Here is a 226,526-nt window from a genome sequence, read left to right on the forward strand (position 1 = left end):
ATCGGCCGTCTCTTGCTGGAATAGCTCGCCTGCGTCTGGAAACGGTGGGCGCTTGCTGCTATTGCCGGAGACGCAAAACCGAAGGAGAGCCCGATGATCCAGACCGCATTTCCCGACCGCGCCCTGATGGCCGAACTGGTGGCCAAGATGCTCTGGGAGATCAAGGCGGTGCATTTCAATGCGGCCCAGCCTTACAAGCTCTCTTCCGGCATGGCGAGCCCGGTCTATATCGATTGCCGCAAGCTCTTGTCCTACCCGCGCATCCGTTCGACGGTGATGGATTTTGCCGCCAGCACGCTCTTGCGCGATGCCGGTTTTGAGCAGTTCGATTGCATCGCCGGCGGCGAGACCGCCGGCATTCCCTTCGCCGCCCTGCTCGCCGATCGCCTCGGCCTGCCGATGATCTATGTCCGCAAGCAGCCGAAGGGCCATGGCCGCAATGCCCAGATCGAAGGCAATATGCCGGACGGTTCGCGCGTGCTCGTCATCGAGGACCTGACGACGGCTGGCGGCAGCATGTTCAAGTTCATCGACGCCATTCGCGCCGCCGGCGGCATTGTCGATCACGGCATCGCGCTGTTCTTCTACGGCATTTTCGGCGACCAGCGTTTTGCCGACGGCAAGGTCAGGCTGCATCACATCGCCACCTGGCGCAGCGTCCTTGCGGTTGCCAGGGCAGAGAAGCTTTTCGACGACAAGACACTTGCAGAGGTCGAGGCCTTCCTCGACGCGCCGCTGGCATGGTCGGCGAGGAATGGTGGAGTCAGTGAGCTTTCGCTCTAATCGGTTGACAAAAGCTCACTTAAGCGCTTGATGAAGATAGAAATGCTGTTGGGAGGAATCCGATGATTTTGTGCTGCGGCGAAGCCCTGATTGACATGCTGCCGAGGGACACGACGCTTGGCGAAAAGGGCTTTGCGCCCTATGCCGGCGGCGCGATCTTCAACACCGCCATCGCGCTCGGCCGCCTCGGCATTCCCACCGCCTTCTTCACCGGCATTGCCGACGACATGATGGGCGAAATCCTGCTGGCGACGCTGAAGGCGAGCAACGTCGATTACAGCCCATGCGCCATCACTCCGCGGCCCTCGACGATCGCCTTCGTCAAGCTCGTCAACGGCCAGGCGACCTATGCCTTCTATGACGAAGGCACGGCCGGCCGGATGATCACCGAGGCCGACCTGCCGACGCTTGACGATGATTGCGAAGCACTGCATTTCGGCGCGATCAGCCTGATCCCGAGCCCCTGCGGCGAAACGTACGAAGCCTTGCTCGACCGCGAAGCCGCCCGCCGCGTGATTTCGCTCGACCCCAACATTCGCCCGGGCTTCATCAAGGACAAGCCGGCGCATATGGCCCGCATCCGGCGCATGGCGGCAAAGGCCGACATCGTCAAATTTTCCGACGAGGATCTCGACTGGTTCGGGCTCCAAGGTGACCACGACGCGCTCGCCGCCCATTGGCTCGCCCACGGCGCCAAGCTCGTCGTCATCACCAAGGGCGCCGAAGGCGCGTCCGGCTATACCAGGGATCGCAAGGTGACGGTGCCGAGTGAACGCGTTGCCGTCGTCGACACGGTCGGCGCCGGCGATACCTTCGACGCCGGCGTGCTGGCCTCGCTGAAGATGGACAATCTGCTGAGCAAAGAACAGGTCGCCTCGCTCGACGAACAGGCGGTGCGCAACGCCCTGACGCTCGGCGCCAAGGCGGCCGCCGTCACCGTCTCCCGCGCCGGCGCCAATCCGCCATGGGCGCATGAGATCGGGCTTTAAGGCTTAAGCGAGCATCGGCCCCTCATCCGCCGGCACCTTCCTCCCGCTTCCGGGGCGAAGGAAATGTCCCGCGACGTTCCGATTTCCTCTTCTCCCCGTGGGGAGAAGAGATATGCGGCAACGTTTCGATCCCCTCTTCTCCCGTCGGGGATCCGAAGGACCGGTCGGCACCGATCGATCAAGAAACGATCCGGGAGTCACCCCCCGGTTGAAGCTCTGGAGCGGTCACCAGATCCCGCAGGAAGGTTTCGCACCACAGTGAGACATCGTGCGAGAGCAGGTGTTCCATCATCATGCTCCAGCGGTCGCGGCGCTCCTCGAGCGACATGGCAAGGCCGCGGGCAAGCGCATTGGCGGTGCCCTCGACATCATAGGGATTGACCAGCAGCGCGCCCCTCAACTCCCGTGCCGCACCGGCGAAGCGCGACAGCACCAGAACGCCCGGGCGATCCGGATCCTGGGCGGCGACATATTCCTTGGCGACGAGGTTCATGCCGTCGCGCAACGGCGTCACCAGCCCGATCCTCGCCAGGCGGTAGAGGCCGGCGAGCACGTTGCGGCTGATCGATCGGTTGACATAGCGGATCGGTACCCAGTCGACCGTTCCGATGCCGCCGTTCACGCGGCCGGCCTGTTCGGCGACCATCTTCTGCATATGCTCGTATTCGGGGACCTCCGATCGCGATTTCGGCGTGACCTGCAGATAGGTGACCTTGTTCTGGTAGGCGGGATTGGTGGTCAGGAAGCGTTCGAACGCTTCCAGCCGCTGAATGATGCCCTTCGAATAATCGAGGCGGTCGACGCCGATGATCATATCCCGGCCTTCGATGCTGCGCCGGGTCTTTTGCACCATGACATTGTTTGCGGCTTTCTCGGCGAATTCGGCGAATCCAGCAGTCTCGATCCCGATCGGATAGGCGCCGGCCTTGAAAATCCGCCCGTGGGAATCGAACAGCCCGTTTCCGAGGTCGTCGCCGATGCCCTCCCGTCTCAAGTAACCAGCGAAGTTCTGGAGGTCGTAATCGGTCTGGAAGCCGACGAGATCGTAATGGGAGAGGCCGCGCATGATCTCTTCATGAACGGGCATGGTGACGAGAATATCGGCCGGCGGCCAGGGAATGTGCAGGAAGAAGCCGATCCTGTTCTTCAGCCCCATTTGCCGCAGTTCGGCGGCCAGCGGAATCAGGTGGTAATCATGAACCCAGATGATGTCGTCCTTCTCGATCATCGGCGCCAGCCGGTGCGCGAAGAAACGGTTGACGCGGAAATAGCCGGCCATTTCCTTCCGGCCATATTCGGCGAGGTCGAGGCGGTAGTGACAGATCGGCCAGAGAACGCGGTTTGCAAAGCCGCGATAATATTCCTCGACATCGGTGTCGGTGAGATCGGTCAGCGCATAGGTGATGTTGCCCTTCTGCAGCAGCGAGAGCGGGCCAGGCTCTTTTTCTCCGCTCGACTCTCCCGACCATCCCATCCAGATGCCGCCGCGCGCCTGCAGGGCTGCCTGCAGCGCAACCGCGAGGCCGCCGGCCGCGGCACTGCCATCCTTGGCTGGCATGGGGACACGATTGGAAACGACGATAAGACGGCTCATGAGCTTCCTTTAGTGATGATGAAACGTGAAAACGCTCTGTGCCGGGCGCCTTGGAGAGCCTTATGGACGGGGCAGGGACGATCCGATGCTGGCGCCGCCATCGAAAGGACACGTCCGGACGCGAGTGGCCCATGTATAGGCTTCGGAAAACGGTGAAACGGGGTGTCGTCCCCGGTTTGATAGGCCATGTCGTCGGAAGTACCCTGCGCACAGATTTTGCTTGAATCTAGGGCGACGACGGTGGATTGAAAGAATTCTTTCTACAATTTTCTATTAGCGGAACGTTCAATCCGGTTTCGCACCAACAGCCCATCGACACCGATGCGCTGGCCTGGCCGATATCAGGTCATCATTTGCGGCCGCATGACGCTGTCGTCCGATCCGCCCTGGGCGCGCGAATTTCCTGGTAATGCTGAAGCCGGCCTCCGCTCCTTGCCAGCCGCCGGCACCGCCCTTCAGACCCGCTTGCGGGGCGAAGGGATATATACCGCAGCCTCGCGCCTCCCTCTTCTCACCGGCGAGGAGGATACGCCGCGACCTCTCCGTTCCCCTACTCCCTCGCCCGGTTACGAGGCTCCGCAGGACGGGTCGAGACCAGTGGCTCGACCCCCGAGGGTTAGGGTGAGGGGCGAGCCCGGCTTTCGAAACTTACTTCGCAAGCTTCGCCAGCGCCGCAACCAGCCCCTGGGTGGAGGAATCGTGGCTCGCCGCACTCTCTTTGCCCTCGACGACGGGCAGCAGGCCCGTTGCCAGTTCCTTGCCGAGTTCGACGCCCCACTGGTCGAAGGAGTTGATGCGGAAGAGCACGCCTTCGACGAAGACGCGATGTTCGTAGAGCGCGATCAGACGGCCGAGCGCATAGGGGGTCAGCTTGTCGTAGACGAAGGTGATCGACGGGCGGTTGCCCTGGAAGACGCGGTGCGGCGCGATGAAATCGGCCTTCTTGTCGTCCATGCCCTTGTCGGTCAGCTGCTTCTTGGCTTCCGCGAAGGTGCGGCCCTTCATCAGTGCTTCAGACTGGGCAAGCACGTTGGAGATCAAGAGCTGGTGTTGGTGGCGCAACTCCGACTCGAAGGCATTGGCGGCGATCATGAATTCGGCCGGGATGATGCTCGTGCCCTGATGGATGAGCTGGTAGAAGGCGTGCTGGCCATTGGTGCCGGGTTCGCCCCAGACGACCGGGCCGGAATTGCCCTCGACCGGCGTGCCGTCGATGGTGACGCCCTTGCCGTTCGATTCCATGTCGAGCTGCTGCAGATAGGCCGGGAAACGCGACAGGCGCTGGTCGTAGGGCAGGATGGCGCGGGTGGGATAGTTCAGCACATTGCGGTGGTAGAAGCCGATCAGGCCGAGCAGCATCGGCAGGTTTTCGGTAATCGGCGCCTTACGGAAGTGGTTGTCGACCGCATGCGCGCCGTCGAGGAACTTGCCGAAATTCTCAGGCCCGATCGCGATCATCAGCGGCAGGCCGATCGCCGACCAGATCGAGTAGCGGCCGCCGACCCAATCCCAGAAGCCGAAGACGCGGGCGCTGTCGATGCCGAAGGCGGCGACCTTGTCGAGCGCCGTCGAGACGGCGGCGAAGTGGTGCTGCACGGCCGATTCGCCGAGCGCCTTCGCGATGAAATTGCGCGCCGTCTGCGCATTGGTCATCGTCTCGACGGTCGTGAAGGTCTTCGAGGCGACGATGAACAGCGTCGTTTCCGGCTGCACCAGCTTCAGGATGTCGGCAATATGGGCACCGTCGATATTGGAGACGAAATGGGCGCGCGGGCCGTCATGGAAGGGGGCAAGCGCCAGCGTCGCCATGACGGGGCCAAGATCGGAGCCGCCGATGCCGATATTGATGACGTCGGTGATCGTCTTGCCGGTGACGCCCTTCAGCGTGCCGGAGCGGATGTCGTCGGCAAACTTGCCCATGGCGGCAAGCACGGCGTTGACGTCAGGCATGACATCCTTGCCGTCCACCAGAACAGGCGTATTCGACCGGTTGCGTAGCGCCGTGTGCAGGACGGCGCGGTCCTCGGTGAAGTTGATCGCCTTGCCGGAGAACATCTCCTCGCGCTTCTTCTCGACGCCGCCTTCTTCGGCAAGCCTGACCAAAAGCTTGAGGATCTCGTCGTTCACCGCCGTCTTGGAAAAGTCCATCAGCAGATCGTCAAGCGAGACGGAAAAGCGCGAAAAGCGCTGCGGATCGGCGGCGAAGGCGGCGCGGAGATCGGTCGCCTTGGTGGCATCAGCGGTGCTTTTCAGCTGTTCGACGATGGCGTTCATGGGAGGCTCCTTTTGAGGCGGAAAGGTTGCGGAAACTATTCGCTTTCTCAGGCGCAAATCAAGTTCAGCCGCCGCTCCAAATATGAAAAATCATCCGCGGCGAGCGGAGGGCTTTAATTTCATCAGATCGTCAAATTTAGCCGCGCAGGTCCTTGCGCAGGATCTTGCCGACAGGCGACTTCGGCAGTTCGGCGCGGAATTCGATGAAACGCGGGCGCTTGTAGTTGGTAAGATTGGCGATGCAATGGGCCCTCACCTCCGCCTCCGTCAGGGTCGGATCCTTTCTGACGACGAAGAGCTTGACCGCCTCGCCGGAATGCCCGTCCGGCACGCCGATCGCCGCCGCCTCCAGGATGCCGGCATGCATGGCGGCGACTTCCTCGATCTCGTTCGGATAGACGTTGAAGCCGGAAACGAGGATCATGTCCTTCTTGCGGTCGACGATCTTGGTGTAACCGCGCTCGTCCATGAAGCCCATGTCGCCCGAGCGGAAATAGCCGTCTGATGTCATCACCCGCGCCGTTTCCTCCGGCTTCTGCCAATAGCCGGCCATCACCTGCGGCCCGCGGATGCAGATCTCGCCGATTTCGCCTGTTGGCAGCGAACGGCCCTCCTCGTCGCGGATATCGAGTTCGGTCGAGGGAAGCGGCAGGCCGATCGAGCCGGTGAACTCGGGCGAATCGAAGCGGTTGGCGGTGGCGACAGGCGACGTCTCGGAAAGGCCGTAGCCCTCTGTCACCGCCGTGCCCGTTATCTTCAACCAGCGTTCGGCAACCGGGCGCTGGACGGCCATGCCCCCGCCAAGCGACATGATGAGAGAGGAGAAATCGAGCTTGGCGAATTCGGCGTTGTTCATCAGCGCGTTGAACAGCGTGTTAAGGCCGGGGAAGATATGAATGTTCGACCTTCCGAATTCCTTGACGAGGCCGGGAATATCGCGCGGGTTGGCGATCAGGATATTGTGGGCGCCGAGCGACATGCCCATCAGCGAATTCACCGTCAGCGCGAAGATGTGGTAGAGGGGCAGCGCGCAGAGGAAGTTCAGCACCTCCGGTTGTTTCTTGCGCTGGAAAGCCGATCGCAGCCAGAGCGACAGCTGCAGCTTGTTGGCGAGCAGGTTCTGATGCGTGAGCACCGCGCCCTTGGCAATGCCCGTTGTGCCGCCGGTATATTGCAGGAAGGCGATGTCGCCGCCCGCAAGCGTGACCGGGCGGAGACTTTTCCTTGCGCCTTCGCTGAGCACCTGACCGAAGCTCTTATGCTGAGGGATCGACCAGGAGGGAACGAGCTTCTTTACCTTGCGCACGACGAAATTGACCATCAGCCCCTTCGGCCCCAGCATTTCGCCGAGCGAGGTGACGACGACATGGCGCAGGTCGGTCTTGTTGAGGACCTGCTCGACGGTACGGGCGAAATTCTCCAGCACGAAGATCGCTTTGGCGCCGGAATCACGCAGCTGGTGTTCGAGTTCGCGCGGCGTATAGAGCGGATTGACGTTGACGACCACCAGGCCGGCCCGAAGGATCGCATAGGTGGCGACGGGGTTCTGCAGGACATTCGGCATCATCACCGCGACGCGGTCGCCTTTCTCGAGGCCGATGCTCTGCAGCCAGGCGGCGACCTTGCGCGTCTGGCTTTCGAGCTCGCGGTAGCTCATCGCCCTGCCCATGCTCGAAAAAACCGTCCGGTCGGCGTAACGGGCGCAGGATTTTTCCAAAAGCTCGGCAAGCGAGGCATATTCCAGCGGCGGCAGTTCGGCCGGAACCATATCGGGATAGGTGGCAAGCCAGGGCTTGTCCGCTTTTGCTCCGTTCGGATGGACGGAAATGCTGCTCATCGTGTCTCTCTCTCCCTTGCGGCCGCCGCGCCGGTCGAGCCCTGGTCGACCGGCTCTCATTGACCGGAAGCATCCTCCATCTTCCAGTCCGGCAGCTTATGCCATTGCCTGAACGGTTCAAGCCGAATGAAGCTATACTAACCTTGACGTAAACGTCAACAATCAGGCCCGGTGCGGTCATGGAAAGGCAGGGAACTTTGAGTCCGCGTTGGCGTTGACCTTTCATACCAACCATGAGGAAACACCAAAGGAGGTTCAAATGTTGAATCAGGACACCGACGCCAGCCGCCGTGACCCGAACGCCAAGGAAACGCATTCGCTGATCGCCAGCGACCGCGTCGAAGGCACCCGCGTCTATGGCGCCGATGGCCGGCATATCGGCTCGATCGAACGCCTGATCATCGGCAAGCGCGACGGCCGCGTCGCCTATGCCGTGCTAAGCTTCGGCGGCTTCCTGGGCATCGGTCATGACCACTATCCGTTGCCTTGGGAAAAGCTGAATTACGACACCCAGCTGGACGGCTACCGCATCGACCTGACCAAGGAGCAGATCGAAGGCGCACCCAGCTATTCGGACGATGACGACACCTGGTACAACGACAATGGCCGCCGGGTGTATGATTATTACGGCGTGCCGCCCTACTGGATGTAACCTCGTTCGATGGACCGAGCTGGAAGGGCCCCGTTGGCAGCGGGGCCTTTTGGTGTTTGGTGACCACGCCCCCCTGTGCCAGGGTCGGCGCTCACCCTAACCCTCTCCCCGAAAAAACGGGGCGAGGGGACGGATGAGGGGCTTTCATCGACCCGCGAGTAGATCATTGGCCGATCGCAGCACCGTGCCGATAGCAATGTCATCAGCCTCAATCACCTTCGCCGTCCTCACGTCAAACACATGGCTCTCCCCCGGCAGCAGCGTCACCAGCATCGAATCGACGACCGCATCCGGATCCAGCCGATCCGCCATCAGGCAGAGATCCTTGAGAAAATTCTCGGCCTTCACCTTGACCGCGTAACCATCCTCTATCGCAGTCACATCGACGCTCAGCCGCGGCGCCGGCAGGGCAAGGTCGATATCCTCGACGAAATAGTGAAACGCTCGCCGGTCGAGCATGTCGACGACAACGACCTCGTCCTTCGGTAAATCCGGCCTGACGACCTCCTCGGGCAGCGGAAACTCCCTGGCCTCGAAGCGGTCGCAGAGCAGCCGCCAGAATTCGAATTCCGCAAGCACGCTGCCATCGAGCCTCAGGCGTTTGCCGCTGATCTTGGCTCGCCAGAACAGCGTCCTCTCGTTGATCGCCACCGCTGCCAGTCCGCCGTCGCGCGGCTGGATCGTTAGCAGGCGCGGGTCATAGGCCGCCTTCAGCGCATACCAGAGCGGCTTGCGGCGTCCGGCCGAATCGAGGGCGGCCCAGGAGGTTACCGGCCAGCAGTCGTTGAACTGCCAGACCACCGCGCCCTTGCAGATTGCCCGGTGCGAGCGCATGTGCTCGATGCCGAAGCGGATGGCGCGCGCCTGGTTGAGCTGGGTGGCGAAGTGCCAGTCGTCCATCGTCCTTGGCGCCGGCAGATGGCCGGCCAACCCGCGGATCAGCTTGTCATTGCCCTGCGTCGCCTTCTGGTGGTGGAAGACGCCGTTCGATTGCGGCGTCAGCGGCTGATCGTGGACGCTCTCTTCGATCGTCGCCCAATTGGCCGGCGCCTGCCAGCCGAATTCGGAGCAAAAACGCGGGATGTAGTTGCGGTAGACCTCGTAGCCGACATCGTTCCAGACGTCCCAGATATGTTTGCAGCCATGTCCGTCGGCATTCGGCTCGATCTCCATCGAGCCGGAATAGGGGCTGCCGGGATAATAGGGCCGGCGGGGATCGAGTTCGTCGCAGAGCTTCGGCAGCAGGTCGAGATAATAGCCGAGCCCCCAGCTCTCGCCCGCCTTGACGATCGGCCGCCAGCCCCATTCGTCGAAACCCCAGATATTCTCGTTATTGCCGTTCCAGAGGACCAGCGAAGCATGCGGCATCAGCCGCACGACATTGTCGCGCACCTCCGCCTCGACCTCGCTTCGAAGCGGCTCCTCCTCCGGATAGGCGGCGCAGGCAAAGAGGAAATCCTGCCAGACCAGCATGCCCATGCGGTCGCAGGCTTCGTAGAATTCGTCGCGCTCGAAGATGCCGCCGCCCCAGACGCGCAGCATATGAATATTGGCGCTCCTCGCCTCTTCGATCCGGGCAGCATAACGCTCGCGCGTCACCCGCGAGGGAAAACAATCGTCGGGGATCCAGTTGGCGCCGGCGATGAACAACGGCACGTCATTGATGACGAAGGTGAAGGCCGAACCGTACGCATCTGCAGCGGTATCGAGCCTGAGCGAACGGAAACCGAGCTCGCGCTCAAAGCTGTCGAGCCGATCGCCGCTGGCCTCATCGATCAGCGTAAGCGTCAGCGGATAGAGCGGCTGGGCGCCGAGATGATGTGGCCACCAGAGCTGCGGCGAGGGCAGCGTGATCTCGAACGAAACCTCGTCTTCGCTGGCGGCGATCGTAACCGACGTCGTCACATCGCCGATCTCGGCGACCAGCCGGAACGGCCTGGAATTGCTGTGGCGCGCCAGTCTTGCATGCACCGTCACCAGCCCGTCGCCGCCGGCAAGCGTGGCCGACGCCCGTGTCTCGGCGAGCCGCGCCCCATCCCAGCTCTCCAGCCTCACCGGCTTCCAGATGCCCGCCGTCACCAGCGTCGGCCCCCAGTCCCAGCCGAAATTGCAGGCCATCTTGCGCATCAGATTGCCCGGCCCCGGATAGTTGTTGGGCCGGTAGCCGTAATGTTTTTCCATCTCAGCGCCATAGGCGTAGGCGGAGCGGAAGGTGACGGAGAGTTCGTTGGCGCCGGTCTTCAGCAGACCTGAAACATCGAAACGGTAGGTGCGGTGCATGTTGAATGTCCGGCCGATCTCTTCGCCGTTGAGGCTGATGACCGCGATCGTATCCAGCCCGTCGAAGACGAGTTCCTGCACTCTGCCATCGTCGGGCGTTGCCTCGAAGCGGCAGCGATAGGTCCAGTCCGCCCTGCCGATCCAGTCATTGGTGATCTCGTTGACATCGATATAGGGATCGGGGATCAGCCGGCTGGCGAGAAGGTCGGTATGGACGCATCCCGGCACCGTCGCCGGCATCGCATCCGGCAGGTCGGGTCTTCCTCTATCGTTGCAGGTGAGCGTCCAGCCGGAATTGAGCGCGGTTTTCTCGATCATGGCGGGCTCCTGGTTATGCCGCTCGAAGCTGTGGTATTATGGTTGGATCGGAAGATCGCGCGCCGTCAGAGAAACCGGCCGTGGCGCTGCAGCACTTCGATCTTGTAGCCGTCGGGATCGCTGACGAAGAAGAACAGGCCGAACAACTTGCCGTCGCGGTTGAGCTCCACCAGCTCGCCCGGCTTGAGCCCCAGTTTCACCATGCGCTCGCGCTCGACGGCGACTTCTTCGACCGAGACGGCGAGATGGCCATAGCCTTTGCCGAGATCATAGGGTTCGGTGCGGCCCTTGTTGACGGTCAGCTCCAGCTCGAAGCCGGTCTCGGCATTGCTCAGATAGATCAGCGTGAAGGTGTCGAAATCGACACGGTCGGCAACCGAGAGACCGAAGGCCTTGCCGTAGAACTCGACCGAGCGCGCCTCGTCGAGAACGCGGATCATGGAGTGGATCATCTTCGCCAAGGCGGCCTCCCGTTCAATCGATCACCGCAGCCTTGGTAGCGGTCCTCTTACGCCGGGCGCAAGCCGATTCTTCGCGTGATCGCCGCTTCGACGAGGCCCATGGCGTCATAGATCAGTACCGCCATCAGCCCGACGATCAGCCCGCCCTGCAGGATGAAGGCGGTATTGTCCGATATCAGCCCGGCGATGATCACCTCGCCGAGACCCTTGGCGGCAACCGTCGAGCCGATCGTCGCCGTGCCGATATTGATCACGGTCGCGACCTTCAGCCCTTCGAGGATCAGCGGCAGCGCAAGCGGCAGCTCGACGCGCGTGAGCCGCTGCGTGCCGTTCATGCCCATGCCGTCGGCCGCGTCGAGCACCTGCGGCGACACCTGCTTCAGGCCGGCGACGGTGTTTTCGAAGATCGGCAGCAGGCCGTAGAGGAAGAGCGCGATCAGCGTTGGCATGGCGCCGAAGCCGGTGGCGGGCACGGCGAGCGCCAGAACGGCGACCGGCGGGAAGGTCTGGCCGGCATTGGCGATGGCGCGCGACAGCGGCAGGAAATCCGCGCCGCTTTCCCGCGTCACGAAGATGCCGCCGGCAACGGCGAGCACGGCGCTGCAGACGATCGATCCGATCACCAGTTGCAGATGTCCGAGCGCCAGCGAGACAAGGCTGTTCTGCGTATAGACAGCGGGCGCATTGTTGCTGGTCAGCGGCGTCAACAGGAAGGAAAGCCACTGGGTCCTGAAAAGCAGGATCAGCAGCAAGCCGAGTGCGGTCAGCCGGAAGAGATTGGCGACGACGAGTTTCATGCCTTGCGGCCCAGTTCGAGCAGCCTTGTCATCGAGATCGATCCCACCGGCGCCTTTTCGCCATCCTGCACCGCCGCCTCGTCGACCCCCTGCCAGATCATTTCGGCGAGCGCATCGCGAAGGCTGAGCGACTGCGGCAGGGCATAGGCGAGGCCGCTCTTGGCCGGCTCCATGCTCTCCTTCAGCGGCAGCAGCGACATCAGCTTCAGCGCCCGGTCGGAGGTGCCGGTCAGTTGCTGCACGAAGGGATCGGCCGGTTCGGTGAGGATCTTTTCCGGAGTCGAGCATTGCAACAGTCGCCCCTGGCTCATCACGGCGATCTGGTTGCCGAGATGGAAGGCCTCGTCCATGTCGTGGGTGACGAGGATGACGGTCGTGCCGAACTGCTTCTGGATCGCCAGGAGATCATCCTGCGCCTTTCCGCGGATGACGGGATCGAGCGCACCGAAGGGCTCGTCCATCAACAGCAGTTCCGGTTCGGCGGCGAGGGCGCGGGCGACGCCGACGCGCTGCTGCTGGCCGCCGGAAAGCTGATGCGGATATTTCTCGGCGAACTCGGCCGGATCGAGGTTGAAAAGCCCGAGCAGTTCCTCGACGCGGGCGGCTATGCGCCTGGAATCCCATTCGAGCAGCTGCGGCACTGTGGCGATATTCTGCGCCACGGTCCGGTGCGGAAACAGTCCGTGCCCCTGGATCGCATAACCGATCCGGCGGCGGAGCTCGGTCACCTCGACATCCATCACATTCTGGCCGTTGACGAAGATCTGGCCCTCGCTGATCGGCACCAGCCGGTTGATCATCCGCATCAGCGTCGATTTGCCCGAGCCCGACGTGCCGACGATGACGGTGATCTCGCCCTTTTCGACGTTCATCGAGACCTTGTCGACGACGGTGGCAGCACCATAGCGTTTGGTGACGTTCCTGATCTCGATCATGCTCATGCGGCAGGTCCCCGGATGCTGTCGATGACCGCATCGAGGATGACGGCCGATGAGAATGCGAAGAAGACGGTCGGCACGGCGCCGAGCAGGACGAGGTCCATCGCCGTCTGGCCGAGCCCCTGGAAGATGAAGATGCCGAAACCGCCGCCGCCGATCAGCGCGGCAATCGTCACCATGCCGATTGCCTGCACCAGTACGATGCGGATTCCGGTGAGGATGACCGGAAAGGCAAGCGGCATGTCGATGCCAAAGAGGATCTGCCGGCGCGTCAGCCCCATGCCGGCGGCGGCATCGCGCACCGAGGGGTCGACGCCTTGCAGGCCGACGACGGTATTGGCGACGATCGGCAGCAGCGAATAGAGCACGAGTGCAATCAAGGCAGGCGCCGTGCCGATGCCGCGAATGCCGATGGCAGCAGCAAGCGGCACATGGGTGGCGAGATAGCCGAGCGGCAGCATCAACAGGCCGAAGAGCGCCAGGCTCGGGATCGTCTGGATCAGGCTTAGGCCCTGCAGCACGACGGCCCTGAGCTTCGGCACCCAGAAGCACAGAATGCCGAGCGGCAGCCCGAGAGTGATGGCGATAACGAGCGAGCCGAGCGCCAGCAGCAGATGTGAGAATGCCTCGGTCTCGAACTGTGCCGACCGCGTCGAGAATTCCTTCATGATCGAGAGGCTGTCCAGCAGGCCGGAGGCGAGAAAGGCGAAGAGCAGCGCCGCGTAGACGCCAAGCGCTGCCACCCGCATCCAGGGCGCCAGCCGGATCTTGACCAGCGCGTCCGATATGATGAGCCCGATCACCGCGAACAGCACCCAGAAGCCGCCGCCGGGCGTCATGCGCGCCACCGTGCTGCCGGGCGGCGTCGCCGCGGTCGAGACCAGGCCGATCGCAGCGATCAGTGCGGCAAGGCAAAGGGTGGCAATGACGAGCCGCGCCATGGCATTTCGGAGAAACAAGGTGGCGAGGGCGGTCAGGACGAGAAGGGCGGTCAGGATGATGACGGAGGGCTGGGGAAGAAGCTGCGTCAGCAGCATCGGCTTGCCGGCGGCGATGCGGTTCGCCTTGACGTAGATGAAGGGCATCAGTGCCGTCGCCGCAATGCCGCCCGCCACCAGAACCACGCCGAGCCGATCCAGCCTGCGGACCGTTGAGCTTTCTTCCATCAATCCAACCCTGTCTGGCCGACCCTGTCGTCAGGGAGGCTCCGCCCGCGACGGGGCGGAGCGGCAATGATTACTTCAGGAAGCCTTTTTCCTTGAGATAGGCTTCGGCAACAGACTTTGCCGGCTCGCCGTCCACCTGGATCTTGGCATTGAGCTTGCGCAACTCGTCGGCGCTCAGGCTCTTGAAGATCGGCGAGAGGATTTCCTCGATCTTCGGATTGGCCTTCAGCACCTCTTCGCGGATGATCGGGGTCGGCGCATAGACCTGCTGCACGTTCTTGTCGTCTTCGAGAACGGTGAGCTCGGCCGCTTCGATCGCGCCGTCGGTGCCGTAGACCATCGCGGTGTTGACGCCGTTCGTCTGGTCGGCGGCCGCCTTGATCGTCGCCGCGGTATCGCCGCCGGAAAGAACGACCATCTGGTCGGGCTTCAGCTGGAAGCCATAGGTGGTCTGAAAGGCGGGCAGCGCGCCGGCCGAATTGACGAATTCGGCGGAAGCCGCAAGCTTGGCAGCGCCGCCGCCGGCGACCCATTTGCCGAAGTCAGTCAGGCTCTTCAGCTTGTTCGGCTGGGCGACGTCATTGCGCACGGCGAGCGCCCAGGTGTTATTAGCCGGCGACGGCGTCAGCCAGACGATCTTGTTGGCCTCGTAGTCGAGCTTCTTCGCCAGCTCGTAACCCTGGTCGATGTTCTTCCAGGCGGCGTCATCGGCCTTGTTGAAGAAGAAGCCGGCATTGCCGGTATATTCTGGGTAGATGTCGATTTCGCCTGCGGTGATCGCCTTGCGCACCACCGGTGTGGCGCCGAGTGCGATACGGTCCTGCGTCTTGATGCCGTTGGCTTCGAGCGCCAGTGCGATGACGTTGCCGAGCAGCGTGCCTTCCGTGTCGATCTTCGACGAGACGACGACGTCGGCGGCCTGAACCGCGCCCGCTGCGAAGGCGGAGAGCGAAACGGCAAGTGCGAGTTTCTTCAGCATTGAATATCCCCTTTTAAACACCGTGATGAGGCCCAAGCCGGCAAGGCTTGCGCGCAGGAAATCCGCCGGCGAAGGCGGTAAGGCCGCCATCATCCGAATTGCGTGCGTCATGGAAATAGCGTGCCCGCCCGAAAAATCGATGCAAGCCCCCTCCAGTATTTGCGGTCGCGCCGACGATTATGACGGCGAACCTCTTTCCGCGCGCGGAAATGCATTCCCTTTTCCAAGGCCGGCGCGATTTGTTTTTGTCCCCTTGCGTGTTCCCACGATGGTCCGGTGCTCGTTTGCGGGAATTCCGCCGCCCGGCTTGTTATGAAGGTGACGATAGCCCCGCTCTCCCGGGGCAGGGATATCTTTTTTCGCGAACACGTCATATCGTCCGGTTCTTCCAGCGCTTTCCGGAGCCCGCCTTTTGCATCTCGGCGCCCTGTTCATAACGCACCACGTCCTGACCTCAGGTTCAGTCCGCGAGACCGCGCGCCGCTTCCAGCTGTCGCCGTCCACCGTGTCTGCGGCAATCCGTAATGCCGAGACCGAACTGGCGATGAAACTGACGGAACGCGCTTCCGGCGAACTGGTGATGCTGATCGCCGCCGGCGGGTTGCTCGAAGGCCTGCAGCCGATTACCGTCGCGATCGGCGAACTCGGCAAATTTGCAGGCCACGACGCCAGCGGGACGGCCGAGGCCTGGGCGTCGCGCATCCCCGTCAAGGTGGTTGCGATCGAGCGCTTTCTCGAGGTGGCCGACCAGGGCAGCATCAACCGCGCTGCCCGCCGCCTTCACTTGGGGCAACCGCAGCTTTCGCTGCAGCTCGCCAATTTGGAGCGCTTTCTCGGCCGCCGCCTGTTCGAGCGGCAGGCGCAGGGCTCGGTGCTGACGGAGGAGGGCAGGCGCGCCTACCAGATCTTCATGGCGATCAGCCAGGCATGGAACGATCTGAAATCGGCCGCCGACGAGCGCTACCGCCGCACCGCGCGGTCGCTGCGCATCGGCTCGATCATCCCGACGGGATCGGAAAGCTGGGTGGCGCGCTGCCTGGGCCTGCTGGTCTCCGAATGGAATGCGCGCCGCAGCAACAACGCGATTTCGCTGGTCTCGATGACCGCCGACGACCTGCGCGAGGCGCTGAAGAGCGGCCGCATCGACGTCGCCGTCCTGGATTCGGTCTTCGGCCTGGAACATTTCCGGCATCGCGAATTGCTGCAGACCGACATGGTGGCGATCGCGCCGCCGCAAAGCACCCAAACCACAGTCGCCGAACTCGTCGCCGCGCATGCGATCTGCACGCCGAGCCCGCGCACCGGTCTCGGCCACGCCGCCATGGCCTTCAGCGAAGCGAGCGCACCCGACCGGCGCTTGCGCAGCCGGGATATCACCGCGGCGGATTCGCTGCCTGTCATCGTCGATCTCGTCGCCAATCACGGCTACGTCTCCTTCCTCGGCCGTGTCAGCGCCATGCCGATCGCCGACAAGGTGCGCATCGTCGATCTCGACGAGCATCTGCCGATGTCCTATCACGTCGCCTTCAACCATCGAAAAGCCGCTGCCGATGCCTGCGAGATGATCATCGCGGCGGCCGCCAAAATCACCTCGGAATCTGCCGCGCCCATCACAAAGCAGGTCGACGGGGCCAGGGAGACGGCAGCGTGACGATTTTACTGGAAGTCTGCGTCGACAGCGCCGCGGGCCTTGCCGCCGCAATCGAAGGCGGCGCCGGCCGCATCGAGCTGTGCTCGGCGCTGGAGCTCGGCGGTCTGACGCCGCTGCCGAGCCTGATGCGGATCGCCGCCCGGGCGCCGATTCCGGTCTATGCCATGATCCGCCCGCACGCCGGCCCCTTCATTTTCGATAGCGTCGACGAGGAGGCGATGATGCTCGATATCGACGCGGTGCGCGCAGCCGGCCTCGCCGGCGTCGTCATCGGCGCCAACCGCCCGGACGGCACGCTCGACCTGCCGCTGCTCCACCGTCTGAAGGCGCATGCCGCCGGCCTAGGCTCGACGCTGCACCGCGCTTTCGACCTGGTGCCGGATGCCGATCAGGCGCTGGAACAGGCGATCGAACTCGGCGTTGAGCGCATCCTGACCTCCGGCTGCGCGCCGAAGGCGGCCGACGGCCTCGATACGCTGAAGCGTCTTTCAGAGAAAGCGGCCGGCCGCATCTCGATCATGCCTGGCAGCGGCGTCCGCCCTGCCAATGTCGGCGAAATTCTCCGTGCGACCGGAGCCCGAGAGGTCCACGGCTCCTGCAGCTCGCCGGTCGAAAGCCGCGATCCGCGTGCGGTGGCTTTTGGTTTCGAGGCGAAAAGTGCGAACCGGACGGATGCCGCGGCGGTTAGGGAGATGAGCAGGGCGATTGCGGCGGTGTGTTAGCGGTTTCTGCACTGTTGACGACAAACGGTTGCAGTTTGGAACGCGAATGGAGCGCCTGCGGCCATGGGTCCTCGGGTCAAGCCCGAGCACGATGGAGAGTGGGGGAGCCTGTGCGGCAGGTACCGCAAACCCAGTGGCTTTTGCAGTTACCGTTTTTGCCTAGGCGAGTTCCACCCAAAACCGCTCGCATTTTGCTGGAATTCCTCCGGACGTCCCGCCTCTCGCTGCAGCCGCCTCCTCATACTCCGTCCTACTCGGGCTTGACCCGAGTATGCACGCGCAGCACTCCGCGCGCATGATACACGTCCTACCTACCCACCAACCCTGATCACCGCCTTGATCAGCCCGCTCTTCTCATGCGCCCAGCGGGCCACATCGCGCGGCGCGTCGGCGAGTGTCGTGCGGTGGGTGATCAGCTTGTCGACCGGCACCAGCCCTTTGGCGATCGAATCCGCCACGTGCTCGAAATCGGCGCGAGTGGCATTGCGGCTACCGATCAGCATCATCTCGCGCTTGTGGAACTCCGGATCGGAGAAGCGGATGTCGTCCTTGACGACGCTGACCAGCACCAGCGCGCCGCCGTGGGCGACGAAGGAGAAGGCTTTCTCCATCGACGGGCCGTAACCTGTGGCGTCGAAGACCACGTCGAAGCCGTCGCCATTGGTCTTTTCCTTGACGGCCTCGGCCGTCGCCTCGTTGGCGACGATGCCGGAGGTGAAGCCGAAGCGTTCGGCGGCCATCTGCAGCCGTTCGGCGCTGGTATCGAGCAGCGTCACGTCATGGCCGGCGATGCGCGAGAAGATCGCAGCGCCGAGCCCGATCGGCCCGGCGCCGATGACGAGCGAGCGCGCGCCGGCGCCGGCGAGCGAGCGGCGCACCGCATGGGCGCCGATCGCCAGAAATTCCGTCGTCGCCGCCGCTTCGAGGCTGAGGCCCTTGGCGGGATAGAGATTGCCTGCCGGAACGGAGATCTCCTCGCAGAAGGCGCCATCGGTATGGACGCCGAGGACCTTGATGTTGGTGCAGCAGTTCGGCTTGCCCTTGATGCAGGCGACACATTGACCGCAGGAGAGATAGGGGTTGACGATGACAGGCGTGCCGGCCGTAAGCGCCACGCCGTCGCCGGCCTCGATCACCGTCGCCGAGATCTCATGCCCCATCACCCGGGGATATTCGAGGAAAGGGTGCTTGCCCTCGTAGATGTGATAATCCGTGCCGCAGATGCCGACATGGCTGACGGCCAGCCGCACCCATCCGGGCGCCGGTGCGGAAGGTGATGGGCGTTCGACGATGTCGAGCACGCCGGGTTCGCGGCAAACAACTGCTTTCATGACGGGTCTCGCATTCTTCGTTCTTTACTCTGTGTCGTGCCAACTGCTGTTCGGTTCGGGCGGATAGCTGCCCCTCACCCTAGCCTTACCAGGGTCGAGCCACTCGTCTCGACCCGTCCTGCGGACCCCCGCTTGCGGGGCGAGGGGACGTGCCCAGCGAGACATTGGCGAGGGACCGAGAGGTTGCGGCCTGGTCCCTTCTCCCCGCGAGCGGGGAGAAGGTGGCGGCAGCCGGATGAGGGGCAGGCCGCTCTCTCTCGCTGCTCAGCTGCTCTTGCGGCGGCGCAACTGGTCGAAGAACACGATCACGATGATCAGCAGTCCGGTGATGATGCGCTGCCAGAAGGAGTTGACGTTCAGAAGGTTGGCGCCGTTGTTGATGGTGGCGAGAATGAAGGCGCCGATCAGCGGGCCGTGCACGGAGCCGACCGCGCCGAACAGGCTGGTGCCGCCGATGACCGAGGATGCGATCGCCTGCAGTTCCCAGCCGTCGGCTTGCGTCGCATTGCCGATCGCGATGCGCGAGGCGAGCAGCACGCCGACGAAGGCGGCAAAGCCGGCCGAGAGGATATAGGCGAGATAGATCATGCCCTTGACGTTGACGCCGGAAAGGCGCGCGGCTTCCGCATTCGAGCCGACCGCGAAGAGATAGCGGCCCCAGCGGCTGAGATGCAGGAAGACGAAGGAAGGCACCGCCACCAGGATGACCATCCAGAACAGACTGGGAATGCCGAGGAAATCGGCACGGGCGAAATTGCTGAAGCTCTCGTCGGTGATGCTGATCGTCGAACCGTTGGTGATCAGCAGGCCGATGCCGCGCAGCGATGTCAGCGTTGCCAGCGTGATGATGAACGGCGGCAGGCCCATATGGACGATGCCGAAGCCGTGGAAGGCGCCGATCGCCACACCGATGGCGAGCGTCAGCACGATCGCCGCCCAGAGCGGCACGCCGGCCTGCAGCAGCCAGGCGATGATGACCGTGCAGAAGCCGACGATGGCGCCGACCGACAGGTCGATGCCGGCGGTGATAATGACGAAGGTCTGGCCGAGCGCCAGAATCGCCGTCATCGCCCCCTGACGCAGCAGGTTCGAGATGTTGAGCGGCGTCCAGAAGCTGGCGGTGACGAAGCCGAGCACGACCCAGAGGAAGATCAAGAGCCCGATCAGCGTCAGGCCGAACAGGATATTCATTTTCCGGCGCGGCGGCGGCGCGACGATTTCGGTGGGGGTGGCAGTCATGAATTTTCTCCCTCTTAGAGCCTTTCCGTTTTTCTCCGAACCGCGGAAATGCTCTATCTCTTTGTTGTCTCGTGCTCAGACGCCGATCGCTTCGCTGAGCACTTCTTCATGCGTCGCCGCGTGGAAATCATGGCTGGCGACGATCCTGCCGCCGCGGAAGACGTGCAGCCGGTCGGCCAGTTCGTAGACCTCTGGCAGATAGGAGGAGATCAGGATGATGCCCGCCCCCTCCTTCAGAAGCTTGGCGAACAGCCGGTAGATTTCCGCCTTGGTGCCGACGTCGACGCCGACGGTTGGTTCGTCGAAGATGAACAGCCTGGCGCCGTGGCTCAGCCACTTGCCGATGACGATCTTCTGCTGGTTACCGCCCGACATGCTGGAGGCCGGAACGCGCCGGCTCGGCGTCTTGATGCTGAGATTGCGGATCTGATTGTCGGCATTCGCCGATTCCCGCGCATGGTTGATGACCGGCCCGTGGCTGAGGCGCCCGAAGACCGGCAGGTTGATATTGAGGCCGATCGACTGATTGAGGCAGAGCCCCTGGTCGCGCCGGCTTTCCGGCGCCAGCGCAATGCCGAGCTCCATGGCCGTGCGTTCGTTCCGGATGTCGACGCGCTTGCCCATCCAGTGGATTTCGCCGGCGCTTTTCGGCTGGCGCCCATAAAGGCCCAGCGCGAATTCGCTGCGTCCGGCGCCGATCAGGCCATAGAGGCCGACGATCTGTCCTGATTTGACGCTGAGCGACACGTCCTCGAAGCCCGGACCCGAAAGCCCTTTGACCTCGACGATCGTCTCGCCGAAGGCGATCTCTTCCTTGTGGTAGATCTGCTCGATCGAGCGGTTGATCATCAAAGCGATCAGCTCGGCATCATTGGTCTCGCCGATCAGCCGCGTGCCGACATGCGTGCCGTCGCGCAGCACCGAGACCCGGTCGGCCAGTTCGAAGACCTCCTCCATGCGGTGGCTGATATAGACGATGGTCACGCCTTCGCCCTGCAGGCGGCGGATCAGCTTGAACAGCTGCGCCGATTCCTGGCGTGTCAGATAGGCGGTGGGTTCGTCGAAGATCAGGAATTGCGTGCCGCGCATCGCCGCGCGCGCCGTTGCCACCAGCTGCTGCTGGCCGATCGTCAGCGAACTTAGAAGCGCGCCGGCCGGCAGGCCGAAGCCAAGATCGTCGAGTACCGCCTGCGCCATCTTTTCCATCTGCTTCTTGCGCATCAGGCCATAGCGGTTGACCTCGTCGCCGAGGAAGAGGTTGGCGGCGACCGTCAGGTGCGGGCAGAGCACCACTTCCTGGTGGACGGCATTGATGCCGCGGGCGATCGCCTCGTTCGGCGTCGACAGCCCGACGGGATGGCCGCACCACAGCACCTCGCCGGCCGTGCGGGTGATGACGCCGGTGAGCAATTTGATCAGGGTGGATTTGCCGGCGCCGTTTTCGCCGACGATGGCGTGGATCTCTCCGGCCAGGAAGGTCAGCGTCGCCGGTTTCAGCGCCTGCACATGACCGTAATTCTTCTGCAGGCCCTTGAGTTCGAGGATAGGCGATCCGGCGGGAATGCGATTGGCTTCTTTCAGCGTGGCGCTGTCATCGTGGCGATGACTGACCTCTTCCAGTCCGATCATGGACCTCTCCTCCTCTTGTCGCGTCTGCTCCATCCCTGCTGAACCATACCATGGATGGAAAAGGCCGCGCCGGTTTTTGAGCCGGCGCGGCCCGTCTGTCGTCTTACTTGATCTTCGGGTTCAGGAGCGCGTCGATCTTCGGATCGGCCATGTTCGCCTTGGTGACGAGGTTTGCGCCGGTGTCGACATTCTCAGGAACCTTTTCGCCCTTGGAGACGGCAAGCGCGGTCTTGATGCCGTCATAGCCCATGCGATAGGGGTCCTGAACGACGAGGCCGGCAATCGCACCGTCCTTGAGGAAACCGACCGTCTTGTCGTCACTGTCGAAGCCGATGACCTTGATCTTGTCGCCGAGCTTGTTTTCGGCGATCGCCTGGCCGACGCCCTGCGCCAGGATTAGGTTCGAGGCGAAGACGCCGACGAGCTTCGGGTTGGCCGTGATCAGGTCGGTCATCATGTTGAGGCCGGTGGTTGCTTGGCCGTCACCATACTTGTCGGCGATGACCTTCAGACCCGGATGCTTGGTCTTGATCTGATCGAGGAAGCCTTCGCGGCGCTGTTCCAGTGAGCCGACGCCGGGAAGATTGGTCAGGATGACGATGTCGCCTTCTTCCTTGCCGGTCATCTCCTTGATGGCGGCGGCAAGACCGTCGGCGGCGATGCGGCCGCCCTGGACGTTGTCGGTCGTCAGGAACGAGCTGAATGCCTTGGAGTCGGCACCGGAGTCGATGCCGATGATCGGAACCGACTTGGCGGCTTCGTCGATCGGCTTGCCGAGCGCCTTGAATTCGGTCGGCGAGATGACGATGGCGGCCGGCTTGCCGGCAACGGCATTCTCCAGAATGCTGATCTGGCCGTTGATGTCGGATTCTGCCTGGGCGCCGAGTTCCGGCACGTTGACGCCGAGATCCTTGCCGGCCTTGCGGGCGCCGGCCAGAACGATCTGCCAGTAGAAGGACGTCGTGTCCTTGACGATGATCGGGATCGTCACGTCGGCGGCAAAGGACGTGACCGGCATCGCTGTGGCGATGACGGCGGCACCCGCGAGCGCGGTAAAGGCGCGGCGGGACAGCAGGGATTTCACGATGCTCATAAAAGTTCTCCTCTCAGGATGCGTTCTCCTCCAATAAACCGGACCGCTGAACGCTGGCGGAGGGTTTTTATCGATAAAAAACATTTGCAGACAGAAGCTAGCCGAGGCGCAATCAAATTGCAAGGGCGTCAATCCAGCTTTTTTGCTACGGAAAACTCCTTCCAAGCATCTGATTTTACTCCAATACTACGATAACCTAAAATAGCTATCAGGTGAAATCGACCTCGTGCGGATGCACGACGCCCTTTTTCAAAATCAGGTTGCCATACAGCCGGAATTCGGTTGTCGCCACGATATAGGCGGCCTTGCGCGCCATCGCATAAAAGGCGAAACGCTCCACCGGCACGATCGAAAACTCGCCGGCGCGCTGGGCGACGATTTCCTGAAATTCGGCGCAGACCTCGGGCACGGCCTGCGGGTCGCCGACTACCTCCATCCGCCAGGCAGTCTCGGGTACGAAAGTGTCGAGCGGCATATGTGTCAGGATCGCCTCGGCCATCGCGGTGGCGCTGACGCCGTCGGCGCGGATGACCGGTGGGCCCATCGAGCCCGCGGGGAAATTGGCGTCTGCGATGACGATGTCGTCGCCATGCCCCATCGTCTTCAGCGCATGAAGCAGATCGGGCCCGAGCAGCGGATGAATACCTCTCAGCATGTTGTCTCCCTCAGACCCGGACCGCTTCGGCGCCGAGCGGCGGCGCAGTGAGCGTATAGGGTTCGAATTCGTCGTAGATCTCGTCGGCTAGCGGCGGCTCGACTGTCTCCATGTTGCGCGTCAGGCTCGACGGTTTTGCCGTGCCGATCAGCACCGAGGCGACGATCGGGTCGCGCAGTGGAAATTGCATGGCGGCGGCCGCGAGCGGCACGCCGTGACGCTTGGCGATTGCCTCCATGGCGCCGACCTTGGCAAGAACGTCCGCATCGGCCGGCATATAGTCGAAATGCGAGCCCGGCACCGGGCCTGTAGCGAGGATGCCGGAGTTGAAGACGCCGCCGACGACGAGCGATGTGCCCTTCTGCCGGCAGAGCGGCAGAAGTTCGGCGACCGCCGAACGGTCGAGCAGCGTATAACGGCCGGCAAGCAGGATGCAGTCGAGATCGGCATGGCGCATGACGTCGAGGCAGACCGGCACCTCGTTGACGCCGAGGCCGAAGGCAGAGATGGCGCCCGATGACTTGAGCGCGTCCAGCGCCTTGATGCCGGAATCGAGAAGCTGCTTCTGGTAGACCGCGTTCTTCGCCGCGCCATGCGTATAGACGCCGATATCATGCACGTAGAGAATGTCGATGCGGTTGAGGCCGAGGCGCGCATAGCTGAACTCGACCGAGCGCATGATGCCGTCATAGGAATAGTCGTAATCGGCGTCGAAGGAGAGCGGATTGACATAGCTATAGTCGGGAACGGTACCCGTCGGCACCGGCCTCAGCAGCCGGCCGACCTTGGTGGAAAGCACATAGGCGCCATCCGGCTGATCGCGCAGGAAATCGCCAACGCGCCGTTCCGCAAGGCCGAGGCCGTACCAGGGAGCGACATCGAAATAGCGGATGCCGCTGTCCCAGGCTGCCTGCAGCGTCTCCATCGCCTGATCGCGCGGGCAGTCGCGGTAGAGACCACCCAGGGGAGCTGCACCGTAGCTGATCTCGGTCACCTCAAGCCCGGTCTTGCCGATCCGTCTCGTCTTCATCATGCCCCCCGGGAATTGCCTAAAAACAACAGCTTAGCATCGCAATCTAGAGCGTAGCGCCGAGATGCCAAGGCACGAATTCGTTATCGCCGTAACCGAAGATCTCGCTCTTGGTCTTCTTGCCGGAGGCCGTGTCGACGATCAGATCGAAGATCTCGCGGCCCTTGCCGCTGATCGTCGCGTCGCCGGTGGCGATCGTGCCGCAATCGATGTCCATGTCCTCTTCCATCGAGGCATAGAGCGCCGAATTGCTGGACAGCTTCAGCGACGGCGCCGGCCGGCAGCCGAAGCAGCTGCCGCGGCCGGTGGTAAAGGCGATCATATTTGCCCCGCCCGCCACCTGTCCGGTCGCTGAAACCGGATCGTAGCCGGGCGTGTCCATGAAGACGAGGCCGGGCGCGGTCACCCGCTCGGCATAGCCATAGACCGCCGTCAGCGGCGAGCGGCCGCCCTTGGCCACGGCGCCGAGCGACTTTTCCAGGATGGTGGTGAGCCCGCCGCGCTTGTTGCCGGGCGACGGATTGTTGTCGAGCGAGGCGCCGTGCAGCGCGACGTAATCTTCCCACCAGGCGATTTTCTCGTCGAGTTTTCGCGCCACCTCGTCGCTGACGGCGCGGCTGCGCAGCAGATGTTCGGCGCCATAGATTTCCGAGGTCTCCGACAGGATCGCCGTGCCGCCGGCCGCCGCCAGCAGATCGGCGGCGACACCGAGCGCCGGATTGGCGGTGATGCCGGAAAAGCCATCCGAGCCGCCGCATTGCAGGCCGATGATGATCTCGCCGATCGAAATCGGCATGCGCTTCTCCCTGCCGACATCGGCGGCGATCTCGCGCAGCACGCCCATGGCGCGCTCGACCGCGCGGCGCGAACCGCCGGCATCCTGAATGTTGAAGTGGCGCTTCGAGGCGCCCGCACCGCTCTGGCCGTAAAGCGTCAGCTGGTTGACCTCACAGCCGAGGCCGATCATCAACACGCCGCCGAAATTGACATGCCTGGTATAGCCGGCAAGTGTGCGGTGCAGCACGTTCATGCCGTCGCCGGTCGAGCTCATGCCGCAGCCCTGGTCGTGCACGATCGGCACGAAACCGTCGATGCCGTCGTAATGCGGCAGGATCGTCCGGTTCGCCTCGTCGGCGATTGCCCGGCAGACGGTGGTGGAACAGTTCACGCTGGCGATGATGCCGATATAGTTGCGCGTCGCCGCCCGCCCATCGGCGCGGCGATAGCCCATGAAGGTGCGCGCCTTGTCCTCTGCGGTTGCTTCTGCCGGCGCCGAATTGGCGGTGGCGGCCAGACGGTCGTTTTCAAAATGAAGATTATGGCTGTGCACATGGTCACCGGCCTTGACCTCGGCGGTGGTGCGGCCGATCGCCTGCCCGTACTTCACCACGGCCGATCCCAGCGGAATATCCGCGATCGCCACCTTGTGGCCCGGCTCGATCTTCTGGCGGGCTGCAATGCCGGCAACCGTCGAGCCCTCGGCGATGGCGGCCGTTGCGACCGCGACATTGTCGCCGGCCGACAGGATGATCCAAGGCTGTTTGTCCAATCTCTTCTCCCTGAAGGAAACGCTCGCTGCATCGGCGAATGCGATTGATTTTGTTTTTTATCTACAATAAACATTTTCAAGTCAACGGGAATATTGATCCTGTGGACGAGGGAGGCAATGCGCCGCAGACGATCGGAAATACGCTAATGGTTTTTTCAACAAGCTCCGGTCGGGCGCCGTTTCGCTGTTGAAGCGGAACGGCAATCCCGGCACGCGGGCGGAAAGCGGGGGATCTGATGGCAAGGCAGAATACGGTCTTCAAGGAAGCCTACAACAGGTATGCCGCGGCCCTGCGCACGGATACGGCGCTGCCGTCGGAACCGGAGATCGCAGCCCAGCTCGGCGTCAGCCGTTCAACCGCGCGCGCCATCCTCACCCGCCTCAGCGATGAAGGCATCATCCGCTGGAACAAACGTCAGAAGATCGTGCTGCGCGAGCCCACCGACCGCGACCTCTTTCCTTCCGAAGAGACGGATTCGCTGCACGACATCATCGAGCGCAGTTTCATGCGGCGCATCCTGGCCGACGATGCCGCACCCGGCATGCAGATCAACGAGCTGGAGCTTGCCCGCGAGATCGGCACCGGCACAACGAGCGTGCGTGAATTCCTGATCCGCTTCTCCCGCTTCGGACTGATCGAAAAGCGGCCGAACAGCCATTGGACGCTGAAGGGCTTCACCCGCGAATTCGCGCTCGAGCTTGCCGATGTCCGCGAAATGTTCGAGCTGCACTCCGCCGCCGAATTCGGCAGGCTTTCGCGCGAAAATCAGGCCTGGATCGATCTGGCCGCCATGCGCGAGGAGCATCTTTCCATGCTTGCCGACATCAACCAGCGCTTCAAGGACTTCTCGGTGCTCGACGAGCGCTTCCACCTGTTGATCCACCGCGCCTCGAAGAACCGCTTCATTGCCGATTTCTACGATGCGATCGCCATCATCTTCCACTATCACTACCAGTGGAACAAGACGGCCGCCCGCGAGCGCAACGAACGCGCCATCCACGAACATCTGGATTATATCGCCGCACTGGAATCCGGCGACCAGGCAGCGATCGGAAAAGCCTGCCGCGTCCACCTGCGCTCCGCCCGTCAGACCCTGCTGCAATCTCTGCCGCAGAATGTGAGCGAAAACGCCTGAGCCGAGGAGGGCTGCTCCGGTGCCGTGCCGCAGCCATGTCGGCAAACGTCTGGGTTGATGCGAATGCTCCGTTACAGCTATTGAAATAGCTCTTTGATGCGCATGGTCGATCTCCGCCGTCGGCGATGAGCGATGATCATGAATGGAGAGCAAGTTTCACCAATGGAAAACACCTCTGCACCCTCCACCGCTGCCGAATGGAAGCTGGCCAATTTCCTGAGCACCTATCGCTATTGGGCGGTCTTTTTGTCGTCGCTTCTTGTGGCAATGGCCGGACAAGGGTTGAGCACGGTCTTCCCCGTGATCTCGCAGATGGCGGGAAGCAGCGCGCAGACAATCGGCATTTTCATTTCGGCTCCACCCTTGGCTGGGTGGTCGGCGCCTTCCTGGCCTTTGTCGTTGCGAGCCGCCATGGTCGGTCGGCTTTGATTTCGCCGGTTCTCGTCTGCGCGGTCGTAGCCGTCTGTTTGCTGCCGACGCCTGCGCTCTGGGCATCGCCGGTATTTCTGTTTTTGTTCGGCCTGGTGGTCGGTGCGATGCGGGCTGTCTATCCTCTCGCGGCCGCGATATTCCTGGTGGGTGGGCGGCCGGGCAAGATCGACTTCGGCTGCGCCCTGACGCTGATGTCGACGACGATCCTGATTTCAGCCTTTGCACCGGCCGTCGCCTCGTGGTTGTACGGGTTCGATCTCGGCGCCGTGCCCGTTGTTTCAGCTTTTCTGGCCTGCCCGCTCCTCGCCGTCATAGTGCTGGTGCCGGCTGGAAACCTCGCCTTCGATGAACCGCCGCGTCCTCGGCACAAACCGCTTGCACCGCGGCGGCGATCACCCCTCTTGGTCGCCATCATTCTGGTCGCACCGCTGATCCTTATTTTCCTGACGGTGCTCGGGCTCAATCTGCTGCAGGCGGGTGATTTCGAGGTCGCCCGTTCTCCGGTCGCGCTGCTTTTGGCGCTTTTGGTCCTCGGCATCGCGCTGGCCGCCTTCGTCTACCTTGCCTATTGGGTCTATCGCATCCACGGGGAGCTTGCGGGCGCCGCACGGTCGCAGCGCCTGCTCACGCCGCTTGCGGCCATGCTGATCGCCATCCCTCGTGCCGCTCGGATTGCCGGTTCTTGTCATGACCCTTGGCGACCTGCTGAGTGAGCAGGCCCGCGACAGAGGCCAGGGAAATCCGATCCGATCGCCTGGCTCGGCATCTGGAGTTTCATCCTTCCGCCGATCGCCATCGCAATGGTCCAGAAGGCGGCGAACGACAGGTATGTCCTGGGTGCAAGCAGGACCTAACGGCGACAGTAAGGCCGTGGCCCTTCGGCGCCGCCGACGCCGTGTCCCGCACCGGCGCCATGAAACCTTCTGATTTGTAAGCCGTTATGGTGCTTATGACCGACGTTACACTCAAACCGAAATCGGTCGATGGCACCGAGCAGGACGGTGCCGAAAAGACGCGCCAGGAGAAGGCATCGACTGTCGAGGTCGAGCCGCCGCAAGATGTCATCGAACCAAGTCAGAAGCTCACGCCCGAGGAGGCCGAGCAGGCGCGCAAGCGATATTTGCTGAGGCGTTTCTGGATCAGCGCCCGCCGCTACTGGGGCAGCAGTGGCGACAAGCTCGCCTGGCCGTGCTCGATCGGTCTGTTGACGATGATCTGCATGAATGTCGGCTTCCAATATGGGATCAATCGCTGGAACCGCGGGATCTTCGACGCCATAGAGCGACACGACGCCGGCACCGTCTATTATCTCAGCGCCGTCTTCGTGCCGCTTGTGCTCGGAAGCGTCGCCCTCGTCACCGCACAAGTCTATGTTCGCATGATGATCCAGCGTCGCTGGCGCTCCTGGCTGACGAAGGCGGTGATCACGCGCTGGCTGGCCAACGGTCGTTATTATCAGCTGAACCTTATCGACGGCGACCACAAGAATCCCGAGGCGCGCCTCTCGGAGGATTTGCGGATCGCGACCGAAGCACCGGTCGATTTCGTCGCCGGCGTCATTGCCGCCTTTCTGTCGGCCTCGACCTTCATCGTCGTGCTGTGGACGATCGGCGGGGCGCTCACGCTGCCGGTCGCCGGGTCGACCATCACCATCCCCGGTTTTCTCGTCGTCACCGCGGTCCTCTATGCCGTGATTACCTCGACTGTGATCGCGGTCATCGGCCGCCATTTCGTCCAGGTCTCGGAGGTGAAGAACCAGGTCGAGGCCGAACTCCGCTACACGCTGACCCGTGTGCGCGAAAACGGCGAGAGCATCGCATTGCTCGGCGGCGAGGAAGAGGAGCGTAGCGACCTCGACAAGACATTTTCCAATGTGCTCAAGCAATGGGCGCTGCTTGCGCGCCAGCACATGCGAACGACCTTCGTCTCGCACGGGTCGATGCTGATTGCTCCTGTTGTGCCGCTCCTGCTGTGTGCGCCAAAATTTCTCGCAGGCGGCATGACGCTTGGCGAGGTCATGCAGGCGGCCTCCGCCTTCGCCATCGTTCAGACGGCCTTCGGTTGGCTGGTCGATAACTACCCGCGCCTTGCCGACTGGAATGCCTGCGCCCGACGCGTCGCCTCGCTGATGATGTCGCTCGACGGCCTCGAGCGCGCCGAACAGAGCGACGTTCTGGGACGCATCAGGCACGGTGAAACCAAGGGCAATGCGATCCTGAACTTGAACGATCTCGCGGTGTCTCTCGACGACGGCACCGCGGTGGTCAAGGAAGCCCAGGTCGAGATCGCACCGGGCGAGCGGGTGCTCGTGGCAGGCGAATCCGGCTCGGGCAAGAGTACGCTGGTGCGCGCCATTGCCGGTCTTTGGCCTTGGGGTCACGGCAGCGTCGATTTCCACGGCGACCGGCGCTTGTTCATGTTGCCGCAGCGGCCTTATATCCCGTCCGGGACGCTTCGCCGCGCGGTGGCCTACCCCCGCGCCGCCGACAGCTGGACGCCGGAGGAAATCAAGGCGGCCCTTGCCAAGGTGGGGCTGGATTATCTGAGCGAGAAGATCGAGGAAGACGCGCCCTGGGACCAGATCCTGTCCGGCGGCGAAAAGCAGCGGCTCGCCTTCGCACGGCTGCTGCTGCATACCCCCGATATCATCGTGCTCGACGAAGCGACCTCGGCACTCGACGAGAAGAGCCAGGACAGGATGATGGAGATGGTGATCGATGAATTGCCGGCGGCAACCATCATCAGCGTTGCGCATCGCGCCGAGCTGGAAGCCTTCCACAGCCGCAAGATCACCTTGGAACGGCGCGAGGGCGGCGCAAAGCTCGTCAGCGATATTGATCTCGTCCCACGCAAGGGAAGACGAAACCTGATCCTGCGGGTTTTGGACAACCGCCGCTAAAGCTATTTCAGGAGAAGGACGAAGCGGTTTCCGTAATTACGTGGATACCGGCGACGTCATCCTCGGCCTTGTGCCGAGGATCTGAGCACGTCGAACAAGTACCTGACAATAAATGGTTCTCGTGAAATCGCGGTGCTCAGATGCTCGGCACAAGGCAGCACAAGGCCGAGCATGACGGAGGAAACGTTGTCAACAAACTGCCAGGCGCTCCCCGTGAGGAGCAACCGTGTCAATGCGAGGCCGCCTCGCTTGCCGCCGCCGGCTCTTCGCGTGCCTGGCGGTGGCCGACTGGGATCAGCCAGGTGGTGAAGAAGGTCAGCACCGCGACGACGACCACGCCCCAGAAGCTCCAGTGCAGGGCCGCGTCGAAGATGCCGCGGATCGCCGGATCGGCGGCGAGCGCCGAGAGGCCGGTCGGCTGGTTCAGCGCCTTGTGAAGGGCGGCCGCCGTTTCACCGCTCGCATAATGGCTGATGCCGGCATTGAGGATGGCGCCGAGCACGGTGGCGCCGAGCGTATTGCCGAGGCTGCGGGCGAAGATGATCGAGGCCGTGGCGCTGCCGCGCATCGACCATTCGACGCTGTCCTGCACCAGCACGATGCTCGTCAGGCTGATCAGGCCCATGCCGAAGCCCATGAAGAAGGAGCCGGCGCCGGCCAGAAGCGGCGAGCCTTCGGGCGTCAGGAACAACAGGAAGCAGGCACCGAACGGAAACATCAGGCTGCCGACGCGCAGTGTGCGGCGAATGCCGAAGGCCCGGTAAAAGCGGCTGGAGAGCATCACTGCCAAGGGCCAGCCGACGATGAGCATGGTGAGCGTGAAGCCGGCGACAACAGGAGAGCGGCCGAGCACGCCCTGCACGTAAATCGGCAGGATGGTGGAAAGCCCGATCAGCGCCATGCCGGCAAGCAGCGTCGCCGCATTGCTGGTCGCGATCAGCCGGCGGCTCCAGAGCGCGATCGAAATGATCGGTTCCGGCGCCCGCCTCTCCTGGGCGAGGAAGAAGAGCCCCGCGACGACGAAGACGGCGAAGAGCGACAGCAGGATCCAGGCGCCTGCATCGGTTTCCGTCAGCATGACGAGCAGGGCGACGATCGAAATCGAAAACAGCACGGATCCGAGATAATCGATCCTCGCCTGCTTGTGCGCGACGTCCTCCTTCAGGAAAATCATGAAGGCGATGATCGAGACGATGCCGATCGGCAGGTTGATCCAGAAGATCCAGGCCCAGGAGAAGGTGTCGACGATGATGCCGCCGGCAAGCGGCCCGACGACGGCCGATGTCGCCCAGACGGTCGCCATCGCCCCCTGCACGCGGCCGCGTTCCTCGAGTTTGAACATATCGCCGATGATGGTCATCGTCACCGGCTGGATCGCGCCGGCGCCGAGCCCCTGCAGCAGCCGGAACAGCACCAGCGACATCATCGACCAGGCAAAGCCGCAGAGCAAAGAGCCGGCGAGGAAGATCAGGATGCCGCCGATCAGCACCGGCTTGCGTCCGAAAATATCCGAGAGCTTGCCGTAGATGACCGTCGTCGTCGACTGCGCCAGCAGGAAGGCCGAAAATACCCAGCTATAATAGGAAAAGCCGCCGAGCTGCCCGACGATGCGCGGCATTGCCGTCGCCACGATCGTCGCTTCGATGGCGACCATGAATGTCGCCACCATGATGGTCGCGACGACAAGCACGCGGTTCGAGCGGTGCGCTGCATTCGACATGACGGTCCTCTTCGGGTGCTCCGCGGACGCCGGAAATATCGGCAGGCTGGCTGGGTGCGGCGATCGCCATGTGCGGAGGGATGCTGTTCTTGTACGACCGGAATGCCGGCCGGTAAAGCAATTCTCTTAGGCAGTCGTCATTTTGCGCGACGTCAGCGGCGGCAGTTAAATGACGGCCCGGCGCCATCATGACCGGGCTCATTCTTTCGGCAGACTGGCGCCCGCTATTCTCACTGCTGGCATGCCTCGCTGAGCGAGCCGCTGCCGTCGGTGCAGCCGGGCGTCTGCTGGAGGTCCGGATTGACTCCACCCGGATTGATCGTGCCGCGGCCGCTGTTGAGATCGACGCCGCCATTGCCGGTGGTGCTGCCTGTCGTGCCGGGATCGGTGCCGACGGACCCCGTGCCCGCCGAGCCCGTGCCGGCGGAGCCGGTACCAGCCGAACCCGCGCCTGTATTGCCCGAGCCGCCGATAATGGGCGCCACCGAAAGCCGCCCGCTGGAATTCGCCCCACCGGCTATCTGGGCCAGAGCCGAGCCGGCAAGACCGATCGAAAGGAGGGATATTGCGATGAGTTTACAGGACATGGTCTTCTCCATCCTTGTTGTCTCAAGGGGAAACCGGTTCGGCAGCGGCATGTTCCTTCCAATATTTCGCAGTCGAATGGACGCAAATGGGCAGCCTGACGCCGCCAGCCCTTCATCGACTGTCAACCCGCGCAAGTTGTGCCGAAGCCCATAAAAATTTACTCAACACTATCCGGTTGCCGTCGAAGATGCTAACCCTGCCCGCGGATACGAATGGATAGAGGTATCTCATGGACGCGATGAAAGGCGGCAGACGCATTGAATGTCTGGATGGTTTGCGTGGTTTGGCAGCGCTATGGGTGCTGATCGGCCATGCCCACATCCTGACGGGGTTCAAGGTGCCTGTTATCGGAGATCCGGAGCTCGGGGTCGACCTGTTCATCATGCTCTCCGGCTTCCTGATGGTGTTTCACTATCAGCGGCGGAAGGGCAGGGAGCCATGGGAGAGCCCGCAGACGTGGGCGGTGTTCTGGGCGCGTCGCTTCTTCCGCATCGCACCGCTCTACTACGTCATGCTGGTGATTGCTCTCATCGCCGGGTCCGAGATCTATCAGGCAAGGATGGTCATCGATGCGTTCAACGGCAATCCGCCGCAAGCCGCATCCCGCTATCTGGACGATGGCCTGACCAACTACCTGATGCATCTCTCCTTCCTGTTCGGCTTGTCGCCGGCCCATGCCTTCCGCACGGCGCTGCCCGATTGGAGCATCGGCCTGGAAATGCAGTTTTATGCGGCTTTGCCCTTCATCATGATCGTCCTCGGGCGGCTCGGCTGGCTGAAGGGCATGCTCGTCACCGTCGGCTTGGCGGTCATTGCCGCCTGGGTGATCCATCACCTGGGCTTTCGCTTCCCGATGCCGTCGTTTCTGCCGATGAAAATGCACATCTTCGCCGCCGGCATGCTTCTCGCGGGTGCATTATGGATGTCGCAGGGCAGAGCTTACCTGGCCTTTGCGATTTCGGCTCTGCTGGTCCTCATCCCTGTCGGCGGTGACGTGACTGTGCTGCACGAAACTGTGCGCGTCGGGATCGTGGCGCTGTTCTTTGTCCTGGTGCACGCCGATCGGTTTCCGGGTTCCGCCGGCCATTATTCGCGCGCGGTCAATGCGGTGCTCGGCAACAGCTTCTTTCGAAATCTCGGGGAACTTTCCTTCGGCGCCTATCTCATTCACCTGCTGATCATGCAGCCGGTGATCGCCTGGCTGATCGGCAATACCGACCTCAGCAATCCCGCTCGCTGGCTGGCGACGTTGATTGTCACCATCCCCGCCGTCTATGCCCTATCCTTCGTAGGCTACAAGTTTATCGAGTTGCCCGGTCAGACCGTCGGCAGGCGTCTGACACAACCGAGGCAGGTGGCGACCTAGACCCGCGACACCTTGCCTGCAATGCGACGGCGGGTGTGACCGGAACCCGCCGTTCCAGCCGTGACCTCATGGAATAGCATTGGCACTAGCGCTCGCTTAACTGATCAGTCGCTTGACCACGTCATCGATCGTCTCTCTGACGGGATAATAACTGGGGCCTCCATGGTTTTGGAGCGCTGAAACATAGATGTGTGTGGTGTTCGGGAACGGTCGAACGGCAACAACGTGCTCAGGATTGATGAAGATGAGGGTCTCGTTCGGCCCTGCATAGTGGAACGACACCAGCTTCATCCAGCATTCTCCCGACAGCCATTCCGCCATTGAACGATAAAACGCGCCGTTGGTTTCACAGCGCTCTATGGATTTGTCACGGCTGCGGGGCTCCACCCAAAAGCGCGAAGGTGGGACCGCACGACGACTGCCAATAGGGGTGTAGCAGGGCAGAAGACTGCCGCGTGCGGCCCGCCAGGAAAACAACAGCGTCCTGCGAAAGTTCCCGACAAAGTTTGACTTGAACAGCTGTACAAGAAAAGCGTGTCTTTTGGCGCTAAAGGGAAGATCATCTACAGAGTTTTGACTGAAGCTGAGAGAAAAAGTTGGATCGCGCAGGCTACAAAGGGGTGCGCGCGGAGACAGGAGACTCCCTCTGCGCGATCCAGGCGGAACAACGTCCCTCCGGTCACAGCAGTTCCGGTACTGTAGCGTACACAGATAATATTATTCCGCCAGTAAAAAGCCGCGATAAACCCATGGGGCAATTGGCATCGGAGGAAAGCGTGAATGAAACGCTACATTCAGATTATTTTACACTCGGCCAGGTTGGCGCCAATCTTTAAGACGTATGCCGACAGGCGACGCCCTAAGCTTGCAACTTCTATCTTCGGTATAATGCCCAGCAGTTCGCCTATGAATTCTCGCGCTGTTACTCACGGTCTGACGCAGATCCTCGTGTTTTTCAAGGCCGACGGAAGTTTATCGGCAGTACCGAGACAGCCATCGTTTCATTCGCCATCGATCATTTTGAACTTTCGCGCCGCCCGAGGGCAGAGCATCGTGAACTGCTCGATCAGCGGCGGCATGCCTGAGGCGCACGACACATCTGCATCCTCTGGCAATGGGAAAGTGACGCGTAGCGGTTCTCCGCCAGCAGGAAAGAAGGACAGGGTGCCCTTGCGGCAATTGGCGGTGGAACGGTAAGTGTCCTTCCCATTTTGTTTCATGTACATCGCCACGCACTGCTCTACAGTCAATTTCCCTCCATGTGCGGTCGTCTCGCCTCCCGGGTCTCGCTCGCAATATTCCTGGAGGTTGGCCTGATTGACGTTCCCTTCCATAACCGCAGTGCTCGAATCGGTCCCGGTCCTGCTGACCAGCGTTCCGTTCCATCCGCTACATGAGGCCAGAGGGAAATCCTTGGCTTGGGCGGGCGACATGGTAAGGGTGAAAAGTACGGTACTCAGAAGCGATATCCTCATAGATCCTCCTAATTGCTGGGCTGCTCGCGCTCGATCGACATCGGTCGCTCATGCGAGCGCAAGTGGCAGTCCGACCGTCTTGGGAGAAGAAGCCCACCACCTGCTGAAGCTTGCCTGGAGAGCGTCCAGGCGAAGCTGAAGGTGAACGCAGGTTATTAAAAGAGGCTTATAATGGAGACTGTTAGCATGCGGTGGAAGAAAAATGGTGCCGCTTACGTGACTCGAACACGTGACCCCATCATTACGAATGATGTGCTCTACCGACTGAGCTAAAGCGGCATTTGGCGGCCGAAGCGTGCGGCCTGCGATTTGCATGGCGCTGATACAGGCATTGTCTGAAGATTTCAAGCACCCTGTCATGCCTTTGGCAAAAAAGAGGGCGGGGTGTGGAAGATCCTCAGAGCGCCAGCCGGGCGCGGGCGGCCTTGTATTCAGCTTCCAGCCGGTCGACGAGATTTGCCACCGGCTCCACCGCCTTGACGGCGCCGATGCCCTGGCCGCTGCCCCATATGTCCTTCCAGGCCTTGGCGCCGCCGGTCGCCTGCTCGAAATCCATCTTCGAGGGGTCGGCGACGGGCAGGTTGTCGGGGTCCATGCCGGCGGCGATGATCGACGGTTTGAGATAGTTGCCGTGCACGCCGGTGAAATAGTTGGAGTAGACGATGTCGGCTGCCGCGCCGTCGACGATCGCCTGCTTGTAAGCCTCGCTAGCGCGCGCCTCTTGCGTTGCGATGAAGGGCGAGCCGATATAGGCCATGTCGGCGCCCATCGCTTCGGCGGCCAGGATCGCGCCGCCGGTCGCGATCGCGCCGGCAAGCAGCAGCGGCCCGTCGAACCACTCGCGGATTTCCTGGACAAGGGCGAAGGGCGACAGCGTGCCGGCATGGCCGCCGGCGCCTGATGCCACGGCGATCAGCCCGTCCGCACCCTTGCGGATCGCCGAATGGGCGTGGCGGTTGTTGATAATGTCGTGCAGCACGATGCCGCCATAGGAATGCACGGCGGCATTGACCTCGGGCACGGCGCCGAGCGAGGAGATCACGATCGGCACCTTGTATTTGACGCAGAGCGACAGGTCGTGCTCCAGCCGCTTGTTCGACATGTGGACGATCTGGTTGACGGCAAAGGGCGCGGCCGGCCGCTCCGGATGGGCGGCGTCGTGGCGGGCGAGTTCCTCGGTGATCTCGGCCAGCCATTCGTCGAGCTGGCTCTCCGGCCGGGCGTTCAGCGCCGGAAAGGCGCCGACGACGCCCGCCTTGCATTGCGCCAGGGTCAGCGCCGGATGCGAGATGATGAAGAGCGGCGAGCCGATCACCGGCAGTCTGAGTTTGTCCTTGAGGATGGGGGGCAGGGCCATGATTCACCGCGCATTGACGTTTACGAAAACGTCAATCTCATAACAGAGAAGAAAGGCTGATAAAAGAGCGGCCGCCACGCCTTCGTCGATTTCAGGCGGATATATCAGGCGCGCATAAAGAAGAGGGCAAGGCCCGGGAGCCGCGAAAGCTGGCGATATCGCCGCCGATCAGCGGCCGGCGGGGCTGCAAGGCTTGCGGTTTGCCGCGCTTGCCGCTACCGAATTTTGATAGAGAACGGCAGGGACGGCAGTCCGATGCCGGGTTCGAAGTGAAGGACTTGACGTGAGCGGATTAGAAACGGCCATCAGAACAGCGCTCGAAAATGCCGATCGCGACAATCCGGAGGTTCGAGCGAGGATCTACCAGTCGGCCCGCCAGGCGTTGGAAGCCGGCCTGCGCAAGCAGGATATCACCGATGCCGATGCCGTCGCCCATCATCGCCATCGCCTGGAAACCACCATCCACGCCATCGAAAGCGAGGAGCGCGACCGTCTTCACCCGCGTCAACGGCCGCCTGAAGTGCCGGTGCCACCGGTCGTCGACATGCCGGCGCCGCCGGCTCATCGAGGGGATGTGGCCGATATCGACAGCCTGATCGACAGCCCGGTGGCGGCGGGCGAGACCCGTGGCCCGGACGTGATCATGCACCGCGGCGACGAGTCGCGCCTTGACGACGTGCATGCGAGCACCGCCGATCATCTCTCCGCCGCCCCGCTCGGCGAGGAGCGGCTGCAGCGCGGCCAGCGCGCCGCCAACATGGATTTCCGTCCGGAGCGGGCGGCCGGCCGCCGCAAACCGCGCAAGTTCTTTTCGAGGCTTCTCGTCTGGTGTGTGCTGCTCGCCTTCATCGGCATCGGCGCCTGGTGGGCCTATACGTCGGGCCTGCTCCTGACGGCGGCCGAGCGCGACACCAGCGTCGCCAATCCGCCGGCCAGCACCCAGCCGGAGGATTTCACCGGCAATGACGACAGCGCCGGCAATGCCGCCAGCCACACCGATCAGCCGGTGACCATCGATCCGCAGAACAGTTTTTCGGCCGATTGGATCCCGGTGTTCAAGCCCGACGAGGCCGACAAGATCACAAGCGGCCCGCGGGCGCGCACCGAAAACATCACCGAGAATGACGGCCCGGCAGTGCGGCTGATTTCCGAAAGCGGTGCGGCTGACGGCAATATCTCGGTCAGTGTTCCCGCCTCGGCGCTGCAGCAGCTTGCCGGCAAATCCTCGACCATCGCGCTGACGCTGCAATCGACCACCGACGAGCCGACGCAGGTTACGGTCGAATGCAATTTCCAATCGCTCGGCAACTGCGCCCGCCATCGCTTCAGCGTCACCCGCGAAAAGTCGGATGCGCTGCTGCAGGTGAGATTCGACCGCTCGCTGGCGCCGAATTCGCCCGGCACGCTTGTCATCAACAGCGATCTCGACGGCAAGGCGCGCGGCATCAACCTGTTCGCAATCCGCATCCTGCCGGGGCAGTGAGGCGGCAACTGACCTATTTCAGGAAGCCGGGCCCCGAGCCGATGATCTGCTCGTCGCGCTCGCCGAGCGCCGCTTTGTCCTTGCCGTCATAGTCCATCCTGTGGAGCATGTGCCGGATAAGCTGCAGATGCGCACGCCGCTTATCATTGGCGCGGATGACGGTCCATGGCGCGAATTCCGTATGGGTTTCCTTCAGCATGCGGTCGCGCTTTTCGCTGTAATCGCCCCATTTGGTCAGGGCCGCGATATCCATCGATGAAAGCTTCCAGACTTTCAGCGGATCGTGCCTGCGATCGTGGAAACGCTTGAGCTGCATCTCGCGGCCGATATCGAGATAGAATTTGAAGAAGAAGATGCCCTCATGGGCAATGATCTTTTCGAGCTGCGGCGCCTGGTTGAGGAAAGCTTCATATTGCTGCGGCGTGCAGAAGCCCATGACCGGTTCGACGCCGGCGCGGTTGTACCAGGAGCGGTCGAACAGCACGAATTCGCCTGCGGTCGGGAACTGCGCGACATAACGCTGGAAATACCATTGCCCCTGCTCGCGCTCGGTTGGCTTGGCGAGCGCGACGGCGCGCGCAAGGCGCGGGTTCATATGCGCCGAGGAGGCCGAAATGGCGCCGCCCTTACCGGCCGCGTCGCGCCCCTCGAACAGCGCCATCACCCGTTTGCCGGTCGCCTGCAGCCAGAACTGCACCTTGACGAGTTCCACCTGCAGCTTTGTAAGCTGCTCCAGATAGTCCTCCTCGTTGAGCTTCTTCTTATAGGGAAACCCGCCGGACTCCAGCGCGTGTTCCTCCACCCAGTCCGGCAGGACCGGATCGTCGACGTCGAAGACGCACTTCCTGCCGTGGATATCAAGCTCCACCGCCCTGCTTCCGACAGTCTCGCTCATACGCCCCTCCTGGGCTGGTGTCCTCTTGCCGTAGGCGAACATATTTGCCGTTGAAAATCAAATCTTTCGCTTTTGGCCGGTGATTTTTCCCGCGTTTGCCCGGCAGTCATTCGCTTGAGCGGCGCCAGCCGAAAACTTCTGTCATGAATTGCCGCTATCAGGCAGAGTTCAATATAAAGAAACGAATCGACGCCGCGAGGCCCAGTTGCAAGACGAAACCCCCTGGAGAAAAAGCCTGCTGGCGCGCATCCGGCGCGAACGGCCGGTGCTGCTCGCAGCCATCCTCAGCGCGCTCGCCGCCCTTGCCGCCGGGATGAACAAATGGGTCGTGCTCGTTCTCCTGCTCGTCATGATCTTGACCGCGCTGTTCAACGAGGCGCCAGTCCTCAAGGCGGAACCCGTCGAGCCGATGGAGGCGGAGCCGCAAGCGCCGCCAAGCCGCCTGCCTGATGTTGCTGCCACGCTTGCCGGGCTCGATATTCCCGCCATGGTGCTGTCGCACGACGCCTCGGTGCTGTTCCAGAACCGCGCCGCCGAAAAGGCCTTCGGCGAGGTGGCGCTCGGCGCCCATATATCGGCCCGGCTGCGCTCGCCCGGCGTGCTCGACATGGTGCGCGAAACCATCGCCACCAATGCGCCGAACCAGATCGAGCATGCCGAGCGGCTGCCGTCCGAGCGCGTCTATATCGTCCGCAGCGCGCCCGTCGAGTTCCAGGCCGACGGAGAGCGGGAGCGGTTTTTCATCCTGTCCTTCCGCGATATATCGGAGGTCCGCCGCATCGACCGCATGCGATCGGATTTCGTCGCCAATGCCAGCCACGAGCTGCGCACGCCGCTTGCCTCGCTGCGCGGCTTCATCGAGACGATCCAGGGCCCGGCGAAGAACGACCAGAAGGCGCAGGCGCAGTTTCTGGGCATCATGCTCGATCAGACCACCCGCATGAGCCGGCTGGTCGATGACCTGCTGTCGCTCTCCCGCCTGGAGCTGAAATCGCACCTCGCGCCGGATGAGAAGGTCGACCTGGTGCCGCTGCTCGGCCATGTCCGCGACTCGCTGGTGCCGCTCGCCAGGGATGTCGGCGTCGAGATCGACCTGCATCTGCCCGACGGCAAGGTGGAGGTGCTGGGAGACCGTGACGAGCTTGTCCAGGTCTTCGAGAACCTGATGGAGAATGCCTGCAAATATGGCCAGGAAGGCAAGATCGTCGATGTCTGGCTGAAGAACGGCGCCGGTGGCCCCGTGGAGGTCAGCATCGTCGACAAGGGGCCGGGCATCCCGGCCGAGCACGTGCCGCGTCTGACGGAACGCTTCTATCGCGTCAGCATCGAGGACAGCCGCTCGAAGAAAGGCACCGGCCTTGGCCTTGCCATCGTCAAACATATCCTCACCCGCCACCGCGCCCGGCTGATCGTCAAGTCCGAGGTTGGCAAAGGCACCGATTTTACGGTGCGCTTCTAAGGCGCAATCTCTCGTGGTCCCCTCTCCCCGCAATGACGGGAGAGGGGACGTGCCCTGTCGAGGGTGGGACGGAGACAGGATGCCTTTCCGCAACCGCCGGATCACGTGTTGTAAACTTACAATGCATGGTCGAACCGCGATCCAAACTTTGCCATCCGTCGACACGTTCAGGTGGGATCCATAAATTTTATCGTTGTAAAACAGCGATTTAACCTGTCACAAATGTTTCACGGGTTTGACATAAAAGGACGGTGCTTACAGCGTTAAGAGAGTCCCGCCGATGAAAAAAGGCACTGCGAGGGCCTCTCAGGCCGCACTCACACAAGCCCAATGCGGGAGATTTCTAATGAACACCTTCAAGCTCACCGTTGCCGCGCTCGCTGCAACTGCCGCCTTCGCTGGCGCAGCCGTCGCTCGCGACCAGATCCAGATCGCTGGTTCGTCCACCGTCCTGCCTTACGCCAAGATCGTTGCCGAATCCTTCGGCGAGACCTTCACCAACTTCAAGACGCCGGTCGTCGAATCCGGCGGCACGGGCGCTGGCCTGAAGGAATTCTGCAAGGGCGTCGGCGAAGACACCATCGACATCGCCAACGCTTCGCGTCCGATCAACAAGAACGAGGCCGAAGCCTGCAAGGCCGCCGGCGTAACCGACGTCCAGGAAGTCAAGATCGGTTATGACGGCATCGTCTTCGCAACCGACTCGTCCAACCCTGATGTCGCTTACGTTCCGGCCGACATCTACAAGGCACTCGCTGCCCAGGTCGTCGTCGACGGCAAGCTCGTCGCCAACCCCTACAAGAAGTGGTCGGAAGTCAATCCGAAGCTCCCGGCCGTTGACATCGCCGCCTATATCCCGGGCGAAAAGCACGGCACGCGCGAAGTCTTCGAACAGAACGTTCTTGCCGCCGGCTGCAAGGCTTCGGGCGCTCTCGACGTCATCGCCAAGGAAATCTCCGACAAGGCCGCCCAGACCAAGGCTTGCGTCGCGGTCCGCAAGGACGGCGCTGCGGTCGACATCGACGGCGACTATCCGGAAACCCTCGCACGCATCGCGGCCAACAAGACCGGCGTCGGCGTATTCGGCCTTTCCTTCTATGAAAACAACGCCGACAAGCTGAAGGTCGCCAGCGTGAACGGTATCGTTCCGTCCACCGAAACGATCGCCAACGGCACCTACCCGGTTTCCCGCCCGCTGTTCTTCTATGTCAAGAAGGCACATCTCGGCGCCGTTCCGGGCCTGAAGGAATACGTCAGCTTCTTCGTATCCGACCAGATGATCGGCCCTGACGGCCCGCTGGCCGAATACGGCCTCGTTGCCGCTCCGGATGCCGAGCGCGACGCGATCCGCAAGGACGTCGAAGCTGGTAAGTCCATGTAATGACTTTGCCGGCGCGGTGCTTCAAAGCCCGCGCCGGCATCGTTTATGGCCCTGTGTCCCGGTCTTTCCGCGGCAGGGTTGAATTCCTTCTCCATGATTGGAAGCCGAAGGCAGGCTGATGAAGCCGCCCGCGCTTTTTGGGGGCCACGGGCCTGGGGACGTAACGAATGAGCACATCCGTCATACTTCTGTGCCTTGTGGCGATCGGCGCCGTCGCCTATCTGGTCGCGCGCGGCCGTGCCGCAGCCCTTGCCGGAGGCAGGTCCTCCGCACTGCATTCCCGGCCGGCCTATTACGGCGCCTATGCCGCGATCTGGACGGTTCTTCCCGCCCTCGTCGTCCTCTGCGTCTGGCTCTCCGTCAGCCCCGGCGTCATCCAGTCCTCGGTGCGCGGCACTTTCCCTGCCGAGGTCAAGGCGCAGGCCGCGGTCGAACAGGATCTGAGCTATTCGATGGTGGCGACGGTCGCGCGCGGCCTGACGATGCTGACATCGGACGAAGCCGCCGCGGTGGCAAACGATCCGGCCGCCCTGCAGGCCAAGCTCAGCGAAAAGGGCGTGCCGCTCGCCGGCCAGCCGCAGCCATACATGGTCGAGGCCGCCAAGACGCTCAATTCCATGAGCATGACGAGCCGCCTCGCCATGACCGCGATCGTCTTCATTCTGGCCGTTGCCGGCGCCTTTTATGCGCTGCGCGCCATCGCGCCGCGCTTCCGCGCCCGCAACCGCGTCGAGCGCGTCATGCTTTGGGGCCTGCTGCTCGCCTCCTCGATCGCCATCCTGACGACGGTCGGCATCGTGCTGTCGATGCTGTCGGAAGCGGTTCGCTTCTTTGCCGTCGTTCCCGCCGGCGATTTCTTTTTCGGCACTGTCTGGGATCCGCGCTTTGCCGGCGCCGGCAGCTCGTCCTTCGGCCAGTTCGGCCTGATCCCGCTCCTGCTCGGCACGCTTTATATCGGCCTGGTCGCCATGCTGGTAGCCGTGCCGGTCGGTCTCTTCGCCGCCATCTACATGGCCGAATACGCCTCGCCGAAGGTGCGCGGCGTCTCCAAGCCGCTGCTCGAAGTGCTCGCCGGCATCCCGACGATTGTCTACGGCTTCTTCGCCCTCGTCACCGTCGGCCCCTTCCTGCGCGATTTCTCCGCGCAGATCAGCGGCCTGCTCTCCGGCAACTATTCGAACTTCATCCAGGCACAGAGCGTTCTGACCGCCGGTATCGTCATGGGCATCATGCTGATCCCCTACGTTTCCTCGCTGTCGGACGACATCATCACCGCCGTACCGCGGGCGCTGCGCGACGGTTCGCTCGGTCTCGGCGCCACACGCTCCGAAACCATCAAGAAGGTGGTCCTGCCGGCGGCACTTCCCGGCATCGTCGGCGCGCTGCTGATGACCGCCTCGCGCGCCATCGGCGAAACCATGATCGTCGTGCTGGCCGCAGGTGTTGCCGCCCGCATTCAGATCAACCCCTTCGAGCCGATGACCACGGTGACCGTCAAGATCGTCAATCAGCTGACAGGCGACCTCGAGTTCACCTCGCCGCAGACGCTGGTCGCCTTTGCGCTTGGCATCACGCTGTTCTGCATCACGCTTAGCCTCAACATCTATGCGCTCTACATCGTGCGCAAATATCGGGAGCAGTACGAATGACGAACATTGTTTCTCCCGCCGTCGGTGTCACCGTTTCCAAGGCGCCTGCCCGCCGTGACATCGGCATCAAGCGCCGCTATGCCGCCGAGCGCCGGTTCCAGGCCTACGGCATCGCCGCCATTGCCTTCGGCCTCATCTTTCTCTTCGTCCTGCTGTGGACGGTGATCGGCAAAGGCTACACCGCCTTCCAGCAGACGACGATCACCCTGCCGATCGAATTCGCCGAAAAGACGATCGATCCGAACGGCAAGCGGGCGACCGATCCTTCGGTGCTGATCGCCGCCAACTATCCGGTTCTGCTGCGCGACGCGATCGTCAAGCAGCTGAACATCAATGCATCGAGCCGTCCGGATGTGCGCGATGCAACCGCCATGCTCTCCAAGAGCGCGCCGATCCAGCTGCGCGATCTGGTCGTCGCCGATCCCTCGATCATCGGCAAGACGGTCAATGTCACCCTGCTCGCTGATGCCAATATTGACAGTGCCAACAAGGGCCAGATCGATCTTTCCGTCGATGAGAAGAACCGCAAGGTCAACGACAAGCAGGTCAACTGGATGAACCAGATGAAGGCGGGCGGCGTTCTCCAGAAGCAATTCAACAGCGGCCTCTTCGTCAACGGCAATTCCAGCCGCCCGGAGGCCGCCGGCCTCGGCGTTGCCCTCATCGGCTCGCTTTACTTGATGCTGATCGTGCTCGTTCTGTCGCTGCCGATCGGCGTCGCCGCCTCGATCTATCTCGAGGAGTTTGCGCCGAAGAACAGGCTGACGGACCTGATCGAGGTCAACATCAACAATCTCGCCGCCGTCCCGTCGATCGTCTACGGTCTGCTCGGCCTTTCCGTCTTCATCAACTTCATCGGCCTGCCGCGCTCGGCTTCGCTGGTCGGTGGCCTGGTGCTGACGCTGATGACCCTGCCGACGATCATCATCGCCACCCGCGCGGCTCTGCGCGCCGTGCCGCCTTCGATCCGCGCCGCAGCGCTCGGCCTCGGCGCCTCGAAGATGCAGATGGTGTTCCACCATGTCCTGCCGCTTGCCATGCCCGGCATCCTCACCGGCACGATCATCGGCCTGGCGCACGCGCTTGGCGAAACCGCGCCGCTGCTCTTGATCGGCATGGTCGCCTTCGTCGCCAATGCGCCCACGACACCGCTCGAGCCCTCGACGGCCTTGCCCGTGCAGGTCTATATGTGGGCGAACGAGGCCGAACGTGCCTTCGTGGAGCGTACTTCGGGTGCCATCATCGTCCTGCTCCTGTTCCTGATCGTCATGAACATGGGCGCCATCCTCTTGCGTCGTCGCTTCGAGCGCCGCTGGTAAACGGAGTTAAACATCATGAACATGCTGACGGAAGCTGCAGTTGAAAAGGCGCTGGATCAGAAGATGAGCAACGTCCCGTATAAAATGATTGGACAGGATGTCTCCGTATATTACGGCGAGAAGCGCGCGCTTTTCGACGTGAACCTGAACATCCGCGAAAACACCGTAACCGCCCTGATCGGCCCCTCGGGCTGCGGCAAGTCGACCTTCCTGCGAAGCCTCAACCGCATGAACGACACGATCGAAGGCTGCCGCGTCACCGGCAAGATCACGCTCGACAGCGACGACATCTATGATCCGGATATCGACGTGGTCGAACTTCGCGCCCGCGTCGGCATGGTTTTCCAGAAGCCGAACCCGTTCCCGAAGTCGATCTACGAAAACGTCTCCTACGGCCCGCGCATCCACGGTCTCGCCAAGTCGAAGGCCGATCTCGACCAGATCGTCGAGAGCAGCCTGCAGCGCGCCGGCCTGTGGAACGAGGTCAAGGACCGCGTGCACGAATCCGGCACCGGCCTCTCCGGCGGTCAGCAGCAGCGCCTGTGCATTGCCCGCGCCGTCGCCGTCAGCCCGGAGGTCATCCTGATGGACGAACCCTGCTCGGCCCTTGATCCGATTGCCACCGCCAAGGTCGAGGAGCTGATCCACGAGTTGCGCGAGAACTACACGATCGTCATCGTCACCCACTCCATGCAGCAGGCCGCGCGTGTTTCGCAGCGCACCGCCATGTTCCACCTCGGCAACCTCGTCGAGGAGAACGACACCGACAAGATGTTCACCAACCCCGACGATCCACGCACCCAGGATTACATCATGGGTCGCTTCGGCTGATCCCGGCGACACGAAGCTTTCCGTTATTCGAGGACAAAGCCCCATGGCATCGACACATATTTATTCCGCCTATGATGATGATCTGAAGTTCCTCTCCAGGCGGATTTCCGAAATGGGCGGCCTGGCCGAACAGATGGTCGCGGAATCCGTCCGGGCGCTGGTCAACGGCGATACGGCGCTGGCGCAAAAGGTCATTTCCGACGATGTGATCCTCGATCACACCGAACGCGAGATTGGCGACAAGGCGATCGTCACCATCGCCCGCCGTCAGCCGATGGCCTCGGACCTGCGCGAGATCATGGGTTCGATCCGCATCGCCGCCGATCTCGAACGCGTCGGCGACCTCGGCAAGAACACCGCCAAGCGCGTCATCGCCGTGCAGAGCACAGGCGTGCCGCGCAAGCTCGCCCGCGGCCTCGAGCACCTCTCCGAGCTGGCGCTCGTCCAGCTCAAGGAAGTGCTCGACGTCTATACGACACGCGCCGCCGACAAGGCGACCGCCATCCGCGAACGCGACAACGAGATCGACGCGATGTACACCTCGCTGTTCCGCGAGCTCTTGACCTACATGATGGAAGATCCGCGCAACATCACGAGCTGCACGCATCTGCTCTTTTGCGCCAAGAACATCGAGCGCATCGGCGACCATGCCACCAACATCGCCGAGACGATTTACTACATGGCGACGGGCGCCCAGCCGGAAGGCGATCGTCCGAAGGATGACAGTGCCAACACCGTCGGCGCCGCGACGGAATAATTGTTCCGAACGAGCCGCCCGGGCCAGCCGCCCGGACCAGTCACTTGCGTGCGCGCCCGTTCGGGGCGCGCAAAGAGGTCGCAGCCAATTTCTGTATTTGCGCAGGACGCCTGCTTAAATCGTCCCGGTTTAACGCTTGTGCGCGAGGAGACGGACACGCATGATCCCGAGAGTCGCAGTTGTTGAAGACGAGGAAGCGCTGAGCGTGCTTCTTCGCTATAATCTTGAGGCGGAAGGCTTTGAGGTCGATACCATCCTGCGCGGCGACGAGGCCGAGATCAGGCTTCAGGAGCGCACGCCCGACCTTCTCATCCTCGACTGGATGCTGCCCGGCGTCTCCGGCATCGAACTCTGCCGGCGCCTGCGCATGCGGCCGGAAACCGAGCGGCTGCCGATCATCATGCTGACGGCGCGCGGCGAGGAGAGCGAGCGTGTGCGCGGACTGTCCACCGGCGCCGACGATTACGTCGTCAAGCCCTTCTCGACCCCCGAGCTCGTCGCCCGCGTCAAGGCGATGCTGCGTCGGGCCCGTCCCGAGGTGCTGTCCTCGGTGCTGAAATGCGGCGATATCGAGCTCGACCGCGAAACCCATCGTGTCCACCGCAAGAGCCGCGAAGTCCGCCTCGGCCCGACCGAATTCCGGCTGCTGGAATTCCTGATGTCGTCGCCGGGCCGGGTCTTTTCCCGTTCGCAGCTGCTGGACGGCGTCTGGGGCCACGACATCTATGTCGACGAACGCACCGTCGACGTCCATGTCGGCCGCCTGCGCAAGGCGCTGAATTTCTCCAACATGCAGGACGTCATCCGCACCGTCCGCGGCGCCGGTTATTCGATGGAGGCCTGAAGGCTGAGGGAGTGTGGGGTTGGCGTTCCCGCCAAACGCACGGCAGTACGGCTTGTGAGGCCCGCCTTGTCGTCCATCGTCGCCGCTGCGGAGCCAGCGTCGTTGCGCCGGCGAGGCTTATGCGTCTCGGCACCACCTTTCCATCGCGCCTGCAAAGCCGACTTGTCCCGGCGCCACCTCTCCTCCGTCAAGCCCTGGCATGACGGAGTGTGGGGGTTGCTAAACGCAAAGGTCACTTCCCACTCGAATAAGAAACGGCGGCCCGTTTTTTATGTCTGGCTATACCGGTCCGCTCAGCTGACCCGCGCCGCCGCCCGGCGGCGTTCGTTGATCGGCTGATAGGCAAGCTTCTGATGATAGCTGCAATAGGGCGAATTGTCCGGGGATTCGCAGCCGCAGAAATGGAAATCTTCCTTGAGCGGATCGCCGACCGGCCACTTGCAGGTGCGTTCGGTGAGCTCCGTCAGGCCGAGGCGGCGGGAAATCGGCACCACCACGTTGCCCTTCGGCACATATTCCATTTCCTCGACTGTATCGATCTCGATCTCTTCCTTCAGCAGGGTTGCGCCCTGCTGGCGGGTCACGGTGCGGGTGGCGATCCGGGAGGCGTAGTTCGGCGCGCGCGGCGCGGATGTCTGGCGCTTCGGCGTGCGCGCCGCGGTGGCCGTGCCGCCGGCCTTGGCGCGGCCGGGAAGGCTGAGCCTGTGCACCTTGCCGATAACGGCGTTTCGGCTGACCCCGCCAAGCTGCGCAGCAATCTGGCTGGCGCTCAGTCCTTCGGCCCAAAGCTTCTTGAGTTTCTCGACCCGCTCGTCTGTCCAGTTCATGCCCTGTCTCCACCTTTTGCGTTGGTGATGGCAGAATCCCTCACCGTTGTCCCGGAAGCCTCCGAAACAAGAAACGCTTGATCAATTTTGGTGACTAGTTCCGCCGCATGCAGTCTAGTAATTGAACTTTAACCTAGTGTGAGGCTGACTCCGTGACAAGAGTCGCGGGAATCCGGATGAATCGAATTTCAAGTTTTTCCCCAACTTGCTGCCTCTGCGTGTCATTTCTGCAATAATGCCTGTTGAAGGCCGAAAGTGCCCCTGTACAAGCTTGCGGCATACGCTAAGGCCGCAGTTTTGTTGACATTGCAGCGCGAAAAGGAAATAGTACCGCTCGCCGCCGAAAGGCGGCATTTTTGATTTTTCGGACCTGGTTTTGTTAGCCGGAATCCGCGCATGACAACATTGAACGGGAGACCCGCGATGGCTGAAGCCGCGCCGCTTTACGACACCTATTCTCGTGCCCCGCTGCGGTTCGAGCGAGGCGAGGGCGTATGGCTGATCGCCGAGAGCGGCGAGCGTTATCTCGATTTCGGCGCCGGGGTCGCCGTCACCTCCGTCGGCCACGGCAACCCGCATGTGGTCGCGGCGCTGAAGGAGCAGGCCGACAAGGTCTGGCACCTCTCCAATATCTATGAAATTCCCGGCCAGGAGCGCCTGGCCAAACGCCTGACCGACGCCACCTTCGCCGACAAGGTGTTCTTCACCAATTCGGGCGCCGAGGCGCTCGAATGCGCCATCAAGACGGCGCGCCGCTATCAGTTTTCCAAGGGCCATCCCGAGAGGTTCCATATCATCACCTTCGAAGGCGCTTTCCACGGCCGCACGCTGGCGACGATCGCCGCCGGCGGCCAGGAGAAATATCTCGAAGGTTTCGGCCCCAAGGCGCCGGGTTTCGATCAGGTGCCGTTCGGCGACATCGATGCCGTGCGTGCCGCCATTACCGATGCGACGGCCGCAATCCTGATCGAGCCGGTGCAGGGCGAGGGCGGCGTGCGTGCCGCCACCAGCGAATTCATGAAGGCGCTGCGCCGGATCTGCGACGAAAATGGCCTGCTGCTGATCCTCGACGAGGTGCAGACGGGCGTCGGCCGTACCGGCAAGCTGTTTGCCCATGAATGGTCCGGCATCACGCCTGATATCATGGCCGTCGCCAAGGGCATCGGCGGCGGTTTCCCGCTCGGCGCCTGCCTTGCAACCGCCGAGGCCGCTTCCGGCATGAAGGCCGGCACGCATGGTTCGACCTATGGCGGCAATCCGCTGGCCATGGCGGTCGGCAGCGCCGTGCTCGACGTCATCCTCGCCGATGGCTTCCTTGAGCATGTGCGCGACGTCGCGCTCGTCTTCCGCCAGGGACTGGCCTCGCTCAAGGATCGTTATCCCGATGTGATCGAGGATATCCGAGGCGAAGGGCTTCTTCTCGGCGTCAAGGCTGCGGTTCCCTCGGCCGAATTGCTGCAGGCGATCCGGGCCGCGCATCTGCTCGGCGTGCCGGCCGGCGACAACGTCATCCGCCTTCTTCCGCCGCTGGTGGTCACTGCCGAGGAAGCCCGCGAAGGGCTTGTGCGCCTCGAGCGCGCCGCCGAGAGCATCCGCGCCGCCAAGATCAAGAAGACGGCTTGAAGGGATCGCCGCCTTCGGGCGCACGACAGGTAAGAACATGGCTCCTAAACATTTCCTCGATCTTTCGGCCGTCACATCGGCCGACCTCAGAACCATCATGAACGACGCGCTCGCCCGCAAGCAGGCCTTCAAGGCCGGCAAGGGCGACAAGCCGCTCGCCGGCAAGATGCTGGCGATGATCTTCGAGAAGCCGTCGACGCGCACCCGCGTCTCTTTCGACGTGGGCATGCGCCAGCTCGGCGGCGAAACGCTGTTCCTCTCCGGCACCGAAATGCAGCTCGGCCGCGCCGAGACGATCGGCGACACCGCCAAGGTGCTGTCGCGTTATGTCGATGCGATCATGATCCGCACCACCGAACACTCGCGCCTGCTGGAGCTTGCCGAACATGCGACCGTGCCTGTCATCAACGCGCTGACGGACGATACCCATCCCTGCCAGATCATGGCCGATATCATGACCTTCGAGGAGCATCGCGGCCCGATCAAGGGCAAGACCATCGCCTGGACCGGCGACGGCAACAATGTGCTGCATTCGCTGGTCGAAGGGGCGGCGCGCTTCGGCTACCGCATGAACATGGCCGTCCCCCTTGGTTCGGAGCCCAAGGATCACTATCTGAACTGGGCCCGCAATGAGGGCGCCGAAATCATGCTCTGCCATGATGCCGACCGTGCGGTCGAAGGCGTCGATTGCGTGGTGACCGATACCTGGGTCTCCATGAATCAGGAACATCGGGCCCGGGGTCACAACGTCTTCCAGCCTTATCAGGTCAATGCGGCCTTGATGGCCAAGGCCGGCAGCGATGCATTGTTCATGCATTGCCTGCCCGCGCATCGCGGTGAGGAAGTGACGGACGAGGTGATCGACGGCCCGCAATCCGTGGTCTTCGATGAAGCGGAAAACCGTCTTCATGCGCAGAAATCGATTCTTGCTTGGTGCCTGGGCGCGATCTGAACCATAATCGGATGTTGCGAGTCATAAGCTTGCGGCCCGACTGCGCGAGCGCCGGACACTTTGGCCGCCGCTCCCGAAACTAGGAGTAAAGCCATGGCAGAAGCTGCAGCCGCCCTCGGCCAGTTCGATTTCGCCGGCGATGATCATGTCGTCCCCTTTCAGGTGGAGGGTCTGGATGTGCGCGGCCGCGCCGTCCAGCTCGGCCCCATGCTCGATGCCATCCTCGAGCGCCATCATTATCCCGCGCCCGTTGCCCGGCTGCTTGCCGAAGTCGTCGTGCTGACGGTGCTGCTCGGCACCTCGCTGAAGTTCGACGGCAAGTTCACCGTGCAGACCAAGGGCGACGGCCCGGTCGATCTGCTCGTCGCCGATTTCTCGACGCCGGAGAACGTGCGCGCCTACGCCCGTTTCGATCGGGCGCTGCTCGACCAGGCGATTGCCTCAGGCGAGACCGAGCCGGAGCAACTGCTCGGCAAGGGCGTGCTCGCCTTCACCATCGATCAGGGCAAGTTCGCCCAGCCCTATCAGGGTATTGTCGCGCTCGACGGCACCTCGCTCGAGGAGATCGCCGGCGTCTATTTCCGCCAGTCGGAGCAGATCCCGACGCGGGTGCGCCTGGCTGCGGCCGAACTCTTCGACCGTGACGATGCCGGCAAGCCGCGCCACCGCTGGCGGGCAGGCGGCCTCGTTGCCCAGTTCCTGCCGGAGGCGCCGGAGCGCATGCGCCAGCCCGATCTCCACGGCGGCGACGGCGATAACGGCGACCGTCCGCATGGCGAGGATGACGCCTGGACCGAAGCCCGCTCGCTGGTCGAGACCATCGATGCCGACGAGTTGACCGATCCGCAGGTCGGCACCGAACGCCTCTTGTTCCGCCTGTTCCACGAGCGCGGCGTGCGCGTCTTCGAGCCCCGCGCCGTCTTCGACCGCTGCAGCTGTTCGCGGGAAAAGATCGGCAACGTGCTGAAGGGTTTCACCGCCGAGGAGATCGAGGCCAGCCAGGAAAACGGCGAGATATCCGTCACCTGCGAATTCTGCTCGACCACCTACCGCTTCCAAGCAGCCGAGCTTCAGCCGGCGGAATAGGCTCAGTTAGCATTGAGAGCTGCCCCTCTCCCCGTAAATGGGGCGAGGGGACGTGCCCTGCGAGAGGTCGGCGGGGACAGATCGATCGCGGCATGGTCCCTTCGCCCCGTTTACGGGGAGAAGGTGCCGGCAGGCGAATGAGGGGCGGGTCTCGGCAATCTCTTGAGCGGGAGGAACTTGCCCTCAATTCAGCACACGCAGCAGCCCCGGCGAGTCAAGCGAGAAGGCGGGGATGTCGACGTCGAACAGCTCGCCTTCATCCGTTTCCATTTGATAGTGGCCGAACATCAGGCCTGAGGGCGTGTCGAGCGGGCAGCCGGAGGAATATTCGTAGGTGTCGCCCGGGCTGAGCCGCGGCTGCTCGCCGACGACGCCGGGGCCGGTCACTTCGTCCACCTGTCCGTTCTGATCGGTGATGTTCCAGTAGCGGTTGATGAGGCGAACGGCGACGCCGGAATTGTTGCTGATGACAATCCGGTAACCCCAGACATAGCGGTCGTCCTCCGGATCGGATTGCTCCTCCAGATAGAACGGTTCGACCACGACTTCGATATCTCTTGTGAGGGCGCGATACATGCCTTGCACCATAGTCAAGATATGTTACCCGTATCTTATAAGAGGCCCGGTCCGTCAAGAAACGGAACGTTGATCAGCGGTCAAATAGTGATGATCATATGGTTTTCGATCATTAAGCCTAATCGTCAGCCTTAATTTTACTTCGCAACGCCGGCGCGGCTGACCTTGTTCCCGCGGATCGGCGGCCGGCTCCACATTGAAGTCCGGCCGCTATTCCAGTCGATCAAGCCGATACCTTGGAAAGCGCCTGCGCGAAATCCTCGATCAGGTCGTCCGTGTCCTCGATGCCGGCCGAAAGCCGCACCGTACCCGGAGAAATGCCGAGTTCGGCGCGCGCCTCTTCCGTCAGGTTCTTGTGCGTGGTCGTTGCCGGATGTGTGATCAGGCTTTTGCTGTCGCCGAGATTGTTGGAGATCTTGATGATCTCAAGCGCATTCTGCAATGCGAAGGCCGCCTCCTTGCCGCCCTTCAGCTCGAAGCAGACGAGCGTCGAGCCGCCGGTCATCTGCTTGGCGATGATGTCGGCCTGCGGATGATCCTTGCGGCCGGGATAGATCACCTTGGCGACCTTGCCTTGCTCGGCCAGGAAATCGGCGATCTTCGCCGCATTCTCGGTCTGCTGGCGCACGCGCAGCGGCAGCGTCTCGATCCCCTTCAGCAGCGTCCAGGCATTGAACGGCGACATGGCCGGGCCGGTATGGCGGAAATAGTCGTGCAGGTTCTCGTCGATCCATGCCTTGTCGGCGAGCACCACGCCGCCGAGACAGCGGCCCTGGCCGTCAATATGCTTGGTGGCGGAATAGACGACGATATGGGCGCCGAGCTCCAAGGGCTTCTGGAAGAGCGGGGTCGCAAAGACGTTGTCGACGATCAGCTTGGCGCCGACCTGGTTGGCGAGCCTGGCGACGCCTGCAATATCGACCACTTCGAGCGTCGGATTGGTCGGGCTTTCCAGGAAGAACACCTTGGTGTTCGGGCGGATCGCCTTTTCCCAGTTGGCGAGATCTCGGCCGTCGACCAGCGTGCACTCGACGCCGTATTTCGGCGCCAGCGTTTCTACGACCCAGCGGCAGGAGCCGAACAGGGCGCGGGCGGCGACGATATGGTCGCCTGCCTTGACCTGGCAGAGGACGGCGGCAGTGACGGCCGCCATGCCGGAGGCGGTGGCGCGGGCATCTTCGGCGCCTTCCAATGCGCACATGCGCTTTTCGAACATGTCGTTCGTCGGGCTGCCGTAGCGGGCGTAGATGAAGCCGTCCGTTTCGCCCTTGAAGCGGGCTTCGGCCGCTTCCGACGTGTCATAGACGAAACCCTGGGTGAGATAGATTGCTTCCGACGTTTCGCCATATTGCGAACGCAGCGTGCCGCCATGGACGAGTTGGGTTGCCGGGCGCCAGGTCTTGCTCATGCCATCACCTTCACATAACAAAAAAACCGGCCGCAAAAGCAGACCGGTTTCATAACCCGGTCTTTTTAGCCACTTGTTTAACGTGGCTGCAAGCCGACCGGCCAAATCACCACGGGATAATTCTGCAATACTGCTGTTGGCGGCTTGCGTCAATTCCCCGAGTTTGGTTTTGTCGGCGGCAAAATGATGGATGGGGCACGATGGCTCGCGAAACTGGAATTCTGGCGGATCGCGCGATTGCGGCGCTGTTCGAAACGGGGCGTCTGAACTCCGAGCGGGAGCTCGACCGCGATCAGATCCAGCCGGCAAGTCTCGACCTGCGCTTGGGAAGCAAGGCGTTTCGTGTGCGTGCCTCCTTCATGCCCGGTCCCTCGCATCTGGTCTCGGACAAGCTCGATCGGCTGAGCCTGCACGTGATCGACCTGTCCCAGGGCGCGGTGCTCGAAACCGGCTGCGTCTATATCGTGCCGCTGATGGAAAGCCTGGCGCTGCCGGCCGACATGTCGGCCTCGGCCAATCCGAAGAGCTCGACCGGCAGGCTCGATATATTCACCCGCGTCATCACCGACTACGCCCAGGAATTCGACAAGATCCCGGCAGGTTATTCCGGCCCGCTCTATCTCGAAATCAGCCCGCGCACCTTCCCGATCGTCGTGCGCCGCGGCTCGCGTCTGTCGCAGATCCGCTTCCGCGTCGGCCAGTCCGTGCTCGGGGAGCCGGAACTTTTGAAGCTGCATGAAAGCGAGACGCTGGTTGCCAGCAAGCAGCCGAACGTGTCGGGCGGCGGCATCGCGCTGTCGATCGATCTCACCGGCGACAAGGACGGCCTGATCGGCTATCGCGGCAAACACCACACCGCCGTCGTCGATGTCGACGAGAAGGATCAGCACGACATCTTCGATTTCTGGGAGCCGCTCTATAGCCGCGGCCGCAACGAGCTGATCCTTGATCCCGACGAATTCTATATCCTTGTCTCGCGTGAGGCCGTGCATGTGCCGCCGGATTATGCCGCCGAAATGACTCCCTTCGATCCGCTGGTCGGCGAATTCCGTGTCCACTATGCCGGCTTCTTCGATCCGGGCTTCGGCCATGCGCCGGCAGGCGGGCGCGGCAGCCGCGCCGTACTCGAAGTGCGCAGCCACGAAGTGCCCTTCATCCTCGAAGACGGCCAGATCGTTGGCCGCCTGGTCTACGAGCACATGCAGGAAAAACCGGCCAGCCTCTACGGCTCCGGCCTCGGCTCCAACTACCAGGCCCAGGGCCTCAAGCTTTCCAAACATTTCCGCATCTGACGCCGGCCTGACGGGCGGCGACTTGACAGCGGCCCCCATCTGTTGGAAATCTCAGCGCATCGCGGGTGTAGCTCAATGGTAGAGCAGCAGCTTCCCAAGCTGAATACGAGGGTTCGATTCCCTTCACCCGCTCCACTTCCCTCAGTGGCGCTGTGAAACTTAGTCCCGGAAAAACCGGATCGGCTTGTATCGCCGGTGCGCGATGATCAGGCTTCGGTCAGGCTGGATGATGTAGGTCTCCTCCACCTGCTGGCCATACTGGTCGATGAAATCATGCGGGAAGCTCGATCCGGGCGGGGATTTGGTGAGCTTGGTGCGCGGCTGGCCGGTATAGGTGATGCTGCCCGGGATGGGCTCCAGCCCCGGGCCGGTGTATGTCGTGGTGTTGCACCCCCCAAGAGCGAGAGTGCCGATGAGGCCGATGATCGCGGATTTCATGTCTATCCCCTCCGAAGCTCCGAACGTTCCAATCTTACTCTGGATTGGCTCCAACTCATTGCGCAAACGCGCGGCGGCTGGTCGTTTTATTGCACGGCGCCTGGAAGCATTCTTGTCGAGGCCGGCTGGCGGCCGGACTAGACGGCCCCGCAAAAAGTAAGGATGGCCGCTGCTTGCCTCTACCCGCCTGCCGGTCATCTCCGCGTTCTGAGCGGAGAAGGGGAGGTGCCGCACCCTCTCCGTCCCTCATCGCAGGACACGTTCCCCGCGAGCGGGAGAGGGATAGGATGAGTGGCAGGCGTCAGTTCCACAGGCGTCAGTCTTGCTAGAGGTCGCGGAGCTTCTGCTTAGAATTCCGTCCAATCGCCATCCTGGCTCTTCGGCGTGCTGCCTGCGCCGAAGGCGTTGGCGAGTGTCTGGCCGAGCGCGCGCGCCGGTGAGGCGGCCGGCCGGGCGGTGCCTTCGCCAGCGATGCGGATCGATGTCTTGGCTGCCGTGCGTACCGTGGCTCGCGGTGCAGCGGAGTGCGGTGCTGCAGTCGGTGGTCGGGACGATGTCATCGGTGCTGCTGCGGCAAAGGCGCCGGTGCCGGTCAGACGGAACTGGCCGAGCAGCATGTTGAGCGCCGATGCTTCGCTGGCGAGGCTGTGGCTGGCGGCCGTCGATTGCTCGACCATTGCCGCATTCTGCTGCGTGCCCTGATCCATGGTATTGACGGCGGTATTGATCTCCTGCAGCCCGATCGACTGCTCGCGCGAGGCTTCGGCGATCGCGTGGACGTGCTGGTTGATTTCCTGCACTTCGGTGACGATCACGTCGAGCGCCTTGCCGGTCTCGCCGACCAGCGTGACGCCGGTCTGCACATGCATGCCGGAATTGGTGATCAGCGACTTGATCTCCTTGGCGGCATTGGCCGAGCGCTGGGCGAGCTCGCGCACTTCCTGAGCGACGACGGCAAAACCCTTGCCCGCCTCACCGGCGCGTGCCGCCTCGACGCCTGCATTCAGCGCCAAGAGGTTGGTCTGGAAGGCGATGTCGTCGATGACGCCGATGATGTTGGAAATTTCGCCAGAGGACTTTTCGATCTCATGCATGGCGGAGACGGCCTTGCGGACGATCTCGCCGGATCTTTCGGCGCCGAGGCGCGTGCGGGTGACGAGCTGGCTCGCCTCCTCGGCGCGCTTGGCGGCGTCGCGCACCGTCGTGGTGATCTCTTCCAGCGCCGCGGCGGTTTCTTCGACCGAGGCCGATTGCTGTTCCGTTCGCCGGGAAAGCTCGTCGGCGGAGGAACGAATCTCGTTGGCGCCGGCGCCGATCGCCCGGGCATTGGCCCCGACCGCCTGCATGGTCTCGTTGAGCTTCTCGATCGAGTGGTTGAAATCCTGGCGCAGCGCATCGAGATGGGCGACGAAGGGCTCGCCGATATCAGAGGCGAGATCGCCGGCGGCAAGGCGGCGCAGGCCATCGCCAAGAGCTGCGACGGCGCGTTCGAGTTCGGCTGCCTCGCGGGCTTTCTGGGCCTCGCGTTCGCGGCGCTCGCCGTCGCTGACGCTGCGGTCTGCCTCGGCGCGCGCCTGGATTTGACGACGCTCGATCGCGTTGTCGCGGAAGATCGAAACCGCCTTTGCCATGTGGCCGACTTCGTCGCGGCGATCGAGACCGCTGATATCGCTGTTGGTGTCGCCCTCGGCAAGCCGCGTCATGCGCAGGCTGAGATTCGTCATCGGGCCGGCAATGCCTTTTTGCGCCACGGCGACGGCGAAGCCGATCGCGGTGAGAACAGCGATGCCGATCAGGACGAAACAGAAGGTGATCCGGCCGTTGACGGACGCCGAAAGCGCGCCGCCGCCGTCGTTGAGCAATGCCATCATCGCATCGTTGTTGGCAATCATCTTCGGCGTCAGCGCATCGAGCTTGGCATTGATCAGCGCGACATTCGCGAGCGCACCGGTGCTGTCCCCGGCCCTGCTCTGTTCGATGATCTTGTTCGCCAGAGCTTCGATTTCATCGATGCCGGCCTCGATCTCGTCGATCGCTGCCTTACGGCTCGGGACCAGTGCGAGGGCCTGTTTCATCCGGTCGCGGGCCTGTGGCAGCTTGCTCGGTGTGGCAAGCGCCGTCTGGAAAGCCGGCGTATCGGGTTTCATGTCAGCCAGCAGGGTGACCTGCAGCACCGAGGCCACCACCGATGCGCTGGCGCGCGCGCTCAGCATCGATGCCTGCGCCTCATGATCGATAAAGGCGCTATAGGCGGCGTCGGCCTGGCGGAATTCGGAGATGACATAGGCCAGCCCCGCCATCGTGATAAGCCCGAGCAGCGCCACGACCGATATAATTTTGGTGCGGATTTTCAGATGCTTCAACATGGAAATGTCACCCGATCTGGCCGGGCGCGCCGCGCGTCCGGTGTTTGAAAATTGAATTTGTAAAGAGCGCTGCCTGAGTGTCGCGGCGCCGGAAAGGAAACTGACGCATGCATCATGCAATCGGCTGGCGGGGTCCGTATCGTCGCGACAAATAGAGGCGATATTCTTTAATTCCGCGCTAACGCGCAGGCGCAGGCGCACTCCTAATTTTGAGGGCAGGAGGTGCGCGCTATCGCTCAAGAGAGCCTCATCCGCTCCCCTCACTCCCATGGATATTCCCCGCCGGCCATGACTCTGTTACATCTCGGCGACCCCAACCCCGAAACTGGATCACCATGATTGAATTCCAGCAGGCATCCCCGACTCTCAGGGCTTTTCTGGCGATCGGCCTGTTTCTGGCAGCGCTGTTTTCGAGCTTTGAGGCATTCGCCCAGCAAGCTGCGCCCTCGCTGCCGTTGCTCTTCGATGCCCGCGAGCGTCTCGCCAGGCCGGATCTCTCCTCGCTGGTCCGCCTGCGCTTTCTGACGTCGGTCGATTTCCCGCCGTTTAATTTCACCGATCAGAACGGCAAGCTTTCCGGTTTCAACGTCGATCTCGCCCGCGAAATCTGCAGCGAGTTGGAGATTTCCGACAAGTGCCAGATCCAGGCAATGCCTTTTGCCGATCTCAAGGATGCGCTCGCCGCCTCGCAGGGCGATGCCGTCATTGCCGGCCTTGCGGTCACCCCGGAGCTGCGCCGGCAATTTCTCTTCTCCCGGCCATATCTGATGCTGCCGGCGCGCTTCGTGCGCAATCTTGGCGCCCCGCTCGATGGAAAGACCGCCGCCGCGCTCTCGAACCATCCGGTCGGCGTCGTCAAAGACACGGTGCACGAGGCGATGCTGGCAGCCTTTTTCCCGGCGCTGAAAGCGCAGGCTTTCGACACGAAGGACGCCCTGCTTGCGGCGCTGAAGGAGCGAAAGGTCGATGCCGCCTTCGCCGATGCGCTGCAGCTTTCCTTCTGGGTCTCTTCGGCGGCCTCCGACAAATGCTGCGCGCTGTTCGACGGCCCCTACCTCTCCGAACAATTCCTCGGCGAGGGCATGACGATCATGCTGCGGCAGAAGGACAGTGTGCTGACTTCGGCCATCGACCATGCGCTTGCGACGCTGTCGCGCAACGGCCGTCTTCAGGAAATCTATCTGCGCTATTTTCCATACGGGCTCTATTGAAACTTGGGCTCAGCCCTTGCGGAAGCGGGCGATCGCGCTGCGCTCGATCGCCGCGCAGGTGAGCTTGTCGAGGCCGAGCCGGTCCCGCAGCAGGCTGAGCAGCCGCAGTTCCTCCGCCTTGACCGAGAGATCGGCGGAGGCCACTTCGACGGCAAGCGCATAGGCCGTGTCGTAGAGTTTTGCCGGCAGGGTGTCTCGTACGGTTTCGAGAACGACATCGAGGCCCTCGGGCCCGGCCAGCAGCGCGGCGCAGTCGCGTGCTATCGGAATGAGCTTGTCGTCATCGAAATCCTTGAAAACCGGCAGGAAGCCGATCAACTGGCCGATCCTTTCCATCTCCCTGTCGTTCATGGTGCTGTCGACGGCCGACGCCATCACCATCACGTAGATCAGCGCATCATGGGCGGAAAGCGGCTTGTTCATCTCTGATTCCTTGTTGATCAGCCCAGATTAGGAACTGGCGGCGGGCATTACAAGAGATCGGCAGCATCTCGCCCCGGCGGTCGGCTTGTCACTTGCGGCGCGGATCGCCGCCGTAAATACCTTTCTGCGCCTGCTTCGCCTTCTCGGCGACGGCTGCAAGCGACGAACCCGCCTCTGCCTCCGCCCAGCCGGTTTCGGCAAGCCATGCACCGAGATCCTGCGTGCCGAGCCGGCAGGCGGCGATCGCTGTTCCCTTCCATTCGGCCGTGTCGAGATCGCAGGTGATGCTGCGGTTGCGCAACAGCTGGCGCAGCGCCGTCTTTGCCAGCATGCCGCAGGGCCATTGCCGGCCTGCCGGCCCGCATATCCTGTCGGCCGGCGTGGGGACGATGCCGGCAAGCTGGAGCCGTCGCTCCCCGAAGGAAAGACTGCCCGCGTTCTCGACCAGCGGCCGCGGCAGCTCCAGCGCCTTTTTGCCGGCGGGACCTGCCGTTTCGCCGCCGACTGGCGCCGCTTGCTGCGCGATGATGGCTGGTTTGGGCGCCGCGCCATCAGCCGCAGGCGGCGGAGCCGCCGGCTCCGCCGAGCGGGCGATCATTTCGGCGCGTTCGTCGGATATCGTCGCCGGTCCGGCGGTCTCGGGGGCAACATCGGGCGCTGCGACCGCCGTTTCCTCTGCGGCTGCGGTTTCTTCCCCTGCCGTGCCGCCGCGAAGCCTCGCTTCGCCTGCCATCAGCAGGCCGACCACCACCGCCATCCCCGTGATACCTGTAACGACGGCGGCAGGGCGCATGGAATATCTTCCTACTGACTGGCCCAGATGATGCGGGCGATCCAATCGACATCGGCGAGATCGAGCGTGCGGTTGGGATGTTCGGGATTGAGCGACATCAGCTCGATCGACCGCGGGCTTCGGCGCAGCAGCACCTTGGCCATCACCTCGCCCGCGCATGTGCGCACGACGACGCGGTCATTGCGGCGCACCTGCGCCCCGGGCTCGACGATCAGCACATCGCCGTCGCGATAAAGCGGCATCATGCTTTCACCCTGCACCTCAAGCGCATAGACGCCGGATCGCTGCGACGGGTTCGTCGGAAACTCCACCACGTCCCAGCCATGACCGGCCGGAAAGCCGCTATCGTCGAAGAAGCCGCCGGCGCCGGCCTGGGCGAAGCCGAGCAGAGGAATGGCGCTGCCCGGCGGGGGGGCGGCACGCTCGCCGATCCGCTCTCCGGCGGAACTGGCGGCCGGTTGCATGAAGGCGAAAAACTGCTCCATGCTCGCCCCTGTCGCGTCGAGCACCTTGGCGATCGATTCCGTCGACGGCCAGCGCAGCCGCCCATCGGCCGAAAGCCGTTTCGACTTGTTGAACGAGGTGGGGTCGAGCCCGGCGCGGCGCGCAAGACCGGATGGCGTCAGCTCGTGCCGTTCGGCAAGCCTGTCGATCGCCTCCCAGATCTGCTTGTGTGACAGCATATGCGCCCGATTCCGTGCGGCCTGTTAGAGGCCGCGCTTTAGAGCAATTCCAGGAAAAGTGCGAAGCGTTTTCCGTCCGGAATTGCGTAAATCCAAAAAGCTAGAGCGGCTCTGCCTTTCCGTGAAAAGCTGAACCGCTCCAGCGCGCGCCGGGCGTCCGTTCGGACGCACAAAGGACGCTCTGACCCTTCAAATCTACGCTTCGGCCCGAAAATCGATTCCGATTTTCGGGCCGAAGCGTAGCCGGACGGAATAGTAACCGACCGTCCGGCGCCCGTAAAGGTAAAGGAGGAATAAAATCCTGCTGTCGACGGTTTCGGTCGACCCTCAGGCTACCATCGCCATATTGATCTTGCCGAGCTGGATGACCGCCTGTGTGCGGCTGTCGACATCGAGTTTCAGCAGGATTGCCGATACATGCGCCTTGATCGTCGCTTCGGAGACGCCGAGTTCATAGGCGATCTGCTTGTTCAACAGGCCTTCGGCCAGCATGGTCAGCACCCGGCTCTGCTGCGGCGTCAGCGTGTGCAGGCGGCGGATCAGGTCGGCGACGTCAGGATCCTGCTCCTGGCCGTCGCGATAGCTTTCCGGTGTGGCGATATCGCCGGCAAGCACCGTCTGGATGCCGCGGCGAATGTCTTCGATGCCCGAGGATTTGGAAATGAAGCCGGAAGCGCCGAGTTCCAGCGCCCGGCGGATCGTCGTGGCGTCGTCGCTCGCCGAAACGATGATGATCGGCAGGCTGGCGAATTCGGCGCGCAGCGCCATTAGGCCGGAAAAGCCGCTGACGCCGGGCATGGCGAGATCGAGCAGCATCAGGTCGGCGTCTGGATGGGTGCCGGCGGCGGTGCGTGCGGCTGCGAAATCGCCGGCTTCGACGATCGACTGGCGTCCCTCCATGCCGATCACCGCCTGGCGCAGCGCATCGCGAAACAGCGGATGATCGTCCGCAATGATGATGGTCTGTTCCTGCATCGAAAACTCCCTCCCAAGGGTCCGATCATGCCGCATGCGCGCCGTCCCCTCGGCGTTGCATGCAGGCATTCTGAAATGACTATATCAGATCATGTCTTCTGCGGAAGGGGATTGGCTTTTTCGTCAGCCTGGAACTCCTTCACCATCCCCATGAAACTCTTCATCATCCGCTCCATGATGCTGATCGAGCGGTCGATTTCCGCATCGCTCGGCAAAGCCCGCTGGATGAGGCCGCTTTGTTCCAGCTTGGCCACCCGTTCTGAAAGCCGGTCGAGCTCATCCTCATAGGCCGCCCGCTCATCGGCCGCCATACGGCAGACCAGGGCGCCGTCCTTGTCCTGGCAGATCGACATGGCGCCGGTCTGGCGATCGAGCCGGACGAAATGGTCGCCGCTCTTCTCCAACTGGAACCGGCCCGCATCTGCCTCGGCCGCCGCGGCCGCGAGCGGCAGCAGAACAGCGCCAAGTGCGAGAACCAAAATCTTCATCGTCTCATCCTCCGGATTTTGCCTGGGCTGGCCCCGCTTTTTGAGTGCCGGGGCGTGGACATCGCCGCCTCTTTCCGGCAAAGCGCTCATGACCCAAGGATCAGCAATCGCGAGGCCATGATGACCGTGCCACCGACCCTTTACAAGATCGTGACGGAAACGCTTTGGCAGCAAGCCAGACAAAGCGGTGTTTTTCATGGCGCCGGCGTCGATCTCAAGGACGGCTTCATCCATTTCTCCACGGCGGACCAGGTGAAACAGACCGCGTCCCTGCATTTTGCCGGCCAGCCCGGCCTGGTGCTGGTCGCCGTCGATGGCCGCGCTTTCGGTGACAAGCTCCTCTTCGAACCCTCCCGCGGCGGCGATCTCTTCCCGCATCTCTACGCCGATCTGCCGCTGGCGGCCGTGCTCTGGGAGGCGCCGCTGCCGCTCGATGAGAACGGCGTTCATATCTTCCCGGAGCTGCAGCCATGATCGATCCCTTCAAGCGCCTCGCCCGCAAGGGTCTCTTCCTGTTCGACCCGGAAACGGCGCACGGCATGTCGATCGCCGCGCTGAAGTCCGGTCTCGTGCCCGCCTGCCGGATCGTTCCCGATCCGCGCCTGCGCCAGACCGTCGCCGGCCTCACCTTCGAAAACCCGCTCGGCATGGCGGCCGGTTACGACAAGAATGCCGAGGTGCCCGAAGCGCTCTTGAAGCTTGGCTTCGGCTTTACCGAGATCGGCACGGTGACGCCGAAGCCGCAGGGCGGCAATCCGCGTCCGCGCATCTTCCGCCTTGTCGAGGATGAAGCCGTCATCAACCGCCTCGGCTTCAACAATGAAGGCCATGATGCCGCTTTCGAACGCCTCTCGGCACTGACGGGTGGCGGCATGATCGGCGTCAATATCGGCGCCAACAAGGACAGCGATGATCGCATCGCCGATTATGTCGCCGGCATCCGCCGCTTCTATTCCGTCGCGCGTTATTTCACCGCCAATATCTCCTCGCCGAATACGCCCGGGCTGCGCGACCTGCAGGCACGCGAAAGCCTGGCGGCGCTGCTGTCGGCCGTGCTGGCGGCGCGCGACGAAATGGCGCAGAAATCCGGCCGGAAGATCCCGGTCTTCCTGAAGATCGCCCCTGACCTGACCGAGGAAGGCATGGACGATATCGCGGCGGAAGCGCTCGCGCATCCGCTGGACGGACTGATCGTCTCCAACACCACGCTGTCTCGCGACGGTCTCAAGGATCAGCGCCAGGCGAAGGAGGCGGGCGGTCTTTCCGGCGCGCCGCTGTTCGAAAAATCGACGGCGGTGCTTGCCCGAATGCGCAAGCGCGTCGGCCCTGATCTGCCGATCATCGGCGTCGGCGGCGTCTCCTCGGCCGAAACCGCGCTGGAGAAAATCAGGGCGGGCGCCGATCTTGTCCAGCTCTATTCCTGCATGGTCTATGAGGGCCCTGGTCTTCCCGGCGATATCGTCCGCGGTCTTTCGGCGCTGCTCGACCGCGAAAAGGTGGGCTCGATCCGCACATTGCGTGACAGCAGGCTGGATTACTGGGCGGCGCGGAAGGTCTGATCGGCCCGCGGCCTGACCAGCATGGCGAGGAAGAAGCCACGGAACAGCAGGAAGGCGTTCATACCAAGCCACAGGCCGTGATTGCCGAAGAGCGGCACGAAGACGGCGAGCATGACGAGGTAGCCGGCAAAGGACATCAGCATCCGGTTGCGCATGTCGACCGACCAAGTCGCACCGATGAAGACGCCGTCCATCAGGAAGGCGAGCGCCCCCGTCAGTCCGGTAATGGCAGCCCAGGGCAGATAGGTTTCGGCCGCCTGCCGCACCTCCGGCGAGGTGGTCAGTACCGAGATCAGCCAGGGGCCGGCGAGAAAGAAGAAGCCGGAAACGAGGGCCGCCAATCCGAACGACCAGAAGGTGGTGAGCTTCAGCCCGCGCTCGAAGGCCGGCCGATAGCGCGCGCCGACGGCCCGGCCGGTGATCTGCTCGGCGGCGTTGGCAAGCCCGTCGAGATAATAGCCGGACAGCAGGAAGAAATTCATCAGCACGGCATTGGCGGCCAGCGTCACCGCCCCGAAGCCGGTGCCGATCCGCGTCATGATCGTGAAGGCGCCGATCAGCACGAAGGTGCGGATCAAGATGTCGCGGTTGAGGGCGAAAAGCTCCGCCAGCCGATGCCGGGAAAAGATCTCTGCCCAGGCCGGCCGCTCCGCCTTGGCAAAGCCGCGGAGCACGATAAAAAGCCCGGCGAGCGCGCCGGCCGTCTCACCGGCCATGGTTGCCCAGGCGACCCCGGCCACGCCCCAGCCGAGCGACAGGCCGAGATAGATGGAAAGCAGGATATTGATGCCGTTGATCAGTGCCTGCAGCACCAGCCCGACGCTGCCCTGTCCGCGCCCGAGGACGAAGCCGAGGATGGCGTAATTCGCGAGTGCGGCCGGCGCCGCCAGCATGCGGATCGAAAAATAGGTGCCGGTCGTCTCGGCGATCGCTCCTTCCGCGCCCATCAACCGCAATCCCGCCGTCTCGAGCAGCGGCGAAAGAAGGAGCAGCGCCAGCCCGCAGCCGAGGGCTGAAATAAGCGCTCGCCAGAAGACAGCCTGCTGCTCATGCCGGTCGCGCCGGCCATAGGCCTGTGCCGTCAGCCCCGTCGTCGAGGCACGCAGAAAGTTGAAACTGCCGAGGATCAGGTCGAAGAGCATCGCGCCGATCGCCAGCCCCGCCAGCGCTTCCGCGTTACCCATATGGCCAACGACGGCAGTGCTCGTCAGCCCGAGCAGCGGTGTCGTCATGAAGCCGAGTGTCATCGGAACGGCGATCGACAGCACCAGCCGATGCGTCACGTCGAAAGCGAGGGCGTTGTTGCTGCACGTATCCATGACCTGCCTCATATCGAGGCAGAATCGCCTCGGCTGGAAAGCACCATGGCCCAATAGGGGAGGTTCCTGGAAGCCGTATTATGAGCGACGGCGACGCCGAGGCCGTCATAACGACCGAGCATGTTTTCCAGGTGATGCGGCGAATTGATCCAGGCCGTCACCACGGCATCGACGCTCTGCTGGCCGAACGCGATATTCTCGGCCGCCGGCAGCCGCACGCCGCTCGCCTTGACGCGGGCGCCGAAACTGTCGGTCATGCCCATGAGATGCGCCATCTTGCCGGCGCTCGCCATGCGCTTGGCCTGAAAAAGGGCGGCCGTCTGCGCCGCCGGATCGACCTCAAGCGGTGGCAGGCCGTTCTTGGCTCTCAGCTGGTTGACCAGCGGCAATACGCTCGCCGTCTCATCCTCGCCGTTCGAGGGCGTGTCGGCAATTTTCGGCGTCGTGGTGCAGCCGGCGACCGCGGCGAGTGCAAGTCCGGAAAGGCAGAGCAGGCTGCGCCTGGAAAGATCGATCGATGTCATGTTTACCGGCGATAGCTGAAAAGGCGAAGGATGACGAAGAGCGGGATGACGATCGTTGCCCCGAGGAGGAGATAGTCGCCGACGCGTCCGAGCGCTGCAAAGCCCCGGTGCCAGAGTTCCAGGATGAAGTCGCGGAATCCATAGATGATGTTCCACGGCGTCAGCCCGAACACAGTCATAACGAATCCGACGATCAGCGACACGACGACGAGTTTAATCAATGTGCGGCCGAGCGAATCGCCGAGGAACCTGTTCACCTGATCGGACATGCGCCATCTCCTGTTTGCCCCATGGAATAAGGTCGCGGCGCAACGCCCGCAAGCCCTTTCCGGAATTGGCCGCTTCGCCTCTGAATTAGGACTTGAGTTTTTTTGTGGCCGCCGCCAAATGCCAGCGAAACGATAGGTCCGTCATGCAGTCCCACCAGCTTTCCTCAGGCGATGTCATCGCCGACCGCCGCGCCGATTATGCCAGGATGCTCGAAGAAGGCGGCGAGGCGGAGGCAGCGGCCGAACTGATGGAACAGGCGCTCGAACTCGCGCCTGCCTGGGCCGCCGGCTGGTATCGGCTCGCCACCTATCTGGAAAAGGCGGGCAGGGGGGCAGCCGCGATCGAGGCCTATCGCCGGACGCTCGCCCTCGATCCCGAGGATATATTCGGCGCCACCCTCAAGCTTGCCCTTCTCGGCGACGCTGTGATCCCTGACCGGCCGCCGAGCCGCTATGTCGAGCGCCTGTTCGACGATTATGCCGACCGATTCGACACCGCCCTGGTCGACAAACTCGATTACAGCGTCCCGCAGAAGCTGGCGGCCCTCGTTTCTTCCACCGACAGGCGTTACGAATGCGCCGTCGATCTCGGTTGCGGCACCGGTCTGCTCGGCCAGGAGATCCGCGCTCTCGCCGGCCGCCTCGAAGGCTTCGACCTGTCGCAGAACATGCTGGCCAAGGCTTCCGACAAACGGGTCTATGATCACCTCGCCCAGGCCGATCTGTCGCTTGCGCCCGATCGCTCCTGCCTGTTCGACGATGCCGGGCGCCGGCGGGCCGACCTCGTGACCGCAGCCGACGTGCTGATGTATCTCGGCAACCTCGAGAGCGTCTTTGCGATCGTCGGCGAACTCGCCGCCGCCGGTGCGGACTTCGCCTTTTCCGTCGAGGATGCGGGCGACCGCGACGGCTTCCATCTTGCCCCGTCGCTGCGTTATGCCCATTCGGAAGCCTATGTGAGGCAGCTGCTTGCCCGCCACGGCTTCGAAATCCTCAAGATCGTCAGGACGGTCGTTCGCAAAGATGGCGGAAAACCGGTTTCCGGCATTCTGTTCCTTACGCGCAGGGCAGTGTGAGCGAACATTTCTTGCTATTTTTTGATAGGTCAGCATTGCTTACCTATTTCGCTTGATGGCAATGGCAGAAGGCTGATATTGCAATGATATCCGCCAGAAGCGCGGCGATACAGGCAGGGCCTACCGGCTCATTTCACATTGGAAAAGACTCACCGCCTTCAGGAGTTCCTCCGAGGCGTTCGCGAACTCGTCTGCCATGGAGACTGGGATATGACACAGCGCATCAATGCCCTTGGCGTCTGGAACACCAGCGCGACGCGCCATACACCGATCGAAGACGTGCAGGGTATCTTCTCCGGCAGCCTGGTTGCCGCCCTCGGCCTTTATGTGCTCGCCAGCGCCGGCCTTCTCACCGGCAGCACCGCCGGTGTCGCCTTCCTCCTGCACTATGCCTTCGGCGTCAATTTTGGCCTCGCCTTCTTCCTGCTCAACCTGCCGTTCTTCTATCTCTCCTGGAAGCGCCTCGGCCTGGTCTTCACCCTCAAGACCTTTATCGCCATCGGTCTGACCTCGGTGCTGGCTGAGGTGCAGTCGCGCTTCCTCTCGATTTCGAGCATCCACCCTGCCTGGGCTGCCCTTCTCGGCGGCCTGCTGCTCGGCTTCGGCCTGCTGGCGCTTTATCGCCACCGCGCCAGCCTCGGCGGCGTCGGCATTCTCGGCATCTACCTGCAGGAACGCTTCGGCATCCGCGCCGGTCTCGTCCAGCTCGCCATCGACATGTGCGTGCTCGCCGCCGCCTTCTTCGTCACCACGCCGCCCGTCGTCTTCTATTCGGTCCTCGGCGCCATCGTCCTCAACCTCTTCGTCGCCATCAACCACCGCGCTGATCGTTATATTGCGCTGTAAGGGTGGCTGCCTCATCCTAAGAGAAGTCCCCTCCCCAACCCCTCCCCACAAGGGGAGGGGCTTATATGTCGCTCTCGTTGCTTTCTATTTCACTCTTGCAGCCGCAGAAGCCTGACGTTTGTCCCAGTTGGTGCAACGCCTTGGCCCCTCCCCCTTGTGGTAGGGGTTGGGGAGGGGTCTCTTTCCTGGCGCCCACGGCCAAACTCAAACCTTACAAATCGGTAACCCACTCTAAACAAATCGTAACTTGCCTCAGATCAGCCCCGGCGCGACACTCCTGTCGCGCCGGATTGATGAGGTGAACCATGTCAGATCTGGAAAAACTCGTAAGACGCCGCATGCAGGAAGAATACGCCAAGGGCGCTTCCGCAGAGGAAATTACCAAGGTTGTCCGCGACATATTCAACAGCATCGACCTCTCCGGCAACGGCGCTGACGCCGTTGTCGCGCGGGCCGCTGCCGATCACCAATGATGAGATAATCGACCGACCCGAGATATTCGGGTCGGTTCCCGTGAATGTCGCTTACGCGGCTTTCGTCACCTGGTCGATGGGATGCTGCGAGCGGAAGCCGACGGCAAGGCGGTTCCAGATATTGATCGCACCGATCGCCACCGTGATCTCGGTCATCTCCTTCTCGGAGAAATGCGCCTTCAATGCCTCGTAATCTGCGTCCGGCGCGCCTGTCTTGGCGACATTGGTCACCGCGTCGACCCAGCCGAGCAGCGCCCTTTCGCGCGCGTCATAGATCGGCGATTCCCGCCAGACGCACATCAGGTTGGTCCATTGTTCGCTGAGCCCATCATGGCGGGCTTCCTTCACATGCATGTCGACGCAGTAGGCGCAGCCATTGATCTGCGAGGCGCGTAGCTTGATCAGGTGGATGAAGCGGCGCTCCAGCCCGGAAGACTGGACATATTGTTCGAGTGCGACCACTGCTTTGTAGGCATCGGGAGCGGCTTTGGCGAAGTTGAAACGCGGTTGCATGTCTTTCTCCTATGTTGTGGCTCAACGAGCCGTCTTGCGTTCATGGATTTCAAGGAAGGCGCAGCCCCGGGCTGCGATCGATCCGTCGTCGAGGGCGGCAAGTTCGATGCCGAGATCGGCAATGCTGGTCTTGGCGAGTTCGGCCCGGTAGACCCGCTCGGCCCGGAGCATCGCGGCGCTTATGTTGCAGGGCTTGGCGAAGAAGCGCTCGGAAACCGGGTTCGGTCCGCGCTGGCGGATTTCGGCACAGCGGAAGGCTGGCGCCGGCCCTTCGACCGCAAGCAATATGTCGAGCAGCGAAATGTCCGCTGGCGCCTTCGCCAGCCGATAGCCGCCCTTCGGCCCCGGCACGGTATCGAGGATGCCCGCGCCCGACAGTGCTTGCAGGTGTTTGAGCAGGTAGCTCGTCGAAACACCGTGGAATTCCGCCAGGGCAGCCGCCGAAAGCACACCGCCTTCGGAGAGGCCGGAGAGCATGGCGACGCTGTGAATGGCCTGCTCGACTCCATCGCTCATTTTCATCGATGCCATCTCCACTAATCATGGATAAAATATATCTATGATTATGTGCGCTGTCAACGGCGTCGCTGGGCACTTGTCTTTATCCCTGCGCCGGATAGAAAACGGCAAAGCCGATAGGGGAACATCATGGCCTCCAATGCCTTCACGGGCCTTCTGAATTCCAGCCCCGATCGCCATTCGCTGTTCGACGACGCGCAGGGTATCGTCGCCGGCAGCATGCTCGCCGTGCTCGGCGTCTCGCTGCTTTCCGGCGCCGGTCTGCTGGCCGGCGGCACCGCGGGGCTTGCCTTCCTGGCCCATTACGCCACCGGGATCAGTTTCGGTCTCTGCTTCTTTGCCGTAAACCTGCCCTTCTATTATCTCGCTTTCCGCCGTCTGGGCCCGGCCTTCACCATCAAGACCTTCATCGCAATCGGACTGACCTCGGTCCTGTCCGAGTTCGCGCCTGGATTCATCGGCGTGACGCATGTCCATCCGGTTGCCGGAGCGCTGTTCGGCGGCCTCGTCATTGCCGCCGGCATGCTGGCGCTCTTCCGCCACCGCGCCAGCCTCGGCGGCATCGGCATTCTCGCCCTCTATATCCAGGATCGCTTCGGCTGGCGCGCTGGCCTCGTCCAGCTCGGCTTCGACGGCATCGTGCTGGCGCTCTCCTTCTTCGTCGCCAGCCCCTTCATCATCGCCTGCTCCGTGCTTGGCGCCGTCGTGCTCAACCTGACGCTCGCCATCAATCACCGCAAGGACCGCTATATCGCGATGTAGGCGGCGGCCCTGCTCTTCTTTTTCGCCCGCTTTTCACTACCTTCAGGACGTGGACCAGATCGATTCCGACACCTTGCTGCCTGCCGCCTTTACCCGCTGGTTTGCGGAAAAGGGCTGGCGCCCGCGCGCCCATCAGCTGGAGCTGCTCGCCCGCGCCGAGGCCGGCCAGAGCACGCTGCTGATCGCGCCGACCGGCGCCGGCAAGACGCTGGCCGGTTTCCTGCCCTCGCTCACCGATCTCACCCGCCGCGGCAAAATTCCGCCCGGCTCCGCCTTCACCGGTATCCATACGCTCTACGTCTCGCCGCTGAAGGCGCTGGCGATCGATATCGAGCGCAACCTGATGAAGCCGGTCGAAGAGATGGGTCTGCCCGTCACGATAGAAAATCGCACCGGCGATACGCCGATTGCCAAGCGCCAGCGCCAGAAGCTCAATCCACCGGATATTCTGCTGACGACGCCGGAGCAGGTCGCCCTGCTTCTGGCCAACGGTGAGGCTGAGCGTTTCTTCAAGGACCTGAAATATGTCGTGCTCGACGAGCTGCACTCGCTCGTCACCTCCAAGCGCGGCCATATGCTGTCGCTCGGCCTTGCCCGCCTGCGCCGGCTTGCCCCCGACCTGAAGACGATCGGGCTTTCGGCGACGGTTGCCGAGCCGATGGACCTGCAGAAATGGCTGGTCGCCCAAAGGGAGGGCGGGGGGCAGGAGGGCAGGGAGCATCATGCCGGGCTCGTCGTCGTCGAAGGCGGTGCCAAACCCGATATCTCGATCCTGTCGACCGAAGAGCGGATCCCTTGGGCCGGTCATGCCGCCCGCTATGCCATTCCCGATGTCTACAAGCAGCTGCTTGAACACAAGACGACGCTGCTGTTCGTCAACACCCGCAGCCAGGCGGAGATGCTGTTCCAGGAACTCTGGGCGATCAATGACGACAACCTGCCGATCGCCCTCCACCACGGCTCGCTCGATGTCGCGCAGCGCCGCAAGGTCGAGGCGGCGATGGCCGAAAACCGGCTGCGCGCCGTCGTCGCCACCTCAACCCTCGATCTCGGCATCGACTGGGGCGATGTCGATCTCGTCATCCATGTCGGTGCGCCGAAGGGTGCCTCGCGGCTTGCCCAGCGCATCGGCCGCGCCAATCACCGCATGGACGAACCCTCGAAAGCGATCCTCGTGCCGGCCAACCGTTTCGAGGTGATGGAGTGCCAGGCCGCCCTCGACGCCAATTATATCGGCGCCCAGGACACGCCGCCCGTCGGCCGCGGCGCGCTCGACGTGCTCGCCCAGCACGTGCTCGGCATGGCCTGCGCCGAACCTTTCGACATGCTGGAACTCTACGATGAAATCATCAGCGCCTCGCCCTATGCCGATCTCAGCTGGGAGACCTTCGAGCGCGTCGTCGATTTCGTCGCGACCGGCGGTTATGCGCTTCGGACCTACGAGCGTTACGCCCGCATCCGCAAAACCAAGGAGGGGCGCTGGCGCGTCTCCAATCCGGCCGTCGCCCAGCAGTACCGCCTCAACCTCGGCACCATCGTCGAAAGCCCGATGCTGAACATCCGCATGGTCAAGCGCGGCGAGGGCGGCCGGATCGGCCGCGGCGGCGCCACGCTGGGCAAGGTCGAGGAATATTTCCTCGAGCAATTGTCGCCGGGCGACACCTTCGTCTTCTCCGGCAAGGTGCTGCGTTTCGAAGGCATCCGGGAAAACGAATGCCTGGCCTCGCAGGCCTTTTCGCTCGATCCGAAGATCCCCGCCTATAATGGCGGCAAGTTTCCGCTGTCGACCTATCTCGCCGAGCAGGTGCGGGCGATGATCGCCGATCCCGATCGCTGGCGCCACCTGCCGGATCAGGTGCGCGACTGGCTGGCGCTGCAAACCGACAAGTCGATGCTGCCGAAACGCGACGAGTTCCTGATCGAAACCTTTCCGCGCGGCAGCCGCGGCTATATGGTCGCCTATCCCTTCGAGGGCCGTCTCGCCCATCAGACGCTCGGCATGCTGCTCACCCGCCGGCTGGAGCGGGCGGGCGCCAAGCCGCTCGGTTTCGTCGCCACCGATTATTCGCTGGCCGTCTGGGGCCTGGAGGATATGGGGCTGATGATCGGCAATGGCCGGCTCAGCCTCTCCGACCTCTTCGATGCGGATATGCTCGGCGACGATCTCGAAGCCTGGCTCGCCGAATCCTTCCTGCTGAAGCGCACCTTCCGCAATTGCGCCGTGATTGCAGGCTTGATCGAGCGCCGCCATCCGGGCAAGGAGAAGAGCGGCCGCCAGATCACCGTCTCGGCCGATCTGATCTACGACGTGCTGCGCAGCCATGAGCCGGATCACATCCTGCTGCAGGCGACGCGCCAGGATGCGGCGACGGGACTTTTGGACATAAGTCGTCTTGGCGATATGCTGATGCGAATCAGGGGCCACATCACCCACCGGCCGCTCGACCATATTTCCCCGCTCGCCGTGCCGGTGATGCTGGAGATCGGACGGGAGGCGGTGCCGGGCGAGGCCCATGATGCGCTGCTCGCCGAAGCGGCCGACGATCTGATCGCCGAAGCTCTGGCTTGACGAATTTGGAAACGACGACAGTGATGAACCGCTTGGCGCTCGCGCGCGACATATCGGGACTGGCCGCAATACCGGGCATCGAGACATCGGTGAACGGTATTGCCGCCGTTTGCGATCCGCTCGGCGCCCTCTATCTGCCGGATGCCGGCCTGCTTGTCGTCTCCGACCTGCATCTGGAAAAGGGTGCCGCCTTCGCCCGCCGCGGCATGATGCTGCCGCCCTATGACACGCTGGCGACGCTGACCGTGCTTTCCGCCGTCATCTCGCGTTACGACCCGAAGCTCGTCGTCTCGCTCGGCGACAATTTTCACGACCGCATCGGCTCGAAGCATCTGCCGGACAATTTCCGCGCTTTGATCGTCGGCATGGCGCGTGGCCGCGAATGGATCTGGGTCAACGGCAATCACGATCCCGATGGCGTCGTCGATCTCCCGGGCGCGTGCGTCGACGAGGTGCACTATGCCGGCCTGACCTTCCGCCACGAGCCGAGAAACGGCTTCCAGAGCGGCGAGATCGCCGGCCATCTGCATCCTTCGGCGACCGTGCGCCGACGCGAAAGATCGATCCGCCGCCCCTGTTTTGCCGCCGATGGCGCCCGCCTCCTGATGCCAGCCTTCGGGGTGATGAGCGGTGGTCTCGACGTCGGCCATCAGGCGATGAAGGGCCTGTTCGACAAAGCTTCGCTGATCGCGCACCTGTTGGGACGCGACAGGATCTATTCGGTCCGCTACGGGAATTTGCGGGGGTAGCGCCTGTCGATAGGGTGCCACACGGCACGCCTTTGAACTCAATCACACCCCTGCAACTGTTGCTGATACATCCCGGCCATGCGTGCGAACTTCTGCGCTGTCTGCTGCAATTGCCCGTTCGAGCGCCAGTCACCGCGCTTATATCCGGTCGGACCGGAATAATAGGCGAGATAGAGGTTATAGGCATCGTTCAGTGGAATGCCGGTGTCCACGCTGTTCTGGTAATGATACCAGCCGATGAAATCGATCGCGTCGGTAAAATTCGTCCGCCGCGCCGCCCAGTTCCCCGTCTGCGACTGATAGTGATCCCATGTCCCGTCGAGCGCTTGCGAATAGCCGTAGGCCGTCGACGGCCGGGTCCAGGGAATGAAGCCGAAGAGCTTGGTGCGCGGCGGCCGCGCATAGGGCTGGAAGCCGGATTCGGTGTACATCGTCGCCATCAGGATCGGTACGGGCACGCCGTATTTCTTCTCCGTCCGCTCGGCCGCCCTCTGCCAGCTGGAGAAAAGTCCTTCACGCTCGTCGAAGACGGCGCAGATGTTCCTCGTCTGCTTCGGCGCCGTCGCGCAGCCGGCAAGCAGCGCGAGACCCACGGCGGTCAGAACGATACGAGTACGCATAACAGAACCTCTCGTTTCCGAGAGATTACTAACTCGTAAATGTTAAAAACCGGTTTTTAGTCGAATACGAGCTTTTCCGAAGGGATGCCATTATGAAGACTCCTCCCCAATCCCTCCGCACAAGGGGAGGGGCTAAGGCGCTGCGCCAATTGGGCAGACGTCAGCCTTTCCGCAGATGCAAGGGTGATATGGAGAGCAGCGGGAGCGGCATATAAGCCCCTCCCCCTTGTGGGGAGGGTTGGGGAAGGGTCTTTTTCAGGAACTAGACAGCCAAGACCCACGGGCCGCTACGCCTCGACCGGCTCGTAGCGCAGGATCACCGCGCCACTTTGCGTGGTCGAGGATTCGATGAGCTTCAACGGCACTTGGGCCTCGTTCGCTTTGAAAAGGGGATTGCCGCCGCCGAGAATGACCGGCACCACGCAGACCCTGATCTCATCGATGAGGCCGGCCTTCAGCAGGCTGTCGGCAAGCACGGCGCTGCCGAAGATGAAGATGGTCTTGCCGTCTTCCTGCTTCAGCCTCCTCAACTCGGGGATAGGATCGCTGACGACACGCGCATTGTTCCAGCCGGGATCGGTCATCGTTCGAGAGACGGCGATCTTGGGAGTGCCGTTCATATAGGCCTTGATCTTGTCTTCGTCCTCCGCGGTCGGCCAGTAGGCGGCCATGCCTTCATAGGTCTTGCGGCCGAAGACCAGAAGATCACCTTCCTCGCCGAACTGCTCGGCATAGCGCTTGAGCTCCGGTCCCCAGGCGAGATTGTGGAAGTCGATGTCCCACGGTTTCGTTCCCTCGAAATAGCCATCGAGCGTCATCAGGTTCCACACGACAAGCTTCCGCATTTTTATCCTCCTCGAAAAACCAGTTTCAATAAGCAACTGGTTCACGATAGTACAACTGATTGCGAAAGGCAAGTGGTTCGAAAGGCTCCATCGACAAGGGTCTCGGCGCTTGACTCTTCTAGGTCGGTTGTCCAAATTCCGTCTAGGTCAAATGACCTACGAGTCGTAGCCTTCGCGGACAGAGGGAGAATATAATGGTCGCTGCGGCCACCCGACAGCAGATAGTGGAAGCCGCCGACGGGCTTTTCTATGAAAGAGGCTTCGAAGCAACGTCCTTTGCCGACATTGCGGGAGTAGTCGGACTCTCGCGAGGCAATTTTTATTATCACTTCAAGACGAAGGACGAGCTTCTCGATGCAGTGATCACCCATCGCCTCCGCAAGACCAGGTCAATGCTCGATGGGTGGGAAGCGAAAACCGAGGCGGCTGAGGAGCGCATTCTCAGCTTCGTCAATCTCCTCATCGTCAATCAGGCGAAGATCATGGCCTATGGTTGCCCGGTCGGCACGCTTTGCGGCGAACTCGCCAAGCTCGATCACATTGCCAAGGGCCGCGCTGCCGAACTTTTCGATCTGTTTCGCCATTGGCTCTCACGTCAATTCAGCGCATTCGGCCGCGAGGCTGAAGCCGAAGCGCTTGCCATGCACATTCTAATGCGAAGCCAAGGTGTTGCGACGCTCGCGGCCGCCTATCACGACGAAATCTTTGTTCGAAACGAGGTGGAAAACATGCGCGCCTGGCTGTCTGCGCAGCGGCCCGGAACACCCGTCTTTCCCGAAACCTATTCCCGACAGCATTGCTAAAGGAGCCCTTGGATGTTTTTCATTACGCTGAAGTTTTCTGATGGCAAGGCCAAAGCGCCCGTTCTGATGGAGGCGCACAATGCCTGGCTCAAACGCGGCTTCGACGATGGGATTTTTCTTCTCGCCGGCGGCCTTCAGCCGAACGCAGGTGGAGCGGTCGTCGCCCACAACACCTCGCGCGCTGAACTCGAAACCCGGATCCGGCAGGATCCTTTTGTAGCGGAAGGCGTCGTCAGCGCCGATATTCTGGAAATTGCCCCCGCCCGCGTCGATGAGCGGCTCGCCTTCCTGAAGACATAAGACAAGGGCGCGATGATTTTGCCGTCGGCGCCGGATCATTCCTTGCGGAAGATCAGGCTGGCGCCCCAGCCGGTGACGACGGCGAGCGCCACGGCCGCAAAGCCGTAGAGGATCGGCTGATCATGGGCCGCATCGGTGATCGTCTGCTCGATCCCCGTCTTGATGACGCGCAGCGGCAGCGATTTATCGGTGATGAGATTGCCGCTCTTGAAGAGATAGGCACGCACCGTATGCACCCCGTTCGGAATATTTGCCGGCAGGCGCAGGCTCGCCTTGAAGAGGTTCGATGAAACGAACCGCACGCCGCTCGGGTTGCGGTCATAAAGCGCGCCGCCCTGCTGCAGTCGGAGGAAAGCCTGACGGAATTCGCCGAGATTGCTGCCGTCGCCGACGAAGCCGACCGGCGTCAGCGGAATGTGGTCGATGCCGATCCCCTGATCGGTGAGTTCGAGCGGCGTCGTCAGATCGTCGATCATGCGCGAGCTCGACATCGAATAGGAATGCGGCACCGCCTCGAAAGTCATCGAGCGCCTGTTCACCCAGATGCCGAAGACGCGTTCCTTCTTGCGCACCGTTGCGTCCTCGCGCGGGCCTTCCAGCACCACCACCACGTCATACTGGCCAATGGCGAGCAGCAGCTGGTCGGTGTTCGAGAGCGCCCCGAAGATCGTCAGATCCGCGCCATGGAAATCCGAAGTGATGGCGATTTCGCTGGTCGATGTGCCGATCTCGAGCCCCTCGCGCACCGCTTCCGTTGCCTGCCCCGGCAGCCACTGCGCTCCGGCAACCGCCGGCTGCAGACACAGGAGCAGGAGGATCGAGGCAAGCAGGCGCATCAGTTGCCGGTCCCCATCACCACCGAATAGACGTCCGCCGGCGTGACCACCAGCGCGATCGCCAGACGCAGGCCGACGGCCAGCACCAGCAGGCCGAGCAGGGCGCGCAGCTGTTCGCCGCGCAGCTTCTGGCCGACGCGCACGCCGTATTGCGCCCCGACGACACCCGCCACCATCAGGATGAAGGCAAGCACGATGTCGACGGAGAAGTTCGTCGCCGCCTGCACGATCGTCGTATAGGCGGTCACGAAGATGATCTGATAGAGCGAGGTGCCGACCACGACATTGGTTGGGATGCGCAGGAGGTAGATCATTGCCGGCACCATGATGAAGCCGCCGCCGACACCCATGATCGAGGTGAGGATACCGATCGCAAAGCCGAGCGCAATGATCGGAATGACGCTGAGGAAGATCTTCGATTTCTTGAAGCGCACCTTGAGCGGCAGCTTGTGCACCCAGTGCTGGTGGCCCGGCTTGCGCGGTACAGGCGGCTCATTGCGTGCCGCCCGCCGCATGGCATTGATGCTTTCGAGCAGCATCAACCCGCCGACCGTGCCGAGGAAGACGACATACATCAGCGAGATGATCAGATCGAGCTGGCCGATGGCACGCAGCAGCGAGAAGATCCAGATGCCGACGGTCGCCCCTGAAAGACCGCCGACCAGAAGCACCGTGCCGAGCTTGACGTCGAGCGTGCCGCGTCGGAAATGGGTGATCGCGCCCGAAATCGACGACGCCACGACCTGGTTGGCACCGGTGGCGACGGCGACGACGGGCGGGATGTTGTAGAAGATCAATAGCGGGGTGATGAGAAAACCGCCGCCGACGCCGAACATTCCAGACAGGAATCCGACGGCCGCCCCCATGCCGAGAATGATGAAGATGTTCACCGACAATTCTGCGATTGGCAGATAGATTGTCACAACCGACCCCGAATGATGACCGCTCCTGCCGGGCGGTTCCTGTCATGTCCCCGTTCGAATGCACACCATACTGTGAAATCGTTGCCAGAGGCTTTCGATCGGCCTGATGGATGGAGATCGATGGCAGGGATTCGGCGATGCGCGGATCGATATGTCCGCCATAATCGGGCTTTTTTCAGGTTTTGTGACGACCGTTGGAAAAATTCGGAAAAGCTTGCGGCAAAGCGCCGCGGGGCCGGCGAAGACCCTCCCTAACCCCCTTGTGGGGAGGGGCTGGCGAGGGGTCTTAGGCTCGGCCTTCGTCGACGCGCCTCAGATCGCCTTGGCGACCTGCTTGTTGCGTTCGAGCAGCGCCTTGACGGTCGCGTCGCTCACCTTGCCGTCCGGCTCCTGGCCGATCGACTTCTGGAAGCTCTTGATCGCGGCGACGGTTTTCGCCCCCATTTCGCCGTCCGGCACGCCGGCGTCGAAGCCGTTATTGTTGAGGATCGCCTGGATGTTGCGGATCGCCTTCTTCATGTCGACGGTTGCCGTCTTCATGCCCGTGCCCGCCCATTCGTCGGGAATGTCGATGCCGTTGGCGCGATGGTCGAGCGGTTCCGGCTTCCAGAGATCGGCCTTGGCGCGCGCCCGTTCGAGCTGGTCGGCCTTCATGGCGTTGGCCACTTCGTCGCGCTTCTGCGCTGCATCCTTGTCGCCGGCCTTGGCGGCGATCGCGAACCACTTGTAGGATTCTTCCAGATCCGCCGGAACGCCGTTGCCCCTCGCGCAGAGGATTGCCAGGTTGAACTGGCTATCGGTGATGCCGAGATTGGCGGCCTTGGTGAACCACGACGCCGCCGTCGCATAATCCTGCTGGCCGAGTGCGCCGGAGGCGTAGAGAACGGCGAGATTGTGCATGGCGCTGGCATTGCCCTGGGTCGCCGCCTGCTCGTAGAAGCCCTTCGCCTTGGCGATGTCGCGTTCGACGCCGTTGCCCTTCTCATACATGCTGCCGAGCCGGTATTGCGCCGGTGCAAAACCCTTGTCGGCCGAAAGCTGGTACCAGCCTGCGGCCTGTTTCTGATCGACGCCCATGCCGTTGCGGCCGTCCGAATAGCGCGCACCGATCTCGAACAGCGCCAAGGCGTCGCCGCCCTGCGCCGCATCGGCAAGTGATTTCGGCTGCACGCTGTCGGGGATGGCGATCGCTGCCTGCGGCGCGGCCGCCGCTGCGGTCGGGCTGTTCGGAGTGAAGCTCGAGGTTTCCTGCGTAGCCGCGGACGAGCCGGCGGGGGCCAAGGTTGCAGCCCCTTCGCCGTCGAGCGGGGTTGCATCGGTCAGATGATCGCCGGCGGCAGCCGGGGCTTTTTCCGGCTGCGCCTGATCGATGGCCGGCGCGCGCTCCGTTGCAGGGGCGTTCATATCGGCAGAGCCGGTGTCCGGCTTGGCGGGTGTTGCCTCAGGCAGGACCGGCTGCGGGTTGTCCGTCACCCCCGTCAGTGCCGAGACCTCCGCCGGCGGCTGCGGTGCGGGTTCGCCGCTCGTCAGCGTCCGGGCCAGCGGAAAGGCCATGATGGCGAGCAGCACGGCGCCGACGGCGAGAAGAATTGGCCGGCGGTAGCGCGAAAAGGCGCTGGTTTTGCCCGCCTTGCCGGCCTTGTCGGCATTCGCGGCCTTCTTCTCAGCCTTGACTGCCGCCTGCTTCGGATTGGCGTCCACTTCCATTGCGGCTGCCTGCGCCGCCCGGCGCGCAGCGGCGATGTAATCGGCGCGATCGGTCTCGACGGCAGGTTTGCCGCGTTGGGCATTCTGGCTGGCGCGCACCCGCTCGAGAATCTTCTTGACGTCGGGCGCGCCCGAACCCGGCTCGAGCAGTTCGTTCGCGGCATCCGTTGGAACCACGTCGGCGGGATCGATCGACGGCGCCGGGTCGATCACCGGTCGCTCGTTCGCCTGCGTCTCGGCTTTCTTGGCGGGCCGCAGCCGCTTGCCAAGGCTGGCGAGCAGGCTGGTTCTTACCGGTGCCGGCGTCGGGGCCTCCGGCGGCCGCGTTGCGGCTTCGATGGCGATTGCGCTCGTCGCGCTCATCGCCGTAGCCTGGGCGACCGGTTCGGCTGCGACCTCTGCCGTGCGGATGACCGGAGAGGCCTTCGCCGCCAGGACCGCCTCCGGTGTCTGGGCGGCTTCGGTCACCAACAGCGCGTAGGGGTCGACATCGAAATCGACGTCGGCCACCGGCATCTGAGCGATCGGCCGTCCGCGCTCTTCCATGCTGTCGAGGCGCTCGGCGATATGGACCAGCGTCTCGTGCAGCGCCTTGAAGGTCTTGTGCGTGCGCTCCTCGCTGTCGCGGCTGATATCCTCGAGATGGCGCAGATCCTCGGCCAGCGCCGTCAGCGCCGACAGGTCGGCGGCGGGCACGCCGCCCTGCAGGCCGCCATTGCGCGAATAGGCCTCGACGACGGCTTCCGCCGCCTGGCGCGCCGCCTCGATGATATATTCGTCGCTTGTCGCCATATAGTCTTCGATCGCGCCCATGCGCCGGTCGAGATCGGCCGGAATTGCGGCGCCTTCGCGCGGCTCGCTCATCAGCGCCGAAAGATTGGCGATCTGGTCTTCGAGGTTCTTCAGCGCCCGCGGATCGGTTGGCGGCGCCGCTGTGGTCTCTTCCAGCCGGGCGGCGATGTCGCTCAGCCGGCCTTCGAGACGCTGGAAGGCTCTGTCATCGATCGCCGCGGCAGGTGCGGGTTGCTGATGGGCCATCTCGTCGATCCGCCGGGCGAGATAATCGAGCCGCTGAGCCAGCACGTCGTTGACGGCGCCGTTCTCGAGCGCGTCGATCTTGCGGGAGATGTCGGAAAGCGGTCCGGTGAGGTCGGGTTGCGCGGCCGCCATCTGGGTGCGCTCCAGCAGGTAGGAAAGATGTTCCAGGCGCTCGTCGAGCCGCGACGTCGCTTCCGCCTTGGTCAGCTCCTCGACACGCTCCGTCAGCGCCTCAAGCCGCATCGCCAGCTCGTCGGCCGGGTTTGCGCGGCTGGCCGCGTCATGGCTCATCAGGTCGATCTGGTCGGCGAGCGACGAGAGGCGGCTTTCCAGCCGCTGCATCAGCGTCGGATCGTTGCCGGCGGCCGCGCGTCCGCTGGCGGCGATCGCCCGGCTGATCTCATCGAGCCGCGTGTCCATGGCCGCGAACTGCTCGGACATGACCCGGTCATGCGGCTGGATCATGTTGCCGAACTGCTCCATCGCCGTGGCGATGGCGATCAGCTTGTCTTCCAGTGCCCGCACCGCCGGGCTTTCGCCCATGCCGCCGATATGGCGCTTGATATCGTCGAGCCGGTAGGCCAGCGAAACGAGCTCTTCCTGCAGCCCCTCGGTATCGAGTGCGGCAAGCCGGCTCTCGACGCCGTCCCAGCGGTTTTCCATGTGGCGCAGCGAATCCTCGCGCGCCAGTCCGTCCATCAGCGAGCGCAGCTCCTCGAACTCCTCCCGCAGGCCGGCGGCCTCGGGGCCGCTCGAGCGGCCGGTCAACTGGCTGATGCTCTGGGCAAGACGGCCCATGTCGGCGCGGATGTCGTCGGCGAAGCGGCTGTCTCCGGCAGTAGCCTTGATCTCGCGGAGTTCGGCGCGCAGCGCGCTCATCTCGCGGGACACGCCCTCGGAAATGTCGCGCTTCAGGTCTTGGCGCAGGTTGACGAGCGCCTGGGCGATCTCGGTCATCGTGTCGTCGCCGGCGCGCAAGGCAGGGGCGGCGAGTGGCGCCGCGGCGCGGGGTGCGGGGTCGCGCAGCTGAGCGGCCTGCTCGCGCCCATAGGAGCGTTCGCGGCCCGCTTCCAATGCGCGCTGGCGCTGGCGAATTTCCGCCAGCGGATCCGGCCGCGGCTCGAGCGGCGCCCTTGCCGGCCGCGGCGCATGGGGGGCCGCATAAGGATCGCGCTCGGCCGTTGGCGTGCGCGGCCGCTGATCGCGTCCGCTGCCCATCAGCCCTTCGATGCGCGCCTCCAGCCCTTCGATCGTGCGGTTCAGCGCATCGAGCGAGGTCCTGTCGGACTGTCGGGAAGGATTTGATCGCGATCCGTTCATCTTCTTGCTCGCTTCGACTGTTCGACCTCTCGTCAGAGCTCGATCCGTGGCTTTTCCGTCTATGGCCCGCGCCTGTCACGGACCGGAGCGCCTTCATCCATGAGAAGATAGTCAATTAGACTTTCCTCGCGCTGAACGATGTAGCGGCATCCTTGGGAAACGCGAGACGGGGAAAAGGAATGCGGATCACTACGGCTCAATCCGCACCTTTCACGAAACGTGGTAAACAAGCCGTTAAGATCGATGAGAATTTTTTAACGTTTGCATCCGAAAGGCCATTTTAGACGGCAATTGCCGTGAAATTCGCCGGATCGAATGGACATCATCCGATCGGAATTTCAGCGCGCCGCGTCGATCGAATAGGCGCTGATGCGCGAGAGATGGATGAAGGAAAGCCCGGTCTCCTCGGCCCAGTCGTTGAAGGCCTGCTGGATCAGTTGCTGGTCCTTCTTCGCAGTGCCGGAGGAGGAGAGCGGCACGCCGGCCGATCTCAGGCAGGCGAGCACGTCGAGCGTGGCGACGAAGCCGTCGCGGCCGATGCCGCGCAGGAAATACTGGCCGGTCATGCCGCCGAGCCGGCTGCCGCGTTTGCTCAACAGCTCGAGAAGGCCGATCTGGTCCTCCCGCGGCCAGTCGGCGAAGAAGGCGCCGGCGCTGCCATGTTCCCTCGCCAGCTCTCTGACGAAGGCGGCATTGGCGCGAACCGACATGATCTTCGCGCCATTGCGGATGATCCGCGCGTCCGATGTCAGCTCATGCCAGTAATCGTCGGGCGCGATATTCAGCGCCGCCGGATCGAAGCCGGAAAACGCCGCCTCAAAGCCTGGCCATTTCGCATCGATCACCTTCTGCACGAAGCCGCTGTAGAAGATTCGGCGGGTCATGTCGGCCAGGATGCGGTCGTCCGGCATCGCGCGCAGCCGGTCGTGATCCGGCCGGTAATTCTGCAGCAGGGCCTGGAGGCCTGCCGCTCCGCCTTTTCGTTCTTCCGCGCGCTGCCTTATCGCCTCGAAACTGATCATGCCGACCCACCTGATGCATAGTGAAAGACGCTTGCGCTTATAAGCCATTCCCCAATGGACAAGGAAGATGAGATGACGTCTCCTGCCTCCGCATCAACGGCTTGCGGATTCGCGCTCTCCAATTTTTTCATGAAAAGGCGATCGAGAGGCAGGATTTGACGTTTACGCAAACGTCAATATTTTGTAAGACGATGACCAAGGCCGGCGCGATCCGGTTATTTGAATGGGAGGAATTTGAGAGATGCCAGTCTACAAGGCCCCGGTGAACGATACGCTTTTCGTTCTGAACGACGTGCTGGGCCTCGAACGCTACAACAATCTTCCCGGTTTTGCCGATGCGACGCCCGATATGATCGAGGCGATCCTCGGCGAGGCGGCCAAGGTGGCCGAGGAAGTTCTTTTTCCGGTCAATTATTCCGGCGACCAGGAAGGCTGCAGACGCCAGGACGACGCCAGTGTCTCGACGCCGAAAGGCTTCAAGGAAGCCTATAAGGCCTATCGTGAAGGCGGCTGGATCGGCCTTGCGGTGCCGGAGGAATTCGGCGGGCAGGGGCTTCCCTATACGCTGCATGCCGCCGTCGGCGAATATACCTCCGCCGCCAACATGTCGCTGATGATGTATCCCGGCCTGACCCAGGGGGCGATCGCCGCGATCCTCGTCCATGGCACGCAGGAACAGAAGGAAACATATCTGCCGAAGATGGTCGACGGTTCCTGGTCCGGCACGATGAACCTCACCGAGCCGCATTGCGGCACCGATCTCGGCATGCTGCGCACCCGTGCGGTGGCGCAGGCGGACGGTAGTTACAAGATATCTGGCCAGAAGATCTTCATCTCCGCCGGCGAGCACGACCTGACCGACAACATCGTCCACCTGGTTCTGGCCCGCATCGAGGGCGCACCGGAGGGCACCAAGGGCATCTCGCTGTTCATCGTCCCGAAATACCTGGTCGGCAAGGACGGCACCCTCGGCGACCGCAACCCCGTCACCTGCGGCGCGATCGAACACAAGATGGGCATTCACGGCAATGCCACCTGCGTCATGAACTACGACGAGGCGACCGGCTTCCTGATCGGCGCCGAAAACCGCGGCCTCAACGCCATGTTCGTGATGATGAACGAGGCCCGGCTGATGGTCGGCCTGCAGGGCATCGCCATTTCTGAGATCGCCTATCAGAATGCGGCGAACTACGCCCGTGACCGCATCCAGGGCCGCTCGCTGTCCGGCGTCAAGGCGCCTGATAAGAAGGCCGACCCGATCATCGTCCATCCCGACATCCGCCGGACGTTGATGACCATTCGCGCTTTCAACGAGGCTGGCCGCGCCTTCCTGCTCTGGACCGCGCTAAAATCCGATATCGCCCACCGCGCCACCGACGAGAGGGAGCGACAGACGGCGGACGACATTCTCGGCCTCGTCACCCCGATCCTCAAGGGCGTGATGACCGACAGGGGCTTCGACCACGCCGTCATGGCCCAGCAGGTGTTCGGCGGCCACGGCTATATCGAAGAACACGGCATGAGCCAATATGTGCGCGATGCCCGCATCGCGATGATCTACGAAGGCGCCAACGGCATCCAGGCGCTCGATCTCGTCGGCCGCAAGCTCGCTCTGAACGGCGGCCGCGCCGCCATGGCGCTGTTCAAGGAGATCGGCGATTTCTGCGAGGAGAACCGCAGCGACGAGAAGCTCTCGTTCTTCACCAAGCACCTGAAGAAAGGCTTGAACGACGTCCAGGGCGCGACCATGTGGTTCATGCAGAACGCCATGGCCAAGCCCGACAATGCCGGCGCCGGCTCGACCGATTACATGCATCTCTTCGGCCTCGTCGTTCTCGGCTATATGTGGGCGAAGATGGCGAAAGCCGCTGAGGAGGGCCTTGTGTCAGGCGATGCGAGCCGCGAGGATTTCCTGAAGAACAAGCTGGTGACCGCCCGCTTCTTCATGGAACGCATCATGCCGGAAACCGCCCTGCGCAAGGCCCGCATCGAAGCCGGCGCCGATACGATGATGGAGTTGGCCGCGGAAGCGTTTTGAGCCGGTTCTCCCTCCCCCTTGTGGGGAGGGTTGGGGTGAGAAGCGGTCGGCGCAGCCGACGAAACGATCCGGTGAATCGTTTCGAGCGCCGAACGCCCTGAGTTTATACGAAGGGCTATTTGGTCTTCGCAGATTTTGAAGGCGCGTCGGCGCCGCCAGGGAGACGAGACAATGACCGAGGTTTTCATTTACGATCACGTCCGCACGCCGCGCGGCCGCGGCAAGAAGGACGGCGCCCTGCATGAGGTGCCTTCCGTCCGCCTCGCGGCCAAGACGCTGGAAGCGATCCGCGACCGCAACGGGCTCGATACGACAACCGTCGACGACATCATCATGGGCTGCGTCGATCCGGTAATGGATGCCGGCGCCGTCATCCCCAAGGCTGCCGCCTTCGAAGCCGGCTATTCCACCCGCGCGCCCGGCATGCAGATCTCCCGCTTCTGCGCCTCCGGCCTCGATGCCGTCAATTTCGCCGCCGGCAAGATCGCCCAGGGCGCCGACGACATCGTCATCGCGGGCGGTGTCGAAAGCATGTCGCGCGTCGGCCTGGGCATGTCCGGCGGCGCTTGGTTCATGGACCCTTCGGTGAACTTCCCGGCCTATTTCATGCCGCAGGGCGTTTCGGCCGATCTCATCGCCACCAAATATGGCTTCAGCCGGATCGATGTCGACGCCTACGCCGTCGAGAGCCAGAAGCGCGCCGCCCATGCCTGGGAGCAGGGCTGGTTCGACAGGTCGGTCGTGCCCGTCAAGGATCAGAACGGCCTGACGATCCTGGATAAGGACGAGCATATGCGCCCCGGCACCGACATGCAGGCGCTCGCCTCCCTCAACCCGTCCTTCCAGATGCCCGGCGAGATGGGCGGCTTCGAGGCCGTCGGCATCCAGGCCCACCCCGAGATCGAAAGGATCAATTATGTCCACCATGCCGGCAATTCCTCCGGCATCGTCGACGGCGCCGCCGCCGTGCTGCTCGGCTCGAAAACCGGCGGTGAAAGCATGGGGCTGAAGCCGCGCGCCCGCATCAAGGCTTTCGCCAATATCGGCTCCGACCCGGCTTTGATGCTGACCGGGCCGGTCGACGTCACCGAGAAGCTTTTGAAACGGACCGGCATGAGCCTGTCCGACATCGACCTCTTCGAACTGAACGAGGCCTTTGCCGCCGTCGTGCTGCGCTACATGCAGGCCTTCGACATCAGTCACGACAGGATCAACGTCAATGGCGGCGCCATCGCCATGGGCCATCCGCTCGGCGCCACCGGCGCCATGATTCTCGGCACCGTGCTCGACGAGCTGGAACGCCGCGACCTCAACACCGCGCTGGTAACGCTCTGCATCGGCGCCGGCATGGGCACGGCAACCGTTATCGAACGCGTTTGATGGGATCGGAACCCTTCCTTTGAGGGGACGGGCTTTACCGCAAGAGAATTCAGGGAGAGGAATTCCCAATGAGCACCTACACCAATTTCACGCTCGAAACCGACGCCGACGGCATCGCTCTCGCCACCTGGGACATGCCCGGCAAATCGATGAACGTCTTCACCGCCGAGGTAATGGAAGAGCTCAACGCCATCATCGATGCGACCACGGCTGACGCTGCCGTCAAGGGTGTCGTCTTCACATCAGGCAAATCCTCCTTCTCCGGCGGCGCCGATCTGTCGATGATCAAGTCGATGTTCAGCTCCTATCAGGACGAGAAGGCAAAGAGCCCGGAAAAGGCGGTGCAGACGCTCTTCGGTCTCGTCGGCCGTATGTCCGGCCTGTTTCGCAAGCTCGAAACCTCGGGCAAGCCATGGGTGTCGGCGATCAACGGCACCTGCATGGGCGGCGCCTTTGAACTGTCGCTCGCCTGCCACGGCCGCATCGCCTCCAATGCCAAGAGCGTCAAGATTGCGCTGCCCGAGGTCAAGGTCGGCATCTTCCCCGGCGCCGGCGGCACCCAGCGCGTGCCGCGGCTCGCCAACGCCCAGGACGCGCTGCAGATGATGACGACGGGCCAGTCGCTGAGCGGCTCGCGCGCCAAGGCGATGAACCTCGTGCATCAGGTGGTCGACCCGGATCAGCTGATCCCCGCCGCCAAGCAAATGATCAAGGATGGCCTGAAGCCGGTCGCGCCCTGGGATGAGAAAGGCTTCAAGCTGCCGGGCGGCGGCATTTGGACGCCGGCATCAGCCCAGCTCTGGCCGGCCGCGCCGGCGATCCTGCGCCGCGAGACCTCGGGCAATTATCCGGCGGCCCTCGCCATCCTGAAATGCGTCTATGAAGGCCTGCAGGTGCCCTTCGATACCGGCCTGAAGATCGAGCAGCGTTATTTCACCGAGGTGCTGCAGACCCGTGAAGCCTTCTCGATGATCCGCTCGCTGTTCATCTCGATGCAGGAACTCGGCAAAGGCGCCCGCCGCCCGGCCGGCATCCCCAAGTCCGAACTCAAGCATGTCGGCGTCGTCGGCGCCGGCTTCATGGGCGCTTCGATCGCCTATGTCACCGCCGCTGCCGGTCTCCCGGTGACGCTGATCGACCGCGACATGGAAGCTGCCGCCAGGGGCAAGGCCGTGTGCGAGGGCCTCGTCAAGGATTCTGTCGGTAAGGGACGATTTGCGCAGGACGAGGCTGCAGCCCTTCTCTCCCGCATCACTCCTTCGGCCGACTATGCCGGGCTCGCTACTGCCGATCTCGTCATCGAGGCGGTGTTCGAGGATCGCGAGGTGAAGAAATCGGTCATCGAGGCGGTTGAAGCCGTGCTGCCGGAAGGCGCGATCTTCGCCTCCAATACCTCGACGCTGCCGATCACGGGACTGGCGAAGAATTCCAAGCGCCCGTCCAATTTCATCGGCATCCACTTCTTCTCGCCGGTCGAGAAGATGATGCTGACCGAGGTCATCCTCGGCAAGGAGACCGACGACAGGGCTCTGGCCGTCGCGCTCGATTATGTCGCGGCGATCAAGAAGACGCCGATTGTCGTCAACGATACCCGCGGCTTCTTCGTCAATCGCTGCGTGCTGCGCTACATGTCGGAAAGCTACGATATGCTGATCGAGGGCGTGCCGCCGGTCATGATCGAGAATGCCGCCAAGATGGCCGGCATGCCGGTCGGTCCGCTGGCGCTCAACGACGAGGTGGCGATCGACCTGTCGCTGAAGATCCTCAAGGCCACCGTTGCCGATCTCGGCGAAAAGGCGATTGACCCCAGGCATATGGAGTTGATCTCCCGCATGGTCGAAAAGGAGGGCCGCTTCGGCCGCAAGAATTCCAAGGGCTTCTACGACTATCCGCCGAAGCCGGCGAAGAAATCGCTCTGGCCGGAGCTGAAGAGCTTTTACCGCCAGAAGAACGCCGACGAGGTCGACGTCGCCGTTCTCAAGCAGCGCTTCCTCGTCACCATCGCGCTCGAAGCCGCCCGCACGGTGGAAGAAGGCATCGTCGCCGATCCGCGCGAAGCCGATGTTGGCTCGATCCTCGGCTTCGGCTTCGCGCCCTATACCGGCGGGGCGCTCAGCTATATCGACGGCATGGGTGTGGAGGCTTTCGTGGAACTGACTGAAAAGTTGGCGGTAGCTTACGGAGAGCATTTCAGACCGACGCCGCTGCTGAAGGATATGGCCGCCAAGGGCGAGACATTTTATGGGCGGTTCGATCCCTATGCTGCAGCGAAGTAAGCCGCTTCTGCGATCTTGATCCGAAGGCGGCCTGTTTTAAAAAGGGCTGTCTTTGTCGTCGAGCAGTGTGGCACCCCCTCTGGCCTGCCGGCCGTCTCCCCCACAAGGGTGGAGATCGGCTGGGCGCGAGGGCTTCCCCAAACAACTAAGGGGATGGTGAGTGTTGCTGCCGTTCGAGAGGGAGCGATAGCCAAGCCTCCGCCGATCTCCCTCCTTGTGGGGAGATGCCCAGCAGGCCAGAGGGGGTACCACACGGCACACGGTTAAGAGACAACTCTCCACCGCGAGCACAACCCGGAAGCATCGCCAGCAATTCAGCCGCGAGCCTCCTCCTTGGCCTCCAATATCTCCATCACCCGCGCCATCACCGCCCGCGCTGATTCAAGCTCCGCTGCCGTAAACGCCGCGCTCACCCCGTTCGCCCATTCCGCCTGCGCCACCTCGATCGCACCAAGCCGCTCCGCTCCATCCGCCGTCAGCAGCACCAGCTTGGCGCGCTGATGCTGCGGGTTATCGGCATAGGCGATCAGCCCTTCACCCTCCAGCACATCGGCAAGCCGCTGCACGCCCTGGCGGGCGAGGCCGAGCGTGCGGGCGATCTGCGCCACCGAAAGCTCGCCGCGCCTTGCCGCTGCCAGCACCTGCCAGCGCGCGCTAGTCTGTCCCGCCGGTTTTGACAACCGGTCGCCGGCGGCCGTCAGGTGACCGGCCAGACGCAGCGCTGTGATCGCGAAAGCGGAGAAGGCATCCCCTTCCATCGTTCGCTCCGGTCGATTATGTTTGACAATATGTTGTCTATTTCGTATCTCGTTCATGGTGACAACATATTGTCATATCCAAGTGTCTGATGCAACGTCGAAGGAGGAGCGCGCCATGAAGAAGACCTACCGGGGAAGCTGCCATTGCGGCAAAGTGCGTTACGAAGTGGATATGGACCTCGAGGCCGGGACCGGCCGCTGCAATTGCTCGATCTGCGCCAAGCGGCGTTATTGGGGCGCCAACGTCAAGCCGGAGGATTTCCGGCTGATGTGCGATGAGGCGGAGACATCAGACTACCAGTTCAACACGATGAGCGGCCATCACCGCTTCTGCCGCACCTGTGGCGTGCCGGCCTATGGCGACGGTTATGTCGAGGCGATCGGCGGCGCCTATGTCTCGATCAATATTGCCTGCCTGGATAATATTACGCCCGAGGAACTGGCGGCGCTGCCGGTTCGTTACGCCGATGGCAGGCACGATGCCTGGTGGAACGAGCCTGAAGTGACGAGTTATCTCTGAAGCAATTCCAGCAAAACGCGGAATGCCAAGATTGAAATGCATCATTGTCGGATCGTCCTCCTGCCGCGCGTCCTCCATAACGGAGAAGGAGAACGGCCGTGAAAGACGAAGCAAATGTCAGGCACGAGGAAGAGGCGGTCATCGCCATGCTGATGATGCGGGCCAAGGCGCTGGGGGAAAAGAACGCCGAGGAGGCGCTTTCCTACGAGGCCGAAGATTCCGTGGAATTTTCCCTTGCGCCGCCGCTGGTCATGAACGGCAAGGACAAGGCAGGCCTGCAGGCCTGGTTCGACACCTGGGAAGGTCCGATCGGCGGCGAGGTGCGCGACGCCAAACTGACGGTCGGCGAGGGTGTCGCTTTCTGGAGTGGCACTCACGCGGATGACCGGGAAGAAGACCGATGGCACCGAAGTCGATCTCTGGTTCCGTCAGACCCTCGGCCTCGTCAAGCAGGATGGCCGCTGGCTGGTCGCCCACCAGCACGCCTCGGTGCCTTTCGCCATGGATGGCAGCGGCCGGGCACTGCTGGATCTCCAGCCGTGAACACTCCCTCCGGAATCAGGCGGCATTCTCCGCCGTCTTTCCGGCGCGAAGGGCCACGATCCCGACGCCCAGCAACAGCAGGATCGCCGTCGCATAAATGTCCGTCGTCACCTGATAGCCGGCGGATTTCGCCAGGAAGCCTGCCAGAATCGCCGGCAGGCTGAAGGCGAGGTAGCTCTGCACGTAGAAGGCCGACAGCAGTCCGGCCCGCTCGTCCGCTTTGGCGAGCGGCATGATGGTGCCGAGCGAGCCGAGGAAATTGGTGCCGAAACCGGCGCCGGTCAAAATCGTGCCGATCAGCAGCAGCGGCACGTTTGCGAGATGCACGCCGGCAACGACCGTCAGGATACCGAGGGTCTTCGCCGATACGCCGAAGCCGAGATTGGCCTGGGCCGTCTTGCCGCGCCTGAGATAGACGGCGATCGCTCCGCTCGCCGTCAGTGCGGCGACGACCGCCCCGCCCGTCAGCGGCGCGGTGCTGCCGGTCGTGCTGGCGACCAAGGATGGGACCAGCGAAAGGTAGAAGCCGCCGAGCGTCCAGTTGGCGATATTGATCGGCGTCACCAGCGAGAGCGGCCGCTTCGCCTGCGGCGGAATGGAAACCCGCGGTATCAGAGAACCGAGCGCACCCGGCCGCGCGCCGCCGGTCTCGGGGATCAGCCAGATCGCGGCGGCCTGCAGCGCAAAGGCGACGAAGAGCAGCGCATAGACGAGATGCATTGGGAAGGGGCCATACTGGATCAGGGCGCTCGTGCCGACCGCACCCACCGCCATGCCGCAAAGCGGCGCAATCGAATTGACGATCTGGCCCTTCGCCCGGTCGACATCGACGAGGGCTGCTCCGAGCGAGGCGCCGGCGATGCCGGTGGCAATGCCCTGGACGATCCGCGCCGCGATCAGCCAGCCGGGACTGCTGGCGGCGACGAAGAGAACCATGGCGACGAGTTCGAGCAGCAGGGCAGAAAAGATCACCGGCCGGCGGCCGAGATGATCGGAAATCGAGCCGGCGGTCAGCAGCGCCGCCAGGAGCGCAAAGGCGTAGACTGCGAAGATCACCGTGATCAGCACCGGCGAGATGGAAAAGTTCTCCTGATAGATCCGGTAGAGCGGCGTCGGCACCGATGAGGCGCCGAAGAAGGTGGCGAGCGTCAGCGCGTGAAAACCGATCGAGGGACGCGGCGCATTCTCTGTGGATTTGGCGGCAGCGAACATATATAAGTCCCTTAAAGCTAACCCGTTGCGTTAGCTCCATGTAGGGTGAATAAGGCGCAAAGGCAAATTATTTGCGTTTATGCTCCTGTCAAAGATTTTGAACCATCAATGTCAGGACGAGGTCGGATTGCAGGCATGGCAGTGAAAGAGAATCTCCGTCCGGGCGGACGAAGCGCTCGGGTTCAGGCGTCGGTGCACAAGGCGGCGCGCGATCTGTTGGTCGAGATCAATCGCGCGGAGGTGACGATCCCGCTGATCGCCGCCAGGGCGGGCGTGACGCCGTCGACCATCTATCGCCGCTGGGGCGATCTGCAGGAGCTTCTCGCCGACGTCGCCGTCGAGCGGCTGCGGCCGGATATGCAGCCGGTCGACGCTGGCAGCGGCAGCGCCGATCTTCAGGCCTGGGCCGAGCAATATGCCGAGGAAATGTCCTCCGGGCCGGGCCGCGAGATGATCCGCGACGTGTTGGCCGCGCAGGCCGGCGCCAATGCCTGCAAGTGCTGCGAATATACGCGTCAGCAGATCGTCGTTATCGCCGACAGGGCAAAGGCGCGGGGCGAAACCTTCCCGGACGTCGATCTCGTGATGGATCAGGTTGTGGCGCCGATCATGTACCGCATCCTGTTTGGCGAGGTGCCGGATACTGCGCGTGTACGCGATCTCGTCGCTCGCGTCATCAGCCCGGGCGGCTGAGCTTGCCGGCTATTCCGCAGCCGCGCGTTTGAGGCCGGCTATCTGGGTGATATAGGCGCGCAGCGCCGCCGGCCGCACCGGCTTGTGTTGAACGGCGATGCCGTAGCGCTCGGCTTCGCTGCGCACTTCAGGCGTGCGGTCGGCGGTAACAAGCAAGGCGGGGAGGTCGATGCCGAACTGCCGGCGCAGATGCAGGATTGCGGCAAGCCCGGTGCCGTCGTCGAGATGATAATCGGCGATGGCAAGATCCGGCGGCCCCTCCCGGCCGTCCATGGCGATCACCTCGGCAAGGCAATCCACCGCCGTCACCTCGCAACCCCAGCCGCTGAGCAGCAACCGCATGCCTTCCAGGATCTTCGGCTCGTTGTCGATGCAGAGGATTTTCAGTCCCTTGAGCGGCTGCCCCGGGCGGTCGGCGGGGCTGACGGCTGCCGCAGCCTCGGCCGGACGTGAGACGTCGAGCGGCATGGAGATGCGGAATTCAGTGCCTCTGCCATGCGTCGAGAGCAGCTCGACCGGATGGTTGAGCACGCGGGCGATACGGTCGACGATCGAAAGGCCGAGCCCGAGGCCGGAAGCAGTCTTGGCGCCTTCGTCCAGCCGCGCGAATTCCTTGAACACGGTACGGAATTTCGATGGCGGAATGCCGATGCCGGAATCGATCACCTGAATGATCACCTGGTTGCCGCGCCGCCGCGCCCCGACCAGCACCTTCCCGGTGATCGTGTATTTTATGGCGTTGGAAACGAGGTTCTGCACCAGGCGGCGCAGAAGATTCGGGTCTGAGCGGACGCGCAGCGATGTCGGCATGACCACCAGCTTCAGCTGTTTCTCCCGGGCGATCGGCGCAAAATCGGTCTCGATCCGCTCCAGGAGATCGGAAAGCGCAACCGAGGCAAGCCGCGGCCGCATGGCGCCGGTATCGAGCCTGGAGATGTCGAGCACCGCGCCCAGAATGGTTTCGACCGATTCCAGTGCTGAATCGATGTTGCGCACAATCGGGCTGTTGTCGGATTGCGCCATACGCTCGACCAGCGCCGAGGAATAGAGCCTGGCGGCGTTGAGCGGCTGCAGGATGTCGTGGCCGGCGGCGGCGAAAAAGCGGGTCTTGCCGATATTCGCCTCGTCGGCAGCCGCCCGCGCTTCGGCCAGTTCGTGGTTGACGCGGGTGAGTTCCGCCGTGCGTTCGGCAACGCGTTGCTCCAGCGTCTCATTCGCCTGTTTCAGCGCCTGGTCGGCGCTGACGCGTTGGGTGATATCGGTGAAGGTGGCGACAATGCCTTTGTCCGGCATGGCGTTGGAGCGCACCTCGATGATCCGCTCACCGCCGCCGAGCACCAGCGCGAAGGGTTTGTCGAGCGTGAGGAAATGCCGCACCGTCTGCTGCAGATCGCCCGGCGCGATGTCGCCGCGCTGGCTGAGGATATTGACGATCTCGGAGAGGGGAAAGCCGACCTGGCCGGCATTCTCCGGCAGGTCGAGCAATTGCCGGAAGCGGCGGTTCCAGATTGTCAGCCGGTTGGAACTGTCGAAAACGGCAATGCCCTGATCCATCTGCGATAGCGCCGTCTGCAGCATGTCCTGGTTATATTGCAGCGCTTCGCTTGCCTGATCGAGCAGCCAGGCGGTGTCGGACGAAGCATCCTCGATCTTCTGCAGGATCAACGACAGCACCAGCCTTGCCGAGGACGAGCCGATGGCGCTGCCGAGCAGCTGTTCGCTGAAATGGATCAGCGCCATGTCGGCCGGCTGCTCGTCCTCCAGCTTGCGGCCGGAGCTTTGCTCATAGGTCGTCAACGAGCGCTGCATGCGCTCCTCGCCAAGATAGCGCGAGATCGCCGCCTTGAGGTCGCCGACGCTGATGCGGGTTTTCCAGCCCCGCGTGGCAAATTGCGAGCGTGAATGCCGTTTGACGAAAATGCCGGCCTGGATGCGTTCCAGCGGCCTGGCATTGCGGGTGAGCGATCCGACGATGACGAAAGCGGTGTTGACGAGCAGGCTCATCACGGTCGCATTGACCAGCGGGTCGGCGTCGGGCGCGGTAAACAGCGTGGCGCCGGGGAAGATGAAGCCGAGCACTACGCTTGCCACATGCGAATAATCGGGGCCGCCGAGCGACGGCAGGAACAGCAGGTAGACCCAGATGACGAAGCCGGACGTCAGCCCGAGGATGGCGCCGCGCGCATTTGCCCGCCGCCAGATTAGTCCGACGAACAGGGCAGGGGCGATCTGCGCGATCGCGGCGAACGAGAGAAGGCCGATCGAGGCCAGCCCCGCCGTGCTGTCGGTCGAGCGGTAGTAGGCGTAACCGAACAGCAGCACAGCGAAGATCGCGCTGCGGCGGATGTTCAGCAGCGTCTTGGCGAAATCGTCGCGCTGGCCGGTGCGGCCGGCGAGTTTGCGCCTCAGGAAGATCGGCATGATGATGTCGTTCGACACCATGATCGACAGCGCCACGGAATCGACGATGACCATCGCCGTTGCGGCGGAGAAGCCGCCGATGAAGGTGATCAGCGAAACCACCGGCATCTCGCCGGCAAGCGGCAGCGACAGCATGTAGAAGTCGGCATTGCCGGCGCCGCCGAAGGTCAGCAGCCCGCCGATCGCCACCGGCAGCACGAAGAGATTGATCGCGACCAGATAGAAGGGAAACAGAAAGCCGGCGAGTTTCAGCTGTTTCGCCGTCCGGTTTTCCACGACCGTCACGTGAAATTGCCGCGGCAGCATGATGATCGCGAAGGCCGATAGTGCGATCAGGGTGATCCAGCGGCTGATCGGCGTATGATAATTCAGCGCCGACATCACCAGGCTGTTTTCGACGGTCTTCTGCCAGAGGTCGGTCGGACCGTCGAAAAGAAACCAGATGACGCAGATGCCGGCCGTCAGGAAGGCAACCAGCTTGACCACCGATTCCATCGAAACGGCGAGGATCAGGCCGTCCTGGTGCTCCGTCGCATCGGTATGCCGCGTCCCGAACATGATGGCGAAGCAGGCAAGCACCAGCGTCGCGACGAGCGGCAGATCGAGAAAATAGAGATTGCCGCTGCCGATACCGTAATCGGACGGGTTGACCATGGCGCTGACGGTGCTGGAGATCGCCTTCAGCTGCAGCGCGATATAGGGAATGGTGCCGATCAGCGAGATCAGCGCGACGATGGTGGCGACCGTCGGGTTCTTGCCGTAGCGCGCGGCGACGAAATCGGCGACCGAGGTGAGCTTCTCCGCCTTGGCGAGCTCGATGATGCGGCGAAGCAGCGGCATGCCGAACGTGAAGACCAGGATCGGGCCGATATAGATGCCGGCAAATTCCAGGCCGCGCTGCGCGGCAAGCCCGACGCTGCCGAAATAGGTCCAGGAGGTGCAGTAGATCGCCAGGCTCAGCGCATAGACGACCGGCCATCCGCCTTCCAGCGAGCCCGGGCCGCGGTTCTTGCGGTCGCCATAGCTTGCCACGGCGAATAGCAGCAGCAGATAGCCGAAGGCAGACGCGAATATGACCCAGCCTGGAAGCATTGACCCTCCGCCGGTGACAGGTGCCGGCACCTCCCGCAATGCAGGTGAGCTTAAGTCATTTCAGGAGCCTTGAAAATTCCTGCCCGTCTAAGCCTTAAGTCAAAGACTGCACGCAGTCCTTTGCGGGATTATTGCGATTTGCAATTGATTAATTGCAGTGAAGATGTAGCTAGTGAAAACAACTGCATATCTCTGAAATGGGATCGAAGGGAGACGGATCCGATGCTCAATGAGTTCAAGGCCTTTATCGCCCGCGGCAATGTCATGGATCTTGCAGTCGGCGTCATCATCGGCGGTGCCTTCGGCGGCATCGTCAAATCCCTGGTCGACGACCTTATCATGCCGATCGTCGGCGCCATTTTCGGCGGCTTCGATTTTTCCAATTATTTCCTGCCGCTCTCGTCGGCCGTCAACGCGCCGACACTGGCCGCCGCCCGCGCCCAAGGGGCGGTCTTCGCCTATGGCAGCTTCCTCACCGTCCTCATCAACTTCCTGATCCTTGCCTGGATCATCTTTCTGATGGTCAAGGGCGTGAACTATCTGCGCATGCAGGTCGAGCGCCAGGAGAAGGCGGCACCGGAAGAACTGCCCCCGCCGCCGGCGGACGTCCAGCTGCTGACGGAGATCCGCGATCTCCTCGCCAAGCGCCCGGCGGTCTGATCGGAGCTGGGGCCGGCGGCTCAGGCTGGCGTGTTGAGGCAAGTCGTGGTGGCTCCACAATGGCTCCGCCCGCCCTCAGCACGTCGGCCGCGCCGGCCATCCATCACGAAAATCGATATGCCATCACTGGATATCATGGGATTTGCGGTCGCAAATCCTCTATGAAGGCGAAAACCGGAGATCTGCATGTCGATCATGAACAGCCTCAGCCCGCGCGCCGTGGCGGCGCCCGAAAGCGGGATCGTCGAAGTCGTCAATTATGCCCGCGGCCGCGAAGGCCTGCTGCCGCTCTGGGTCGGTGAAGGCGATCTGCCGACGCCCGATTTCATCAGCCGGGCGGCGATGGAAGCGCTGGCCGCCGGCGAGACCTTCTACACCTGGCAGCGCGGCATTCCCGAGCTTCGCCGGGCGCTGTCGGATTATTATGTCAGGCATTTTTCCGTCCGGCTGCCGGTCGAGCATTTCTACGCCACCGGCTCCGGCATGCAGGCGATCCAGCTCTGCGTGCAGGCGCTGACTTCGCCTGGCGACGAATTCGTTTATCTCACCCCCGCCTGGCCGAATATTGCCGCAGCCCTCGAAATAGCAGGTGCGCGCTCCGTCGGCGTCACGCTGCAGTTCGAAGGCGGCAAATGGACGGTCGATCTCGAGCGCGTCGAAGCCGCCATCACATCCAAAACCAGAGGCATCTTCATCAACACCCCTTCGAACCCGACGGGTTGGACCGCGACGAAGAAAGATCTCGGCAATATCCTGGCGCTCGCCCGCAAACATGATCTCTGGATCATGGCGGATGAAATATACGCGCGCTATTACTTCGCCGGCGGCCGCGCGGCCTCGTTCCTCGACGTGATGGAGCCGGACGACAAGATCGTCTTCGTCAATTCCTTCTCGAAAAACTGGTCGATGACCGGCTGGCGCGTCGGCTGGATCGTCGCCCCCCCAGAGATGGGCCAGGTGCTTGAAAACCTCGTCCAATATTCGACATCCGGCGTGGCGCAGTTCATGCAGAAGGGCGCCGTCGCAGCCCTTGATCAAGGCGATGATTTCGTTGCGGCCAACATCGCCAAGGCGGCGCGGTCGCGCGATATCCTCTGCGATGCGCTGATTGCCACCAATCGCGTCGAGACGCTGAAGCCGGACGGCGCGATCTATGCGTTCCTGAAGATCGACGGCGTTGCCGACAGCCGCAGCGCCGCCATCGACATCGTCGACAAGACGGGCGTCGGCCTTGCTCCCGGGGCTGCCTTCGGCGCCGGCGGCGAGCTCTTCCTGCGCGCCTGTTTCCTGCGCGATCCCGCCCAGGTGGCGATCGCGGCCGAGCGCCTCTGCGACTATATCCTCAAGCGCTGAGAGGGCGCGGGGCACGCCCGTGCGGGACGATTTCGTGCCGGAATCGCCTGATCGATAAAACTGTAGCGAAGAGCGAAATCAGCCTCTAACCACGACTCCAAACATACCCGTTCAAACGCCTTACAACGGCGCCGTGATAAGAAAATTGGAAAGAAAACCGGCGCCTGATGCCCCTGCTTATAAATTGAGGCGGGGTGTGGGGAATGGCGGTTTTGGTGACGGGCGGCGCCGGATACATCGGCAGTCACATGGTTTGGGCGCTCATCGATGCCGGCGAGGATGTGGTCGTGCTGGACCGTCTCTCCACCGGCTTCCGCTGGGCGGTGGCGCCGGCGGCGCGTTTTTATCTCGGCGACATCGCCGATGCCGATATTCTGAAGAAGATCTTCATCGAAAACGACATCGAGGCGATCATCCATTTCGCCGGCTCCGCCGTCGTGCCGGTGTCGGTTGCCGATCCCCTCGCCTATTACGACAACAATTCCGGCAAGACCCGGACGCTTCTTTCCGCCTCGATCAGGGCCGGCATCCGCAATTTCGTCTTCTCCTCGACGGCCGCCGTTTACGGCCAGCAGCAGACGGACCTGCCGGTGAAGGAGACGGCTCACCTCAATCCGGAAAATCCTTACGGTCAGTCGAAGCTGATGACCGAGCTTATGCTGCGTGACGCCGCCGCCGCCTATGATTTCAACTATGTCGCGCTTCGCTACTTCAACGTCGCCGGCGCCGACCCGCACCACCGCACCGGCCAGTCGACTTCGGGCGCCACGCACCTCATCAAGGTTGCCTGCGAGGCAGCGCTCGGCAAGCGTGACAGCGTCCATGTTTACGGCATCGACTATCCCACCCATGACGGCACCGGCGTGCGCGACTACATCCATGTCACCGACCTCGCCGATGCGCATCTGAAAGCGCTGCAGCACCTGCGCAGGGACAAGGGCCCGCTCGTCGCCAATTGCGGTTATGGCAGCGGCTATTCCGTGCTCGACGTCTTGAATATGGTCACCCGCCTGCACGGGCATTCCTTCAAGATTCACATGGCGCCGCGGCGCGCCGGCGATTCGGCCAGCGTCGTCGCCGATCCTTCGCTCGCCCGGCAGGTGCTCGACTGGAAGCCCCGCTACGATTCGCTTGAGACCATCGTCCAGAGTTCGCTCGATTGGGAACTCTTCCTGTCGAACAGAAACGTCGACGACCTGCACAGCATCCACCGGGCACTTGCCGCCGCATCCTTCTGAGCGGTGTCCGGCGGCGGCTGCCGTTTACACCAGCGCCCGCGGGCTTCGAATGACGTGACGTGAATAAGGAAACATCAAGCTTTCGCTGCCTGGCTCTGGCCGACGGATAAGAGAAGATGAAGAACTTTCTGGCTTCATTGCAGCTGCAAAGAGACAATCCGACGCTTCTGATGGCGCAGTTCCAGGCCCTGTCGTCGCAGATCCCCATTCTCTATATCCTGCTGATCATCAATGCGCTGGCGGTGGCGATTACCCATCTGAAATCCGCGCCGCTGTGGCTGTCGCTCTATATTCCGGTGGCGCTCAGCGTCGTCTGTATGTTCCGTCTCTGCTGGTGGGAGATCAGGGGCAAGGAAAGCATCACTGCCGAGCGGGCCTACCGGCTGATGAAGGTGACGATATCGGGCGCCGGAATCCTGACCGTCGCTTTCGGGAGCTGGTCGGTCGCGCTTTACCAATATGGCGATGCGTCGCAGCAGGGCCAGATCGCCTATTTCCTCGTCGTGACCGGCATTTCCTGCATCTTCTGCCTGATGCATCTGCCGATGGCGGCGGCGATGACCACGGTCATTACCTTCTCCGCCATGATCACCACCTTCATGTTCTCGGGCAATCCCGTTTTCGTGGCGACCGCCGTCAGCGGGCTCTTCCTCATCCTGCCCTTCCTCCGGGTGATCAACAGCTATTTCCAGAATTTCGTCGGCCTGGTGCAACTGACCGAGGAGTTGAAGAAGAAGCAGGCGGAGGCCGAGGAGTTGAACCTCGTCAACAGCCGCAACGCGCTGCATGATCAACTGACCGGCCTTGCCAACCGCCGCAGCTTCTTTCTCTCCCTGGAAGAACGGTTGCAGAAGAATCCGTTCTCGACGCCCGTTCTCGGCATTATCGATCTCGACGGCTTCAAGCCCGTCAACGACGTTTTCGGCCATGCCGCCGGTGATCTCGTGCTCAAGGAAACGGCGCGACGCTTCACCGCTTTGGTCGGCGAGGAGGGTATCGTCTCCCGTCTCGGCGGCGATGAATTCGGCATCATTTTCCCCTCATCGATGACGCGCCAGGCGGTCGCCGATCTCGGTCAGGCGCTTTGCGCCGCCGTCCGTGATCCCATCGAAATCCCCGATGGCTCGGTCCGCGTCTTCGGCTCCTGCGGCATCGTCTATCCCGATCTCGGCGAATACACCGCCGAAGACCTCTACGAGAAGGCCGATTTCGCCCTCTACCAGGTCAAGAGCAAGCGCAGCAGCGGCGTCGAATTCTTCTCCGCCGAACACGAAAAGATCCTGACGCAGCGCTACCTGATCGAACTCGAGTTGCAGGCAAACGATTTCGCCGGGGAATTGAAACTCGACTACCAGCCGATCGTCGAATTGAAGAGCGGCCGCGTCGTCGCTTATGAGGCGCTCGCCCGCTGGGACAGCGCCCGTTTCGGACGCATCAGCCCCACAGCCTTCATTCCCGCCGCCGAGCGCACGGCGGTGATCGGCCGCATGACGCGCATCCTCTTTGCCCAGGCGCTCGAAGCGCTGGCGATCATTCCGCGCCATCTGAGGCTCTCCTTCAACCTCTCGGCACGGGATATCTGCGATCATGAGACCTCGATGGCGCTGCTTGCCATGATCACCCGCTCCGGCATCGACCCGAAGCGCATCGAATTTGAAATTACCGAAACCGCATTGCTCTCCGATTTCGACACGGCCGACCGGGTGATCACGATGCTGCGCGCCGCCGGCATCTCGATCGCCCTCGATGATTTCGGCACCGGCTTTTCCAGCCTCAGCCATATTCATCGTCTGGCCTTCGACAAGCTGAAGATCGACAAGGGTTTCGTGATGAATTTCGATCGCGACGCCCGTTGCATGAACATCACTCGATCGGTCGCCAACCTCTGTCAGAATCTCGGCATCGCCTCGGTCGCCGAAGGTGTGGAAAGCGAAGCGATCGCCGAGGGATTGAAGGCGATGGGTGTCCGTCTGGCGCAGGGCTATTATTTCTCGCGGCCGCTGCCGCTGGAACTCGCCATCGAATATGCGGACCGCTGCGAAGCCGCAGCGTCAGCCCGAGACGCCCTGTCGGCCTGAGCAATCGCTTGGTCCCGGCCCGCAAATACTCTGGAGCGATGCCGCATCCTCGTCTATGCATGGTTCAACAGACGAGGTGAACCATGCAGCACGGCGAAGTGATCATCGAACGGCGGGGCACTGCCGGCATCATCCGGCTCAACCGGCCGCGGGCGCTGAACAGTCTGACGCTGCCGATGATCCGCGCGCTCGCGGAGGCCCTTCATGGCTTTGCCTCCGGATCCGATGTGGCAAGCGTTGTGATCACGGGCGAAGGCGAACGCGGCTTCTGTGCCGGCGGTGATATCCGTGCGCTGCATGAAAGCGCCCGCGCCGGCGATGGTCTCGCCGGAACCTTCTGGCGCGAGGAATTCCGCCTCAACCATATGATCGCCTCCTATCCCAAACCCTATGTCGCGCTGATGGACGGCATCACCATGGGCGGCGGCGTCGGCCTGTCCTCGCACGGCCGCCACCGCATCGTCACCGAGCGCACGCGGCTTGCCATGCCGGAGACCGGCATCGGCTATGTCCCCGATGTCGGCGCCACATGGCTGCTGCCGAAGGCGCCCGGCGAGGCCGGAACATGGCTCGGCCTGACCGGGCTCGATATTGGTGCTGCGGACGCGATCTATGCTGGTCTCGCCGATCTTCAGATCGCTTCGGCGCGGCTCGACGCGGTGATCGATGGCCTCTGCGACCTGCCGCGCACCAGCGCGTCGACGGAAGTCGATGCCCTGCTGCAGGGATTTTCCGAACCGCTGGCGGAAAGCCGGTTGCGGCAGAATGTCGATGTGATCGACCGCGCATTTTCCTTCGACGGCGTCGAGGAAATCCTCGCGGCTCTCGCCAAAGAAGAGGGCGACTTTGCAGCCGAGACGCGCCGGGTATTGCTCAGCCGGTCGCCGACCAGCCTGAAACTCGCTCTGCTGCTGCTGAGGGCGGGCCGGCGCAGTGCCTCGCTCGCCGAATGTCTTCGCCGCGAACTCGGCGCCTGCCTGCAGATGCTTGATAATCCCGATTTCTTCGAAGGCATCCGCGCCGCTGTCATCGACAAGGACCGCAATCCGAAATGGTCGCCGGCATCAGTCGAGGCGGTGACGGCGGAAACGGTCGAGCGCTTCCTGAAACCGGCTGAGCCGCCGCTTTCGCTTTGATGTCGTAACTCCTGCGTTGCTGCTAGCGAGGGCACCGCCTGCCGGGCGGGACTCTGCGTCCTTTTGCTGGTCGCTCCACGCCAAATCTGCACTGCACCACGGCGAATCCATAGGCGGGCCTGTCCTAAAGCCTAGCCTTCCCTCTCCCTTGACCTGATCGACCGCCAAACGCGCTCCGGCATAGTCTCCGCTTCGTGATCATCGACCCGACATCTTTCGATCATGCAACACAGGAGCGCATCATGTCACAAGCAGAAGCAAGACCCCGTACGGCTGGCCAGCAGGAGACAAACATCAACCTCAACAGTACCTCGCAGCCCGGCAGACCGCGGCCGGATGAGCTGGTTCCGTCGCGCTACGCGGTGCGGATCGGCGAGATTGAAGTTCTGATCATCAGCGATGGTGTGCTGCCGCTCCCAACCGCGATGCTGGGGCACAATGTCGATGCGGCTGACAGGGCAGCGTGGCTGGGGGATATGTTCCTGCCGCCTGACGCTTTCGACTGGGCGCTGAACGTGGTCCTGGTCCGCAGCGGCGGGCAGACCATCCTCATCGACGCCGGGCTGGGGCTGGACCCGGACTTGAACTTGCCGCGGGCCGGGCAGCTGATCAGGAGGCTGGAGGCTGCTGGTATCGATCTTGCGGCGGTGACCGACGTGGTGCTGACCCACCTGCACATGGATCACATCGGCGGGCTGCTGGTTGATGGGGTGAAGGACCGACTGCGTCCGGACCTCAGGATTCACGTGGCGGCTGCCGAGGCGAAGTTCTGGGAAGCGCCCGATTTCAGCCAGGTGTCCATGCCGCCAGGCTTCCCTGACGCGCTTCGGGCGACCGCAAAGCGGTTCCTCGGCGAGTACGCCAGCCATCTTAGGCTATTCGACGAGCAATCCGAGGTGGCGCCGGGTGTGGTCGCCCAACGCACCGGCGGCCACACTCCCGGACACAGCGTTGTTCGCCTGGCATCGGGCAGCGACCAGTTGACATTCGCCGGCGACGCCATCTTTGCGGTCGGGTTTGAGCACCCCGACTGGTACAATGGTTTCGAACACTATCCCGAAGAAGCGGCTCGTGTGCGCCGCGATCTTTTGCGGGAGCTGGCGGCGACCGGTGAACAGCTGGTGGCCACCCACCTGCCGTTCCCGTCCGTCGGCCGGGTGGCGGTAGACGGCGAAGCCTTCCGCTGGGTGCCGGTCTTCTGGGACTATTGAGCGCCGAACCAAAGAGCGTTGCATGGAGCCGATCTATGCAACGCACTCTATCGCCACATGCCGCGCATGCGGGCGCCGACGTCGATGCGCACCTGCCGCGCTTGCGCCTGGGCGGCGGCTTCCGATTTCACCTGCGGCCAGCTGCAGGCCTCGAAGAACTGCAGCAGCGTCGCGGGAATGAAACGGCTGCGCGCGGCATAGACGTGCCGATCGCCTTGGGCGTTCTGCCCATAGGTGAAGAAGCGTTGCGGCACGACAAGGTCGAGACCGTCCCGGGCGCGCGTCATCGCCACATAGAGCAGCCGGCGTTCCTCCTCGATTTCGGCGCTGGCGCCGACGGCAAGATCGCTCGGAATACAGCCGTCGACGACGTTCAGCATGAACACCCTCGTCCACTCCTGGCCCTTGGCCGAATGGATGGTCGAGAGGACGAGATAATCCTCGTCGAGCAGCGGCACGCCGGCCTGGTCGCTGGTCGCATCCGGCGGATCGAGGGTGAGCTCGGTGAGGAAGCGCTCGCGCGAGGCATAGCCGCCGGCAATCTGCTCGAGCTGCAGGAGATCGGCCTGCCGCGTCGCCGCGTCCTCATGCAGCCGTTCCAGATGCGGCGCGTACCATTGCCGCGCCAGCCCGATTTCAGCCGGCCAGCCGGCCTTGCCGGATTTCAGCTCCTGCAGCATCGAAACGAAGGCGGTCCAGTCCTCGCCGGAGCGCGGCGGCGCCGGCATGGCGGCCAGCGCCGACAGCGGGCTTGCATCCTCGGCCATCAGATCGAGCGCCTTCTGCGCCGTCGACGGTCCGACGCCTGGCAGGATCTGCATCAGCCGGAAGCCCGCCACCCGGTCGCGCGGATTTTGCGCAAAGCGAAGGGCGGCCAGCATGTCCTTCACATGCGCGCTGTCGAGAAACTTCAAGCCGCCGAACTTGACGAAGGGAATATTGCGCCGGGTCAGCTCAACCTCCAGCGGCCCGCTGTGATGGGCGGCGCGGAAGAGCACGGCCTGCTGCTTGAGCTTCAAGCCTTCTTCGCGATTGTCGAGCACCTTTTCGGCGATATAACGCGCCTGCTCGGCCTCGTCGCGCACCGAAACGAGGCGCGGCCGTTCCGCCGATTGCCGCTCGGTCCAGAGATTCTTGGTGAAGCGCTCCGAGGCGAGATCGATGACGGCATTGGCCGCGGCCAGGATCGGCTGCGTCGAGCGGTAATTGCGATCGAGCGTGACGATATTGGCGGCCGGGCTGAAGGCGGCGGGAAAATCGAGGATATTGCGAACCGTCGCCGCACGGAAGGAATAGATCGACTGCGCGTCATCGCCGACGACGGTCAGCCCCTGGCCCTCAGGCTTCAGCGCCAGAAGGATCGAGGCCTGCAGCCTGTTGGTGTCCTGATATTCGTCGACGAGCACATGGTCGAAGCGGCTGCCGATATCCTCGGCAATCACGTTCTCGCCGACCATCTGCGCCCAGTAGAGCAGGAGATCGTCGTAATCGAGCACGTTCTGAGCCTGCTTCGCCTCGACATAACAGGCAAAGAGTTCGCGCAGTTGTTGCTCCCACGCTGCGCACCAGGGAAAGGCGTCGCGCAGCACCTGATCGAGCGCCGTCTCCGAATTCACTGCCCGGGAATAGATGGCGAGGCAGGTCCCCTTGGCCGGAAAGCGGCTTTCCGTTTTGGAGAAGCCGAGATCGTGCCGGATGAGGTTCATCAGATCGGCGCTGTCTTCGCGGTCGTGAATGGTGAAATCGGCATCGAGGCCGATCTGCTGGGCGTAATCGCGCAGCAGCCGCGCGCCGATGCCGTGGAATGTGCCGGACCAGTTGAGCGCATCGGCCATGATGCCGGCATTCGAACCCAGCACATCACGGCAGATGCGCTCGACGCGCCGCGCCATCTCGGCGGCTGCCCGACGCGAGAAGGTCATCAGCAGGATGCGGCGCGGATCGGCGCCCTTGACGATCAGATGGGCGACGCGATGCGCCAGCGTATTCGTCTTGCCGGAGCCGGCGCCGGCAATGACCAGCAGCGGCCCGGCAATATGGCTGCCGTCAGTGAGCGTGCCGTGCTCGACGGCCATGCGCTGCTGCGGATTGAGCTTTTCGAGATACATCCAGCCGTCCGGTCGGGCTCCCGCAGAATCACTCCGGGAAGATTAGATGTTCCTTGAATGTTCGCGATTTTAGCCGCTGTCAAGCGGTTCGAGACCTTAATCGGGGAAATCCGGGCCGATCACGCGCCGCACCAGTTTCAGGCTGCGGTCGGGCTGGAGGATATAGGTTTCCTCCACGCGCTGGCCCGTCTCGTTGTAGAATTGATGATGGACGGCGCTGCCGATCGGCGACTTGGTGAGCTTGGTTCGCGGCTGGCCGCCATAGGTGATGCTGCCGGGGATGGGTTCGAGCGCGGCCGTATCGGCCGAGGAGCAGCCGGCCAGCAATGCCCCTGCAAACAAGGCGGGCAGAAACCCTTTCATCATCGTCGTCCTTCTCAGCTGATATGGAACGCGCAGCCTCTTTCGCCAAGAGCTGCTGCCCGTCACGTTGTCGAATGTTTCGTGCGCCGGCGCAGCGATGTCGACGGGGGCCGAGATCGCGGAAAGCATCGCCGGCTGAGGCTATGTTGCAGCGCCTGCTGCGGCGCTGAGGGAACCAAAGCACTCTCCAGGTGTTGAAATGCCGGACCCGAAACGCTGGAGACCATCATGCAGACGCTTCTTCGCCTCTGGGCGTCCACCTTGATCATCGGCTGCGGCGTCTTTGTCGGCTCAGCCTATGCCTCGCTCGAGACGGGCATGGATTATTCCGCCTTGCCGAAGGATCAGATCGCCCTCAACGAATATACCGGCAGTGTCGCTTGTGAGCCGGCAGAGCCGCACTACCTGCCGTCCTTCATCCGCGCGGCCGACGGCACGATCATCGGTGTGGGATATATCGAGATGGAGAATGAGGCCGGTGCGGATTGCTGAAGCCGATCCGCTCGAACGAGGCTCGCCTGCGTTTCCGGATGACGAGCCTCTGACCGTCATCATGACGGCTGGATGTTTTCTATCGAAACAGCTGGCTCAGGCGCAACGCCCTTTGCGCCAAAACCCGGCACCTGCTCGATGCAGGGTTAAGTGAAAATTAAACAATGTATCGTTCCGGCACGGTTTGCTGACCAAACCGGAAACGGCCGGACGTCTGCTGCATCAATGCAGCTTCAGCTTCGCCTCTTCGGCCGCCGCCAGGAACTCGGCTCTAGCCTCCTCCATGCTTTTGCGACCGTCCAACGCAGCCCGGCAGGTGCTGCGGGCCTTGATGTAACGAAGCCCGCGCGAACTCGGCCAGAGATCTGCCAGGCATTTCAAGGCATCGAACGGCCCGTTGACCGTTCGCGCATCGGCTCCCTCGAAACCGACCGTGACCGGGCTGTTCCATCGTTCAGTTGCCATCGATTCTCCTCCACGATTGTCGACAGAAACAGGGTGCAGCGCCTCCCATTCTCAGGACGGACGCCGCTATGATAGGCATTCTAGCGCGATTTTTGCCGTCAACAATGGTGAATCGTTCGTTGCTGATGAGGCGAAATGCCAGCTTGGGTGAGGCGGATCGCCGGGGGTGCGCACGCCAGGGGAATGTTGAGCAGTCGCAGATAAGTTTTATGGAACTTGCGCGCTGGAGCCGCTAGGCACGGGGAGAGGTCGCGGCTTGGTCTCTTCGCCCCGTTCATGGGGAGAAGGTGGCGGCGGCCGGATCAGGGGTAGCCGGGCGCGTGAGAAATGATGTCCGGGAGAAAACTGGTGCTGCCGAGTGGGATTGAACCACCGACCTCACCCTTACCAAGGGTGTGCTCTACCACTGAGCTACGGCAGCAGGACCAGATCCGCATGGAGCCGGGCGGCTCAATTGCAGGAACGGGGCGGCTATTGCCACAGCTTGACGACAAGCGCAAGCCGCAAAATCCAACTTCGCGTGGATAGAGATGCAAGGGCCTTTTGGATCGGTGCGAATTCGGCTAATTCTGTTGACATGAACGACAAGACCGAAACCGGCCAGAAGAGCCGTAAAGAGGCGATCGAGGCACAGGCGAAACTGCGCCGCGAGCGCGCCGCCGAAAAGCTCAGGGAAAATCTCTCGAGACGCAAACAGCAGGTGCGTGCCCGCCGTTCCGGCCAGGCCGACGAAACAAACGGGCTGCCCGCCGCAAAAATGGACGAATCGTAATGTTCCGTCCCGGACGAATTGAAGCCTCTGCATAAATCCCCTAAACACCTCACTCCTTCTTTCAAGGCAGAACTTTCAGGAAGTAAGCGCACATGGATCGTATCAGAATTGTCGGCGGTAATGAGCTGAATGGCATCATTCCGATTTCCGGCGCCAAGAATGCCGCACTGCCGCTCATGATCGCCTCGCTTCTGACCAGTGACACGCTGACGCTGGAAAACGTGCCGCATCTGGCAGACGTCGAGCTTCTGATGCGCATTCTCGGCAATCACGGCGTCGACGTCGCCGTCAACGGCCGCCGCGAGCGCCAGGAGGATTCCTACGCCCGCACGATCCACTTCACCTGCCGCACCATCGTCGATACCACCGCTTCTTACGAACTGGTCTCCAAGATGCGCGCCTCCTTCTGGGTCATCGGGCCACTCTTGGCGCGTGAGGGCCATTGCCGCGTGTCGTTGCCGGGCGGCTGCGCCATCGGCACGCGCCCCGTCGATCTTTTCATCGACGGCCTGACGGCGCTTGGCGCGACGATGGAGATCGATGCCGGTTATATCAACGCCAGGGCGCCGGATGGCGGCCTGATCGGCGCGCGTTACACCTTCCCGAAAGTCTCCGTCGGCGCCACCCATGTGTTGATGATGGCCGCGACCCTTGCCCGCGGCACGACTGTCATCGGCAACGCCGCCCGCGAACCTGAAGTCGCCGACCTCGCCAACTGCCTGAACGCCATGGGCGCCAAGATATCAGGCGCCGGCACCTCGACCATTACCATCGAAGGCGTCACCTCGCTCTCGGGCGCCCGTCATCGCGTCCTGCCGGACCGCATCGAGACCGGCACCTACGCCATGGCCGTCGCCATGGCCGGCGGTGACGTCGTGCTCGAAAATACCGATGTGTCGCTGCTCGAAACCGCACTGGAAACCCTGCGCCGGGCCGGCGCTGATATCTCGGCGACCAATAACGGCATGCGCGTCAGGCGCAACGGCGCCGGCATCAAGCCGGTCGATATCGTCACCGATCCTTTCCCGGGCTTCCCCACCGATCTGCAGGCACAGTTCATGGCGCTGATGACCCGCTCCTCCGGCATCTCGCATGTCACCGAGACCATCTTCGAAAACCGCTTCATGCACGTGCAGGAGCTTGCCCGACTCGGCGCCAGGATTTCGCTCTCCGGCCAGACCGCGAAGATCGAAGGTGTCCAGCGCCTGCGCGGCGCGCCCGTCATGGCGACCGATTTGCGCGCCTCCGTCTCGCTCGTCATCGCCGGCCTCGCCGCCGAGGGTGAAACCACGGTCTCCCGTGTCTACCACCTCGACCGCGGCTTCGAGCGGCTCGAAGCGAAGCTGACCCGCTGCGGCGCCGTCGTCGAGCGCATCAGCGAGTAAGAGAGACCTTCATTCCGGTTGCGTAATCGGTCGCAGCATCTTATTTGCCTTGTCTGACGCATCGCCATTCCGGCGATGCCTGTTAAATAGCAAGAGCATGATGTCGTCCGAAAATCGCTCGCACTTTCGGCATCCTGCTCTGGGGATTGAGCCTGAATGACCGACCTGAAGCTTGTTGCGCTTGATGACGAGGACCTCGCGATCATTTCTGCGCATATGCAGGATAGCGTCTTCAAGGTCGGCGATATCGACTGGTCGCCGCGCGGCGCCCAGTTCGCGCTTGCCGCCAATCGCTTCGTCTGGGAAAGTGCCGCGCGCAAGCGCAGAGGTTTCGAGCGCCGCCGTGCCGTTCTGGCCTTCAAGCGCGTGCTTGCCGTCCGTTCGCTCGGCGTCGATCGCGGCAATCGTGATCAGGTATTGTCGCTGCTGGCGCTGCGTTTCGACAGGAAGGGCGAGGGGCCGGATGGCACGATCGAGCTGGCGCTGTCGGGCACTGCCTCGATTGCGCTCGACGTCGAATGCATTGAGGTCCAGATGGCCGATATCGGCGGCGCATGGCAGGCGGCTTCCAAACCCCGCCACCCCTGAATGGCTTGACGCCTGAAGTTTGAACATCGCGGTTCGAGTTGAGAAGGAATATAGGTCTTGGCAATCTGGCTGGATCAGGTACTGGAAGGTTTCGAGCAGCATTTTGCCGCCTTTCTGACGACGAAGCGCGAAGTGTCCGAGGATGTGAATGCCGTCGCCCGCTCTATCATCGATAATGTCAGGGCGCGCGGCGATGTGGCGCTGGCCGAATATTCGCTGAAATTCGACGGCATCGATTTTGCCGTGGTACCGATGCGCGTGACGGCGGAGGAGATCGACGCGGCGATCGAGGCGGTGCCCGCCGAAGTGCTGGGTGCGCTGAAGCTCGCGGCGCTGCGCATCGAAAGCCATCATCGCCGGCAGCTGCCGAAGGACGATATCTACGAGGACGATCTCGGCGTCCGTCTCGGCTCGCGCTGGACGGCAATCGAGGCGGTCGGGCTCTATGTTCCGGGCGGCACCGCGAGTTACCCGAGCTCGGTGCTGATGAATGCCGTCCCGGCCAAGGTCGCCGGCGTCGATCGCGTCGTCATCGCCGTTCCTGCCACCGGCGGCGCCGTCAATCCGGCGGTGCTCGCCGCCGCCAGGCTGGCCGGCGTGACCGAGATCTATCGCGTCGGCGGCGCCCAGGCGATCGCCGCTCTCGCCTACGGCACCGAGACGATCGCTCCTGTCGCCAAGATCACCGGTCCCGGCAACGCCTATGTCGCCGCCGCCAAGCGCCACGTCTTCGGCACCGTCGGCATCGATATGATCGCCGGCCCCTCCGAGGTGCTGGTGATTGCCGACAAAGACAACAATCCTGATTGGATCGCCGCCGATCTTTTGGCGCAGGCCGAGCACGATGTCAGCGCCCAGGCGATCCTCATCACCGACGATGCCGAATTCGGCAAGGCGGTGGAGCAGGCGGTCGAACGCCAGCTGAAGACGCTGAACCGCGCCGACACGGCAGCGGCAAGCTGGCGCGATTTCGGCGCCGTCATCCTGGTTGCCGATCTGAAGCAGGCCATCCCGCTTGCCAATCGCATCGCTGCCGAGCATCTGGAGCTTGCCGTTGCCGATCCCGACCGGCTGCTCGACGGCATCCGCAATGCCGGCGCTATCTTCATCGGCGCTCATACGCCTGAGGTTATCGGCGATTATGTCGGCGGCTCGAACCATGTGCTGCCGACGGCGCGTTCGGCGCGCTTTTCCTCCGGCCTGTCTGTGCTCGATTTCGTCAAGCGTACCTCGATCCTGCGCCTGGGGCCGGGTGAGTTGCGCACCCTCGGCCCGGCGGCGATCGCGCTTGCGGTCTCCGAAGGCCTCGATGCCCATGCGCGGTCGGTCGCGATCCGCCTCAACCTCGATTAGGTGTGAGGGGATGGCGGCGGGCGATTTCCGGCTTTGCGACGTCGTCCTCGACGATACGATCGGCCGTTCGACGCCCGATGTCGAACATGAGCGTGCCGTCGCCATCTTCGATCTGATCGAGGAGAACAGGTTCGAGCCGCTCGGCCATGCCGGCGGTCCCTACCGGCTGAACATCTCGCTGATGGATTCGAAGCTGGTGTTCGCCATCAAGACCGAAGAAGGCGGCGATGTCGCCACCCATATCCTGTCGCTTACCCCCTTCCGGCGGATCGTCAAGGATTACTTCATGATCTGCGAAAGCTATTACGAAGCGATCCGATCGGCCACGCCAAGCCGCATCGAAGCGATCGACATGGGCCGGCGTGGCATCCACAACGAAGGCTCGCAGACGCTGAAAGACCGGCTGGCCGGCAAGATCGAGGTCGATTTCGACACCGCCCGGCGCCTTTTCACGCTGGTCTGTGTGCTCTACTGGCGCGGATGACGGCGATGGAGCTTGCCGCCGACGTCGAGGACGCAAAGAGGCCGGGCGCCATTCTCTTCATGTGCGGGCTGAACGCCATCCGCTCGCCGATGGCCGAAGCGATCGCCCGTAGCATTCTGCCTGCCAATACCTATATAAGGTCCGCCGGCGTTCGCGCCGGCGAGCGCGATCCTTTCGTCGATGTCGTGCTCGAGGAAATCGGGCTGTCTCTCGGGCGCCGCCAGCCGCAGACGCTTGATGAACTCGAGGACGATTATTTCGATCTGATCATCACGCTGTCGCCGCAGGCCCATCACGCCGCACTCGAGCTGACGCGGTCGAACGCGATCGACGTCGTCTACTGGCCGACCATGGATCCGACGGTCGTCAGCGGCACGAGGGAGCAGATACTGCACAGCTATCGCGAGGTCCGCGATCACCTGGCCGGCCTCATCGAAAGCCGGTTGCTCAAACGAAATGGCATCGCCGCGCAATCGGCATGAAAACAAATAAAGGAAAGCCTGATCAACAAGGTTCACAAACCTGCCTTGATTGTGTAGTTTCCGCCCAAATTTAAAGGCGCGCGTTGCGCTGCCTCTGCAACCCACAGGAAGAAAACCACTATATGCCGAAAGAAGAAGTCCTCGAATTCCCGGGAATCGTCACCGAACTTCTGCCGAATGCGACGTTCCGCGTGAAGCTTGAAAACGAACACGAGATCATCGCCCATACCGCCGGCCGCATGCGCAAGAACCGCATCCGCGTTCTCGCCGGCGACAAGGTGCTGGTGGAGATGACGCCCTACGATCTGACGAAGGGCCGCATCACCTACCGTTTCAAGTAAGTCTGCCCGCTCCCGTCCGCCGATGGTCGAGGTTTCATGGCGCTGAAATACAAGCTCATTCTGGCCTCGGGCTCGCCCCGTCGCGTCGACCTCCTCAACCAGGCCGGCATCGAGCCTTCGCGCCTGATGCCGATGGATATCGACGAGACGCCGAAGAAGTCGGAGCATCCGCGTTCGCTCGCCCGAAGGCTATCGGCCGAGAAGGCCGAGGCCGCACTTGCCGCCATCAAGGGCGATATCACCTGGAAGGGCAGCTATATCCTCTCCGCCGATACGGTGGTCGCCGTCGGCCGGCGCATTCTCGGCAAGGCTGAATTCGCCGACGAGGCGCTGAGCTCGCTACATCTCTTGTCGGGACGCAACCATCTCGTCTATACCGGCATTTGCCTGGTGACGCCCGATCGCAAGATCCGCCAGAAGATCGTCGAGACCAAGGTGCGCTTCAAGCGGTTGTCCGGTTTCGAGATCGAGAATTATCTCGCCTCCGGCCAGTGGCGCGGCAAGGCTGGCGCTTACGGCATCCAGGGCATTGCCGGCACTTTCGTGCAGAAGATGGTGGGTTCCTACACCAATGTCGTCGGCCTGCCGCTCTATGAAACCATTCTGCTTCTGACCGGCGAGGGCTTCGATGTGCATAGCCGGTGGCCTGAGGGCTGACCGACGGCCGATGCTTAAAGCGCGTCACGATCTTTCAGATCCGCGCGTCGCGCTTTAAGGCTTTTTTCTCGCATGTCGTTGTTGCAACACCGCTGACACTGTTGCGCGCCATGCTCTAGGACGGACCGATCATGCCCGAAGACAAGAAAGCCGCCGCCAAGGTCGAACCGCTGCGCAAGACGCGCCCTTGCCCGGGATGCGGCAAACCATCGAACCGCGAACATTACCCCTTCTGCTCCAACCGCTGCCGCGAGGTCGATCTCTCCCGCTGGCTGACCGGCTCCTACGCCATTCCGGTGGCCGACGACGAAACGAAGGCCGATTACCCGGATGAGGAAAACTAGGAGATTTCCTCCCCGAAGCTCTTATTTTTCCACATGAATCCGCAAAATTGGCAAGACCGTCAAAAAAGAGTCATTTGACGCTTGCCATGGCCGAACAAGATGCTATAACCCCGCTCGCTTCCGGGGCGAACCAAGGCCCCGCAGTTCTTTTCATCAAGAACACCCTCGCGAAGCAGGTTGGCCCAGGTAGCTCAGTTGGTAGAGCAGCGGATTGAAAATCCGCGTGTCGGTGGTTCGATTCCGCCCCTGGGCACCATTCAGTCTTCGGCCCATTCTAAAAAACAGCCTCCATGCGTGGTTAATTTGATCTGCCCACCCGCTTCCCGTCGCCTTTCGGTCAGCACCTGATCGTTCGCGACCTGTGTAATCTTCGCTATCCAGTGCAAGGTGGTTCCGAGATCGGTGTTGATCGCCGACAGCCGGCGCGCCTCAAAGCGTCTGCGTGGTCGAGAATTCACGAGGTCGACTGTTCACGCGACCAATCCTGCGATGCGTGGAACAAGCCACAACATCGCCGCGGTTCCGATAATGTAGGCGCCGACCTGGCGGGCTTGTGCGGGTGGGACGGTCACCAGTGCTCCTGCCAATCCGAGCAAGACCGAAGCCGCGGCCACGAAGATCAGTTGTCCCGCCTCGACGCCCAGGTTGAAGGTTAGCAGGCTCAGCGGCACGTCGGATTGTGGCAATCCCATTTCCATCAGGGCGCCGGCAAAGCCGAAGCCATGCAGCAGACCGAATACGAAGGCTACCACCCATGGAAGCCTTTCGGAAAGCCGTGTCTCACCTGGCTTCATTCTAACAAGTTCGCTCGCAACGAAAGCGATGCTGAGAGCAATTGTCGCTTCGACCGGCTTCTGCGGCAGACTGAAATAGCCGAGCGAGGCCCCAGCCAAGGTGATGCTATGGGCAATCGTGAAGGCGGTGATGGTCTTGATCAGCATCCCGCGCTCTCGAATGAGCAGCAGAAGGGCGAGAACGAAGAGCAAATGATCGAGACCGGAAAGGATGTGTTCGACTCCCAGCAAGAAATAGATTCGAGCGATGTCGAGGCTGCTCTTTGCACCTGCCACGGCGAAAGAGGGTGCAGCCGGCATGAGGCGCACGACCTCTGTGTCGCCGTTTTGATATGCGATGCGAACGAGCGCTTCCGTCATGGTCGACCTGAGTCCATCGATGGTGATCTCGCCGCCTTTCAGTCCGCCTGCACAGATGACCGTCCAGCGCTGGAGATAGGCGCTGCCGCCGATCGATCTTGCTCGGTCTGTTTTTTCGACGCATGGCTTCGGCAGTATTGCATTGAGACTGAGGCGCATGTTGCCCTGCGCCGGCACCTTCCAGATGACCGCGAACTCGTCGCGTGCCGTTTCGCGCAGGTCGAGATAGGCAGGCCTGATTTCGTGAGCAATACCTGAGGTGGCCAGGAACAGCGGGACAAGCACCGCCAGCAATGCGCCGAACCGCATCATCGGCCGGCTTCCGCACTGACAGGGAATTCGATGCTTACCATATAGTGCTTGAGCAACTCGGCAAATCGCCCGTCTTCCAAGGCCCGCCGCTTGGCGTTCGTCCATTCCCGCGCAACGGCATCCCGCACCTCGTCGAGCGCTGGCACTCGGCCGGGCATGCGTCTGGACACCCGGACCAGATGGAGCCCGAAACTGCTGGCGATGGGGCCTGTCCATTGATCCAGGGGGGCCTTGTCGAGTTTCTCGGGGAATTCGACGCCGAAGGTTTGCCCGATCGCCGTCTTGCTCGAAAGCGGTAGGTCGGAAGGAAGCAGCGTCGGGTCGCCCAATAGGCTAGGATCCGCGGCGGGATTGGCCTGCAGCGCTTCGAGGATGGAGGCTGCGTCCCGAGCGGTGCTGTCGCCGTGCCGCTGCGGGTTGAGATATACTTGCTGGAAGGCAAGCATCGGATCAATCTCGAACGTGGCTGCGTTGATCTGCAGATAGGCTTGGAGGTCTGCGTCGGTCGGCGTCAGAACGTCGGCGGCGGCGTCGACGAATTCCATTTTCTGACGCAAACGGCGGCGAACGACCGTGTCGTCTCTGTCGAGCCCGAGCGCCAGCGCCTCGCGCACCAGGACTTCTTCTTTCACATAGTCGTCGATCAGGCCCTTCAATTCCTCCGAGGTCGGCGGCCGCTGCCAGGTCTTGGTGAATAGAATGGCCATCTGCTCGATCTTCGGCGCCGTGACGACGATGCTGCCCGGCTTGTTTTGGATATCCGCGCCAATGAGCCGGTAACCGGCGAAGATCACCAATGCGAGCAGCAGGAAATGAACCAGCGGCTCCCTTAGCATGGATTTCAGCCAGATCGTTCCTGTTCGTTGGCTGGAGGGTGGAGCGGTCGGTCCGGCGGCCTGTTCAGCCGCGGTCATGGCGTATACCAGATCGGCGAGGTGTAGGCGCGCTCGGTCACCGTCATCCGCGTTCCCTCGAGCGGCTTCGTTCCGTACCGTTTGGCATCATAGGCAGTCCATCGCGGCGTCGGAATTTCGATGACGCGCCCGTAGTAAAAAGCCTTCTGCTTGGGATCGAAGCTGGGATCCTTCCAGATGGCGATCAGTTCCGGAGCGCCGATCGTATTGGTCCATGTCGCGTTTTCGACGTTCACGGTGCTGCCGACCGGCGGCAGCTTGCCGTCGGCGCCTGGTTTGCGGTCCCCGCTCCAGGCGACATCGTACACCTGCTCATGCGTCTCGCCCTTGTCGTCCAGCCAGCCCTTGACGATCTGGTAGCGGTCGAGATTGGCCCCGATCGGGTCCCGCAGCGCGGCGACGAGGAACGACGGTGCCTTTCCTTCCGGCGCTGCTCTGAGATCGCCACCCATGGGAACGCCCTTGGCGTAGCCGATTTCACCGGGGTTGCGGGTCTCGGCGTCGGCTTGTTCGAAATTCCAGCCGCCGAAGAAGCGTACGGCCATGCGCGATCCCGTTGTGGCATAGGTCTCCTTGCGTTGCATGGCGTCCCATATCGACTCGCGCGTATTTTCAACCGCCCAGACAGCCGCGTATCCCGACGCGCCGACTTCCCAGTCCATCACCGTGATGCCGGTCTTGTCGTCCTTGACAAAGGTTGCAGTCAGACGCTCGGGGCTCGGCTCCTGCGGCGTGGTCTTGCCGAAGAAATTTTCCTCCTCCATCGCCGAAAGGCCCGTGTGTGCATCGGAGCTGCCGACCAATCCGAACTTGTAAGGGTTCGTACCGAGCTCGGCTTCGAGTTTGAGGCCGTTCTTCAATGCAGACCGTGCATATTCGAACTCGAGCATAGCAGGCGTCTTGCGTTCGCTGGCATCGAGATTGCCGAAATCCCAGATCTCGAAATCAGCAAACTCATCGTTCGGCGACAGCAACGGGTGTGCCTCTCCGGTCCCCTTCGTCTGGGTCGTTTCGTAGAGGCGTTCCCACCTGGCGCGCTGCTCGACATAGGTCTTGTCGACCGGCTTGCCGGTGAAGGATTCGATCAGCGGGAACATGCGCCCATTGGAGAGATTGCCGTTGTGCGCAATCGCCAGCACGTTGCCGCCGGTCTTGTCCTCATAGGCCTGCATCCACTGCCATAGATCGCGCGGGTTGTCGCTGCCCAGTGGTTTCAGCGTGGTATAGGGTACGACCTGGGCGGCCTTGTCGGCATTGTCGCGGAAGATGACGTTGCGATGGAGGTTGTTACCTGCCGTATTGGACGTCCATTCATAGCCGATGAAAGCCGTGAACCGCCCCGGATCGTTATATTCCTCGGCAGCCTTTATCGTGTCCTGCCATGCGTTCTTGTAGGGACGCGTGTCCGGCCCATAGATCATGCTCTGGGGAAGCGTTCCCTTGCCGAAGCTGAAGATGATTTGAAGCGCCGCGGTAGCGCCCTGGCCTGACTTGATCATATCGTACCAGGTCTTCGCCTGCGGATCGGCGATCACTTCGGCCTTGCCGGCGAACAGATCGGGGAACATGCCCATGTTGTCGGAGTGATCGGCCACGACCAGAAAGTCGAGCGGCCGTGACAGCTTCGCAGGCTGGCCGCTTGAGGCCATGACCTCCTCGCCACGGGCGAAGCGGTAAGCGTCACGTGGCGTCAACCTCGCGCCGAACGCGCCGGCGTCGAAGGAGGCTCCCGTATGCAAATGCGTGTCGCCAAAAAGCGGGCGGGTCGGAAAATTTCGTCCCGCATAGGGCGAGTAGAGAGGTTTACTGGTGAATACCCGTCCAGCCGCCCCGCTGTCCAGAGTGCCGATATCGGTGGCCTGCTGAGCCACGGTCGGTAAAGCAGAACCGAGGCTTATCAGCCCGGCAATCAAGAGTTTCCCAGGTGTCCGTTTCATGGCTCTCCCCCTCCACTGTGCGAACATTACACTATCGAAGCGGCGCGCTCCTTGATTAGCATCAATGACCGGAGCCCCTGTCCCGGCGAAATCAGCCTTGATATCCTCTGAGGCCGGCCCTGGCGTGCCGACCGCATACATGCCGGTCGGCAGGGTGATGGAGGTCCGACTGGGCTCCCCTTACGGGCGTTCAGTCCTTCATTGAAACTTGCTGGTGCGACTCTTGCGCCTCGGCTAATATGCAATGGTGAAGCGCGGCAAGGGGGAAATAAGAAGAGCAGATTTGCTTCAACAATAAAGGTCAATCCGGATGATACCGGTGATCACTGCAACCGTTGAAAGAAGGTTCTCGAAGTACTGGAGGGGGAAGATGAAACGTAGAACTGCGCTTACCACGGCGTTCATTGGGGGGTTTCTATTCAGCGCTGGCGCCATGGCCGCTGACATCAAATCGCCGCTGACGCCGGAAGCTCATCAAGCTGAAACCGAAACGGGATGGACATTCGCATTCGCGCCCTACTTCTGGGCGGCAGGATTATCCGGCGATGTCGCGCAATTCGGACTGCCGACTGTCGATGTCGACATGAGCTTCAGCGATATTTTTGACCATCTCGACTTCGGGGCCATGGCTATTGGCGAGGCCCGCTACGACCGCTACAGCATTTTCGGCGACATCATATACACCAAAATTTCCGGCTCAGCAGGTACGCCCAGAGGGTTCATTGCCTCCGACGTAGAAGTTTCGACGGAGACATTCGCAGGCTTGCTCGGCGTCGGCTACTCGGTCATCGATGACAACACCTCGCGACTTGATGTCGTCGGAGCGGCGAGGGTCTGGTCTGTCGACACCGATATTTCGTTCAGCGGTGGCGTTCTGGATGGGGTGACGCGAAGCGATGGCGAGACATGGGTGGACGCGATGGCCGGCTTTCGCGGAAACTACTCCATCACGCCCGAGATCTATCTGACCGGATGGGGCCTGATCGGCGCCGGCCAGGCCGACCTCGATTGGGACGTCGCTGCTGCGATCGGCTACCGTTTCGGCGAGACCGTTTCAGCAGTCGTCGGCTACCGTGCCCTGGGCGTCGATTTCAGCAATGACGGCTTCGTCTTCGATGTAGTGCAACAGGGCCCGATTCTGGGATTGGTCATGCATTTTTGACCTGGTTTCAGGCAGACTTGCGAGCCAATGTCGAGGGCTAAGCCCATGCCGAGCCCCGCGCGGAAGTCCATCGTAGCCTTCAGCGGGCGGAGTGGCTGGCGCTGCGCGCAAAAACGAAAATTTGACGAACCGGCCCGGCAACTTCAGAATCGCTTCACAAACACGCATCTACCCGATGCTCGCCAAAACTTCGGATATAACGGAGAATTTCGTGGCCTGCCACCGTCTGTAGTCGAGGACGAATTTTGCGGAAATCCAGCAATCTCCGGTCATTTGGGCAGCCTCCCACCCGAGTAGTCCTTGATTTTGCGCGGCCGCCAACAATCTGCCGGCATGACTGCGGGAAATGACATATTCGGCCGCCGTCAATCGTGCGGAGACATCGCCCACCCAGGTGCGTTCACCTACGACCGGCGCGAGTGGCACACGCGACATGAGGTCATGCAATATATTGCTTCCGGATTCGGACCTCACGAACAGCGCGATGCTTTCTGGCGGACTGTACCAATCCGGATTGTTAAACAGCCGGCGGGCGATACGCGGCTGAGCGCGATAGAGAATTGTCTCATCCGCCTCCGACCGGCTACAGCGGTCTCCCGCGTCCATGCCGTCCAGGGAACGAAGGTGCCCTTCGAACCATTGTCGGATCAAGGCTTCAGCATAGGCGCTTGCCTGTAATGGGTTGGCGCGCCGATCCGTCGTCGCCACGGGCTCGAATAGTTTGTAGTAGGCCATCTCCTTCAGATGGGCGACCGCGGTGTTATGGCTGGCGACGTGATTCTCGACCAGAAACTTTGCAAGGTTGGAAGCGGTCAAAGGAGGACGGGACGGGTCGAGCTTCCGCTCAAAATGCAATGCCAATGCCGCCTGGCTGAGCAGCCACTTCTGCAGATCGGCAACGTAACGCACTATTCTGGGCGCACTGCGATGGATTGCCAGCAGCTCGGAGGCGGATTCGCGCAGAGCCGCGGCAAAGGCGGCGTCCGCCATGAGATCTTCAACACTGTAGCTGCGGCATCTGGTCTGCAGTGAGGCTGAACATAAAGATATCGACATTTTGAAACCGAAGTGCATGCGATGCTGGCGCGAGATAATAAAAACCGCGGATGGTCAAAAGTCACTGCGAGAGTCAGTAACTGGCAAGCTAATTGCCGGTCGAGTGCGCGGCACCGTCGACGGAAGCTGCAGCGTCTCTGGCCCCGCTGCGTCACGATCGCCGGTTGAATGTTGCGAGCATCGCCGCGCCGACCAGACCGGACAGCAGAGATCCCAGCAGGATGCCCATCTTCACATGGTCTTGGACGGTGGGGTCGTTGAATGCCAGCAACCCGATGAAGAGGCTCATGGTAAAGCCTATGCCGCAGAGGGCGGCCACGCCGATCATTTGCCCCCAGCTCGCCTTCGCGGGAAGGTCGGCCAGGCCGAGTTTGACGAGCAGAAAGACCGTGCTGAGAACGCCGGCCAGTTTTCCAAGTAGCAGGCCCGCCGCCACGCCGAGCGTCAATGGTTCTGTCAGCGTGGCTGCCGAGGCGCCGATGAAGGAGACGCCGGCATTGGCAAAGCCGAAGATCGGAACGACGATGAATGCGACTGGCCTGTGGAGGATGTGCTCGAGGTGGTGCAACGGCGACTGGTCGTGGCTTGCCTCGGGCGTACCAGGCGTCACCTTCAGCGGAATCGTCAGAGCGAGAAGAACGCCGGCCAGCGTCGCGTGGATGCCGGATGCGAAAACGAGCACCCACAGCACGGCGCCGAGCAGCAGATACGGCCAGAGCTTCAAAATCCTGGCGCGGTTCATGCCGTAGAGCGCCGCAAGCACTGCCGCAGCCCCTGCAAGCGCCAGGAGGTTGAGATCGTTCGTGTAGAACAGCGCAATGATCACGACCGCCCCCAAGTCATCGATGATCGCGAGTGCCGCCAGGAAGATCTTCAACGAGGCAGGCACCCGTGGGCCGAACAGCGAGATGACGCCGAGCGCGAATGCGATGTCCGTCGCGGTTGGGATCGCCCAGCCGCGCAGGGCGGCCGGGTTTTCCCAGTTGAACAGGATGTAGAAGAGGGCGGGGAAGAGCATGCCTCCCATTGCCGCCGCGCCCGGCAGGATGCGGCGGCTCCAGCTGGAGAGCTGGCCATCGAGCATTTCGCGCTTGATCTCGAGCCCGACGAGGAGAAAGAAAAGCGCCATCAGCGCGTCATTGATCCAGTGCAGCAGGCTGAGCGGCCCCAGATGGATGTGAAGCGCGTGGAAGTAAGCCTCTGCGAGTGGTGAGTTCGCCGTCACGATCGCCGCCAAGGCGACTGCCATCAGCACGAGACCGCCCGACGCTTCGCTGTCGAGGAACTGACGAAGGGTGGATCGGATGAGGCCTGGAGAGATTGGCGACGACACCGGTCAGCGCTCCCTTTGTTTTGGAAGGTTGATCTTCAGTCTCCGTCGATTTCGGGAAAGCCCGCGGCGCACGCAGCACACGCCATCCCCTGCAGGATAAAGGGGCCGCATCGCCATTTCCAGCGAAATCGACCCGATCCGGAAAGATCATGGAGAGGCGCAGGGTTCGTTGGACCTGCCATTCGCTTCATTTTCACTGAAACGAGTAACCAGCCGGCACCATCTGCGTTTCTATCGTGAAGGTGACGATGTCGCCGAGTTCGGGGATTGCGAAATCCAGCCCCCAATCGCTGCGACGGATGCTGCCGGTCGCCGAGAAGCCGATCTTCGGGACGCCCATCATCGGGTGCTCCGCCATTGAGCCGTTGAAGGTCACGTCGAGCGTTGCCGGGTGCGTCACGCCGCGCAGGGTCAGGAGGCCTTCGACGGTGCCGGTCTTCTCGCCCGTCACGTGGATCGTCCTGGAAACGAAGGTGATCGGCTTGGCTGCAAGGAAGTTCTCGTCTCCGCCGATCTCCGCATCGAAGTTGACCTTCTCAGGCCAGGGATAGTCGGTGCGGACCGAAAGCGGATCGATCGTGACCGAAAGCGTGGAGGTTTCCGGCTTTTGCGGCTTCCAGTCGAGCCGCGCATCGACTCCGGTAAAGCGGGCCGTGTAGTGGGACAGGCCGGAATGGTCGAAGGACCAATTGAAACTCGAATGCGAAGGATCGGTCTTGTAGGCACCGCCCGGTGCAGGATCAGCGGCGGCGGCAGAGGTGAAGGCCGTGCTCAAGGCCAGAGCAAGGGTGCATGCGGTTGTACGAAGCATTGATAGTTCCTCGGATGTGAAATGGTGTGGCTGTCGGCTCAGGCCGCCTTGTCGCGGTGGATCGTCTGGAGGCGCTCCCAGACGCGGCCGGGCTGGGGGATGTCGAGATCGAATACTGCCTGGAATGTGTCGCCGAGATGGCTCGCGCTCGTAATGCGCTCCTCGCTGAGGCTGTTCGCCGTCACACGGCGCAGACGGTCGTTCTGGAGGGCGACGTAGCCGTCCGCCGTGTGCCGCAACACCGCGAGCGCATGGGTGAACGGCGAGCCGGGATCGTGCATCAGCCAGCCTTGTGTTGCGGCCATCGCGGCTTCGTCGCTGTGGTCGAGCCGGAAATCGAAGCTTTTCGCGATGCCGAGCACCTGATTATTGAAGCGCAGCCAGCTCCCGTCGGCCGGCATGATGGAGAAGTCAAAGCCGCGTTGGCTGATCGGCCCGGCCACAAGCGGCACCGGCTCGATGATGGCGTCGGCTACGCCGACCTCGGCGAGATAGGAACGGTCGAGGTCGACCCGCAGCGTCAGATGATTGCCGATGGCGATGTCGCCGAGCTTTTCGCGATCGACGGCGCCGCAAAGGCGGGTCACACGGAAACCCAGGGCTGCAAGCGCGGCGCCGAAGAGGCCGTTCATCTCATAACACCAGCCGCCGCGCCGCCCCTCGACCATCTTGGCGAATGCCGCAGCCGGGGTGATCTGGGAAGGCCATCCCATGAAGGCGTCCAGTGCCTCCCATGTAAAGCTCATGAGATGGGCGCGGTGCAACTGCGACAAGCTGTCGATGTCGAGGCGCGACGGCCGCTCGACTCCGATCCGGGCCAGATAGGCATCTATCTGTGGGGCTGTCAGGGGCATTGCGTTTTCATTTGAACGTGCATGTGTCATCGTTCGGTCTCCTTTCATTGGACCGTTGCTCAGGTTCGGCGGTGCGACTCTGTTGGTTCAGGCGACCTTGCGGCCGTCCTCAGGTGGGAAGGTCAGCCCGAAACTTTTGGCGACCGAGGCGACCTGCTCAGGTGTTTCGGGCTTGCAGAGTTCTACGATCGAAAAGAAACTTTCGAACCCGCCCGGTGTGACCACGACCATGAGGTGGCCCTCCGTTTTCCCCACATTGCGGAAACGGTGTGGCACACCACGCGGCAATGCGATGCAGCCGCCTTCCGCAAGTTCGACATAATCTCCGGCGCACCAGAAGCCGAAGCGCCCGGCAAGCACGCGGAAGAACTCGTCCTCGCGCTCGTGTACGTGCAGCGGCGGTCCTTCGCCGGCCGGCACGAAAGCTTCGAACATGCCGAGCGAACCGCCAGTATTGGCCGCCATTATGCGGATGACATGCTTGCCGAACGCCATTGCCGGCGTCCCACGCCCGGACGGCGAGACCGCAGCTTGGGTGAATGTCATCATGTCGGGTCTCCTTTGCTTGAGTACGCCCCACCGATTACTTTGCGCCCTCTCCTATGATAAGAGGGATTAACTGACATCATTGTTCGGATAATTGTACTCATGAAAACGCTTGATCCGCTTGACGGGATTGCCGCATTCCTAACGGTTTCCACGCATCTGAGCTTCACGAAGGCGGCCGAGGAACTGAGCATGGCGCGGGCGACGGTCGGCGCCCAGGTCAGGCAGCTCGAGGATCGCCTTGGCATCCGCCTCTTTCAAAGATCGACGCGCAAGATCGTCCTGACGGAGGCCGGGGCAGCCTACAGGGAAGCGCTTTCGGGAATTCTGCCGCAGATAAGAGAGGCCGAACGGGCCGCAATCTCGTTTCAGAAGGAAGCTGTCGGGCGATTGCGGGTGTCGGCGCCACCCGACCTCGGGCAACTCGTGATCGTGCCGGCAGTTTCGGAGTTCCTCAAACTCAATCCGGCTGTGTCTATCGAACTCGACCTGTCACATCGGCCCGTGAACTTGGTCGAGGATGGCTTCGACCTTGCAATTCGAGGCCGCCTTGAGGTCGATATCAATCTCATCACCCGACAACTGGCGACATCGTCAATCGTAATTTCCGCTTCACCGGCCTATATTGCCGAACACGGGGCACCAATGACGCCGCACGACCTCGCTCACCACGCCTGCCTCCACTTCGCCGAACTAAGATGGGGGCGGATTTGGCCGTTCAGCAGGGACGGTGAGGAGTTTCGCATCCCCATCGTACCCCGCCTGGAACTTAATCACAGTCTTGGTCTGCGCGACGCCGCCGTGCTCGGACTCGGCATTGTCCTTCTGCCCGACTTTATCGTCGGGGAAGACCTCAGGCAGGGCCGGTTGGTCCGTCTTCTCCCAGATTGGGATATCAGTACGATACAGTTGCAAGCGGTCTATCCGGCCAATCGCCATATCGCGGTAAAGGTCCGACGCTTCGTCTCGTTCCTGGCAGGCAAACTGCGACTATAGACGAGGTCCCAATCACCTATGGCATACAGCCTATCGAGACGCTGCTGAGCCCGTTCCCTGTCTCGAAGAATGCGGCTACTCCACCGGAATTTCGACCCCGATCGCGCCGATCATTCATCACCGCGGCGACGAACGAGCTTTACATCGTGAAGGGTGTTGCCGGCATTCTGCTGCGCCTGATGCTCGACTGGCATCTGAGCGATGGCAGAAGCGAGTTCACGAACCGAGAAACGCGGTTGACCGCCGGCGCACGCATGCCGGAGATCAAGGACAATCTCGAAACCCGGCTCTTGCTGTTGCGCCGCCGGCTTGAAGAAAAGCAGGCGCCCATCCGCCTCGCCCGCATCGGCAGGGGCCGCGTCAGGCTGGAGGCGGAAGGACCGCTGTTCCTGGAAGCCGTCGCAGGGGAATCCCCCTAAGCTGAGTGCCGGCGCAATCCTCCGGCGGCGCCTGCGCCAAACGAGCACCACCACTGTCCCACGAGCAAAGCCGTACCATCGTGCGAAGGCCGATCACCAATTCGTGTTCGTCATGCCTGTAACAAGCGGGATCGTCGGCTCGAAAGAGGGATTACGCGGCCGATGACCGGTGCGCGGATATTTGCAAGAGGAGACCATCCATGAACCGTTCCACTCTCACCCTCGCCCTCGCAGGCTCGCTCGCCACTGCGATTTCATCCGCTGCCTTCGCCGCGCCGCTGCCGGCGGAGAAAATGGTGGGCAACGAGAAATGCTATGGCATCGCGCTCAAGGGTCACAATGATTGTGCCGCCGGTGCCGGCACGACCTGCGCCGGGACATCGACGATGGATTATCAGGGGAACGCCTGGAAGGCCGTCCCGGCCGGCACCTGTGTCAGCATGAATGTCAACGGGCACATGGGTAAGCTCGAGCCGACCAAAGGCTGACCCGAAAGCGGAGGCCCGACACCCGGGCCTCCATCTTTTCTGGCCAAATCGGGAGAATTGCGATGACCGTTTCAACAAACCGACCTGTCCTCCTGCCTGCGCGGGCCGGCCTCGGCTTAAAACCCGAGCATTACGACACTATTCTGGCCGATCTGCCGGATGTCGGCTTCTTTGAGGTCCATGCCGAGAACTACATGGGCGCAGGTGGGCCGCCGCATTGCTATCTCCAAGCCATCACGGAACACTATCCGCTGTCGCTGCACGGTGTCGGCTTGTCGATCGGCGCGGCGCGCGGGCTCGACACGGCGCATCTGAATCGACTTCGCAGCTTGATCGACTGCTATCGGCCGCAGAGCTTTTCCGAACATCTGGCCTGGTCGACGCATGAAACGGGATTTCTCAACGATTTGTTGCCGCTACCCTACACGGAAGAAACGCTGGCACGCGTCGTCGACCATGTCGATGAAACGCAACAGGCGCTCGGGCGACAATTGCTGCTGGAAAACCCTTCCACCTATACACTATTCGCCGACAGTACGATCGATGAAGTGGATTTTCTGGGGGCGATCGCGCAGCGGACGGGCTGTGGCCTTCTGCTCGACGTCAACAATGTGATGGTCTCGGCGGTGAACCACCGGCTCGATGCCGCCACCTATATAGATCGTTTTCCGGTCGAGCTCGTCGGCGAGATTCACCTTGCCGGCTACGACGAAACCGTCGACTCCACCGGCGACCGGCTGCTGATTGACGCGCACGCGACGGCCGTGAAGAGCGATGTATTGGCGCTCTACGAACATACCCTCGCGCGCACCGGCGCACTCCCGACGCTGATTGAATGGGACAATAATGTTCCGGATTTCGCCACACTGTATTCAGAGGCGAAACGTGTGGATGCGATGCTCGCCGCCGAAACGTTTCGCCGCGGCGGGCACCGGACCCGGGCGGCGTGACGATGGATTTCCCAACTTGCCAAACCGCCTTCGCCGATGCCTTGCTGCATGCCGAGCGGCCGGTGCCGGACGGCGTGATCAATGCACGCGGCAAGCCCGACGCGGCGCGGTTTGCGGTATACCGCAACAATGTATTCGTCGGGCTGACAAAGGCGCTGGCGCAACGCTTTCCGGTGACGGAGAGGCTCGTCGGTTCGGAATTCTTTGCGGCCATGGCGCGGGCCTACGCCCAGAATCATAAGCCGGCCTCGCCGCTGATCATGGAATATGGCGACGATTTCCCCGACTTCATCACAGCTTTCGAGCCTGCAGGCACGCTTGTCTACCTGCCTGACGTCGCCCGGCTCGAGGCCGCTTGGACGGAGGCTTACCACGCCGCAGACAGCGCGTCTCTCGATCCTGCGGCACTGAGAGCCGTGGCGCCCGAGATTCTTTCGGATTTGCGGCTCGTCCCGCACCCCTCGGCGCACCTGATCCTATCGAATTTTCCGGTTGGTTCGATCTGGAGCGCACATCAAGAGGAGATGGTTTCGCCGGTCTCCGACTGGGGCGGCCAAGCGGTCCTGGTCGTGCGACCGGAGATGTCGGTGAATGTTCATATCCTGCCGCCGCGGGACGCCGTTTTTGCAGCCGCCTTGTTCAATGCCGCCACTCTTGGCGAGGCGGCAGAGGCGGCATTTGCGGCTGCCCCCGAATTCGATTTCGGAACGGCGCTGGTCGGCCTTGCCGGTCTCGGCGCGTTCAGCACCCTTCAACAGTATAAAGGAAACTCCACATGAAAACCGAAATGGTCCCTTCGTACGGCTTTGGTGCTGCCGCTGCCTCCCTCGTCACGCGTGCGGAAGGCCTGCTCGCCTCCGTTCCCAGGTCGCTGCCGCTCTTGGCATTGCGTTTTGCGCTGGCTATTCCCTTCTTCAAGTCGGGGCTGACGAAATGGGACGGCTTCCTGACGCTTTCATCGGGCGCAAGATATCTTTTCGAGCAGGAGTTCAAGCTTCATGTCTTCGGCAGCGCAGTCGCCTACCCGTTTCCTCTGACGATGGCGACGGCCGCCGGAATCGGAGAATTGGTCCTGCCAATTCTGCTGATCCTCGGCCTGGCCACACGCTTCGCTGCTCTCGGTCTGCTTCTGATGACGGCGATCATCCAGCTCACCATCCCGGATGGCTGGGCGAATTTTCACTTGCCCTGGGCGGCAATGGCGCTGGCATTGGTCGTGTTCGGTGGGGGCAAGATCGCGGTTGATCCGTTTGTCTTTGCAGCGCCGCAAATGACGCGGCGGCCACACGCGTCATCTCCCCGAGGCGGCGCTCAGCCGGGATGAAGCCTTGCGCCGGACCGGAAAGATGCTGGCGTAGAACTGTCCGGCGTCAATGGCGTCGGCGGCTGCCACGCTCTCGACCATCTCATGGTCCTGCGATCCTGCCGCAGTGCTGGCATCCAACACGCTAGCGGCCGGTGCTGTGATCAACGTCAGCAATGGAAGGAACTCGAAGCGCAGCCGGAACCGACCAGCGTTTCGATCTCAGCCCCAGCCTGGGCCTTGCCCCGTCCACCGGATTGGCCGGGCCGAGGCGCTCCGGTTTTCGAAGCGAAGTGTCTCCGCCGCTCCCCCGAGCGCGGCGGAGACACGCAGCGCGCCAGCTATGCTGCGGACTGGTCCCGCGCTGCGAAGATGCTCGCCTCTCCTGCGATATCGAGCACTGTGCGGCCCTCGATCGTTCCCGCTTTGAGATCGGCAAAGATATCGTTGATGTTGTCGAGTGGCGCCTTGGAGATTTCGGCGCGAACCTTGCCTTCGATAGCGAAAGCCAGCGCCTCATCGAGATCGCGGCGCGTGCCGACGATCGAGCCGCGTACGGTGATGCGCTTCAGCACGACATCGAAGATCGGTGTCGGGAAGTTGCCCGGCGGCAGGCCGACGAGGCTGACGGTGCCTTTGCGACGCACCATGCCGAGCGCCTGCGAGAAAGCGGGCGGCGAGACGGCGGTGACGAGAACACCATGCGCACCGCCGCTTGTTGCCTTCAGCACCTTCTCGACGGTGTCTTCAGCGCGTGCGTTGAGCGCGAGATCGGCGCCGACCTGGCGGGCAAGGTCGAGTTTGGCGGCAGCGACATCGAGAGCAACCACCTTGAGACCCATCGCTTTGGCATATTGGATCGCAACATGGCCGAGGCCGCCGACGCCCGATATCGCCACCCATTCGCCGGGCCGCGCTTCGGTTTCCTTCAGCCCCTTATAGGTCGTGACACCGGCGCAGAGGATTGGCGCGATCTCCGCGAAATCGACACCGGCAGGAAGGCGGGCGGCGAAAGCGGCCGAGGCAATGACATATTCGGCAAAGCCGCCATTGCAGCTGTAGCCGGTATTGTGCTGGTGTTCGCAGAGGGTTTCCCAACCGGTTTCGCAATATTCGCAGCGCAAGCAGGCATCGTGCAGCCAGGCGACGCCGACGGCGTCGCCTTCCTTGAATTCGGTGACGCCGGGACCGAGAGCAGCAACGACCCCGGCCGCTTCGTGACCGGGAATGAAGGGCGGCAACGGTCTGACCGGCCAATCGCCCTCGGCGGCATGCAGATCGGTATGGCATACTCCGCAGGCAGCGACCTTCACCAGGATTTCACCTGGGCCCGGAACAGGCACTGGCACGCATTCGATTGCGAGCGGCTTGCCGAACTCCCGAACCACTGCCGCCTTCATCATCTTACTCGTCATGATCTTCGTCCCTTCACGATGATTATCCGGCTCGGATAATGCAGGCATCGCACACTCGCCACATTGACCCATCGCAAAGAGCGGCCCCGTTGACCCAGAGGGAAGGGGGAGACTGTTCTGGCAGCCATCAATAAGAGAGGCCGGATACGAAACCGGCATGTCTGGAGGCACCACGGGAATGGGAGCGGCCATGAGATGTCTCCTGCACGAAAGTGCCGGCAGCCTGGCGCACATCACCCGGGAAGGCCTTAGCCGGCCTCGTCGAGGGACCTTGCCGCTTCAAGCAGAAGCTGCTTCATTTTCTCGCGAACCGTCTGAGCGCCAATCGCGGCGTCTGCGCTTCCAAAAAGCTGAACCGCTCTCGGTAACGCAGGCGCAGCGCCTGTAGGCAATCAAAACAGAAGGAGCGATGCCAGAGACAGAATGAGCGCGGGGAACATGACGACGGTTCCGAGTTTTAGAAACGTCCAGGCGCCGATATGCAGGCCTTCGCGGCGCAGCGCAGACAGCCACAAGATCGTTGCCAGCGACCCCGTCACCGACAGATTGGGGCCGAGATCGACGCCGATCAGCACGGCGCCGGCGATCTTGTCGGAGACGCCGGCCGCCTGAACCACGCTGCCGGCAAGCAGTCCGGCGGGAAGATTGTTCACGAGGTTGCAGATCACGCCGACGAGAAGGCCCGCCACGCCGATCGCCTGCGATTGCGAGGACGAGGCAAGCGCAGCCAGCTGATCAGAGAGAATGTTCGTCAGGCCGGTGTGATCGAGAGATTCGACGATGACGAATAGGCCGGCGACCAGCGGCAGAACGCTCCAGCTGATGCCCTTCATCGTCTCGGCCGGGCTTTGCCGCGTGAGCATCAGAACGATCGCGGTGGTGATCGTGCCTGCAACAAAGGTCGGCACGCCGAGATCGACATGCATCGCCGACGCCGCGATAAGAATAATGGCCGTCAGCAGGATTCCCCATCCCGCCAGCCGGGCGCTGTGGGAGAGGGGCGCCCGTTGCGTGTCCGCGGCAAGAGTGTCTTCTGCGAGGGCGCTGCGCTGCGTCCAGTAGAGGCAGAGGAACGTGGCGACGATCGAAATGATCGACGGCAGCATGAATGTCGACAGCCAACGGGACAGCGGCGGCATGTCACCGCCGGCAAAGATCACCAGATTGGCCGGATTGGAAATTGGCAGAACGAAGCTTGCGGCATTGGCGATGAAGGCGCAGATCAACAGATATGGCATCGGGTCCTTCACCCGCGCCGTCCGGCAGGCGGCATAGACGGCCGGTGTCAGCACCACGGCTGTCGCATCGTTGGAAAGAAAGACGGTGACAACCACCCCGACAAGATAGACCAGCACGAAGAGACGCCGGGGTGATCCTTTGGCGTAGGCGATTGCAATGGCGGCGATCCAGTCGAACAGGCCTTCGCGCCGGGCAAGTTCCGACAGCAGCATCATGCCGATCAAAAAGAGATAAACGTCGCCGCCCTTGGCGACGCCTGCCAGGGCATCATGGGGGCCGAGCAGGCGGAAGGCGAGCAGGAGCAGGGCGCCGAAGACGGCCCAGATCGCTTCCGGCCACCGAAAGGGACGGACGACGACGCCCATCGCAGTGAGGCCGGCGATCCCCCAGGTCATGGCATGTTCAATCATTTGCAATCGCGTTCGGTTGGGGCGCGGCAGAACAGCCGCCAAGGTTGATGCAAGAGCTTTTCGGGATCGAATACATGTTTGGTCGGGCAGTGACAAATCCGATTATCTTGAAAAGCCGCTAATACCAGAAGCAGCAGCTCAATCGGCCAACGGAACAATCACAGCAGGATCTGGTTTAACTCGCACCACGTATCTCCGGCGGAGGTGACGATGTGGGCAGTTCTGATTGGCGCCGCGCTCATAATTGGCGGCCTTGTTTTTCTCTTGCGGCCGACGCTTCGTCGAAAGCCGAGTGATCCGCACCTGATGCCGCAAGGCGGCGCCACGCTTGAACCGCGGCGCCAAGGGCTGAGATTTCTCAGCTTGGCGCGGAACTGGCCGGCCCTGGTTGTCATCGCGGTCGGTGCGGTTTTTCTGGTTTTCGGGAGCTACTGGTGACAGACACAGTGTTGGCCCACTCCGCAGCGCATCTCTCCCATCAAGATTCCCGGTTTGCCGCCGACGCCTTGAGAAGGCCTGCAGCCAAGGCGCCGAAGGCCTCGACAGCTTTCGGCAGCACATCCTGCGGCTCGTCACTGGCAGCGATCCAGAGGGCGGCATTGAGCGCGGCACCGTTGAGCAGCCGGGCGGCTGCTTCCGCGTCGACCGGCTTGAGGGCGCCCTGCGCGATAAGGCGATCGATTGTCTGCCTGGTTGCCTGAAGGCAGCTGCTCTGGCTCGGCCATTGTGACGGATCACCCAATACGGCAGGCCCGTCGAGCAGAACGATGCGTTGGACCTCCGGATCAAGCGCCATTTCGATATAAGCCGCGCCCTCTGCGAGCAGACCTTGCCAGTCATCACCCGCACGGGCGCCGATCTCCTGGGCGCGGGACGCCATTTCCGTTTCGATCTGATCGACGACTGCCGCAAGCAGCCCGCGCTTGTCTCCGAAGTTGTGGTACAGCGCTCCGCGCGTCAGGCCTACCTCTGCGGTCAGCTCATCCATCGACGCGGCCGCGTATCCCTTCTCGGCAAAAGCCTTTCGCCCGGCCGCGATCAGCTTCATACGATTTTCCTCCATCGTCTCGCTGCGCCGTTTGACCATCTCGTCTCCAAATTTTGGTATACGTCCCGTATATGAACTTGACATACGGCCCGTATGCAGGCATTTCATATACGCACCGTATATCAGATTACGCGGCGGGCTGTGAAGCTCCTTAGACGGCCTGCTGCTCATTGGTGTTCCATCAACGACAAGGATCGACAAATGGCCCAACGCGAAGCAATCTTTCCCGCAGGCAGGAATGCCCTTTACGAAAAACACGGCTATTCGGCCGCCATCCGAACTGGCGATCTTCTGTTCGTCTCCGGCCAGGTCGGCAGCCGTTCCGATGGTACGCCTGAACCCGACTTTGAACGCCAGGTTCGGCTGGCTTTCGACAACCTGAAGGCAACGCTGGATGCTGCAGGCTGCGGCCTCGACGACATCGTCGATGTAACGACGTTCCATACGGACCCCGAAAACCAGTTTGAAACAATCCTGGCCATCAAGCAGGAGCTTTTCAGCAAGCCACCCTATCCGAACTGGACGGCGATCGGCGTGAACTGGCTGGCCGGCTTCGATTTCGAGATCAAGGTCATTGCCCGCATCCCGTCCACCGCCCGATTTTAGGATGATGCCAGGCATCCCGTTCGGGCTGCATGGTTGGACTGTGACAATAGACGGGTGCCGGACGATGCAATCATCATTCGACTCGCGACCTATCGGGGGAAGAGCTCCGGGATGATCCTGCGGGCGCGATCGCGCAAAAACACCGCCTCTCGCTCGTCGACAAAGCGGTAAGGCCATCTCAGCCTGGTCGTGACCGGGCCCCAGTTGCCGATCACAGCGAGCAGTTTGTCGAGGGCGGCATTTGAATAGCCGCGGTCACGGCGAAACGGGACGATGTGATTGTCCATGAAGGCGCAGATGCGGCTTTCGATGTTGAGCGCCGCCTCGAGATCCCTGCGCATCAGCTCTGTCCAGGCCTGCGCGCCGCGGGGATGGAGACAGGCAACGTTCGAAAACGCCCCGGCGGCCACGCCCTGCTTCATGCCGGTTGCGAGATGGTGGCCTGGAATGAACAGCGAAAATTCGGGAAGGTGTGCTCGCGCCTGCGAAAACCAGGCATCGTCTCCATCGGCGACCTTCATCCCGACCACTGACGGGCAGGGGCCGCAAACCTCGCTGAGCTCGGCTGGCGACAGGACACGTTTCGCATGCGGCGGATTGTAGAGGATGAGCGGGATTCCTTGGGCGACGTCTGATGCCCGTTTCAGGAAATCGATGGCTTCGAGATTGGTGAGCGGCCACCAGTCGGGGAGGATTACCTGAAGCGCCAATGGCTTATGAACGGTTGCACGGCGCAGCCGATCGAGCATGATCATCGGATCGGGCTGGCAGGCGCCGATGACGAACGGCATTCCGGCCGCGCGGCAACGCGAGACCAGCACGTCCTGAATTCGCTCGTACTCCGCTTCGCTCTGGTTGTGGAATTCTCCCGCCGTGCCGTTCGAATAGATGCCGTCGACCCCGGCGGCGATCAGTATGTCAATTTCCTCGGCGAGCTTTTCGAAATCGATGCTGTCGTCGTCGGCGATGGGCAGCAGCAGGCTTGCCCAGTTGCCCGCGATCGGGTGGCGGCGGGTCGTGGTGGTCATCGCACGTCCTTCAATTCAGGTCATCACGGATGCAGGCCTTGAAATGACCGGGCTTCATTTCGCGCAGCTCCGGCACGGTCTCGCCACAGGCGGGCAGAGCGTTTGGACAGCGCGTGCGGAAGACGCAACCGCTCGGCGGATTGGCGGGGCTCGGAATATCGCCCTTCAGGATCTGGCGATCGCGCGGCGCATCGGGATCGGGCGAGGGGATCGCGGAGAGAAGCGCCCGCGTATAGGGATGCAGCGGCCTGGCATAAAGCGCGGCACTGGGCGCGATTTCCATGATCCGGCCGAGATAGAGCACGATCACCCGGTCGCAGATATATTCGACCACGGCGAGGTCGTGACTGATGAACAGCATGGCCAGATCAAGGCGCTGCTGCAGGTCGCGCAGAAGATTGATCACCTGCGCCTGGATCGAAACATCGAGCGCCGAGACCGGCTCGTCGGCGACGATGAATTCGGGCGCGAGCGTCAGCGCGCGCGCGATGCCGATCCGCTGCCGCTGGCCGCCCGAGAATTCGTGGGCATACCGGTTGACGGCGTCCGGCGGAAGATCGACCTGTTCGAGCGCCTCGCGGGCACGTTCTAATCTCTCTCTTGCCGTCCCCAAGCCCTGGATCCTCAGCCCCTCGGTCAGGATTTCGCCGATTGTCATGCGCGGCGACAGGCTCGCGAACGGGTCTTGGAAAATATATTGCATCCGGGGCCGCAGACGCCGCATTTCGGATGAGGACAAGGCGGTGAGTTCGGTACCGTCGAAGCGGACGCTGCCGGCCGACGGTTCGACCAGCCGCAGGACCGATCGGCCGATCGTGGTCTTGCCGCTGCCGGATTCGCCGACCAGCCCGACCACCTCGCCCTTGCCGATATCGAAGGATATGGCCTGCAGGACGGTCAGCCTGGTTCCGCGGGACGTATAGTGCTTGCCGAGATCGCGGACGGAGAGAAGGGGCTCGCTCATCTGATCTCCTGCCAGCGAATGCAGCGGCTGTGGTGGCGCGGATTGACCTCGGCCAGCGGTGGCACCGCCGGGCGGCAGGAGTCGATGGCAAATTTGCAGCGTGGTTGGAAAGCGCAGCCGGCCGGCATGTTCATCAGGCTCGGCACGACGCCGGGAATGGCCGCCAACCTTTCGCCCGCCTGCTTCATCCGGCTCGCATCGCCGAGTTTCGGCATCGAGGCCAGGAGGCCGATCGTATAGGGATGTCTCGGATTGCGGAAAACCTCGGCCACCGGCCCGGTCTCGACGATCCGCCCGGCATACATCACCGCCACCCGATGCGCGATTTCGGCGACGACGCCGAGATTATGGGTGACGAAGAGCATGGCCATGCCGCGTTCGCGTTGCAGCGTCTGCAGAAGGGCTAGAATCTGCGCCTGGATAGTGACGTCGAGCGCCGTCGTCGGCTCGTCGGCGATCAGCAGCGTCGGGTCGCAGGCAAGGGCCATGGCGATCGTGGCGCGCTGGCGCATGCCGCCGGAGAGCTCGTGCGGATATTGACCGGCGCGGCGCCCGGCATCGGGAATGCCGACGCTGTCGAGAAGGGCGACGGCCACATCCATGGCGGCCTTCCGGGCCGCCCGGCGATGGATGCGGATTGGCTCCGAAATCTGGTCGCCGATCGTGTAGACCGGGTTGAGGCTCGACATCGGCTCCTGAAAGACCATGCCGATGTCATTGCCGCGAATGGCACGCATGTCCTCTTCGATGAGCGCGACAAGATCGCTGACCGTACCGTTCTTGCGCTTCAAATGGATGCTGCCGGCGGCGATCGCACCAATATTGCGGGTCAGAAGCCGCATGACCGAAAGGCTGGTGACCGATTTGCCTGAACCGGACTCGCCGACAAGCGCAAGCGTCTCGCCGGCAGTCACCGTCAGATCGATGCCGTTCACCGCCGTCACTTCGCCCGAGCGGATACGGAAGACGGTCCGCAGCCCTTTGACGTCGAGAATGGTGTCGGCGGTCTGTTGCATGGCATCCATCAGGAAAGCAGGCCGGTCGCGCGCAGGATTTCGTCGATCCTAGTCGTTTCAGTCTCGTTGAGAGCCGCCCTCGGACGCGGCATCAGCGCCGTGTCGATGATGCCGAGGCTCTTCATCGCCGCCTTGAAGGCGCCGATGCCGGCGGCGCCGCCGCTGACGCGGCCCGCCCCGACTGAGACGATCTCGAAGAGCCGGCAGAGGCGCTCCTGCTCCTTGCGGGCCGCGACCCAGTCGCCACGCTGGGCGGCGTTCCAGAGCCTGACGTAGCCATGCGGATCGACATTGGCGATGCCGGGCACGACGCCATGGGCGCCCATCTGCAGTGCCGTGTCGACGACGATTTCGGAGCCCGTCATCAGGAAGACCTCGTTGTTGCCGGCGAGATCGAGCAGCACGTAACGGAAGTTGCCGTCGTCGCCGCTCGAATCCTTGATGCCGACGATCGTTCCCTCCTTCGCCAGCGTCACGCTGGTCTGGCGCTGCAGTTTCACATGCACGCAGACGGGAATGTCGTAGGCGATCAGCGGCACGTCGACGGCATCGCGGATATAGCGGAAGTGATCGATGATCTCGGACTGGCTGGTGACGGTGTAGAACGGCGCCGTGACGACAACCGCGTCGGCGCCGGCCGACTTCGCGATCCTGGCATGGTTGATGACCCTGTCGGTGGTTGGGTCGATGACTCCGACGATCAGCGGTACGCGACCATTGATGACTTTGGCCGAGTGCTCGATGATTTCCTTCCGGGTCCTTTCGTCGTGGAAGATCACCTCGCTGGTCGAGCCGAGCACGAACAGGCCATGGCATCCGGCCTCGATCAGGTTTTCGAGCACCCGTGTGTAGGACGGGTAATCGACCGTGTAATCCTTGTTCAGCGGGGTTATGACGGGAGGAACGACACCCTTGAATTTGCTCATTTTCGCTTTCTTTCGATCGTCAGTTTAGTTCGGTGCGAGGGTCGAAGGCATCACGAAGACCATCGCCAATGAAGTTGATTGCAAGGACGGCAAGCACCAGGAATCCGCCGGGAAACAGCCATTGCCAGGGATATTGTTCGAGCACGGCGGTAGAGCGGGCAGCATTCAGCATGTTGCCCCAGCTTGCCGCCGGTGGCGCAATGCCGAGACCGAGGAAGGAAAGGCCGGCCTCGAGCAGGATGGCATTGGCGATCTGCAGCGTCGCGAAGACGACGAGGATGTCGATCGAGTTCGGCAGGCCGTGGCGGAAGAGGAGATGCGGCAGACCCGCCCCCATGCCTCTCGCGGCCATCACGAAGTCACGTTCGCGAAGTTCGAGCAGCCGCGAGCGCACCATGCGCGCCAGCAGAGGCCAGGAGAGAAGTGAGATGACAAAGACCGTCGGCCAGATGCCGGTGCCGGCGATCGAGGCGAGCACCAGCAGGAAGATGACCGGCGGCAGCGTCATGACGAGATCGACGAACCGCATCGTGACCGCATCTGCAAAGCGGCCGGCAAGCGCCGAGACGGCGCCGACCAGGAAACCGATGATGGCGGACATGACGGTCGAGGTGAGGGCCACCAGCAGCGAAATGCGACCGCCGTCCAGGACCCGGGCAAGGATGTCGCGGCCGACCCCGTCAGTGCCGAACCAGTGTCCCGGCCCCGGCTGCGCATTCATTGCCATGAGATCGATGTCGTTGGGTTTGAAGCTCCACCACAGCGGATAGGAAAGGATTGCAACGATCATCAGCGCGATCATGCCGAGGCCGAGCAGCGCGGTCCGGTTGAGCAGAAAGCGATGCAAGGAGCGTATGATCGGGCCCGGGCTGCGGGCAGGGCTTCGTGCCAGCATCGCTCACCCCACCTTGATCCGCGGATCGACCACCGCATAGGCTAGATCGGTCAGAAGATTGACGACGATGACGCAGGCACCGATCACCAGCGTCGAACCCATGATGACCGGATAGTCGCGGCCCTCCACCGCATCGACCATGAGCAGGCCCATGCCGGGCCAGTTGAAGACGCTTTCGATGAAGATCGCGCCACCGATCGCAAGGCCGATGGTCGAGCCGATCAGCGTAATGACGGGAAGCAGCGCGTTGCGCAGGGCGTGCTTGGTGATGACCCAGAATTCGAAGACGCCTTTGGCGCGCGCGGTACGCACATAATCCTGGCTCAGAACCTCCAGCATGGAAGCGCGCATATAGCGCATGATCAGCGCTGTCTGGGCGACGGCCAGCAATGTCGCGGGCAGGATCAGGTGATGGAGAAGGTCGGCGATGGAGAATTCCTGGCCTGGCGTCAGCATGCCGCCCGAGGGCATCCAGTTGAAATAGACCGAAAAGAGATAGAGGCCGACAAGAGCGCTGAGGAAGGGTGGACTTGAAATACCGGTGACGGCGAAGACTGACAGAGACAGGTCCGCGACGGAATTGCGGCGAACCGCGCTGATGACGCCGGTGGCGATCCCCGCAACGATCGCGATCGCAATCGCCGATCCCATCAAGAGCACTGTCGGGCCGACGCGCGAGAGCACGAGGCCGAGCACTGGCTGGTCCGGCCGCTTGATTGAATAGCCGAGATTTCCCGTCAGCGTCTGCCGCAGCCAGCCAAGATACTGCACCGGCAGCGGCTGATCGAGTCCGAGCGTGGCGCGCAGCTCGGCAAGATCCGACGACGACATCGGAATATTGGGATCGATATAGGCGTCGATCGGATCGCCGGGCGTGAGGCGCAGCATGGCGAAGATCAGCACGCTCAAGGCAAGCAGCATGCCCACTCCGATCAGCAGGCGCCGGAGACTGTATCTCAGCATGAATTCCGTTCCCGTGCGGGCGGGCCACTGCGCCTCGGAAGACGCGTGGCGCTGCAGTGACCCGGCCGCCCTTTGCTTCTCAGGATGCGTGACGCCCTATTCGGCGATCGCCCATTTCTCCGGATGCGCCTGGTAAGGGCCGCCACCGGGAGCGGGCGTCCAGATGAAGTCCTTCAGCCTGGCGGAGGCGACGCCATATCGTTTCGCCACCCACAGCGGACCCCAGGGCAGTTCCTTGTTCATCACCTTGCAGACATCCTGATAACGGGCGGAGCGCTTTGCGGCATCCGTCTCGCCAAGCGCTGCGTCTAGAGCAGCCGTCAGCACCGGCATGCGCACGCGCGCGACGTTCGGGCCGGCCGGCGGGATCTGCTTTTCGTTGAGGCCGACATTGATGCTGCCCGGATCCGGGCCGTTCTGAAGTCCGGCATAGACCATCTGGAACTGCGCGACATCAGGCGTCGGATTGAGCACGATGCTGTTATAGGTCGGCGTGTCGACGGCACGCGGCGTTACGTTGATGCCGACCTGGGCGAGCATTGCCTGGACCGCCGCCATGACATTGGCGGCAAGCGGCGTCGTGTAATAGGTCAGCAGGGTGACCGGCTTGTTGCCGTTGATCTCATCCCAGCCGGCGTCCTTCAGCAGCTGCTTGGCCTTTTCCGGATCATAGGCATAGGTCTCGATGCCTTTCGGCACCACCTGATCGGCGACATAGGCGCAGTTTGCCGGTTCGGCGGCGCCGCCGTAAAGGCTCTGGATGATGGCATCGCGATTGATCGCGTACATCACTGCCTGACGGACCCGAACATCTTTCCAGATCGGCGAGTCGTGGTTGAAGCCGAGATAGTTGACGACGAAGGAGTTGCCTTCGATGACGCGGAAATCCTTGTTGTTGTCGAAGGCCTTCAGATCGTTGGAATCGACGTAGGTGAACTGGATTTCGCCGGCACGAAGTGCGGCGATCGCCGCTGCCGGATTGGCAAAATAGCGGTTGATGATCTTTTCGAGCGCCGGTTGGCCGCCTCGGTAGTCGGTATTGGCGACAAGTTCGACATATTGATCGGTGACATATTTGCTGAACTTGAACGGCCCGGTGCCGATCGGCGCGGTGGACCACCATGTGTTCTTGGCGAGCTGATCGGCCGGGATCTGCGAAAGTGCGTGTTCCGGCAGCATCATCACCTTCGTCAGGGTGTCCATCAGGCTTGCGGACGGGGCGGAGAGCTTGATGATCAGGGTCTTGTCGTCCTTGGCCTCGACCGAGGAAACGGCGCTCAGCCGCGCTGCCAGAACGGAGCCGGTCTTGGCGTTCTTGGCGAGCTCGATGGTGAACTTGGCGTCCTTTGCCGTGAAGGGCTTGCCGTCATGCCATTTCGCGTCGACAAGCGTGAAGGCGTAGGTCAATTGGTCGGGACTGACCTCGTAGGACGAGGCGAGCTGGCCGACCACCTTCTCGAGCTTCGCGTCATAGGTCACCAGCGGCTCGAAATAGACGCTGAGCCATGTGAAGCCGCCCGTTGCGGCAAGCGGATTGAAATTGCCCTGAAAACCACCCGGGCCGACATCGAAGCCGCCGGACAGCGTGGCTGCCTTCGCTGGGCCGATGAAGGCCGGGGCAACGGTCGTCGCCATCAAGGCACTCAATGCGATGGCCGATGATAGTCTTTGCAGTCGTTTCATTGTGCTCCTCCCACATTGGCACTTTTCTTGTTGGCTGCGATCACCCGGGAAATGCCGTCATAATGGCGGTCCAGGCGCTTCTGCGCTTCCGCGACATCCCTTGCCTCGATGGCATCGACGATCGCCGCGTGATCCCTCCAGGTGGCGACGGGGTCGACATTGTCGAGGTTGACGAAATCGGACGCCTTGTAGAAGGCGAGCCAGAACACGTCGATCAGCCGCGCAAGGGTCTCGTTGTTCTGGCAGCGGAAGAGCAGGGTGTGGAAAAGCTGGTCTTCGTCGGCAAAGGATTGACCCCGTTCCGCATGGACCCGCATGCGCTCCACCGTGGCGCGCAGCTCGGCAATATCGTCGTCGCCGATCATCTCAACCGTCTTGCCGATCAGCCCGACTTCCAGCGTTCGCCGGATCTCGATCACTTCTTCGATCTGGCGCAAGGCGCCGCCGAGGCCATAAGCGAGATTGTCGAGCAGCGGCTCGAATGAGAATGCCTTGACGAAGATGCCGACACCACGGCGCGATTCCAGCACGCCGAGCGATTCCAGCGCCTTGATGCCTTCACGCAGGGAATTGCGGCTGACGCCGAGCTGGTTCGCCAGGTCGGATTCAGGCGGAAGCAGCGTGCCGGGCTTCAACCCGTTGTCGCTGATATAGGCCCGCAGGCTTTCCTGCACGGAGACGTGAAGTAGGGGCGCGCGGGCGAGGGGTTTCATGGATTTCAGCGACATGCGTTCTCATTCCGTCCGCAATGGAGATGTTAGAGAGATATCCACTTGTAGGATATCCGTCAACAGCAACCCTTCGCTTCGGAATGTCGGCGAGAGGTCGGACGCGCACGCTCCGAGCGCTGGCAGTAGTCATTGTGGTGATGGAGGATCGCTGCGCGTTGCGACGGATACGCAGCTCGCGTCCGCGTGAGTAGTAGCGGAAAACCATACGAACGGCCCGGCGCTCAATCGGGTTGCGGGGGAGCGGTCGTTTCCCCCTCCGAAAGCTCGCAAGCGAGCAGGATCGGGTGGTCGAGGTCTGGCGTCGGTTGCCTGTTCAGCAGGACGGCGACCGCTGCTGCGGCAATCTTTTGGATCGGCTGCTTGACGGTTGTCAGGCGCGGCGTGGTCATGCTCGAGAGCGGGATGCCGTCGAATCCGACGATCGAAAGGGCTGCGGGTATCGGTATCCCCAGATCATGTGCCGCTCTCATGCAGCCGATCGCCTGCTGATCCGAACTTGCGAAAATGGCTGTCGGCCGCTCGCTGCGGGCGCGTGCCAGCAGATAGTTTCCCGCCGATCGTCCGCTTTCATAGTCGAAAGCCGCCTCTGCGATCAGCGGCGACCCTGTTTGTCCGCCGTCGTCGGGCTGCCCCATGGCGTCAAGGTAACCTGTAAGGCGATCGTTGGCAGGCACGGAATGTCTCGGTCCCGAGATGAAGCCGATGCGGCGATGGCCGAGCTTCAAGAGATGCTCGACGCCGAGACGCACGCCGGCCCGGTGGTTTGAAGCGATCCCGGAATATCCTGGCATGAGGCGGTCGACGACGACGATCGGCAAGCCCTTCGGCAGCTTCAGCGTATGGAAATCATTGCTGGGAACCAGGATGATACCGTCCACTTTTCGGCTTGTCAGCTGACCTATGCGGTCTGCTTCCTTGGTCGCATCGTCAAACGAAGTCATGACGATGATGTTATAGCCATGGCTTGCCGCCGCCTGCTCGGCCGACTGCACGAGTTCCGAGAAGAACGGATTGGTAAGATCGGGAATGACGATGCCGATGAGCCGGCTGACCTTGCTGCGCATGCTTCGGGCCGACGGGTCGGGCCTGTAGCCGAGCTCGTCGATGATGCGTCTGACGCGTGCCCTCAGTTCATCGGTCACGGCGGGGTGGTCATTCAGCACCCGTGAGACGGTCCCGGTGGAAACGCCGGCAAGTTTGGCAACGTCTCGAATTCCGACCTTTGGCATAATGGAAGAATATGTCCCTTCATTTTGGGTCTCGGGGACGCGGAGGCACCCGATGAGGCTTCAGCTAATGGTCTCCATCGCCTTCGTCAAAGGGCCGCAGTCAATTTGACGGCGTTTGCATAACACGAGGAACGCCGGCATTCAATGGAAACGGTTCATCAACAGGCGCCTCATTCTTCCATATGCGGCCATTTTCGCTGCCTTGACAATCCTGCGGGGCGTTGTTACCCAAGTGCTGTTGGAAACGGTTCATTTCGAAGGCACTCAGGTGAGGATAGGCCCGGAACCGTTCGGAGGAGAGAAATGTCCCAATCTACGAAGCGTGATTCCGTCCTGATGCGTACGCCGCGCCGTGCGGCATTGAAGCTTGGACTTGCCGGCACGTTGGTGCTCGCACTGTCTTGCGGCGTGTCGCCCGCTTTTGCGGCCGGCAAGCCGAAGGTCGGCCTGATCATGAAGTCTCTGTCGAATGAGTTCTTCAAGCAGATGAAGGCCGGCGCCGATAAATATGCGGCTGAGAACAAGGACAAGTTCGACTTCAAGGCCGTCGGCATGAAGGACGAGCGCGATTTTGCCGCCCAGGTCGATGCCGTCGAAAACTTCGTGACGCAGAAATACGACATCATCGTCGTCGCCCCGGCCGATTCCAAGGCGATGGCGACGCCGCTTGCGAAGGCCGTGAAATCAGGTGTCAAGGTCATCAACATCGACGTGCCGCTCGATGCCGATGCCAAGAAGGCAGCCGGTATCGACCTGGCATTCTTCGGTCCGGACAACCGCGAAGGCGCAAAGCTCGCCGGCGACGCGCTGGCCAAGGATCTGGGCCCAGGCGCCAAGGTCGTCATCCTCGAGGGCAATCCCGAGGCCGACAATGCCAAGGAGCGCAAGGAAGGTTTCATGGCCTCCGTCAAGTCGGGCAAGCTCGAGCTTCTCGACAGCAAGACCGCCCATTGGGAGACCGAAGAAGCCAACACCGTCATGACGAACTTTCTGACCAAATATAAGGATATTCAGGGTGTCATGGCGGCCAACGACTCCATGGCGCTCGGTGTCGTCAAGGCTCTCGATGCAACCGGCCAGGCCGGCAAGATCAAGGTTGTCGGCTTCGACAACATCCCGCCGGTCCAGCCGCTGATCAAGGACGGCAAGATGCTTGCCACTGTCGAGCAATATGGCGCGCAGATGGCGGTCATGGGCATCGACTATGGTATGCGTGAACTGGCCGGCGAAAAATTCACCGGCTGGGTCAAGACCGACATCAAGCTCGTTACCGCCGGCGACCTCAAATAATCGATATTGCCGAGCTAGGACGAAAGGAGGCGCCGGCTGCCCGCCGGCGCTGACAGCTGCCAACCGATTGCGTCTACTCCCGATGAGGCTCGTTGCGGGCCTTTGGGAGTGTGCATGTTCGGATGGTGGCCATCTCGAATTCAAACAGATCATGCACGAGGTGGGACGTGTCAGACGCAGCAGATGACCACATCCTGAAGCTGGAGGGGATCGGCAAGCGCTTCCCGGGCGTCGTGGCGCTCAGGAATGTTTCCATGCGGATCGGCCGCGGCAAGGGCCACGTCCTGCTGGGCGAGAATGGTGCCGGCAAGTCGACCCTGATCAACCTGCTGGGCGGTGTGTTCAAGCCGGACGACGGGCAGATTACATTTGACGGCGGGCCCTATCATCCTGCCTCGCCGCTGGAGGCCTTCAAGGCCGGCATCCGCATCATCCACCAGGAGCTCCACCCCCTTTCCAATCTCAGCGTCGCCGAAAATCTGCTCTTCGAACATCTTCCGCGGCGATACGGCCTGGTGGATTACCGGCAGATGAACCGCCGGGCGGCCGAATTGCTGGCGGAAGTTGGCCTCGATGTGGCGCCGACGACGCTCGCCAGCCGTCTCAGCGTCGCGCAGTTGCAGCTGCTCGAAATCGCCAAGGCGCTCTGCTATGAAAGCAAGCTGCTCGTTCTCGACGAGCCGACGGCAACCTTGACGTCCAAGGAAGTTGACCGGCTGTTCGAAATTCTGAAGCGTCTGAAGGCGCGTGGGGTGACGACGCTTTACATATCCCACAGGCTCGAGGAGATTTTTGAAGTCGGGGACGATGTGACGGTGCTGCGCGACGGCCAGCATGTCATCACGCGACCGTTGTCCGGCTTGGCCATCCCCGACATCGTCGAGCTGATGGTCGGGCGAACGCTCTCGGATCATGGCGTCTTTCGCAGTGACAGCGCCGTGTTCGGCGAGGCGCTCGGCGTTTCCGGTCTGAAAGTGACCCGAAACAGCCCGGAATTGTCGTTCTCAGTGGCCAAGGGCGAAATCGTCGGCATTGCCGGCCTTGTGGGTAGCGGCCGGACAGAGGCGGTCCGCGCCATATTCGGCGCCGACGCCAAGGCCGGGGGCGAAATCCGCATCGACGGCGAACTGGTTGCGATCCATTCGCCGAAAGATGCGGTTGCCGCCGGCCTGTGCCTGGCGACGGAAGACCGCAAGCTGCAGGGCCTGATGCTCGACATGAGCTGCGCAGAAAACACCACGGTTACCGATCTCGCCAAGATTTCCCGCAAGGGGCTGATCAGCCGCAGGATGGAGAACGAAAACGCGCAGCGTCTCGTGCGCGAGTTGCGCATCAAAACACCATCCGTCCATCAGCGGGTCAGGACGTTTTCGGGCGGCAATCAGCAGAAGGTGGTGATCGCCAAATGGCTGTTCCGCGGCCCCAAGGTGCTGATTTTCGATGAGCCGACCCGCGGCATCGATGTCGGCGCGAAAGCCGAAATCTACGACCTTCTCTGGAAGTTTGCCGCGGAAGGAAAGGGTGTTCTGGTCGTATCCTCGGATCTGCCGGAGCTCATTGGCATCTGCCATCGCATCATCGTCCTGTCGGACGGCAAGATCGCCGGCGAAATCGCACGGGATCAATTCGAAGAGAGCAGGATCCTCTCACTCGCTTACAAGGAGTACAGTCGTGTCCGGCAACATTGAAACCAAGGTCGAAGCGAAAGAGACGGGCTTCTGGGACAAGCTGATCCGGATCTCGATGAAAGAGGCAGGCGTTGCCATCGCCCTCGTCCTGATCGTCGCCTTCTTCTCGGCGACGGCGCCGTATTTCGCGACGCCTGAGAATTTCCTGAAAATCTTCGTGCAGATTGCCATCAACACCGTGCTTGCCTCGGGCATGACCTTCGTCATCCTGGTCGGCGGCATCGACCTCTCGGTCGGCTCGCTGCTGGCGCTATGCACGGTCATCGGCGCGACGATCATGATCGACCCCAGGCTCTCGCCCTGGCAGGCGATCGTGCTCGCTTCGCTCGCCTCGATGGGCACCGGCGCGATCCTTGGCGCCATCAACGGCTGGGTCTGCGAAAAGTGGAAACTGCCGTCCTTCATCGTCACGCTCGGCATGCTGAATGTCGCCAGCGGCCTGGCCCGCGTCGTCAGCGACAACTCCACCATCACCGGCCTGCCGCAGCCTTTCGTGGATTTCGGAAACCTGATCTTCTGGGGCGTCTTCCCGTCGATCTTCCTGATTGCCATCATCGTCGTCCTCGCCGGCTGGTTCGTCCTGCGTTATACCGTGTTCGGACGTTTCGTCTTCGCGATCGGCACCAACGAAGAGGCTGTGCGGCTGTCGGGGCATGAGCCGAAACGCTACAAGATCGCGGTGTTCACCATCTCGGGCCTGACCGCCGGCATCGCAGCCATGGTTTACCTGCTTCGCCTCAATGTCGGCAGCCCGGTTGCGGGCATCGGCTATGAGTTGAACGCCATCGCCGCGGTCATTATCGGCGGAACCAGCCTCTCGGGCGGCAAGGGCTCGATTGTCGGAACGCTGGTCGGTGCCTGCATTCTGCAGGTGCTGTCGACGGGATTGCAGCTGCTGGGCGCCGACGACAACATCAAGCCGATCGTCATCGGCGCCGTCATCGTGCTTGCCGTTATCCTGGACAGCTATCGCGGCCGGTTGATGCGGATACTCGAAACGCGGTGACCGATCGCAAGGCGTGGGCCTCTGAGGTCGCATGGCGGCGTGCAAAGTCGAGGCAGGCCGTCAAACTCCTGCCACATGCCCTGCATTAATTCGACGCGACTGCGTATGTCTTAGATCGGAATTGATTTAAGGATAATGCTGCAGCAGCTCAAAGCCCAGCCGCACCCTTGGCGCATCTGAGACGATGCGCGGCGCTGCGGTAACCGCGTCGATGGAGATCCGATGCCCGCAGTCCTGCGAAAAAAAGTTCACGGCGCGTCCACCCGGGCTGAGGTCATCGACGGTGCAGAGGATATCGGCGTCGCCTATCAGGTGTTTTCCGACACGGTGGTCGAAGACGTCGTCGTCAAGAACTCGCCTCGTGGCTTCAAGTTTCACAACGGCAGCAACCTCGTCGTCAGACGCTGCGAAACGGAGAATGTCAGGGGCGATGGCATTTATCTGACGAAGACGAAGAACGTTCTTCTGGAAAACAACCGTATGGGGGCGGCTCCGGGCGAGGGCGCGGACTGCTGCCAGTTCGCCTATCAGAACAGCGACGACAATATCAGTTCGGACGTGGTGATCCGCGGCAACCTCTTCCTGCAGTCGCCGACGAGCACCTCGAACAAAGGCGCCCTGGTCTGCGATAAAACCCGGAAATATCTCGTCGAGTACAACTTCATCGGCGGCAAGAATTTCTCCTTTTCATCGATCGGCGACGATGCCGTGGTGCGCAGCAACATCATGCGCGACGGCAGGATGAACGACTATTCCTTCGGTTACGGCATCGGCGACAAGGCAGACCGTACCGGCCATCACGTCTATGACAATTGGATCGAGAACAACAATCGCGGCATCAGCCTGAGCGGCTTTTCCGACCAGGAGCGGGCATTTCGCAAGGACATCGACATCCACGACAACGTCATCAGCGGCTGCGACATCGCCTTTTTCGCCAATCGTCCATGGTCCGGGAGCCTCCGGCGCAACATATTCATTCGATGCGGCCAGGACTTGGTTCTGTCGGGAAAGGGCAAGAGCACCGCCGGCGAGATCGACAGCAATTACCATAATGACGGCAGCTTCTTGAACCTTGTGGCGCCGCCGCTCCGCTTCAATACCGACGGCAAGGCCTCCGTCGCCTCGGGTGAATGGACATCCGAGCCCGATGAGATCGTCATCCAGTGGCGCGACAAGGGATTGGATATTCCTGGCGCTAACCGCCCTTCCATTGCCGTCGAGCCTGGCATGGAATTGTCCTGCGTGCTGTTGGCCCGCAAGGGCCGCAATTGGATGCTGGCGATCGCCGAGACCGCTTATGACGAGTTCACGCCGCGCGCATGGCAGGAAAAGATGCTGCCGTGGCAGAAGCGGTATCTCTCGATCTGAACCAAGTAATCCCGGTATGCCAGGCCCGGAACCAAAGGCCGGTTTTGCCGTTGACTGCCAAGTTCCATCGGTCCGGGAGGGCAGGACAGTCGTGGCACGTCAGGCGTTCTGGAAAGGTTATCTCAAGCTCTCGCTCGTCACCGCCGCCGTCTCGCTGACGCCGGCAACGACCGAAAGCAACAAGTTGCGTTTCCACGTCCTCAATCGCCAGACGAAAAACCGGGTCGAAAGCCGCTATGTCGACAGCGTTACCCATAAACCAGTGGCCGACAGGGACCAGGTCAAGGGCTATCCGCGCGGCGAGGACGATTATGTTCTTCTCGAAGACGAGGAGATCGAGGAAGTCGGGCTCGACAGCACCCGCACCATCGATATCGACAGCTTCGTACCGCGTGGCTCGATCGATTGGGTGTGGTACGACAAGCCGCATTTCCTGGCGCCGGAGGACAAAGTCGGCGTGGAAGCCTTCTGCGTCATCCGCGAGGCGATGAAGGCAAACGACGTCGTCGGCATTGCCCGCCTGGTTCTCTATCGGCGCGAGCGTGCCGTGCTCCTGGAGCCGCAAGGCAAGGGCATCGTGCTCTGGACCCTGCGCTATGGCGACGAGGTGCGCGAACCGTCGGCCGAAATCGACGACAAGGCGGAGATCGACAGCAAGCTGCTGACGCTGATGAAGCGGCTGGTGAAGGAAGAGACGAAGGATTGGAGCCCGGCCATGGTGCAGGACCCGATCCAGAAGCGCCTGAAATCGATGATCCGCGGCAAACAGAAGAGCCTGAAGAAGGCAGCGCCTGCCAAAAAAACCGCACCGGAAAAATCGACCGGCAACGTCATCAACATCATGGATGCGCTGAAGAAGAGCCTGGTTTCGCAAAGGGGGCGGAAGTCGCGTTAGAGCAATTCCAGGAAAAGTGCGAAGCGGTTTTCCCAGGCAAAGCGAAGCGCTTTGCCTGGAATTGCGCAAATCCAAAGGTCAGAGCGGGATGATTTTACGCTCTAACGCTTCTTCTTTTCCAACGATTTCGCTGCAGCGAAAAATCCGTCCCAGGGATCTCGCGGCAACGCGTTGAGCCGCGTCGGCGTATTGTCCACCGTGAAATAGGCCGGTCCGACGTCGGCGGTGAGTTCGCTCCACTCCAGCGGCATCGAGACCGCGGCGCCTCGCCGTGCCCGTGTCGAATAAGGCGCGACCGCCGTATTTCCGCGGCCGTTGCGGAGATAGTCGATGAAGATCTTCCCCTTGCGCTTGGCCTTCGTTGCCGTCGCCAGATAGCGGTCGGGATCGTCGGCGGCCATGCTGTCGGCGAGCCACTTGGCGAAACCCTTCACTTCGGCCCAGCTGGCCTTCGGCGTGAGCGGCGTCACCACATGCAGCCCCTTGCCGCCCGAGGTCTTGACGAAGGCGGCGAGGCCTTCGGCCTCCAGCCGCTCCTTCAGTTGGTAAGCAGCGGCGATCACATCTGCCCACGCCACCCCGTCATCGGGATCGAAGTCCATGGTGATCATATCGGGCTTTTCCCAATTGTCGGTCGTTGTGCCCCAGGGGTGGATTTCCAGCGCGGCCGATTGCACCAGCGCCACGATCCCGTCGAAATCGGTAATTCTGAGCAGCTTCTCCCCCTGCCTGTCCTTGGGATCGGTAATCTCCTGGATATGCGGGTTCATGCCCTTCCAGGCGTGCTTCTGGAAAAACCGCTGCCGGCCATTGATCCCGTCCGGCAGGCGCAGGAGCGCCAGCGGCCGGTTGACGACGTAAGGCGCCATGAAGCGCCAGACCTGGGCGTAATAATTCGCCAGCCCCTCCTTGGTAACGCCCTCGTCCGGCCAGTAGAAGCGGTCGGGATGGGTGAGTGTCACAGCCGATTTCGGCAGAGCAGGGGCCATGGTCTTTTCCGTCTCGCGCGTCACGTCCTTCGCAGGCTTGTCTTCTCGCAGACCGCGGAAGGCGGCATGGCGCAGATTGCCATCGGCCGACCAGGCGCGGAACTCGACCTCGCCAACCAGCTGCGGCTTCACATAGATCAGACCGCGCCGCTCCTCCGATGTCAGCTTGTCGTCGAATGATGTCTCGTTCTGCGTCAGGCGCGACAGTTTCTCATAAAGCATCCGCGCGGTCGCCGCCGTATATCCGGTGCCGACGCGCCCGACATGTTTGAGTTCGCCGTCCTGGCAATAGCCCATCGCCAGCGAGCCGATCGCATTCTTCATCGATGTCGACGGCACGTAGCCGCCGATGACGAATTCCTGCCGGTGCGAACATTTCGATTTGATCCAATCGCCTTTGCGTCCCGACGTGTATTTGCTATCGCGCAGTTTGGAAATCACCCCTTCGAGGCTGAGCCGGCAGGCATGGTCAAGCACCAGGCCGCCGCTTTCGTTGAAATGCGCGCTGTAGCGCAGCTTGTCGTTATTGTCGGGCAGCAGGCTTTCGAGCAGCTGCTTGCGATCGGTGAGCGCCACATTCACCAGGCTGTGGCCGTCGAGGTGGAGAAGATCGAAGGCATAGAAGACGAAGCGATCGTCGCGGCCCTCGCTCAGATCGCGTTGGAGCGCCGAGAAATCCGAGGCGCCGCTATCGCGCTCGACGACGATTTCGCCGTCGATCACCCCCGATTGCACCGGCAGGGCGGCAAAGGCCTCGAGCACCTCGCTGCCGAATTTCTCCGTCCAGTCGAGGCCGCTGCGGGTCAACATTCTGACCTTGCCGTTCTCGACCCTGACCTGCAGCCGGTAGCCGTCGAACTTGATTTCGTGGATCCAGCGATCACCAGCCGGCGGCTTCGTCTTTAACCTGGCAAGCGCCGGTTCGATGAAATCGGGCATTGCGGCCTTGCGAGCACCCTTCGGCCAGTCGCGTTCTCCTGGTGCGGCGGCTTCGGCCTTTGAAGCCGGTCTTTTAGCGGCAGCCGGCTTGCCGTCTTTCGACTTGGAGGTCCAGGTCGTATCCGGATTTCCCGCCACCTCTTCGAGCCGGCGGCCGGTCTTTGCCGATTCCGGCCGCTCCTGAAGAATGTCGCCGTCGTGGCGCGCCGCGGCATCATCTCCCTTGATCAGCAGCCAGTTCTCCCGCTTTTCCCCGGGCCGGCCATGCATGCGCACGAGGTGCCAGCGGCCCTTCAGCTTTTCGCCATCGAGCTCGAATTCCATATGGCCCTCGCGATAGTCCTTGTGCGCATCGCCGAGGGGCGTCCAAGTGCCGCGATCCCAGACGATGACAGTGCCGCTGCCATATTGACCTTTTGGAATGATGCCTTCGAAATCGCCATAGGAAAGCGGGTGATCTTCGACGTGTACGGCAAGGCGCTTGTCCTCGGGGTTGAGGCTCGGCCCTTTGGTCACCGCCCAGCTCCTCAGCACCCCATCCATCTCCAGGCGGAAGTCATAGTGCAGCCTCGTTGCATCATGCTTCTGGATGACGAAACTGTTGCCGCTGCTGCGGCCCAAGCGACCACGTGGCTCCGGAGTGAGTTTGAAATTGCGCTTCGCCTCATAGGTCTCGAGGGCCATCTCAGCCTGCCTTCTTCCTTAGGCTATCGCTGCGCGCCGGCGCCTTCTTCTTTGCCGACGCCTTCTTCGCCGTCTTGCCGCTCATCCCCGCGCTTTGGCGCAGCGCCTCCATCAGGTCGACGACCTTGCCCTCCGGCGCCGGTTCCTTCTTCGGCGCTGCCCGGCCCTCGATCTTTGCTTTCACCAGTTCGACGAGGGCCGCTTCGTAGCGATCCTCGTAGGCACTCGGATCGAAGCTGCCGCGCTTGGTTTCGATGATGTGACCGGCGAGTTCGAGCATCTCCTTGTCGAACTTGACGTCGGGAATGTCTTTGAAGACCGAGTCGGTCGAGCGCACCTCATAGTCGAAGTTCAGCGTGGTCGCGATGATGTGGCCGTCATGAGGCCGGATCAGCAGCGTTCGGATGCGCCGGAAAAGCACGGCTTCGGCGAGCGCCGCGACCTTGCCGTCGCGCATGCTGCGGACGATCAGCGACAGCGCCTCCTCATCATGTTCGTCGACAGGTGCGAGGTAATAGGGACGATCGAAATAAAGCTTGTCGATATCGTCATAGGCGATGAAAGCTTTGACGTTGAGCAGCTTGTCGCTCTCCGGCACGATCTCTGCGATCTCGTCTCCTTCGATGACGACGTAGTCGCCATTCTCCATCTGATAACCTTTGACCTGCTCGTCCCGCTCGACCGGTTTGCCGGTCTCGCTGTCGACGAATTGCCGTTCCACCCGGTGTCCCGTCCTGCGGTTGATGATGTTGAAGGAAACCCGGTCCGAGGAGAAGATGGCGGTATAGAGCCCGACGGCGCAAGCAAGGTCGCCTACCTTCAGATGACCTTTCCAGCTTGCCCGCGCGGCCATGCCATCCCCCGTTGCAAATCACAGACGACTGTTGCTCTTATCTGTTTCGAGTTCCTGAAACGCCCAGCCGCCATCGGGTGAAGGATAGGCGAGCAACGCGTCGCCATCGCCGATTTTCTGACGTGACGCAGCATCCTTGGCGTGGACAATCGCTTCCTCAGCCGTCGCATAGGTTTCCGACAACGTGTCGCCGAGCTTGTAGGCCCAGCCATTGTCATGCGGCACGACCTGATAGGTGATGTCAGCCATTTCGGATCTCCTCTTTTCAGTTCGATGGCGGCATGATGCCGGTCGAAAACCGCGCACGCTTCGGCATCACGCCTAGTTCCGATGTGGTTTGCGTCTTTCATCGAGCGCGATGATTTTCTCCAGGGAGGCGATGTCCTCGCTGGTGACGACGGGAACCGGATCGGCCGCGATAGCCTCAAGCACCTCCTGCGAGATGGCGCCGTTGCGGATGGCCCATTCCAGCGTCTCGCGCGTTTCCCGCTCGGCCTTCAGCTGTGCATAGAGCGCGACAATCAGCCGGTCGCGGGCGTCCATCCGCCGGTCCTGACGATGCATGTTGCGGGCATGCGGCATCGTTATGCACCTTTGTCACTGATTTCGTTCAGGTGTAGTCAACTGATGACGGAAGGAAAGGTTCCGTTACCAAGCATCGCGCCGTCATTGCGGGCCGAGGCGTAACTCGCTATTTCTGCGAGGCTGTTGTCAGAGGATCTTTTCATGGCCGATCTCAAGGCTCGCCCCCGTCCGACAGGTGCTATCGCCACTCTCGGCCGTACCGGCTTTCCGCATGTCACGTCCACCACCAAGGGTGAGATCGATATCGTCACCGCCCCTTCTCAGCCGGGCTTCAGCCCGCTCGATCTGCTCTATGCCTCGCTCTCGGCCTGTCTCGTGCTCAGCGCCCGCATTGCAGCCAGTCAGATGGGGGTTCTCGACAGGATCAGCGAGATCACCGCCGACGTCACCGGCGAGAAGGCGGCGGAAGGGCTCTCACGCGTTGCAAAATTCAACATCGTCTTCTCGATCAAGGGCGATGTCGACGAAGAGACCCGCCGCAAGATCGTCGATGCTGCCGAAGAGGAGATCTGCACAGTCAGCAACACCATCCGCGGCAATCCCGAATTCTCGACCACGATAGTGGGATAGAGGTCGCACTCGAAACCCAATAAAATTTATAGACAATTCGCGGTGAGGGAGATTGCGCGGGAAATGTCCGGCATTTATGCTCGGCCATCGCAAGTGAATATCCCGGCCGTCATGCATCCGAAGCCTCTCCCGAAGTCCGAACGATCCGTCGTCGCCATTATCGGCGGCGGCCTCTCCGGCGCGGGCGTCGCCTATCATCTCGCCAGGGCAAATTGCGGTGAGCGCCCCATCATCATGGTCTTCGAACCGCGCGCGGAGCTCGGCCGCGGCCTTGCCTATGACACGGACGATCCGGCGCACCGTATCAATGTTCCCGCCGCCAAGATGAGCCTGCAGCCCGACGACCTGGGCGAATTCCAGGCTTGGATCGAAGCTCGCGACGCCGTCGCGGACGATCCGGGGGCAAGACAACCGGACGGCATGCTCTTCCCCCGGCGCCGGCTCTTCGGCGAATATGTCGCCTCCCTGCTGAAACCGCTGCTGGAAGAGGGCGTCGTGCTCCACAACTGCGCCCGCGTGACCGGTCTCGAGCGCCGGGGCGGCCGCTGGTCGATCCAGGACGACAAAGGCGGGGTGACGGAGGCCGATATAGTTGCGATCGCCACCAGCCATCCGCCGCCGGCAGCGCCGGGCCGGCTTGCCGCCAGCTTGGCCGCCCATCCCCGCTTCGTCGCCGATACCACCAAGCCGGGCGCGCTCGGCGTGATCCGTCGGCATGACCGGGTGCTGGTCATCGGCAACGGCTTGACGGCCGCCGATGTCATCGCCTCTCTTGCCGAGTGCGGTCATGATGGCCCTGTGACGGCGATCTCGCGCCGCGGCCTGCGTTCGCGCGGCCATTCGCCGGAACCGCAGCAGCTCTTTGGAGACTTCGTCTCCCAGGCCGCGCATTCCGCCCTTGCGCTGCTTGTCAGGATCCGCGCCGACATAGAGGCCGCGAAGGCGCAGGGCATAAGTTGGCACGGCGTGATTGATCAGGTGCGGGCGCAGGGATACGAACTCTGGCAGGCGCTGCCGATCGCCGAACGGCGCCGTCTCGTCCGCCATCTGCGTCCCTATTGGGATGTGCATCGCTTTCGCATCGCGCCGCAGGTGGAAGCCGTGCTCGACGCGGCGATTGCCGCCGGCCGCCTGGAAGTCCTTGCCGGGTCGGTCGCCGATGCGCGCATTGAAGGAGAGCTTGTTCTTTGCACCCTGCAGCCGCGCCATCGGCGTCAGTCCCTGGAGCGGAGCTATGACGCCGTCGTCGTCACCACGGGCCCGGCGCATGGCGGCATTCTCGAAACTCAGCCCTGGCTCGCGGCGCTTGCTGCAAGCGGCCACCTGTCGCTTGACCCGACAGGCCTCGGCCTTGCCTGCACCGAGCAGTCGGAGGCGATCGGCCCGTCGGGAAAGGCGGATCCTTCGCTACTGATCTCCGGTCCACTGGCGCGCGGCACTTTCGGCGAACTGATGGGGCTGCCGCAGGTGACCGAGCATGCCTTCTTCGTTGCAGGCGAAATCGCCGCAAAGCTGCGGCTGGCCGAGACGAACACCCGCCCGGCCTGATTTTCCGTTCCGATGTCGTTCTTCGACTGTCGCCGGCACATGACTTCTGCTACGCACGCTCCAGTCAATGGCCCGCCGCCAATGTTCGGGCAATCAAGAAAATCGAGACCATGTCGCAGACCGCTTCCACTCTCTCCGAAGCCTCGCCTTCCAACCGTCTGGCGCTGGCCGCTCTTGTTGTCGGCGGGGCGGCGATCGGCGGCTCGCCGATCTTCGTTCGGCTGTCCGAAGCCGGGCCGATGGCCACTGCCTTCTGGCGTGTGGCGCTGGCGCTGATCCCGATCTTCATCGTCTCGCTCATGAAGAAGGATAGGGGGCCGAAGCCGCAAAGCCTCTCCGATTATGGGCTGCTGGTTCTTCCGGGCCTCATGCTGGCGCTCGACCTCGCCGCCTGGCATCTTTCGCTCACCATGACCTCGGTCGCCAACGCGACGCTGCTCGCAAACCTCGCGCCTGTTTTCGTCACGCTGATCGCCGTCCTGTTTTTCAAGGCGCGAACCAGCGGTGTTTTCCTGCTGGGGCTGGTCCTGGCGCTTGCCGGCGTCGTTATCCTAAAAGGCGGACCGGCAGGGCTCGGCAATGGCGGCTTGAGCGGCGACGGCACCGCGATGATCGCCGCTTTCTTCTATGCCTGCTATATCCTGGCGATCGGCAGGCTGCGCAGCCGGTTCGATACGATCCGCATCATGCTGTGGAGCACGGCATCGGCTGCCGTCTGCATCTTCCCGATCGCCTTCTTCTTCGAAGGGCAGATGCTGCCGGCGACCCTCTACGGCTGGTCGATCCTCTTCGGCCTCGCCTTTGTCAGTCATGCCGGCGGGCAGGTGGCGATCACCTATGCGCTGGCCTATCTGCCGCCCGCCTTTTCATCGCTGACGCTGCTGTTGCAGCCGGTCGTCGCCGCAATCCTCGCCTGGGCGCTACTCGACGAGGCGATCGGGACGATGCAGGCGCTGGGCGCCGGGGTGGTGCTCGCCGGCATCATGGTTGCCCGAACGGCTCGCTCGCCGGCCTGACCGCTTGCTGCTCCAGCGGCGCTGGATCGTCCCCCATTCTCTGAAGCAGCCACTTTTGGATGATCGGCACATCGGCGTCGCCGAGATCGTGGCCGCCGGGGATGACGTCGGAATCGACGGTGGCGCCGGAACTCTTCAGCCGTTCCTCCAGGTCGCTCGCATATTTGCCGTAGGCATCGGTCTTGCCGCTGATGACGAGCAGGTCCGTGCCCTTCAGATCGGCATGCGGATAGTCACTGAGCACAGGCATGGAGCGCAGCAGTACCGCCTTGTGAACGAGGTTCGGATGCAGGTAGAGCAGCGAGTTCAAGAGGTTGGCGCCATTGGAATAGCCGACATAGACGATCTTCTTCGGATCGAGGCCGTAGGATTTGACGGCGCCTTCGATGAAGGCCGCAAAGGCTTCGGCCTCGGTCTTGATGTCGTTCTGGTCGAAAGAGAAGGGTGTAATGCGCTTGTACCAGCGCGGAAAGCCTTCTTCCGTCGCCCGGCCCCGCACGCCCATCAGTGTTGCGCGCGGTGCCGCCTTGTTGAGGAGCGGCATCAGCGTCGTCTCATTGCCGCCCGAGCCGTGCAGAAGCACGAAGACACTGCCGTCAGGATTCGGCGGCGTGTAGAAGCGATGAACGAACGGCAGCTCGCGGTAATTGATGCGCGGCTGGCCGGGCAACGAAAATTGCGGCAGAACCACCTTGAGGTCGTCGAGATTGGTGATCGCTTCCGGCGGCGCGAAGAGCTTGGTGCCGAGGGCTGCATGCTCTTCGTCAACAGTCATGCCGGGCTTGTCGGTTGCAAGCTCCACCAGCGTGCCGCCGGGCTCGCGGGCATAGAGCGAGCGGAAATACTTGCGGTCGTGCATGTTGGTCGGCGATGCATCGGTCTTCTCCAGCGCCTTGGATACCGAAAGCAGCGCCTCCTCATCGGCGGCCCGGAAAGCGACATGATCGACCGTGCCGGTCCCCGGCGCACCGGACCAGAAGCCGCGTGCATCGCGCACATCGATGACATCGCCCGATTGCGACACCAGCCTGTCGATCGTGCCGCGGTTGGCCAGGAAGCGGTAGCCGAAATGGCGCTCGAGGAAGCTGCGGCTCTCGGCCGGCTTTTCCGTCAGCATGGTTGCGCCGCGCACCCGCTGGACGGCATGCCCGACCGGGATCGCGGCGCCGTCCCAGACAGCCGGCGATGTCAGGTCCTTTGCGCCCGCGAGCTTGAGAATGATATTGTCGGGGTCTTTCAACCTGAGGACAGGCTCGCCGAATTCATCGGCGGGTCCTTCCGAGCGCAGGCCGAAGCTCATGGCGCGCGTCAGCCAGTAGCCGATGCTCGCCGGATCGATCGCCAGCGAAATTTCGCTGATCTGGCCGTAGCCCGCCCGGCCGGGCGCGCCATCTTCCCAGACGAGGAAGCTGACGAGCGAACCCGGCGTGCCTGCCGAATCGCCGTAGAAGAGATGGAGCTGCGTCGCATCCTCGTAGCCGGCCGTCTGCTTGACGAGCCGCATGCCGAGAAAGCCGGCGTAAAAATCCACGTTCGCCTGCACCTTTCGGGTGATGGCTGTAACGTGATGTATGCCTGATACCATCGAGAGCAGTCCTGATTGAAGCGGCGTCGTCAGGAGCGCGAGTATGAGAGCTGCGAAAGTCATACCGTTGCCAATGACCACCGCTTAGTTTTGTTCCGCGCAAAGCGCAAGCGAATCGCCGCGCTGGAGCAGTTCCAGATGGTCGACATCTTCGAGCGCCTCTTCCAGTTGCTGCAGGGTCGGCGGCTTCACCATATAGGCGCGCGCGCCGAGATTTCTGGCCCGCTGCATGTCGGTCTCATCGCTTGAGGTGCTGAGAATGCAGACGGGAATCCGTTTCAGACGGGCATCGGCCGAAAGCGCGTTCAACACCTCGAAACCATCCATGATCGGCATGTTGATGTCGAGCAGCATCAGGTCGATCTGCGGGACGTCGGCTATGCCGGCGCGCTCTTCGAGCAGCCGCATCGCCTCGCGCCCATTGGTGGCGACATGCAGGTTGAAGGCCACCTTCTCCCGCCGCATCAGCTTGATCTTCAGAATCTGGATGTCGGCGGGACTGTCTTCGACCAGCAGCACCTCGGCAAGCCTGCCGGAACCCTCGCCCGGCTGCTCCGCCGGCTTCAGGCTGGGCGGAACGGCTGATGCGGCGGGTGGCGCGGGCCGTGCCGCGGCGAGCGGCATCTCGACGACGAAGGTGGCGCCAGGTCCCTTCTCCGGTTCGCACCAGATCGAGCCGCCATGCAGCTGCGCGATGCGTCGGCAGATGGCAAGGCCGAGCCCGGTGCCCTCGATGCCGCGGCCGACGAGCCGTTTGAACGGCTGGAAGATCAGCTCGCGGTGCTGGGGATCGATGCCCGGTCCATTGTCACGCACCGTCAGGCGGCAGCTATTCCCATGCGCTTCGCCCGAGATCTGGACCTCCGGAACCTTTTGATCGCAGTAGCGGATGGCATTCGACACCAGGTTCTGGAGAAGCTGGGTCAGCAGTGTCGCATCGCCCATCACCTCCGGCAGCGGCCCGCGGATGATGACGGCCCCGCGGCTCTCCATCTGCTGGCGCAGATTGTTCTCCACTTGGTCGAGCACATCAGACAGCGAGACCGGCGTCAACTCCGGCCCGCCATAGGCTTCGAGCTTGGTGAAGTTCGAAACCTTGACGATCAGGTCTTCCATATGGTCGGCGGCGCTCAGGACATAATCGAGCAGCTCGCGGTCTTCCGCCGGAAGCACTGCAGAACCGTGCAGGATCCGGCTGAAGGACTTGATCGTCCTCAGCGGCTCCTTCAGATCATGCGCCATGGCGCGTGTGAAGATCTCCAGCGATTGCCGCTTCTGCTCCAGCTGGCCTTCCAGCATGCCGTGCATGATGGCGTTCTGGATGCAGCGATGCAGCGTTTCGGGTGAAAGGGAATCCTTGGTGAGATAGTCGCGCGCGCCGCTCTTCATCACCTCGACGGCGACGGTTTCGCTGCCCTGGCCGGTCAGCATGATGACGTTTGCGGCGGGATCGTCCTCCAATATATCGGCAAGAACGCCGAGTCCGTCGCGCCCCGGCAGCGAATAGTCGAGCAGGATGCAGTTCGGCCGTTTCCGGCTGTTCAGCGCAAGTCCCTCTTCACCGGTCTCCGCCTCGAGGACGGTATAGGCCGTGCTGGAGACACGTCGAAGGATGCGGCGATAGACCTCGCGGTCGTCGATGTTGTCGTCGATGATGAGAATGCAGCAGTCTTCCGCCAAACTGTCAGTCCTCGAGCGGCAGGATCGCGATTTCGAACCAGTATTCCTTCAGCCGCTGGATCGCGGCGAAGAGGCCGTCGAGATCGACCGGCTTCTGCACATAGGTGTTGGCGCCGAGCGCGTAGCAGCCTTCGATGTCGCGTTCATCGTCTGACGTCGTCAGGATCACCACCGGGATCTTACGCCAGCCGTCGTTCGACTTGATCGCCTGCAGCGTCTTGCGGCCATCGAGACCCGGCATGTTGAGATCGAGCAGGATCAGCCCTGGTTTCGGCGCCATCACGGCGAGCATGTCGAGGGCTTCCTGACCCGAGGCGGCCCATCGGATCGAGTTGCGCAGGTTGGTCCGTTTGAAGGCGCGCATCGTCGCTTCGAAATCGTCTTCACTGTCTTCGACGATCAAGATCGGTTGCGTGTCACGCTGCTGCATTCTGCCCCTCGCGCTTTCTTCCCAGGGTGAAATAGAACGTGGTGCCGACGCCGACTTCGGACTCCAGCCAGATATCGCCGTTGTGCCGCGCGATGATCTTGCGGACGAAGGTGAGGCCTGCTCCGGTCCCGTCGTCGGAATCCTGCGACTTTTCGAGCCGTTTGAAAATGCGGAAAATGTCCTCATGGAATTCCTGGGGTATTCCCTTGCCGTTATCCCTAACGAAAAACACGTTGCGGGCAACCGTGCCGTCCTTGCCGACGAACCGTTCGAGATAGCCGATCGAGACTAACGGCGCCGGCTTGTCGTTGTATTTGATCGCATTGGTGATGAGATTGCGGAACACTTCGGTCAGCCGCGGCGCGTCGCAGACCACGTCAGGCAGCCGGCCGTCGGTGACGACCCTGGCATGCCGCTCTTCCAGCAACAGCTCCATCGTCGCGACCACATCCTTGACGATCAGGCCGATATCGGTGCGTTTGACTGCCAGCTGCTGCCGACCGAGCCGGGAGAAGTAGAGCAGGTCGTTGACGAGCTTCTCCATCCGCTGGCTGAGACGCACGAGCCGGTTCAGCCGGCGCACGCCGTCCACGTCGAGCTTGTCCTCATAATCCTCGAGGAGGAAACGCGAGTGGTTGTGCAGGCCACGCAGCGGCTCCTTCAGATCATGCGAGGCAATATAGGCGAATTCGTCCAGGTCGTGGTTGCTGCGCTCGAGCTCCGCCGTATAGGCCTCGAGCTGGGCAAGCGTCGTTTTCATCCGTTCTTCCTGCCGCACGCGCTCGCTGATATCGCGTACGATGCCGACGAAGGTCTTGGTCTCGCCGCTGACGACAACGCTGATGGACACTTCGATCGGGAAGACGATGCCGTTCTTGCGCCGACCGGAGACCATCCGCGTCGTTCCGATGATACGTTCCTCGCCGGTCTGCCGGTAATGGGAGAGATAGCCGTCATGCTCGGAATGATAAGGCTCGGGCATCAGCATCTTGATGTTCCGGCCGATCGTTTCCTGCGGCGAATAGCCGAACATGATCTCGGCTGCCGGATTGAAACTCTTGATCGTTCCACGTCCGTCGATGACGAGGACGGCATCCGGCGTGCTGCGCGCCAGCGCGCCGAAGCGAACGCGTTCGGCTTCCAGGTTGTTGTTGTTGCGCAGGAAATAGAAGATAAGGATGGCGATCAGCCAGAGGGTGGCAGCGGTGATGGTGCGGTTGGCGATCTCCTGCCAGAATGCCGCCTCGTCATGCCTGACGGCGAAGAAGCCGAGCATGAGGAGCACGGTGCAGGCAAAGGCGAAGAAGAGCGGCGCATTCCTGTTGCCGAACCAGAGGGCCGTCAGCACCAGCGGCACATAAAGAATGCCGTTGGCAAGGCCGAGCGGCGTATAGAGATCGACGACAAGGCCGGTGAAGCAGACCGCCGCCGGAATCCAGAGCGGAATCTGCGCCCGGTTTGTCGGCTGCATCCACCAGGAGCGGGCAAGCAGGCCCGCGCCGAAAAGCACCATTCCGCTCGCCGTGTGCAAAGCCATCGCCGCATAGGGGCCCCAGCGGTAGCCCTGTTCGGCGTCGGTGAGATAGCCGGCGAGCGCGATCATGCCGAGCGTGACGACGACATAGGCGGTCAGCTCCTGCACCACCTGATTTCCAGACTTTTCCACATGAAGCGAGAGCAGCAGCGAAAGATTGGCGATCAGAAAGATCAGCGCTGTATTGGGTCCCATGCCGCCGCCGATCTCTGCGATGAAATCGGGCGGAATCACCCAGCCAGTGATCAACTGGTCGACATAGTGGACGGTCCGGCCGGCGGTGACGATTTCCACGAGCCGGGCTGCCGCGATCGCCGCTGCAAACCCAGTCATGACAGTTGCCATTGTAAGAAAGCGACGGGCGGAAAACGTCGATGCGGCAAGCCCAAGGCCGGACAGTATGAAGCAGAGCCCGGTGTTGAAGGCCATCGACGGAAAGCCGGGGAAGAGCGAAATGATGAGCTTGATCTGCAACAGCCAGCCGGCAAGGGCGCTCACCCCGAGAAGGAACAGCAGGCAACCGACCGCAATCGCGAAGGCACGGTAGCGCCATCGCCTCCGCTGGTCCTGCAGGTCCACGTTGCCCTTATCCTGCACCCGTGTATCCTCTCTCGGTTCGCGCGGCCATTTTTTCCGAAATCGAGGAATACTCAATAGGCAGTGGACGCCGCCATCGCGCTTTTTCCGAAATGATTTTTCGATCGGGCAGATCGAATTTTCGTGAAATCGCGATATCGTGACGTCGGAAGACAACGAGGTTCATTCGAACAATACCCAGATCACGGTGCCGCATGCCTACGATAGTTTACGTCGACGACAGCAGGGACGATCTCTTCTATCTCGACTATATCCGCAAGAAGCAGCAGATAGACGTCGATCTATTTTGTTTCTCGACGGGCGAGACGGCGCTGGAGGCGCTGAAGCAGCGCGTGGCGGAAGGCTGGGCCCCGCCGGAGCTGCTGGTCGCCGATCTCTACATGCCCCTCGACAGCGGCATTGGCCTGGTAAGCAGCCTACGCGGGGATGATCGTTTCAGAACGATGCGTCTCGCCATCTGCAGCGGATCGGATGCCGATGAGGATCGCGCGCGCGCGTTCGAAGCCGGTGCCGATCTTTACCTTGAGAAGCCGCTTGACCTCGCCGCGATCCTTCTCAATCTGGAAGTGTAGGAAACAGCGAAACCGAATGGTGCGTTTCCTGGCGTTCGTCCGGGCGAAGTGACAAACCGCAATTGACAAGGCGGAGTGTGCATTTCAAGATGCAACCGAAGCGAAAAGGACGGAACAAAAAATAAGCGCTGAGAGAACCGATTGACCCGTGTTCGCCGCCACGAACTTCCAGCCAACCCCTTAGCTGAATGGGCCTATCGGCTCTCTCGCGCTTACGTCTGGCACTGCCTTCTCGCATTCATGGATGTTGAACGCGCGAAGATTTACGATACCCAGGTAAGAATTACTGCCCCTCAGTATATCTGCCCGTGCATCACCTGTAGTTGAGGCATTTGATGATATCCGCCTTGTATACCGAAAGTCCCCGTTTCGATATCTCTCATCAACCGTCTCGCAATTTTTGTAGCTGTTCGCGTTTAAGACGTATATCCCAAGATTTGGGGATCGGGGGCATGGCGGGAGGAGAGGAAGAGTGGGAATGAACAATGCCGCGGCAACTCCTTTTCATGCCGGACCGGAGCTGAGCCGGGCGATTAACCGCACCGATTTTTTCCGTCTGCTGAAAGCGGCGGCGCAGCATTACCACTTCGACAATTTCGCGCTTGCCCGCATTTCCGAGGCTTCGACTCCTTTCGGCGAGCGCGATATCGTCATCACCAATGTCGCCGAGCGACGGGTCGGCCTTTTCATTGCGACGTTGAGGGAGGCGCTCGGGACCGTCCGGGCAAAGAGCGCCCAGTTTTTGGCGACGCCCGTCCATGGCAGAAGCGCGCAGCCGGACACCTTTCCCTCCGATCTGCTTTTCAACGAGTTCCGCAGCGGCGTCTTCCTCTTCATTCCGCTGTTCACGCCCGAAGGGCGGCGATATTGCCTCGTGCTGAGCGGCGAGCGTGAAGAGCCGGATCAGGGTGAGATCGCCGACATGCTTCTGGATGCCATGCGCATTTTCGACAAGCTCTACGAGGAAATCCTGACGCCTGAGATGTCCGGACGGTTGACCCAGCGCGAATCGGAAATCGTCAAATGGACCAGCGAAGGCAAGACCTCGGCCGAAATCGCCATCATTCTCGGTCTGTCCGAACATACGGTCAATTCGCATATCACTGCGGCCGCGCGTAAGCTCGACGCCGTGAACCGCGTCCACATGGTGGCGATCGCCCTGAGGAATGGGTTGGTTTCGTGAAAATTGGCTTCGGGACTGGGAAAATGAAATGATCACCAAAACGGTCCGACAGAATGCCGTAAAGGTTCTCTTTGTCGATGACGAGTTCATCGAATTCCGCGCGCTCAAAAAGAAGATCGCAGATCTCTCCGAGCCGGCGGTCGAAGTCGAATATTCGCCGTCGATCGGAGACGCATTGGAAAAGGTCCGCGCGGCGCGCTTCGATCTCATCCTGCTCGACAATCGCCTTCTGCCCAATGCCGATTTCCGCGAGACGGTGCCGGAGTTGCGCGGCATCGGCTATACCGGCCCGATCGGCGTCGTCTCGACCGACATATCGGGTGGCTATTTCCAGGAATTCCCGGATTACGGCGTCGACTTCCGCATCGGCAAGGACGAAATCGACGTTCAGACGCTGCAGCACATCATCCGCGAATATGTGAACTATGATGTCCCGGATTTCTGGAAGGACGATTACAGCATTTGAGCGTGGCGCGCAAAATAGCGCGAACGTTTTGCGGTAGCGGCATGCGCAGAAAAGGACTGGAAGCACGTCCAGCGAATCTGAGATCGCAATGCGCTTCAAGCACGGCAAACGAAGCTGAGCGATTGCAATAGGTTGCTTAGCCGGCGGGAAGGCGAATGGTGAAGCGGCTGCCGGTTTCGTCGGAATGCTCGAGACTGATATCGCCGCCAAGCGCCTTCAGAAGTTCCTGCGCCGTCGTCAGGCCAAGGCCGGCGCCGGGGGCTGCCCCCGCCTTCGGCAATTTCCAGAACGGCTCGAAGATCCGTTCTCGATAAGCAGGATCGATGCCTATCCCGTTATCGGAAATCCGGACGAACCAGTTCGCCCCCTCTTGTTCCGCCGTCATCGCCACATGAGGCGGCGATGAGTTCCGATAGGTGAGTGCGTTGGACATGAGCTGCCTCAGCACCAGTCCGAACAGCGCGGGGTCGGTGCGGATGGAGGGGAGTCCCTTACTGGCGAACGTCGCGTCGCGAGCCCCCGTCTCATCGATGAGGTCGCCCCAGATTTTCTCGGCCAAGGCCTTCAGGTCGACCTTTTCGGGCGTTACCTGTGGTGTTCCACCGGCAAGGCTCATCAGTGCCTTGGTGAGGCGTTGTGCGGCTTGCGCCTTTTCCAGGATCATCTTGAGGCTCTGAAGCTGTTCGCCGTCGAGTGTCTCCTCGAGATCGTCGAGCAGCAGCTCGGCATACATGGCGATATGGCGCAGCGGCGATTGCAGGTCGTGCGAGGCGGTTGCGAGAAAGCGCTTGATGCGCTCCTCGTTATCGCCGGCAATATTGGTCTCAGGCGGTTTCGCCGGGTTGGGTGACATCTGGCGGTTTCCCGATCTCTGCTGCGGCGTCGCGCGCCTTTTTCAGCCGCGCGACGGACGCTGTAATATCTTGAATTGCTGCACAATTTTATCCTGGCAATAGGCAACAATAAAAAGAGGGCGCCGGCTCTGCAACCGGCGCCCTCTTCAAGGATACGTTAACAACCCGTTTTTCAGCTCACCGACTTGCGCGAGCGGCCCTCTTCCGGCGGGATGATTTCGGCTGCCGTATCGGTTGCCAGTGCCGCCTTGGCGTGGCGGCGGCGCCAGTCGCCGAGGAACAGCAGGATCGGTGCGGCGATGAAGATCGACGAGGCGCCGGCCACCAGAATGCCGAAGACCATCGGGATCGCAAAGCTCGAAACGGCGCTGCCGCCCCAGATCGCCATCGGCACCAGGGCGAGGAAGGCCGTTGCGTTGGTGTAAAGGCTTCGCGCCAGGGTCTCGTTGATCGACTTGTCGATGATCTCGCGCAGCGGCATCGACTTGTAGAGCCGCATGTTTTCGCGCATGCGGTCGTAGACGACGACCTTGTCGTTCACCGAATAGCCGACGAGCGTCAGGATGGCGGCAATGGCCGTGAGGTTGAAGTCGAGGCCGGTGATTGCGAAGAAGCCGATCGCCTTGGTGACGTCGAGCACCAGCGTAACGATGGCGCCGACGGCAAACGGCCATTCGAACCGCGCCCAGATATAGATGAGCATCGCGAAGCTGGCGATCACGACCGACAGGATACCGGCCGAGGCAAGCTCGCCGCTGACCTTCGGGCCGATAACGTCGGTACCTTCGACGGTAGCGCTCGGATCGATCTTGGCGACTTCGGCCTTCAGTTTGGTCACCGCAGCCGTCTGCGCCTCCTCGCCGCCTTCCTGCCGCTGCGCCCGAACGAGAATGCTGTTGTTGTCGCCAAAGGTCTGCAGCGTGATTTCGCCGAGGCCGAGACTATCAAGTCCCTCGCGGAATTTCGCAAGATCGGCCGCCTCTTTCGTCTTGACCGACATCTGGATGCCGCCGCGGAAATCGACGCCGTAGTTGAGTCCGGGATGGATGAAGAGCACGACGGAGGCAATCGAAAGCAGCGCCGAAACGGTGACGCCGAAGAAGCGCGCCTTCATGAACTGGATGTGTTTGTCATAAGGGCTGAAGGGGATCAACGGCCGGATGTTCAGTACCTTGAACCTGCGGCGGCGGGTAATCTCGATCATCGCGACGCGAACGAAGGCAACCGAGGTGAACATCGAGATGATCAGGCCGAGCGCCATGGTCACGGCAAAGCCGCGAACCGGCCCGGAACCGAACCAGAACAGGATGGCCGCAGCGATCAGGGCCGTCATGTTGCCGTCGATAATGGTCGAATAGGCACGATTGAAGCCCGTGTCGATGGCGGCAAAGGCGCCCTTGCCCTTGCGGGTCTCTTCTCGAATGCGCTCGTTGATGAGGACGTTCGCGTCGACCGCAAGGCCGATGCCGAGAACGACACCGGCAATGCCGGGCAGCGTCAGCGTCGCGCCGACCAGAGTCAGGGCCGAGAAGGTCAGGATCGTGTGGATCAACAGCGCCACATTGGCGAGGATGCCCCAGGTGCCGTAGAGAACGAAGATGAAGGCGGCAACAAGGGCGAAGCCGACGATGCCGGAATAGATGCCCATCTTGATGGCGTCAGCGCCGAGATCGGCGCCGACCGTGCGCTCTTCGATAACAGTCAGTTTGGCGGGCAGGGCGCCTGCGCGCAGCATGGCGGCAAGAGTCGTGGCGCTGTCGGCCGAGAAGTTGCCGGAGATCTGGCCGGAACCGCCGGTGATCGGCTCGCGGATGACGGGAGCGCTCAGCACCTTGTTGTCAAGGACGATGGCAAAGGGACTACCGACATTCTGGCGGGTGATCTCGGCAAAGCGGGTGGCGCCGGCACTGTCGAAGCGGAAACTGACGATGGGTTCGCGCGTGTTGGGATCGAAGCTGACGCGGGCATCCGAAAGGCGGTCGCCGGAGATTTCGACACGATCGAGCACCGGATAGGATCTGCCTTCGTCGTCCTGCAGCATGGTGACGCCGGGGCCGGGCTGGTTGTTCGGCGCCAGCATGTGGAACGACATCTTTGCCGTGGAGCCCAGAAGTTCACGCAGGCGCGACGGATCCTGCGCGCCCGGAAGCTGGACGAGCACGCGGTTGCCGCCGATGCGCTGGATGGTCGGCTCGGACACGCCGACCTGGTCGACGCGCTGGCGGATGACTTCAAGACTCTGCTGGACGGCATTGTCGACATTGGCGGAGATGCCGGCTGGCGAGAAGCCGACAGTGATGGTCGCTCCGTTTGCGGTGACATTGAGATCTGCCTGGCCGGCGCTGAGGCCGGTGCTGATCGGGTTGGCAAGCGTCTTCAGATCGGTGACAGCCGCATCGCTCTGCGCGGCATCGGCGAGCGTCACGACGATCTGATTCTGGCTGCGCACGACGGCCTTTGGCTGGATGCCCTTTTCGCGCAGGACGCGGCGGGCGTCCTGAAGCAGCGATTGCAGCCGCTCCTTGGTCAGGTCCGCTTCGTCGACTTCCAGGACGAGGTGCGAACCGCCGCGAAGGTCGAGGCCGAGTGACACCTGCTCATGCGGCAGCCATGCCGGAATGCGCTGGAGGGTGGACTGCGGCAGGACGTTCGGCAGGGCGATGAATAAGCCGATCACGATGATCACCGTATAGGTGAACACCAGCCATGGTGAAGTACGCATGTTGTATTCCTTAGATAATCGAGGGCCGGCGCCCGGGCGCTGGCGGCATGTCGTCAATGGTCGGAAGCGCCGCTCGGCGCAGGCCTCAGGCGACGATCGGCGGTGCGCGCGCCTGATGGGTCCTGGAAACTGCCTGATGAAGCGCAGGCTCGAATGCCGCAAGAGGAGCGGCGATGTCCCAGCCGGTAAAGTCGACAGCAGGGGCGGCGGCAAGGGCCGGCGGTCCGGCGTCGTAGCCGGTCTGTTTCGGCGCAAGCTTGCGCTCGGCGACGAGCACCCCGCGCACGGCTTCGCGCGCGCTCAGTTGCTGCGGCTGGGGATCGCGGCCGGAAGAGGAAAGCGTGTTGACGGCGGTCGCCGGCTCAATGAGATTGCCGCCGAAAAGCAGGCCGATATAGGCAAGAATGGCGAAGAGGAGGGAAGCGGCGATACGGCTCGTCAGACGGTGCTGGTCCAGCTCCATCTCCTCCGTCCCGGCGATGTCACTACCGTATCGGCTCAAAAGCGCGCCAATCTCTCATTCTCTTTCCGGCGGAGCAGTGCCCCTCGGGATGATTGTATCAGGCTCCTGCCTGTCTTCATAGGAAACACTCTCATGATGCACTTGAGCGAGCCGGTCAACCATGCCAAGCGCGATTTCGCGTTCGCCCATGATGACGGTGTCGGCGCCGTATTGTTTCAGTTCGTCGACCTCGCCGTCGGAATGGGCGCGGGCGACGATGAGGATTGAGGGATTGACGCTGCGCGCCTGCTCGGCGATGCGACAGGCCTCAAAGGCGTTCGGGATGGCGATGGCGAGGCTGCGCGCAGTCGAAAGATTGGCGAGATCGAGCGTCTCCCGCGCCACCGCATTGCCCATGAAGGCTTCGATCCCTTGTGCTTTCAACTCGCCGATGCGCTTGTCGGAATCCTCGATGACGAGGAAGGGCGTGCCGGACGATTTGAGATTCTGCCCGACGATCCTGCCGACCCGGCCATAGCCGACGAGGATCGCGTGGCCGGTTAGCGTGGTCGGATGCGCGTCGTCGTTGTCAGACGCCGCCTGCTCTTGAGCGGGATCCGCAACCGCGGCGGAAGCGGGGTCGGCCACGGTTTCCTCGCGCTTTGCACCTTCGAGAAGAGGCCGCATGCGGTCGCAGAGGAAGAACAGCAGCGGATTGAGGACGATCGAGATGATGGCGCCGGCAAGGATCAGGTCGCGGCCCTCCTCCGGCAACAGCCCGAGTTCGGTGCCGAGAGCGGCGAGAATGAAGGAGAACTCGCCGATCTGACCGAGGCTTGCCGAAATCGTCAGCGCCGTGCCGGGCGGCTTCCTGAAGGCGAGCACGATCAGAAAGGCGGCGACGGACTTGCCGATGACGATGATGAAGACGGTGGCAAGGATCGGCAGCGGCCTGTCGAGCAGGATGTTCGGATCGAACAGCATGCCGACCGAGACGAAGAAGAGCACGGCAAAGGCGTCGCGCAGCGGCAGGCTTTCCTGGGCCGCGCGGTGGCTGAGCTCGCTTTCGGCCAGCACCATGCCGGCAAAGAAGGCGCCGAGCGCCAAGGACACGCCGAAGAGCTTCGCCGCGCCGAAGGCAACGCCAAGAGCGATGGCGAGCACACCGAGCCGGAAGAGCTCGCGCGAGCCGGCGTGGGCGATGCGGTGCATCGTCCAGGGAATGAGCTTGCGGCCGAAGACCAGCATCAGCGCCACGAACAGCGCCACCTTGACAAGCGTCATGGCGATTATCCCGCCGATGCCGAGATCGAGGCCGAGCAGGCTGTTCAGAGCCGCCGACAGCGGCTCGACCGGACCATGGCCGCCGCCGATGCTGGCTGCCGCCGGGATCAGCACCAGCGCCAGCACCATGGCGAGGTCTTCGACGATCAGCCAGCCGACGGCGATCCGGCCGCGCTCCGTCTCCACCAGCCGGCGCTCCTGCAGCGCCTTCAAGAGCACGACGGTAGAGGCGACCGACAGCGCCAGGCCGAAGACCAGGCTGCCGCCGGTCGGCCAGCCCATCAAGGCGCCGAGCCCCCAGCCGAGCAAAGTCGCAAAACTGATCTGCACGATGGCACCCGGCAGCGCGATGCCGCGTACCGACAGCAGGTCTTTGAGCGAGAAATGCAGCCCGACGCCGAACATCAGCAGGATGACGCCGATTTCGGCAAGCTCCGGCGCAAGGCTCTGATCCGCCACGTAGCCCGGCGTGTGCGGTCCCACCAGCACGCCGGCGATCAGATAGCCGACGAGCGGCGGCATGCGCAGCCGATGAGCAAGGGCGCCGAAGATGAAAGCCAGCACGAGGCCGCCGACGATTGTCGAAATCAAGGGCGTATCGTGCGGCATTGCTGTCTCCCGATCTGGAAATCCCGCGTAATATGACATATATGGTCTATCTCAACCAATATGGGCAACATTAAACCATGGGTCAAGGCGCAAGGGAAACAATTCTCACCCCGGCTCTCTGCCGCGCGGCGCGCGGCCTGCTAGATTGGACCCAGGCCGATCTGGCCGAAAGAGCCGCCGTCTCGCGCAGCACCATCCGCGATTACGAGGGACGCCACCACGACATCCACCGCGCGACGGAGGCGCAGTTGCGCCTTGCCTTCGAAAGCGGTGGTGTCAGGTTCGTCGAGATCGAAGGGGCAGGCACCGGCCTCTGCCTGCACAATTGAACAGGCTGAAGCCGGCTCAGGGCGCCAGGCAGCCGGCGGAGACTTTGTAGATGGAAAGCGCCTTGCCCTTGTAATAGCCCGCGGTCGGCTGCCATTTCTTCAGTACCTCCGGCGTTTCCGTGGCACAGCTAAGGGGGACGTCCGTCAGGAAAAGCACCTTGCCGGTGACGTCGGCGGGCAGCGCGAACTCCTGCTCGTAGTAGCTCTCCGGAAGTCCTGCGGGCGCCCGGGCGTAGATCCTGTAGGATGCGTCGCGCAGTGTATAAAAGAGGTCGGCGACCATATCGCGGTTGTCGGTGACGATAATGTCGGTGCCGGCCTGAGCTGCAAGGGCTCCCGCCTCGCGGCTGACCTCGGCGCGACCAAGATAGCGCTTCATCAATTCGTCGCCGTTCGGCAGCAGCAATTGCTGCGGAAAGATCGTCGCCAGCGGAAAGAGCAGGCTTGCGATGCCGTTGATGGTGAGCGACAGCCTCAACCCCTTAGGCCACATCCGGTAAAGCAGCCAGACGGCAAGAATGGTCCCCGCGACATAGGCGGTCACGGCCCAGTTGGCATAGGCTTTCGCGACCGTCGCCTGCAAGGTGATCAGCACCACCACCGGCATCGACAGCCAGATCAGCATCTTTTCGCGGTCGTCGCTCCGGCCCTTGATCATGCGATAGACCGCCCAGAGCATTGCGAAAAAGATGATCGGTCCGACGACGCCGAATTGGGCGGAGAAGAATTCGAGCCCGCGCCGCAGATTGATGCCGATGTCGCTCCAATGGGCGATATCCTGCGTATGGCGCACCGTCGTATTGTCGTGTTGCAGGTTCCACCAGAGGTTTGGCAGGGCGACGACAGCCGCAACCGCGACCGCGATGATGAAGTCCCGGACGGCGATGCGCGCCGACGGAATGAGCAGGAGGGCGATCGCGCCGCCCGGCACGACGAACAGCACGGCATATTTCGTCAGGAAGGCGAGGCCGACGCCGAGGCCCATGATGAGCGCCAGTCCGACCGAGCGCCGCTGCGTCAGGCCAAAATAGGCGTGCAGAGCGATCGCGATGAAGAACAGCAGGATGACGTCGGTCGAGAAGAACACTGAAGAAAGCGCCACCCCCGGCAGCGTAATATAGGTGGCGCCCGTCCAGCCTTCGATCTCCGGCCCGACGAAACGCTTTGCCACCTTCATCAGCACCAGTGCTGCCGCCATGTGGATCAGCGGCCCGAGCAGCCTGATGAAATAGATGGCGTTGGAGCCGGAAAGCTCCGTCATTGCCCGGATCACCCAGGCGATCATCGGTGGTTTCGAATAGTAGCCGAGATCGAGATTCTGCGACCAGAACCAGTACTGCGCCTCGTCGACAAACAGGTCAGTAGCATCGAAACGCAGCGTGACGACACGCCAGAACGTGAAGCCGAGAACGATGAGGAGACCAGATCTGGGGGACATGAACCGAGTGTTCCGCTGACATGAAAGGCGCGAGTGCGATTACACCAAAGGCGCCGGACTGCCAACGGGGGATGGATCGGCTTGGAGCGGGAGAGCTTTCAGAACACCCGAAGCATGCGGATGTCGCGATTTGCGGCAAGGAAATCGAGGCTGGCGATGGCGGCAAGTACGCCCATTGCGATCAAGCAGGAACCCAATCCGAGAACAATCATTGCTCTGTCCTTGTCGACGTCATGTCTTGGTTGTCGACCGGCCTATAACACGGAGCTTGCGTGTGCCTTGTAGCAGCCGTGCAACTCCGTGGAAGTATTTCCTGCGAACTGCCTTGAATTGCTCCAAAAGCCTGCGCCTGGAACGGCGTATTAACCTTCGGGCAAGGAATTAACCATAAACATTGGGTTACACGTCGGAATGGGAAGATGTGCTCGTTCCCAGCAGGCATGACGCCGTACCGCCGTACCGGGTCGATCCGGTATCCATCTCTTCAGACAGCTTCGAAACATAGCTGATCAGGGGCTTTTACCTGCCGGTCGTCGCCGGTGGTGAAGACCGGCTCCGCGCTTGCGTTCATCGAATGCTGCAAAAGTTTTTGCCGGGCATTCGCCTGGAAAGTGGGTCGGGGACAGGCGTTGAGGCAGGACATGCCATCAGATCAGGCTCGTGGAGCGCAGGCAGGCAGCTTGCGCGACCGCCTGCGTTTTGCCGGTCTCGATGCCGATCAGTGCGAACTGGTGCGCCGTAACCGACCGGCCCTCGAAGCGCATCTGAAAGCGGGCCTGCGCGATCTCTTCCACAGGTTCCAGTCCTATCCCGACGCCGCTCGCAATTTCGAGAGCGACCGACAGGTCGATCGTCTGCATGATCTGCAGTCCTCGCATTGGGACCTGCTGACGGATGCGCGCTTCGACAGCCTCTATGCCGAGCGTGTCAAGGTCCTCGCCGACACCGAAAGCAAGATGGGCCTCGAGCCGCGCTGGCACGTGGCCGGCCATGGCGTCATGCTGGAACACGTCCTTTCCGGCCTCGCCGAAGAGATCGCCGGCCGGCCCCTGCTGCCCTCGGCCAGGCGCCGCACCCGCGAAATTTCCGATCTGATGACGGCGATCATCCGCATCGTCATGGTCGATGTGGAAATTGCCGTTTCGCTTCGCTTCAATGCGCTGCGAGCCGCCCAGAGCCGCGCGCTCGCCGATCAGCGCGCCGGAAGTGAAGCGGAGATTGGGCGGATCTTCGGTGAGGTTATCGAGGGCCTCGCCGCCCGCGACCTGACGCGGCGCGCGCCTGTCGAGGCCGACGGCGCCTATGCCGGCATCGCCGCCGCCCTGAACGGCGCCTTGGATGGCCTGCAGGCAGAATTCGCCGCCATGACCGAACGCGCTGATAAGGCCGAGACGGCCACCGCTTCGCTTGCCGCTCAGTCGCGGCAGTTCGCCGGCACTGCGTCCGGCCAGGCAGGCCGGCTGCAGCTTTCCGCCGCTGCCCTTGCCGGCATTGCCGGAAGCGTGCGCGACGGCGCCGCCGACAGCCGCGCCGCCGAACAGGCGGCCGCCTCGACGCGCGCTGCGGTCGAACAAAGCGGCGAGGTCGTCGGCCGCGCCATCAGCGCCATGGCCGACATCGAGCAGTCGGCCGAGAAGATCGGCCAGATCATCGGCGCGATCGACGAGATCGCTTTTCAGACCAATCTGCTGGCGCTGAACGCCGGCATCGAGGCGGCCCGCGCTGGCGATTCCGGCCGCGGCTTTGCCGTCGTTGCCCAGGAAGTCCGCGCGCTTGCCCAGCGCTCGGCCGACGCCGCCCGCGAGATCAAGACCCTGGTAACGACGACCAAGGCGCAGGTCGACGCCGGCGTGCAGATGGTCGGACGTACCCAGGATTCGATCGGCAGCATCGTGCGGCAGGTCACCGACATCAACGCCGCCATATCCGGCATCGCCACCAGGACCGGCGAGCATGCCGCAAGCCTCGACGGCGTGGCGGCCGACGTCAAGGGTCTCGGCGCAGAGGTGGCGGACAATGCCGGTTTGGCCGAATGCTCCGCCGAAGGCGCCGACCACCTCCATACCGTCATTCTCGAGCTCGGCCAGACGATTCGCGAATTCCGCATCGCCCGGGAAAATGCGCACACCGGGCGTGCAGCATCGGTCCGCGCGGCGCCGTCGCGCGCGATCGAAGCGGCTGCCCGTCCTGCGGTCGAAGACGAATACGAAAATGATGATTTTGGCCTTCCGCAATCGCTCGTAAGCGTCGGAGGTGGGCGGAATGTTTACTAACCTATCGGATGATCGCCGCAGCTCATCTTTTCGGGCCGGGGACAAAGGGACAAGGACAAGCTGATGGTAGCAAAGAAGAGTGGCAAGACGCTGAATTTGACAGCGGTGCTCGATCTCAACGAGGCTTCCGCCTTGCGTGACAAGCTCCTTTCTCTCAGGGGCAGCGGTCTTTCAATCGACGCATCGGGCGTCGAGCGGATCGGGGCTCTTTGCGCTCAGGTCCTGATGTCCGCCGAGAAGACCTGGGAGCAGGACAAGCAGCCATTCACCTTCTCCAAGGTGTCCGACGCATTTCACAAAACCATGCAGCTGGTTGGCGTCAATATTGACCACCTGCTTGCCAAGGAGATTCGGCAATGAAGAAAAAAGTGCTTACCGTGGATGATTCCCGCACCATCCGAAACATGCTGCTCGTGACGCTGAACAATGCCGGTTTCGAGACGATCCAGGCGGAAGACGGCGTAGAGGGCCTTGAGGTGCTCGAAGAATCCAATCCTGACGTGATCGTGACCGACATCAATATGCCGCGCCTCGATGGCTTCGGCTTCATCGAAGGTGTGCGCCGCAACGAAAAATATCGGGCGATCCCGATCCTGGTCCTGACCACCGAGAGCGATGCGGAAAAGAAGAACCGCGCCCGCCAGGCCGGCGCCACCGGATGGATCGTCAAGCCTTTCGACCCGGCCAAGCTGATCGATGCAATTGAGCGCGTAACCGCTTAAACCCAGGATTTGCTCCTATGGATATGAACGAAATCAAAGAGATCTTTTTCCAGGAGTGCGAGGAACAGCTCGCCGAGCTGGAATCCGGTCTGCTGAAAATGAACGATGGCGATCGCGATCCGGAAACCGTCAATGCGGTGTTCCGTGCCGTGCATTCGATCAAGGGGGGTGCCGGCGCCTTCGGCCTTGATGATCTGGTTGCCTTCGCCCATGTTTTCGAGACCACTCTCGATTGCGTTCGTTCCAACAAGCTCGAGCCGACCCAGGACGTCCTGAAGGTGATGCTGAAGTCGGCCGATGTGCTCGCCGACCTGACCAATGCTGCACGCGACGGCGGCAGTGTCGATGAAAGCCGCAGCCGCGGCCTCGTCAAGGAGCTCGAGGCGCTGGCCAACGGCGAGCTGCCGTCTCCTTCGGCCGAAGCGCCTGCGCCCAAGGCCGCCGCAAAGGCGTCTCCGGCCGCTCCGGCGCCGGCCCCCAAGCCGACCGACGACAGCGGCTTCCAGCCCGTCCCCTTTTCCTTCGACGATTTCGCCGACGAGGACGGCGCAGAGACCGGCCTGCCGGCCTACGAGATCACCTTCAAGCCGCGCCACGAACTCTATTCGAAGGGTAACGACGCCACCCTGCTGCTGCGCGACCTTTCGCGCCTCGGCGAAATGACGATCTACTGCAATACGGATGAGCTGCCGGGTCTCGAAGAGCTCGATCCGGAGGCTGCCTATTTCTTCTGGAACGTCACGCTCAAGACCGACAAGGGCGAGGATGCAATCCGCGCCGTCTTCGAATTCGCCGAGTGGGATTGCGAGCTGACGGTGAAGCCGGTTGAGGAGACCAGTGGCGCCGCTTCGAGCAACGAGGAACTGCCGATGGTGCCGGTTCCCTTCGACCTCTCGATCCTGGACGAGACCGACGCAACGGAGAGCGTTTCCGCTGCACGGTCCGAAGACACGGCCGCTGCCGTTGCCGCCGCCGAAACCGCTTCCAACGTCACGCAGATGGCGGCAGCCGCCGCTCGCGTCGAGAAGAAGGAATCGGCCGCCGCGGCCGCCGCGGCCAATGCCGCCGCCCAGAACAATGCCGCTGGCGCCGGCCAGACAATCCGCGTCGATCTCGACCGCGTCGACCGTCTCATCAACCTCGTCGGCGAACTGGTCATCAACCAGGCGATGCTGTCGCAGAGCGTCATCGAGAACGACACGACAGGCACGTCCTCGATCAACATGGGTCTCGAGGAGCTGCAGCAGCTCACCCGCGAGATCCAGGACTCGGTCATGGCGATCCGCGCGCAGCCGGTCAAGCCGGTCTTCCAGCGCATGTCGCGTATCGTCCGCGAAATCGCCGATATGACCGGCAAGTCGATTCGCCTCATTACCGAAGGTGAAAATACCGAAGTCGACAAGACGGTTATCGACAAGCTGGCCGAGCCGCTGACCCACATGATCCGTAATGCCGTCGACCACGGCATCGAAACCCCGGAAAAACGCGCAGCCGCCGGCAAGAACACCGAAGGCACGGTTCGCCTCACCGCCAAGCACCGCTCAGGCCGCATCCTGATCGAGCTTGCCGACGACGGCGCCGGCATCAACCGCGAGAAGGTCCGCCAGAAAGCGATCGACAACGATCTCATCCCCGCCGACGCCAACCTGTCGGATGAGGAAATCGATAACCTGATCTTCCTGCCGGGCTTCTCGACGGCCGACAAGATCTCCGACATATCGGGCCGCGGCGTCGGCATGGACGTCGTCAAGCGCTCGATCCAGGCGCTCGGCGGCCGCATCAACATCACCTCCAAGCCGGGCCACGGCTCGGTTTTCACCATGAGCCTGCCGCTGACGCTTGCCGTTCTCGACGGCATGGTAGTCACCGTCGCCGGCCAGACGCTGGTCGTGCCGCTGACCGCGATCGTCGAAACCCTGCAGCCGGAAGCGTCCGCAATCCACTCCTTCGGCGCGAACCACCGGCTGATCTCGATCCGCAACTCGTTCTGCCCATTGGTCGATGTCGGCCGCATCCTGAACTTCCGCGCGACCCAGGCCAACCCCGTCGAGGGCGTGGCGCTGCTGGTGGAATCGGAAGGCGGTGGCCAGCGCGCCCTGATGGTCGATGCCATCCAGGGTCAGCGCCAGGTGGTTATCAAGAGCCTGGAGGCCAACTACACCCATGTGCCCGGCATCGCCGCCGCCACCATCCTTGGCGACGGCCGCGTGGCGCTCATCCTCGATGTCGACGCGGTTGTCGGCGCCTCGCGCGGCCAGTCGCTCAAAGCGGAAATGTCGTTAGCAGCGGTAGGGTAAGGAATGTCGTACGCTGTAAAAAGTCTGAACCAGGGGGATCGCGAACTGATCGCGTTCCGCATCGGAGATCAGGAATTTTGCGTGAATATCATGTCGGTTCGCGAAATCCGGGGCTGGACCCCCGCGACCGCGATGCCGCACTCGCCTGCCTATATGCTGGGGGTCATCAACCTGCGCGGCGCGGTGCTGCCGATCATCGATCTTGCCGCCCGGCTCGGCATGAAGCCGGCCGATCCCACAGCCCGTCATGTCATCATCGTCGCCCAGGTCCGTCGCAAGGTCGTCGGCCTCCTGGTCGACGCCGTCTCCGACATTCTGACCGTCACCGACGAGATCATTCAGCCGACGCCCGAAATCTCCTCCGACCTCGAGCGCCAATTTGCACGGGGCATTCTCGCCATCGACAAGCGCATGATCTGCCTGATCGAACTTGAAGCCCTCTTTTCCGAGACCGAAAGCGAAGCCGCATGAGTGCAATGGGTGCAAAAGATCAGAGGCAGGGAGCCGATGAGGTGCTGGCGAGCGGAGAATATCCGCTGACGCGCCGCGACCTTACGGAAATCGCCGCCATGATCTACTCGGATGCCGGCATCTTCCTCAACGAGACGAAGGCCTCGCTCGTTTATTCGCGTCTGTCGAAACATATCCGCAATCTTGGTCTGTCCGGCTTCCGAGAATATTGCGAACTCGTCGCTTCGCCGGCGGGGGCTGCGGCGCGCCGCGAAATGCTCTCGCATCTGACGACCAATTTCACTCGCTTCTTCCGCGAAAACCATCATTTCGAGCATCTGCGCGATCATGTTCTGCCGGAGCTTCTGCAGCGGGCGAGATCGGGCGGCAGGGTGCGCATCTGGTCGGCTGCTTCCTCCGACGGGCAGGAGCCTTATTCGATCGCGCTGACCGTGCTGTCGCTGATGCCGAACGTCGCCGATTACGACTTCAAGATCCTGGCCACTGACATCGATCCGAAAATCCTCGCCATCGCCCGGGCCGGCGCCTACGACGAGAGCGCGCTCGAAACCGTTTCACCCGCCATGCGCAAGCAATGGTTCAGCGAAGTCGAGGTGCAGGGCCGGCGCAAGTTCCAGGTCGACGACCGCGTCAAGCGGCTGATCACCTACAATGAGCTGAACCTGATGGCGCAATGGCCGTTCAAGGGCAAGTTCGACGTCATCTTCTGCCGCAACGTCGTCATCTATTTCGACGAGCCGACGCAGATGAAGATCTGGCAGCGTTTTGCCGGCCTGCTGCCGGAAGGCGGCCATCTCTATATCGGCCATTCCGAGCGCGTCTCCGGTGAGGCGAAGCACGTCTTCGACAATATCGGCATCACGACCTATCGCTACACGACCAAGGGTCTCGGGAGGAAGGCATGAGCGCTCCGGCCAGAGTTCTCGTTGTTGATGACTCGCCGACGATGCGGGGTTTGATTACCGCGGTGCTGAGCTCCGACCCGGAAGTGAGCGTCATCGGCCAGGCCGGCGACGCGCTGGAAGCGCGGGAGGCAATCAAGCGGCTGAATCCCGACGTCGTGACGCTCGACATCGAGATGCCGAACATGAACGGCCTCGATTTCCTTGAAAAGATCATGACCCTGCGGCCGATGCCGGTGATCATGGTCTCGACGATGACGCATCGCGGTGCCGAAGCGACGCTTGCGGCGCTTGAGATCGGTGCCTTTGATTGCGTCGGCAAGCCAGGTCCCGGCGAACCCAGGCCCTTCGGCGATCTCGCCGAGAAGGTCAAGGCGGCCGCGCGCACGCAGCGTCAGTTCTCCCAACCGACCGCCGCCGTCGCGCCCCCGCCCTCCGTCGCCGATTTTCGCGTCGGCCGCAAGATCGTCGCGATCGGCTCGTCGACCGGCGGCGTCGAGGCGCTGATCGCCGTGCTGCAGAAATTCCCGGCAAACTGCCCACCGACCGTCATCACTCAGCATATGCCGCCGACTTTCACCAAGAGCTTCGCCGAGCGGCTGAACCGTCTCTGCGCGCCGGTGGTGCAGGAAGCGACCGACGGCGCCCGTCTCGAGATCGGCAAGATCTATCTGGCGCCGGGCGGCGAACGTCATCTTCAGGTCAGCGGCGGCTCCGCGCCGTGCTGCCGTCTCGTCGACCGGGCGCCCGTCAACGGTCACCGCCCGTCCGTGGACGTGCTCTTTGATTCGGTCGCGGAACTCGCAGGCCGCAATGCCGTCGGCGTGATTCTGACCGGAATGGGCCGCGATGGCGCCGCCGGATTGTTGAAAATGCGCCACGCGGGCGCCAGAACGCTCGGCCAGAACGAAAAAACCTGCGTCGTTTACGGAATGCCAAGGGTTGCTCACGAACTTGGCGCCGTCGAGCAGCAGCTGCCACTGACTGCCATCGGTGAAGAAATATTGAAATTGACAGCCGCCCGAAAGGAAGGGACCGAATAAATGTCGATCGCGGAGAAAATCAAAGTTCTGATCGTCGATGATCAGGTAACGAGCCGGTTGCTGCTCAGCGACGCGCTGACCCAGCTCGGCTTCAAGCAGATCACATCCGCAGGCGACGGCGAGCAGGGCATGAAGATCATGACCGAGCAGCCGCACCACCTGGTGATCTCTGATTTCAACATGCCGAAGATGGATGGCATCGGCTTCCTTCAGGCCGTGCGCACCAACCCGAACACCAAGAAGGCGGCCTTCATCATCCTCACCGCCCAGGGCGATCGCGCGCTGGTGCAGAAAGCGGCCCAACTCGGTGCCAACAACGTGCTCGCCAAGCCATTCACGATCGAGAAGATGAAAGCTGCTATCGAAGCCGTGTTTGGAGCTCTGAAATGATCATTGAGGGGGCAGCCCGCCGCGTGCACATCATTCAAGGCGAGTACAAGGTTCTGAGCGATCCGAATGCGGTTCTCTCGACCATTCTCGGCTCGTGCGTGGCTGCGTGCCTCAGAGATCCGGTCGCCGGTGTCGGCGGCATGAACCACTTTCTGTTGCCCGGCTCGGCGACGTCGCCGACATCAGGCGGCGATGCCACACGCTACGGCGTGCATCTGATGGAATTGCTGATCAACGGTCTCCTGAAGCAGGGCGCCCGGCGCGACCGGCTGGAGGCAAAGATCTTCGGCGGCGCCAAGACGATCTCGACTTTCTCCAACGTCGGGGAGCAGAATGCGGCCTTCGCCATGCAGTTCCTGAGGGATGAAGGCATTCCGGTGGTCGGCTCCTCCACAGGCGGAGAGCATGGGCGCAAGCTCGAATATTGGCCGGTCTCCGGTCGGGCCCGGCAATACCCTTTGACCGGCGCCGAAACGCAGAGAACCGTCGCTCTCGAGCAGCGTCCCGCCGCTCCGCAGAAGCCCGCCGAAACCAGCATCGAATTTTTTTGATGGCGAGGATTTTGATATGACATTTACTCCGGTGATGGAGCCGCCCGCGCCTGTCGAAGCGCTGAGCGACATCCTGATGCGCATCGTTTCGGAACTGCACGATGTGGCTTACCTGATCGAGCGCATCGAGCCGCAGCTTCTCGACCTCGGTGGCGCTGAAATTCTGAACTCGCCTGACGCCATGAAGGTCATGCAGGGCATCGACCTGGCCGTGCAGAAGTCACGCGGCCTTGCCGAATTCATCGACACCATCACCGGCGAAATCCCGCTCGGCTGGACGGTCGACGTCGCCACCGCGCTCAGCCTCGTCAAGCTGGCGGAGATGCAGAAGGCGCTGGGCGGCTCCACGCGCCACGGTCATTCGCAGCCGCTGAGCAAGGCCGCCGGCGACTTCGACTTCTTCTGAAGCGAACGGTTTTTCAACTCCGCTTCTCGCGCCTCGGGTCCTTTTCAAGCATGTCGTTCTCGCAAACTCGCCGCGCGACATGCTTCAGCCTTTCGCTCTCGCGCGCTCCTCACGAAACGCTCGCACAAGTTTCGCCTATTATTCGTCGGATGAGGCAATAAGCCTGCTTTGTCTTTGACGGATCGTGCGAGAACAGAATGAATCTGTTAAATCAATTAGTTCAGATTTTTAAGAACTTTGGCGCCCTGGGCCGGACACGCCTGATGATTCTGGGAGGCGTCGGCGCCGTTTCCATCGCAATCATCCTTGCGGCCGCCCTTTTCGTCAACAAACCGGCACAAGAAACGCTCTATGTCGGTCTCGACGCTCCCGATCTCAACCAGATCAGCATGGCGCTTGCCGAAGCCAACATCAATTTCCAGGTCGGCACGGACGGCTCCAGCATCACCGTTCCGGCTGGTATGACGGGCAAGGCCCGCCTGATGCTTGCCGAGCGCGGCCTGCCGAACAGCGCCAATGCCGGCTATGAACTCTTCGACAATGTCGGCTCGCTTGGGCTGACCTCCTTCATGCAGGAGGTAACGCGGGTTCGAGCGCTGGAAGGCGAAATCGCACGCACCATCCAATCGATCTCGGGCATAACGGCCGCGCGCGTCCATATCGTCATGCCCGAGGTTGGAAACTTCCGGAAGGCGGAGCAGAAACCGACCGCCTCCGTGATGATTCGCGCCAGCGCCGCCACCGGGCGCGGCGCGGCGACCTCGATCCGTCACCTCGTCGCCTCGGCCGTGCCGGGGCTTGATGTCGATGACGTCACGATTCTTGATTCTGCCGGCCAGCTTCTCGCGTCCGGCGACGAGGCGAGCAACAGCTCGCTGAACCGCTCGCTCAACATCGTCCAGAACGTTCAGCAGGAAGTCGAATCCAACATCGACAAGGCGCTGGCGCCCTTCCTCGGCATGGACAACTTCCGCTCCAGCGTCACCGCCGACCTCAACACCGATGCTCAGCAGATTCAGGAAACGGTCTACGATCCCGAATCCAAGGTCGAACGCTCCGTTCGCTCGACGAAGGAAGCCCAGCAGTCGCAGCAGAGGCAGTCCGACAACGCAACGACTGTCGAACAGAACATTCCCCAGGCGGCCCCCGATGCCGGCGGCGCAAGCGGTCCGGAATCACAGGACAAGTCGGACAAGCGCGAAGAGCAGACCAACTACGAAATCAACAGCAAGACGACGGCGACGACCCGCAACAGCTATCAGGTCGAGAAGCTTTCGATCGCCGTCGTTGTCAACAAGGGCCGCATCGCCAAGATGGTCGGCGAGCCCGTCGATCAGGCCAAGATCGACGCCTATCTCGCCGAAATGCAGAAGATTGTCGCTTCGGCAGCCGGCATCGACGCCAAGCGTGGCGATGTCGTCACCGTCACGGCGATGGACTTCCTCGAGAACCAGCTGCTGGAAGACGCCACCGGCGGTGTCCGCGTCATGGATATGCTGAGCCGCAACCTTGCCGGCATCATCAACTCGCTCGCCTTCGTGGCGGTCGCCTTCGTGGTGGTCTGGATGGGTCTGCGGCCGCTGGTACGCAGCGTCAGCGGTAACGGCGCGAGCTCGGTGCTTGGCGACGCCACGCCAGAAGCGGCCGGTCTCGAACTTCCGGACTTCGCGCCGGCGGCCGGCGCTCCTGGAGGCGCTCTCATGGACGGCTTCGGCTCCGATTTCGGCTTCGACAGCACCGAGGATCTGCTCAGCCTCGGCGACGACGACGGCAACTTCAACCGACGCGTCAAGGAGGGCCCGGAACGCAAGCTTGCCCGCATGGTGGAGATCAACGAGGAGCGCGCCGCCAAAATTCTCAGGAAGTGGGCGATCGACGACGCAGCATAAGAAAGAGGCCGGGCAACCGGCCCTTTTCATGTCTGTATCAGGCTTTTCACTGCCGGAGCAGGATTGTTATCGGTCCTCCGCGGGGGAGCCGACAGCTCCCCGGTTTGTATTCGGCTCCGGCTGTCGAACGGGAATAGAAACGGCCGCGTGAAGGATTTGAATAATACTGTTGAAGATCACTCGCGTAAAACGCGAATGAAGTTGCGGTACAGCCAGAATCATCTTAGCCTTCCCAGTATTCTGAGGGGCGCAAGTCGTCCTCGAATCACGGCATGAGCGACAGCGAAAGTAAATCCCTAGAAGTCGGAGATGGTGATTTACACCGGCTGGCTTACCCTTAGGTGATTCGAAATGGGATTCGAGCGGGGCTTGAATTGAATCCTTCACAAAAAAATCGCTGTTGCACCGAGTTTGATCGTTCCTCAGCCGCAGGAAATTGCCAATGGATATGACGATATTTCAGGCGAGCAAAGGCGAGAGGCAAATGGCGAATTTCGCGAGCGTGGTGGCGCCGGCTCTCTTGCCGCGCGACGAGCTGATTCGGCGCCTGCACGGTGTCGCCGACACTGGGAGGTTGCAGTCCGGTCTGCGCGCGCTGACGGACTATGTGGGTGCGTCGCACTATCTTCTGGCGCGCTGTGATCTCATCCAGGAAAGCGGTCTCGATTTCATCGTTTCGTCGGACTGGCCGTTCGATCTGGTTAAGGATATCGCCAACGATCTGGTCAGCACCTATGCCCGTTCGACCGAGCTGGAAAAATGCATGCAGGTTTTCCAGCCGAACTTCGCTCTTCTGCCCGATGACGCCGATGTGCCTGATGGCGCCAGCCGCCAATATTGCTCATTGACCTTCAATGTCGGCCGCTCGCGGCTCGCCTTGATGTTCCTGTTCGGCGAAGGCTTCATCCTGTCGCCGGAGCGCCTGCGGGATGTGGGACTGCTTGCCGGCTACGTCGCGAGCTTCCTTCGCTGCGGGGGCGCAAAGGTCGACCGCGATTTCGAACTGACCGACCGCGAGCTGGAATGCCTGTTCTGGATCGCCGAGGGCAAGACCAGCGATGAGATCGCGATGATTCTCGGAATATCCCGCAATACCATCAACAATTACATCACCAGCGTGATGCGCAAGACGGCGACCAAGACCCGGTCGGAGGCCATTGCCTTCGCGGTCCGCAACAATCTCGTATAGGGGAATCCATGGCACATCCATCAAGCAGGGCGATGAACGGCGCCGATCCGCTGCGCGTGGTGCGGGTGAACAGGATTTCCAGCCGTTCGGATCTTTTTCCGCGGCTGGTCGCGATGCAGAAGCTCGCCGACGCTCAAGGCTTCGCGATCTACCGTGTCAGCGGCTCGGGATTGCCGGCAAAGCAGCGCCTAGTCTGTGAGCTCGAGAACTGGGGGCCTTCGAATACCGGTTTTGCCAAGGCCTTCACGGATGCTTATGGCGATATTCTTCTTGACCATATCGAAAAGTCGCTGCTGCCGCTTTCATGGGCCGGCGCTCACGACCGAGCGGCCCCCGGTCCGGCGGATTTCGCGCCCTTCATGACACGCCTGAAGGATGGAATTCTGCCTTTCTCCGGCCTTGCCTTCCCGGTGCGGCTCGGCGCCCTCGGCAACGGCTTCATCCTTTTCACCGGCGATGATATCGATCCTCCAAGCGACACGATCGTCGAGCTGCACGGCCGCTGCTGCCACGTGATGATGGATCTGCTCTCTCTCGACGAACGCCGCTCGGCCGCCGCCGAAGCGCTGAGCGAACGCGAAATCGCCTGTCTCCAGCTCGCCGGCGATGGCCGTATCAGCGAAGAGATCGCCGAAAAACTCGGCCTGTCCGTGCACACGGTCAATGCCTATCTCGGCTCGGCGACCATCAAGCTCGATTCCGTCAACCGCATCCAGGCGATCGCCAAGGCGATCCGGCTCGGCTACATCAGCTGAACCGGTTCCTGCCGCCTTCATGAAAGGCGGCGCGAAAGCGAGGCTGGATTGTCCTGGGGGCAAATCAGCTGGCGAGCGCGCGCGGCGGTTTCACGCTGTAGCGAGACTGCTGAAGGCTCTTTTCCAGAAAGGTAGTGTTCTCGTCGGGGTCGGAGGAGGGGTCCTCGAAGGCGATGTGGTTGATTTCGATGCCGGCATGATTGTCGGCAAGGGTGAGCTGGGCGTAGACGGTGACGCCCCGCGGCTTGATTTCCAAGTCAAGAACGACTTCGGGCTTGCCGCCCCATTCCAGCGTATAGTTTCCACCGAGGCCGAAATTGACCGTGCCCGGATGAAAGAAAAGCTCCGCCGCCGAAGCGACGAGATCGGCCAGATTGCCGTAATACTCGAAGCGCAGCAGTGAAATGAGGTCAGAGGCATCCAGAAGGCGCAGTTCGGTGGCGACGGGGCTGATCGCGTCTGCGAGGATCTTTTCACGCTGGGCAGAGTGAGGGCATTTTTTCATTCGGCTTATCTTACCCGTTTGTTCTTGGCGTCTGCGGCGTAGACCCTGTGTATGAGCTCCGCAACGGCCTTATAGAAGACTGACGGTATGACACTATCGATCGAGACTTGCGCAAACATGGAGCGCGCGAGCGGCGGATCCTCGAACACCGGGATGCCGTTCTGCTCGGCGATCTCTCTGATTTTGAGTGCAATCAGGTCCTGGCCCTTTGCCAGAACCACAGGCGCGTCGTTCTCTTCACGCGCATAGCGCAGCGCTACGGCATAGTGCGTCGGGTTAGCGATGACAAGCGTGGCGCGGTGCACGTTGGCGATCATGCGCCGGCGCGCGCGGTCGCGCATCAGCGAGCGCTGCCGGCTTTTGACAAAGGGGTCGCCCTGCGCCTGCTTGTTTTCTTCCTTCACCTCATGGCGCGTCATCTTGAGCTCGGTGAACCAGTGATGGCGCGTCCAGAAAAGATCGGCGATCGCCACGATCGCGGTGGCGATCAGCATGACGATGATGATCTTGCGCATCGCCGTCATCATCCGCACGAGGATTGTCTGCGGATCGGAGAACATGGCGTCGATTGAGCTGAAATATTCGCTCCTGAGCACAAAAAACAGGACGACCCCGACGACGACGACCTTGAACAGCGACTTTCCGAACTCGACGAGGCCGGGCAGGCTGAAGAGCCGTGACCAGCCCTTGACCGGAGAGATGCGTGAGGCCTGAGGCCTGATGCGTTCGAGCACAGGCGTCGGCAGGTTCTGGAAGATCGAGGAGGCGATGCCGAAGACCATGAACAGGATGAGGGCGGGTGCCAGCAGCGCCGCGCTCGCCCAGCCGAGCCGGACGAAGAGCGCCAGAATGTCCGGTCCCGTCTCGATTTTCCATTGGTCGGGCTGCTCGAAAATGTCGCGCAGCGTTTCGCCCATGCGGCCGACGCTATCGGGAAGGAAGAACACCAGATAGATGAAAGTGGCGAGGATGGTCGCGAAGATCGACAGCTCGCGCGAAAACGGCACATTGCCTTTCTCCGCGGCGTCGGTTTGCTTTTTCGCGGTCGGGGCTTCTGTTTTGCTGTCCTTGTCATCATCGGCCAAGTCGCGGCCCTCCGTCAAAGAAACAGGCCGCAGCGAATGCATGCCACCCCGAACAGGGCAGCGATTCTGGGATGACGAGATGCGTCAAAACAAAAACCCAAGGCGCGGCGCAGGAGCCATGTGCTCTGCGACACGCCATAGAGTGCGGCCGATCGATGAAAGGTAGTCGCCCGCGGCGCGGCGATCAACAGCGGCCTGCTTGCCGGCCGGATTTGTCAACAGTCTCAGAGGGTCAGGCGGCGGCCGAGGCCTCGCCTTCCTTCTCCTTGAGCTCGATCTGGCCTGAGTTGGCCAGGCGAATCGCTTCCTGTGCCACGGCGCGGCGCGCAATGGCGATCTCACGCGGATTGACGCCGCCCATGCCGCTCTGCAGATCCGATTCGATCATGCGGCGCTGGCGCGGACTGATGGCGGACAGAACCGATTCGCGGATCTCGGCCGGCGAGCCGCGCAAGGAGACGGTGAGCACGTCGGTCGAAATATCGTTGAGCAGCAGGACGCGGCTGCGCTGCGGCATGTACATGAGGTCCTCGAAGAGGAAGATCTTCGGCCGAACCTTGTTGACCGCCTCGCGACTGATCGATTCGAGCGAGGTGAGCAGCGTGTCGACCTGCGGCTTGTCGAGCTCGTTCATGAGATCGGCGACCTTCGTCGAGCCGGCAGCGTTGCGCTCTGCCTCGATTTCGGCAAGCAGCGTCATCACCTGGTTCTCGATGATCTGCGCCGCCTTCGGGCTGACGGCCTTCATATTGACCGTCCGGTTCATGATGTCGGCGCGGCGGTTGTCGGGAAGCTGCAGCAGCACCTTGGCGCCGAAGGAGGAGGGCATCATCGAAAGGATGTAGGCGACGGTTTGCGGATGTTCACGCAGCAGGAACTGTGCGACGAATGCCGGCTCGGCTTCGCTGAGGCGATCCCAGATCGAGGTCTCGTAGGCCTGGAATGCCGTGCGGCGGCCGAGCAGGCTGTCCACCTCGTCGGGGGTCAGGCCTTCTTCCAGAATGGCCTCGATCGCTTTGGCATTGTCCATCAGTCCAGCGCCCTCGGTGAAGAGGTCCTCGAACTCGGAGACGAGCGACAGGAGTTCGTCCGGCGGAATGGCGCGCAGTGACTGGGCCGATGCGATAATGGTCTGCAGCTCGGCCTGAGTGAAATATTTCAACAGCCGGCCGGCGACACCCTTTCCCATGGCGAGAAGGACCGCCGCCGCCTTTTCAGCCTGGGTCAACGGTTTCCCGGCTAGCGCGCCGCCGAAATCGTCAAAGTCCATCATGGTCTAACCTCTCCGTCCCCACAGGGATCAGGCTTTTTTCGTACTCAAAACTTCTATCAGCTTCACGCCGAACCGGGTGTCGTCGTTATCAAGAACCGTAATCTCGCCGCGTGCAATCCTGCGGCCGTTCACCATGATCTCAACGGGTTCGCCGATTTTCTTGTCGAGGGCGATCGTCGCTCCTTCATTGAGATTCATCAGACTGGAGACCTGCATCCGGCTGGTGCCGAGCATGATCTGGACATCGATCGGAATGTCCATGATCAGCTCGAAATTCGAGGTCAGCGCGCTGCCGAGCGGCGCCGATGACGCCTCGAACGAAGAGCTGCCGCCGAAATCCATGCCTGCAGCCGGGCTGGCATCGCCGGCGCCGAAATCGCCGCCGAAATCATCGCCGCCGAAAGGGGAATCCGAAATCTCGCCGCCGAAGGCGGTCAGATCCGTTCCTGCCGCGAAGCCATCATTCTCCAGTTCGGCGCCAAACTGCGACAGGTCGCTATCGGCATCCTTCTTCAGCACGCCGCGCAGATCGTCGATCGCTTGGTCGAGATCGGCCTCGCTGCCCGGCATATCCAGGGAGAGGTCACTGTTCTGCTGTGTTTTCTTCGTTGCCATGAAATCACTATTCCAGTTGAAACTTGCCTCAAACTGCCTTTGCAGCCCGGAAGCCAGAGAACCGATCAATTCATTAAATGACGGATGAGTTCGTCATCCGAGTTCATCGTATCCTTGACGCGGACCATGTAGTTTTCGCCAGAACGCCCGAACTCGCATATATACAATTCCTTGCTGTTGGCGCTGACCTCGACGCGGACGTCGCCGCCGTCGCGGAACGGGATGACGTCGCCGACCATCAGCTTCGATATGGTGCGCAGCGTCAGGTCCTGTAGCCGGATCCTGGCCTCGAGCGTGACATGCGAGCGGCGGACCTGATCGCCAAGCTGTTCGGCCCATTCCGGCGAATTGCCGCCAGTCTGGCGCTTCGGCTTCGGCGGCGTCACCTTGGTTTTGAGCAGCGCCGTCTGCGGAATGATCAGTGCGAATTCCGAAACAATGCCGGCGAGCGTGATCGACATGTTGATGGCGGCGGCAAATTCGTCCGGCTTGTCCTCCGCCGGCCGGGGGCTGGCGTCATGGGCGTGCGGGGCCGAAAGACTGGGCTCGAAACCGCCAGGTGCATTGACCGCCGAGCGCAGCACCTTGGCTATCTTGTCGAAGACCATGACCGCCAGATCGAGTTCGATGACCGAGAGCAGCCGCTCGGCCGGCTCCTCGATCGTATCGGCGGTGGCGCCGAGCAGGTGTTCCATCAGCGTGATGACGAAACTGTTGCCGCAGGCAAGCGTGACATTCTGAGACCAGTTGCGCAGCGTCGCGTCGACGAGCGTGACGTTGTGGCTGAGGTCGTCAACCAGGTGGTTCTTGTAGCCGATCTCGCAGCCGAGATAGCTGACGGTCACGTCGAGGCCGGTCTCGCTTTTGATGACGTCGGGAAAGAACTCGCTGTAGACCTCCCCGAAGGCGCTGCAGATCTTGGCGACCCTGCCTCTGTCTCCGAGCCCGCCGGTCAGCTTGGCGAGAAGGGCGGGATCCATTGCCGGTTTGTCATGCGAAGCATCGCTCATGGTCATTTAAGCCGCCTTGTTTTCGCCGCCTGGGTTCATCATTTCCTGTTCGACCGCATCGATGGAAGGACGTTCGTAGGCCGAGATCGTCTTGCGGCCGTATTCGAGAGCGACCTGCGGCACCGAACCGTTCATATAGGCAAGCAGCGTCTGCTTGACGATGACATAGAGGCGATGCTGCTTGTTGCGGACGACCTTGATCTGGGAAACCAGCGGCGAGCAGACGCAATAGGATAGGAGAATGCCGAGGAAGGTGCCGACGAGCGCCGAACCGATCAGATGGCCAAGCACCTCGGGCGAATCGTTGATGTGGGCCATCGCCTTGATGACGCCGAGAACGGCCGCAACGATACCGATCGCCGGGAAGGAATCGCCCATGATCTGGATCGCGTGATAGGGCTTCATCTTGTCGTGCATGATGGTGTTGAGCTCTTCGTCCATCAGCGCCTCGATTTCGTGGCTACGGGCGTTGCCGATAATGATCAGGCGCACGTAATCGCAGATGAAGGCCGTCAGTTCCTTGTTCTTCAGAACCGTCGGAGCCTGCTGGAAGATCGTCGATTCGGCAGGATTGTCGATATGGGCTTCGATTTCGTTTCGCGACTTGGTGCGCAGGTCCCGCATCAGCGAGTAGAGCACGCCGAGCGTATCGAGATAATTGCGCTCCTTCGGTACGGCGTGCTTGAAGGCCTCTGCAAGCGCCTTACCGGAATCCTTCACCACCTTCATCGGGTTCGCCATGATGAAGCTGCCGAGACCGGCGCCGCCGATGATGAGAAATTCGAAGGGCTGGAACAGCGCATCCACTTCGCCGCCCATCGCCATGAAGCTGCCGACGATGCAGCCGCAGACAACAATAAATCCGATAATGATGTTCATCGTCAGCCCAATCTGAACGTTGCTTTTCTTCGAGACGGATAGGGTTTCTGCCTTGCGTGAGGCTGATGAAAGGGTCGGTCCCAGGCATTTCCACGTGCCAGCTTCGCGCAAGCATCTGCCGCCAATCTAAAGGAGACGAATGGGCGCTCGCGCCCGTTTCTGAGATGCCGCCTCAGCGAAATCCCGGCCGAACCAGATCAGACGACGCCCGGCTTTTCGTCCCGTTCATCGCCAATGCTTGGAGCTTACAGACATGCAATCCGGTCTTTACGTTTCTCTGTCGTCGCAGATGGCGCTTGAAAAGCGCTTGAACACCATCGCCGACAACATGGCGAACGTGAACACCACCGGTTTTCGCGCCACCGAGGTGAAGTTCGACGAGATGGTGGCGGCCACCAAGAACAAGCTGAACACCAAGGTCGCCTTCGTTTCCCAGGGCAACGACTACCTGAACGAGCAGAACGGCGAGTTGCAGCACACCGGCAACATGCTTGATTTCGCCGTCAAGGGCGATGCCTGGTTTGCCCTCGACACACCGGCCGGCCGCGTCCTCACGAGGGACGGCCGCTTTACGCTCAGGGATACCGGCGAACTCGTTTCGATCCGCGGATATCCGGTTCTCGATGCCGGCGGCGCACCGATCCAGCTCGACACGAAGGGCGGCGAGCCTGCTGTCGGCACCGACGGCATCATCTATCAAGGCGACCGCCAGGTCGGTTCGCTGGGCCTGTTCGAGGCCGATATCGGCAAGGGTTACCTGCGTTACGAAAACAGCGGCATCCTGACCACCGACCAACCGCGCGCCGTCGTCGACCGCTTCAATGTCGGTGTCGAGCAGGGTTATCTGGAAAATTCCAACGTCAACGCCATGCGCGAGATCACTCAGCTGATCGAAGTCAACCGTGCCTTCGAAAGCATTTCCTCGCTGATGCGCGACAGCGAGGATTCGTTCAAGCAGGCCGTCCAGACGCTTGGGGGCAGCCGCTAAGCAATGAGCACGACGCTACTGTCCGAAGACGGCCTTTCTCCGAAGCTCGCGCATCTGGCGGGTCTCGTCGACCGATACGCATCGCCGGAATTCGCCGTCGCTCATGGCGGTCGCGTCCAGACCATCGCTGCCGGCCACTATACGGTTCGCGGTCTCTCCCGTCATGTTCGTCTCGGTGAATTCGTAGCGCATAAATCGGCGACTGGCATCCATCTCGGCGAGGTCGTTCGTGTCGAGCCGGACCTGATCTATGTCTGCCCGATCGAACCGGGCGAGCCGATCGGCATCCATGACACGGTCATTCGCAAAGGCGCCTTCCGAATTTCGCCATCCGACAGCTGGTGCGGGCGCACGATCAATTCGCTGTGTGAGCCGATCGACGGGCTGGGTCCGATCGGCCAAGGGCTCGATCGCCGCTCGATTTCCAACGCTGCGCCACCCTCGATGACGCGCCAGCGCGTGGCGACCGGCTTCAAGACCGGCGTGCGCGCGATCGACATCTTTTCGCCGCTCTGCCTCGGCCAGCGTCTCGGCATCTTTGCCGGCTCCGGCGTCGGCAAGTCGACGCTTCTGTCCATGCTTGCCCGCGCCGATGCCTTCGACAAGGTGGTCATCGCGCTCGTCGGCGAACGCGGCCGCGAGGTGCGCGAATTCATCGAGGATACGCTCGGCAGCAATATGAAGAAGGCGATTGCCGTCGTCGCGACCAGCGACGAAAGCCCGATGCTGCGCAAGATGGCGCCGCTGACGGCGGTCACCATCGCCGAGCATTTCCGCGACAAGGGCGAAAACGTGCTCTTCATCGTCGACAGCGTCACGCGTTTTGCCCATGCAATCCGCGAGGTGGCGACCGCCTCCGGCGAACCGCCGATCGCCCGCGGTTATCCTGCCTCTGTCTTCACCGAATTGCCGCGCCTGCTCGAACGCGCCGGTCCTGGCCCCGAAGGCGCCGGCACGATCACCGCCATTATCTCGATCCTCGTTGATGGCGACAACCACAACGACCCGATCGCCGATTCGACGCGCGGCATTCTCGACGGCCATATCGTCTTGCAGCGCAGTCTCGCCGAAGAAGGGCGCTATCCTCCGATCGATCCGCTCGCCTCGATCTCGCGTCTTGCCCGCAAGGCCTGGACTCCGGATCAGGAAAAGCTGGTGTCGCGCTTGAAGGTATTGATCCACCGCTTTGAGGAAACGAGGGACCTGCGCCTGATTGGCGGTTATCGCCAGGGGGCCGATCCTGATCTCGACATGGCGGTCAAGCAGGTCCCTATCATTTACGACGTCCTGAAACAGTCTCCGGGCGATCGCGACTCGGTTGACGCTTTTGCCGATCTCGCCGGCGCGCTCAAGGCTGCTGCCGGCATGGGCAATCAGGGCGCACCCATGCAGAGGAGATAAAAGTGGCTGATTTTGACGATGAACGCATCGCTTCCCTGAAGCAGCGCAAAAAGACCGCCACTCTGGATCGGTTTCTCACCTTCGCCGGCCTGGCGCTTGCCGGCGCCTCCGCCTTTTTCCCCTGGTATGTCTTCTTCAATGCGGACAAGTTCGGCATCAACGTCGCCACCAGCAGCAATTCGCGCGAACTGCCGGATTGGCCCGCCCGCAACGTCTTCAGCGTCTCACCGCTGGCCATGGTCAACAAGAACGAGGCAGCCAAGAAGGCTCCGCCGATCGATCCGCTGACGACGGCGACGGTCTCCGATCTCGGCAAGCAGCGTGACGGCGGCGTGATGCTGGAAGACCAGCCTTTCCCGGGCAAGTCTTCCTTCCGCCTTCTCCACGTGTCCAACGGCCGGGCGCTGATCGAGGATCCCTCGGGCATGTATGTGGTGCGCATCGGCTCGGTCCTGCCCGACGAAAGCCGCCTGGCGATGATCGAGCAGCGCGAGGGCAAGTGGGTGATCATCACCTCCAAGGGCGATATCTACAAGAACGACTGAATCCCTTCGCAACGGCTGAAGACAAGAGGGGCTCCGCCGCGAACCGGCAGGGGCCCTTTTCTATTGCGGTTTTCGGCGAGGCCTCGAAGGCCGAATTCCCGTAAGTCCCACGCAAGATTACCGCTCTAGGTTCCGGATAGTAAAAACGGAGAGTTCTCATGCAACCGATCCAACTTTTCGACTTGGCTTCGCGACAGGCGGAATGGCTGACGATCCGTCAGCAGGTTGTTGCCGGCAACATCGCGAATGCCAATACTCCGAAATTCCGCGCCAAGGACGTCACGCCCTTCGATGCCGTGCTGGACAGATCCGACATCACCATGGCGCGCACCAATCCGGCGCACTTCAGCGGCAACGATTTCAGCGACAGCGGCGATATCGACGTCAAGGAAGCAGCCCTCGACCAGGAGATCGGCATTCAGGAATCCGGCAACACCGTCGGTTTGGCCGAAGAGCTTTCCAAATCGGGTGACATCAAGCGCCAGTACGATCTGAACACCTCGCTGGTCAGCTCCTTCAACCGCATGATGTTGATGACGGTCAGGAAGTAATTGTCATGGATCCGCTTTCCGCAGCTATGAAAATCGCCGGTTCGGGGCTCGAGGCGCAATCGACGCGCCTGCGCATCGTCTCGGAAAACATTGCCAACGCCCGCTCGACCGGTGACACGCCGGGCGCCGACCCCTATCGCCGCAAGACGATCACCTTCGGCCAGCAGATGGACCGCACCAGCGGCGTCGAGACAGTCAACGTCAAGAAGGTCGGCGTCGACGAAGGCGATTTCAGCACCGAGTTCGACCCCAGCAATCCGGCGGCGGACGCCAAGGGCGTCGTCAAATTGCCGAACGTCAACATCCTCGTCGAGATGGCTGACATGCGTGAAGCCAATCGCTCCTATGACGCCAATCTGCAGACCATCAAGCAGACCCGCGACCTCATCTCGTCCACGATCGATCTTCTGAAGAGCCAATAATCAATGATCAGCAGCGTCCAGAATGTCAGCAATCTTTCGATGTCCCGCGCGCTCGGCGCCGTCGACACCGAAAATTCCGCCTCGTCCTCCGCAACGACCATGCCGGGCACCGCCGGTGCGGCCAATGGCCTGAGCTTCGCCTCGGTCCTGGGCGGCATGGCGACCGACGCCGTCAACAGCCTGAAGGGTGCCGAAAACATGTCCTTCGCCGGCATCAAGGGCACGGCGACGACCCGTGAAGTCGTTGATTCCATGCTCGAGGCCGAGCAGACGCTGCAGACCGCGATTGCCATCCGCGACAAGGTCGTTTCGGCCTTTCTCGAAGTCACCAAGATGCAGATGTAACTGATTTGAGGACGAATACATGAGAGCGCTCGCCATCGCAGCAACGGGCATGGATGCCCAGCAGACCAATCTGGAAGTCATCGCCAACAACATTGCGAACATCAACACGACGGGCTTTAAGCGGGCCCGCGCCGAGTTCACCGACCTTCTCTACCAGACCGAACGCGCCAAGGGCGTCGCCAACCGGGCCAATCAGGCCGTCGTTCCTGAAGGCGCAAATATCGGCCTCGGCGTCCAGACCTCCGCGGTCCGCAATCTGCATCTCCAGGGCGAACTGACACAGACTGGCAACGACCTCGACGTGGCGCTGATCGGCAAGGGCTTCTTTCAGATTCAGTCGACCGATGGCACGACGCTCTATACCCGCGCTGGCGCTTTCAACAAGAATGACCAGGGCCAGCTCGTCACCATCGACGGCTATGAAGTCCTGCCTGGGATCACCATCCCTCAGGGTTCGACCGAACTGACCATCAGCCGCTCCGGCGAGGTCTCGGCGAAGCTGCCGGGTCAGACCGATCCGACTGTTCTTGGACAGCTGACGCTTGCCGACTTCGTCAACGAAGCGGGTCTTCAGCCGATCGGCGACAATCTCTTCCAGGAAACGCCGGCCTCGGGCGATGCGGTCGTCGGCAACCCCGACGAGGAAGGCTTTGCCTATATGAAGCAGGGTTATCTGGAATCCTCGAACGTCGACCCGGTGAAGGAAATCACCGAGCTGATATCGGCTCAGCGTGCGTACGAAATGAATTCCAAGGTGATCACGACCGCTGATGAAATGGCCTCCATCGTCAGCAAGAACCTGAAGTAAAGGGAAGGGCCGAAACATGATGTTTTGCCGGGCAGGACGCATCTCAGGATGGGTGGCGGCAGCCACGATCGCACTCGCGGGCGTGGTCTTGCCTGCGGACGCGGGTGCCGGCATGGGTTATGCCGTCGTCCCGACGACGATCATCTACCCCGGCGACACATTGTCGGGCAGCCAGCTTCAGGAGGTTGAGGTCACCAACCCCAACCTCGCCGGCGATTATGCCAAATCGATTTCGCAGGTCGAAGGTCTGGTTTCCAAACGCACGCTGCTACCGGGGCGCACAATCTCGGTTTCAGCCCTGCGCGAGCCCTATACGGTGACGCGCGGCTCTTCGATCCGCCTGGTCTTCTCTCTCGGCGCAATGACGATCTCCGCTGCCGGCACGCCGCTCGAAGACGGCGCGACGGGGCAGGTGGTCCGTGCACGTAATATGGATTCCGGCGTCATCGTCAGCGGCACGGTGCTTGCGGACGGCACGATCCATGTGAGGGCGAAATGAAATTGTTCTTCCGTATCGTCGCCTTTGCTGCGGTTGTCGCCATGAGTTTGGCCGACGTGGCGCCCGCCTGGGCGCTGACGTCACGCATCAAGGATATCGCCTCGCTTCAGGCCGGCCGCGATAACCAGCTGATCGGCTACGGTCTGATCGTCGGCCTGCAGGGAACCGGCGACGGCTTCCGTTCCTCGCCCTTCACCGAGCAGTCGATGCGGGCAATGCTCCAGAATCTCGGCATCTCGACACAGGGCGGCCAGTCCAACGCGAAGAACACCGCGGCCGTGATGGTCACCGCCAACCTGCCGCCCTTCGCGAGCCCCGGCAGCCGTCTCGATGTTACGGTGAGCTCGCTCGGCGATGCGACCTCGCTGCGCGGCGGCACGCTCGTCATGACCTCGCTTTCCGGTGCCGACGGCCAGATCTATGCTGTCGCCCAGGGCTCTGTTATCGTCTCCGGCTTTCAGGCGCAGGGCCAGGCGGCGACGGTGACCGAAGGCGTCACCACCGCCGGCCGCGTACCCGGCGGCGCGATCATCGAACGCGAACTGCCGTCGCATTTCAAGGATTCAGTCAATCTCGTCCTGCAGCTGCGCAATCCCGATTTCTCGACGGCGATCCGCATTGCCGACATCGTCAATGGCTATGCCTCCGCGCGCTTCGGCGGCCCGGTCGCCGAAGCCAAGGATTCGCAGGAAGTGGTGATCCAGAAACCGCGCACGGCCGATCTCACCCGGCTAATGGCCGACGTCGAAAACCTCATCGTCGAAACCGATACGCCGGCCAAGGTGGTTATCAACGAGCGCACTGGAACGATCGTCATCGGCTCCGATGTCCGCGTCTCGCCGGTCGCCGTCAGCTACGGCACACTCACGGTTCAGGTCACCGAGACGCCGCAGATCATCCAGCCCGAACCCTTCTCGCGCGGGCGGACTGCCGTTCAGCCGCAGACCGATATCGCGGCTGAGCAGACCGGCGGGCGCGTTGCCATAATCGACGGTCCCGACCTCAGGACCCTTGTTGCCGGTCTCAACAATATCGGCGTGAAACCGGATGGGATCATCGCCATTCTCCAGGGCATCAAATCGGCGGGCGCCCTGCAGGCGGAGCTTGTATTGCAATGATGACGATCCTGAATCCTGACATGACCGTGCTGCAGCTGCTGCGCCGCCTGGCGCTGCCGGCAGCCGGCCTCGTCCTGCTGTCGATCCCGGGTGCCTTCGCACAGGAGCACCCGGAGGGAGACATCACGTCTCAGGACGAGATCAAGCAATTCTGCACCAACATCGCCGATCCAGCCCGCGACCAGCGCTACCTGCTGCAGAAACAGGAGCTGGAAAGGCTCCGCGCCGACATCGACGCCCGGATGGAGGAGATGGACAAGCGCAAGGCCGAATACCAGGACTGGCTGAAGCGGCGCGACGACTTCCTGCAGCAGGCGGAAGCCGGCCTCACCGAAATCTATAAGAAGATGAAGCCGGATGCGGCGGCGCTCCAGCTGCAGGACATGAAGGTCGAAGTGGCCTCGGCCGTCATCATGCGGCTCGGTCCGCGTCAGTCGAGCCTCATCCTCAACGAGATGGACCCGCAGAAAGCCGCCATCATCGCCGGCATCATCGCCAGTGCGTCCGATCCCAATACGTCGAAGGATCCTTCATGAACATGCGTTTCCCGGCCGCGGTCGCCGCCCTCGCACTCCTAGCGGGCTGCCAGTCCCCGACGGCAGTCAGCGAGATCGGCCGTGCGCCCGCCATGAGCCCGATCGGCAGTGGACTTGCCTATGGCCAGACCCCGCAGATGGCGCTTTATCCGAAGCAGCCGCGTGCCGTGGCGCAGGGCTATTCGCTCTGGAGCGATTCGCAGGCCGCGCTCTTCAAGGATGCACGCGCGCTGAACGTCGGCGACATCCTGACCGTCGACATCCAGATCAACGACAAAGCCTCCTTCGACAACGAGACCAACCGCAGCCGCAAGAATTCGAGCGGCATGAACTGGGACGTCAATGCCCAGATCTTCGGCTGGACCCCGGAATCGAAGACCGATCTGACCTACGGTTCGGATACCAGCACCGACGGCAAGGGCAAGATCGAGCGCACCGACAAGCTGACCCTTCTCGTTGCGGCCGTCGTCACCGGTATTCTTGAAAACGGCAACCTCGTCATCTCTGGCTCGCAAGAAGTCCGTCTGAACCAGGAGCTGCGCATCCTGAACGTCGCCGGTATCGTGCGTCCGCAGGACGTCAACGCCGACAACCAGATCTCCTACGACAAGATCGCCGAAGCCCGCATCTCCTATGGCGGCCGCGGTCGCCTGATGGAAGTGCAGCAGCCTCCGCGCGGGCAGCAGGCCGTCGATCTTTTCTCGCCGCTTTGAGGCCCAACGACGATGGCAGACGAAGACGTAAGCGCAGGTCAATCGAAGAAGAAATCCGGCCTGATGACGATCATCGGCATTGCCGTCCTGACGCTCCTCGGCGCCGGCGGCGGCTGGGCGGTCGGCACGATCGTCGCGCCCCAGATCAAGGGCGCCAAAGAGGCAGAGCAGGCCAAGGAAGCCGAGGCCAAGAAGAAGGCCGAGGAGGGGCTGGCGCGCATCTCGACCGAGGCCAACAACGTCGTCCAGCTCGAGCCGATTACATCGAACCTTGCTTACCCGTCGGAAAACTGGGTCCGACTAGAAGTCGCGCTGTTGTTCAACGGGCCGCCCGACGTCAAGGTCGCCGAGGACATTCATCAGGATATCCTCGCCTATGTCAGGACCGTTTCCCTTCAGCAGATCGAGGGGCCGCGGGGCTTTCAATATCTCAAGGATGACATCCAGGAACGTGTTGACCTTCGCTCGCAAGGGCGGGTATCGAAGGTCATGTTCAGGACCTTTGTCATCGAATGATTCGTTTCATAGTTTTCCTTGCCGCCATGATGGCGGTGCCGGAACTGGCGGTGGCACAGCAGCTGCCGACCGACTTGTTGAACGTGCCGGTCGATGGCTCCGTCGCCGCCTGGATCATCCGCACCTTCGGCCTGCTGACCGTACTTTCGGTCGCGCCCGGCATCCTGATCATGGTGACGAGCTTCCCGCGCTTCGTCATCGCCTTCTCGATCCTGCGCTCGGGGATGGGCCTCTCCTCGACGCCTTCCAACATGATCCTCCTGTCGCTGTCGCTCTTCATGACCTTCTACGTCATGTCGCCGACCTTCGATCAGGCCTGGCAGAACGGCGTTCAGCCACTGCTTGCCAACCAGATCAACGAGACGGAGGCGGTGCAGCGTATCGCCGAGCCCTTCCGCACCTTCATGGCGGCCAATACCCGCGACAAGGATTTGGCGCTCTTCGTCGATCTGGCGCGTGAGCGCGGGCAGAACATCCAGACGACCGATCCGATCGACTATCGCGTGCTGATCCCTGCCTTCATGATTTCGGAGATTCGCCGCGGTTTCGAGATCGGCTTTCTCGTCGTGCTGCCGTTCCTCGTCATCGACCTCATCGTCGCAACCATCACCATGGCGATGGGCATGATGATGCTGCCGCCGACTTCGATCTCGCTGCCTTTCAAGATTCTCTTCTTCGTCCTGATCGACGGCTGGAATCTGCTCGTCGCCAGCCTGGTGCGCTCGTTCAGCTGACCGGCTGGGGCGATGAGGAACTTCGGTTCCTCGATCGAGCGGTTTATGCTATGCGCGGCTCGCGAAATCCATCAGCAATGCCAGACCTTCCGGCCAGTCACCCAGATCGCTTTGGCCATTGATGTGGCCGGCCGCGCCGATGATTTTCAACTCGCTACCCCATTGCTTTGCTCGCGTTTCGGCGTAGGGGAGCGAACCATAGGGATCGGTGGTGCTAGCGACGATCAGCGATCGAAAGCCGAACTGCACCTGCGGCACATCTGCAAAGCCTGCGGCGTCCGCAGGAAAGCTCGGAGAAAGAGGGTCTGGCACGGCGGCGAGGAACGCTCCCTTGATCGGCGAAGAGGTCCGCTGATGCCAATGTGCTACAAGCAGGCAGGAGAGGCTATGCGCCACGAGAACAGGTGGTGTTTTCGCTCTGCGCACCGCTTGCTCCAAGGCTTGGATCCAGTCGGAAAGATCCGGCTGATCCCAACTCGTCGGTGCAAAACGGCGTATGGCCGGATTGGCATTCTCCCAACGGCTCTGCCAGTGAGCGTTTCCGGAATTGCCGATGCCCGGCAAATGAATGAATTCGGTCATATCTCGCCTCTTCTTCGCTTCAGCGGGAGTATGGCGGTTTACACCTGCGAACCAAATTGGCATCTATCGGAAAAGCACCGGATAATCCGATAGATTGAAGGTTGATGGCAAAGCGCACCGATATCAGTCCAGATCTTGATCCAACCGACATCGCCATCATCGAAGTCTTGCAGGATGATGGACGCATCAGCGTCTCCGAGCTCGGAAGGAAGGTCGGTCTTTCCCAGCCGGCCACGTCGGAGCGTCTCAAACGGCTTGAAGAACGCGGTATCATTGAGGCGTACAGAGCCGTCATCGACCCCGCCGCAGTTGGGCTTGGCATGATGGCCGTCATTCGCCTGCGCACCACGCACGAGCATATCAAGACATGCTTGAAGCAATTTTCCGATATGCCTGAGATCATCGAGGTTCTAAGGCTGACAGGAGAGGATTGTTTTCACCTGAAAGTCATTGTTCCTACGCCGGGCGGCCTTGAAAGCATCGTCGATGCCATTGCGCGCTATGGCTCGGTCACGACGGCCGTCGTTCTGCGCAGAGAGCCGCCTAAACGCATCGGGCGTGAACTGATCGCAAAGAAGTAAAGACCCGCTGAAGCGAACAGGACCGCTTCGGCGGGTATTCCGTCTCGGAAAACATCACTCGGCTGCGAACGGTGTCGTGCGCGGCGGCAGCGCCGGAATATCCATGTGATCGGGTGCGAGGCCCTGCTTGGCGCGCTCTGCCATGATTTCATAGGCCTGCTCGAGATGATGGCAGAAGCGTTCGGCGTCGAAGAGCGGCGCGATATAGCGCCTCTCCTTGAGGTGTGCCTTGTATTCGGCGATCCGTCCCGGGTTCTGCGCCAGTTCGACGGCAAGGTCCTCATAAGCCTGCAGGTCGCTTGCGACGAGCTCGGGCAGATCGATCGCCCTGAGCAGGCTTTCGCTGACGCGTGAGGCGAAGTTGGTGCCCTTGACGGTCAAAACCGGCAGGCCGCCCCAGAGCTGCTCCGAGGTGGTCGTATGGCCGTTGACCGGGAAGGTGTCGATCCCGAGGTCGGCTGCCTGCTGGCGGCTGATGTGATCTTCGTAGGGCGCGCGCGGGCAGAAGATGATGCGCTTGGGCGCTATGCCTGATGTCTGGAACTGCTTCAGCAGGTTTGCCTGGTTGCGCGGCGAATTGGCCATCAGCCAGAGCACACTGTTCGGCGCCCGCTTGAGGATCCGGCACCAGCTGTTGACCACATCAGGCGTAATCTTGCGGTTGCCGTTGAAGGAGGCGAAGATGAAGGCCTCTTCCGGCAGGCCGAGCTGCTCGCGGGTGACCGGACGCGGCTTCGGGCGATGCATCGGATCATTCGGCTGGTAGCTCTCCGGAAGCCGGCAGAATTTCTCATGGAAGAATGGCTTGGCCAAGTCGGGCAGCACCGAATGGTCGCCGATGACGTAGTCGAGATCGATGTTGACGGTGCTGCCGGGAAAACCGAGCCATCCGACATGAACAGGTGCGAGCGGCAGGTTGAAGGCTGACGCGCGGCTGCCCGACGTATGACCCTTGAGATCGACCATGATGTCGATATTGTGCTCGCGTACGATTTCCAGCACCGCCTGGTCGGAGAAGCCGTGAATGTCGACGATCCTGCCCCAGCGGCTGCGGTCGGTGACGTTATGCTTCAGGTATTCGGGACCTGTATGGCAGAAGAGCGTCACCTCGAACCTGTCCCTGTCGTGCAATTCGAGAATGCGCTGCAGCAGCTTCATCGTCGCGTGGCGATCCCAGAAGTCCGATGACATGTAGCCGATGCGGATCTTGTTCGACCATGTGTGCGGCTGGTTGCGGCGGAAAGCGATGCGTTCCTGGTTAAGCGGGGCCGTGCCGATCGTCGCATACCGGTTGAAATCTTCGTTGCCGCACCAGTGCAGATGATAGAACGGGTTGTCCTTGCGCAGGATCTCGACATTGCCCTTTGCCAGCGCGTCGTCGATCACTGCCTGATGCTTGGCCGCCTCGTCGAAATCGTTGAATTCCCGGGCAAAAACGAGGTGAAGAAAGCGGAAGGCGTGATTGCCCGGGAAACGTTTGAAGATGTTGCGAGCAAGCGTCTGGTTGGTTGCGTCGTTGAGATCGTCGCTGAGCAGCAGGGCCGCCAGGCGCATGTGATCGGGGTTCATGCTTTCCGACAGAACCGTCTTGAACGGGCGGATGATATCCCGCTGCTGGCGCTTCAGATAGATCGCGGTGATGATGAAGGCGAGTTCGGGATCTTCCTGCGCTCTGGTGAGGTTGCGCATGGCGATCAGCAGCGCTTCGTCCTCGTTGCCGGTTTCGTAGTGCAGCTTGGCAGCCTGCTTCTGATATTCGTAGGCGTTCGGTCCTTCGCAATTGCCGGCCAGACCATAGGCTTTCGCGGCATCGGCCTTGAAGCCGAGCTGCACGAGGTTCTTGGCCAGCAGCGCATAGGTCTTGGCGTCCTGCTGAGTATCGATGAGCTGGTTGAGCGTCGCCAAGGACTTTGTGTAGCGGCCTGCCTGGTAATCTTTGGATGCCGCAGAGAACGAAACTTTGCTGTTCAAAACCCAACTCCGTGAAGGAAATTTTCTCGCATGGCTGTCGATTGCCGAGCGCCCACGATCCGTCCTCCCGGACAAGGGGTGGATTGATCCGATGATGCTATCCCGGCACCTGCCATGTTGCCATTCGAAGCTTGCTTGAAACAGGTGCGCCTCATGAAGACATTGTCTTGTCCGAGGGAAAACGGCTTCTTTCCCGATATGTTAGCATGCGAAGGGATAGATTCAGCCGGTATTAACTATGGGATGTAAGGAGCCGGAACGGAGCCTCTATTTTTAAGAAGTTGGCAAGCATTGGCTGCGAGATTGCCCTGGACATGACGGGTTTGGGCCAAACAAGCAGGCGCCGAGTAGCATGAAGCTGGTCCGTCATCGCCGGTATTACAGTCCGGTATGTCCTCCTTTTTGTATCTAGTTTCCAGGGGACAGATTTATGACAAGCATTAACACGAATTCTTCCGCACAGGCCGCTCTCCAGACGCTGCGCAGCGTCAACCAGGGCCTCAACAAAACGCAGAACCACGTTTCGTCGGGTTATCGCGTTGAAAAGGCTTCCGACAACGCTGCTTACTGGTCGATCGCAACGACCATGCGTTCGGACAACAAGGCACTGTCGGCCGTTTCCGACGCCCTCGGCGTTGGTGCTGCGAAGGTCGATACAGCTTACACCGCCATGGACAGCGCCATCGACGTCGTCGGCGAAATCAAGGCCAAGCTGGTTGCCGCAACTGAAAACGGCGTTGACAAGGCCAAGGTGCAGGAAGAAATCGGTCAGCTGCAGCAGCAGCTCCTGAGCATCGCTCAGTCGGCTTCCTTCAACGGCGAGAACTGGGTTGCCGGCGCTAACGGCACCAAGAGCGTCGTTTCGTCGTTCGTCCGTGACGGCTCCAACGCCGTATCGATCACCACGACCGACTACGTCCTCGACAGCGGCTCCGCCGGCAACGTTCTGTTCGGCATGAGCGCTGGCGCGGTTGAAACCTCCACGGGTATTCTCGGTACCTCGACGGGCGCGACCGGTTCGATCTACTCGATGGACATCACCAGCTTCACGGCCGGCCAGATCCAGTCGGCTCTGACGAACGTCGAATCGGCTCTGAAGTCGATGACCAGCGCCGGTGCTGCTCTCGGCTCGCTCTCCAGCCGCATCGACAGCCAGGAAGACTTCGTCTCGGCTCTCAGCGACTCGATCGACTCCGGTATCGGCCGTCTCGTCGACGCCGACATGGAGGAAGAATCCTCGAGGCTCAGCGCTCTGCAGACCCAGCAGCAGCTGGCGATCCAGTCGCTGTCGATCGCGAACTCCTCTTCGCAGAACATCCTGTCGCTCTTCCGTTAAAACGGTCGGCACAAGGCTTTCAAGTTTCGCGGCCGGCTCATCCCCGGCCGCGAAATGTTTTAACATAAGGTTAATGTAAATCTCTGTAAGTATCAGATATTTTTACGCAATTTCGATTTTGAATTTAGCTTTCCTTAACCATCTTGCTGTTTTCTAGGCCCATCGAAACGGCGAGTTAACCCTAACGAGAATGGTTAACAGGCATGATGCTGATCGCTGTGGGCCGGCCGAAAATCCGGAATGTCCCTTCTTAAAATCTGCCAACAAGGGGCAAACAAACTATGACGAGCATCAATACCAATAATGCTGCAATGGCAGCCCTCCAGACTCTGCGTGGCGTCAACCAGGGTCTCCAGACGACCCAGGCTCACGTTTCGTCCGGCTACCGCGTCGGCAAAGCTGCCGACAACGCTGCTTACTGGTCGATCGCAACGACCATGCGTTCGGATAACAAGGCTCTTTCGGCTGTTTCCGACGCTCTCGGCCTCGGCGCCGCCAAGGTCGACACCGCTTACTCCGCCATGGACAGCGCCATCGATGTCGTCGGCGATATCAAGGCCAAGCTCGTTGCCGCGACTGAAAACGGCGTCGACAAGGCCAAGGTCCAGGAAGAAATCAGCCAGCTGCAGCAGCAGCTCCTGAGCGTCGCTCAGTCGGCCTCCTTCTCCGGTGAAAACTGGGTTGCCGGCGCTAACGGCACCAAGAACGTCGTTGCCTCCTTCGTCCGCGACGGCTCCAACGCCGTTTCGGTCGTGATGACCGACTACGTTCTCGACAACAGCTCCACTGGCAACGTTCTGTTCGGCATGAGCGGCGGCGCGGTCGAAACCTCCACAGGTATCCTCGGTTCTTCGAACGGCGCGACCGGTTCGGTCTACGCGATGGACATCACCAACTTCACCCTCGGCGAGATCCAGTCCGCTCTGACCAACGTCGAATCGGCTCTGAAGTCCATGACCAGCGCCGGTGCTGCTCTCGGCTCGATCTCCAAGCGTATCGAACTTCAGGAAAACTTCGTGTCGGCTCTGAGCGACTCGATCGACTCCGGTATCGGCCGCCTCGTCGACGCTGACATGGAAGAAGAGTCCTCCAAGCTCAGCGCCCTCCAGACCCAGCAGCAGCTGGCTGTCCAGTCGCTGTCGATCGCGAACTCCTCTTCGCAGACCATCCTGTCGCTCTTCCGCGGCTAATAAGCGCCGGAAAATATGGCCCGCCGGTCTCCGGCGGGCACCTCGTGCCGAGCCGCGCTTCGACGAAGCGCGGCTTTCTTATTTCCGTTAACGATTGATTAACCATAATGTTGTCTTCTCAGCTCAACGAGACGGCGGGTTAACCGAAATTAACAACCGGTTAACAGGCATGAGGCTGATCCCCGTTCCCGGTAACATTCCGGAATGTCCCTTTTTCCCAGATGCCAACAAGGGGCAATCATTTCATGACCAGCATTTTGACGAACGTCGCGGCAATGGCCGCTCTTCAGACACTCCGCGGAATCAACGACAGCCTCGAAGACACGCAGAACCACGTCTCGTCGGGTTATCGTGTTGAAAAGGCTGCCGACAATGCCGCCTACTGGTCGATCGCAACGACCATGCGTTCGGACAACAAGGCGCTTTCGGCCGTGTCCGACGCTCTCGGTCTAGGCGCCGCCAAGGTCGACACCGCTTACTCCGCCATGGACAGCGCCATTGACGTCATCAGCGAGATCAAGGCGAAGATCGTTGCCGCAACCGAAAAGGGCGTCGACAAGACCAAGGTCCAGGAAGAAATCGGTCAGCTGCAGCAGCAGCTGCTCAGCATCGCACAGTCGGCTTCCTTCTCCGGTGAAAACTGGGTCGCCGGTGCCGACGGCACCAAGAGCGTCGTGTCGACCTTCGTCCGCGACGGAAACGGCAACGTCTCGGTCAAGACGACGGACTACGTCCTGGACACGAGCTCTACGGGCAATGTTCTCTTCGGCATGACCTCGACCGGTACGATCGAGACGAGTTCCGGCATTATCGGCACGTCCTACGGCACGATCGGTTCGATCTACTCTATGGACATCAGCACCTTCGGTTCGGCTGAGATTTCCATGGCCCTGACCTCGATTGAGGCCGGCCTCGAAGCGATGACCAAGGCTGCATCGCAACTCGGTTCGATTTCGACGCGTATCGAATTGCAGGAAAACTTCGTCGGAGCGCTCACCGATTCGATCGATTCGGGCGTCGGCCGCCTCGTCGATGCTGACATGGAAGAGGAATCGAGCAAGCTGACGGCGTTGCAGACCCAGCAGCAGCTGGCGATCCAGTCGCTGTCGATCGCCAACTCCAGCGCTCAGAACATCCTCACGCTGTTCCGCAGCTAAATCAGCCGCTGAAGCTGGACCGAATCTTGCGCCGCCGTTCGGCCGCAAGCAGAAAACCTTCCGGACCGCGCCCGAAACGGCGCGGTTCTTTCTTTGACATCAATGGTTTGACTTGCGAGGCAATCCGAATGTCGCGCTCGCGGCGCCGCTCTTGCCCAACAAGTTGATATCGAGTTAACTTCGCCTTGAGTTGATTTGCTTTTGCGACGCGCCGGTGAAATTTCGCCGGAGGCATGAGGCCACTTCAGTCGCCGCCGGCAATCCGGCCTGCCCTTTCATCTTATTCCGAGACCCTGTCGATGACCGTTAAGATTACCAGCGCGGCCGCGGTGAATGCACTTGCGGTGCTGCGCAGCATCAACAAAGAAGCCAGTCAGACCCAGCAGCAAGTTTCTTCGGGCTATCGGATCGAGACGGCCGCAGACGATGCCTCCTACTGGTCGGTCGCCACTGTCATGCGCTCGGATAGCACCAATCTCGGCACGATCGGCGATGCGCTGGGTCTCGGCGCTGCCAAGGTGGATGCGACCTACACGGCAATGAATTCGGCGCTCGATCTCGTCAGCCAGATCCGCGCCAAGCTGGTTGCTGCAAGAGAGCCCGGCACCGACAAGGACAAGATCAATGCCGAGATCAGCGAATATAAGGAGCAGCTGAAGACCGTTGTCGAATCAACGTCGTTTGCAGGCGAGAACTGGTTGCTGAACAGTGACAAGACCGCGCCGCCGGCATGGTCGGTCATTTCAGGCTTCGTGCGCGCCTCGACGGGCGAATACCAGGCCCAGACCATCGACTTCCCTTCGTCGCAGACCATCCTCATCGACAAGAACAATGCGAGCGGTGGCCTGTTCACCAAGGCGATTGACGCCCAGGCGATCAACAACAGCGGCACCGGACCGCGGAATTATTACCTGCTGGACGCCGGTTCGACCACGCCGGCGACGGGCAGCGAAATCGCGATCGGCAAGAACACCACCGACGCCCAGCTCGTCGACATGCTCGATGTGACCGACTCCCTGTTCTCCTCACTGACGACGACGGCAGCCTCCATCGGTGTGATGAAGACGCGTATCGACGATCAGATCGATTACGCCGCTGATCTGTCGGATTCGATCGACAAAAGCGTCGGCGCGCTCGTCGATACCGATATGGATGAGGCTTCGATCCGCCAGAAGGCGATTGAAACCCAGAAGCAGATGGCCGTCGAAGCGATCTCGATCCTCAACACGGCTGCGAGCAAGATCCTCATTCTGCTGGAATAGAGCTGGGCGTGATCACTGATGGCGGCGGCGCCATTCATCTTCGCGCAAGTTTGACTTCCTAGTTTCCGGCATGAAGGCATCGTCCGAAAATCGTGCCGGTGCAAGGTCAAGCCCTTGTTCGCTGCGAAGGACATGTCGCGCACAAGGTCATTTTGAACGGGGGCGGGCATGCCGCACGTCTCCCGGACGCTGGATGGTTTCTATGAGCATTTCGCTTTCTCGGTATTTGAAGGACTTCGGCGAACCGAAGCCGTCAGGGCCGATCATCGATATCGACGATTTGGCCGGAGATGTTTTTCCGGAGCCGCCGAGCGAACCGCCGGTCGACCTCGAGGCGGAGCGGCGTGACGCCTATGCGCAAGGCCATGCCGCGGCGACCGCTGATTTGGCCGAGAAATACGAAAGCGAGGCGCGCGCTCTGGCCGAGGCCCATGCGCGCGCGCTCGAGGAACTGAAGATTCGCTATGAAGTGGAGGCGGCGGCGGTCATTGCATCCCGCGTCCGCGATATCGCCGAAGAAGTCGCTCAGTTGGTCAGCGCTGGCGCAGCCACGGCCATTGCGCCCGTCGTGACGGACGCGCTTGCGGCGAAGGCTGCCGAAAGTCTCGCCGCTTTGCTGCGTGAAGCGATTCTCGAAGGCGCGGCCGGACCGATCGTCGTCAGGGGGCCGACCAGCCTCTTCGACATATTGAAGGCCGAGCTCGGCGAACATGCTGCCGCGGTTCGGCACATCGAGGCAGACGATGTCGATCTAGCCGTCGAAATCGGTGAATCCGTCATCGTCACCCGTATGTCCGCCTGGGCGGCCAGCTTGAAGAAAGTTCTCGAATGAGCGACGGCGAAAACCATCACCACGGCAGAAACGAGATCATTATCGTCAAGCGGCATGGCGGCGGTGATCACGATGGTGCCCACGGCGGTGCGTGGAAAATTGCATATGCCGACTTCATGACGGCGATGATGGCATTCTTCCTGGTCATGTGGCTGGTCAACGCCGCCAACGAGGAGACCAAGGCCGCGGTCGCGACCTATTTCAATCCGATCAAGCTTGCCGACGAAAAGCCGACCGAGAAAGGCCTGAAGAAGCCTGTCGACCATGCCGAGGGCGAGGAGAAGAAGGAAAAGTCGAAACAGAAGGAAGATAATCCGACCGAGGGCAAGTCCGCCGCCGATGGTGACGACCAGACATCGACCTCAGGCGACCAGACCAATTATTCCGAGGCCGATTTCTTCGAGAATCCTTATTCGGTTCTCGCCGAGATCGCCCAGGAGGTGGGCCAGCAGGCCAATGTCAGCGCCAAGGGCGATGGCGGCGCGGCCGATTCCGGCCCTGCCACCGGCGCCGATGGCGGTCAAGCCTATCGCGATCCCTTCGATCCGGATTTCTGGACGAAGCAGGTGGAGGTGACAACGGCCGGAAAACCCCTGCCGCCCGGCAAGAGCGAGGAGCAGGCGGCCGAGAGCGAGACGACGGAGATCGCCAAGGCAGAGGATATGAAGCCGGTGCCTTTGGCGAGCGATCAGAAGCCCGCTAAGGAAGCGCCCGCCAAGGAAGCCAAGCAGACCAAGGAAACGACCGGCCCCGCCGAGACCAGGGACGGCAAGGCGACGGATGGCAGGGCGCCTGAGGAGAAGAAGGCGGAAGCTCGGAAGGACGTCGAGCATCAGAAGGAAGCCGACAAGAGCGCGGCTGGGACCGAGCAGCAGAAGAAGGAAGCCGAACAGCTTCAGGCGGAGATCGCGCAACAGATCGGCGGTGTTGCCGGCAAGCTCGCCGAAGGCCTGACAGTGACGGCAGCCGAAGGCGGCCTGCTGGTCAGCATCTCCGACCAGAACGACGATTCGATGTTCAATATCGGTTCGGCCGTTCCGCGCCAGGAGATGGTGCTCGCCATGGAAAAGATCGGGACGATCCTGAAGGAGAGGGGGGGCGCAGTCGCCGTCCGCGGCCACACGGACGGGCGCCAATACAAGGGCGGGCAGAACGAGAACTGGCGGCTTTCGATGGATCGCGCCCAGAGCGCCTATTACATGCTCGTGCGCGGCGGGCTGGACGAGACGCGCGTCTCCCAGGTCTCCGGTTTCGCCGACCGTCGGCTGAAGCTTCCCGCCGACCCGTTCAATGCGGCCAACCGTCGGATCGAGATCCTGGTGCAGGCGGAATAGGGATAGTCGGATGGCGCGTCGGCAGCATCGCTACGTCGGATTTATGGCCCTCGGCCTGGCGATGCTTTCGCCTGCCGCAGGCAAAGCGCAGGATCCGGACGATCTTGCGCCGTACAAGATGCTGCGGTCGCTGCAGTTCGTACAGGATTCCGTCGTCGCCGGCGATCATTCGGCCGGCGAAATGCAGCGCTTCATGTTGGGAACCATCGACGAACGGCTGCGAACGGCCGATACAAAGATTTTCGATGACGACCGCAATGTCGATGCGGCGCTGATCTATACGATGAGCGGCGGCAATCCCCAGACGCTCGAATATCTGATCGCCCATGACGTCAACGGCTATTTCGACAACCGCGTCACCGATGTGCTGCGCAAATATCTGACGGGCAAGGGGCTGCTCGTCGCCAAGACGCTGGAGGAAACCGCTAAGGAATATCGCGACAAGAAGATCGGTCCATACCTGGCGCTGATCGGCGGCAACGTGATGATCGCCAGCAAACCGACAGATGCGCTTGGCCTCTACGACCAGGCACGTCTGGCCGCGCCGGGCACGATTGTCGAGGAGGCGGCCTTGCGCCGTTCCCTCGCCATCTGCGTCGACAAGGGAATGCTCGACAAGGGGCTCGCCTATTCGCAGCGTTATGCCAGACGCTTCCTGCATTCGCCCTATGCTAGCCAGTTCGCCGATCTTTTCGTCAAGCTCGTCGTCGCCCATGATCACGATGTGAAACCGCATGATGTCGTCGATATCCTCTCCTTCATGGATGCCCCGCGCCAGCGCGAGGTCTATCTGCGCATCGCCCGCGCTGCAGCGATATCGGGCAAGCCTGAGCTGGCGCGCATGGCGGTCGAACATGTGCAGCTGCTTAGCGCGGGTACCGACAATGCCTTCGGCCCGCTGGCAGATTTTTATGGCGGTATGGCCGGCCTTCCGACGGACGATATCGACCAGGCGGCGAAGAACGTCAGCGACATCGATGGTGAAACGCTTTCGCCGCGGGATCAGGCGCTGCAGGCGGCGGCGCGGTCCGTTGCCGAGCAGATCCTGCGTGCGCCGGATCCGGCAAGCTTGACGCAAGCATCCAATCCTAACACTTCTCATCAAGAAATCACTTCTGAAAAGGCTGCTGCGATAGCCACGCAACCGGGGACGCCAAGCGCGCCTCCCGAGCCTGTTCCGGGAGGTGTGGCATCGACTGGCCAGAGCCAGGATACCGACTCCTCATTCAACGCATTTGTGACGACCAGCCGGTCCAAGCTCGACGAGATCGATGGTCTGCTGGCGCAGGAAGGCAACGAACAATGATGGATTTGAGCGTCTCGGGCGGAGCCTCTGGTGCGGAGGCGGCTGCGGCCGCGAAATCCGCCAAGGCTGGAAAGGGCGATGCCACCGGTCAGCAGGGCGGCTTCTCCGATGTGCTTGCCAAGACAGGCGGCAGCGCCTTCGACGACGCGCCCGACGATGCGCAGCCGGATCAAAGTGTCGCCGATGGCGATCCAGGGAAAGTGACACGAACGATCCGCAGCCGCAGCGGCGCCAAACCGCTGATCGATCTCGGCGGCGCCGCGCTCAAGGCACAGGCCGAGGTGCAGCCGGAGACGATCGCCAATGTCGAAAAGGCCGCGGCAAGACCTGCAAAGGATGGGCTCAAACCGCCGGTCGGCGTCGGCAAGCTCGATGCCGAGGATCAATCCGCCGACGAGGCCGCGCAGGCGGCCAAGGGCGTCAAGCGCGTCAAGGCGGAGATCCCGAAAACAGATGCGGATACGGACAGTGAGGCCGATGACGGCGGCATTTCCGATGTGCTCGGGCTGCTGAAGCAGGAGGCCGCCAATGGCACGGCTTCGCCAGCCGTGGCAGCCGTCCATCAAGCCCTCACCAAGACCGGCGAGGCCGGATCTGCCGAGAAGACGACCGTTGGTGTCGACGCCAAAACGAGCGGGCACGCATCCGACGCCCTGGCGGTCGTCAGCGGCAATGTCGAAAGCGTCAAGGCTGATGATATCGGGGTTCCCGGCGCCGAGAACACCGAAGCCGCCGACGGCCGGACGTTCCGGATCAGTCGCGCCGATGGCCGCGGCGTGTCGATGGACGTTCACCGCGGCGCGGAACAGGCCGGGCCGAAGGACGGTGCGAAGAAGACCGATGTCGAAAACGTCTCGGTCCTCGAATCGCGCCGCTATATCGGCTTGGCGCAGAACACCAATTCCGCCGCGGTCACCGCGGCTCTCGCTGGTGACTCCGAATGGGCGCGCGCCATGCAGCCGAGTTCGGCGCTCTCCAACGCGGCGGAATGGACGAGCACCGGCAAGGTGGTCAATACGCTGAAGATCCAGATGAACCCGATCGATCTTGGCCTGGTGACGGCGACCATGCGCCTGGCTGGCGACGCCCTGAACGTCGACCTCAAGGTCGAAACCGGCACAGCCTACCGGCAGCTGAAGGAAGATCACGGCAAGATTCTCGAATCTCTGCGCAGCCAGGGCTATGCGGTCGAAAACGTTACCATCAGCCTGGCCCCCGTCGAGCGGGCCGACGTTGGCAACCAGGCCGACGGCCAGGGGCAGGCCTCCCAGCAGCAGTCGCTGCCGCAGCAAGGGCAGGGCAGCGAGGCGCGCGAGCGCCACAACCAGGTGGCGCAGCGGACGGATGGAGGCTTCAATGGCGCAGGCGAGACCGGTATCGAAGACGTCTTTGCTGGCGGTGCTCGCAGCAGCAGCGCTGGCGGCGTTTACCTCTGAGGCAGCCGCTTCCACCGGTGCCTGCGAACGCGAAATCCAGTCGGCTGCGGTCAAATACGGCATCCCGGAAGGCATCCTCTATTCGGTTGGGCTGACGGAGACCGGTCGCAAGGGCTCACTTTATCCCTATGCCATGAACGTCGAAGGCAGGGCGATTTTTCCGCCTTCGGAAGAGGATGCGATGAGGCAGTTCGATGTCGCCCGAAGAAGCGGGGCGAAGCTAATCGACATCGGATGCATGCAGATCAATCACTATTATCATGGCGAGAATTTCGCCTCCGCCGAAGATATGTTCGATCCGCATCGCAACGTCGAATATGCGGCGAAGTTTCTCCGCAACCTGCATGACCGTCATGAGACGTGGACAATGGCGGTAGCCAGATACCATGCAGGGCCAAATAACAACCCGGCGCAGAAGCAATATGTCTGTCGCGTCATCGCCAATTTGGTGGCCACGGGCTATGGCAAATGGACTCCCAATGCGAGTAACTTCTGCCAAAATTAATTCAACCAAAAATGGAAGTGCCAAATTGTGACGGAACTGTGTCATAATGTGGCAGGAATCCGGCGTCAAATCGACGTGCAAGTCACATTTAACTGCTCGTTAACTTTTCCACGAAACTTTTGTGTGGATATCCGAGCCAGGCCACTAGATGTAGATCAAATCGCAACGCGGGTCTTAATCAATTATTAATTTCCGCCATTCACTTTAACGAGTTGTCGCCGATTCGTGCGATTCGTACCCATAGATCATCGAAGTGCCACACTGATTCGGAGGCGGACGAATGATCGTAGTGGTTGATGAGCGTGAGCTCGTGAAAGACGGATACACATCCCTGTTTGGCCGGGAGGGCATTCCCTCCACCGGCTTTGATCCATCGGAATTCGGCGAGTGGGTACAGACCGCTGCCGATTCGGATATTGCGGCGGTCGAGGCCTTTTTGATCGGTCAGGGCCAACGCAGCTTCGAGCTGCCCCGGGCGATCCGGGACCGCTCGATGGCGCCGGTGATCGCGGTCAGCGACCAGCCCTCGCTCGAAAACACCCTTGCGCTTTTCGATTGCGGCGTCGACGACGTGGTACGCAAGCCTGTCCATCCCCGCGAAATCCTCGCCAGGGCGGCCGCGATCCGGCGCCGGCTGAAGGCGATCGCCAACTACACCGATATCGGCGGCATCCGTGTCTTCTCGGATGGTCGTGACCCCGAGATCAACGGCGAAGTCTTCGCGCTTCCCCGGCGCGAGCGCCGCATCCTCGAATATTTGATCGCCAATCGCGGTCGCCGGGTCACCAAGACCCAGATCTTCAACGCCATCTACGGCATCTTCGATGAGGAGGTCGAGGAGAACGTCGTCGAAAGCCACATCTCGAAGCTGCGCAAGAAGCTGCGCAAGAAGCTCGGTGTCGATCCGGTCGATTCCAAGCGCTTCCTTGGCTACTGCATCGACTGGGCCTGATTTTTCCGGCCGGACAGCGGCGTCCGGCTGAACCTCGAGATTGGCCTCGCTGCTCGCCATCACAGACAGCTTCACGCAAGGCCCGACAAATACTCTCGAGTTTAACAGGTAAAACGAGGTTTTCAGATGAGCATTTTCGGCAGCATGAAGACGGCAGTGTCGGGCATGAACGCGCAGGCAAACCGCCTCAGCACCGTCTCCGACAACATTGCCAACGTGAACACCACCGGTTACAAGGCCGTGTCGACGAGCTTCTCCTCGCTGGTTCTCCCCTCCTCGGGCGGCAATTACAACTCCGGCGGCGTTCAGACCTCCGTGCGCCAGGCGGTCTCCGACCAAGGCGATATTTCTTACACGACCTCCTCCACCGATCTTGCGATTTCGGGCGACGGCTTCTTCATTGTCCAAGGGCCTGACGGCACACCGGTTCTGACCCGCGCCGGCGACTTCCAGAAGGACGACGAAGGCAATCTCGTCAATGCCGCCGGCTTCCAGTTGATGGGCTATTCCTACGACTCCGGCGCTCCTGCCGTCGTCGTCAACGGCTTCGACGGCCTCGTCCCCGTCAACGTCAATCAGGATGGTCTGACCGCAATCGCGTCGACATCAGGTGTCTTCAAGGGGAACCTTGATTCCAACGCCAACGTCGCGCCGGTTGCCCCGGCGACCCTTCCAAGCGCAAACCTCGCGACCACCACCGCCGACACCAAAAAGGTCTCGATGGTCGCCTATGACCGTCTCGGCAACAAGGTGATGTACGACTTCTACTTCACGAAGACCTCGGTGGTTACGCCGCCGCCGGCAACCGGTACCGCTGCGACTTGGGAGGTTGCAGTCTTTCGCAACGCCAACGCGGCGACGGGTGGCACAACTTCATTTCCGTACAGCGCCGGTGGCGCTGTCGGATCGGGATCGCTAACCTTTGACCGTGACGGCAAGATGCTCACTGGCGGCACCCTCAGCATCAACGATACGACCACCGGCCAGACGATAGCAATGGATCTCTCCGGCTTTACTCAACTCGGCGCCGCCTTTTCCGGCACCGGTACGCCGAACGGTCAGGCGGCGACCCCGGTCAAGGACGTCACCATCGACGGCGACGGCATCGTCTACGCCAAGTATGAAGACGGCAGCACCAAGCCGCTTTACCGCATTCCGCTCGCCAACGTTGCAAGCCCCGACAAGCTGACGCTGATGAGCGGCAACGTCTACAGCGCCAACGGACAATCGGGCGTCACCGTCACCGGCTTCCCGCAGACCAACGGGCTCGGCACGATCAAATCAGGTGCTCTCGAGGGTTCGAACGTCGATCTCGCCGGCGAACTGACCGAGATGATCGAAGCGCAGCGCAGCTACACCGCCAATTCGAAAGTGTTTCAGACGGGGTCCGACATCATGGACGTCCTCGTCAACCTCAAGAGATAAGTAAGGTAACGGCTAAGCCATGTCGCTCACGTCCGCACTGAATACCGCGCAGAACATATTCAACAATACCGGCACGCAGAGCAGTGTCGTATCGAACAATATCTCGAATGCGGGCAACAAGGATTACGTGCGCCGACAGGCGATGCTCACCACGTCACTCAACGGCGCGCAGGTGGTCAAGATCAACCGGGCACAGGAAGATGCCCTACTGCGTCAGTATCTGAAGACCTCCTCTCAGGATAGTGCCCAGCAGACCCTGCTGGGCGGTCTCGAAGACCTCAAATCGATCATGGGCGGCAACGACTACGAAACGTCGCCGTCCACTTATCTCGGTGTTTTCCAGCAGAAGCTCCAGGCGTTCCGCACCACGCCCGGCAGTACAGTCGCCGCGCAGGGCGCCGTCACCGCCGCCCAGGACGTCGCCAACTCGCTGAACAATGCCTCGCAGTCCGTTCAGGACGTTCGCGCCAACGCCGACAAGGAAATCACCACCGCCGTCGATACGCTGAATACGCTCCTCAGCCAGTTCGAGAAGGCTAACAATGCGGTCAAGACCGCCACCGCCTCCGGTACGGATGCATCCGGCGCTCTCGATGAACGCGAGAAAGTTCTGAAGCAGATTTCGCAAATCGTCGGCGTCAGCGCGACGACGCGCGACAACAACGACATGGTGTTGAGCACGCCGGACGGAACGATCCTCTTCGAGACGATCCCGCGCAAGGTGACGTTCAAGTCCCAGGATATCTATACCGCCACCACGGTCGGCAATTCTGTCTATATCGACGGCGTGGCGCTGCCGCTCGGCAAGGGTTCGACAACGACGGGGCAGGGAAGCCTCCAGTCGCTCCTGCAGATTCGCGACGAGATCGCCCCCAACTTCCAGAAGCAACTCGACGAAATCGCCCGTGGCCTCGTCTCGCTCTTCAAGGAGCAGAACACGGCAGGCCCCCCGGCCTATGTGCCTGGCCTCTTCACCTGGAGCGGCGGCACGGTAGATACTGGCGCCACCGCGGTCGCCGGCATGGCGTCGACCATCACGGTCAGCACCCGCGTAATCACCTCACAGGGCGGCGATCCGATGCGTCTGCGCGATGGTGGCGTCAACGCCGCCGGCGTCGTCCTGAATACGTCAGGCGTCAGCGGTTATACGGCTGAGCTCGACCGCCTTTATACGGCGATGACATCCGACATGGATTTCGACCCGGCAGCTGGAGCGCCGGTCGGCTTCGACGCCACGACGGGCATCGATTCCAACGTGAGCATCATGGAATATGCCACGAATTCACTCGGCTGGCTCGAGCAGTACCGCAGCAACGCAACGACGGCGGCCGAAAACACTTCGGCGGCACTGTCGCGCTCCGACGAAGCCTATTCCAATGAGACCGGCGTCAACCTCGACGAGGAGCTGACGCTGCTCCTCGACATCGAGCAGTCCTACAAAGCGGCGACCAAGATTCTGAACGCCGTAGACGAAATGTTGAAGTCATTGCTGGATATCGCGAGTTAAGCCATGAAGAGCTCATTTATTTCAAGTTCGGCCATTCAGAATGCGATGCGGTTGACGATCCGTCAGGCGCAGAACCAGATGACGAAGGCGACGATGGAAGCAACGACGGGAGTCTATGCAGACATCGGCATCTCGCTCGGCGGTAATGCGGCCAGGAGCGTGGATTTCACCCGCGAGACCGACAGAATAGACTCGATCAAAGCAAGCAATTCGCTCGTCAGCGCACGCATGGAATCCTCGCAGCTCGGTCTTTCCAAGATGAAGGACGTTGGCGATGGCCTCGTTTCGAAGCTGACGGCGCTGCAGGGCAGCCACGATCCGGGCAGCATAACCGTCGCCATTCAGTCGGCCACCAGCGCACTTTCGACCATGATGGATACGGCCAACACCATGGTGAACGGGGAATATCTGTTCTCCGGCATCAACACCGACGTGCAGCCGCTGACCGACAAGACGACCGCAACCAGTACGGCAATCGTTACCGCTTTGAACACTTATGCAGCCGGCCTTATCCCGCCGAAAGCGGTCAGCGACCTCACCGGCGCTGAAATGGAGACCTTCATCACGTCGACGGTCGAACCGATGTTCAGCGAAGCGAACTGGACGGCTGCGGGGACCGGCTGGTCGCAGGCGTCGAGCCAGAACATGACGAGCCGCATCAGCAACTCGGAAGTGATCGAATCTTCGACCAATGCCAATTCCGAAGGCATGCGCTATTTGGCGCTTGCTTCGGTCATGACCACCGCGCTGCTCGGCCAGAACCTCAGCACCGATGCAATGACGACGGTGTCCAAGCAGGCCATCAGCTACACGGCCAAGGCCACGAGCGGTCTCGTGACGCAGGCAAGCCAGCTCGGCCTCTCCCAGGAGCGCGTCAAGAAGTCCAACGACGCTCTCGACGCTCAGTCGAACATTATCAAGAACAAGCTGGTCGATCTTCAGGGCGTCGATCCGTACGAAGCCTCCACTCTCGTCAAGACTTTGGAAACGCAGCTTGAAACCGCTTACACGATCGTCTCGAAGATCCAGCAGTTGAGTCTCGTGAACTACCTTTGATGAGCAAAGGCGCGCAATAAAGAAGGATGCATGAATGTATCAGTTCTCATATGCCGAAGTCATGCAGGACTCGGTGGCCGACGCGAAAGAGCGGGAATGGCAGGTTCTTGACCGGTCCATAGAGCTGCTGTCGTTGGCGCGCGACAAGGAAAAATACGGCCGGGAAGCCATCGAAGCCCTGTTTTATACGCGCCGGGTGTGGATCAGCTTTATCGAGGATCTGAAACATCCGGAAAACCAGCTGGATGTCCAGCTCAGGGCCAACCTCATCTCGATTGCGATCTGGATATTGAAGGAATGCGACAGGATCAGAAAACGTCTGTCTAACAACTACCAGGGCATCATCGACGTTACCACCATCATCAGGGATGGACTTAAATGAAAAGTACACTACGCATTTCTCTGAAAGCCGGGGAAAGAATCTTCATCAACGGCGCCGTCCTGCGTGTCGACCGCAAGGTCGCGCTGGAATTCCTGAATGATGTGACGTTCCTTCTCGAAAATCACGTCCTCCAGCCGGAAGGTGCGACGACGCCCCTGCGCCAGCTCTACTTCATCGCGCAGATGATCCTCATCAACCCCGAGGGCAAGGAGCACTCGACGGCGATGTTCCGCAAGTCGATCACCATGCTGCTCACCTGCTTCAAGAACGAAGAGATCCTCGCCGAACTGAAGCGCATCGACGCACTTGTGTCGACCGGCCGCGCCTTCGACGCGCTGAAGGCGATCCGCGGTCTCTACGCCATCGAAGACAATATTCTCAACAACCACGAACTGCCGCCGACGATGGTCGAGCAGATCCGCAGGGAGATCGCACCATGGCGGTAGATGCAACGTCAAAAGTCACGAGCTCGACCTCGACCGGCACGTCAAGCTCGACCCAGAAGGCGACGCTGAACTACGACAATTTCCTTCAGCTGCTCATTGCGCAGATGAAGAACCAGGATCCGACCGATCCGATGGATGCAAGTGAGCAGGTCGCTCAGCTTGCGACCTTCTCGCAGGTCGAGCAGACGATCCAGACCAACACCAAGCTGGATACGCTTCTGGCAAGCTCGAGCCTGACCCAGGCCAGCAGCTATGTCGGCAAATATATGGAAAGCGCCGACGGCACCGTCAAAGGCGTCATTGATTCCGTCAAAGTTTATTCCGACGGCATCATTGCGACGACCACGGATGGCGATAAGATACTCGTGCAGGCGGGAATCACTGTTGCCGACGAGGCGCCGAGCAGCGGCTCCTGACGCAAGGGGCGCCAGGAGCGCGCTAATGCCGATCAATCGCAGCCCTGTTATAGCGGGGCTGCTTCGAGGCGATATGAGGTTGCCTTCAGATGAATGAAGCTGATGCATTGGACCTGTTCCAGGCCGCAATCTGGACGGTCCTGATTGCCTCCGGTCCGGCGGTTCTCGCCGCGATGGTGGTGGGTCTCGTCATTGCCTTGATTCAGGCGCTGACCCAGGTGCAGGAAGCGACACTGACCTTCGTGCCGAAGATTGTCGCCGTGCTGGTCGTGGTCGGAATCACCGCCCCTTTCGTCGGCTCGCAAATCTCCATTTTCACCAATCTCGTCTTTTCGCGCATCCAGACCGGCTTCTAAGCAATTCCCGCAAAACTGCGCAGCGGTTCTACGCCTCATGAAAAGCTGAACCGCTTTGAGCCACCTTCGCGCAAGCTTCGCCATTTAATTCTCGATCCGAATTGGGCGGACCCATGTCCGCCTCCTCTCATGAAGAGACGGAATCGTCATGGCGCAACCACCTGCACTCCCCCTTCCGAAAGTCGCCCCGAGCCTGCGCGATATCGGTTTTGCCCTCGGCATCATCGGCATCATCTGCATTCTCTTCCTGCCGATCCCGCCGTTCCTGATCGATATGGGCCTGGCTTTCTCGATCGCTTTCTCGGTGCTGATCCTGATGGTCGCGCTGTGGATCCAGAAGCCGCTCGATTTCTCGTCTTTTCCGACCATTCTGCTGATCGCGACGATGACACGGTTGGCGCTCAACATCGCGACGACCCGCGTCATCCTGTCCCACGGCAATGAAGGCCACGATGCGGCCGGCGGCGTCATTGCCGGTTTCGCCAGTCTCGTCATGTCCGGCGACTTCGTCATCGGTCTGATCGTCTTCCTGATCCTCATCACCATCAACTTCATCGTCATCACCAAGGGTGCCACGCGTATCGCCGAAGTCGGCGCGCGTTTCACCCTCGACGCCATCCCGGGCAAGCAGATGTCGATCGATGCCGATCTCTCGGCCGGCATTATCGACGAGAAGGAAGCCCAGCGCCGGCGCAAGGAGCTCGAGGAGGAGAGCTCCTTCTTCGGGGCGATGGACGGTGCGTCGAAATTCGTGCGCGGCGATGCCGTCGCCGGCCTCATCATCACCGCGATTAACGTCTTCGGCGGCATCATCATCGGCTATTTCCGCCACGCCATGCCGATCGGCGAAGCGGCCGACGTCTTCGTCAAGCTCTCCGTCGGCGACGGCCTCGTCTCGCAGATGCCGGCCCTCATCGTTTCGCTCGCGGCCGGCCTTCTCGTGTCGCGCGGCGGCACGACCGGCTCCACCGACCAGGCGGTGGTCAACCAGCTGAGCGGCTATCCCCGCGCGCTCTCCGTCTCGGCCGTGCTGATGTTCGTTCTCGGCCTGATGCCGGGCCTGCCGACCATTCCCTTCACCGTCCTCGGCGGTCTTCTCGCCTTCGGCGCCTGGTTCATTCCGCGGCAGGTCGAGGCTGAAAATAAGCTTCGCCGCGAACAGGAGGAAAAGAAGGTCGTCCAGAGCAAGGAGCTGGAGAAGGATTCGGTCAAGTCGGTGCTACGCACCTCGGAGATCGAACTCGCACTCGGCAAGATGGTGTCGACCCGCCTGCTCGGCGCTCACCAGGAGCTGGCGTTCCGCGTCGGCAAGATGCGCAAGAAGTTCGCCACTCAATACGGTTTCGTGGTGCCGGAAATCAAGGTCACGGACGACATCGCCATCGCCGAGAAGTCTTATCAGATCCGCATCCACGGCACGACGGTCGCCTCCAATCTGCTGCGCGTCGGCGAAGTCCTCGTCGTCACCGGCGCCGGTCGCAAGCCCAGTATTCCCGGCGACGAAATCCGCGAACCCGCTTTCGGCATGCCGGCCGTCTCGATCCTCGAAAACTTCGCCGACGATCTGAAACGCGAAGGCTTCCAGCCGATCGACAACGTCTCCGTCGTGCTCACGCACATGAGCGAGGTCATCCGCAACAACCTGCCGCAGCTTCTGTCCTACAAGGACGTCAAGGTGCTGATCGATCGACTCGACCCGGAATACAAGAAGCTCGCCGATGAGATCTGCTCGTCGCACATGTCCTATTCCGGCCTGCAGGCGGTGCTCAAGCTCCTGCTTGCCGAGCGGGTGTCGATCCGCAACCTGCATCTCATTCTCGAAGCGGTGGCCGAGCTTGCCCCGCATGTCAGGAAGACCGAGCAGATCGTCGAGCATGTCCGCATCCGCATGGCCCAACAGCTCTGCGGCGATCTCGCCGATAATGGCGTATTGCGTGTGTTGCGCCTCGGCAGCAAATGGGATCTCGCCTTCCACCAGGCGCTGAAGCGCGATGCCAAGGGCGAGGTGATCGAATTCGACATCGATCCGCGCAGCCTGGAGGAATTCAGCGAGCAGGCCAGCAAAGTTATCCGTGAGTTCATGGATCGCGGCCTGCCGTTCGCCCTTGTCACGTCGCCGGAAACACGCTCCTATGTGCGCATGATAATCGAAAGGCTGTTCGCCACGCTCCCGGTCCTGTCGCATGTCGAATTGGCCAAGGGCATCGAAATAAAAATTTTGGGCTCGATTTCATGATAACAGACCCGCAAGGGACGGTTCTCGCGTTGTTTCTGGTTTTCTGCCGGATCGGCGGCTGTGTGCTGGTCCTTCCGGGTTTTTCCTCGGCGCGCGTGCCCGAGCAACTGCGCGTCTTCATTGCCCTCGCGCTGTCGATCGCCGTCATGCCGCTGCTTTGGGACACCGTCTATCCCGCCGTCCACACCGGGTCCGCGACCTATATCGGCCTAATCTTCAGCGAATCACTGATCGGCGTGATGTACGGAATGCTGGCCAGACTCTATACGCTCGGCATGCAATTCGCCGCGACGATCCTCGCCATGATGGTCGGCTATACCCAGCCGGGTTCGGCCGATGTCATCGAAGATACGCCCGAGACCAGCCTTTCCGCCTTCATCACCTTTGCCGGCATCATGATCCTCTTCATCATGGATTTCCATCACATCGTCTTCCGCGCCCTGATCGATTCCTACACGACCATGCCGTTCGGCGGCCTGATGCAGATGCGCGCGACGCTGATCTCCTTCACCGACACGCTCGAGCAGACGACCTACATCATGCTGCGGCTGTCGAGCCCCTTTCTGATCTACGGCATGATCTTCAACGTCTCGATCGGCTTCATCAACAAGCTGGCGCCGCAGATCCCGGTCTATTTCATTTCCACGCCCTATCTCCTGATGGGCGGGCTCTTCCTGCTTTACATCTCGATTGCGGCGCTGATCAGCCAGTTCGGCCAAGCCTTCGGTTCGATCTATATCGGGCGATGAGGCTGTTATGATCCAGAAGAGCCGTTCCCAGAAGCTCAAGCGTCTCCTGTCGGTGCAACGGCATATCGAAAGGATGGCGGAAAACGATCTGGCGGAAACCAGCCGTCAACGCATCGAGGTCAATGCGGCGATGGACGACGTCATCGTCGCGCTCGGCTCGATGGATCCCGTCCACCACGCTTTCTCACAGAATTATGCCGATCGATTCGGCAGACTCACCATCAAGGATCAGCAGCTGACCGGCATGCAGCAGATCCACGAGATGCGGCTGTCGCGGGAGCGCGCCAAGGCCGATCGGCTGGAAGAGGGCTTGAAAGAGGCCTTGGACGCCGAGCGTCGGGAGGCCGACGACAATGCCGTTTACGATGTGATCGACCAGCAATTCGCAACGCCAGCCTCCAGCAAGCTTCAAAAACCATAATCGTTGCGATCTTAATTCAGAGGATTGTAACGTGGCTATTTCGCCCCCCAGTGATCTGGTCCTGGACGTGGTCAAAGCTGCCGACCCCATGGAGGTTCAGGCAGCCCAGGAAAAATTGAAGGCAAATCGCGCGGCCTTTGCCGCGACGAGCCTCGCCGAGAACGGCAAGGGCTTCTCCAATGCGGTCGACGTTCTCGATCATGTCGGCCAGAAGAGCGGCCTCTCCAATATTCAGAACCGCACCAAGACTGAGGAGGTTCCGGAAAGCTACCGGAAGTTCGAGGCCATGGTGCTGCAGAACTTCGTCAAGTCGATGCTGCCGAGCGAGAGCGAAGACGTCTACGGCAAGGGCGCGACCGGCGATATCTGGAAGGGCATGATGGCCGAGCAGCTCGGCAACACCATGGCGAAGGGCGACGGTATCGGCATCGCCAAGCAGATGTACAGCGAGCAGCTGCGCCGTCAGGAGGGCAAGATCGTCAATGCCGCGACCGATGATCGCGACCGCAACACCGCGCTCAGCATGATCGATGACTTCCAGCGCAGGACCTTCGGCACGCCAACCGCCGACTCCAAGACAGCAAGCGACGCATAATCGAGGATACAATGGAAATAGTTTCGAACGAATACAGGATCAAATCCGTTCTCGGACGCCTCGAGATGATCATCGACAATGAGAACACCCGGATCGGCAACGATCCGCAGTTCGACCTCAAGGTCTCCAACGCCCACAAGAGCCGTTGCCTCTACGAGCTGTCGATGCTTTTCCGCGACACCGATCCGGCCGAGCTTGCCGCTGCCCATCTCGATCAGCTGCACGGCCTGAAAAAGAAGCTGGTTCTTAACGCCCGGCGTGTCGAGGCGCATCTCGAAGCAGTTCGTGCAGTGGCCGACCTCCTGAAGAATGCGGTTCAGGACGCCGACGCCGACGGCACCTATTCCCAGGAACAATTCGCCACGCGTGGAAACTGATGGTCAAGCTCGTCCTCACCGGTATCTGGGTCTGCGCCATCACCTTGGCCTCGGTCTATTTTTCGGTGTACCTGGCGACGGCGCCGGCACCCGCGGCAACGGATTCCAAGCAGAGCGCGCTCGAACTGGTGAAGGGTGAAACGATCACTGTGCCGGTCATCGGTGACGGCGCGATCACCGGTTATTTTCTCGGCCGCATTTCCTTCATGATGAACAAGGACATGCTGAAGGGCGTGACCTTGCCGCTGACCGAGATGACGACCGACGAGCTTTTCAGCCTGCTCGTCGGCAACAAGATGGTCGATCTTGCCCACATCAAATCCTTCGACCCGAAAGCCTTTCGCGAGGAGATCAGGAAGGGCATGAACGAGCGCCTCGGCGGCGAGTATGTCGCCGACGTGATGCTGGAGCAGCTTGATTATCTCTCCAAGGAAGAGGTCAAGGAAAATTCGGCCGGTCAGCCGAAGAAGCTCGGCGCACCGGTGAAGATCATCGAGGGCGCGCCAGCTGAGGAAGCATCGGCCCCGCTCGCCCATTGAACAACCGACCATCAATGCACAAACGGCGCCTTCGGGCGCCGTTTGTCGTTGGGCCGTCTTTGGTTAATAAACTACTTATACGAGCATCAAAATCCAAGGAATTTTCCTAAGGGTTGTTTGAAACCGTCCTGTTATATCAGGTGGCACAGCTTGGCATGCGCCGTTTCCGCTATCGGGGCGACGCCTTTCCATGCGTGACGCGACCGGTCCTTTCGAGACCTCCGGGGTGCGGAATATGGGCTTGTTTTCCGGGATGTCGGGCGCATGAAGCACCCTCGGCAGGAGGTAGGAATGAATTTGATTGCAAACTTCGCGGTGCTTGCGTCGCGGCGGACGATCTTCGATCTGCCGGTCTGCGATCTCGGCTGGGACGATGCCCTCGTTTTCATCAACGAGCTCGCCTCCATCCCCGTCGGTCAGACCGTGGTTTGCTTCGTCAACGCCCATAACATGCTGACGGCCCTGCGGGACGATGAATATTACCGGATCATGTCGCACAATCTGGTGCTGCCTGATGGTATCGGCCTCAACATCGCTTCGCAGATCGCCCATGGCGCGCCATTTCCCGCCAATTTGAACGGCACTGATTTCGTCCCGGCCTTCCTCACCTTCATGGAGGCCCCGCGCCGCATCGGTCTTATCGGCGGCAAGCGCTCGGTCGTCGAGGCGGCGGCAGAAAATTTCCACAAGCACACGCCCTGGCATGAATTTGTCGTTATTTCCGACGGTTTTTTCGACAAGGTCGACTCCACGGATGTCATCGAGGAGATCGAGCGCCAGAAACTCGATATTCTGATCGTCGGCATGGGGACACCGCTGCAGGAGAAATGGGTTCACGACAATATCCGCGCCGACCATGCGCGCCTGGTGCTGACGGTGGGCGCTCTCTTCGACTTCGTCTCCGGCGCCGTGCCGCGGGCGCCGAAGACGGTGCGGATGATGCGTCTTGAATGGGCCTATCGCCTGATACAGGAGCCCGCGCGCCTCTGGCGGCGCTATATCGTCGGCATTCCGGTCTTCCTCTTTCATGTGCTGCGCTACCGCTTCCGCCGGCGCGAAAGAATTCTCGGCCATCCCGAAGAGCCCCGCAGCATCGTGCAGCCGGCGGCCGATCGCAAGAAGGCGAGCTGAGCCTGAATTGCCCGCGCGTTTGACGCGCAGGCAGCGCTATCGAGAACCGGACCGCAATTCTTGCCGGTCGCGGTTAACCATTTCTTTGCCATGAATATTTAGAGTGGCTTAATCATCTGCATCGCGTGCGGATGAGTAAACTTGGCCATCATGTGCATGAGATGTGGTGCAAATGTACGATAGCAGGGCCAGAAGCAGTTTTCTCGATCGCGCAGCCGCAAGGCCGCGCGCCCATGACGATCACTACCGGCAGTCCCGATCGAACGGAGCGAATATCGCCCCGCCCGAAGCCGACCTGCTGCGCGCCATCGGCCGTGTGCTGGAAGAGCAGCGCGTGAAGGCGGCGCCCGAGGCGCCGCTCGTCGACCGCATCGAAACCATTCTCGGCAACCGTCTCCGGGCTGCCAATGATGTCGGCCATCGTCTTCCGACGGAACCAGCACGATATGGGGAGCCGGCGGTTCCCGCCGGCGAGACGGCAATTTCGGTCGAACTGCCGGCCGCAAGTCATCAGGAACCGGTCGAGCCCCGCCCGGCGGCACCGCAACCCCGCGCGGGCAGGACCGGCTTTGCGGTAATGGTCGCTGCCGCAACAATCCTGGGCGCCGGTCTGCCGATGCTGATGCCGGCTGCGCCTGTCCACTACCGCGCCGAAACGACGCTTGCTGTGAAAACGGATGCCGCAAGCCGCGCCGCTTTCACGCAGGCTGCGGCAAAGGGGCTAGTGTCCGCGCGCACGGTGGCCTCGACGGTCGCTGCGTTGAAACTTGATCGCGATCCTGAATTTGCCGGTTCCAGCACCAATGCGCTCGGCATTGCATTCGATCTCCTCTCGGGAACCGGTGCCGCCGCCGATCCGGCCTCGCGCGCCGAAGCCACGCTGAAACAAGCGATTGAGATCGTGCCCGATGCGGCCGCCGGCACGATTCTCGTCAGGGTGACGACCGGCGACAGTGGCAAATCCATGCGCATCGCCGCGCGGCTTGCCGAAACCGGTTCCACAGGCAGCGGCCAAGGTCGGAGCGCTGAGACCGACGCCACCCTGCGTAAGGCCTATGACGAGGCTCAGGCCGAGCTTTCCGCCTTCACGGCAAAGAGCGGCGATGGCAATGTCAAGGTAGCGATCGACCTTCGTCGTCAGATCGACCGGCTTGATGCCGATCTGAAAGAGGCAGACCAGAACATTCTCGCGGCCAAGGCGCAGGCCGACCGGCTGAAGGCGGCGAAGCTTGCCGACGTGCTGGATGGTTCGTTGCCCTCCGGCATGCTCTCGCCGGCGATGCAGGACTGGCGCGACAAATATGCGGTCGCAAGGACGACGTTTGCGCAGCTTTCGGCTGAGCTTGGCCCACGCCATCCCCGCCTGTTGCAGCAGCAGGCCGAAACGGATGGGCTTAAGGAGAACATGGGCAAGGAGCTTGCCCGGCTCGCTCAGGTCGCCAATGCCGCTGCCAAGGCTGCGGTCGATGCGCGCAAGGGACTGAACGAGCGCCGCAACATGCTGATCGCCCAGAGCCGGGATACCGGCGTCGATCTGTCGCGGCTGACCGAACTGCGCGAAAAGGCGAATGCCGCCCGCTCGCGCCTGGATGATGCGGCATCCGTATCGGCGGCGGCAGGCGACGGCCATATCACCGTTTTGAAGCCGCCGCTGGCATCGGCGACATCGGCAAAGAGTGGTCTGACCGGCCGCGCTCTGGCCGGCGCCGCCACAGGCCTGGCAGTCGCTGTCGCACT

Annotated in this window: 217 protein-coding genes, 4 tRNA genes, 2 pseudogenes and 1 riboswitch (2 of these 224 only partly in view); of the genes and pseudogenes, 130 read left to right on the plus strand and 93 right to left on the minus strand. The window is 61.9% G+C overall.

The genetic code is table 11. The features are described from left to right. The 3 genes from HJB91_RS06000 to HJB91_RS06010 all read left to right on the plus strand — a co-directional run. On the plus strand, positions 1–24 hold the 3' portion of the coding sequence (locus HJB91_RS06000; protein ID WP_221153834.1) for a TetR/AcrR family transcriptional regulator. It extends 633 nt beyond the left edge of the window; the window shows 24 of its 657 coding nt (coding positions 634–657); its start codon lies beyond the left edge, outside the window; it ends in the stop codon at positions 22–24. Between the two features lie 69 nt (positions 25–93). After that, the gene (locus HJB91_RS06005; protein ID WP_210629372.1) at positions 94–783 is read left to right on the plus strand and encodes an orotate phosphoribosyltransferase; all 690 of its coding nucleotides are present in this window, start codon (positions 94–96) and stop codon (positions 781–783) included. Between the two features lie 62 nt (positions 784–845). Then, on the plus strand, positions 846–1,772 hold the full coding sequence (locus HJB91_RS06010; RefSeq protein WP_210629371.1) for a carbohydrate kinase: 927 nt from the start codon (positions 846–848) through the stop codon (positions 1,770–1,772). A gap of 178 nt (positions 1,773–1,950) precedes the next feature. Here the strand turns inward: HJB91_RS06010 and otsA are convergent, their stop codons facing one another. The 3 genes from otsA to HJB91_RS06025 all read right to left on the minus strand — a co-directional run bounded on the left by otsA (position 1,951) and on the right by HJB91_RS06025 (position 7,477). Continuing rightward, on the minus strand, positions 1,951–3,366 hold the full coding sequence (gene otsA, locus HJB91_RS06015; protein WP_221153835.1) for an alpha,alpha-trehalose-phosphate synthase (UDP-forming): 1,416 nt from the start codon (positions 3,364–3,366) through the stop codon (positions 1,951–1,953). Between the two features lie 648 nt (positions 3,367–4,014). After that, positions 4,015–5,640, minus strand: coding sequence for a glucose-6-phosphate isomerase (gene pgi, locus HJB91_RS06020; RefSeq protein WP_210629369.1), 1,626 nt, complete (start codon positions 5,638–5,640; stop codon positions 4,015–4,017). 136 nt (positions 5,641–5,776) lie between these two features. Beyond that, positions 5,777–7,477: a long-chain fatty acid--CoA ligase gene (locus HJB91_RS06025; protein WP_221145859.1), complete on the minus strand. Its 1,701-nt coding sequence runs from the start codon at positions 7,475–7,477 to the stop codon at positions 5,777–5,779. A gap of 259 nt (positions 7,478–7,736) precedes the next feature. On the opposite strand from HJB91_RS06025, the gene HJB91_RS06030 reads away from it, so the two are divergent. Beyond that, positions 7,737–8,129 carry a PRC-barrel domain-containing protein gene (locus HJB91_RS06030; RefSeq protein ID WP_037143114.1) on the plus strand — a complete coding sequence of 131 codons (393 nt, stop codon included), beginning with the start codon at positions 7,737–7,739 and terminating at the stop codon, positions 8,127–8,129. A 144-nt stretch (positions 8,130–8,273) separates the two neighbouring features. Here the strand turns inward: HJB91_RS06030 and HJB91_RS06035 are convergent, their stop codons facing one another. The 6 genes from HJB91_RS06035 to HJB91_RS06060 form a co-directional block, all read right to left on the minus strand. Then, positions 8,274–10,727 carry a glycoside hydrolase family 2 protein gene (locus HJB91_RS06035; protein WP_221153836.1) on the minus strand — a complete coding sequence of 818 codons (2,454 nt, stop codon included), beginning with the start codon at positions 10,725–10,727 and terminating at the stop codon, positions 8,274–8,276. Positions 10,728–10,792: 65 nt separating this feature from the next. Beyond that, positions 10,793–11,188, minus strand: a complete 396-nt coding sequence (locus tag HJB91_RS06040; protein ID WP_210629366.1) for a VOC family protein — start codon at positions 11,186–11,188, stop codon at positions 10,793–10,795. A gap of 47 nt (positions 11,189–11,235) precedes the next feature. Beyond that, the gene (locus HJB91_RS06045; RefSeq protein ID WP_210629365.1) at positions 11,236–11,985 is read right to left on the minus strand and encodes an ABC transporter permease; all 750 of its coding nucleotides are present in this window, start codon (positions 11,983–11,985) and stop codon (positions 11,236–11,238) included. After that, positions 11,982–12,926, minus strand: coding sequence for an ABC transporter ATP-binding protein (locus tag HJB91_RS06050; protein ID WP_221153838.1), 945 nt, complete (start codon positions 12,924–12,926; stop codon positions 11,982–11,984). Before HJB91_RS06050 ends, HJB91_RS06045 begins: the two co-directional genes overlap by 4 nt. Continuing rightward, positions 12,923–14,089: an ABC transporter permease gene (locus HJB91_RS06055; protein WP_221153841.1), complete on the minus strand. Its 1,167-nt coding sequence runs from the start codon at positions 14,087–14,089 to the stop codon at positions 12,923–12,925. Before HJB91_RS06055 ends, HJB91_RS06050 begins: the two co-directional genes overlap by 4 nt. A 70-nt stretch (positions 14,090–14,159) precedes the next feature. Next, entirely contained in the window at positions 14,160–15,068 is a 909-nt protein-coding gene (locus HJB91_RS06060) for an ABC transporter substrate-binding protein (RefSeq protein WP_210629362.1), read from the minus strand. A gap of 412 nt (positions 15,069–15,480) precedes the next feature. Here HJB91_RS06060 and HJB91_RS06065 point away from each other — a divergent pair, with 412 nt between their 5' ends. Next, positions 15,481–16,719, plus strand: coding sequence for a LysR family transcriptional regulator (locus HJB91_RS06065; RefSeq protein WP_221145865.1), 1,239 nt, complete (start codon positions 15,481–15,483; stop codon positions 16,717–16,719). After that, entirely contained in the window at positions 16,716–17,441 is a 726-nt protein-coding gene (locus HJB91_RS06070) for a copper homeostasis protein CutC (protein WP_210629360.1), read from the plus strand. The genes HJB91_RS06065 and HJB91_RS06070 overlap by 4 nt, the downstream gene beginning before the upstream one ends. A 311-nt stretch (positions 17,442–17,752) precedes the next feature. Here HJB91_RS06070 and HJB91_RS06075 read toward each other — a convergent pair whose 3' ends face one another. From HJB91_RS06075 to HJB91_RS06105, 7 genes are all read right to left on the minus strand, one after another. After that, on the minus strand, positions 17,753–18,772 hold the full coding sequence (locus tag HJB91_RS06075; protein ID WP_210629359.1) for a zinc-binding alcohol dehydrogenase family protein: 1,020 nt from the start codon (positions 18,770–18,772) through the stop codon (positions 17,753–17,755). A gap of 264 nt (positions 18,773–19,036) precedes the next feature. Continuing rightward, positions 19,037–20,011 carry an ABC transporter permease gene (locus HJB91_RS06080; protein ID WP_210629358.1) on the minus strand — a complete coding sequence of 325 codons (975 nt, stop codon included), beginning with the start codon at positions 20,009–20,011 and terminating at the stop codon, positions 19,037–19,039. Between the two features lie 75 nt (positions 20,012–20,086). Next, a complete protein-coding gene (locus HJB91_RS06085) occupies positions 20,087–21,640 on the minus strand; it encodes a sugar ABC transporter ATP-binding protein (protein ID WP_210629357.1) in 1,554 nt (517 codons plus the stop codon). A gap of 103 nt (positions 21,641–21,743) precedes the next feature. Further along, positions 21,744–22,733: an ABC transporter substrate-binding protein gene (locus tag HJB91_RS06090; RefSeq protein ID WP_210629356.1), complete on the minus strand. Its 990-nt coding sequence runs from the start codon at positions 22,731–22,733 to the stop codon at positions 21,744–21,746. Positions 22,734–22,941: 208 nt separating this feature from the next. Further along, entirely contained in the window at positions 22,942–23,388 is a 447-nt protein-coding gene (locus HJB91_RS06095; RefSeq protein ID WP_210629355.1) for an RbsD/FucU family protein, read from the minus strand. A gap of 10 nt (positions 23,389–23,398) precedes the next feature. Further along, positions 23,399–24,418: an aldo/keto reductase gene (locus tag HJB91_RS06100; protein ID WP_210629354.1), complete on the minus strand. Its 1,020-nt coding sequence runs from the start codon at positions 24,416–24,418 to the stop codon at positions 23,399–23,401. Between the two features lie 46 nt (positions 24,419–24,464). Then, positions 24,465–25,967, minus strand: coding sequence for a UxaA family hydrolase (locus HJB91_RS06105; protein WP_210629353.1), 1,503 nt, complete (start codon positions 25,965–25,967; stop codon positions 24,465–24,467). 236 nt (positions 25,968–26,203) lie between these two features. Here HJB91_RS06105 and HJB91_RS06110 point away from each other — a divergent pair, with 236 nt between their 5' ends. From HJB91_RS06110 to HJB91_RS06120, 3 genes and pseudogenes are all read left to right on the plus strand, one after another. Continuing rightward, on the plus strand, positions 26,204–27,103 hold the full coding sequence (locus HJB91_RS06110) for a GntR family transcriptional regulator (RefSeq protein ID WP_210629352.1): 900 nt from the start codon (positions 26,204–26,206) through the stop codon (positions 27,101–27,103). A gap of 162 nt (positions 27,104–27,265) precedes the next feature. Beyond that, positions 27,266–28,389: pseudogene (locus HJB91_RS06115) on the plus strand (hypothetical protein). 95 nt (positions 28,390–28,484) lie between these two features. Then, positions 28,485–30,434: an ABC transporter ATP-binding protein/permease gene (locus HJB91_RS06120; protein WP_210629350.1), complete on the plus strand. Its 1,950-nt coding sequence runs from the start codon at positions 28,485–28,487 to the stop codon at positions 30,432–30,434. Between the two features lie 229 nt (positions 30,435–30,663). Here HJB91_RS06120 and HJB91_RS06125 read toward each other — a convergent pair whose 3' ends face one another. Both HJB91_RS06125 and HJB91_RS06130 read right to left on the minus strand, forming a co-directional pair. Next, the gene (locus tag HJB91_RS06125; RefSeq protein ID WP_221153842.1) at positions 30,664–32,154 is read right to left on the minus strand and encodes an MDR family MFS transporter; all 1,491 of its coding nucleotides are present in this window, start codon (positions 32,152–32,154) and stop codon (positions 30,664–30,666) included. Positions 32,155–32,384: 230 nt separating this feature from the next. Next, positions 32,385–32,741 (minus strand): hypothetical protein, encoded by a 357-nt coding sequence (locus HJB91_RS06130; RefSeq protein ID WP_259669840.1) that lies wholly within the window; start codon positions 32,739–32,741, stop codon positions 32,385–32,387. 230 nt (positions 32,742–32,971) lie between these two features. On the opposite strand from HJB91_RS06130, the gene HJB91_RS06135 reads away from it, so the two are divergent. Next, positions 32,972–34,108, plus strand: a complete 1,137-nt coding sequence (locus tag HJB91_RS06135) for an acyltransferase (protein ID WP_210629347.1) — start codon at positions 32,972–32,974, stop codon at positions 34,106–34,108. A 96-nt stretch (positions 34,109–34,204) separates the two neighbouring features. On the opposite strand, the gene HJB91_RS06140 is transcribed toward HJB91_RS06135, so the two are convergent. From HJB91_RS06140 to HJB91_RS06155, 4 genes are all read right to left on the minus strand, one after another. Next, the gene (locus HJB91_RS06140; RefSeq protein WP_210629346.1) at positions 34,205–34,399 is read right to left on the minus strand and encodes a hypothetical protein; all 195 of its coding nucleotides are present in this window, start codon (positions 34,397–34,399) and stop codon (positions 34,205–34,207) included. Positions 34,400–35,109: 710 nt separating this feature from the next. Continuing rightward, positions 35,110–35,583 (minus strand): hypothetical protein, encoded by a 474-nt coding sequence (locus HJB91_RS06145; protein ID WP_210629345.1) that lies wholly within the window; start codon positions 35,581–35,583, stop codon positions 35,110–35,112. Between the two features lie 203 nt (positions 35,584–35,786). Continuing rightward, positions 35,787–35,862, minus strand: a tRNA-Thr gene (locus HJB91_RS06150). A gap of 118 nt (positions 35,863–35,980) precedes the next feature. Beyond that, positions 35,981–36,940 (minus strand): nitronate monooxygenase family protein, encoded by a 960-nt coding sequence (locus tag HJB91_RS06155; RefSeq protein WP_221122728.1) that lies wholly within the window; start codon positions 36,938–36,940, stop codon positions 35,981–35,983. Between the two features lie 283 nt (positions 36,941–37,223). On the opposite strand from HJB91_RS06155, the gene HJB91_RS06160 reads away from it, so the two are divergent. Then, complete coding sequence (locus tag HJB91_RS06160; RefSeq protein WP_210629331.1) at positions 37,224–38,423, plus strand: regulator; 1,200 nt, start codon at positions 37,224–37,226, stop codon at positions 38,421–38,423. 13 nt (positions 38,424–38,436) lie between these two features. On the opposite strand, the gene ppk2 is transcribed toward HJB91_RS06160, so the two are convergent. Continuing rightward, on the minus strand, positions 38,437–39,318 hold the full coding sequence (gene ppk2 / locus HJB91_RS06165; protein WP_210629330.1) for a polyphosphate kinase 2: 882 nt from the start codon (positions 39,316–39,318) through the stop codon (positions 38,437–38,439). 238 nt (positions 39,319–39,556) lie between these two features. Here ppk2 and phoR point away from each other — a divergent pair, with 238 nt between their 5' ends. From phoR to phoB, 7 genes are all read left to right on the plus strand, one after another. After that, positions 39,557–40,777 carry a phosphate regulon sensor histidine kinase PhoR gene (gene phoR / locus HJB91_RS06170; protein ID WP_221122750.1) on the plus strand — a complete coding sequence of 407 codons (1,221 nt, stop codon included), beginning with the start codon at positions 39,557–39,559 and terminating at the stop codon, positions 40,775–40,777. Between the two features lie 346 nt (positions 40,778–41,123). Next, on the plus strand, positions 41,124–42,158 hold the full coding sequence (locus HJB91_RS06175; protein WP_210629329.1) for a substrate-binding domain-containing protein: 1,035 nt from the start codon (positions 41,124–41,126) through the stop codon (positions 42,156–42,158). 167 nt (positions 42,159–42,325) lie between these two features. Next, on the plus strand, positions 42,326–43,807 hold the full coding sequence (pstC, locus tag HJB91_RS06180; protein ID WP_210629328.1) for a phosphate ABC transporter permease subunit PstC: 1,482 nt from the start codon (positions 42,326–42,328) through the stop codon (positions 43,805–43,807). Beyond that, on the plus strand, positions 43,804–45,126 hold the full coding sequence (gene pstA, locus HJB91_RS06185; RefSeq protein ID WP_210629327.1) for a phosphate ABC transporter permease PstA: 1,323 nt from the start codon (positions 43,804–43,806) through the stop codon (positions 45,124–45,126). The genes pstC and pstA overlap by 4 nt, the downstream gene beginning before the upstream one ends. A gap of 15 nt (positions 45,127–45,141) precedes the next feature. Continuing rightward, positions 45,142–45,957: a phosphate ABC transporter ATP-binding protein PstB gene (gene pstB / locus HJB91_RS06190; protein ID WP_085776826.1), complete on the plus strand. Its 816-nt coding sequence runs from the start codon at positions 45,142–45,144 to the stop codon at positions 45,955–45,957. A gap of 43 nt (positions 45,958–46,000) precedes the next feature. Continuing rightward, positions 46,001–46,714 carry a phosphate signaling complex protein PhoU gene (gene phoU, locus HJB91_RS06195; RefSeq protein ID WP_096764942.1) on the plus strand — a complete coding sequence of 238 codons (714 nt, stop codon included), beginning with the start codon at positions 46,001–46,003 and terminating at the stop codon, positions 46,712–46,714. Between the two features lie 160 nt (positions 46,715–46,874). Beyond that, on the plus strand, positions 46,875–47,558 hold the full coding sequence (gene phoB / locus HJB91_RS06200) for a phosphate regulon transcriptional regulator PhoB (protein WP_004672768.1): 684 nt from the start codon (positions 46,875–46,877) through the stop codon (positions 47,556–47,558). Between the two features lie 293 nt (positions 47,559–47,851). Here the strand turns inward: phoB and HJB91_RS06205 are convergent, their stop codons facing one another. Further along, positions 47,852–48,385, minus strand: a complete 534-nt coding sequence (locus tag HJB91_RS06205) for a GcrA family cell cycle regulator (RefSeq protein ID WP_210629326.1) — start codon at positions 48,383–48,385, stop codon at positions 47,852–47,854. A 423-nt stretch (positions 48,386–48,808) separates the two neighbouring features. Here HJB91_RS06205 and HJB91_RS06210 point away from each other — a divergent pair, with 423 nt between their 5' ends. The 3 genes from HJB91_RS06210 (at position 48,809) to HJB91_RS06220 (ending at position 52,046) form a co-directional block, all read left to right on the plus strand. Beyond that, entirely contained in the window at positions 48,809–50,008 is a 1,200-nt protein-coding gene (locus tag HJB91_RS06210) for an aspartate aminotransferase family protein (RefSeq protein ID WP_210629325.1), read from the plus strand. A gap of 37 nt (positions 50,009–50,045) precedes the next feature. Continuing rightward, complete coding sequence (gene argF, locus HJB91_RS06215) at positions 50,046–50,960, plus strand: ornithine carbamoyltransferase (protein WP_210629324.1); 915 nt, start codon at positions 50,046–50,048, stop codon at positions 50,958–50,960. Positions 50,961–51,053: 93 nt separating this feature from the next. Further along, on the plus strand, positions 51,054–52,046 hold the full coding sequence (locus tag HJB91_RS06220) for an Hsp33 family molecular chaperone (protein WP_221102936.1): 993 nt from the start codon (positions 51,054–51,056) through the stop codon (positions 52,044–52,046). Between the two features lie 183 nt (positions 52,047–52,229). Here HJB91_RS06220 and apaG read toward each other — a convergent pair whose 3' ends face one another. Next, a complete protein-coding gene (apaG, locus tag HJB91_RS06225) occupies positions 52,230–52,622 on the minus strand; it encodes a Co2+/Mg2+ efflux protein ApaG (RefSeq protein ID WP_009988717.1) in 393 nt (130 codons plus the stop codon). Positions 52,623–52,845: 223 nt separating this feature from the next. After that, a complete protein-coding gene (locus HJB91_RS06230; RefSeq protein WP_221145887.1) occupies positions 52,846–54,030 on the minus strand; it encodes an O-succinylhomoserine sulfhydrylase in 1,185 nt (394 codons plus the stop codon). A 44-nt stretch (positions 54,031–54,074) separates the two neighbouring features. Further along, positions 54,075–54,153, minus strand: a riboswitch (SAM riboswitch). A 77-nt stretch (positions 54,154–54,230) separates the two neighbouring features. Here HJB91_RS06230 and HJB91_RS06235 point away from each other — a divergent pair. Both HJB91_RS06235 and HJB91_RS06240 read left to right on the plus strand, forming a co-directional pair. Next, positions 54,231–55,322: a 2'-deoxycytidine 5'-triphosphate deaminase gene (locus HJB91_RS06235; protein ID WP_020920313.1), complete on the plus strand. Its 1,092-nt coding sequence runs from the start codon at positions 54,231–54,233 to the stop codon at positions 55,320–55,322. Positions 55,323–55,383: 61 nt separating this feature from the next. Beyond that, positions 55,384–55,457, plus strand: a tRNA-Gly gene (locus HJB91_RS06240). A gap of 24 nt (positions 55,458–55,481) precedes the next feature. On the opposite strand, the gene HJB91_RS06245 is transcribed toward HJB91_RS06240, so the two are convergent. Continuing rightward, positions 55,482–55,760, minus strand: a complete 279-nt coding sequence (locus HJB91_RS06245; protein WP_210629321.1) for a hypothetical protein — start codon at positions 55,758–55,760, stop codon at positions 55,482–55,484. A 347-nt stretch (positions 55,761–56,107) separates the two neighbouring features. Then, positions 56,108–58,126 carry a methyl-accepting chemotaxis protein gene (locus HJB91_RS06250; protein ID WP_221145889.1) on the minus strand — a complete coding sequence of 673 codons (2,019 nt, stop codon included), beginning with the start codon at positions 58,124–58,126 and terminating at the stop codon, positions 56,108–56,110. Positions 58,127–58,461: 335 nt separating this feature from the next. Here HJB91_RS06250 and HJB91_RS06255 point away from each other — a divergent pair, with 335 nt between their 5' ends. After that, a complete protein-coding gene (locus HJB91_RS06255) occupies positions 58,462–59,337 on the plus strand; it encodes a transporter substrate-binding domain-containing protein (RefSeq protein WP_210629319.1) in 876 nt (291 codons plus the stop codon). A 9-nt stretch (positions 59,338–59,346) separates the two neighbouring features. Here HJB91_RS06255 and HJB91_RS06260 read toward each other — a convergent pair whose 3' ends face one another. From HJB91_RS06260 to HJB91_RS06280, 5 genes are all read right to left on the minus strand, one after another. Next, complete coding sequence (locus HJB91_RS06260) at positions 59,347–59,760, minus strand: tellurite resistance TerB family protein (protein WP_210629318.1); 414 nt, start codon at positions 59,758–59,760, stop codon at positions 59,347–59,349. Between the two features lie 88 nt (positions 59,761–59,848). After that, a complete protein-coding gene (locus tag HJB91_RS06265; RefSeq protein WP_221145891.1) occupies positions 59,849–60,553 on the minus strand; it encodes a thermonuclease family protein in 705 nt (234 codons plus the stop codon). A gap of 11 nt (positions 60,554–60,564) precedes the next feature. Beyond that, positions 60,565–61,236 carry a helix-turn-helix transcriptional regulator gene (locus HJB91_RS06270; RefSeq protein WP_221145892.1) on the minus strand — a complete coding sequence of 224 codons (672 nt, stop codon included), beginning with the start codon at positions 61,234–61,236 and terminating at the stop codon, positions 60,565–60,567. A 327-nt stretch (positions 61,237–61,563) separates the two neighbouring features. Continuing rightward, positions 61,564–62,211: a response regulator transcription factor gene (locus HJB91_RS06275; RefSeq protein ID WP_221145894.1), complete on the minus strand. Its 648-nt coding sequence runs from the start codon at positions 62,209–62,211 to the stop codon at positions 61,564–61,566. A gap of 89 nt (positions 62,212–62,300) precedes the next feature. Further along, entirely contained in the window at positions 62,301–62,699 is a 399-nt protein-coding gene (locus tag HJB91_RS06280) for a hypothetical protein (RefSeq protein WP_210629314.1), read from the minus strand. 120 nt (positions 62,700–62,819) lie between these two features. Here HJB91_RS06280 and HJB91_RS06285 point away from each other — a divergent pair, with 120 nt between their 5' ends. Then, positions 62,820–63,173, plus strand: coding sequence for a DUF952 domain-containing protein (locus tag HJB91_RS06285; protein ID WP_221145896.1), 354 nt, complete (start codon positions 62,820–62,822; stop codon positions 63,171–63,173). Then, on the plus strand, positions 63,170–64,258 hold the full coding sequence (locus tag HJB91_RS06290) for a quinone-dependent dihydroorotate dehydrogenase (protein WP_221153847.1): 1,089 nt from the start codon (positions 63,170–63,172) through the stop codon (positions 64,256–64,258). Before HJB91_RS06285 ends, HJB91_RS06290 begins: the two co-directional genes overlap by 4 nt. On the opposite strand, the gene HJB91_RS06295 is transcribed toward HJB91_RS06290, so the two are convergent. From HJB91_RS06295 to HJB91_RS06305, 3 genes are read right to left on the minus strand one after another with little or no spacing between them, the layout of a single operon-like run. Beyond that, entirely contained in the window at positions 64,234–65,577 is a 1,344-nt protein-coding gene (locus tag HJB91_RS06295; protein ID WP_210629311.1) for an MATE family efflux transporter, read from the minus strand. The two genes, HJB91_RS06290 and HJB91_RS06295, sit on opposite strands and share 25 nt — an antisense overlap. Before the next feature lie 8 nt (positions 65,578–65,585). Beyond that, positions 65,586–66,101: a CAP domain-containing protein gene (locus HJB91_RS06300; RefSeq protein ID WP_221153849.1), complete on the minus strand. Its 516-nt coding sequence runs from the start codon at positions 66,099–66,101 to the stop codon at positions 65,586–65,588. Between the two features lie 2 nt (positions 66,102–66,103). Next, positions 66,104–66,370 carry a DUF6460 domain-containing protein gene (locus HJB91_RS06305; protein WP_064800579.1) on the minus strand — a complete coding sequence of 89 codons (267 nt, stop codon included), beginning with the start codon at positions 66,368–66,370 and terminating at the stop codon, positions 66,104–66,106. Positions 66,371–66,513: 143 nt separating this feature from the next. Between HJB91_RS06305 and HJB91_RS06310 the strand changes: the two genes are divergently transcribed. From HJB91_RS06310 to HJB91_RS06320, 3 genes are all read left to right on the plus strand, one after another. Then, positions 66,514–67,446, plus strand: a complete 933-nt coding sequence (locus HJB91_RS06310; RefSeq protein WP_221153851.1) for a class I SAM-dependent methyltransferase — start codon at positions 66,514–66,516, stop codon at positions 67,444–67,446. Positions 67,447–67,656: 210 nt separating this feature from the next. Beyond that, a complete protein-coding gene (locus HJB91_RS06315; protein ID WP_210629308.1) occupies positions 67,657–68,292 on the plus strand; it encodes a YitT family protein in 636 nt (211 codons plus the stop codon). A gap of 305 nt (positions 68,293–68,597) precedes the next feature. Continuing rightward, positions 68,598–68,765, plus strand: a complete 168-nt coding sequence (locus tag HJB91_RS06320) for a hypothetical protein (RefSeq protein WP_210631717.1) — start codon at positions 68,598–68,600, stop codon at positions 68,763–68,765. 51 nt (positions 68,766–68,816) lie between these two features. Here the strand turns inward: HJB91_RS06320 and HJB91_RS06325 are convergent, their stop codons facing one another. Next, a complete protein-coding gene (locus HJB91_RS06325) occupies positions 68,817–69,278 on the minus strand; it encodes a carboxymuconolactone decarboxylase family protein (protein WP_221153853.1) in 462 nt (153 codons plus the stop codon). 21 nt (positions 69,279–69,299) lie between these two features. Continuing rightward, positions 69,300–69,800: an Rrf2 family transcriptional regulator gene (locus tag HJB91_RS06330; RefSeq protein ID WP_210629306.1), complete on the minus strand. Its 501-nt coding sequence runs from the start codon at positions 69,798–69,800 to the stop codon at positions 69,300–69,302. 126 nt (positions 69,801–69,926) lie between these two features. Between HJB91_RS06330 and HJB91_RS06335 the strand changes: the two genes are divergently transcribed. The 3 genes from HJB91_RS06335 to pdeM are packed head-to-tail and all read left to right on the plus strand — an operon-like array spanning position 69,927 to position 73,877. Then, on the plus strand, positions 69,927–70,559 hold the full coding sequence (locus tag HJB91_RS06335) for a YitT family protein (protein WP_221153855.1): 633 nt from the start codon (positions 69,927–69,929) through the stop codon (positions 70,557–70,559). A gap of 49 nt (positions 70,560–70,608) precedes the next feature. Continuing rightward, entirely contained in the window at positions 70,609–73,128 is a 2,520-nt protein-coding gene (locus HJB91_RS06340; RefSeq protein WP_221145914.1) for a ligase-associated DNA damage response DEXH box helicase, read from the plus strand. A gap of 23 nt (positions 73,129–73,151) precedes the next feature. Continuing rightward, positions 73,152–73,877, plus strand: coding sequence for a ligase-associated DNA damage response endonuclease PdeM (pdeM, locus tag HJB91_RS06345; RefSeq protein ID WP_221154078.1), 726 nt, complete (start codon positions 73,152–73,154; stop codon positions 73,875–73,877). A 38-nt stretch (positions 73,878–73,915) separates the two neighbouring features. Here the strand turns inward: pdeM and HJB91_RS06350 are convergent, their stop codons facing one another. Then, entirely contained in the window at positions 73,916–74,497 is a 582-nt protein-coding gene (locus HJB91_RS06350) for a transglycosylase SLT domain-containing protein (protein ID WP_221145916.1), read from the minus strand. Positions 74,498–74,784: 287 nt separating this feature from the next. Further along, positions 74,785–75,342 (minus strand): dihydrofolate reductase family protein, encoded by a 558-nt coding sequence (locus HJB91_RS06355; RefSeq protein ID WP_221145918.1) that lies wholly within the window; start codon positions 75,340–75,342, stop codon positions 74,785–74,787. A 194-nt stretch (positions 75,343–75,536) separates the two neighbouring features. Here HJB91_RS06355 and HJB91_RS06360 point away from each other — a divergent pair, with 194 nt between their 5' ends. Then, positions 75,537–76,145 (plus strand): TetR/AcrR family transcriptional regulator, encoded by a 609-nt coding sequence (locus HJB91_RS06360; RefSeq protein WP_221153857.1) that lies wholly within the window; start codon positions 75,537–75,539, stop codon positions 76,143–76,145. Positions 76,146–76,157: 12 nt separating this feature from the next. After that, the gene (locus tag HJB91_RS06365; protein ID WP_221145922.1) at positions 76,158–76,445 is read left to right on the plus strand and encodes a YciI family protein; all 288 of its coding nucleotides are present in this window, start codon (positions 76,158–76,160) and stop codon (positions 76,443–76,445) included. Between the two features lie 35 nt (positions 76,446–76,480). Here the strand turns inward: HJB91_RS06365 and HJB91_RS06370 are convergent, their stop codons facing one another. The 4 genes from HJB91_RS06370 to HJB91_RS06385 form a co-directional block, all read right to left on the minus strand. Beyond that, complete coding sequence (locus HJB91_RS06370; protein ID WP_221145923.1) at positions 76,481–77,281, minus strand: TIGR02186 family protein; 801 nt, start codon at positions 77,279–77,281, stop codon at positions 76,481–76,483. Next, positions 77,281–78,204 carry a sulfite exporter TauE/SafE family protein gene (locus HJB91_RS06375; protein WP_210629298.1) on the minus strand — a complete coding sequence of 308 codons (924 nt, stop codon included), beginning with the start codon at positions 78,202–78,204 and terminating at the stop codon, positions 77,281–77,283. Before HJB91_RS06375 ends, HJB91_RS06370 begins: the two co-directional genes overlap by 1 nt. A gap of 312 nt (positions 78,205–78,516) precedes the next feature. Then, complete coding sequence (locus tag HJB91_RS06380) at positions 78,517–82,269, minus strand: peptidoglycan-binding protein (RefSeq protein ID WP_221145925.1); 3,753 nt, start codon at positions 82,267–82,269, stop codon at positions 78,517–78,519. 338 nt (positions 82,270–82,607) lie between these two features. After that, positions 82,608–83,291 carry a DNA-3-methyladenine glycosylase I gene (locus HJB91_RS06385; protein WP_221145927.1) on the minus strand — a complete coding sequence of 228 codons (684 nt, stop codon included), beginning with the start codon at positions 83,289–83,291 and terminating at the stop codon, positions 82,608–82,610. A gap of 241 nt (positions 83,292–83,532) precedes the next feature. Here HJB91_RS06385 and HJB91_RS06390 point away from each other — a divergent pair, with 241 nt between their 5' ends. From HJB91_RS06390 to HJB91_RS06400, 3 genes are all read left to right on the plus strand, one after another. Further along, positions 83,533–85,329, plus strand: a complete 1,797-nt coding sequence (locus HJB91_RS06390; RefSeq protein ID WP_221145929.1) for an acyl-CoA dehydrogenase C-terminal domain-containing protein — start codon at positions 83,533–83,535, stop codon at positions 85,327–85,329. 171 nt (positions 85,330–85,500) lie between these two features. Further along, positions 85,501–86,709: an acetyl-CoA C-acetyltransferase gene (locus tag HJB91_RS06395; protein ID WP_210629294.1), complete on the plus strand. Its 1,209-nt coding sequence runs from the start codon at positions 85,501–85,503 to the stop codon at positions 86,707–86,709. Positions 86,710–86,777: 68 nt separating this feature from the next. Continuing rightward, positions 86,778–88,985 (plus strand): 3-hydroxyacyl-CoA dehydrogenase NAD-binding domain-containing protein, encoded by a 2,208-nt coding sequence (locus HJB91_RS06400; protein ID WP_221153859.1) that lies wholly within the window; start codon positions 86,778–86,780, stop codon positions 88,983–88,985. A gap of 314 nt (positions 88,986–89,299) precedes the next feature. On the opposite strand, the gene HJB91_RS06405 is transcribed toward HJB91_RS06400, so the two are convergent. Next, complete coding sequence (locus HJB91_RS06405) at positions 89,300–89,800, minus strand: MarR family winged helix-turn-helix transcriptional regulator (protein WP_210629293.1); 501 nt, start codon at positions 89,798–89,800, stop codon at positions 89,300–89,302. A gap of 58 nt (positions 89,801–89,858) precedes the next feature. Here HJB91_RS06405 and HJB91_RS06410 point away from each other — a divergent pair, with 58 nt between their 5' ends. Both HJB91_RS06410 and HJB91_RS06415 read left to right on the plus strand, forming a co-directional pair. Further along, positions 89,859–90,263 carry a GFA family protein gene (locus HJB91_RS06410; protein WP_221145933.1) on the plus strand — a complete coding sequence of 135 codons (405 nt, stop codon included), beginning with the start codon at positions 89,859–89,861 and terminating at the stop codon, positions 90,261–90,263. Between the two features lie 98 nt (positions 90,264–90,361). Continuing rightward, positions 90,362–90,806: pseudogene (locus tag HJB91_RS06415) on the plus strand (YybH family protein). Positions 90,807–90,821: 15 nt separating this feature from the next. Here the strand turns inward: HJB91_RS06415 and HJB91_RS06420 are convergent. Further along, the gene (locus HJB91_RS06420; RefSeq protein ID WP_210629291.1) at positions 90,822–92,018 is read right to left on the minus strand and encodes an MFS transporter; all 1,197 of its coding nucleotides are present in this window, start codon (positions 92,016–92,018) and stop codon (positions 90,822–90,824) included. 135 nt (positions 92,019–92,153) lie between these two features. On the opposite strand from HJB91_RS06420, the gene HJB91_RS06425 reads away from it, so the two are divergent. Next, entirely contained in the window at positions 92,154–92,711 is a 558-nt protein-coding gene (locus tag HJB91_RS06425; protein WP_221153869.1) for a TetR/AcrR family transcriptional regulator, read from the plus strand. 9 nt (positions 92,712–92,720) lie between these two features. Here HJB91_RS06425 and HJB91_RS06430 read toward each other — a convergent pair whose 3' ends face one another. Continuing rightward, the gene (locus HJB91_RS06430) at positions 92,721–96,224 is read right to left on the minus strand and encodes a PAS domain-containing hybrid sensor histidine kinase/response regulator (protein ID WP_221153879.1); all 3,504 of its coding nucleotides are present in this window, start codon (positions 96,222–96,224) and stop codon (positions 92,721–92,723) included. A 222-nt stretch (positions 96,225–96,446) separates the two neighbouring features. On the opposite strand from HJB91_RS06430, the gene mscL reads away from it, so the two are divergent. The 6 genes from mscL (at position 96,447) to HJB91_RS06460 (ending at position 103,900) form a co-directional block, all read left to right on the plus strand. Next, complete coding sequence (mscL, locus tag HJB91_RS06435) at positions 96,447–96,884, plus strand: large conductance mechanosensitive channel protein MscL (RefSeq protein ID WP_037143248.1); 438 nt, start codon at positions 96,447–96,449, stop codon at positions 96,882–96,884. Positions 96,885–97,070: 186 nt separating this feature from the next. Further along, on the plus strand, positions 97,071–98,237 hold the full coding sequence (locus HJB91_RS06440; protein WP_221145944.1) for a pyridoxal phosphate-dependent aminotransferase: 1,167 nt from the start codon (positions 97,071–97,073) through the stop codon (positions 98,235–98,237). 203 nt (positions 98,238–98,440) lie between these two features. After that, positions 98,441–99,475 carry a UDP-glucose 4-epimerase GalE gene (gene galE / locus HJB91_RS06445; protein WP_210629287.1) on the plus strand — a complete coding sequence of 345 codons (1,035 nt, stop codon included), beginning with the start codon at positions 98,441–98,443 and terminating at the stop codon, positions 99,473–99,475. A gap of 116 nt (positions 99,476–99,591) precedes the next feature. Further along, positions 99,592–101,553 (plus strand): bifunctional diguanylate cyclase/phosphodiesterase, encoded by a 1,962-nt coding sequence (locus tag HJB91_RS06450; protein ID WP_221145947.1) that lies wholly within the window; start codon positions 99,592–99,594, stop codon positions 101,551–101,553. A gap of 83 nt (positions 101,554–101,636) precedes the next feature. After that, positions 101,637–102,689, plus strand: a complete 1,053-nt coding sequence (locus tag HJB91_RS06455) for an enoyl-CoA hydratase/isomerase family protein (protein ID WP_221122735.1) — start codon at positions 101,637–101,639, stop codon at positions 102,687–102,689. A gap of 242 nt (positions 102,690–102,931) precedes the next feature. Then, the gene (locus HJB91_RS06460; protein WP_221122736.1) at positions 102,932–103,900 is read left to right on the plus strand and encodes an MBL fold metallo-hydrolase; all 969 of its coding nucleotides are present in this window, start codon (positions 102,932–102,934) and stop codon (positions 103,898–103,900) included. A 47-nt stretch (positions 103,901–103,947) separates the two neighbouring features. Here HJB91_RS06460 and HJB91_RS06465 read toward each other — a convergent pair whose 3' ends face one another. Together HJB91_RS06465 and HJB91_RS06470 are read right to left on the minus strand one after the other, a co-directional pair. Then, complete coding sequence (locus tag HJB91_RS06465) at positions 103,948–106,008, minus strand: ATP-dependent helicase (RefSeq protein ID WP_221122737.1); 2,061 nt, start codon at positions 106,006–106,008, stop codon at positions 103,948–103,950. Positions 106,009–106,104: 96 nt separating this feature from the next. Next, positions 106,105–106,371 (minus strand): hypothetical protein, encoded by a 267-nt coding sequence (locus HJB91_RS06470; RefSeq protein WP_210629282.1) that lies wholly within the window; start codon positions 106,369–106,371, stop codon positions 106,105–106,107. A 228-nt stretch (positions 106,372–106,599) separates the two neighbouring features. Here HJB91_RS06470 and HJB91_RS06475 point away from each other — a divergent pair, with 228 nt between their 5' ends. Beyond that, a complete protein-coding gene (locus HJB91_RS06475; RefSeq protein ID WP_210629281.1) occupies positions 106,600–106,863 on the plus strand; it encodes a hypothetical protein in 264 nt (87 codons plus the stop codon). A 222-nt stretch (positions 106,864–107,085) separates the two neighbouring features. On the opposite strand, the gene HJB91_RS06480 is transcribed toward HJB91_RS06475, so the two are convergent. Further along, the gene (locus HJB91_RS06480) at positions 107,086–107,328 is read right to left on the minus strand and encodes a DUF982 domain-containing protein (RefSeq protein WP_210629280.1); all 243 of its coding nucleotides are present in this window, start codon (positions 107,326–107,328) and stop codon (positions 107,086–107,088) included. Between the two features lie 346 nt (positions 107,329–107,674). After that, positions 107,675–107,749, minus strand: a tRNA-Thr gene (locus tag HJB91_RS06485). A gap of 156 nt (positions 107,750–107,905) precedes the next feature. On the opposite strand from HJB91_RS06485, the gene HJB91_RS06490 reads away from it, so the two are divergent. The 10 genes from HJB91_RS06490 to HJB91_RS06535 all read left to right on the plus strand — a co-directional run bounded on the left by HJB91_RS06490 (position 107,906) and on the right by HJB91_RS06535 (position 113,990). Further along, positions 107,906–108,100, plus strand: a complete 195-nt coding sequence (locus HJB91_RS06490) for a hypothetical protein (protein WP_011423945.1) — start codon at positions 107,906–107,908, stop codon at positions 108,098–108,100. Positions 108,101–108,192: 92 nt separating this feature from the next. Beyond that, entirely contained in the window at positions 108,193–109,485 is a 1,293-nt protein-coding gene (murA, locus tag HJB91_RS06495) for a UDP-N-acetylglucosamine 1-carboxyvinyltransferase (RefSeq protein ID WP_210629279.1), read from the plus strand. Between the two features lie 156 nt (positions 109,486–109,641). Further along, entirely contained in the window at positions 109,642–110,073 is a 432-nt protein-coding gene (locus HJB91_RS06500) for a DUF2948 family protein (protein WP_210629278.1), read from the plus strand. A gap of 57 nt (positions 110,074–110,130) precedes the next feature. Then, entirely contained in the window at positions 110,131–111,426 is a 1,296-nt protein-coding gene (gene hisD / locus HJB91_RS06505; protein WP_221153881.1) for a histidinol dehydrogenase, read from the plus strand. 10 nt (positions 111,427–111,436) lie between these two features. Next, positions 111,437–111,910, plus strand: coding sequence for a UPF0262 family protein (locus HJB91_RS06510; protein WP_210629276.1), 474 nt, complete (start codon positions 111,437–111,439; stop codon positions 111,908–111,910). Next, positions 111,907–112,392: a low molecular weight phosphatase family protein gene (locus HJB91_RS06515; protein WP_210629275.1), complete on the plus strand. Its 486-nt coding sequence runs from the start codon at positions 111,907–111,909 to the stop codon at positions 112,390–112,392. The genes HJB91_RS06510 and HJB91_RS06515 overlap by 4 nt, the downstream gene beginning before the upstream one ends. Before the next feature lie 122 nt (positions 112,393–112,514). Next, positions 112,515–112,733: a translation initiation factor IF-1 gene (gene infA, locus HJB91_RS06520; RefSeq protein WP_003545338.1), complete on the plus strand. Its 219-nt coding sequence runs from the start codon at positions 112,515–112,517 to the stop codon at positions 112,731–112,733. A gap of 36 nt (positions 112,734–112,769) precedes the next feature. Beyond that, complete coding sequence (locus HJB91_RS06525; RefSeq protein WP_210629274.1) at positions 112,770–113,390, plus strand: Maf-like protein; 621 nt, start codon at positions 112,770–112,772, stop codon at positions 113,388–113,390. Between the two features lie 131 nt (positions 113,391–113,521). Next, positions 113,522–113,734, plus strand: a complete 213-nt coding sequence (gene yacG, locus HJB91_RS06530; protein ID WP_221153883.1) for a DNA gyrase inhibitor YacG — start codon at positions 113,522–113,524, stop codon at positions 113,732–113,734. A gap of 180 nt (positions 113,735–113,914) precedes the next feature. Continuing rightward, a tRNA-Phe gene (locus tag HJB91_RS06535) sits at positions 113,915–113,990 on the plus strand. A gap of 214 nt (positions 113,991–114,204) precedes the next feature. Here HJB91_RS06535 and HJB91_RS06540 read toward each other — a convergent pair. From HJB91_RS06540 to HJB91_RS06550, 3 genes are read right to left on the minus strand one after another with little or no spacing between them, the layout of a single operon-like run. Beyond that, on the minus strand, positions 114,205–115,200 hold the full coding sequence (locus HJB91_RS06540) for a HupE/UreJ family protein (RefSeq protein ID WP_210631695.1): 996 nt from the start codon (positions 115,198–115,200) through the stop codon (positions 114,205–114,207). Then, complete coding sequence (locus HJB91_RS06545; RefSeq protein WP_259668835.1) at positions 115,197–116,114, minus strand: peptidylprolyl isomerase; 918 nt, start codon at positions 116,112–116,114, stop codon at positions 115,197–115,199. Before HJB91_RS06545 ends, HJB91_RS06540 begins: the two co-directional genes overlap by 4 nt. Continuing rightward, a complete protein-coding gene (locus tag HJB91_RS06550) occupies positions 116,111–118,051 on the minus strand; it encodes a DUF3604 domain-containing protein (RefSeq protein ID WP_221122739.1) in 1,941 nt (646 codons plus the stop codon). The genes HJB91_RS06545 and HJB91_RS06550 overlap by 4 nt, the downstream gene beginning before the upstream one ends. A 433-nt stretch (positions 118,052–118,484) precedes the next feature. On the opposite strand from HJB91_RS06550, the gene HJB91_RS06555 reads away from it, so the two are divergent. Further along, positions 118,485–119,213 carry a hypothetical protein gene (locus HJB91_RS06555; protein ID WP_259669841.1) on the plus strand — a complete coding sequence of 243 codons (729 nt, stop codon included), beginning with the start codon at positions 118,485–118,487 and terminating at the stop codon, positions 119,211–119,213. Positions 119,214–119,381: 168 nt separating this feature from the next. On the opposite strand, the gene HJB91_RS06560 is transcribed toward HJB91_RS06555, so the two are convergent. The 5 genes from HJB91_RS06560 to HJB91_RS06580 all read right to left on the minus strand — a co-directional run bounded on the left by HJB91_RS06560 (position 119,382) and on the right by HJB91_RS06580 (position 123,816). Beyond that, positions 119,382–120,203, minus strand: coding sequence for a hypothetical protein (locus HJB91_RS06560; RefSeq protein WP_221145949.1), 822 nt, complete (start codon positions 120,201–120,203; stop codon positions 119,382–119,384). A 217-nt stretch (positions 120,204–120,420) separates the two neighbouring features. Next, on the minus strand, positions 120,421–121,602 hold the full coding sequence (gene nhaA, locus HJB91_RS06565; protein WP_221122740.1) for a Na+/H+ antiporter NhaA: 1,182 nt from the start codon (positions 121,600–121,602) through the stop codon (positions 120,421–120,423). A 193-nt stretch (positions 121,603–121,795) separates the two neighbouring features. Further along, positions 121,796–122,413: a YceI family protein gene (locus HJB91_RS06570; RefSeq protein WP_210629269.1), complete on the minus strand. Its 618-nt coding sequence runs from the start codon at positions 122,411–122,413 to the stop codon at positions 121,796–121,798. 38 nt (positions 122,414–122,451) lie between these two features. Then, a complete protein-coding gene (locus HJB91_RS06575) occupies positions 122,452–123,267 on the minus strand; it encodes an arylamine N-acetyltransferase (protein WP_259669842.1) in 816 nt (271 codons plus the stop codon). 87 nt (positions 123,268–123,354) lie between these two features. Beyond that, positions 123,355–123,816: a cupin domain-containing protein gene (locus HJB91_RS06580; RefSeq protein ID WP_221153896.1), complete on the minus strand. Its 462-nt coding sequence runs from the start codon at positions 123,814–123,816 to the stop codon at positions 123,355–123,357. Between the two features lie 99 nt (positions 123,817–123,915). Between HJB91_RS06580 and HJB91_RS06585 the strand changes: the two genes are divergently transcribed. From HJB91_RS06585 to HJB91_RS06610, 6 genes are all read left to right on the plus strand, one after another. Beyond that, positions 123,916–124,809 (plus strand): LysR family transcriptional regulator, encoded by an 894-nt coding sequence (locus tag HJB91_RS06585; protein ID WP_221153920.1) that lies wholly within the window; start codon positions 123,916–123,918, stop codon positions 124,807–124,809. A 146-nt stretch (positions 124,810–124,955) separates the two neighbouring features. Continuing rightward, entirely contained in the window at positions 124,956–125,228 is a 273-nt protein-coding gene (locus HJB91_RS06590) for a hypothetical protein (RefSeq protein ID WP_259669843.1), read from the plus strand. A gap of 200 nt (positions 125,229–125,428) precedes the next feature. Then, positions 125,429–125,716, plus strand: coding sequence for a DUF2282 domain-containing protein (locus tag HJB91_RS06595; RefSeq protein WP_210629265.1), 288 nt, complete (start codon positions 125,429–125,431; stop codon positions 125,714–125,716). Positions 125,717–125,778: 62 nt separating this feature from the next. Beyond that, on the plus strand, positions 125,779–126,666 hold the full coding sequence (locus HJB91_RS06600; protein ID WP_221153929.1) for a DUF692 domain-containing protein: 888 nt from the start codon (positions 125,779–125,781) through the stop codon (positions 126,664–126,666). A 2-nt stretch (positions 126,667–126,668) separates the two neighbouring features. Further along, positions 126,669–127,445 carry a DUF2063 domain-containing protein gene (locus HJB91_RS06605; protein WP_221102922.1) on the plus strand — a complete coding sequence of 259 codons (777 nt, stop codon included), beginning with the start codon at positions 126,669–126,671 and terminating at the stop codon, positions 127,443–127,445. Next, complete coding sequence (locus HJB91_RS06610) at positions 127,442–127,990, plus strand: DoxX family protein (protein ID WP_247241680.1); 549 nt, start codon at positions 127,442–127,444, stop codon at positions 127,988–127,990. Before HJB91_RS06605 ends, HJB91_RS06610 begins: the two co-directional genes overlap by 4 nt. Positions 127,991–128,310: 320 nt before the next feature. On the opposite strand, the gene adhP is transcribed toward HJB91_RS06610, so the two are convergent. Next, positions 128,311–129,384 (minus strand): alcohol dehydrogenase AdhP, encoded by a 1,074-nt coding sequence (adhP, locus tag HJB91_RS06615; RefSeq protein ID WP_210629262.1) that lies wholly within the window; start codon positions 129,382–129,384, stop codon positions 128,311–128,313. Between the two features lie 392 nt (positions 129,385–129,776). After that, positions 129,777–131,033 carry an arsenic transporter gene (locus tag HJB91_RS06620; RefSeq protein WP_221145953.1) on the minus strand — a complete coding sequence of 419 codons (1,257 nt, stop codon included), beginning with the start codon at positions 131,031–131,033 and terminating at the stop codon, positions 129,777–129,779. A gap of 210 nt (positions 131,034–131,243) precedes the next feature. Here HJB91_RS06620 and HJB91_RS30590 point away from each other — a divergent pair, with 210 nt between their 5' ends. Next, positions 131,244–131,471 carry a hypothetical protein gene (locus HJB91_RS30590; protein WP_184457179.1) on the plus strand — a complete coding sequence of 76 codons (228 nt, stop codon included), beginning with the start codon at positions 131,244–131,246 and terminating at the stop codon, positions 131,469–131,471. Between the two features lie 40 nt (positions 131,472–131,511). Here the strand turns inward: HJB91_RS30590 and HJB91_RS06625 are convergent, their stop codons facing one another. Beyond that, entirely contained in the window at positions 131,512–132,120 is a 609-nt protein-coding gene (locus tag HJB91_RS06625) for a TetR/AcrR family transcriptional regulator (RefSeq protein WP_221153931.1), read from the minus strand. A gap of 162 nt (positions 132,121–132,282) precedes the next feature. On the opposite strand from HJB91_RS06625, the gene HJB91_RS06630 reads away from it, so the two are divergent. Beyond that, positions 132,283–132,687, plus strand: coding sequence for a RidA family protein (locus HJB91_RS06630; protein WP_221153941.1), 405 nt, complete (start codon positions 132,283–132,285; stop codon positions 132,685–132,687). A gap of 89 nt (positions 132,688–132,776) precedes the next feature. Here HJB91_RS06630 and HJB91_RS06635 read toward each other — a convergent pair whose 3' ends face one another. From HJB91_RS06635 to HJB91_RS06675, 9 genes are all read right to left on the minus strand, one after another. Next, positions 132,777–133,715, minus strand: coding sequence for a dihydrodipicolinate synthase family protein (locus HJB91_RS06635; RefSeq protein ID WP_221145957.1), 939 nt, complete (start codon positions 133,713–133,715; stop codon positions 132,777–132,779). 10 nt (positions 133,716–133,725) lie between these two features. Beyond that, the gene (locus tag HJB91_RS06640; RefSeq protein WP_221153954.1) at positions 133,726–134,679 is read right to left on the minus strand and encodes an ABC transporter ATP-binding protein; all 954 of its coding nucleotides are present in this window, start codon (positions 134,677–134,679) and stop codon (positions 133,726–133,728) included. After that, positions 134,676–135,695 (minus strand): ABC transporter ATP-binding protein, encoded by a 1,020-nt coding sequence (locus tag HJB91_RS06645; protein ID WP_221153956.1) that lies wholly within the window; start codon positions 135,693–135,695, stop codon positions 134,676–134,678. The genes HJB91_RS06640 and HJB91_RS06645 overlap by 4 nt, the downstream gene beginning before the upstream one ends. A gap of 8 nt (positions 135,696–135,703) precedes the next feature. Continuing rightward, complete coding sequence (locus HJB91_RS06650) at positions 135,704–136,621, minus strand: dihydrodipicolinate synthase family protein (protein ID WP_210629255.1); 918 nt, start codon at positions 136,619–136,621, stop codon at positions 135,704–135,706. A 19-nt stretch (positions 136,622–136,640) separates the two neighbouring features. Beyond that, a complete protein-coding gene (locus HJB91_RS06655; RefSeq protein ID WP_210629254.1) occupies positions 136,641–137,516 on the minus strand; it encodes an ABC transporter permease in 876 nt (291 codons plus the stop codon). A gap of 3 nt (positions 137,517–137,519) precedes the next feature. Beyond that, positions 137,520–138,479, minus strand: coding sequence for an ABC transporter permease (locus tag HJB91_RS06660; RefSeq protein WP_221153958.1), 960 nt, complete (start codon positions 138,477–138,479; stop codon positions 137,520–137,522). A 96-nt stretch (positions 138,480–138,575) separates the two neighbouring features. After that, positions 138,576–140,162 (minus strand): ABC transporter substrate-binding protein, encoded by a 1,587-nt coding sequence (locus tag HJB91_RS06665; RefSeq protein WP_221153960.1) that lies wholly within the window; start codon positions 140,160–140,162, stop codon positions 138,576–138,578. Then, positions 140,159–140,890, minus strand: coding sequence for a FadR/GntR family transcriptional regulator (locus HJB91_RS06670; RefSeq protein WP_210629251.1), 732 nt, complete (start codon positions 140,888–140,890; stop codon positions 140,159–140,161). The genes HJB91_RS06665 and HJB91_RS06670 overlap by 4 nt, the downstream gene beginning before the upstream one ends. A gap of 224 nt (positions 140,891–141,114) precedes the next feature. Further along, the gene (locus HJB91_RS06675) at positions 141,115–142,122 is read right to left on the minus strand and encodes a LacI family DNA-binding transcriptional regulator (protein WP_210629250.1); all 1,008 of its coding nucleotides are present in this window, start codon (positions 142,120–142,122) and stop codon (positions 141,115–141,117) included. A gap of 303 nt (positions 142,123–142,425) precedes the next feature. On the opposite strand from HJB91_RS06675, the gene HJB91_RS06680 reads away from it, so the two are divergent. The 5 genes from HJB91_RS06680 (at position 142,426) to HJB91_RS06700 (ending at position 148,369) form a co-directional block, all read left to right on the plus strand. Then, on the plus strand, positions 142,426–143,412 hold the full coding sequence (locus HJB91_RS06680) for a sugar ABC transporter substrate-binding protein (protein WP_210629249.1): 987 nt from the start codon (positions 142,426–142,428) through the stop codon (positions 143,410–143,412). Between the two features lie 167 nt (positions 143,413–143,579). Next, the gene (locus tag HJB91_RS06685) at positions 143,580–145,100 is read left to right on the plus strand and encodes a sugar ABC transporter ATP-binding protein (protein WP_210629248.1); all 1,521 of its coding nucleotides are present in this window, start codon (positions 143,580–143,582) and stop codon (positions 145,098–145,100) included. Beyond that, positions 145,084–146,106 carry an ABC transporter permease gene (locus HJB91_RS06690; protein WP_210629247.1) on the plus strand — a complete coding sequence of 341 codons (1,023 nt, stop codon included), beginning with the start codon at positions 145,084–145,086 and terminating at the stop codon, positions 146,104–146,106. Before HJB91_RS06685 ends, HJB91_RS06690 begins: the two co-directional genes overlap by 17 nt. A 222-nt stretch (positions 146,107–146,328) precedes the next feature. Beyond that, positions 146,329–147,474: a right-handed parallel beta-helix repeat-containing protein gene (locus HJB91_RS06695; protein ID WP_210629246.1), complete on the plus strand. Its 1,146-nt coding sequence runs from the start codon at positions 146,329–146,331 to the stop codon at positions 147,472–147,474. A gap of 91 nt (positions 147,475–147,565) precedes the next feature. Then, positions 147,566–148,369, plus strand: a complete 804-nt coding sequence (locus tag HJB91_RS06700; protein WP_210629245.1) for a Ku protein — start codon at positions 147,566–147,568, stop codon at positions 148,367–148,369. 101 nt (positions 148,370–148,470) lie between these two features. On the opposite strand, the gene ligD is transcribed toward HJB91_RS06700, so the two are convergent. From ligD to HJB91_RS06720, 4 genes are all read right to left on the minus strand, one after another. Beyond that, a complete protein-coding gene (ligD, locus tag HJB91_RS06705) occupies positions 148,471–150,981 on the minus strand; it encodes a DNA ligase D (protein ID WP_221153972.1) in 2,511 nt (836 codons plus the stop codon). A 1-nt stretch (position 150,982) separates the two neighbouring features. Beyond that, positions 150,983–151,834: a Ku protein gene (locus HJB91_RS06710; RefSeq protein ID WP_210629243.1), complete on the minus strand. Its 852-nt coding sequence runs from the start codon at positions 151,832–151,834 to the stop codon at positions 150,983–150,985. An 18-nt stretch (positions 151,835–151,852) separates the two neighbouring features. Beyond that, positions 151,853–152,083, minus strand: a complete 231-nt coding sequence (locus tag HJB91_RS06715; protein ID WP_210629242.1) for a DUF2188 domain-containing protein — start codon at positions 152,081–152,083, stop codon at positions 151,853–151,855. A gap of 72 nt (positions 152,084–152,155) precedes the next feature. Continuing rightward, positions 152,156–152,416: a hypothetical protein gene (locus tag HJB91_RS06720; RefSeq protein ID WP_210629241.1), complete on the minus strand. Its 261-nt coding sequence runs from the start codon at positions 152,414–152,416 to the stop codon at positions 152,156–152,158. A gap of 144 nt (positions 152,417–152,560) precedes the next feature. On the opposite strand from HJB91_RS06720, the gene HJB91_RS06725 reads away from it, so the two are divergent. From HJB91_RS06725 to HJB91_RS06735, 3 genes are all read left to right on the plus strand, one after another. Next, positions 152,561–152,989, plus strand: coding sequence for an OsmC family protein (locus HJB91_RS06725; protein ID WP_210629240.1), 429 nt, complete (start codon positions 152,561–152,563; stop codon positions 152,987–152,989). A gap of 63 nt (positions 152,990–153,052) precedes the next feature. Continuing rightward, positions 153,053–154,537, plus strand: a complete 1,485-nt coding sequence (locus HJB91_RS06730) for an FAD/NAD(P)-binding protein (RefSeq protein WP_210629239.1) — start codon at positions 153,053–153,055, stop codon at positions 154,535–154,537. A 110-nt stretch (positions 154,538–154,647) separates the two neighbouring features. Continuing rightward, entirely contained in the window at positions 154,648–155,553 is a 906-nt protein-coding gene (locus tag HJB91_RS06735) for a DMT family transporter (protein ID WP_210629238.1), read from the plus strand. On the opposite strand, the gene HJB91_RS06740 is transcribed toward HJB91_RS06735, so the two are convergent. Genes HJB91_RS06740 through HJB91_RS06755 form a run of 4 tightly spaced genes read right to left on the minus strand, consistent with a single transcriptional unit; the run spans position 155,519 to position 161,379 of the window. After that, positions 155,519–157,201: a VOC family protein gene (locus HJB91_RS06740; protein ID WP_247241679.1), complete on the minus strand. Its 1,683-nt coding sequence runs from the start codon at positions 157,199–157,201 to the stop codon at positions 155,519–155,521. The genes HJB91_RS06735 and HJB91_RS06740 overlap by 35 nt on opposite strands. Positions 157,202–157,222: 21 nt before the next feature. After that, entirely contained in the window at positions 157,223–158,818 is a 1,596-nt protein-coding gene (locus tag HJB91_RS06745) for a response regulator (protein ID WP_210629236.1), read from the minus strand. A gap of 4 nt (positions 158,819–158,822) precedes the next feature. Then, a complete protein-coding gene (locus tag HJB91_RS06750) occupies positions 158,823–159,248 on the minus strand; it encodes a response regulator (RefSeq protein ID WP_210629235.1) in 426 nt (141 codons plus the stop codon). Beyond that, positions 159,235–161,379, minus strand: coding sequence for a PAS domain S-box protein (locus HJB91_RS06755; RefSeq protein WP_221153974.1), 2,145 nt, complete (start codon positions 161,377–161,379; stop codon positions 159,235–159,237). The genes HJB91_RS06750 and HJB91_RS06755 overlap by 14 nt, the downstream gene beginning before the upstream one ends. A gap of 194 nt (positions 161,380–161,573) precedes the next feature. On the opposite strand from HJB91_RS06755, the gene HJB91_RS06760 reads away from it, so the two are divergent. From HJB91_RS06760 to HJB91_RS06770, 3 genes are all read left to right on the plus strand, one after another. Then, positions 161,574–161,951, plus strand: a complete 378-nt coding sequence (locus HJB91_RS06760) for a PleD family two-component system response regulator (protein ID WP_221145980.1) — start codon at positions 161,574–161,576, stop codon at positions 161,949–161,951. 478 nt (positions 161,952–162,429) lie between these two features. Then, positions 162,430–163,134, plus strand: coding sequence for a LuxR C-terminal-related transcriptional regulator (locus tag HJB91_RS06765; protein WP_221153977.1), 705 nt, complete (start codon positions 162,430–162,432; stop codon positions 163,132–163,134). A gap of 28 nt (positions 163,135–163,162) precedes the next feature. Continuing rightward, entirely contained in the window at positions 163,163–163,600 is a 438-nt protein-coding gene (locus HJB91_RS06770) for a response regulator (RefSeq protein ID WP_210629231.1), read from the plus strand. 136 nt (positions 163,601–163,736) lie between these two features. Here the strand turns inward: HJB91_RS06770 and HJB91_RS06775 are convergent, their stop codons facing one another. From HJB91_RS06775 to ybaL, 4 genes are all read right to left on the minus strand, one after another. Further along, complete coding sequence (locus HJB91_RS06775) at positions 163,737–164,453, minus strand: ATP-binding protein (RefSeq protein ID WP_221145982.1); 717 nt, start codon at positions 164,451–164,453, stop codon at positions 163,737–163,739. Between the two features lie 173 nt (positions 164,454–164,626). Beyond that, positions 164,627–167,176 (minus strand): protein translocase subunit SecD, encoded by a 2,550-nt coding sequence (gene secD / locus HJB91_RS06780; protein ID WP_210629229.1) that lies wholly within the window; start codon positions 167,174–167,176, stop codon positions 164,627–164,629. Positions 167,177–167,261: 85 nt separating this feature from the next. Beyond that, positions 167,262–167,639 carry a hypothetical protein gene (locus HJB91_RS06785; RefSeq protein WP_210629228.1) on the minus strand — a complete coding sequence of 126 codons (378 nt, stop codon included), beginning with the start codon at positions 167,637–167,639 and terminating at the stop codon, positions 167,262–167,264. A 54-nt stretch (positions 167,640–167,693) separates the two neighbouring features. After that, positions 167,694–169,511 carry a YbaL family putative K(+) efflux transporter gene (gene ybaL / locus HJB91_RS06790; RefSeq protein ID WP_221153989.1) on the minus strand — a complete coding sequence of 606 codons (1,818 nt, stop codon included), beginning with the start codon at positions 169,509–169,511 and terminating at the stop codon, positions 167,694–167,696. A gap of 77 nt (positions 169,512–169,588) precedes the next feature. Here ybaL and HJB91_RS06795 point away from each other — a divergent pair, with 77 nt between their 5' ends. Further along, a complete protein-coding gene (locus tag HJB91_RS06795) occupies positions 169,589–169,840 on the plus strand; it encodes a helix-turn-helix transcriptional regulator (RefSeq protein WP_221145986.1) in 252 nt (83 codons plus the stop codon). A 16-nt stretch (positions 169,841–169,856) separates the two neighbouring features. Here HJB91_RS06795 and HJB91_RS06800 read toward each other — a convergent pair whose 3' ends face one another. Further along, positions 169,857–171,278 (minus strand): glycosyltransferase family 39 protein, encoded by a 1,422-nt coding sequence (locus HJB91_RS06800; RefSeq protein ID WP_210629225.1) that lies wholly within the window; start codon positions 171,276–171,278, stop codon positions 169,857–169,859. Between the two features lie 641 nt (positions 171,279–171,919). Between HJB91_RS06800 and HJB91_RS06805 the strand changes: the two genes are divergently transcribed. From HJB91_RS06805 to visR, 13 genes are all read left to right on the plus strand, one after another. Beyond that, the gene (locus HJB91_RS06805) at positions 171,920–173,551 is read left to right on the plus strand and encodes a globin-coupled sensor protein (protein ID WP_210629224.1); all 1,632 of its coding nucleotides are present in this window, start codon (positions 171,920–171,922) and stop codon (positions 173,549–173,551) included. 63 nt (positions 173,552–173,614) lie between these two features. Continuing rightward, the gene (locus HJB91_RS06810; protein ID WP_210629223.1) at positions 173,615–173,911 is read left to right on the plus strand and encodes an STAS domain-containing protein; all 297 of its coding nucleotides are present in this window, start codon (positions 173,615–173,617) and stop codon (positions 173,909–173,911) included. Then, entirely contained in the window at positions 173,908–174,273 is a 366-nt protein-coding gene (cheY1, locus tag HJB91_RS06815) for a chemotaxis response regulator CheY1 (RefSeq protein ID WP_003570362.1), read from the plus strand. The genes HJB91_RS06810 and cheY1 overlap by 4 nt, the downstream gene beginning before the upstream one ends. A gap of 17 nt (positions 174,274–174,290) precedes the next feature. Beyond that, the gene (locus HJB91_RS06820; protein WP_221153991.1) at positions 174,291–176,570 is read left to right on the plus strand and encodes a chemotaxis protein CheA; all 2,280 of its coding nucleotides are present in this window, start codon (positions 174,291–174,293) and stop codon (positions 176,568–176,570) included. 3 nt (positions 176,571–176,573) lie between these two features. Further along, positions 176,574–177,041, plus strand: coding sequence for a chemotaxis protein CheW (locus HJB91_RS06825; protein ID WP_011424005.1), 468 nt, complete (start codon positions 176,574–176,576; stop codon positions 177,039–177,041). Next, entirely contained in the window at positions 177,038–177,946 is a 909-nt protein-coding gene (gene cheR, locus HJB91_RS06830; RefSeq protein WP_020920377.1) for a protein-glutamate O-methyltransferase CheR, read from the plus strand. The genes HJB91_RS06825 and cheR overlap by 4 nt, the downstream gene beginning before the upstream one ends. Further along, positions 177,943–178,986 carry a chemotaxis response regulator protein-glutamate methylesterase gene (gene cheB, locus HJB91_RS06835; RefSeq protein WP_210629221.1) on the plus strand — a complete coding sequence of 348 codons (1,044 nt, stop codon included), beginning with the start codon at positions 177,943–177,945 and terminating at the stop codon, positions 178,984–178,986. The genes cheR and cheB overlap by 4 nt, the downstream gene beginning before the upstream one ends. Beyond that, positions 178,987–179,376, plus strand: a complete 390-nt coding sequence (locus HJB91_RS06840) for a response regulator (protein WP_004672258.1) — start codon at positions 178,987–178,989, stop codon at positions 179,374–179,376. Then, the gene (cheD, locus tag HJB91_RS06845) at positions 179,373–179,927 is read left to right on the plus strand and encodes a chemoreceptor glutamine deamidase CheD (protein WP_210629220.1); all 555 of its coding nucleotides are present in this window, start codon (positions 179,373–179,375) and stop codon (positions 179,925–179,927) included. The genes HJB91_RS06840 and cheD overlap by 4 nt, the downstream gene beginning before the upstream one ends. Before the next feature lie 16 nt (positions 179,928–179,943). Further along, entirely contained in the window at positions 179,944–180,333 is a 390-nt protein-coding gene (locus HJB91_RS06850) for a hypothetical protein (protein WP_088395213.1), read from the plus strand. A gap of 197 nt (positions 180,334–180,530) precedes the next feature. Next, a complete protein-coding gene (fliF, locus tag HJB91_RS06855) occupies positions 180,531–182,222 on the plus strand; it encodes a flagellar basal-body MS-ring/collar protein FliF (RefSeq protein WP_221122741.1) in 1,692 nt (563 codons plus the stop codon). A gap of 442 nt (positions 182,223–182,664) precedes the next feature. Then, positions 182,665–183,411, plus strand: coding sequence for a transcriptional regulator VisN (gene visN, locus HJB91_RS06860; RefSeq protein WP_210629218.1), 747 nt, complete (start codon positions 182,665–182,667; stop codon positions 183,409–183,411). A gap of 8 nt (positions 183,412–183,419) precedes the next feature. Further along, positions 183,420–184,166, plus strand: coding sequence for a transcriptional regulator VisR (visR, locus tag HJB91_RS06865; protein ID WP_210629217.1), 747 nt, complete (start codon positions 183,420–183,422; stop codon positions 184,164–184,166). 64 nt (positions 184,167–184,230) lie between these two features. On the opposite strand, the gene HJB91_RS06870 is transcribed toward visR, so the two are convergent. The 6 genes from HJB91_RS06870 to motA all read right to left on the minus strand — a co-directional run bounded on the left by HJB91_RS06870 (position 184,231) and on the right by motA (position 189,533). Next, complete coding sequence (locus HJB91_RS06870; protein WP_210629216.1) at positions 184,231–184,671, minus strand: hypothetical protein; 441 nt, start codon at positions 184,669–184,671, stop codon at positions 184,231–184,233. Positions 184,672–184,676: 5 nt separating this feature from the next. Continuing rightward, positions 184,677–185,756 (minus strand): flagellar biosynthesis protein FlhB, encoded by a 1,080-nt coding sequence (gene flhB / locus HJB91_RS06875; protein ID WP_210629215.1) that lies wholly within the window; start codon positions 185,754–185,756, stop codon positions 184,677–184,679. A 232-nt stretch (positions 185,757–185,988) separates the two neighbouring features. Continuing rightward, positions 185,989–187,029 (minus strand): flagellar motor switch protein FliG, encoded by a 1,041-nt coding sequence (gene fliG, locus HJB91_RS06880; protein WP_210629214.1) that lies wholly within the window; start codon positions 187,027–187,029, stop codon positions 185,989–185,991. Positions 187,030–187,056: 27 nt separating this feature from the next. Next, positions 187,057–187,644 carry a flagellar motor switch protein FliN gene (gene fliN, locus HJB91_RS06885; RefSeq protein WP_221153993.1) on the minus strand — a complete coding sequence of 196 codons (588 nt, stop codon included), beginning with the start codon at positions 187,642–187,644 and terminating at the stop codon, positions 187,057–187,059. Between the two features lie 65 nt (positions 187,645–187,709). Next, entirely contained in the window at positions 187,710–188,660 is a 951-nt protein-coding gene (locus HJB91_RS06890; RefSeq protein WP_221154005.1) for a FliM/FliN family flagellar motor switch protein, read from the minus strand. Next, positions 188,661–189,533, minus strand: a complete 873-nt coding sequence (motA, locus tag HJB91_RS06895; protein WP_020920386.1) for a flagellar motor stator protein MotA — start codon at positions 189,531–189,533, stop codon at positions 188,661–188,663. Positions 189,534–189,786: 253 nt separating this feature from the next. Here motA and flgF point away from each other — a divergent pair, with 253 nt between their 5' ends. From flgF to fliP, 13 genes are all read left to right on the plus strand, one after another. Further along, complete coding sequence (flgF, locus tag HJB91_RS06900) at positions 189,787–190,521, plus strand: flagellar basal-body rod protein FlgF (RefSeq protein WP_210629211.1); 735 nt, start codon at positions 189,787–189,789, stop codon at positions 190,519–190,521. 3 nt (positions 190,522–190,524) lie between these two features. Further along, entirely contained in the window at positions 190,525–191,922 is a 1,398-nt protein-coding gene (gene fliI, locus HJB91_RS06905) for a flagellar protein export ATPase FliI (protein WP_210629210.1), read from the plus strand. 2 nt (positions 191,923–191,924) lie between these two features. Beyond that, positions 191,925–192,467 carry a flagellar protein gene (locus HJB91_RS06910; RefSeq protein WP_210629209.1) on the plus strand — a complete coding sequence of 181 codons (543 nt, stop codon included), beginning with the start codon at positions 191,925–191,927 and terminating at the stop codon, positions 192,465–192,467. 158 nt (positions 192,468–192,625) lie between these two features. Then, on the plus strand, positions 192,626–193,018 hold the full coding sequence (gene flgB, locus HJB91_RS06915; RefSeq protein ID WP_011424023.1) for a flagellar basal body rod protein FlgB: 393 nt from the start codon (positions 192,626–192,628) through the stop codon (positions 193,016–193,018). A gap of 5 nt (positions 193,019–193,023) precedes the next feature. After that, entirely contained in the window at positions 193,024–193,440 is a 417-nt protein-coding gene (gene flgC / locus HJB91_RS06920) for a flagellar basal body rod protein FlgC (RefSeq protein WP_064693821.1), read from the plus strand. Positions 193,441–193,443: 3 nt separating this feature from the next. Then, positions 193,444–193,785 carry a flagellar hook-basal body complex protein FliE gene (locus HJB91_RS06925; protein ID WP_221154007.1) on the plus strand — a complete coding sequence of 114 codons (342 nt, stop codon included), beginning with the start codon at positions 193,444–193,446 and terminating at the stop codon, positions 193,783–193,785. 19 nt (positions 193,786–193,804) lie between these two features. Next, on the plus strand, positions 193,805–194,593 hold the full coding sequence (flgG, locus tag HJB91_RS06930; RefSeq protein ID WP_210629207.1) for a flagellar basal-body rod protein FlgG: 789 nt from the start codon (positions 193,805–193,807) through the stop codon (positions 194,591–194,593). A 16-nt stretch (positions 194,594–194,609) separates the two neighbouring features. After that, positions 194,610–195,092 carry a flagellar basal body P-ring formation chaperone FlgA gene (gene flgA, locus HJB91_RS06935; RefSeq protein WP_210629206.1) on the plus strand — a complete coding sequence of 161 codons (483 nt, stop codon included), beginning with the start codon at positions 194,610–194,612 and terminating at the stop codon, positions 195,090–195,092. Next, on the plus strand, positions 195,089–196,210 hold the full coding sequence (locus HJB91_RS06940) for a flagellar basal body P-ring protein FlgI (protein ID WP_210629205.1): 1,122 nt from the start codon (positions 195,089–195,091) through the stop codon (positions 196,208–196,210). Before flgA ends, HJB91_RS06940 begins: the two co-directional genes overlap by 4 nt. After that, entirely contained in the window at positions 196,207–196,746 is a 540-nt protein-coding gene (locus HJB91_RS06945) for a MotE family protein (RefSeq protein WP_210629204.1), read from the plus strand. Before HJB91_RS06940 ends, HJB91_RS06945 begins: the two co-directional genes overlap by 4 nt. Next, entirely contained in the window at positions 196,743–197,459 is a 717-nt protein-coding gene (gene flgH / locus HJB91_RS06950) for a flagellar basal body L-ring protein FlgH (protein WP_210629203.1), read from the plus strand. The genes HJB91_RS06945 and flgH overlap by 4 nt, the downstream gene beginning before the upstream one ends. 12 nt (positions 197,460–197,471) lie before the next feature. Beyond that, positions 197,472–197,975, plus strand: a complete 504-nt coding sequence (locus tag HJB91_RS06955; protein WP_210629202.1) for a flagellar basal body-associated FliL family protein — start codon at positions 197,472–197,474, stop codon at positions 197,973–197,975. After that, on the plus strand, positions 197,972–198,709 hold the full coding sequence (gene fliP / locus HJB91_RS06960) for a flagellar type III secretion system pore protein FliP (protein ID WP_221154026.1): 738 nt from the start codon (positions 197,972–197,974) through the stop codon (positions 198,707–198,709). Before HJB91_RS06955 ends, fliP begins: the two co-directional genes overlap by 4 nt. Before the next feature lie 48 nt (positions 198,710–198,757). On the opposite strand, the gene HJB91_RS06965 is transcribed toward fliP, so the two are convergent. After that, positions 198,758–199,291: an alpha/beta hydrolase gene (locus tag HJB91_RS06965; RefSeq protein ID WP_210629201.1), complete on the minus strand. Its 534-nt coding sequence runs from the start codon at positions 199,289–199,291 to the stop codon at positions 198,758–198,760. A 104-nt stretch (positions 199,292–199,395) separates the two neighbouring features. Here HJB91_RS06965 and HJB91_RS06970 point away from each other — a divergent pair, with 104 nt between their 5' ends. Next, positions 199,396–199,872, plus strand: coding sequence for an Lrp/AsnC family transcriptional regulator (locus HJB91_RS06970; RefSeq protein WP_210629200.1), 477 nt, complete (start codon positions 199,396–199,398; stop codon positions 199,870–199,872). A gap of 54 nt (positions 199,873–199,926) precedes the next feature. Here HJB91_RS06970 and HJB91_RS06975 read toward each other — a convergent pair whose 3' ends face one another. Then, positions 199,927–201,843: a glycosyl transferase gene (locus tag HJB91_RS06975; protein WP_210629199.1), complete on the minus strand. Its 1,917-nt coding sequence runs from the start codon at positions 201,841–201,843 to the stop codon at positions 199,927–199,929. A 430-nt stretch (positions 201,844–202,273) separates the two neighbouring features. On the opposite strand from HJB91_RS06975, the gene HJB91_RS06980 reads away from it, so the two are divergent. The 3 genes from HJB91_RS06980 to HJB91_RS06990 all read left to right on the plus strand — a co-directional run bounded on the left by HJB91_RS06980 (position 202,274) and on the right by HJB91_RS06990 (position 205,526). Beyond that, on the plus strand, positions 202,274–203,179 hold the full coding sequence (locus HJB91_RS06980; RefSeq protein ID WP_210629198.1) for a flagellin: 906 nt from the start codon (positions 202,274–202,276) through the stop codon (positions 203,177–203,179). A 281-nt stretch (positions 203,180–203,460) separates the two neighbouring features. Beyond that, complete coding sequence (locus HJB91_RS06985; RefSeq protein ID WP_184457286.1) at positions 203,461–204,369, plus strand: flagellin; 909 nt, start codon at positions 203,461–203,463, stop codon at positions 204,367–204,369. Between the two features lie 245 nt (positions 204,370–204,614). Further along, entirely contained in the window at positions 204,615–205,526 is a 912-nt protein-coding gene (locus HJB91_RS06990; protein ID WP_210629197.1) for a flagellin, read from the plus strand. Position 205,527: 1 nt separating this feature from the next. On the opposite strand, the gene HJB91_RS06995 is transcribed toward HJB91_RS06990, so the two are convergent. Further along, complete coding sequence (locus HJB91_RS06995; RefSeq protein ID WP_221154042.1) at positions 205,528–205,761, minus strand: hypothetical protein; 234 nt, start codon at positions 205,759–205,761, stop codon at positions 205,528–205,530. A 64-nt stretch (positions 205,762–205,825) separates the two neighbouring features. On the opposite strand from HJB91_RS06995, the gene HJB91_RS07000 reads away from it, so the two are divergent. From HJB91_RS07000 to HJB91_RS07105, 22 genes are all read left to right on the plus strand, one after another. After that, positions 205,826–206,788 carry a flagellin gene (locus tag HJB91_RS07000; protein ID WP_210629195.1) on the plus strand — a complete coding sequence of 321 codons (963 nt, stop codon included), beginning with the start codon at positions 205,826–205,828 and terminating at the stop codon, positions 206,786–206,788. A gap of 202 nt (positions 206,789–206,990) precedes the next feature. Beyond that, positions 206,991–207,620: a hypothetical protein gene (locus HJB91_RS07005; RefSeq protein WP_210629194.1), complete on the plus strand. Its 630-nt coding sequence runs from the start codon at positions 206,991–206,993 to the stop codon at positions 207,618–207,620. Continuing rightward, entirely contained in the window at positions 207,617–208,954 is a 1,338-nt protein-coding gene (locus HJB91_RS07010; protein ID WP_210629193.1) for a MotB family protein, read from the plus strand. Before HJB91_RS07005 ends, HJB91_RS07010 begins: the two co-directional genes overlap by 4 nt. 10 nt (positions 208,955–208,964) lie before the next feature. Further along, on the plus strand, positions 208,965–210,260 hold the full coding sequence (gene motC, locus HJB91_RS07015) for a chemotaxis protein MotC (RefSeq protein WP_221154051.1): 1,296 nt from the start codon (positions 208,965–208,967) through the stop codon (positions 210,258–210,260). Further along, entirely contained in the window at positions 210,257–211,696 is a 1,440-nt protein-coding gene (locus tag HJB91_RS07020) for a flagellar hook-length control protein FliK (RefSeq protein ID WP_221154053.1), read from the plus strand. The genes motC and HJB91_RS07020 overlap by 4 nt, the downstream gene beginning before the upstream one ends. Then, positions 211,617–212,201 (plus strand): lytic transglycosylase domain-containing protein, encoded by a 585-nt coding sequence (locus HJB91_RS07025; RefSeq protein ID WP_210629190.1) that lies wholly within the window; start codon positions 211,617–211,619, stop codon positions 212,199–212,201. Before HJB91_RS07020 ends, HJB91_RS07025 begins: the two co-directional genes overlap by 80 nt. A gap of 280 nt (positions 212,202–212,481) precedes the next feature. Beyond that, on the plus strand, positions 212,482–213,153 hold the full coding sequence (rem, locus tag HJB91_RS07030; protein ID WP_064709879.1) for a transcriptional activator Rem: 672 nt from the start codon (positions 212,482–212,484) through the stop codon (positions 213,151–213,153). A 126-nt stretch (positions 213,154–213,279) separates the two neighbouring features. Continuing rightward, positions 213,280–214,578: a flagellar hook protein FlgE gene (locus HJB91_RS07035; protein ID WP_184457300.1), complete on the plus strand. Its 1,299-nt coding sequence runs from the start codon at positions 213,280–213,282 to the stop codon at positions 214,576–214,578. 19 nt (positions 214,579–214,597) lie between these two features. After that, positions 214,598–216,085, plus strand: coding sequence for a flagellar hook-associated protein FlgK (gene flgK, locus HJB91_RS07040; RefSeq protein ID WP_210629189.1), 1,488 nt, complete (start codon positions 214,598–214,600; stop codon positions 216,083–216,085). Between the two features lie 3 nt (positions 216,086–216,088). Then, entirely contained in the window at positions 216,089–217,141 is a 1,053-nt protein-coding gene (locus HJB91_RS07045) for a flagellar hook-associated family protein (RefSeq protein ID WP_210629188.1), read from the plus strand. A 34-nt stretch (positions 217,142–217,175) separates the two neighbouring features. Beyond that, the gene (gene flaF, locus HJB91_RS07050) at positions 217,176–217,523 is read left to right on the plus strand and encodes a flagellar biosynthesis regulator FlaF (protein WP_210629187.1); all 348 of its coding nucleotides are present in this window, start codon (positions 217,176–217,178) and stop codon (positions 217,521–217,523) included. Continuing rightward, on the plus strand, positions 217,520–217,969 hold the full coding sequence (flbT, locus tag HJB91_RS07055) for a flagellar biosynthesis repressor FlbT (RefSeq protein WP_064693845.1): 450 nt from the start codon (positions 217,520–217,522) through the stop codon (positions 217,967–217,969). The genes flaF and flbT overlap by 4 nt, the downstream gene beginning before the upstream one ends. Further along, a complete protein-coding gene (gene flgD / locus HJB91_RS07060; protein ID WP_210629186.1) occupies positions 217,960–218,385 on the plus strand; it encodes a flagellar hook assembly protein FlgD in 426 nt (141 codons plus the stop codon). Before flbT ends, flgD begins: the two co-directional genes overlap by 10 nt. A gap of 89 nt (positions 218,386–218,474) precedes the next feature. Next, entirely contained in the window at positions 218,475–218,741 is a 267-nt protein-coding gene (gene fliQ / locus HJB91_RS07065; protein ID WP_210629185.1) for a flagellar biosynthesis protein FliQ, read from the plus strand. Between the two features lie 148 nt (positions 218,742–218,889). Next, entirely contained in the window at positions 218,890–220,977 is a 2,088-nt protein-coding gene (gene flhA, locus HJB91_RS07070) for a flagellar biosynthesis protein FlhA (RefSeq protein WP_210629184.1), read from the plus strand. Next, complete coding sequence (gene fliR / locus HJB91_RS07075; RefSeq protein ID WP_210629183.1) at positions 220,974–221,726, plus strand: flagellar biosynthetic protein FliR; 753 nt, start codon at positions 220,974–220,976, stop codon at positions 221,724–221,726. Before flhA ends, fliR begins: the two co-directional genes overlap by 4 nt. Positions 221,727–221,733: 7 nt before the next feature. Further along, a complete protein-coding gene (locus tag HJB91_RS07080) occupies positions 221,734–222,147 on the plus strand; it encodes a hypothetical protein (RefSeq protein WP_221154055.1) in 414 nt (137 codons plus the stop codon). A 31-nt stretch (positions 222,148–222,178) separates the two neighbouring features. After that, complete coding sequence (locus HJB91_RS07085) at positions 222,179–222,742, plus strand: rod-binding protein (RefSeq protein WP_210629181.1); 564 nt, start codon at positions 222,179–222,181, stop codon at positions 222,740–222,742. 11 nt (positions 222,743–222,753) lie between these two features. After that, on the plus strand, positions 222,754–223,119 hold the full coding sequence (locus HJB91_RS07090; RefSeq protein WP_210629180.1) for a hypothetical protein: 366 nt from the start codon (positions 222,754–222,756) through the stop codon (positions 223,117–223,119). After that, positions 223,119–223,658: a hypothetical protein gene (locus tag HJB91_RS07095; protein WP_210629179.1), complete on the plus strand. Its 540-nt coding sequence runs from the start codon at positions 223,119–223,121 to the stop codon at positions 223,656–223,658. Before HJB91_RS07090 ends, HJB91_RS07095 begins: the two co-directional genes overlap by 1 nt. 291 nt (positions 223,659–223,949) lie before the next feature. Next, positions 223,950–224,789: a WecB/TagA/CpsF family glycosyltransferase gene (locus tag HJB91_RS07100; protein ID WP_210629178.1), complete on the plus strand. Its 840-nt coding sequence runs from the start codon at positions 223,950–223,952 to the stop codon at positions 224,787–224,789. A 172-nt stretch (positions 224,790–224,961) separates the two neighbouring features. After that, a protein-coding gene (locus HJB91_RS07105) for a succinoglycan biosynthesis protein exop (RefSeq protein WP_221145998.1) crosses the window boundary here: on the plus strand, positions 224,962–226,526 show its 5' portion. The gene runs 202 nt beyond the window's last position; the window shows 1,565 of its 1,767 coding nt (coding positions 1–1,565); it begins with the start codon at positions 224,962–224,964; its stop codon lies beyond the right edge, outside the window.

The organism is Rhizobium sp. NLR10b, assembly GCF_019685435.1.
In the GTDB taxonomy this organism is placed as follows: Bacteria; Pseudomonadota; Alphaproteobacteria; order Rhizobiales; family Rhizobiaceae; genus Rhizobium.

Bases quoted from the DNA above. Each gene is read 5' to 3' on its own strand.
- HJB91_RS07100 (WP_210629178.1), top strand. From the start codon at position 223,950: ATGAATTTGATTGCAAACTTCGCGGTGCTTGCGTCGCGGCGGACGATC.
- HJB91_RS06740 (WP_247241679.1), bottom strand. From the start codon at position 157,201: ATGACTTTCGCAGCTCTCATACTCGCGCTCCTGACGACGCCGCTTCAA.
- HJB91_RS06325 (WP_221153853.1), bottom strand. From the start codon at position 69,278: ATGCAACCGCGTTTCAACTTCGCCAAAGCCGCTCCCGATGCCTACAAA.
- HJB91_RS06370 (WP_221145923.1), bottom strand. From the start codon at position 77,281: ATGCGCCTGCTTGCCTCGATCCTCCTGCTCCTGTGTCTGCAGCCGGCG.
- HJB91_RS06365 (WP_221145922.1), top strand. From the start codon at position 76,158: ATGTTTTTCATTACGCTGAAGTTTTCTGATGGCAAGGCCAAAGCGCCC.
- HJB91_RS06255 (WP_210629319.1), top strand. From the start codon at position 58,462: ATGATTGAATTCCAGCAGGCATCCCCGACTCTCAGGGCTTTTCTGGCG.
- HJB91_RS07000 (WP_210629195.1), top strand. From the start codon at position 205,826: ATGACCGTTAAGATTACCAGCGCGGCCGCGGTGAATGCACTTGCGGTG.
- rem (WP_064709879.1), top strand. From the start codon at position 212,482: ATGATCGTAGTGGTTGATGAGCGTGAGCTCGTGAAAGACGGATACACA.
- HJB91_RS06795 (WP_221145986.1), top strand. From the start codon at position 169,589: ATGGGTCAAGGCGCAAGGGAAACAATTCTCACCCCGGCTCTCTGCCGC.
- motA (WP_020920386.1), bottom strand. From the start codon at position 189,533: ATGAACATCATTATCGGATTTATTGTTGTCTGCGGCTGCATCGTCGGC.
- HJB91_RS06035 (WP_221153836.1), bottom strand. From the start codon at position 10,727: ATGATCGAGAAAACCGCGCTCAATTCCGGCTGGACGCTCACCTGCAAC.
- HJB91_RS06970 (WP_210629200.1), top strand. From the start codon at position 199,396: ATGGCAAAGCGCACCGATATCAGTCCAGATCTTGATCCAACCGACATC.
- HJB91_RS06650 (WP_210629255.1), bottom strand. From the start codon at position 136,621: ATGAGCAAATTCAAGGGTGTCGTTCCTCCCGTCATAACCCCGCTGAAC.
- HJB91_RS06250 (WP_221145889.1), bottom strand. From the start codon at position 58,126: ATGTTGAAGCATCTGAAAATCCGCACCAAAATTATATCGGTCGTGGCG.
- pstA (WP_210629327.1), top strand. From the start codon at position 43,804: ATGACGAACATTGTTTCTCCCGCCGTCGGTGTCACCGTTTCCAAGGCG.
- HJB91_RS06695 (WP_210629246.1), top strand. From the start codon at position 146,329: ATGCCCGCAGTCCTGCGAAAAAAAGTTCACGGCGCGTCCACCCGGGCT.
- flgB (WP_011424023.1), top strand. From the start codon at position 192,626: ATGCAACCGATCCAACTTTTCGACTTGGCTTCGCGACAGGCGGAATGG.
- HJB91_RS06680 (WP_210629249.1), top strand. From the start codon at position 142,426: ATGTCCCAATCTACGAAGCGTGATTCCGTCCTGATGCGTACGCCGCGC.
- HJB91_RS06785 (WP_210629228.1), bottom strand. From the start codon at position 167,639: ATGGAGCTGGACCAGCACCGTCTGACGAGCCGTATCGCCGCTTCCCTC.
- cheY1 (WP_003570362.1), top strand. From the start codon at position 173,908: ATGAAGAAAAAAGTGCTTACCGTGGATGATTCCCGCACCATCCGAAAC.
- HJB91_RS06610 (WP_247241680.1), top strand. From the start codon at position 127,442: ATGAAAACCGAAATGGTCCCTTCGTACGGCTTTGGTGCTGCCGCTGCC.
- HJB91_RS06055 (WP_221153841.1), bottom strand. From the start codon at position 14,089: ATGGAAGAAAGCTCAACGGTCCGCAGGCTGGATCGGCTCGGCGTGGTT.
- HJB91_RS06985 (WP_184457286.1), top strand. From the start codon at position 203,461: ATGACGAGCATCAATACCAATAATGCTGCAATGGCAGCCCTCCAGACT.
- HJB91_RS06140 (WP_210629346.1), bottom strand. From the start codon at position 34,399: ATGAAGCTGGTGTCGTTCCACTATGCAGGGCCGAACGAGACCCTCATC.
- HJB91_RS06545 (WP_259668835.1), bottom strand. From the start codon at position 116,114: ATGACCGCGGCTGAACAGGCCGCCGGACCGACCGCTCCACCCTCCAGC.
- flgA (WP_210629206.1), top strand. From the start codon at position 194,610: ATGATGTTTTGCCGGGCAGGACGCATCTCAGGATGGGTGGCGGCAGCC.
- HJB91_RS06525 (WP_210629274.1), top strand. From the start codon at position 112,770: ATGGCGCTGAAATACAAGCTCATTCTGGCCTCGGGCTCGCCCCGTCGC.
- HJB91_RS06870 (WP_210629216.1), bottom strand. From the start codon at position 184,671: ATGAAAAAATGCCCTCACTCTGCCCAGCGTGAAAAGATCCTCGCAGAC.
- fliQ (WP_210629185.1), top strand. From the start codon at position 218,475: ATGAATGAAGCTGATGCATTGGACCTGTTCCAGGCCGCAATCTGGACG.
- HJB91_RS06290 (WP_221153847.1), top strand. From the start codon at position 63,170: ATGATCGATCCCTTCAAGCGCCTCGCCCGCAAGGGTCTCTTCCTGTTC.
- HJB91_RS07010 (WP_210629193.1), top strand. From the start codon at position 207,617: ATGAGCGACGGCGAAAACCATCACCACGGCAGAAACGAGATCATTATC.
- HJB91_RS06670 (WP_210629251.1), bottom strand. From the start codon at position 140,890: ATGTCGCTGAAATCCATGAAACCCCTCGCCCGCGCGCCCCTACTTCAC.
- HJB91_RS06100 (WP_210629354.1), bottom strand. From the start codon at position 24,418: ATGAAGACGAGACGGATCGGCAAGACCGGGCTTGAGGTGACCGAGATC.
- cheD (WP_210629220.1), top strand. From the start codon at position 179,373: ATGATCATTGAGGGGGCAGCCCGCCGCGTGCACATCATTCAAGGCGAG.
- HJB91_RS06220 (WP_221102936.1), top strand. From the start codon at position 51,054: ATGGCAGAAGCTGCAGCCGCCCTCGGCCAGTTCGATTTCGCCGGCGAT.
- HJB91_RS06730 (WP_210629239.1), top strand. From the start codon at position 153,053: ATGTCCGGCATTTATGCTCGGCCATCGCAAGTGAATATCCCGGCCGTC.
- HJB91_RS06555 (WP_259669841.1), top strand. From the start codon at position 118,485: ATGGCCGCTGACATCAAATCGCCGCTGACGCCGGAAGCTCATCAAGCT.
- HJB91_RS06655 (WP_210629254.1), bottom strand. From the start codon at position 137,516: ATGCTGGCACGAAGCCCTGCCCGCAGCCCGGGCCCGATCATACGCTCC.
- HJB91_RS06660 (WP_221153958.1), bottom strand. From the start codon at position 138,479: ATGCTGAGATACAGTCTCCGGCGCCTGCTGATCGGAGTGGGCATGCTG.
- ppk2 (WP_210629330.1), bottom strand. From the start codon at position 39,318: ATGAGCGAGACTGTCGGAAGCAGGGCGGTGGAGCTTGATATCCACGGC.
- fliP (WP_221154026.1), top strand. From the start codon at position 197,972: ATGATTCGTTTCATAGTTTTCCTTGCCGCCATGATGGCGGTGCCGGAA.
- HJB91_RS06710 (WP_210629243.1), bottom strand. From the start codon at position 151,834: ATGGCCGCGCGGGCAAGCTGGAAAGGTCATCTGAAGGTAGGCGACCTT.
- HJB91_RS06620 (WP_221145953.1), bottom strand. From the start codon at position 131,033: ATGATTGAACATGCCATGACCTGGGGGATCGCCGGCCTCACTGCGATG.
- HJB91_RS06850 (WP_088395213.1), top strand. From the start codon at position 179,944: ATGACATTTACTCCGGTGATGGAGCCGCCCGCGCCTGTCGAAGCGCTG.
- HJB91_RS06025 (WP_221145859.1), bottom strand. From the start codon at position 7,477: ATGAGCAGCATTTCCGTCCATCCGAACGGAGCAAAAGCGGACAAGCCC.
- HJB91_RS06175 (WP_210629329.1), top strand. From the start codon at position 41,124: ATGAACACCTTCAAGCTCACCGTTGCCGCGCTCGCTGCAACTGCCGCC.
- yacG (WP_221153883.1), top strand. From the start codon at position 113,522: ATGCCCGAAGACAAGAAAGCCGCCGCCAAGGTCGAACCGCTGCGCAAG.
- HJB91_RS06300 (WP_221153849.1), bottom strand. From the start codon at position 66,101: ATGACATCGATCGATCTTTCCAGGCGCAGCCTGCTCTGCCTTTCCGGA.
- HJB91_RS06060 (WP_210629362.1), bottom strand. From the start codon at position 15,068: ATGCTGAAGAAACTCGCACTTGCCGTTTCGCTCTCCGCCTTCGCAGCG.
- HJB91_RS06420 (WP_210629291.1), bottom strand. From the start codon at position 92,018: ATGTTCGCTGCCGCCAAATCCACAGAGAATGCGCCGCGTCCCTCGATC.
- HJB91_RS06800 (WP_210629225.1), bottom strand. From the start codon at position 171,278: ATGTCCCCCAGATCTGGTCTCCTCATCGTTCTCGGCTTCACGTTCTGG.
- HJB91_RS06335 (WP_221153855.1), top strand. From the start codon at position 69,927: ATGGCCTCCAATGCCTTCACGGGCCTTCTGAATTCCAGCCCCGATCGC.
- HJB91_RS06490 (WP_011423945.1), top strand. From the start codon at position 107,906: ATGAACGACAAGACCGAAACCGGCCAGAAGAGCCGTAAAGAGGCGATC.
- HJB91_RS06135 (WP_210629347.1), top strand. From the start codon at position 32,972: ATGGACGCGATGAAAGGCGGCAGACGCATTGAATGTCTGGATGGTTTG.
- HJB91_RS06120 (WP_210629350.1), top strand. From the start codon at position 28,485: ATGACCGACGTTACACTCAAACCGAAATCGGTCGATGGCACCGAGCAG.
- HJB91_RS06635 (WP_221145957.1), bottom strand. From the start codon at position 133,715: ATGACCACCACGACCCGCCGCCACCCGATCGCGGGCAACTGGGCAAGC.
- HJB91_RS06980 (WP_210629198.1), top strand. From the start codon at position 202,274: ATGACAAGCATTAACACGAATTCTTCCGCACAGGCCGCTCTCCAGACG.
- HJB91_RS06460 (WP_221122736.1), top strand. From the start codon at position 102,932: ATGTCACAAGCAGAAGCAAGACCCCGTACGGCTGGCCAGCAGGAGACA.
- HJB91_RS06390 (WP_221145929.1), top strand. From the start codon at position 83,533: ATGCCAGTCTACAAGGCCCCGGTGAACGATACGCTTTTCGTTCTGAAC.
- HJB91_RS06265 (WP_221145891.1), bottom strand. From the start codon at position 60,553: ATGCGCCCTGCCGCCGTCGTTACAGGTATCACGGGGATGGCGGTGGTG.
- HJB91_RS06600 (WP_221153929.1), top strand. From the start codon at position 125,779: ATGACCGTTTCAACAAACCGACCTGTCCTCCTGCCTGCGCGGGCCGGC.
- HJB91_RS06090 (WP_210629356.1), bottom strand. From the start codon at position 22,733: ATGAGCATCGTGAAATCCCTGCTGTCCCGCCGCGCCTTTACCGCGCTC.
- HJB91_RS06665 (WP_221153960.1), bottom strand. From the start codon at position 140,162: ATGAAACGACTGCAAAGACTATCATCGGCCATCGCATTGAGTGCCTTG.
- HJB91_RS07095 (WP_210629179.1), top strand. From the start codon at position 223,119: ATGGTCAAGCTCGTCCTCACCGGTATCTGGGTCTGCGCCATCACCTTG.
- HJB91_RS06645 (WP_221153956.1), bottom strand. From the start codon at position 135,695: ATGCAACAGACCGCCGACACCATTCTCGACGTCAAAGGGCTGCGGACC.
- fliN (WP_221153993.1), bottom strand. From the start codon at position 187,644: ATGGCAACGAAGAAAACACAGCAGAACAGTGACCTCTCCCTGGATATG.
- HJB91_RS06840 (WP_004672258.1), top strand. From the start codon at position 178,987: ATGTCGATCGCGGAGAAAATCAAAGTTCTGATCGTCGATGATCAGGTA.
- flgD (WP_210629186.1), top strand. From the start codon at position 217,960: ATGGCGGTAGATGCAACGTCAAAAGTCACGAGCTCGACCTCGACCGGC.
- HJB91_RS06410 (WP_221145933.1), top strand. From the start codon at position 89,859: ATGAAGAAGACCTACCGGGGAAGCTGCCATTGCGGCAAAGTGCGTTAC.
- HJB91_RS06145 (WP_210629345.1), bottom strand. From the start codon at position 35,583: ATGAGGATATCGCTTCTGAGTACCGTACTTTTCACCCTTACCATGTCG.
- HJB91_RS06050 (WP_221153838.1), bottom strand. From the start codon at position 12,926: ATGAGCATGATCGAGATCAGGAACGTCACCAAACGCTATGGTGCTGCC.
- HJB91_RS06315 (WP_210629308.1), top strand. From the start codon at position 67,657: ATGACACAGCGCATCAATGCCCTTGGCGTCTGGAACACCAGCGCGACG.
- HJB91_RS06990 (WP_210629197.1), top strand. From the start codon at position 204,615: ATGACCAGCATTTTGACGAACGTCGCGGCAATGGCCGCTCTTCAGACA.
- HJB91_RS06330 (WP_210629306.1), bottom strand. From the start codon at position 69,800: ATGAAAATGAGCGATGGAGTCGAGCAGGCCATTCACAGCGTCGCCATG.
- HJB91_RS06010 (WP_210629371.1), top strand. From the start codon at position 846: ATGATTTTGTGCTGCGGCGAAGCCCTGATTGACATGCTGCCGAGGGAC.
- flgC (WP_064693821.1), top strand. From the start codon at position 193,024: ATGGATCCGCTTTCCGCAGCTATGAAAATCGCCGGTTCGGGGCTCGAG.
- HJB91_RS07005 (WP_210629194.1), top strand. From the start codon at position 206,991: ATGAGCATTTCGCTTTCTCGGTATTTGAAGGACTTCGGCGAACCGAAG.
- fliI (WP_210629210.1), top strand. From the start codon at position 190,525: ATGAGCACGACGCTACTGTCCGAAGACGGCCTTTCTCCGAAGCTCGCG.
- HJB91_RS07090 (WP_210629180.1), top strand. From the start codon at position 222,754: ATGGAAATAGTTTCGAACGAATACAGGATCAAATCCGTTCTCGGACGC.
- cheB (WP_210629221.1), top strand. From the start codon at position 177,943: ATGAGCGCTCCGGCCAGAGTTCTCGTTGTTGATGACTCGCCGACGATG.
- HJB91_RS07080 (WP_221154055.1), top strand. From the start codon at position 221,734: ATGATCCAGAAGAGCCGTTCCCAGAAGCTCAAGCGTCTCCTGTCGGTG.
- HJB91_RS06030 (WP_037143114.1), top strand. From the start codon at position 7,737: ATGTTGAATCAGGACACCGACGCCAGCCGCCGTGACCCGAACGCCAAG.
- HJB91_RS06550 (WP_221122739.1), bottom strand. From the start codon at position 118,051: ATGAAACGGACACCTGGGAAACTCTTGATTGCCGGGCTGATAAGCCTC.
- HJB91_RS06285 (WP_221145896.1), top strand. From the start codon at position 62,820: ATGACCGTGCCACCGACCCTTTACAAGATCGTGACGGAAACGCTTTGG.
- HJB91_RS06395 (WP_210629294.1), top strand. From the start codon at position 85,501: ATGACCGAGGTTTTCATTTACGATCACGTCCGCACGCCGCGCGGCCGC.
- HJB91_RS06820 (WP_221153991.1), top strand. From the start codon at position 174,291: ATGGATATGAACGAAATCAAAGAGATCTTTTTCCAGGAGTGCGAGGAA.
- HJB91_RS06540 (WP_210631695.1), bottom strand. From the start codon at position 115,200: ATGATGCGGTTCGGCGCATTGCTGGCGGTGCTTGTCCCGCTGTTCCTG.
- HJB91_RS06295 (WP_210629311.1), bottom strand. From the start codon at position 65,577: ATGGATACGTGCAGCAACAACGCCCTCGCTTTCGACGTGACGCATCGG.
- HJB91_RS06570 (WP_210629269.1), bottom strand. From the start codon at position 122,413: ATGCTTCGTACAACCGCATGCACCCTTGCTCTGGCCTTGAGCACGGCC.
- flgK (WP_210629189.1), top strand. From the start codon at position 214,598: ATGTCGCTCACGTCCGCACTGAATACCGCGCAGAACATATTCAACAAT.
- HJB91_RS06320 (WP_210631717.1), top strand. From the start codon at position 68,598: ATGTCAGATCTGGAAAAACTCGTAAGACGCCGCATGCAGGAAGAATAC.
- HJB91_RS06235 (WP_020920313.1), top strand. From the start codon at position 54,231: ATGGCTCGCGAAACTGGAATTCTGGCGGATCGCGCGATTGCGGCGCTG.
- HJB91_RS06965 (WP_210629201.1), bottom strand. From the start codon at position 199,291: ATGACCGAATTCATTCATTTGCCGGGCATCGGCAATTCCGGAAACGCT.
- HJB91_RS06560 (WP_221145949.1), bottom strand. From the start codon at position 120,203: ATGGCGGACGCCGCCTTTGCCGCGGCTCTGCGCGAATCCGCCTCCGAG.
- HJB91_RS06775 (WP_221145982.1), bottom strand. From the start codon at position 164,453: ATGTCACCCAACCCGGCGAAACCGCCTGAGACCAATATTGCCGGCGAT.
- HJB91_RS06500 (WP_210629278.1), top strand. From the start codon at position 109,642: ATGACCGACCTGAAGCTTGTTGCGCTTGATGACGAGGACCTCGCGATC.
- HJB91_RS06125 (WP_221153842.1), bottom strand. From the start codon at position 32,154: ATGTCGAATGCAGCGCACCGCTCGAACCGCGTGCTTGTCGTCGCGACC.
- HJB91_RS06940 (WP_210629205.1), top strand. From the start codon at position 195,089: ATGAAATTGTTCTTCCGTATCGTCGCCTTTGCTGCGGTTGTCGCCATG.
- otsA (WP_221153835.1), bottom strand. From the start codon at position 3,366: ATGAGCCGTCTTATCGTCGTTTCCAATCGTGTCCCCATGCCAGCCAAG.
- HJB91_RS06355 (WP_221145918.1), bottom strand. From the start codon at position 75,342: ATGCGGAAGCTTGTCGTGTGGAACCTGATGACGCTCGATGGCTATTTC.
- HJB91_RS06310 (WP_221153851.1), top strand. From the start codon at position 66,514: ATGCAGTCCCACCAGCTTTCCTCAGGCGATGTCATCGCCGACCGCCGC.
- ybaL (WP_221153989.1), bottom strand. From the start codon at position 169,511: ATGCCGCACGATACGCCCTTGATTTCGACAATCGTCGGCGGCCTCGTG.
- fliR (WP_210629183.1), top strand. From the start codon at position 220,974: ATGATAACAGACCCGCAAGGGACGGTTCTCGCGTTGTTTCTGGTTTTC.
- motC (WP_221154051.1), top strand. From the start codon at position 208,965: ATGGCGCGTCGGCAGCATCGCTACGTCGGATTTATGGCCCTCGGCCTG.
- HJB91_RS07025 (WP_210629190.1), top strand. From the start codon at position 211,617: ATGGCGCAGGCGAGACCGGTATCGAAGACGTCTTTGCTGGCGGTGCTC.
- HJB91_RS06675 (WP_210629250.1), bottom strand. From the start codon at position 142,122: ATGCCAAAGGTCGGAATTCGAGACGTTGCCAAACTTGCCGGCGTTTCC.
- secD (WP_210629229.1), bottom strand. From the start codon at position 167,176: ATGCGTACTTCACCATGGCTGGTGTTCACCTATACGGTGATCATCGTG.
- HJB91_RS06085 (WP_210629357.1), bottom strand. From the start codon at position 21,640: ATGATCGGACTGGAAGAGGTCAGTCATCGCCACGATGACAGCGCCACG.
- HJB91_RS06155 (WP_221122728.1), bottom strand. From the start codon at position 36,940: ATGGCCCTGCCCCCCATCCTCAAGGACAAACTCAGACTGCCGGTGATC.
- HJB91_RS06625 (WP_221153931.1), bottom strand. From the start codon at position 132,120: ATGGTCAAACGGCGCAGCGAGACGATGGAGGAAAATCGTATGAAGCTG.
- HJB91_RS06810 (WP_210629223.1), top strand. From the start codon at position 173,615: ATGGTAGCAAAGAAGAGTGGCAAGACGCTGAATTTGACAGCGGTGCTC.
- flaF (WP_210629187.1), top strand. From the start codon at position 217,176: ATGTATCAGTTCTCATATGCCGAAGTCATGCAGGACTCGGTGGCCGAC.
- HJB91_RS06595 (WP_210629265.1), top strand. From the start codon at position 125,429: ATGAACCGTTCCACTCTCACCCTCGCCCTCGCAGGCTCGCTCGCCACT.
- HJB91_RS06400 (WP_221153859.1), top strand. From the start codon at position 86,778: ATGAGCACCTACACCAATTTCACGCTCGAAACCGACGCCGACGGCATC.
- HJB91_RS06720 (WP_210629241.1), bottom strand. From the start codon at position 152,416: ATGCCGCATGCCCGCAACATGCATCGTCAGGACCGGCGGATGGACGCC.
- HJB91_RS06110 (WP_210629352.1), top strand. From the start codon at position 26,204: ATGGCAAGGCAGAATACGGTCTTCAAGGAAGCCTACAACAGGTATGCC.
- HJB91_RS06575 (WP_259669842.1), bottom strand. From the start codon at position 123,267: ATGCCCCTGACAGCCCCACAGATAGATGCCTATCTGGCCCGGATCGGA.
- HJB91_RS06945 (WP_210629204.1), top strand. From the start codon at position 196,207: ATGATGACGATCCTGAATCCTGACATGACCGTGCTGCAGCTGCTGCGC.
- galE (WP_210629287.1), top strand. From the start codon at position 98,441: ATGGCGGTTTTGGTGACGGGCGGCGCCGGATACATCGGCAGTCACATG.
- HJB91_RS06075 (WP_210629359.1), bottom strand. From the start codon at position 18,772: ATGAAAGCAGTTGTTTGCCGCGAACCCGGCGTGCTCGACATCGTCGAA.
- HJB91_RS06430 (WP_221153879.1), bottom strand. From the start codon at position 96,224: ATGCTTCCAGGCTGGGTCATATTCGCGTCTGCCTTCGGCTATCTGCTG.
- visR (WP_210629217.1), top strand. From the start codon at position 183,420: ATGGCACATCCATCAAGCAGGGCGATGAACGGCGCCGATCCGCTGCGC.
- flgH (WP_210629203.1), top strand. From the start codon at position 196,743: ATGAACATGCGTTTCCCGGCCGCGGTCGCCGCCCTCGCACTCCTAGCG.
- flhA (WP_210629184.1), top strand. From the start codon at position 218,890: ATGGCGCAACCACCTGCACTCCCCCTTCCGAAAGTCGCCCCGAGCCTG.
- pstC (WP_210629328.1), top strand. From the start codon at position 42,326: ATGAGCACATCCGTCATACTTCTGTGCCTTGTGGCGATCGGCGCCGTC.
- HJB91_RS06305 (WP_064800579.1), bottom strand. From the start codon at position 66,370: ATGTCCGATCAGGTGAACAGGTTCCTCGGCGATTCGCTCGGCCGCACA.
- HJB91_RS06385 (WP_221145927.1), bottom strand. From the start codon at position 83,291: ATGATCAGTTTCGAGGCGATAAGGCAGCGCGCGGAAGAACGAAAAGGC.
- infA (WP_003545338.1), top strand. From the start codon at position 112,515: ATGCCGAAAGAAGAAGTCCTCGAATTCCCGGGAATCGTCACCGAACTT.
- HJB91_RS07045 (WP_210629188.1), top strand. From the start codon at position 216,089: ATGAAGAGCTCATTTATTTCAAGTTCGGCCATTCAGAATGCGATGCGG.
- HJB91_RS06735 (WP_210629238.1), top strand. From the start codon at position 154,648: ATGTCGCAGACCGCTTCCACTCTCTCCGAAGCCTCGCCTTCCAACCGT.
- flgF (WP_210629211.1), top strand. From the start codon at position 189,787: ATGCAATCCGGTCTTTACGTTTCTCTGTCGTCGCAGATGGCGCTTGAA.
- HJB91_RS06515 (WP_210629275.1), top strand. From the start codon at position 111,907: ATGACGGCGATGGAGCTTGCCGCCGACGTCGAGGACGCAAAGAGGCCG.
- HJB91_RS06715 (WP_210629242.1), bottom strand. From the start codon at position 152,083: ATGGCTGACATCACCTATCAGGTCGTGCCGCATGACAATGGCTGGGCC.
- HJB91_RS06995 (WP_221154042.1), bottom strand. From the start codon at position 205,761: ATGCCTCCGGCGAAATTTCACCGGCGCGTCGCAAAAGCAAATCAACTC.
- HJB91_RS06450 (WP_221145947.1), top strand. From the start codon at position 99,592: ATGAAGAACTTTCTGGCTTCATTGCAGCTGCAAAGAGACAATCCGACG.
- HJB91_RS06925 (WP_221154007.1), top strand. From the start codon at position 193,444: ATGATCAGCAGCGTCCAGAATGTCAGCAATCTTTCGATGTCCCGCGCG.
- HJB91_RS06380 (WP_221145925.1), bottom strand. From the start codon at position 82,269: ATGAACGGATCGCGATCAAATCCTTCCCGACAGTCCGACAGGACCTCG.
- HJB91_RS06770 (WP_210629231.1), top strand. From the start codon at position 163,163: ATGATCACCAAAACGGTCCGACAGAATGCCGTAAAGGTTCTCTTTGTC.
- HJB91_RS06955 (WP_210629202.1), top strand. From the start codon at position 197,472: ATGGCAGACGAAGACGTAAGCGCAGGTCAATCGAAGAAGAAATCCGGC.
- HJB91_RS06130 (WP_259669840.1), bottom strand. From the start codon at position 32,741: ATGTCCTGTAAACTCATCGCAATATCCCTCCTTTCGATCGGTCTTGCC.
- HJB91_RS06230 (WP_221145887.1), bottom strand. From the start codon at position 54,030: ATGAGCAAGACCTGGCGCCCGGCAACCCAACTCGTCCATGGCGGCACG.
- HJB91_RS30590 (WP_184457179.1), top strand. From the start codon at position 131,244: ATGTGGGCAGTTCTGATTGGCGCCGCGCTCATAATTGGCGGCCTTGTT.
- HJB91_RS06465 (WP_221122737.1), bottom strand. From the start codon at position 106,008: ATGTATCTCGAAAAGCTCAATCCGCAGCAGCGCATGGCCGTCGAGCAC.
- HJB91_RS06360 (WP_221153857.1), top strand. From the start codon at position 75,537: ATGGTCGCTGCGGCCACCCGACAGCAGATAGTGGAAGCCGCCGACGGG.
- murA (WP_210629279.1), top strand. From the start codon at position 108,193: ATGGATCGTATCAGAATTGTCGGCGGTAATGAGCTGAATGGCATCATT.
- HJB91_RS06470 (WP_210629282.1), bottom strand. From the start codon at position 106,371: ATGAAAGGGTTTCTGCCCGCCTTGTTTGCAGGGGCATTGCTGGCCGGC.
- HJB91_RS06440 (WP_221145944.1), top strand. From the start codon at position 97,071: ATGTCGATCATGAACAGCCTCAGCCCGCGCGCCGTGGCGGCGCCCGAA.
- HJB91_RS06210 (WP_210629325.1), top strand. From the start codon at position 48,809: ATGGCTGAAGCCGCGCCGCTTTACGACACCTATTCTCGTGCCCCGCTG.
- HJB91_RS06725 (WP_210629240.1), top strand. From the start codon at position 152,561: ATGGCCGATCTCAAGGCTCGCCCCCGTCCGACAGGTGCTATCGCCACT.
- HJB91_RS07035 (WP_184457300.1), top strand. From the start codon at position 213,280: ATGAGCATTTTCGGCAGCATGAAGACGGCAGTGTCGGGCATGAACGCG.
- HJB91_RS06585 (WP_221153920.1), top strand. From the start codon at position 123,916: ATGAAAACGCTTGATCCGCTTGACGGGATTGCCGCATTCCTAACGGTT.
- HJB91_RS06890 (WP_221154005.1), bottom strand. From the start codon at position 188,660: ATGACCATGAGCGATGCTTCGCATGACAAACCGGCAATGGATCCCGCC.
- HJB91_RS06275 (WP_221145894.1), bottom strand. From the start codon at position 62,211: ATGCAGGAACAGACCATCATCATTGCGGACGATCATCCGCTGTTTCGC.
- pstB (WP_085776826.1), top strand. From the start codon at position 45,142: ATGAACATGCTGACGGAAGCTGCAGTTGAAAAGGCGCTGGATCAGAAG.
- HJB91_RS06825 (WP_011424005.1), top strand. From the start codon at position 176,574: ATGTCGTACGCTGTAAAAAGTCTGAACCAGGGGGATCGCGAACTGATC.
- HJB91_RS06270 (WP_221145892.1), bottom strand. From the start codon at position 61,236: ATGCTGTCACACAAGCAGATCTGGGAGGCGATCGACAGGCTTGCCGAA.
- phoB (WP_004672768.1), top strand. From the start codon at position 46,875: ATGATCCCGAGAGTCGCAGTTGTTGAAGACGAGGAAGCGCTGAGCGTG.
- HJB91_RS06805 (WP_210629224.1), top strand. From the start codon at position 171,920: ATGCCATCAGATCAGGCTCGTGGAGCGCAGGCAGGCAGCTTGCGCGAC.
- HJB91_RS06080 (WP_210629358.1), bottom strand. From the start codon at position 20,011: ATGACTGCCACCCCCACCGAAATCGTCGCGCCGCCGCCGCGCCGGAAA.
- HJB91_RS06095 (WP_210629355.1), bottom strand. From the start codon at position 23,388: ATGCTGAGAGGTATTCATCCGCTGCTCGGGCCCGATCTGCTTCATGCG.
- flgG (WP_210629207.1), top strand. From the start codon at position 193,805: ATGAGAGCGCTCGCCATCGCAGCAACGGGCATGGATGCCCAGCAGACC.
- HJB91_RS06750 (WP_210629235.1), bottom strand. From the start codon at position 159,248: ATGCAGCAGCGTGACACGCAACCGATCTTGATCGTCGAAGACAGTGAA.
- adhP (WP_210629262.1), bottom strand. From the start codon at position 129,384: ATGACGAGTAAGATGATGAAGGCGGCAGTGGTTCGGGAGTTCGGCAAG.
- cheR (WP_020920377.1), top strand. From the start codon at position 177,038: ATGAGTGCAATGGGTGCAAAAGATCAGAGGCAGGGAGCCGATGAGGTG.
- HJB91_RS06425 (WP_221153869.1), top strand. From the start codon at position 92,154: ATGGCAGTGAAAGAGAATCTCCGTCCGGGCGGACGAAGCGCTCGGGTT.
- HJB91_RS06480 (WP_210629280.1), bottom strand. From the start codon at position 107,328: ATGGCAACTGAACGATGGAACAGCCCGGTCACGGTCGGTTTCGAGGGA.
- fliG (WP_210629214.1), bottom strand. From the start codon at position 187,029: ATGATGGACTTTGACGATTTCGGCGGCGCGCTAGCCGGGAAACCGTTG.
- HJB91_RS06605 (WP_221102922.1), top strand. From the start codon at position 126,669: ATGGATTTCCCAACTTGCCAAACCGCCTTCGCCGATGCCTTGCTGCAT.
- HJB91_RS06640 (WP_221153954.1), bottom strand. From the start codon at position 134,679: ATGAGCGAGCCCCTTCTCTCCGTCCGCGATCTCGGCAAGCACTATACG.
- argF (WP_210629324.1), top strand. From the start codon at position 50,046: ATGGCTCCTAAACATTTCCTCGATCTTTCGGCCGTCACATCGGCCGAC.
- mscL (WP_037143248.1), top strand. From the start codon at position 96,447: ATGCTCAATGAGTTCAAGGCCTTTATCGCCCGCGGCAATGTCATGGAT.
- HJB91_RS06475 (WP_210629281.1), top strand. From the start codon at position 106,600: ATGCAGACGCTTCTTCGCCTCTGGGCGTCCACCTTGATCATCGGCTGC.
- pgi (WP_210629369.1), bottom strand. From the start codon at position 5,640: ATGAACGCCATCGTCGAACAGCTGAAAAGCACCGCTGATGCCACCAAG.
- flbT (WP_064693845.1), top strand. From the start codon at position 217,520: ATGAAAAGTACACTACGCATTTCTCTGAAAGCCGGGGAAAGAATCTTC.
- HJB91_RS06205 (WP_210629326.1), bottom strand. From the start codon at position 48,385: ATGAACTGGACAGACGAGCGGGTCGAGAAACTCAAGAAGCTTTGGGCC.
- HJB91_RS06630 (WP_221153941.1), top strand. From the start codon at position 132,283: ATGGCCCAACGCGAAGCAATCTTTCCCGCAGGCAGGAATGCCCTTTAC.
- HJB91_RS06765 (WP_221153977.1), top strand. From the start codon at position 162,430: ATGAACAATGCCGCGGCAACTCCTTTTCATGCCGGACCGGAGCTGAGC.
- HJB91_RS06405 (WP_210629293.1), bottom strand. From the start codon at position 89,800: ATGAACGAGATACGAAATAGACAACATATTGTCAAACATAATCGACCG.
- HJB91_RS06245 (WP_210629321.1), bottom strand. From the start codon at position 55,760: ATGAAATCCGCGATCATCGGCCTCATCGGCACTCTCGCTCTTGGGGGG.
- HJB91_RS06280 (WP_210629314.1), bottom strand. From the start codon at position 62,699: ATGAAGATTTTGGTTCTCGCACTTGGCGCTGTTCTGCTGCCGCTCGCG.
- HJB91_RS06005 (WP_210629372.1), top strand. From the start codon at position 94: ATGATCCAGACCGCATTTCCCGACCGCGCCCTGATGGCCGAACTGGTG.
- HJB91_RS06260 (WP_210629318.1), bottom strand. From the start codon at position 59,760: ATGAACAAGCCGCTTTCCGCCCATGATGCGCTGATCTACGTGATGGTG.
- HJB91_RS06580 (WP_221153896.1), bottom strand. From the start codon at position 123,816: ATGATGACATTCACCCAAGCTGCGGTCTCGCCGTCCGGGCGTGGGACG.
- phoU (WP_096764942.1), top strand. From the start codon at position 46,001: ATGGCATCGACACATATTTATTCCGCCTATGATGATGATCTGAAGTTC.
- fliF (WP_221122741.1), top strand. From the start codon at position 180,531: ATGAATCTGTTAAATCAATTAGTTCAGATTTTTAAGAACTTTGGCGCC.
- ligD (WP_221153972.1), bottom strand. From the start codon at position 150,981: ATGGCCCTCGAGACCTATGAGGCGAAGCGCAATTTCAAACTCACTCCG.
- HJB91_RS06455 (WP_221122735.1), top strand. From the start codon at position 101,637: ATGCAGCACGGCGAAGTGATCATCGAACGGCGGGGCACTGCCGGCATC.
- HJB91_RS06510 (WP_210629276.1), top strand. From the start codon at position 111,437: ATGGCGGCGGGCGATTTCCGGCTTTGCGACGTCGTCCTCGACGATACG.
- HJB91_RS06045 (WP_210629365.1), bottom strand. From the start codon at position 11,985: ATGAAACTCGTCGTCGCCAATCTCTTCCGGCTGACCGCACTCGGCTTG.
- pdeM (WP_221154078.1), top strand. From the start codon at position 73,152: ATGAACCGCTTGGCGCTCGCGCGCGACATATCGGGACTGGCCGCAATA.
- HJB91_RS07020 (WP_221154053.1), top strand. From the start codon at position 210,257: ATGATGGATTTGAGCGTCTCGGGCGGAGCCTCTGGTGCGGAGGCGGCT.
- visN (WP_210629218.1), top strand. From the start codon at position 182,665: ATGGATATGACGATATTTCAGGCGAGCAAAGGCGAGAGGCAAATGGCG.
- apaG (WP_009988717.1), bottom strand. From the start codon at position 52,622: ATGTATCGCGCCCTCACAAGAGATATCGAAGTCGTGGTCGAACCGTTC.
- HJB91_RS06760 (WP_221145980.1), top strand. From the start codon at position 161,574: ATGCCTACGATAGTTTACGTCGACGACAGCAGGGACGATCTCTTCTAT.
- HJB91_RS06350 (WP_221145916.1), bottom strand. From the start codon at position 74,497: ATGCGTACTCGTATCGTTCTGACCGCCGTGGGTCTCGCGCTGCTTGCC.